Origin of the sequence: Slackia piriformis YIT 12062 (assembly GCF_000296445.1) — a bacterium.
GTDB classification, from domain to species: domain Bacteria; phylum Actinomycetota; class Coriobacteriia; order Coriobacteriales; family Eggerthellaceae; genus Slackia; species Slackia piriformis.
Genome location: NZ_JH815198.1, coordinates 818,461 through 992,583, shown reverse-complemented (window position 1 = coordinate 992,583; position 174,123 = coordinate 818,461). Strand labels below are relative to the sequence as shown.

Below are 174,123 nucleotides of genomic sequence, written 5' to 3'. Positions count from 1 at the left end.
TACTGGCTGCGCGACAACGGGGCCATGCTTACCGGCTGGCTGTCCACGGGCGGGCACTGGTACTGGATGGACTCCTCCGGCCGCATGCAGACCGGCATTGTTACCGTGGATGGAACGGAATACTATTTCGATGATTCTGGTCGCATGGTGGAATACGGCTGGATTTCCGTTTCGGATGGCCAGGTTGGTCTTGTTGGCCCTGGAGGAGCGGGAATCGCTCTCTATGAAGGCTATATAGACGGATCCGGGGTTCATCTTGCCGCTCTTTCGGGGTTGTACGGTTGGCAGATTTTCGAAGAAAGATGGGTGTTCGTCAAAGACAATGGAGCCCTTAATACAGGCTGGATATATACAGGAGGGACTGCGTACAAGCTTGATGAAGCTGGCTTTTGGGTGGAGAACCCCGGCAAGGTTCTAAATGTTGATCGAGCTAGGCTTGTGAGCTGGTTGTGGTCTCACGAGGGGGATGGCTATTATCTCGGGACGCCGTACTCCTCAGGCTTTAGCATTTCTACGTGCATGTATCCTAGCGGGGCTCCTCGTTGGGATGGTTTTTCTGGCATGAATTGCACTGGTTTTGTTGCTCACGCGTACGGCATGTCAGGCGGTGTAGGGGAATTCGACGCCATTGGCCAGACCCAAAGTTACTCGCCTTGGCTGGGGGGTCCTGGCGGAGGTAGCTACATTAACGCATGGCGATGGTATGGGTACGCTGTCGAACATGGCGCAGAGGTCTATACATTTGATAGCGTGTCGAGCATGCTTGCGAGCGGAAAGGCCGAGAAAGGCGATATTATCTTTTTTAAGACGAATGGCTCTATAGATTGTCATATCGGATTCTTCTGGGGCGACGCTCCTTCCGAGAATAAAATGTGGCACCAGATTTATCCTTACAACTGCATCTCGGCTTGCTTTAATAACGCGAACAAGGCTGAGGTAAATCAACAGACTGTGCTGATTAAGGGTTGTTAGTCTTTAAGTTTTTGAGTTGCGAGCGGCGGATTCTTAGGAATCCGCCGCTTTCGTATAGTTGCTTTCTGTCTGCATCGGGACTCCAGAGGAGGAAACCAAGATTAGGAGGAGCAAGGGTAGGGAGACGTGCAGGGGGAGCAAATATCTGAAATCACTCGCAGGCGCTGCGACAAGATATGTTGCCCAAAGAGTGACGAACGGGGTAAGGCACGCGGCGCTCTTGAAATCTTTTGAGAGTAATTTGATTAGCAGGATGAATAGCGTAATCCAGGCAAGGCTCCCCATGGAGAACAACGGAAAGAACATGGAGATTGAAAGATTGGTTGCGGTTGAAACGCTCTCTGCCTCTACATAGGGGTCGAGTTTATTTTGGTAATAGTTCTCTTCCCCATCAACAGGGTATCCAGGTTCGCATGCATACCAAGTGGCGGTGTCGATATTCCAGAACGCTTCCGTTTGGGCGCACCATGCTCTGGCGAAAGATTCGGGATTTTGCATGCCCATTTCAAACCAAACGACAAGAAAATCCATCTTGTGCGATTCCAGGAACTCGTCATTGAACTCGGGGTCGAATTTGATGGGATTTGCCGAATTCGGCAGGTACAGTTCAGGGAGTTTCTCATAGGGGATAATCTGATCGATGAATTCTTCTTGTTCGGCGGTAATGTGCCCGCTTTCCGATGCCGTGCGTGCTATTTGTTGCAGCGCTACGCCGATACTTTCTGAAAAATGACCGGGTTGCGCTCCAGCGACCGATGAGGTTAGTCCAAGAGCAAGCCAAGATGTAATAGCAATGGCCACGCATAGCGGAGCAATCTGCTTCAGGTATTCCCTAAGTGTGATTGCGAGCAGGAGGAGGGAGGTGCATACGGCAATCATTCCGTTGTTACGCAGGATGCAGCAAAGAAGCCCTGCGACAACGAATATCGCAACATCGCGTTTGCTTCGGAAGAACTCGCGGGGGGGGTTGTTGCGCATGCGTATAACTGGATGGAGAAGACGGCAAAGAATCCAGAGAACAGTACATCTTTCCAAATGGTGGAAGCATATTGCGCAATCAGGGGTTCGCTGCAAAGAAGATAAGGGATGCGATCCATATGATTTTCGAGCCAGAGAGGGTTCCCGTCTTCTGGATGAAAAATGTGCAGCATGCGGTAAATATGATCAGTTGAACGAAGGACAGCATTCCGAGAGCGCCCGTTCCCTGAATGCCTGCAATGGAGGCGAGCTTGAGAATGACGGCGTTGAATCCTACCCAGGCTAGGGGATGGTGTGTGTTTAATGAATCGTACCGGAAATGGTCCGACTCAAAAGGCAATCCCGAAACCATATTGATGATATCGACACTGTCTGTGCTGAATGCTCCAGGATAATTTATCAAAAGCACAATAGCCCAGATTGAGAGAAGGACAGTAAAACACCAGGGCCAAGCTGGGATTTTGGCGTTTGCTGCAAAGCGGATTGTCTGCAGAACGCCCGATGCTGAGACTAGGACGATTAGTGCGCAGATTATTGCGGAGGGCGCAATAGCAAAAAGAAAGCATTCCGCGAAGTTGCTTCCCTCAAGCGAAAGAGGGATTGTCCATGACAGGGCAAATAGGTACGACCAGGCTAGAATCAGAATGGCTTTTTTCGAGGGAATGATTTTTCGAAGCTTTGCATGGATTCGATTGTCTCGAGTAGCGATACAGCAGGGGTCTTTCATTGCATATTGCTTTCTGGAAAAATGCTGGCAATAAGACCGAGCGCCTTGCTGCCGACGGGGCCGCTTCCTGGTGCGGTCGACTTGTCAACCGATTTAATCACTCGTTGGGCAAGTTCGTCTTCAAGCCAGGATTCCTGGTAGCTGCTATTGAAGTAGCCGGCGGCGCCGTAGGTGGCCTCAGGCATGTTTCTATGGTAGATGCTCGGCATAGAGACTCCGATTGGTGCGATGCGAATGCAAAAATGTGTTAGGTACGTCTGAATTATAGCCGCTCGGCCTGGTTCTATTTCTCCAAATACGCCTGTAGAGCGCTCCATTGGCGCGCTGCTTCGGCATAGCCCTGCTCATAGAGGGCAAGGAGTTTTTCAGGGTCTTTCTCCATGTTTGAGATGGTAACCGGTTCGGGAGGCTGAATCATGAACACCTTGCCTTCGTTATGCAGCTTTCGAACCCATCGGTACGTGCGGTTGTATTCGAAATGGCGATGCTCCATGCGCTCTGCGAAAAGGGGATAGTCGCTATAGACCCTGTGAGCCAGCGGCATGGTCTTGTTCGGGCTCTTTATATAGGTAGCATCCTGCGTCAGCACGACGATGTGCTTGTCTCCCACTCCGTCCAAGATGCAATGAAGCAAAGGCACGCTGTCGCACGGGCCTCCGTCGAGGAGCTTTTTGCCGTCCACTTCGATGATTTTCGACACCAGCGGCATGCTCGCGGATGCCTGCAAATACAGCAAGTCGCGCTCGTCGTGCGCGTCTTTCATGACGTGGTAGTCCGCTTCGCCGGTTTCGAGGTTGCTTGCCACGGTGGTCAGCCGCATGGGGGAGTTGCGAAACGCGTCGAAATTGAACGGCTCAAGCCTGTTCGGAATTTCGTCGAACATGAAATCGCGCCTGATGGCGCTGCCAGTGAGCGCGAAGTTGCGCATAGACAGATAGCGCGGATCGCCGCAGTACTTCGTGTTGAGGTAACACGTGCGGCCGAGCTCGCCCGCTATGTAGTTGTAGCCGTTCAGCGCGCCTGCGCTGGTGCCTACGACGTTTTTGCACCACAGGCCGTTGTCCATGAAGTAGTCCAGCACGCCGGCGGTGAACTGGCCGCGCATGGCCCCGCCTTCCAAAATCAGGTTGACGTCCAGGACGGGGGAGCCCTCGTAGGCGGGCGTGCGTTGCGCGGCGGGGCTTGTGTAATACGATTGCTTCATGGCGTGCTCTTTTCCTGATGCGCGGCGAGGCGTTTCTTCGTTGCTTCCTGCAATCCTCAAGCAAAGCAACAGGTCGGTCAAGCGTCTGCATCAGACCATCGAATAATCAACGCCTCGGTAACGTGGATGTGCGCAGATCGTGACGAAGCGCTTCTTGCTTGCAATATCGGCTTTATATGATATGATTTCGGTATCAAATAACAGGTTGGAGCCTGAAGCCAGACGAAGCCGATTGAAAGAAAGCATGTCCGCCTAAGGCATCCGCCCATCGCGAAAGGACCTATCATGGCACACGTAATCAACGCTTCCGAGTTCGAATCCAAGGTCATGCAGGCGCAAGGCCCGGTTATGGTGGACTTCTTTGCCACCTGGTGCGGTCCCTGCAAGATGCTCGCCCCGGTTCTTGACGAAGTCGCCGCAGAGGTCGAAGGCAAAGCGGCGGTCTACAAGGTCGACATTGACCAATCTCCTGAGCTCGCTCAGCGTTTCGGCATCATGAGTGTTCCCACCATCCTCGTCTTCGAAAACGGGGAGGTCAAGCGCTCCACCATGGGCGCGCAGCCCAAGCAGAACCTCCTGGCGCTTCTGGGCTAGGCTCTTTAATCAAATGCGAAGCCCGGCTCATAGAGTCGGGCTTTTTTCATCGCGCGGAGGAATCTTTCGCAAACGCGCAGGTTCGTAACCTTTCGCAAGCCGTCCGGCGCATTCGCCCGCTTGCTTTACCAGGGAGATTATCATGGAGAAGAATACTCATTTCAACGTCGCCGTCATAGGCCAAGGCCCCGCGGGTCTTACGTCGGCTCTCTACACCGCTCGCTCCGGCCTTTCCACAGTCGTATTCGAGCGAATGGGGCCGGGCGGGCAGATGACCGAAACCGAGCATCTGGACAATTATCCGGGATTCGCCGAAGGCGTCTCTCCGTTCGATCTGGCTTTCGCCATGAGCGCTCAGGCGAATCGCTTCGGCGCCGTTTCCGTCAACGAGGAGATTTCGTCTTTGGACCTTGCTTCCTCTCCTAAAAAGCTCGTGACGGCATTTGGCAACGAATACACCGCTGACGTCGTGATTCTTGCCATGGGCGCAGAACCGCGTGCCCTTGGTGTTGACCGTGAGGGCGAACTCGCGGGCAAGGGCGTTTCATACTGCGCGACGTGCGACGGCGGGTTCTTCCGCGGAAAAACCGCCGTGGTGGTGGGAGGCGGCAACACAGCGCTCGGCGATGTGCTGTATCTTTCTCGCATCTGCTCTGAGGTTCACCTGGTCCATCGTCGCGAGGGCTTTCGCGCTGACGCCGTCTACACGGATGCGCTTGCAGACCTCGCCAACGTGACGGTTCATGTGAACAGCGTTGTTGACGGCCTTCGTGACGAAGATGGGAAGCTTTCGGCCGTGACCGTGCGCAACGTCAAGACCGGCAATTCTTTTGAGTTGCCTACGTCGGCCTTGTTCGTGGCCGTGGGCATGCAGCCGAAGAATGCACTGCTCGAAGGCTCGGGCATCGAGCTTGATGCGGCGGGCTATGTTGTGGCGGGCGAATCGGGCGCGACTAACATCCCCGGTGTTTTCGTCGCGGGCGATCTACGCACGAAGGCGTTGCGTCAGGTATCTACTGCCGTTGGGGATGGTGCGAACGCCGCTAACGCTGCTTTCGAGTTTCTGTCGCTTTCGTAGAGGGCTTTTCTGCTAGCTTAAAATACGCGCATCGCTTTAGGCGGTGCGCGTTGTTATGTATGGGGCGTTTTGGCCGTTTGCGTTTATGGCGGCCGTCGCGCTTGCGCCGAGCTTTCGCCTGGTAGCTGTGTGCTTGTCATGCCGCATTCTAATGTTTCAAATGCCCCGCAAGGAAAAAGGAGGAAGACTGTCTATGAGTTTGAAGAAGAAGCTGCTTATGTTTGCATGCGCGGCCTTGGTGGCATGCGGTGTGTTCACGCTTTCGGGTTGTGCGCAAAACTCCCAGCAAGATGCAGCTCAAGAAAGCACCGAGCAGGCTTCCATGCGCATTGGAACCATGCAGACGGAAGACTCTCTTCCGTTTTGGGTTGCCGAGCAGGAGGGCCTCTATGGTGCCAATGGCGTTTCTTCCGACGTTGAAATCGTCACGTTCCAAAGCGCGCAGGAGCTCTCCACTGCGTTTGCCGCAGGAGAGATCGATGCGGCCATGACCGACGTGCAGCAGGCTGCGGCCTTGCAGCTTTCCGGCGTGGACGTTCAGCTTCCCTGGGTTACCATGGGAGCTGATGCGTCGCAGGGTCGTTTCGGCATTATGACCTGCCCCGAATCGGGCATCACCAGCCTTGCCGATCTTGCTGGCAAGGGAATCGGTGTGGGCTCTAATACGGTTCCCGAGTACGTGATGGACAAGCTCATGGAATCCGCTGGCGTGCCGGACGATCAGATTGTAAGCGAAGAGATCAAGAAGATGCCCGTTCGCTACGAGTCTATGGTGAACAACCAGGTTGCCGCCGCGGCGCTGCCCGCAAGCCTGCTTGCTTTGGGAGAGTCGCAGGGTATGGTCCTTCTTGCCGATGACACCCAGGGCGAAAACATCAGCCAGTCCGTGCTTGCAGTGCGTACCGCATGGCTTGAAGACGGGGGAGAGGCTACGCTTGACCTTGTGCGCGATGCCTGGAACCAGGCTGTAGACGAAATCAATACCGACCCTGAGGCCTATCGTGCGCTTCTCGTGGAAAAGGCCAACCTCCCCGAGCTGGTCGCCGATACCTATGCCATCTCCACGTATCCCGAGGCGGCGCTTCCCACAAAGGATATGGTCCAGCCCGTCTTGGACTGGATGCTCAACAAGGGCTACCTGGTGGAAGCTTTGACCTATGACGAAGGAAACGGCACGTTTGCCAAGGCGTAATGCCGCTGAATGACGCAAGGGTGCCGAAAGGCAATCTTCCAAAGCCGTCGCGTCGCGCGCAGGCGTGCCGTTTGCGGCGATGCCAGCGTGGGCGGTTTGCGATGCCATGCGCCCGCACGTCCTGCGACGCCGGGTTCGCGACGTTGGTGCCGGGTTCCTCGCGTTCAATTCGCGCGATGAAAAGACCATGAAGAGCGTTTTGGCGTGGTATTATCTACCGTTGGAAAAACAACGGCAGACGTCCGCGCATTCGTCCGCCGCCGTCAAGGGCGGCGGACTGCTTTTCGGCTCATATCGGCGCGGGCGTGCTTCGACGAGAATAAGGAATATCCATGCGCGACAAACTCGAAAAAATCATCAAGGGCTACGAAGAGCTCCAGACCAAGCTTGGCGATCCGGCGGTCTTGGCCGATCAGAAGGAATACACGCGTCTTTCCAAGGAATACGCCAATCAGGGTCCGCTTGTCGAAAAGGCTCGCGAGTATGTGCAGGCGTGCGACGACATCGCCGATGCAAAGGAGATGCTCGACGATCCCGACATGAAGGAATTCGCCCAGGAGACCATCTCCGCGGCCGAATCTAAGCTTCCCGCGCTCGAAGAAGACATCAAGTTCATGCTCATTCCCTCCGACCCCGCGGACGACAAGAACATCATCGTCGAGATTCGCGCTGCCGCAGGTGGTGACGAGGCTGCCATTTTCGCGGGCGACCTGTACAAGATGTATATGCGTTTCTGCGAGCAGCATCGCTGGAAGGTGGAGACCATGGACGTCTCCGCATCCGAAGCGGGCGGTTATAAGGAAATCCAGTTCAAGGTAAAGGGCGACAAAGTCTATTCGGTCATGAAATTCGAATCGGGCGTTCACCGCGTCCAGCGCGTTCCCAAGACCGAAAGCCAGGGCCGTATTCACACCTCCACGGCAACCGTCGCGGTTCTTCCCGAGGCGGACGAGATCGATATCGAAATCAACGAGAACGATCTGCGCATCGACGTGTATCGCGCGGGCGGCCCGGGCGGTCAGTGCGTCAACACTACCGACTCCGCTGTGCGTATCACCCATCTTCCTTCTGGCCTGGTCGTTCAGTCTCAGGACCAGAAGTCTCAGCTGCAGAACAAAATCGCGGCTATGGCCGTTTTGCGCGCGCGCCTTTATGAGAAGATGCTCGCCGAGCAGCAGGCCGCCGAAGGCGCTGAGCGCCTGGCCCAGATCGGTTCGGGCGACCGTGCCGAGAAAATCCGCACCTACAACGGCCCCCAGGACCGCGTGACCGACCATCGCATCGGCTTCAATGCCACCTACAACGGCGTGCTTCTGGGCGACAACCTGGGTGACGTCATCACCGCCTTGCAGGCCGCTGACCGTGCCCGCAAGCTGGAGCAGGCGGTCTAGGGTGTCCGAACCCATCGATACCTGGACGATCAAAGCGGCGCTTGACTGGACCGTGGGGTTTCTCGAGCGCAAGGGAGACGAGCATGCTCGCCTCTCGGCCGAGTGGCTCCTTTCCGAGGCCACGGGCCTGCGCCGCATCGACCTCTACGTCAATTTCGAGCGCCCGCTCTCCATGGAGGAACGCGATGTTTTGCGCGGTTTCGTCACGCGTCGCGCTTCGGGCGAGCCTCTGCAATACATCACGGGCGAGGTTGCGTTTCGTCATATCGCCGTCAAGGTTCGCCCGGGCGTTTTAATTCCGCGTCCCGAGACCGAGGTGCTTGTGAGCGAGGCGCTGGCGCTTCTTCCGGCGCCCGAACGTCGTTGCGCGGTGGATTCGCTTTCCTATGCCGAGCTCGAAGAGCTGCTTGCGCCGAAAGAAGAGGCCGACGAAGGGCAAGAGGCGAAAGGCGGGGAAGAGCCGGCTCCCGCGCTCGATTCCTCGTGCGCCCCTTTGGTGGCCGATCTTTGCACGGGAAGCGGGTGTATCGCGTGCTCTATCGCCTACGAAAGGCCCCGAGCGCGCGTGGTGGCAACCGATCTTGCCCCCGAAGCCGTGGCGCTTGCGCGTGAAAACGCCGCCGCTCTCGGGCTTGAAGACCGCGTCCGCGTTCTGGAGTGCAATCTTGCGGATGCTATTCCCGATCGCCTGAACGGTTCGTTTGACCTGGTGGTTTCCAATCCGCCTTATATTCCCGATGCCGTCATGGAGAAGCTTCCCGACGAAGTGTCTGATTTCGAGCCGAGGCTTGCTCTGGCAGGCGGTCCCGACGGGTTGGACATTTTCAGGGAGATGCTTCCCATCATGCATCGGCTGCTGCGCGTCGGCGGCGCGTTTGCCTGCGAGCTGCACGAGGAATGTCTCGATGATGCGGCGATTCTTGCGCGCGGCGCTGGTTATGAATCCGTTGAAGTGAAGGCCGACCTTACGGGCCGTCCTCGCATTCTCGTAGGGCGCAAGTCTTAAGATCCGTACTTCGCTCCTTCGTTTCGAATACGTTGTTGTTGCGAACTTCGTAAGAATATCGTCGTTGGTGCGCTCCATTCGTCCGCTTCCCGTCTTCTCGCATTGCGATATGGCGTGCTCGGTATAATCCAATCTATATGCTGTGATTCGCAGCGGATATACGTGCAAGCATGAGACGGACGGGAGTGTGCCGTGAAAATTCTTGTTACCGATAAAATCGTCGATGAGGGCATAGCGATTCTTCGTGGCAAAGGCTACGAAGTCGATACTCGCTACGGCATGACCCCCGATGAGCTTCTTGCCGCAGTGCCTGCATACGATGCGCTTATCGTTCGCAGCGCCACTTGTGTGACCGCGGAGGTTATCGAGGCTGCGAAAAACTGCAAGATTATCGGTCGTGCTGGCGTCACCTGCGACAATATTGACGTAGACGCTGCCACCGCGGCGGGTATTCCTGTCTGCAACGTCCCTACTAGCAACATCGTCTCTGCCGCCGAGCACACCATGGCGCTCATGCTCGCCGCTGCGCGTGAGATTCCCGCGGCAAGCAACTCCTTGCACGAAGGCCGCTGGAGTCGTGATGAGTTCATGGGCCACGAGCTGTTCGAAAAGACCCTCGCCATTTTCGGCCTAGGCCGTATTGGCGGCTTGGTTGCCGAGCGCGCCCGTGCATTCGGCATGCGCGTGATCGGCTACGACCCGTACTGTTCGGTATCTCGTGCGAGCCAGCTCGGCGTCGCCTTATACGACAGCATGGATGAAGTCCTGCCGGTGGCAGATTTCATCACGGTTCACGTTCCTCGCACGGAAGAGACCCATCATATGTTTTCCGCCGAGGAATTCTCCAAGATGAAAGACGGCGTGGTTCTGGTGAACACCGCCCGCGGCGGCATAATCGACGAAGCGGCTATGGCCGATTTCATGGCCGCCGGTCGCGTGTTCGCTTGCGGCGTTGACATGCTCGAGGCCGAGCCTGCTCCCGAAACCCCCCTCTCCGAGTTCGACCGCGCTGTTCTCACGCCTCATCTGGGTGCGAACACCGAAGAGGCGCAAGCGCGCGCCGGCGTGAACATCGCGCGCTATGTCGCCAACGGTCTTGAGGGGTTGGTTGTTCCCACGGTCATCAATATGGTTTCAAGCGATCTTGCCGATGCCGTGGCAAATTACATTCCCGCATGCCAGATGTGCGGCAGCGTGCTCGCGCAGCTTTCGGGCGGCATTCCGAAGAACCTTTCCATCATGGCGGCGGGTCCTTGCGCCAATGACCTGCAGGTTCTTTCCGCATCTGCTCTGGGCGGCGTGCTTTCGCGCCAGGGTCAGGCTTCCGTTTCGTCCGAGAACGTGGACGCGTCCGCCCGTCGTCACGGTGTGAAGATGGACGTGTCCGTCTCGGCCGATTCGCGCGGGTACGACTCCATCGTGTCCATGGAGGCCGATGGCCTCGAAATCTCCGCGACCGTTCCGGGGTCTTTGCATGAGACGCATATCGTCTCCATCCTGCGCTACCGCCTTGACGTGGTGCCCGCCGACTACGCCCTCGTCTTCCTGTATCCCGACGAGCCCGGTCAGATCGGCCGCATCGGCACTATCCTCGGCGAAGAGGGCATCAATATCTCCACTATGGCGATCGGCAAGCGAACCGACTGCAAAGAGGTGCTCGTCTTCCTGAATGTGGAAAGCGAGGCATCCAAAGACGTCGTCGACCGTGTCGCGGCGGCGATCGATGCGAACAGGGCATGGAGCATCCGTCTGTAAGACCTCGTGTCTGCGCGGAAAAGATAATCGTGACATTATGTATATGCCGTCGGTATTCTTCCGACGGCATTTTTTCGTGTGTTAGAATGTCCGTCTGTACGTAAAGCATACGAATGTGTACATGTGAGAAATAGAGAAAACGAAACGGAAAAGGACACTCTCTATGTCGTTCATGGATTTCATCAGCAACCTGTTCGGAGGTTTCGGGGGCGCCTCTTCGTGCGACCTTGCTATTGACCTTGGCACCGCAAATACGCTTGTTGCCGTAACGGGGCAGGGTGTTGTGTTGAACGAGCCGAGCGTCGTGGCGATTGAGCGCAGCACGCATCGCGTTCTGGCCGTCGGTCATGAAGCCAAACAGATGATCAACCATACTCCCGATGCATTTTCCGCAGAGCATCCCTTGCGTGACGGCGTCGTCGCTGACTACGACGTGACCGAGGCCATGCTTTCAGCCTTCATCAATAAAGCGATAGAGCGCCGCTACCCGTGGCAGCCCAAGCCGCGCATCGTCATCTGCATTCCCTGCGGCGCCACTTCTGTTGAGAAGCGCGCCGTTTTCGAGGCCGCGATTCAGTCCGGCGCACGCCAGGCCTATCTCATCGAGGAGCCCATGGCCGCCGCCATGGGTGCAGATCTTCCCGTCACCGAGCCCACCGGCTCCATGGTCGTAGACATCGGCGGCGGAACCACCGAGGTCGCGGTTATCTCCCTCGGAGGCATCGTGACCAGCTCTTCGCTGCGTATTGCGGGCAACAAGATGGACGAGGCGATCGCCATGCACTTGCGCGATCTGCTTGGTATCAAGGTGGGCGAGCGCACGGCGGAAATCATCAAGATCAAAATCGGCTCCATCCTGCCGTTTGAGGACGGCCGCGAGAAGGATATGATCATTTCCGGCCAGGACGTCATCACCGAACAGCCTCGCGAGGTCACCATCCAGTCTGAGGATGTGCGCGCTGCGCTTCAGCCTCCCATCGAGGAAATGGTCGTTCATATCAAGGAGACCTTCAAAAAGACCAACCCCGACCTCGCCAGCGATATTATCTCCAATGGCATCCTGCTTACGGGCGGCGGCGGTCTGCTTTCCGGCCTTGACCGCTTCCTCACGCAGCGTCTTGAGATTCCGGTCTGGACGAGCGAGACGGCCCTTACCAATGTTGCCATGGGCTGCCTGAAAGTGCTGGAGACGCCCTCTGCCCTCAAGCAGACGCTTATGCGCTCCAAGTAAAAGGCAACGTTTGCAAAGCACTTCGCGCCGGACGTTTGTCCGGCGCTCTAGTTTCGGGAGGATTGTCTTCACATGTCCTACAAGCAGCCTTCGTATAAAAAGAAAAGCATCGCTCCTTCGGGCGCGGTGCTTCTGGCCGTGCTTTTGGTCGTATCGGTCGTGTCTGCCTCGTTGTACGGCAGGGAAGACCAGTCGGGCCCCTTGCATAACGTGCAAAGCGTTGCGGGCATGCTGGCAAGCCCCGTCCAGTTCCTCGGCGTGGGCGTTGCGTTCGCGGAAGAGGCGGCGGGCGATGCCATTCAGAACGCGACGACGGATAATGCCACCTATACCGCGCTTCAGGAGGAAAACGCCCAGCTCAAGGCTCAGCTTGTCCAGGCCGAGGAATACCGCCTGGAGGCGCAGCGCCTCCAGGGACTGCTCGACCTGTCCGACCAATACGGCATTGAGGGCGTCACGGGCCGCGTGATCGGGCGCAACCCCGATTCATGGGATCGCGTGGTGACGATTGATGTGGGTTCGAACGATGGGGTCGAACTCGGGTTTCCCGTCATGGGCTCGAGCGGCCTGCTCGGTCAGGTCATAGAGGTGAGCCCGCTCACGTGCAAGGTGCGCCTCATAGACGACCCGCAAAGCGGCGTGGCGGTGTACATCCAGGGCAATCGCGCCGAAGGCGTGGTGAAAGGCTCGGTCGACGGCCTGTTGTACTTGGAATACGTAGACTCCTCCGTCGAGGTGAACGTGGGCGACGTGCTTGTTACCTCAGGCATCGGGGGAAGCTATCTTCGCGGCATGCAGCTCGGCACGGTTTCGGCCGTCCGCAGCTCGGCCGGAACTTCCGATCGCACCATCATCGTGGCCCCGCTGGCCGCGGCCGACCCCCTCGAGGAAGTGACGGTGGTCACATCGGTGGGTGCTCCTCTGGACGAATCTTCCGGCTCCGATGAATCTTCGGCCGGCGATGGCGCGCAAGACAGCGCGGCGTCGGGCGAGACCGACGGTGAATAGCATGCGCGACTCGGTGTTTCTCGCCCTGGGGGCTTGCATTGCGCTCGCCGTCCAGATCATCTTTGCTCCCGCCGTTTCCATTCTGGGCTCCATGCCCAATTTCCTCGTGGTCTTCGTGGGGGTTGCTTCCATGTTTCGCCCCAGCGACGCTTCCGTCGTCACGGCGTTCTTTCTTGGCATGGCATTCGATTTGGTGGCAAGCGGAACGCCCGGCGTTATGGCGTGCCTTTTGACGGTCGCGGCGTTTGTCTCGGCCCGTGCGTCGGTGATTCTCGGCAACGACACGCTTTCGGTCTCGCTTCTTATCAGCATGGCGGCGTCTCTTTTCGTGGAGGTGTGCTACGCCCTGTTCTACGTCGCAACGACCGACGTGACCGCCTTCGATGCGATCTTGCTGCGAGGCCTTCCGTGCGCGCTGTACGATTGCGCGGTGTGCCTCATCGTGATGCCGCTGCTTTCGGCGGCGTTCGCCCGCCAGGCGCCCCGCCGTTCGGCGCCCGAATCTTCCACGATCCGTCTGCGTTAGGAGGCATAGGCCGTGACAACCGCAATCATCACCGCAATCGTCATCGTCGTCGTTGCCGGCGTGGCGCTGTTCGTCTTCTTTCGGTCGCGATCCGTAAAGCCCAACGCTTCCGTTTCTAAGTCCGTGTCATCCATCGGATCGGGCACGCCGTTTCAAACGCGCAAAGGCGATTCCATGGCGGCTTCCGCCGGTGCGCATCAGAGCTCGAACAGCTCGCTGCTCGACCGCCTTCGTCCGCGCTATACCGCGATCTTCGTGCTGATGGCGGGCATCTTCGGCAGCCTCACGGCCAAGCTGTGGAGCATGCAGGTGCTCTCTTCTGAAGAATATCGCGCGAAATCGGACGAGAACCAACTTACCACGGTGAAGACCTCCGCCCCGCGAGGCCGCATCTTCGACACCGAGGGCATCGTGATCGTTGACAACGAAATCACGCCCACCATTCTCGCCAATCCCGAGGTCGCCGAGGATCGCAGCGTGCTTATGCGCCTCTCGGCGCTCACCGGCCTTCCGTATGCCGTGGTGCGCCAGCGCATTTTGGATTCGAGCGGCGGCGCGCAGGCCCAGCGCGAGGTTTCCTCCAATCCCCGTTCCCGCGATGTGGCGTTCATATCGGAGCATAGGGACGCGTTTCCGGGCGTTGTGGTGGAGCAGCGCGCACGCAGGGTGTATCCCTACAAAGGGTTGGCGTGCCAAGTCGTCGGCTACACCGGCACGGTGACTGACTCCCAGCTTGAGAGCAAGCCGCACAATCTCGACTACCAAAGCGGCGATGAAGTGGGGCAGTCCGGCATTGAGCTTTCCTACGACGGCTACTTGTTCGGCACGCACGGCGAACGCGTTGTGGTCAACGACGTCGACGGCACGGTGCATGAGGTTCGCAGCGAGATGCCCCCCACGCAGGGAAACGACCTCTATCTCACTATTTCGGCGAAAGTCCAAAAGATTGCAGAGGAAGAGCTCGAGGCTCTTATCGCGCCTAACGGCGTCATCGGCGGTGGTACGGGCACGTCAGGCGCGGTCGTTGCCATGGAGGTCGATACGGGAGATGTCCTTTGCATGGCGAGCTTTCCTCCGTTCGACCCGACGAACTTCGTCGGCGGCGTGACCCAGGACGACTGGAACCGCTACAACGACAAGGATTCCTCCGGGGCGCCTCTGCTCAACCGCTGCATCGCGGGCCAGTATCCCGCCGCTTCCACGTTCAAGGCGTTCACGGGCATGGCCGGCCTGCATTACGGTTTCGCCGACTCGACACGCACCTGGGATTGCACGGGCACGTGGACCGGCTTCGGCGAAAGCTATCCGCAGAAGTGCTGGGAAACTTCGGGCCATGGCCCCATATCCTTCCGCCAGGCGGTCGTGGTTTCGTGCGACACCGTCTTTTACGAGATAGCGAAGGATTTCTACGACAAGAGCGCCACGCTCGGCATGGATGCCATGGCGAACTACATCAAGGAATTCGGCTTCGGCTCTAAAACGGGCGTGAATCTTGCCGGCGAAGGTGAGGGCACAATCCCTACGCCCGAATGGAAGGCCGAGCACTGGGCGGATGCGCCCGAGCAGGCGCAGTGGCAGCCGGGCGATATGTCGAACATGGTCATCGGTCAGGGTAACGTCTTGGTGACCCCGCTTCAGGTGGCCGTGGGCTATGCCGGCGTTGCCACAGGGCAGCTTCCCGTTCCCAATTTGCTGAAGGAAATCAAGAACTCCGACGGGGAAACGGTGGTGGGCCCCTCTCGCGAAATCAGGAGCATTCCCGATATCGACAAGGCGTCGCTCGAGGTCATGCGCGATGCGTTGCGCGGCGTGGCGGAGGAGGACGCTTCGATTCCCACGCTTTTGTCGCAGTACGATTACGAATGCGCGTGCAAAACGGGCACGGGCGAATGGGCCGGCCATGACGGCTACGCATGGTTCGCTATGTATGCGCCCTACGATAACCCCAAATACGTTGTGACTTGCGTTATCACCGAGGGTGGCGCGGGTGCGTCATCGGCGGCCCCTATCGCGGCGAAGGTCATGGACGGATGCGTGAAGCTTGGCGCGGGCTCGCTCGAGAAGGAGATCACGCCGACGGAAGAGATCACGCAGTCTGTTCCGTATGCGGGCACGGGCGCGGGAAGGGTTGACTAGCATGCCTGGATTTAACGAAATCGATCGCGTGCGCATGCCCGAGGGCGGCACGGTCAATTCCGGTTCGCCCGACGGCGCGACGCGCCGCAAGCGCACGTTCTCTGACAGAATTCCCAAGTCGCTTCTTATCGTGGCGGCGCTGCTTGTCGCATACGGCCTTCTGGTCGTATGGTCTGCCGTCCAAGGCAACGAGACGTATTCGTTCTCGCGCCAGGCGCTCGGCGTGCTCATGGGCTGCATTGTCATGCTGATGTTCTACCAGCTTGATTACCGCCAGCTTTCTAGCTATACCACCGTGCTGCTTGTCATTAACGTCGTCTTGATTCTCTCTCCGCACCTTCCGGTTATCGGCGTCGAGTCGAAGGGTGCCCAAAGCTGGATCAACGTCGGCATGCAGCTGCAGCCGGGCGAGTTCGCGAAGATCACCGTCATCCTGCTCGATGCGAGCGTGCTTGCGCGCTATGGCGGCAACCTCGACGATCCGCGCGAGTACATGAAGGCCCTTGGCTATATTGCCGTGCCGTTTTTGTGCATCATGACCCAGCCGGACTTGGGCACGGGCCTGGTGTATCTGTTCATCGGCGCTGTCACGCTCGTCATGGGCGGGTCCCGCTTGAAGTTCCTGCTCATCACGCTTGGCGCTTTTGTGGCCGCCGTCGCAGCTGTCTTTGCCATCGATGAGCTGATGAAGAGCCTGACGGGCGAATACAAGCTGCTCAAGCAGTACCAGCGCAACCGCCTTCTGGTCTTCCTCGATCCGAGCGCCGATACGTCGGGCGCGGGCTACAATCTCAATCAGGCCATGATCGCTATCGGCTCGGGAGGCTTGTTCGGCAAAGGTCTGCTCAACGCGTCTCAGTCGAGTCTCGGCTTCGTTCCCGAGGCGCCGACCGACTTCATTTTCTGCGTGCTCGCTGAGCAGTTCGGGTTTGTAGGGGCGCTTTTGCTTCTGGGTCTGTATATCGCGCTGATTCTTTCGTGCATCAGGATCGCCAGAAACGCGGGCGATCTTTTCGGAAGCCTGATCGTCATGGGCGTCGTTGCCATGTGGCTGTTCCAGATACTCGAGAATATCGGGATGGATATAGGCCTGATGCCCGTCACGGGCATCCCGCTGCCGTTCATGAGCTACGGATCGTCGTTCATGATGGTGAACTTCGCGCTGCTGGGACTAGTGGGCTCAGTGTATGCGCACAGGTGATTTCTGCCGATGCGGTGCGCGTTGCGGCTTTCGCTTTCGCGCATGGTATGGTGGATGCGTGCACGGTTCGTGATTGCCTGCGCCCTCGTCGCCTTTGGCCGAGGGCGGCTTGATTAATAAAGGGGGTTTACCCATGAAGTTGCCTATCGATGTCATGGCTGTTTTCCAGGAAGCGATGGACGTGGACGCCGCCCGCTCGGTTCCTCTGTGCGTTTCCGTCCTGCTTGACGATACCGCTCCCGCCGACCTTATGGCGCATGTGCGCTCTTCGTTCGCGAGCGCCTCGCCGCAGGCCCGCGTTTCGGTCAACTACTTCACGGACGGATCGGCCGTGTTCGATCCCCGCAGCGACATGGCGGTCATTGCAGCGGGCGTCACGCCCGAAGTGGGCGCCATTGCCGCCCGCATTCGCGAAGCCGGCATTCCCGTCATGGTGGCAACGACGCTGCCCGAGCTCGTGTCGGCAACGGCGCGTGAAGCGGGATATCCCATTCCCGAAGGCGACCTTCTCTCTCCCGAGCTGAAAGACGGCAGCGTGCTCATGCTCGCCCAGCCTTTGGAGATCACGAAGGAAGACGCCGATAGGATGGTTCCTTATACGGAATTCGACGGAACCGATCCGTTCTCTCTTGAGCCTTACGCTCTGACCGAGGAGTTTGCTGCCGATCTTTCCCGCAAGATGGGGGAGTGGGTTGTCGCGGCGTTCAAGCAGAAGCGCCTTGCGTTTGCTCAGGCGTTCGACTTCGTTCGCCGTCCGCTCTCATCCGAGTCGGTTCGCGCCACGTCCATCCAGAACGCCGGCGTCGGGTTGGTGGTGGTCATTCCCGGGGCCGACATGCCAATTATGACGCTTAACCAGGCGAAGATGATTCTGCAGATCGCCGCGGCCTACGGGCAGCCGCTTACCGCAGAGCGTGTCAAGGAGCTTGCCGCCGTTGTGGGCGGCGCCTTCGCGTGCCGCACGGTAGCGCGCCAGCTGGTGGGGGTCGTTCCTGCGCTCGGGTGGGCCATCAAGGCCGCTATCGGGTATTCGGGAACGGCGGCCATGGGCTATGCGGCCATCGAGTATTTCGAGCATGGCGGCAACATGGCCGGCCTCGCCGGCGTGGTGTCCGAAGCGCGCGCCAAGGCGGTTTCTGCGGCGGAGTCGACCCGCGCCGGGCGCGTGGCGAAGGCCACGGTTGACGAAGTGGGAAGCCAGGCCCGCAAGGCTGCAGCCGACAAAGCCAAAGAGGCGGTCAAGTCCGCTCCGGGCAAGGCGTTTTCGGCGGCGCGCCGCGCGGCGGCCACGGTTGCCTCCGCGGCGGAACGCGCCAGCAAGGCCGAGCGCTAGCATGCCGCCTCGGCTCCTGAGGTTTCGAGCCGAGGCCGATTCGTACATCATCGTGTGCGCGTTAGAGACGCACGCTTCGTAAGACAAGGAATCCATATGACAGATCTCTGGCCCAGAATAGAAGGGCTCCTTCGTCAAGCGGGCCGCTCCATCGAGCGTCCTGCTCGCTATTTGAACCATGAATGGGGATGCACGTACAAGCCCGAGGCGTCGTATCGCTTCTGCATGACTTATCCCGACACTTACGAGCTCGGGCAGGCGAACCAGGCGGTACGCATCCTCTGCAATTGCGTCAACGCCGTCGAAGGCATGGCGGCGGAGCGGGCATTTCTTCCCGCTGCCGATATGTGCGATCTGATGAGGGCCGAAGGCGTTCCCGCATTTTCCCTGGAAAGCTGCGCTCCCGTGGCCGAATTCGATGCCGTGGGAATCACCTTGCCGCATGAGCTTGCCGCGACCAACGTGCTTGAGTTTCTCGACCTTTCAGGCGTGGCGCTGCGCAGCGTGGACCGCAAAGAATCCGACCCCATGGTCTTCGGCGGCGGTCCGTGCGCTTTCAACGCGGAGCCGTACGCCCCGTTTTTCGACGCGATCATGCTCGGGGAAGGCGAGGAGTCGCTTCCCGAATTGCTTGAGCTTCATCGCCGTATGAAGAACGAGGGTGCGGCGCGCGCCGAAATGCTGCACGCCATGGCGAAGCTTCCGGGGGTTTACGTCCCCTCGCTGTACGACGTGCTTGAAGAGAATGAGGCGCAGCGGCGGGGAAGCTGGGTCGTACCTCGCTTCGACGACGTTCCGTCCGTCATCGAGAAGCGCCTCTGGGAGGGTTTTGCCGACTCAGATGCGTACGAGCCCATGATCGTTCCGTTCACCGAGGTTGTTCATGACCGTCTAAACGTCGAGATCCTGCGCGGCTGCACGCGCGGGTGCCGCTTCTGCCAGGCTGGCATGATGTATCGTCCGGTGCGTGAGCGCTCGGCCGACAACATCGTTTCGGCGGTATGTCGCGGATTGGCCGATACAGGCTACGATGAAGTGAGCCTCACTTCGCTTTCTTCCACCGACCATAGCCAGATCGAGCAGATTCTGCGACGCCTGAACAGAGCCCTCGAAGGCAAGGGCATATCCATTTCTATTCCGAGCCAACGCTTGGATTCTTTCGGCGTCGACATGGCGGAGCTGGTCGCGGGCGGCAAGCGCGGGGGACTTACCTTCGCCCCCGAAGCAGGTACGCAGCGTCTGCGCGACGTGATCAACAAGGGCGTCACCGAAGACGATTTGTTCGGTGCGATCGATGCGGCCTTTGCCGCAGGTTGGCGCCGATGCAAGCTCTATTTCATGATCGGTCTTCCCACGGAGACCGACGATGACATCAAGGGCATCGCGAGCCTTGCCCAGCGCGCATACGACCGCGCCAAGAAGGCCGTGCCCGAAAACCAGCGTGGCAACGTACGTGTCAGCATTTCCTGCGCGCTTTTCGTTCCGAAGGCGCAAACCCCCTTCCAGTGGGACGGCCAGATATCGCCCGAGGAGGCGAAACGTCGCATTGACCTGCTTCGTCGCTCGGTGAAATACCGGGCTGTGGATGTGCATTGGCACGAGCCGGATGTCTCTTTGGTAGAGGCCATGATGAGCCGCGGCGGCCGAGAGGTGGCCGATGTGGTGGAGACGGCATGGCGAGCGGGCGCCCGTTTCGACGCGTGGACCGAGCTGTTCTCTCTCGACGGATGGAAGGCCGCGTGCGAAGCGTGCGGCGTGAGCATGGAGGGAATCGCCCAGGCCACCTACGATACGGACTACATTCCGCCATGGTCGCATCTTTCGGCAGGCCTGTTCGTGAAATTCCTGCAGCGCGAACGCCGTTTTGCACAGCAGGAGAAGACCACGCCCGACTGCACGTATGACACCTGTTCCGCGTGCGGCGTGTGCATGGGTTTGAATACCGCCATTCAGACGCAGGAGGTTCGCCATGGCTGATTTTCGATTGCGCGTGACGTATGCGATGTCGGGTCGTCTGGTCATGCTGTCGCATCTTGAAGTCGCGCGTGCCCTCGAACGCGCGGTGCGTCGCGCCAACCTTCCCTATGCGGTCAGTCAGGGGTTCTCGCCCCATATGAAGCAGGCTTTCGGCGCGGCGTTGCCCGTGGGCGTTGGCGGCACCGAGGAGATATTCGACGTGCAGCTTACCGAATACGTCGCGCCCGACAAGGCGCTCGATCGGCTGCGTGCCGCAAGCGCCGCCGACCTGATGCCTTATAAGGCATGCTATATCACCAAAGATGTTCCCGCAGCGAGTGTGGCGTATCCGTTTTCGACCTATCGCGCGGTGTTGGCCTTCGATGACGAGGGTTTTGCCGAATCTGCAGATTCTTCCAGTTCCGCAGATTCGGCTCCTTCCGATTTCGGAGCGCTCGCTCAGCGCGTTGCCTCTCTTCGCGTGCCGGAGTCCATTACGGTCGTGCGAAAGAAGAAGGAGAAGGTCCTTGTTCCGTCGGACTTTCTCGTCGGCGCGATGCAGGCTCAAGGAGATGCTCTCGAGTTCACGCTCGAGGCGAAAAAGACCGGAAGCCTGCGTCCTGACGTTTTGCTCGAGGCGATGCTTGAGGGTACCGGCCTTCACGCCGTTTCGATCATGCGCATTCGCCAGAGGGAGAAGGCGGGGGAGTAGGACGTTTGTCTCTTGTTCTGGCCAGCGCGTCTTGACATGCCAGTGCATGGAAGAGATTTGTTGGTATTGCCTTTTCTTGCCAAGGCTGGTTTCGTTCGCTGGAGCAGGCATTGCCCGCTAACCAGCCTTGCCCCTCGAGCCGATTCTGCTCGCTGAAGCGGACTTCGTTCATCGAAGCCGACTCCGTTTTTCGAGTCGGCTCGGCTCCTTGGGGCGGATTCTGCCCTTAGAGTCATTTGCGCTCTCAAGCCGGCTCCGCTCCTCGAGCCAGCTCCGTCTGTCGAAGCCGGCTCCACCCTTCGAGTCAATTGCGTTCTCAAGCCGGCTCCGCTCTTCGAACCGGCCCCGTTCATCAAGACTTGCGCTGTTTGCTTTTGGCCTGCTCAGAGCATCTTCGGCGCATGTTTTGAAAAAAGTTGGAAAAAGTATTTGCATATTATTGCTGGAGCGGGTATTATATCCGAGCTGCCTGACGCAAGAGCGAAAGGCAAGGCAACGGGGTGTTAGCTCAGTTGGTTAGAGCGCCGGCCTGTCACGTCGGAGGTCGCGAGTTCGAGTCTCGTACATCCCGCCATCTTGATAAACCGTGCCGTTTCGGGCACTGCATATTGGGGTGTTAGCTCAGTTGGTTAGAGCGCCGGCCTGTCACGTCGGAGGTCGCGAGTTCGAGTCTCGTACATCCCGCCATCTTGATAAACCGTGCCGTTTCGGGCACTGCATATTGGGGTGTTAGCTCAGTTGGTTAGAGCGCCGGCCTGTCACGTCGGAGGTCGCGAGTTCGAGTCTCGTACATCCCGCCATCAAACAAGCAAGACCACCGCACGGTGGTCTTTTTGTTATGTCGCGGGTCTTCGATTCATCATGTGCAAGGACCAAGGCTGCAGCAAGGACCAAGGCTGCAGCAAGGACCAAAATCACGTCCAAGTTTTCGCAGACTTGTTAGGCGCAGTATGCTAACAGGCTGTTGGCGCCTTGAAATGCGCGGTAAACCCCATGTCCTTCCTGAGACATCGTGTTGCTTATGCGATTGGGGCGGTCTCCTGGTCAAAAAGGGTGAATAGGGAGAAAGAAAAACGCACTTGTCCGTCTTCGTGGTCAAAAACGAAGGGTTTGGCGAAAAAACAGGTCGAGAAAACGGGTTTTTCGGGGGCGTGAAGCTCCGAATCCGCCTTTTTATTGCCGTATTCGTCGGTAAACGGCTTAATATTAGAGGCAAAAGGTGTAGCTATTTCTCCCAATCGATATTTTTTGACCACAGGAGACTGCGTCCGCCCCGAAGTTTCTCCCAATGCGGTCCATATGACCACCGTCTCCCGGTTATTGACGTCGTCCGCTTTCGATTCGATTGATAGGCGTGCAGGTCGCCAACGTCTGCTCGCATTTCGAACCGACGGATACGGCGCGTACCGCGTTAGGCACGCTCGTCGGCATGCGCGGTCTCGATCGCACGGGCGTTCTGTGCGTTTTTGCTGTGCGTTGCGCCCTTTCCTCTAAGTCATTAAGTGTCTTAACTATTATCGACGAACGAATCGGATACGCGGGGCCGTCGATGGAAGAGGCAGTGCGGCGGGGCGTTTCAGTTGGGAGATTGCTGATGAATCGGAATTCCTACGACGAGTTGCGGGTGGAGCTTTACGAGCTCATGGACCGCTTGAAGAAGGAACGCTATATTCCCGCGGAGACGCTGTGCGGGCTTACATTTTGCGAGATGCAGGTTCTCAGATGGGTCTACATGGCCAACCAGCGCAACGAGGACGCGAAGCCGTCCGACATGGCGCGTCATTTTCGCATCACGCCCTCTGCCGTGTCTCAGTCCATAAAAAAGCTCGAGTCGCGCGGGTATGTGGCGCGCACGCGTTCGGACGCTGACAGCAGGGTCGTTCGCCTCGCGTTGACCGACGACGGGCTCGATGTCGCCGAGCGCATCCAGGAGAAGCATATCGCCTTCATGAACGATCTCTTCGAATACGTGGGCGTGGACAATATCGAGCAGCTGACGAAAACGCTTCGCCTCATGCTCGAGTTCCTCGAGCAGAATCCATCGCTGAAACGATGCGACCGCAAAGAAGGAGACTCATGCGCATAATCCGCTACCTCAAAGGCCATATCGGAGCGCTCGTCCTTATCATCGCGCTTCTCGTTGTTCAGGCGTTTGCCGACCTCTCGCTTCCGCGCTACACCTCTGACTTGGTGGACGTGGGCATTCAACAGGGAGGAATTGACCGTCCGTCTCCGTCCGAGTTCACTGCGGACACGTTCGAAGCCGTTTGCATGCTTGCTTCGCCTGACGAAGAAGACGTCATACGTTCTTCCTACGACGAGGTGTCGGACGGCTCATACGCTATCAACGAGAAGGGGCTGGACAATCGGGACGAGCTTGACGAGACTTTGGCCAAGCCGTTTGCGGAGGTGCATTTCGCACGAAGCGAAAGCGCGCAACAACGCGACGGATCCGCCGAGGGCGAAGATGCATCCGTCGGCGAGCAGCGCGTCTCGGATGCGCAAGGCGAGGGTCCTTACGATTTCGACGCCTTGCTTGACGCATACAGGGCAAATGCCGTTTCCAAGGAAGAAGTCTCGGCTCTCGTTGCTCAGGCCGAATCGGCTCTTGCGGGCATTGACGACTCCATCATTGAGCAGCAGGCCATCGCGGCCGCGATGGCGGAATACGAAAAGCTTGGCTACGACATGGGGTCTTTGCAGATGTCGTATCTGTTCTCGATCGGGGCGAAGATGCTCGGCGTGGCGGCTGTCATGATGCTCGCCTCCATCGCGGTGGGGTTTCTCGCCTCGCGTACGGCGGCGAAGGTTGCTCGCGGGCTGAGGGAGCGTCTGTTCTCTCGGGTTCTCGCCTTTTCGGACGCGGAGGTTCAGGCGTTTTCCGCCGCATCCCTCATTACGCGAGGAACCAACGACATCCAGCAGATACAGATGGTTCTTGTGGTCTTGCTGCGCATGGTCCTCTATGCGCCCATCCTCGCCGTGGGCGGCATGTTCATGGTGTCGAGCACAAATTTCTCCATGAGCTGGATCATAGCTTTGGCCGTGGCCGCCATTTTCGTGGTCATATTCATTCTCATGGCGGTCGCCATGCCGAAGTTCAAGATCATGCAGAAACTCATCGACCGGGTGAACCTTGTGTCGCGCGAGATGCTCAACGGCATCTCCGTCATCCGTGCGTTTGGAAGGCAGTCGTTCGAGGAAGACCGTTTTGACGAGGCGAACGTCGCGTTGATGAAGACCCAGCTGTTCACGAACAGGGCCATGACGTTCATGATGCCCACGATGATGCTGGTCATGAATGCCGTCTCGGTTCTGATCATGTGGGTAGGCGGATCCTACATCGACAGTGGCGCCATCCAGACGGGCGACATGATCGCGTTCATCACGTACTCTATGGTTATCATCATGTCGTTTTTGATGATGGGGATGGTCTCGGTCATGCTTCCCCGCGCCGACGTGGCCGCCCAGCGCGTGAACGAAGTTCTCGAAACGCCCGTTTCGATCGGCGACCCCGACGATGCCGTTGCGGCGAAGCCGGCCGAATCCGAAGGAGCGCGGATTGAGTTTCGCGACGTCACGTTCGCCTACGACAAAGGCAGCGAGCCCGTGCTGAAGAACGTGAGCTTCGTGGCCGAGCCAGGGAAGACGACGGCGATCATAGGCTCGACGGGGTCAGGCAAGTCCACAGTCATCAAGCTCATCGAGCGCTTTTACGACGTGACGTCGGGCGCTGTCCTGCTAGACGGCGTGGACGTGCGCCGTTTCGCGCAGCGCGACCTGCGAGCGCAGCTCGGCTACGTGCCGCAGAAGGCGTTTCTTTTCTCCGGAACCGTCCGGAGCAATGTCGCCTACGCCGACGAATCCATGGATGCGGAGCAGGTCGCCTTGGCGTGCGATATCGCCCAGGCGAGCGAGTTCGTGGAAAGCCGCCCCGAAGGGCTCGAGGCGGAGGTTTCCCAAGGAGGGTCGAACGTGTCGGGCGGTCAGAGGCAGCGTCTCTCCATTGCCCGTGCGCTTGCCTGCGATGCCCGCGTACTCCTCTTCGACGACAGCTTTTCGGCGCTCGACTATAAGACGGATGCCCGCTTGAGGGAAGGTTTGGCCAAGCATCTTGGGTCAAAGACCGTAATCATTGTGGCGCAGCGCATCGCTACGGTGCTTTCGGCCGACCGCATCGTGGTGCTCGAAAACGGCTGCATGGTTGGATGCGGCACCCACGAAGAGCTCATGGCATCGTGCGAAACCTATCAAGAGATCGCCCTGTCGCAGCTTTCGGAGGAAGAACTGAAAGGAGGGGATTCGCGATGAGCGACAATACTCGGGCGCAACGCATGGGAGGGCCTCGCGGCGGACACGGGCACGGCCATCACGGCATGATGCCGGAGGAGAAGGCCGCCGACTTCAAGGGCTCCATGCTCAAACTGATCAAGCTCATGGGAGGTTCCAAGGCGGCCATCGCCGTCGTATTCGCCTTCGCTATCGGCTCCACCGTCTTCAATATCGTGGGTCCCAAGGTGCTTTCTACGGCCACCACCGAGCTTTACGAGGGCATCTCCGCGAAGATCGCCGGCACAGGCGGCATAGACTTCAACGCCGTTGGGACCATCCTTCTCACCACCCTCGCGCTCTACGGCGTGTCGGCGCTGTGCTCTTTTGTACAGGGTTGGACGATGACGAGCGTCTCCCAGAAAACCTGCTACACGCTTCGGCGCCGTATTGCGGAGAAAATCTCCCGCATGCCTATGGGGTATTTCGAGAAAACGAGCACGGGCGACGTTCTCTCGCGCATCACGAACGACGTCGATATGCTCGGGCAGAGCCTGAACCAGGGCATCACGCAGCTCATCACGAGCGCGACGACCATCGTGGGCGTTTTGGTCATGATGCTTTCGATCAACGTGCCCATGACGCTCATCGCCTTGACGGTCATTCCCGTTTCGGGCGTGCTGGTCAAGGCGGTGGTAAGCCGTAGTCAGAAATACTTCAGGGCTCAGCAGAAAAACCTCGGAATGATCAACGCCCAGGTGGAGGAGACGTTTTCGGGACACGCCGTCGTTCGGGCGTTCAATCGGGAAGACGTCGCCCTCGAGCGCTTTAAGGAGACGAACGACCGCCTGTACGAATCCGCGTGGAAATCGCAGTTTCTTTCGGGAATGATGATGCCCGCGATGAACTTCGTGAGCAATTTGGGATACGTGGCGGTGGCCATCGCCGGCGCCGCCTTCGCCATGCGCGGTGTTATCACCGTGGGCGATATCCAGGCGTTCATCCAATACGTGAAGAACTTCACCCAGCCTATCACGCAGCTTGCCCAGGTATCGAACGTGCTGCAGCAGATGGCGGCATCGGCGGAGCGCGTCTTCGAATTCCTCGACGCCCCCGAGGTGGAAGACGGAAAGGCCACGGAAAGCCTCGCCCATGTCGAGGGAAACGTCACATTCGACCATGTGGGATTTGGCTATGATGCCGACGTCCGCATCATCCGCGATTTCTCCGCCGAAGTGAAAAGCGGTCAGACGGTGGCGCTTGTCGGGCCTACCGGTGCCGGCAAGACGACCATGGTCAAGCTCCTCATGCGTTTCTACGATGTCGACGAAGGGGCCATCCGCATCGACGGCCGCGACATTCGCGACTGCAATCGCGAAGAGCTCCGAAGGCAGTTCGGCATGGTTTTGCAGGATGCATGGCTTTTCAGCGGAACCATCAGGGAGAACATTCGCTACGGCAGGCTCGATGCGACCGATGAGGAAGTTGAGCAGGCGGCGCGCGCGGCCTTTGCCGACCATTTCATCCGCACGCTCCCGGGCGGCTACGACATGGTCATCAACGAGGACGCGAGCAATGTGAGCCAAGGCCAGAGACAGCTGATCACCATCGCCCGCGCGATTCTAGCCGACAGGAAGATGCTCATACTCGACGAGGCGACAAGCTCCGTGGACACGCGAACGGAAAAACGCATCCAGATGGCCATGGACAACCTCATGTGCGGGCGGACCTCATTCGTCATAGCGCACCGCCTGTCCACCATTCGCAATGCGGACTTGATTTTGGTTATGCACGAAGGCGATATTGTGGAGCAAGGCACCCACGAGGAGCTTCTCGCTCTTGGCGGCTTCTATGCAGACCTGTATAATTCCCAATTTGCGCACGATAACGCCGATTACGCAAGGGGATAGGGGGCTGGCGAGCCATGTCCGAGCAAGCCAAGCATAAGATTGCGGCTTTTGATTTCGATGGAACATCGATCAGGGGAAACTCACCGGTCATTCTTGTCCGCTTCCTGCGCAGCCAGGGCATGCTTCGCAAACGCGTCATCTCGAAGGTCCTTGCGTGGGCGGCGGCATACAAGCTTCGTCTTCCCCAAAGCGAAGCATGGGTGCGCGGACTCGTGTTCACGGCCTTCGAGGGTCAATCTCGGGAGAGCGTAGACGCGTTCCTCTCCGATTTCTACGATAGGGAAATCGAGGCGCAGGGTCGTTTCCGCCCCCAGGCCGACGAGGTCATGAACCGTCTGCGCGAAGAAGGCGTGGAGGTGTTGATCGTGTCGGCGACGTTCGGGCCGATTGTCCGTCGCGCCTTGGATTTCCACCCGATCGATGGCTGTCTGTGCACCGAGATGCGCGTTGACGCCCAAGGGAGGTATACCACGCGCGTCGAAGGGTCGTGCATAGAGGGCGATGAGAAGGTCCGTGCGATCCGCTCGTACGCGGACGCTCGCTACGGCAAGGGAAATTGGGAGCTTGTCGAGGCCTACGGCGATCATCATTCCGATTCGCCTATGCTCAAAGCGGCGCGCCGCGGTTTCGCGGTGTGTCCTGACAATCCCTTGGCCAGGGAAGCGCGCCGGCGCGAGTGGACCGTTCTCGACTGGAACCGCTTCGAGGAAAAATGACGCTGCGTCTTGCGAATTCGTCTTCCGTTTTCGCTCGGCGAAGTTTTCCTGTGGAGAAATAACGCGACTGGGTGCCAAATGCCCGTTGCCGTTTGCGCGCTCGGCGAGCTCTGGGTACACTTCAAGTGAAAAATGATACCGTCCGCCAGACATTTGGCCGTTTCCCGGCGTCTGGGGCGGGCAATGCTGCGAAGGAACGCAAAGGAGGTGGGCGTATGCTCGGACCAAACGACAACGAAGCGAACATCGCCGACCAATATCATGAAGGGGATTCCCCTCGGCACAATCACGACGGTTATATGAAGGCGGCGCGCGAGGCGTACACGTCGGGCGATCGCGTGCTCGCGATGCATCTGTATCTTTCCGCCTATGAAGAGGCATGCGGGAAAAGCCCCTTGCCCGATATGGAGGCGGTTTCGGCCCTTAAAGAGGCCTGGCGCGTTGCCTCGGAGCTGAGGGAGCGTTCCATCGCCGAATACATCTTCGACAAGCTCGAGGCGCATCTGTCTTCCGAAGAGGTCGAATCATGCGCTCGTGACCTTCAGAGCATGGCGCTTGACAAGCTTTCTGAGCTTGGAATATCGCGCGCCGATCTCGAGGGCATGGCCGATATGATCTCCGAAGAAATAGGGGCGACCGCCCATATCTCAGGCATCACCCCCATTGCCACGTCCGTCCGCGTGCATCCAGGGCCCGGCCCTGCCGACGCCTTGCGTCTCGATGCGTCGCACGACGGTGCCCCCTCGCACGCTCAGCAGGCTGCCGTGCAGGACGAGGCTTCAGATTCGCCGGTCCACTCCGACGATGCCGCGCAGCCGCCGTTTTCGGAATCTTCTTCCGCAAGCCCCGCATCTGTTTCGCCCGATGCGGCTTCATCCGCGGGCACATCGGCCGGCGAGCGTTCGGGCGAAGAGCCCCCTCGCCTGAAGTCCGCCTATCCGCTTCTTTTCGACGACTTGGTCGGCTTCGATGCGGTCATAGACGACATGCGCGCATTCGGCATCGGCGTGAAGCAGGACGAAGAGTACCGTTTGCTCGTCGACACGCTGCGAGAGCGACACGGCATAGACGGTCTTTCGGCCGCGGGAAGCATCGTTTTTCGCACGTCTTCGCGCGAGGATGCGAGCATGTTCATGGCGGCTGTCGCGGGCGAATTGGGCCTTCCCGTCCTGCGCGTCCAGATGCAGCCGGGTCCTCAGGGCATGCCGGTATTGTGCGTTACCACCGCCGCCGATCGCCCCATGCGCATGGGGCCGAATAAGCTCTCTCTCGATGCACCGAGCGTTCTCATCCTTGAGGATTACGACCTTTGGGGCGCTCCTCTGATGGAAGCCGCTTCCGCGGTCGAAGGTGAGAACATCATGCTCGCGAGCATGTCGCGTGCGGCGCGTGAAGCGTTTACCCTGATAGCATCGGCTGTCGGCAATCCGGATATCTACGTGCTTGCCTCCATGTCGGGAGATTCTTCCGATCAGGGATTTCTCTATGACCTCATGGAGCCTATGAACATTGTGGACATCTATCTTCCCGACGAACTCGAGCGTCGCCAGATCTGGAATGCCATTGCCCACGACCATCCCTCGGTGCGCGAGCTCGACCTTTCCCGCCTCACGCGCTTTTCTCGCAATCTCTCCCGCTTCGACATCGTCGCGGCCGGGCGAGAGGCGGTCGAGGATGCGTACCGTCAGAGCTTGAAGGCGCGTCGTTACGTCTCCGTGTCCCAAAGCATGATGTTCGAGCACGTCGCCAACTTCCAGCCGCTCGAGTCGGAGGAGTATCGTTTCCTCGAGGAGGCAGTTGTCACGGACTTCAAGAGCGGTCTCGACGACCTTCTGGAAGATATGTTCGAACGTGACAGCACGCAAGAGCCGCTGGAGGAAGGAAACGAGGCTTAGCATGGAACTTACCCGCCGAACAGACTATGCCTGCCGCATTATCCGCGCGGCGTATGAGAGCAAAGACGAGTACGTTTCCGTCTCCGAAGTGGCGGAAAAGGAGAACATACCGTACGCATTTGCTCGCAGCATCCAGCATGACCTCGTTCATGCGGGCTTGCTTAAGACGGTGCGAGGGGCAAAGGGAGGCCTGACGCTTGCCTGCAACCCGTCCAACACCACGCTTTTGGAAGTGCTCGAGGCGGTGCAGGGTCCCATCCATATGTCTCCCTGCGCCGTTGATCCGGGGTTCTGCGAACGCTGTGGCGAATGCGAATTCCGCGGCGTTTGGAAGCGCGCGGATTCCATCATGCGTGAATATTTCGACGGCATCACGCTTGAAAAGCTCTTTGAAGGCGATGGGGCCGTTGGCTAGCGCGAGAAGCGAAGTCGCCGCAGGTTCCGAAAACGGCTCCCAGCCTCGCGAGACCGAAGCCGCCGGCGTATCCGATGAGGCCATTGCCGCTTTCGTCGGACGCGTCCGCGAAGAGGGGGCGCGCTTGTATAGGGATCTGCCTTGGCGCAACACACGCGATCCATATGCCATCTGGATTTCCGAGGTGATGCTCCAACAGACGCAGGTCGCGCGCGTTTTGACGCGCTGGGAGCGATTTATGAAGCGCTTTCCTTCCGTCGATGCCCTTTCGGCCGCCGCCGTGGCCGATGTGGTGGATGAATGGCAGGGCATGGGGTACAACCGCCGCGCTCTCGCTTTGAAGCGGGCGGCCGATATCTGCTCGGCCGAATACGGCGGAGCGCTTCCGACGGGTGTCGAGGCGTTGCGCGCCCTGCCGGGGATAGGCGATGCCACGGCGGCCGGGATCACGGCGTTTTCCGCCGATGTTCCTTGCGTTTATATAGAGACGAACGTGCGCGCCGTGTTCATCCACGAGTTTTTCCCAGAAGCGGAGCGCGTGACCGACAAGGAGCTTCGCCCCCTGGTCGGGCGGGCGTGCCCCGACGAGGACGTCCGCGGGTGGTACTATGCGCTGCTCGATGTGGGCGCCCACCTGAAGAAGACCCATGCGAATCCTTCGCGTAAAGCGGCGGTATATACGCGGCAGAGCGCATTCGAGGGATCGCGCCGGCAGAAACGCGCCTGGGTCCTGCGCGAGGTTATGGCCCGCCCCGGTCTTTCAACGGCTGAGATTCATCGCTCGCTTAACGCCGCCGAGCTTGCCGCAGGAAGAGATCGCGTGTCGGGCGAGGAGCTCGATTCTATTCTGGCGGCGCTTTCCAAAGAGGGATTTTTCTCTTTTGCAGACGGCGGATGGAGGGCTTGACGCCTGCGCTTGCTTTCTGCGGCAGCACTTCGACGCGTTGGTGCTTTTCGTCTTTTGTTTGCGAGCGGTTTTGCGAACCTCTGCCTTTTGCCTGCGATGCGTGCTTTATGTATCGTTTTTCAGTCTGACGCCCATTTGCTCCGAGAGGGTCTATGCTGAATGGAATATTCGTCGCAAAGGGCGGCGAACGGCCGTGTCTCCGCTGCGGCAAAGCGATGTTTTGTCTTGCGGGGACGGCTACGTATTCGGGGCATCCCGAAGAAAGGGGGAGACATGGATCTCAAGGGAACTCAGACCGAGAAGAATCTGATGGCTGCGTTTGCGGGGGAGTCTCAGGCCCATACGAAATACCTGTATTACGCATCGCAGGCGAAAAAGGACGGCTACGTTCAGATTCAGAACATCTTCGCTGAAACGGCGAAGAACGAGTCCGAGCATGCCAAGCTGTGGTTCAAGGCTTTGCACGGCGGCTCCATTCCCACGACGCTCGATAATCTCGCTGATGCGGCGGCGGGCGAAAACTACGAATGGACCGACATGTACGCGGAATTCGCCAAGACGGCCCGCGACGAAGGCTTCGACGAGCTTGCCCGTCTTTTCGAAGGCGTCGCCAACGTCGAGAAGGAGCACGAGGCTCGCTATCGCAAGCTGATCGAGCGTATCAATGCCGGGGAGGTTTTCAAGCGCGGCGAAATCCACGCATGGAAATGCAACAACTGCGGGCATATCCACATTGGCGCCGAAGCTCCCGAAGTCTGCCCGGTCTGCAATCATCCGCGCGCGCATTTCGAAATCCGCGCGGAAAACTACTAGGAGGCCGCTGGGCGCAAGACGAGCGTCTGCAATCCGGGAATTGATTCAGTGCTGCGCGCCGCATGCGTTTTGCACCTTACTTGAAAATGGGCCGGTTTCGGCCCATTTTTGCATGAATGCCTCATCTATGCATTTTTGTGTATCGCCTTTTTTAGGGTACATCGCATTATTTCGAGAGTATTTATCAATTACACGCTTCCTATATGTAATGCTTATTGCATTAAAAGCCCAGGTGATAAGTTATTCTACCTGGCAAGTGTTACGAATCTAACATCAAATAATACAGAGTTGCTACCCATGATAGTATTCGTAACATTTTTCCGCCATTATTCGGCATTTTTGCATAAATATTGATTTTTGCTGCTAGATGAGCATCAATTCTAGGATAATGCGACACGTCGGTATTTCGGAAAGCATCTATAGGAGGTGTATGTATGGACAACAAGGCCACTGTCCCAGAGTTTCAGGGCATGCTCGAATCGCGCGGAGTTTCGCGTCGTAGCTTCATGAAACTGTGTGGCACGCTCGCGGTCATGGTCGGCTTGGGTGAAGCCGCCGCCCCCCGCGTTGCTCAGGCTCTTGAGGAGTCCGTCATCGGAGCAAGCCAGGGCGACCTGTATCCGGTCATCTGGATCGAGGGCGCATCCTGCACTGGTTGCACGGAGGCTTTTGCTCAGATTGACGCTCCCGATCCGGCCAGCATCGTGCTCGAGATGATTTCGCTGAACTACAGCGAAACGCTGAGCGCCGCTGCCGGCTGGTCCATGGAGGAGGCCAAGGAGCAGACCATCGCAGCGGGGAACTACATCCTCATCTACGAGGGCGCTGTTCTCAACGGCTGGGACGGCAATGCGCTTCGCATTGCCGGCAAGACGGGCAATGAGCATCTAATCGAGGCGGCCGAGAAGGCAAACGCGGTCGTCGCCCTCGGCTCTTGCGCAGTCAATGGCGGCTGGATGGCGGCTCATCCCAACCCCTCGAACGCTCAGGGCGTCCAGCAGTTTTTGAAGGCGCAGGGCATCGAGACCCCGGTCATCAATATTCCCGGCTGCCCCCCGAACCCCGAATGGCTGTGCGCCATTCTCGTCGAGGTTCTTCTGCTCAACAAGCTCCCCGAGCTCAATGCAGAAAACAAGCCCGCTCAGATTTTCGGTCAGACCGTCCATGACAACTGCCAGCGCCGCGGCCACTTTGAAAACGGCGAGTTCGTCTATCAGTTCGGTTCTCCCGAAGAAGCCAAGGGCTACTGCCTCTATCCTCTGGGCTGCCGCGGTCCTCAGACCAAGGCGAACTGTGGCGTCGTGCGTTACAACCATCGTCGCAGCTGGTGCATCGAAGCAGGCGCTCCCTGCATCGGTTGCTGTGAGGCGAACCCCGAGAACCCCGGCCAGAACTGGGTCGAGGTCAACGCTCCGTTCCTCAAGCGTCATCGCGACCTGCGCATTGGCGACTTCATGGTCCAGCCCGGCACCATCGCCTTGGGCCTGACCGGCATCGTCGCCGCAGCGCTTGTAGTCCATGGCTTCGGCATGAAGGCCGCCGGCCGCGTTCCTCAGGGCGCAGAGTTCGAGAAGGTTCGCGCATGGGATGCCAAGCATCCTGACAAGTCCATCGGCGTCTATTCCAAGGAAGACCTCGACGCCGCTAGCAAGAAGAAGGGAGGCAACCAGTAATGGCACGTTCTATCATCGACCCGATTACCCGCATCGAAGGCCACTTGCGCGCTGAGATGGAAGTCACCGACGGCGTCGTCACCGATGCGTGGGTTTCCGGCGGTTGCTTCCGCGGCATGGAGCTTGTCGTCCGCGATCGCACCCCCGAAGATGCGGCGTTCATCGTGCAGCGCATTTGCGGCGTGTGCCCTGTCTCGCACATGCATGCATCCTCTATCGCTGCGGAGAAGGCTTACGGAATTTCTATTCCGAACAACGCCCGTATCATCCGCAACCTCATCGAGGGTTCCCAGTTCCTGCATAGCCACATTCTGTGGTTCTACAATTTGGCAGGCCTTGACTACGTCAATCCGCTCAATGCGCTTTCCGCAGACCCCGTTGCGGCTTATGACCTTGCAACGGAGCTCGGAACCCCTTCCGCGGATTTCGTCGGCTTGCAAGATCGTCTGAAGAAGTTCGCCGAAAACGGCCAGCTTTCCATCTTCAGCGGCAACTGGTTCGACACGGGCGAGTACAATCTCACCCCCGAAGCGGACCTCATCCTGACCGCCCATTATCTTGAGGCGCTTCAGATGCAGGCCAAGGCATCGGAAATCGCCGGCCTTCTGGGCGGCAAGATGCCTCACATCATGACCATCATCCCGGGCGGCACGGCGTTCGTTCCCACGGCGGAGAAGCTCGACGACCTCAAGGGTCTTGTCGACGAGCTCTACACCTGGGTCGCTAACACCATGATCCCCGACACGCTTGCCGTCGCCAAGTTCTATCCCGAGGCGACCACGTTCGGCAAGGGCTGCGGCCGCTATGGCGCATGGGGCGTTTTCGAGCGTCCGTCCATGGAGATGAACGATCGCTACCTGCCTGCTGGTGTCCTCGACGATCAGCTCAACCTCTCCGACGTCGACGAGTCCAAGATTACCGAGTACGTCGGTCATTCCTGGTACGAGGGCGACGCCGACCTGCCTCCGTTCGAGCAGGGCGTCAAGCCTGCATTTACGGAGTACAACGTTGACGACCGCTACACGTGGAACAAGTGCCCGCGCTATGATGGCAAGCCGCTTGAGACCGGCGGTTTCGCACGCTTGCTCGTAGCCTACAAGCGCAACGTTCCCTTCGTCGTGGAGCACATCGACAGCATGCTCGTTGCTCTGGGCGCTCAGAAGGGCGACCTGTCCGCGCTGCAGAACACGCTCGGACGTACTGGTGCTCGCCAGATCGAGACCCTTTACGTGGCAACTCTCATGAAGGAATGGGTCAACGAGCTTTGCGAGGCCGTTCAGGGCGGCGACAGCTCCTACTTCGAGTCTCCTTCCCGCATCGACGGCGAAGGCACCGGCTTCTGGGAGGCTCCGCGCGGTGCTTTGTATCACTCCGAGAAGGTCAAGGACGGCAAGATCACCGATTACCAGATCATTATTCCGTCTACCTGGAACCTTGCTCCGCACGATCCCGATGGAAACTACGGCCCGATGGAGCAGGCGCTCATCGGCGTTCCCGTGGCGGATATCGAAAAGCCCATCAACGCTCTGCGCACCGTTCACAGCTTCGACCCCTGCACCGCTTGCGCCGTGCACATCGTCGAGCCGAAGACCGGCAAGAGCTTCGAGACCGTCACCAGCCCTTGGGGGGTGAAGTAAGATGGCCCATCTCGCACATTATCGCGAAGCGCATCCGCTGCCGTTCCGCATTACGCACTGGGTGAACCTGATTTCGATGATTCTTCTTATCGTGACGGGCTTCTGCATCCACTTCCCGTTCTGGCCTGAGTTCATGGGCATCGCCCGCGGCGTGCACATCTTCTTCGGTTTCGTGATCTTCATCAACGTGATCGTTCGTATCGTGCTGGCGTTCTTCGTGAAGTCTGCGCCTACGGGCGGCACCCGCGAGGTCGTAACCGACTTCAAGACCTGGTTGCCCCAGGCCGACAACAAACACCAGCTCGGTGCTTGGATCAAGTACTACCTGTTCTTCAAGAAGGACCATCCGCTGGCTGCAAAGCTCGGCGTTCCCCAGAAGATCAGCTACCTGCTTGTTCCCGTCCTGCTGATTTTCATGTTCTTCACGGGTCTTTGCCTGTGGTCTCCCACGGCAAACCTGCCTTTCTTCGCCGACATGATCAACCTCATGGGCGGAGCAATGAGCGTGCGCATCATCCACTACTTCATGATGTTCGTGTTCATCCTGTTCTCCATGCTGCACATCTACCTGGCGAACATCGAGGGCCTTGCTCCCACGAAGCTCATGTTCTTCGGCACCGAGCATGGCGGCTTGGTCTATGACCCCGAGAAGCACACCATCGTCGGCGAGGACAAACTCGACCACTAAGGTGCGCTTGCATATCGGCTCCTGCCTTTGTTTGCAGGCCGCTGATTAATAAAAGAGGATGGCGGTTTCGGCCGCCATCCTCTTTTTGGTTCCACCAGACGCAAGTGCGCAGGTGTCTTGTTCTGTGCAGTATGTTCTCTGTCGGTCGGACCTACGGGGCTGCGCTGTCCTTAGATTGTATGCGGACGAGTTGCGAGCAATTGGAGCAAGGCGGATATGCCGCGATGGCGCGGTTTGTAGCGCTTGCCGCGCATGAACAGGCAGCGCGCATGCATGCCCTCTAAACCTGCCGGCTCTATGGCAAGCAGATCTTTGTCGGTGGCGAAGAAGTTCGCTTTATAGCCTACACGCAGCAAGCCTATGTTTTCTCCGAGCATCTTTCCTCCGTTGACGGTGTAGGTTGCCAACGCCTCAAAGGCAGAAAGAGACTGCTCTTCGATGTAGAACTCTCTCATACCGCGCATCTGTAAAAACGGGTCGACAGTCTGCACTGGTGCGTCGCTTGAGCCGCACAGCACCACGCCCGCATCGGCAAAGTCGTGCAGGGGAATCTGCTGGTTGATCATATCTTTGTCGAGCATTCGCTCGTAGCTGCGCATGAAACGCTTATCCATCCAGGAGTATCCTGGCTGGATGGTGACTGAGGGTTTGAGTTCGTAAATGCGTTCGAGCGTGTCGGGTGCAGGAAACTCGCAATGGTCGATGCGGTAGCGCATGCAATTGGGCATGGCGTCGTCTGATGTGCGCTCTAGCTGGCGGCCAGCCTTTTCAAAGGCGCTTGTAAGCTGGCGAATGGCGGTTTCTCCGATGGCGTGCGCGCTTACGGCGAAGCCGCGCGATACGAGGTCGGCAATCTTGCTGTCGATGAATTCGTCGGTGAAATACGTCGGAGCTTGGATGCCGTTTTCGTACGGTCGGTCAAAGGCCGCGCTTTGCGAGCCTATGGCGCCGTCGAGCTCCCATTTCATACATCCGCCGATACGTTTGCGTTGCATGCGTGGAAGAACGCGAGCGAGCTTTTTCTCATCCATGTACTGGGGAAACAGTCGTACGTCAAGAGCAAAACGCTGGGCTAAAAACGCCATAAGTTCCACGAGGACGTCGCGCTCGGAGTCGTCGGTGCCGTCCATGGCGCATACGGTACCAATGCCGAAATGCGCGCAGGTGTCACAGAAATCAGCAATGCCGTCTCCGAGCAAACGCGGGCCGACGGCTGAGCTGACCACGTTTGTGATTTTGCCCAGGTTGGCATCGTGTGCGGGGCCTGCCAAGATGCCGTCAGGCGCTTCGTCGGCAAGGCCTATCTCGTCAAGCAAAGCGGTTGAAAAAGCTCCCGAATGTCCGTCGATATTCATAACCCAGCAGCGCCCGTTGTTCGTCCATTCGTCGAGTTCGAACCGGTTGGGCAGGCGCCCTTCGTCCATAGAGAGCGCTATGTAGTTGCTGCATACCATAAGGTCGCCTGGCTTGGTGCGCGCTGCATGCTCTCGGATCTTTCGTTCTACGCCGGCAAGGTTGTGCGGTTCGATCCGGCCGTTTTCTACAGTGCAGAGTTGTGCGCTGATGCCGGAGAGCGCTACGGCTTCGAGCAAGTGCAGGTGGGCGTCGATCAATGCCGGGTAGACATGCGCGCCTTGCAGGTCAACGATCCGAGCATCCTGCGCATGCGAATCGTCTGCAGAAAGGTCGAAGGCTGCAATGACGCCGTCTTCGACCAACATGGAGCAGTGCGTGTCTTCTGCGCTTTCCATGGTATGAAACGTTGCATTGGTGAAAAGCGTCTTCACGGTGTCTTTCCTCCTGGCGTGATGGCAAATGTGTTTCTTTTCGTGTCGGAGCAAATCGGGTGCAGCTGTCGTGTGATGGGGTGCACCCTTTAAGCGCGCTTCCTTGAGGAAAAGCGTCCGTTCGCGTTTGTCGGGGCGGACGCTTCGTGCGCTAGATGCTGATCATGCTTCCTACCGCCATCAGAATGAAGGCCAGGAACACGACGATCTGCAGCGGAGTGCTACCGAGGGCTTTCGGCAGGAGAAGCTGTCCGTTTTCTCGGCGGCAGCGTCGATAGGCGGCGGGTACCATGAATGCGATTCCGAGCGCAATGAGTCCGCCTGCCGTGCGCATGAGCTCCAAGAAACTGCCCAGATTCAATAGCACCAAAACCAGCGAAGGCAGGGTGGCGATCAGCCAGCAGATGCGGCGGTTCCATTTCGTCTGTTCCTCGATGATGTCGGAAAGCGCCAGTGAAATGGACCAGTATGTGGTAAGCATGGCCAAAAGCGTGAAGACCGAACCGAGGATTTGGGCCCAAAGGCCGATGCCTTCCGACCAGCCGATCATGGCGAGTTGCGTTACGTGAGTGGAGCTTGCCAGCGAGCATACGGCTATGACGATGATGAACATAAGGTTCAAGCCCAGTCCTATAAGCACGGCGTTGCGCACTTTGACGGGGTCGCGGTCAAGGCCTTCTACTGCTTGCGGAATGCTGAAGAACGCGATGAAAGACATCATGGCCATGCCGAAAAACGCCAAGAGCTCGGAGAAGCTTCCTACAGCGTAGTAGATGGCGTTGTCCAGGTGGAACATGCTTCCTGCGGCCAGAATGACGATGATGCCGATAATGATGTCGATCGAGATGGCCTCGCTGATGCCGAGGACTTTCAGCCCGAAAAAGACCACGGCGGCGGCAATGGCGTAAAAGACTACCTTGGCGGCTAGGGGCGGCAATCCCGCAGAGGCAAGAATCTCCGCACCGCCTGCCACATAAGCAGCCAGATTGAAGACAAGGACAAGCGTCACCAGCACGAACATGCCCATAGTGAGCGCCTTGCCAAAGCGTCCTCGGAACAAGTAGTGCTGGAAAATGCCGACAATCTGGGTGCCTTTGCCAACGCCCATGGTGAGTTCGGCAAGCATCATGTGCATGCAATAGCTGAAGAAGAAGGCGAGCAGCAATATTGCCAGAGCGGATACAGTGCCCGCGCGTGTGATGAGATACGGTAGCGTCATGATGCCGCTTCCGACGCCGTAGCCCGTGATGATGCAGGCCGCTTGCCAGGTGGTGAGTTTCTTGCCCATCGATTGTGCCTTCTATCGAGATTGCGACGGTTGTCTTGCCTTGGTAGGAAGCGCTCCGTCGGCGCCTGTTTTCGGCGCACGGGGCGCAATGATACACCACTTCGGTTCCGTTTTCGGCATCTGTCGAGCAGAAGCCGTTTCGCATCATTTTGGGTCGAGGCGTATATCTTCGCGGCGGACGTAGGGGTTCCAAGCGAACAAGGGTTTCGTTGCTGTTTTGCGCATTGTACGGTGAAGCAGCGCAACGAAGCGAAGTTTTGATACGCTACGATTCCGTTCAAATCAGATACGTCATCGGAGCATTTCTTATGAGCACTCGAGTCAACCATGCCATTCTGCACGTTTTCGACTTCAATTCCTGCGTGAACGTGTTTTCCGAAGAAGAGCTCGACTTATCCCGGCGGCAGACGAAGACCTACGTGGCGACGCATGCGCGCCGCGCGCTGGGCAACATCGACAACAAGCATGGGGAGTTCGCGTCCACGAGTCTGTTTGCTGAAGAGATGCGCGCCTACAAGCGCGGCCTGAAAAGCTTCACGGAGCTTTCAATCCAAATTGCCGAGTTCATGGCCGAGGAACTATCGCATCAGGACAAGCCCGTCTCCACCGATTTGCTGGTGGTGGATTTCGAGGAAGACGCTGACGTGGCAAGCGTGCAGGCCGCCGTTGCCGCCGAAGTCGCGCGGGAGAGCGACGCCGATGCCGACGATGTGGAAAAAGATGCCATCGACGAGGCGTTTTCCGCCGCTGCCAAGCGCTATTTCGCGCTACTGCTGCTCGAGAGCAAGCAGGCCTATATGCACGAGGTGGGTCACGGCGACGGGGGAGCGCCGCGCGGCGAGATCGCGCGCCATTACGCCATCCTGCCGAACCCGTCTCAGAAAGTGGCATCGTATGCGGTCATCGACATGGAGACGCTGTCCGTTCTCTTCTGTGACAAGCCCCGCTCTATCGCGGGCGAGGAGCGCATGCTCATACCCGAGGGTCTTCTTCAGTGTTCCGTGGAAGCTTCGAGCAAAGAGGTCATTGAGACCGTGGCGCGCATCGTGGAGGAAGTGGCCGATGAATTCGGGGCGAACGCTGCTGTGGCGCTTTCGAAGGCGAAGGCCTACGTGAGCGAGAAGGCGGACGAAGAGGAATTTCTGGCGCCGTGGGAGGTGGGCGCCGAGGTGTTCGAGGACGAGCCATTGCAGCGTCGTTTCGAAGAAGCCGTGGCCGAGGAGAACCTTCCCGATCGCGTGCCCGTGGAGAAGAAGGTGGCTCAGCGCGTGGCGAAGAATCACAAGATCCGTACCGATACGGGCATTGAAATCACGTTTCCCTCCGAGTTCGCCCACAACTCCGATTTCATAGAATTCGTCAGCACCCCGAATGGCCTGATCCGAATCGAGCTGAAGAATATCGGCAGCATAGAGAACAGGTAGTGGGGCAAAGAAGAGGGCGGCGGCGCGTTTGTTTTACAAGGCCGCGCTTGCGTTAGCTGCTATCATGGTTTCGAATGCACTGCGCCTTCTTTTTGTCTGAAATATCCTTACCGAACGCAGCGCCGCCTTTGCACGCTGCGCTGCTTTATCGAAAGGGGAAGTAAACATTGGCCGAATTCATCTACACCATGTATCAAGCTCGCAAAGCTCATGGCGATAAGGTCATCTTGGACGACGTGTCCCTGTCGTTTTATCCCGGTGCCAAGATCGGCGTCGTAGGTCCCAACGGCATGGGCAAGTCAACGCTGCTTAAAATCATGGCCGGTCTCGAGGAGGTCTCGAACGGCGAGGCCCGTCTTACCCCGGGATACACGGTCGGCATCCTGCAGCAGGAGCCTCCTCTCGACGAGGAGAAGACCGTTCTGGAAAATGTCCAGATGGCTTTCGGGGACGTTCTTGCGAAGATCGAGCGCTTCAACCAGGTCAGCGCCGAGATGGCCGACCCCGATGCCGATTTCGACGCGCTCATGGACGAGATGGGCAAGCTGCAAGACGAAATCGATGCGGCGAACGGCTGGGATCTTGACAGCCAGCTTTCCCAGGCCATGGATGCATTGCAATGCCCCGATTCCGACATGCCCGTGAAGGTGCTCTCCGGCGGCGAGCGTCGCCGTGTGGCGCTGTGCCGCCTGCTCCTCGAGGCGCCCGACCTGCTGCTGCTCGACGAGCCCACTAACCACCTGGATGCCGAATCCGTCTTGTGGCTCGAGCAGTTCCTCAAGCGCTACCAAGGCGCGGTCCTTGCCGTCACGCACGATCGTTATTTCCTTGATAACGTGGCAGAATGGATCTGCGAGGTCGACCGCGGTCATCTGTATCCCTACAAGGGCAACTACTCGACGTACCTCGAGACGAAAGCGGCCCGTATGGCCGCCCAGGGCCAGCGCGACGCCAAGCTCGCGAAGCGCATGCAGGCGGAGCTCGAATGGGTGCGCAGTTCCCCGAAGGCCCGTCAGGCGAAGAACAAGGCTCGTCTGGAAAACTACGACCGCATGGCGGCCGAGGCTGCCCAGTCCAAAAACGTCGATTTCACCGAGATCCATATCCCGGTCGGCCCTCGTCTGGGAGCAGAGGTGCTCAACGTCGAGCATCTGCACAAGGAATTCGACGGTCGCGTCTTGATCGACGACCTTTCCTTCAGCCTGCCCCGTAACGGCATCGTGGGCGTGATCGGCCCCAACGGCGTGGGAAAGTCAACCCTGTTCAAGATGATCGTCGGCAAGGAGCAGCCGAGCTCGGGCGAACTTAGGCTGGGCGAAACCGTGAAGGTCTCCTATGTCGACCAGAACCGAGAGGGCATCGACCCGGATAAAAAGCTCTGGGAGGTCGTTTCCGACGGGCTCGATTACATGCAGGTGGGCGAAACCGAGGTTCCGAGCCGTGCGTACGTTTCTGCGTTCGGTTTCAAAGGCTCCGACCAGCAGAAGCCCGCGGGCGTGCTTTCCGGCGGCGAGCGCAACAGGCTCAACCTCGCGCTTACGCTGAAGCAGGGCGGCAACCTGCTGCTGCTCGACGAGCCCACTAACGACCTCGACGTCGAAACGCTCGAAAGCCTCGAAGAGGCCCTCATGGAATTCCCGGGCTGCGCCGTGGTCACGAGTCACGACCGCATGTTCCTCGACCGCATCGCCACCCATATCCTCGCATGGGAGGGCACCGACGAAAACCCGGGCGCCTGGTTCTGGTTCGAAGGAAACTTCGACAGCTACCAGAAGAACCGCGTCGAGCGATTGGGCGAAGAGGCGGCGAAGCCCCATCGCATCCATCGCAAGTTGACGCGCGACTAGGGGCCGTCAAGGCGATCTGAGGCGGATGACGCGGCATTCGCATCGTTTTCCGCCCGCTCTGCGGCGCTTCGGGTCATGCGGCCCGGCTCGCGGCGCGATACGCGCATCGTCTGCGCGACCTATATCGAAAAGGAGGCAGGGCTTCCTTCTGTTTTCAAAGCGGCGGCGCGGTCCGTCGCTTTGCTGTGGGAAAGGCTTTTCGTGGAACAAGAGAAAAAGGGCAATGTCGCGGCATTGCTGCCTATTGGGGTCTTTTTGCTGCTGTACCTCGGGTTGGGAATCGTTTTCGAATACGTTATGGGCATCTCCATGGGGTTTTACAACATTCCCATCGTCGTCGTATTCCTGATCGCACTGCTTGTCGCGTGCCTGCAGAATCGCGCGCTGTCGTTCGATGACAAGCTTGCGGTCATGGGGAGGGGAATCGGGGATAAGACCATCGTCACCATGGTCCTCATCTTCATGGCGGCGGGTATTTTCGTCGGCGTCGTGGGGCGCGACAGCGCGGAGAGCGTGGCATATCTTCTGCTGTCGGTGATTCCCGCCGAATACGCCGTCGCCGTGCTGTTCGTCGTGAGCTGCTTCGTGTCGGTCGCCATGGGAACATCGGTCGGAACCATCACGCTCATCACGCCTATCGCCGTCGCCGTCTCGTCGGCGTCGGGCTTCGACATGCCCCTATGCATCGCGAGCGTCATGGGCGGCGCGATGTTCGGCGACAACCTTTCGTTCATATCCGACACTACCATTGCGGCGTGCCAGGGGCAGGGCTGCAAGATGCAGGACAAGTTCCGCGAGAACTTCAAGATTGCCCTTCCTGCCGCGCTCGTCACGCTGATCTTGATTTTGGTGCTTTCCATGGGGGCGGACCTTAACGGGAGCATATCCCACGATTACGACCTTATTCAGCTCATTCCCTACGTTATCGTGCTTGTCGGGGGAATCGTGGGCATCAACGTGTTCGTCGTTTTGCTTCTCGGCATCGTCTCGGGTTCGATCATCATGATCGCCACGGGGGCGACGCCCGCAACCGACCTTCTGGCCAATATGGGATCGGGCGCGGCCGGGATGTTCGAAACCACTATGGTCGCCGTGTTGGTGAGCGCCATCTGCGCTCTCATCCGAGAGCATGGCGGCTTCGTCGCCCTGCTCAACGGCATCAAGAGTTTGTTTAAATCCCGCAAAGGGGGCATGCTCGGCATGGGCCTGCTTGTTGGAGCCATGGATATCGCCACAGCGAACAACACCGTTGCCATCGTCATGGCCAATCCTATCGCTTCGCAGATGGCCCGAACCTACGATATTTCTAGGCGCAAGACGGCTTCGCTGCTCGATACCTTCTCGTGCGTGTTTCAGGGAGTGATTCCCTACGGAGCTCAGATGCTGGTAGCCATTTCCGCCGCAGCGGAGCTTGGATTTTCCGTCTCGGCGTTTCAAATCATGCCGCTTCTGTTCTATCCGTTCCTTCTTCTTGCCAGCTCGCTGGTGTTCATCTTCCTCGTTCCCGACACGAGAGGGTTTGACGCCGACGGCGAACGCGAATGATGAAACGTGTCAAATGGACGCAAAAGTGTCAAATGGACGCAGGCTTCTACCAAAGGGGCCTGCGTCTTTGCTAGAATGACGCCCATGCATGACGACACTCGCATAACACTCACCATTCCCGACCATATCGATGCGGCGATGATCGTCGGTCCTCAAGACTGCGTGCTGCATACGATACAGAAGGCGTTTGCCGCGCGGATCACCGTGCGCGGCAATCTCGTCATGCTCTCGGGCGACTCGCTCGAGGTCCAAAGCCTGACCGCCCTTTTCGGAGACCTCATAAAGATGGCCGCTTCGGGCGCTGCTCCTACGGTGGAAGACGCTGAACGCGCGGTCGAGCTTCTTCGGCAGGGGGAGTTCGCTCCTTCTCTTCTGCGCGAGGATATTCTGCTTACGTATCGAGGGCGCGCCATACGTCCGAAAACGGCGGGGCAGAAGCACTACGTCGACGCCATTCGTTCCCATACGGTGACGTTTGGCATCGGTCCCGCGGGCACGGGGAAAACCTATCTGGCCATGGCGATGGCCGTGGCGGCGCTCAAGCGCAAAGACGTCAACCGCATCATCCTCACGCGCCCCGTGGTGGAAGCGGGGGAGAACCTTGGCTTTTTGCCTGGCACGCTCACCGAGAAGGTCGATCCCTACATCAGGCCGCTCTACGACGCCCTTTTCGACATGACCGACATGGAGCGGGCGCGCGAGCTCATCGAAGGCGGCGTGATAGAGATCGCGCCGTTGGCGTTCATGCGCGGCCGCACCTTCAACGACAGCTTCATTATCTTGGACGAAGCTCAGAACACGACCCCCGAGCAGATGAAGATGTTCCTCACCCGTCTCGGCTTCAATTCCAAGATGGTAATCACGGGGGACATCACCCAGCTCGACCTGCCGCGCGGGCTTTCGGGTCTGAAAAGCGTCCAGCGCGTTCTCGACGACGTTGAGGACATCGCGTTTTGCACCCTTACCGGCCGCGATGTCGTCAGGCATTCTCTTGTCGCCCGAATCGTGGAAGCCTACGAGCGCGCCGCCGCGCATGACCGCAGTCGGGAAAAGCGCGCGGACTGCTCCGATGAAGACGGGGAGGGCGAGGGATAGCGCCGCGTCTTTCGCCCGATGCAGCATCGGGCGAGCGCCTCTGATGTAAGACTCGGCTTCGTGCCGCTGATCATAGAAACGGAGATTCATTTCATGGCTAATTCTTTCAAAAGCGGTTTCGTGACGCTTGTCGGTCGACCGAATGCCGGCAAATCCACGCTGATTAACGCGGTTGTTGGCCACAAGGTGGCCATCACCTCCAACACGGCGCAGACGACCCGCCATCGCTTCCGCGCCATTGTCACGCGCGAAGACATGCAGATGACCATGGTCGACACCCCAGGCCTGCACAAGCCCCACGACGCGTTGGGCGAAGAACTCAACACCAGCGCCATCATGGCCATGGAAGACGTCGACGTCATCGCGTTTTTGGTCGATGCGAGCAAGCCGATCGGCCGCGGCGACGAATGGGTCGCGGCTCAGGTGCGCGCCGTGCGTCATGCGCGCAAGATTCTCGTCATAACCAAGGCGGACCTGGTTGATAAAGACGTCATCATCTCCCAGCTCGAGGCTGCGCGCGCGCTGGGGCGTTGGGACGATGAGGTCGTGCTCTCCTCGAAGTCGGGCTTCAACGTCGACGGCTTCGAGCATGCCGTTTCCCGCTGGCTTCCCGAGGGTCCGAAATGGTTCCCCGACGACATGGACACCGACCAGCCTTTCGAAGTCCTTGTTGCCGAGTTCATTCGCGAGAAGATCCTTCGCAGCTTCCGCGACGAAGTGCCGCATTCCATCGGCGTTATCGCCGATCAGATCGAGTACGAACGTCGCAAGGACATGTATAAAATCTACGCGGTGGTCTACGTCGAGCGCGATTCCCAGAAAGGCATCATCATCGGCAAGGGCGGAAGCGCTATCAAACAGATCGGCATAGAGGCCCGCCAGGACCTCGAACAGTTGCTGGGGTGCAAGGTGTTTCTCGACCTGCAGGTCAAGGTCAAGAAGAACTGGCGTCGCGACCTGAACCAGATTCGCCGCTTCGGATACGGGGAGGGCATCTAGCCATGGCCAAGTTCTGCACGTGGTGCGGCGCTCCCTTGGAGCCCGGCGCGCGCTTTTGCGGCGAATGCGGCGGGCGGATTCTCGAGACCGTCACCGTCGACGGCTCGAAGGCGGTGGAAGCATCGGACGCCCTGCGCGGTTTCGGCATCGTGGACGGCAAAGAGCTGCCTGCGGATGCCACTCTTCGTCTCGACCGGGATTCGGTGGTCGTTCCCACGGATAACGAGCAGAAACGCTTTTCCCTCGACAGCGCGAAGAAGAGACGCAATGTTGCATTCATCGTCATCGGAATCATCATCGCGGTCCTTCTGGTCGTGGTTGTAGTCTTGGGCACGATGTATCTGAACGGCAAGCAGTCGGGATCGAGCGAGCCTTTGCAGGTTGCCAGCACGGACCAATCCTCGGGCGAGAATACCGAGCAGGCTCCTCAGCCGTCTTCTACTTCGGAATCGGAGCAGGCGACGATCGACGATAAAGTTTCGAGCGAGCTGACCGAAGAGCAGGCGTATGACTTTCTTTCCGAGGCATACGAGAAGCTCGATACCTACGACGAGCGCATAGGTACATGCGTCGAGGACTTCAACGCCGACTTCCTGGTGAGCTCTATGGACACGCGCAATGCCTCGAAGGAGTTCGCCGACAAGGTTCTGAGCGATCTTACGAGCGACCTTGCAAGCCTGGAGTCGGCGAAGATACCATCGGGATCGTCGTATGTCGAACAGGCGGAGAAGGTGATGGAGCTTTACGAGTGTCAGATCGGCCGTGTATCGGCGCTTACCAACGCCTGGGCGCTCGATGTGACCTTCGAGACACCCTCTGAGCACAAGGCCGAGATTCTGGCCAAATACACCGAAGGCGATGCGAAGACGTATCTGTCCCGCTACGACGAGCTCTACTCCCAGGCTGAGCCTACGCAGGCTTCCTAGGCGGCGCGCTTTCGTGTGCTTTGGCGTGGTTGTGCCTTTTCGCTTGACAGCTCGAAGCAATCCACTATGATAAAGCGCTATGAGTTTCGAATTCGTACATACCATGACCAACATGATGATGCACATGCTCAAGCCTGGGCTTGTTGGCGTGTGCGCCGACGCTCAGGCTTGAGCTTCCGGGCGGCCTAGCCGCATTCATCTGTCACGAAACGTATATATGTACGAGGAATCATGATTAATCTTACCAATTTGTCCAAGACGTACTTCGGGCGCTTCGGTTCGCACGAGGCGTTGCGCGATGTGAATCTCCATGTCGAGCGCGGCGATGTATTCGGTATCATCGGGCAGTCTGGCGCCGGCAAATCGACGCTGGTGCGTTGCATCAACCTGCTCGAGCGTCCGACCGAAGGCTCCGTGATTATAGACGGCAAGGACGTCACGGCCTATCGAGGGAAAGAGCTTTCCCAACTTCGCGAGTCGATCGGCATGATCTTCCAGAACTTCAGTCTGTTCCAGCAGCGAACGGTGTTGCGCAATGTGACATTTCCGCTCGAGCTGCGTCGGGAGGATAAGACAGCCGCTGAAAAACGCGCGCTCGAGCTGCTCGAGCTTGTTGGCCTTGCCGACAAGGCTGCCAGCTACCCGAGCCAGCTCTCGGGAGGGCAGCAGCAGCGCGTGGCCATCGCGCGCGCCTTGGCCAACAATCCCGAAATCATGCTCTGCGACGAAGCAACGAGCGCGCTCGACACCATGACAACGCATGCGATTCTCGACCTGCTTCGCGATATCAACAAGGAGCTCGGAGTCACGATGGTCGTGATCACGCACTCCCTTTCCGTTGCCAAGCAGATCTGCAACAAGGTCGCCGTTATCGAGGGGGGCGCCATTGCCGAGGTGGGAGCGACCGATGAGGTGTTCGGCAATCCCCAAAGCGACGCCACGCGTCGTCTTATCGCGGCCGACTCCGGCCTGTCCGTCGAGGAATTCGAGGCAGCGCGCGCTGCAACTTCTAAGGAGGCGTAAGCCATGGAGGCCATCACGTCTTTCGTCGACCAGTACGGCGCTCTTATGGCGCAAGGCACGTGGGACACCGTTGTCATGACCGTTCTTTCTACGGCGTTCGCCTACGTTATAGGCATTCCCCTGGGCGTTTTGCTGATTCTTACCGCTCCTGGCGGTCTTCATCCCCACCGCGTCTTCAACAGCGTTCTGGGCTGGCTGGTCAATATCGGCCGCTCCATCCCGTTCATCATCCTGATCGTCTTCATGATTCCCATGACGCGCGCTATCGTCGGTACTTCTCTCGGCGTTGCTGCTGCTATCGTTCCTCTGACGGTCGCGGCCGCTCCGTTCGTCGCTCGCATGGTCGAGCAGAGCCTTGCCGAAATCGACGGAGGTCTGGTGGAGGCCGCTCAGAGCTTCGGGGCGTCTACATGGCAGATCATCCGCAAGGTCTTTTTGGTCGAGAGCCTGCCGTCTTTGATTCGCGGCCTCTCTATTACCTTCATCACCTTGTTCGGCTTCGTTGCCATGGCGGGCACCGTCGGCGCGGGCGGCATCGGCGACATCGCCATTCGCTACGGCTACCAGCGCTATCAAGACGACGTCATGGTGGTTGCGATCGTGCTCTGCATCGTGGTCGTCCAGCTCGCTCAGAGCCTGGCGAATGTGATCGCTCGCAAAATCGACCACCGTTCGCGTTAATGATTCGCTTCTTGTAGCATTTCTGATGCGGCAAGGGGCGCAAGCCAGTTAGCATGGCCGTGATACGAATCGAAACTCGGCAGATTCGGTTGTACCGATACAGAACCAGACGTCCGCATCCGAAGGATTCGACGTCGCGCTTCACAGGAAGGTTTAGCTATGAAATTCAAAAAAGTTGCGGCCGTATGCGCTAGCGCCGTTGCGGCCTGCGGTCTTGCCGTTGCCTTGGTGGGCTGCGGCGGCGGCGCCGCGAAGCAGGTCGCCGTTCCCTCCGACGCCACCAACGAGGCTCGCGCTCTGCTTTTGCTGCAGGACCAGGGCATCATCAAGCTTGCCGACGGCGTCGGCCTGAACGCCACCAAAAACGATATCACGGAGAACCCGTACAACATCGAAATCGTCGAGGCCGAGGCGGCAAGCCTTCCGCGCATGCTGGCCGACGTCGACATGGCCGTTATCAACGGCAATTACGCTATCAGCGCCGACATCGATCCTGCCACTGCGCTTGCTTCCGAGGACTCCGCTTCTGAAGCTGCGGTCGAATACGGCAACGTCGTCGCCGTGCGCTCCGGCGAAGAGGAGTCCCCGAAGACCGAAGCTCTCCTGGCGGCTCTTGAGAGCGACACGGTGAAAGACTTCATCGACGCTACTTACAATGGCGCAGTTGTCGCTACGTTCGAATCCGGTGAAGCTGGCGAGATTCCTCAGGCAGAAGGCGACGACACCACCATCACGGTGGGTGCTTCTCCTGCTCCTCATGCAGAGATCCTCAACCAGGTTAAAGATCTTTTGGCCGAGAAGGGTTGGACGCTCGAAATCACCGAGTTCACCGACTATGTGCAGCCTAATGTTGCCTTGTCCGAGGGCGATCTTGATGCCAACTACTTCCAGCACCAGCCGTATCTCGACGATTACAACGCCCAGAACGGTACCGACCTTGTCGGCGTAGCGAAGATTCATTTTGAGCCTCTGTGCCTCTATCCCGGCAAAACCGCCAGTGTTGACGATTTGAAGGCGTAGCGAATACTGCAAGCCAATTCGTGGTTTGCCTCACTAGATGCTCAAAAGAACGGTCCCGAAGCTTCGGGACCGTTCTTTTGTTTCAGCATTGATTTTCGAATCATTTGCGCACGGTTCTCAGCGCGGTTCGCACCGCATGCAATGCCAGGACTCCTGCGATTACGGCTAATATCGCCAACGAGGTTCCGATATCGCCCGTTTGCGCGAACTGCTTTTCCAAGGATCCGTGCTTTGCCGCTTCGTCGGATTTTGCATCGCTCGTATCGGGGTCTGTGCCTTGACTTTGGCCTTCATCGACGCTTGGAGGTGTCGAGGGGTCTTGGGGGATTTCGGAATCGGTTTTCGGTGTATCGATCGGTTCGGTGAGTACGTAATGAATCAAGGGGCCCTCGATGGGGTTGCTCTCGTCTCCAAGGGGCGAACCGGCGCCGTTCATGGTGTTCGTGATGCTTCTTCCGATGTCGATCCAACTTCCGTCCGAGGTCCACGATCCTATTGCGGTCGTTGCCGCGATAAGCGACTCTTTGCTTCGAGCGTTTCGGAATCGTAGAAGACGGTCTTGGCGAGTCCTTGGGTGCCCTGCGCCGTTCCTATGGATATGGACGAGCGGACGGCGACGCATCCATTGCGCCCGATCGAGACGCCGCTGTTCGACGAGTTGTCCAAGGGCAGCTGCACTTCGGCGCGTTTCGTCGCATCGTTGCCGAAGGAGATGAGCAGCTCCGAGCCTGAGGACGACTCCTCATCTTGAAGTATGTCCGAAAACACCATCGCATAGCCATCCGATGATTCGGCGGCCGACAGCAGCACGCGTTGCATGTTGATGTAAAACACCGTGTCCGCGTATTCTTCGGGGCGCATATCCTCGGGGAAGGGATTTTCGAAATCTTCGGTTCCTACCGAGGCGATATGTCGGGCGAGATCGTCGAAGGAAAAAGCCGCGATGCTTTCTGTTTCGACCGCGTATCCTTCGCGAGAGATCTGGGAGAAGAGCAGGTGGTTCTGGGTTGCGATAAATTCGGCGGACGACGTCCAGGCATGCTTTGCCGAGACCGACCCGTCTTCGTTTTGGCTCAGCAGAGATAGGGTTGTTCCGCCGACGGGATTGTCTCCGTAATGCCTTGAGGCAACTACGATTTCGGAGCCGCGTGCGCCGAAGGCCCAGAAGTCCATGCCTGACAGGTTGATTTTCGACGTGACGGCTTTCGCTTCGAGGTCGATCCATAGCCCGGTCGTGCTTGGGTAGCCTGCCGACCTCGCGACGACGAACATGTGGTTGTTTTCGAGGGGGAGCGCTTTCACCACCTCATCCATGCCTCCTTCGGATACCGGGATGCTCGTGCTCGACGAGAGGTGGCCTGGGTTGTTCTGGTCGATGGTATGGACGGTCAGCTTGTCGCCGCCGGCTTGCACGAAGCGCAGGTTTCCATCGGGGCAGGACAGAACGCCGCTTACGGAAGGGGTCGTGCTTTCGTAGGCGGTATTAGCATACAGGTCGGCGGAGGCGATTTTTGCCATGGACGAATCGGCCTGAAGCGGGATACGTACCTCAGGCGATAGCAGCGTTTCGCCTCCCGTCTTTCCCAGGACGAACATTCCCGCGGGATAGACCAGTTCGCAACGCGAGGAAGGCGACAGCGCCTCGGGATCGAGAAGGCATTCGGTGGATACGGTGTCGCCCTTCACCGTGGTGAAGGGAAGCATGTAGGTGGAGCCGTCTATGACGAGCTGCGCTTGCTGCATCTCTTCCGTTGCTTTGAGAATGGGCGTAGAGGCGCGCAACGTAAGCACGGAGGCGTTCGAGAAGGATTCGAAGGTCGGCGTGAGCGCGAGTTCTCCAGAGATTTCGGGTTTCGAATCGTCGGAATAAGACACGCTTATCGTTCCCGTTTCTCCCCCTGTGTCTTTCGCGGCAATCGTCAAGCCGGTGAATCCGATACTCGCGTTTTCGAAGAAGTTGGTGGAAGGGTATCCCTGAGGAGTTATCGCCGATTCCTCGAAAAGCATGCATCCGTATGTATTCTCTCCGACGGCGCTGGGCGCATAATCGATGCCGCCTGTCGTATGGGCTTTGTCCATATCGGGGTCAACCAGCTCGATGAGTTGGCTGTGAACTGTTCCGTACAGGTTGCTGTTCGCATAATCCGATCCGTCGTCGGTGAGTTCTCCTCTGACGCGAAACACGCGGAATCCCGACGGAAGCTCGTGTTCTGCCAGGGCCGCATCAAGGTAGCGAACGCTTTGATTGCCGGCGTAGCGGTCGTATTCGACGAGGTAGAGGGAGGAGAACATGCCCGTATCCTGATTGGACACCACGACGATGCCCTCCGTTTCGGACGCGTCGTCGTCCGCGTATGCCCCGAGGGTCGCATCCACTGAAGGGGTGTCACCGTCTACGGCGTCGTGATGCTCTAACACTTCGCCGTTTCTTGTCACGGATATGCCGTCTTCGTTCGCGACGATGCGGGTGATTTTTTCTTCGGGCAGCCATCCGACGAGCCATTTCGAGTATCCGTTATGGTCGCCCATGTTCTGCATCATCATGTCGAAGGTCAGGATGCCGGAGTGATCGGAACCTTGTCCCGTCTGGCTTCGCGCGCTGTAATAGTCGGGCAGTCCGAGCACGTGGCCTGTTTCGTGAATAATGGTGCGGGCGGCTCAGGAGTTGCTGGAGTTTTCTGCCAGCAGGACCATGTTCCAAAGGCGGACGGAGCCGTCCTCGTAAAGCGTCGGGTCGCTCGCTGTGCTTTCGTTGCTCCACCAGACAGACCCCCATCCCGTATCGGGGCCCGCGAAGTGGACGTAGACGGCATCGAGCTTGCCGTCCTCGTTGGCGTCGAATCGGGATAGGTCTTCGCTCTCGTCAAGCGCTGCGAGCGCTTCGGCCACGAAGGACTCGGGGTTGTTCGTGTAGTAATCACGTTCGTATTTGGCGGCGTAGTCAAACGTCTCGCCCGTAAGGGAAAGCTTTCCATATGAAGCCCGGTAATAATAGGCGCTGAGGCTTTCATAGGGGAAAGGGGAGGTTCCGGCGGGGGCGGCTCCGTTTTGCGTTTTAGGTCCGATGATGGATTGGAGCGCGTCAAGCGTGTCGTTTTCTTCGAATTGGTGGTCGGGAAACGTTATCCTCAGCCCGAGCACGTGTGCGGCGCCAACGGAGGCCATGCCGCTTGACCAGTTTGAGGGAACCGCGTATGCGCCGATGCCTTGGGCGGCTCGCTCACGTTCCACGGCCTGGCTGATGAGTCCCTCGGAAGGCCGGTCGTTGCGAAGGCTTTCCTGATATGCAATGCGGGCCTCGAGCGTTCCGTCGGCTTCATAGGCGGCGCGCTGTTCGTCGGTCAGCATGCAAGGAGATCCGTTGGTTTCGGCCCCTAGCGCAGGGCGTCCCCAGGGAAGGAGAAGCGCGGCGGCGCAGATAAGGATGAGCAGGGCGCAGAGGCGGATGAATCGGTGTGCAGACGCGGTGGTCATGGCGTCCTCTTTCTCTTTATGGCGGTCTAGGAGGCATACTATATGAGCGGTTGCGCTCGGGACGTTCGGAATGCGATTTTGCCTCATCGCATGCGGGACGAATCTGCGAGAAACGGTTCCTCTCGAAAAGTGCTTTAAGAATTTGAAAAATAATGCTTGCCAACAAGAAGAGATGCGAGTAATATATCGATTCGCGCTTGAGTCGACGGTATTTGGAGACGAAAGCGAAATACAATGGGCGTTTGGCTCAGGGGGAGAGCACTTCCTTCACACGGAAGGGGTCACAAGTTCAAATCTTGTAACGCCCACCATTGTATTCCTCGGTAGCTCAACGGCAGAGCACTCGGCTGTTAACCGATAGGTTGTAGGTTCGAATCCTACCCGGGGAGCCATAGAATACTAAAGGGCCCGCATTGCGGGCTCTTTTTCGTATGCTTCTGTTTCCCAGGCACGAACAGTTCGCTCGTAAACGAAGCGTGCATTTGGCGCGGTCATTCGCTTCGCGAGAAATAGTCGATATTTTCCCTTGCCATGCAAAAGCGCATCGGGTAATATGCATTCCTGCGCGTTGCGAAAGCAAGCGAACATTCCTCGGTAGCTCAACGGCAGAGCACTCGGCTGTTAACCGATAGGTTGTAGGTTCGAATCCTACCCGGGGAGCCATTCAGATTTTGTACGAACCCGCGGGGAATCCTTGCGGGTTTGTTCTTTTTCATAGGTTCGTTTCTTTATTTCTTCAAGCATGGCCGAGGCTGGTATACTTTCGCCAGCTATATCGTTTCTTGCTATACAGCATGGTGTTTTGCAGAGGGTGACAGAAGTGGTCGGAAAGAAGAGCGATTTTCAACCGTCTTTCGAAAAGGGGCGTCGGCCCAATCCGCAGGGTCCGCAAAGCATCCCGCCCCAGCGCGGCTCCCATGTTGCGCCTTCGCAGGCTCGCGGCGGCGGTCGCCATGCCGCCGGTAGCTTTCCCGAATCCACGGTTGTTATGCCTCGCGTCGAGCAAGGATCGTTTTCTTCGTTCAATCCCGCTTCTCCCTCGTCCGCGCCGCAGGGGGCGTTCAAAGGCGCTGGTGCCGCCGCTCCTTCTATGCCGGGAAAAAGCTCGAAAAAGAAGACGCTTTTCATCGCGCTTGGTGCAGTAGTCGCTCTTCTTGCAACCGTCTATATTATCGGCGCCGTCGTCTTTATGGGTCGCTTCTATCCCAACACCACCATGGGCAGCATCGACCTTTCCATGAAGACCGCCGAAGAGGCGGCCTCCCTGCTTTCGAGCGCCGAGGAGAATTACGTGCTTCGCGTTCAGGGGCAGGGGCTTGATTTCAGCATCTCCTCTGAAGACGCCGGGTTGGGCGTCGATGCAAGGGCCATAGTCGATTCTGCTCTTTCGGATACCAATCCCTGGTTGTGGCCCGTAAGCATTCTTCTTGGGCACGATGCAGGAAGCCATCTTATGGCCACAAGCGATGACGAGGCTCTTGTTGCCTATGTCCGCACGCAGGTCGACGCCTTCAACGAATCAGCCACTCCCTCCGAGGACGCATGCGTCTCCTTCGATTCCGACTCCAGCCAATACGTCGTCGAGCAGGAAGTCTACGGAGACCAGGTTTCCGCGGACGCGGTCGTCGAGCAGATCTCCCAGGCCATGGTCTCCATGGCCGATACCCTCGATTTGGGCGAAGATGTCCTTATCGTTCCCACGGTCCTGTCTGACGACGCACGTCTTTCCTCGGCCGCCGAGAAGGCCAATGCCATGATCGGCTGCGATGTAATCTTGAAGGACTCCATGAACGGTACGGTTATGTCGGAGGTCACGGGTTCCGACGTTTCTGCCTGGATCTACTTCGACGAAAACCTCGAACCCGCCCTTGACGAGTCCGCTATGAACGCATGGGTCCAAGAGGTTGCCGCCTCCTTCAACACCGTGGGAACCACCAGGACCTATACGCGTCCCGATGGAAAGACGGTGACGGCTGAAGGCGGAGACTACGGCTGGGCTGTCGATGCCGATTCTTTGACAGCCTCCCTCAAAGACGCCGTTCTCAATGCCACGGTGGGCGAAATCACGGTGCCGTGCTCTTCTACTGGCAACGGCTATACGAAGGCCGGCCAGGATTGGGGGGCGTATTGCGACATCGATCTCACGGAGCAGCATGCGTATTACTACGATGCTTCGGGAAATCTGCTGTGGGATGCCCCTATCGTCTCGGGGAAGCCGAACGGAGAAGACGATACCCCTACGGGCGTGTATTATCTGAAGAACCTGCAGCAAAACGTTTCTTTGAGAGGTTCGATTGACCCTGCGACGAACGAACCCGAATGGGATTCTCCCGTTGATTATTGGATGCCGTTCGTGGGGAACATGGTGGGCCTCCACGATGCTTCATGGCAGCCGTCTTCCGTTTTCGGCAACGCCGAGGCCTATAAAACCTACGGAAGCCACGGATGCGTCAACCTGTCGTCTGATTCGGCGGCGTCTCTTTTCGGCATCATCCAGATTGGCGATGCCGTCATTGTGCACTGGTAGCATTCCGCTCCATTGCTTATTCGCGCGCCGTGCGGCTTATGTTCGCTACGGCGCGTTCGCTTGTCTTGAATTCGTCGCTTTCTTGCAACGAACGGGCATCTGCGCGAAACGTGCGGGACGAGGCTTCGTCTTGCGTCCTGTCGGATGGGGCATTGTCTTTCGCGTGCGGCCGGCTGCAACGTAGCGACTTTTACTGATTGGGTGATTGCAAGCATGATTATGCAGATCGAACATGTTTCTAAAAGCTTCGGCGGACGCGTTCTGTTCTCGGACGCGAGCTTTCGCCTCGAGGCGCACGACCGCCTTGCCCTCGTAGGCCCTAACGGTGCCGGCAAAACCACGTTGCTCAATATCATCATGGGCGTAGAAGACGCCGACGAGGGGTCGATCGTCTTCGCCCGGGGCGCCCAAGCGGGCTATCTCGAGCAGGAGGCCATCGAGATGGAGGAGCGCTCCATCTTCGAGGAGGTCATTTCAAGCCAGTCGGAGGTGCTCGAGGCTGAGCGCAGGCTCCAGATGCTCGAAGAGGGGCTCGGAAGCGATCCTACACCTGAGCAGCTGAAGGCGTGCGGGCGCGCCCGCGACGCCTATGAGGCCCTTGGCGGCTACGTCTTGGAGTCCCAGGTGCGCAGCGTCATGTTCGGCCTTGGGTTCAAAGAAGAGGACATGGCGCGCGCCACGAGCGAATTCTCCGGCGGATGGCAAATGCGCGTCGCCCTTGCTAAGCTGCTCATACGCAAGCCCGACCTTCTGCTTCTCGACGAGCCCACCAACCACCTCGATCTCGAGAGCGTGAAGTGGCTCGAGGGCTTTTTGCGCGGCTATGACGGCGCCGTCGTCGTAGTGTCTCACGACCGCGCCTTCATGGACAATATGGTCGACCGCGTCGCAGAAATCGACGCCGGCCATCTACAGCTCTATAAGGGCAACTACTCGGCTTATCTTCGCCAGCGCGAGGAAAATATCGTGCGTTTGCGCCAAGAGGCGGAGAAGCAGAAAGAAGAAATCGCCCATATGCAGGCGTTCATCGAGAAATTCCGCTATAAGCCAACGAAGGCGAAACAGGTTCAGGACCGCGTGAAGAAGCTTGAGAAAATCAAGCTCATCGAGGTGCCGCAGGAGAAGAAGACCGTTCATTTCAACTTCGTCCAGCCTCCGCGTACGGGCGACATGGTGGTAAGGCTCAAGGGTGTGACGAAGCATTTCGGCGACAAGCGCGTCTACGACGGCCTCGACCTCTCCATGTACCGTGGGGAGAAGATAGCGCTCGTGGGCCCCAACGGTGCCGGCAAGTCAACGCTGCTCAAAATGGTTGCGGGGGCGCTTTGCCCCGACGAGGGAAGCATCGAATACGGCGTGCATGTCACCAAGACCTATTTCGCCCAGCATCAGCTCGAAGAACTCTATGCCGGCAATACGGTTTTCGAAGAACTCGACCGCGTTGCTCCTGGCTGGACGATAAGCCAGGTGAGGAACCTACTCGGTGCGTTTCTCTTCCAAGGTGATGCAGTCGAGAAGAAGGTAGGCGTTCTCTCCGGCGGCGAGAAGTGTCGTCTCGCCCTGGCCAAGATGCTCGTCGCGCCGGCTCCTCTGCTGTGCCTCGACGAGCCTACCAACCACCTGGACATAGCAAGCGCCGACATCCTCGAGCAGGCTCTCAACGCCTTCGAGGGAACCATTCTCCTGATCACGCACGACCGACACCTCATTCGAAACGTTGCGAACAGGATCATCGAGGTCGTTCCTGGCAAAATTACGGTGTATGACGGAGACTACGATTACTATCTTTTCAAGTCCGGGCAGCTTGAGCAGGGCGGAGACCTCTCGGCCTCTTCGATCGACGATTTTCTCGACCAGCCCGAAGGGGATGTGCGATCGCGCGCCAAGCGCGGCCAGGCCCGTGCGAAAAAGAAGGCGAAGGCCTCCGGAAAGCCCGCCCAGCCGGCTGCCGCTGCTGCATCTTCGGCGGAGCTGACAGCGCCGAGAGCGAGTGCTCCGAAAAGCAAAGAGCAGAAGCGTCGCGAGGCGGAGGCGCGCAACAGGGCCTATGCGGCGCTTAAGAACCACCGCAAGCGCATCGCCGAACTCGACGCGCAGATGGAGCGCGATAACGCCCGCATGAAGGAGCTTTTGGACTTGATGGCCAACCCCGATTTCTACATCAACGAAGACGCCTCGAGCGATGCGGTGGCGGAGCATGCGCTTCTGAAGAAGAGAATCTCCCAGGCCGAGGAGGAATGGTTCGAGCTGACCGAAGAACTTGAGGCCGAAATGGAGCGTCAGAGCCAGATGTAGTTTCGCGCACGCGCTGCGGCTATGGACAAGACGCGCTTTGGACAGAATGCTCTCTCGTATACGGAAAGGACCGATGCAGCCCCATGACGGAACCGCTCAACATCGTGCTTGTCGAACCCGAAATTCCACAGAATACGGGCAATATCGCACGAACGTGCGCATGCTTAGGCGCCCGTCTGCACCTGGTCGAGCCCATGGGGTTTCGTCTCACGGAGCGCAACATCAAGCGCGCCGGATGCGACTATTGGGACAAGGTTGAAATCGTTCGCTGGCCGTGCTCGAGCGCGTTTTTCGACGCTCACGCGCATGACGAGCTGCATCTTTTTACAGGCCATGCGCAGACGTCATATACCGACGTGTCGTATGCGCCGGGCGCGTATCTTGTCTTCGGGAGAGAGAGCAGGGGGCTTGACGAAGAAATCATCGCACGGTACGAATCTTCGTGCGTGCGCATTCCGATGCGCGACGGTCTCAGGAGCCTCAATTTGAGCAACGCTGTTGCCATCGGGGCCTTCGAAGCCTCTCGTCAGCTGGGATTCCCCGGCTTGCTCTAGCATGTTTTCCGTATATGGCCGCCGCGCGCCGCGCGCGGTCGAATAAGCCGCCGAACCGCCGGCGGCAGATGGGTAATTGATTCTATGATTTCGCTTCCTTATATCATCTGCTCCGTTTTGAGCTTCGTTCCCGCAATCGTCTTTCACGAGGTTGCCCATGGCTTTGCAGCCTCCAAACTCGGGGACCCTACGGCGAAGAACCGTGGCAGGCTGAGCTTGAATCCCCTGAAGCACGTCGACCCGTTCGGGACGGTCCTCATGCCGTTGCTGCTGCTTTCTCTCGGTGGGCCCGTTTTCGGATACGCGAAGCCGGTTCCGTATAACCCGATGTATTTCAAGGATAGGCGCAAAGGGGAGGCCATCGTCGGCCTTGCCGGGCCGTGTGCCAATCTTGTCCTTGCCGTGGCTGCAGGCGTCGTGGCCTGGCTTTTGTACCCCGCAGCGCCCACGCTCGCTGCGGAAAGCCAGGCGTTCTTTTATTTCTACGCGCTGTTTTTGCCGATGTTTTCCCTGGTGAACCTATATCTGATGTTCTTCAACCTGATACCTATCCCGCCGCTTGACGGCTCGAGCATCATCGCGTTGTTCCTGTCCGACAAGCAGCTTTTGAAGTATTATCGAATCCAGCAGTATGCGCTTCCCGTTTTCATGGTGGTTGTCGTTTTGGTGCCGTACATCTTCCATTTCAACCCCATCGGCATATACCTTGATTTCACGGCGGGCAATCTTGCACAGCTGCTCTTTCCGTTCCGTTTCTAGGGTGACGCATGTCGTATCGCGTTCGCATAGATAGCTTCGAGGGGCCTTTCGACCTTCTGCTCTATCTGGTAAGTCGTCAAAGGGTGGATATCGGCTCCATTTCGGTGGCGCAGATCGTCGACCAGTACATCGCCTACGTCGACCGCATGGAAAAGCTCGATTTAGACGTCGCGAGCGATTTTCTGCTCGTGGCCTCGACGCTGCTCGAAATCAAGGCGTCTTCGCTTATCCCTCAGGAGCAAGACGAAATGCAAGATGAGCTCGACGAGCTCTCTCCCAGCGAGGCGCGCGATATACTCATCGAACGCCTCATCAGGTACAAACAGTTCAAGAACGCATCTGCCTCCCTCGGCGCCCGTTTCGAGCTTGAAGGCAGGATGCATCCTCGCATGGCGGGCCCCGATAAAGAGTTCCTTGGCCTGATGCCGGATTATCTCGAGCACGTCTCCCTCGATTCGCTCGGCCTGCTCGCCGCCGAGGCCATAGCGCGCCGCGACGTTTTTCTTCTCGAAAGCGAGCATATAGCGGCGAAGCCCATCCCCGTCGAAACGCACGTGCGGGCCATTCACAGGCGCATCAGCGCCTGCAAGCATATGATGTTCAGCGAGCTTCTCGAGGGCGCGCCCACGCTTCCGGTGCGCGTGGTGAGCTTTCTCGCGGTGCTTGAGCTCTATAAGCGGACGATGGTTACGCTCGAGCAGGAGGAGCCGTTTTCCGATATAGCCATTGACTTTGTGGAAGGCAGCGGAGAGCTTGTCTTCGACGAGGAAGACGAAAAGGAGTGGTCATGACCTTTGGGGGCTTGCCCGATTCTCATATCCCCGCCGCAATAGAGGCGTTGCTTTTCGTGAGCGACGAACCCGTCGGTGCGTTGGTGCTCGCCGACATGCTCGAGGTTGATGTGGAAACCGTCCAGAAGGCCCTCGACGTTTTGCGGGAGAGGCTTTCGGACGAAGAATCGGGCGTGCAGCTGAGAGAGGTGGCGGGCGGCTGGCGTTTGTATACGCACCCCCGATATCACGCCCTTATCGAAAAGTACGTCATATCGTGGGATACGAGGCGCCTTTCCCAGGCTGCGCTTGAAACGCTCGCCGTCATTGCCTATTGCCAGCCCATCACGCGCGCGGGCATTGCGTCGGTGCGTGGGGTGAACTCCGACAGCCCTGTCAACTCCTTGGTAGAGAAGGGTCTTGTGCGGGAGGCGGGCAAGGACTCCTCAAGCCCCGGACAGCCCATGCTGTATGCCACGACGCGTTCTTTTCTCGAGAAGTTCGGCCTCGCCTCGGTTCGTGACCTGCCCGATATCGACCAGTTCGCTCCCGACGAAGAGAGTCGCGAACTCATCCGCGAACGGCTGGGCGTCACCCGTTCGCAGGCTCACGAGGCCGAGTCCCTTTTCGACGAGGACGAGCTATCGCTTAATCTGGATTTTCAGGGCGAGCAAGATAAGGGGTCCATGTTCAGTTGCGAATCAGCAAAGGCAATGGAGGAATGATGACGGAAATGTTGCATAAAGAAGAGGAGCGCATCGTTCCCATGCGCCTGCAGAAGTTTCTTGCACGTTCCGGCGTCGCGAGCCGCAGGGGAAGCGAAGACCTCATGACGGCGGGAAGGGTGCGTGTGAACGGGGAGGTTGTTCGCGAGCTCGGAAGCAAGGTCGATCCTTTGGTCGACGTGGTGACGGTTGACGGCAAGACGGTGCGCCTTTCCGACGAGCCCGTCACGCTGATGCTGCATAAGCCGGCGGGGTATCTCACCACGATGTCCGATCCTTTCGACCGGCCGACGGTTGCCGACCTCGTTCCGTGCGACCGCTATCCCGGTCTGTTTCCGATCGGAAGGCTTGACTTCGACACAACGGGGATTCTTTTGTTCTCGACCGACGGCGAGCTTGGCAACGGTCTTCTGCATCCGCGCAAGCACGTCGATAAGACGTATGAAGCCCATGTGGACGGCGTCGTCCGCGAAGCCGAGATTGCGGCTTTGCGCGAAGGAGTCCTTCTCGATGACGGGATGACCCTTCCCGCAGAGGTCGACCTCGTCGATTCGGACGGCTCTACAAGCAATGTTCGCATAACCATCCACGAAGGCCGGAAGCGACAGGTTCGCCGCATGTGCAGCTTCGTCGGACACCCCGTCTTGTCTCTTCATCGTTGCAAGTTCGGTCCGCTTTGCCTTGACGGGCTGCCCGAGGGCGCATGGCGCCTGCTTGACGAAGGGCAGGTTGCTTCGCTTCGACGCGCGGCGGGGTGCTAGAGAGTGCTAGAATCCCCCTAATGCTTGTTTTTTCGCATGGACGACTAAGGTGAGGAGCGATCATGGACACGCACGGCAATTCGATCACCATTGCTGCTCTCGAGGGGCCTTTGATGGGAAGCGTGCGCGTCCCCGGCGACAAGAGCATCTCCCATCGCGCCGTTCTTTTCTCGGCGATGGCGCAGGGCACGTCTCGGTTGTCGGGGGTTCTCGACTCGGACGATGTGCGTTCCTCCGTTCGCGCCGTGCAGCAGCTCGGCGCTTCCGTCAACCTTGAGAAAATGGCGGACGGAAGCCTTGCGGGCGGCATTACGGGGTGGGGGCCGGCGGGCCCAAAGCAGCCCGATGCTCCCATCGACTGCGGCAACTCGGGAACGACTTCCCGACTCCTCATGGGCATTCTCGCCCCCTGGGAATGCAAGGTGACGCTTACGGGGGACGACTCCCTGCAGCGCCGGCCTATGCGTCGCGTCACGACCCCGCTTGTTCGCATGGGCGCCCGTTTCTATCCCGAGGATAAAGACACCCTGCCTCTCGAGGTTTGCGGAACGAAGGGCCTCAGAGGCATCGAATACGATTCTCCGGTTGCATCGGCCCAGGTCAAAACTGCTGTGCTTCTTGCGGGTGTTTTCGCGCAGGGAACAACCGTCGTCACCGAGCCCTCTCCGTCTCGAAACCATACCGAGCTCATGCTTCCGCTGTACGGCGTGAGCACGACCGCGGCTTCGGGCATGGGCAGCGTCGAGGGTCCCGCTGCCATGCATGCGTGCGAGATCGATGTCCCGGGAGACCCTTCTTCTGCGGCGTTTCTCGCCTGCGCCGCGGCCTTGGTTCCCGGCAGCGCCATCCAGATCGAGAACGTCTCCCTCAATCCCGCCCGAATAGGGTTTTTGCGCACGTTGGAGCAGATGGGCGTGGATGCGTCGCGCCGAAGCGTCGGTTCTGCCGGCAAAGAACTCTCGGGTATCATTTCGGTCCAATACTGCGAGAAGCTTCACGGGTGTGAAGTCCCGGCGGAAAAGATCGCTTCGCTCGTCGACGAAGTCCCCGTCCTTTCTCTCGTCGCCGCCCATGCGCGCGGCGTTACGGTTTTTCGCGGCGTAGAAGAGCTGCGTCTCAAAGAGACCGACCGTGTTGCCGGCATCATCGAGGGACTCTCCCTCCTCGACGTCAACGCGTGGATGGATGGAAACGACCTGTATATCGAAGGCAACCCCGACCTGAAAGTCCCCGAGGGCATTGTGTTCGACTCCAAGGGAGACCATCGTTTTGCCATGACATGGGCTCTTGCGGGCCTTGTTGGCGGAGGGGCGCCTGTGCAGGTTCGCGGCTTCGAGAGCGTGTCGGTGAGCTATCCTGGTTTTATGGAGGATATTCGTTCTCTAGTTCGCGTTTCCTAGCAAGAGCTGGTATGTATAATCGTCACGTGCGCTCAGGCGGCATTGCCGCCTGAGCTCGCATGCTGTTTTTGTCAAGAAAGGCATTTCATGATTATTGCTATCGACGGCCCTTCCGGCGCCGGCAAGTCCACCGTTGCGAAGGCGGTTGCGACCAAGCTGGGGTTCAACTGCCTGGACACGGGTGCTATGTATCGTTCCGTCGCCTGGTACGCCCTCGAGCATGGGATTTCGCTCGATGATGCTTCGTCTCTCGGGGATATCGCCGCAAACAGGCCCATCTCGTTCGGCCACTGCGAAGGAGACCCTGTTCCGAGACGCGTCTTTATCGACGGGGAAGAAGTCACCGACGTCATTCGCACCGCTGACGTGGATAGGTCGGTCAGCACGGTTTCCGCGCATCCTTGCGTTCGCGAGGCCCTTCTCGAGCAGCAGCGCAGAATTGCTTCCGAGGGGAACTACGTCATCGAAGGGCGCGATATCGGAACGGTTGTTTTTCCCAACGCCGAGCTTAAGGTGTTTTTGACGGCCAGCAACGAGGAGCGGGCTCGTCGTCGCGTGCTTCAAAACGAACAGCGCGGCGTAGGGTCGGTTGATTTCGAAGAGGTTCTCGCGGACATCCTCCGACGGGACGAGCTTGATTCGAGCCGTCAGAATGCGCCGCTTGTCGCCGCTGAGGATGCATTGCTTCTCGATTCGACCGGCCGCGATATAGCGGATGTGATCGAAGAGATATGCGAGCGCGGCGCACGCGCGTGCGAAGCATAGGAACAGATATGATTTCGTACAAAGACCTGTGGGATATGCCCATGACGGCTGAAAGCGCCGCTCGTCAGGAATCAGGCGCAAAGCCTATCCCTCATGCCGTCGGTAATGTCATCTACGCCGTATTGGGCTCGATATTCAAAGTGGCCTTTCGCTACAAAGTGGTGGGTATCGATCACCTCAGGAGCTTTTCCGACGGCAGGGGCTGTGTGGTTGCCGGGAATCACGTGTCGTATCTCGACCCGGTTTTTCTGTGGCTTGCCGCCCGCCCTTCGCAGTGGATTCGTTTTATGGCCCGCGACAATATGTTCCAGAACGCCAAAGGCCTTGCGGGGCAGGTTATCGGTCGCGTGGGTGCTTTTCCCGTAAAACGCTCGAGCGCAGACCGCTCCGCCATCAAGCGGGCGGCGTCTATGCTCAAGCGAGGCGAGCTCGTTGGCATTTTCCCCGAGGGAACGCGCAGAGGGCGCGGTTCGGCCGTGCCCGAGCTTCACAGCGGCGTGGCTTTCATCGCGCGTATGGGCAAAGCCGCCATCGTCCCTTCGAGCGTTCGCAGGGTGGATGAGATAAAGCCGAAGGGGAGCACGTTTGTGCGTTTCCCCCGCATTACGGTGGCATTCGGCGAGCCGGTGTACCTGGAAGATTTCGATTTTCTTCCCAAAGAAGACAGGCTCGACGCAGCATCGTGGTATGTCATGAGGGAGTGTTACGCGCTTTCTCGCGATGTGGCGCGAGAAGACGTAGATATGAACGAGTTGTTCCCGAATTCGCGAGATTTTTCGCACGAGCTCGAAGGGCGCGTGCTTTCCAGGAAGGAGCGCTAGCCGATGAAGGTCATTCGCGCCAAGCATGCCGGCGTTTGCTACGGCGTCGAGCGTGCTCTCGACATGGCGGTTGCCGCCATGATGGACGAAGACAACACCTATACGCTGGGGCCTTTGATTCATAATCCCAAAGTGGTTGAAGAGCTTCGCGAGCGTGGAGTCGAAGTTGCGGAAAGCGTCGACGACCTCGAAGAGGGCATCGTCGTCATCCGAAGCCACGGCGTCGAGCCCCAGGTTCTTTCGGCCTTGCGCGAAAAAGGCCTGACGGTAATCGATGCCACGTGTCCGCATGTGGCGAAAGCCCAGCGTTCTGCCGGCGAGCTGCGTAACGCGGGCGGTACGGTCATCGTCATCGGCCGCTCGGAGCACCCCGAAGTCAAGGGTTTGTGCGGCCATGCCGGGCCTCGTGCCGTCGTGGTGGCCGATGCCAGCGAGCTTCCCGACACGCTTGAAGAGCCGGTCGGCATCGTCGTCCAGACCACCGAAAGCAAAGAAAAGCTCGATGCCGTGGTGGAGGCTGTCAGGGCCCGAGGGTTCGAGCCCGAGGTGAAAAACACCATCTGCTTCGCAACGCGCCAGCGTCAGAATTCCGCGGCGGCCCTTGCCGAAGAGGTTGATGCCATTGTCGTGATCGGGGGGAAGAACTCCTCTAATACCACGCATCTGTTCAACATATGCAAGGCTCATTGCGACAGGTCTTTCTTCGTCGAATCGGCCGAAGAGCTTGATTCCTCGCTGTTCGAAGGGTGCGAAACTGTCGGAGTGACCGCCGGTGCGTCCACTCCCGACGACCAGATTCAGGCGGTTGTCGAATATCTGGAAACCTTGTAGAGCCCGCCAGCGGCGTTGTTCTCCTGGTATTATTACAGGGTTCACAAGCGTTGCATGTCGCACCACGGCAATGCGGAAGAATCAGGAGCGAATACACTATGACCGAAACAAGCTCTCAATTGCACGGCTGGACCCGCCGCAATTTTCTCAAAGCGGCCGGGGCTGCAGGCGCAATGATGCTGTTCCCTTGGCTTGCCTATGCGGCCGAGTCCGATGAACTCGATGCGAAGGCCGACGACCTGGAGGCTTCCGCCGCTGAAAAGCAGGCTCAGGCCGACGAGCTTGCTGCCAAACTTGAAACGCTGCAGACCCAGTTCAACGACGCTCTCGTCCGCTACAACACGGCGAACGACGCCCACGACGCGGCCGTTGCCGCAATGGAGGAGGCGCAGGTTCGCATCGATGAGGCAACCCAGCGCATCGCCGAATTGCAGGTTCAACTCGGCAACCGCGCCGCCGCCATCTACCGCGAAGGCGAACCCACCTTCGTCGACGTTCTGTTCGGCTCCAAGTCGTTCGACGACTTTGTGACGAACTGGGACGCCATGGAGAAGATCGGCCAGCAGGACGCAAAACTCGTCCAGGAAAGCAAAGATGCGAAGGCAGAGGCAGAAGCCGCCAAGGAAGAGTATTCCAGGCAGGAGCAGATCGCTGCCGAGGAGCTGGAGAACGCTCGCGTAGCCAAAGAAGAGCTCGAAACCGCCCAGGCGTCTTTGCAGGCTGAATATGACCAGATGAACGATGATATCGCTGCTATTCATGCTGAAATCGAGCAGGTTCGTATGGATGCAGATGCGGCTCGTGAAAAAGAAGAGGCTGCGAAAAAGGCTGCCGAACAGGCGCTTGCAAGCCAAATGGCGTCTTCTTCCGGGTCTTCCTCGGGGTCTTCGGGTGGTTCCACCTCAAGCACTCCTTCTACAAGCGTCTCTGGATGGGTCAATCCTGCTCCTGGAAAGTACATCACCAGCGGCTTCGGCTGGCGCGCCTCGATCGGCGACTATCATCAGGGCGTGGATTTGAGCTGCAAATATGAACCTGTGTATTGCATGGCGGACGGAACCGTCACTACATCCGGATGGTTCGGCACGGGCGGTCAGGCCGTCACCGTCAACCACGGCAACGGCATCGTCTCGTGGTATCTCCACGGAAGCCAGCTGCTTGTCAGCGTGGGGCAGAAGGTCTCCGCGGGCCAGCAGATTATGGTTTCCGGCAACACCGGATTTTCCACGGGCGCTCACCTGCACTTCCAGATCAACGTCAATTCCCCGAATGGCGTGACGGGGACCGCTGTTAATCCCACGGCATACTTCGGCTGGTAGGCTGGTACATACATGCAGTTCAAGGCGGCCCGTCGGGGCCGTCTTTTCTATGGCGCCGCGGTGCCGATAAGGAGGACCATGACACCGAAACCGATTCATGAATATCCTGGCGACCCCGCTCGTCCTGTCGCATGCATCCTCGAGGTCGAAGAGGGCTCTCCCGCCGACGATGCGGGCTTTACGCCCGGATGCCTCATCACCGAGGTGAACGGCCATATTCTTCGCGACGTCTTGGATTGGCAATGGTATTCCGCAGAAGACGAGGTGGAGCTTTCCTACGTCGACACCGAAGGCGACAGCGGCACGGTCGTGCTCGAGCGCGAAGAGGGAGAGAGCTGGGGAATCACTTTCGACGGAGCCGTCTTCGATGGCATCCGCACCTGTCGAAATGCCTGCGTGTTCTGCTTCATGCGCCAGCTTCCGGAGGATGCTCGCGGATCGCTGGTTCTGCGCGACGACGATTGGCGTCTGAGCTTTCTCCAGGGCAATTTCGTCACGCTCACGAATCTCAGCGACGAGGATGCGCAGACCATCATCGAGAGGAACATCTCGCCTCTGCGCGTGTCGTTGCACGCGTCGGATCCCGATGTCCGCAGGAAGATGATCGGCAAGCATGCGCCTCATGGCGTCGCCATGCTCGAGCGTTTGCTCGAAGGAGGGGTTCGCGTGCATGCGCAGATCGTCTTATGCCCCGGAATCAACGACGGCAACGAGCTGAAGAAGACGCTCGCTTGGGCGTATATGCATCCCGGGATAGAGAACGTGGGCATTGTTCCGCTCGGCTTCACAAAGCATCAGGCCCGTTTCGACAGGAGCTACAATGAGCCCGAAGACGCCCTGGCAGTAGTGGAGGCCGTCGAGCCGTTCCAGCGCTACGCGCTCGCCGAGCGCGGCTATCCGTGGGTATATCTGGCCGACGAGTTCTACTGCAACGCTTATCCTGGAGACGTTTTGCGCCATCTTCCTCCAGCGAGCCACTACGGCGATTTCTCTATGTTCGAAGACGGCATCGGTATCGTTCGCTCGCAGGTGATGGAGTGGCAGGACTGTTCCGATGAGATAGAGCATCTTGCCCGGGTTCTCGACGAAGAAGATGCGCGCGTGTATTACGTGCTCGGCGAAGCCCAGAGAGACTGCATGGCGGCTCTTTTCGACGAAAGCCCCCTGAAGGGCAGGCTGGTTGCCCTGTTGGTTCGAAACGAGCATTTCGGAGGCAACGTCGATGTGACCGGCCTTTTGTGCGGCGGCGATGTGGCGCGCGCGATCCGAGGGGTTTCCGCGCACGACTTCGTCGTGCTTCCCAGGATTATGTTCAACGCCGACGGCTACACGCTTGATGATATGACGGTGGATGATATTCGCGACACCGCGGGCATTCCCGTTACCGTGGTATCCTGTAGCGTGCCTGAGTATTTGAAAGAGATAGAAGAGCTCGTGGCGGGCTAGGCCGCGTTGCCGAGTTTTTCATCGTGTTCGAAAAAACGATAGAAGAGATATAGAGGAATCAACCATGGCTTTACCTATTGTCGCCGTAGTCGGCCGACCGAATGTGGGCAAATCCACGTTCGTCAACCGCATCGCGGGTGCGCAGGACGCAATCGTGCACGAAATGCGCGGCGTAACGCGCGACCGCTCCTACCATGAGGCGGATTGGAATGGCGTTCACTTCACGCTGATCGATACGGGCGGTATCGAAATGGGCAACGAGGACGCTTTCCAGAAGTCCATCCGCGACCAGGCCATCATGGCGACCGAGGAAGCGGACGCCATCGTGTTTCTGGTCGATGGAAAAACCGGATCGTCTCCCGATGACTTGGAGGTCGCTCGCATCCTGAAGCGCAGCGGCAAGCCCGTTATGCTCGCCGTCAACAAGATGGACGCTCCTGGTAAAGAAGACGGGATTTGGGAGTTTTACAGCCTGGGTCTTGGTGACCCGTGGCCCATTTCGTCGGTGCATGGGCATGGGACGGGCGACCTTCTCGACGAGATTGTCAGCCATATCAAAGATATCGAGGTGGAGGAGGAAGAGGAGGTCGACTCCATCAACGTCGCCATCATCGGTCGTCCCAATGCGGGGAAGAGCTCGTTGACCAATAGGCTCATCGGTCGCGACAGGACCATCGTAAGCGACGTTGCGGGTACGACTCGCGATGCCGTCGACACGGTGGTCGAACACGACGGTAAGCTCTACACCATCGTCGATACGGCGGGTCTGCGCAAGAGGACCAAAATCGACGAAGACGTCGAGTATTACAGCTTCGTTCGCGCCATGCGCGCTATCGACCGCGCCGATGTGGCCATACTTGTGATCGATGCGACGCTCGGTTTGACCGACCAAGACCAGCGTGTTGCCGGCTTCGCGGCCGAGCGCGGCTGCGCCATGGTGGTGCTCATGAACAAACGAGACATCGTCGAAAGCGGCGAGGCGCTTGACGAGCTGCGCGAGACGATCAACGACCGTCTGGTGTTCGTTAACTATGCACCGGTCATCAGCATCTCCGCGCTGACCGGCAAAGGCGTTCTGCGCATCTGGGACGCCGTTGATACGGTCTATGAGAACTTCTCGAGCCAGGTTTCCACGAGCAAGCTCAACGCGTGGCTGCAAGGCATTCGCGAATTCGGGCATACGGTATCCAAGGGCAAGAAGGTCCTGAAGATGAAATACGTCACCCAGACGTGCACCTGCCCTCCCGAGTTTACGTTCTTCTGCAATCACCCCGAGCTCATCAACGACAATTACGAGCGATTCCTGGAAAATCGTCTGCGCCAGTCGTTCGATCTGACGGGAACCCCCGTTCGTTTCAAGTTCAAGAGGAAGGACTAACCCGCGGTGCTGTACGTTGCGGTCGCTTTAGGAGTCTTTGCGGTTGCGTTTTTGCTCGGATCGATTCCTTGGGGCGTCATCATATCCAAAGCGGTCTATCACACCGACATCCGCGAGCATGGCTCGGGAAACATCGGAACGACCAACGCCATGCGCACCATGGGCAAAGCGGGCGGCGTAGCCGTTTTCCTGCTCGATTTCGGAAAAGGCCTGGCGTCCGGCGCCTTGGCCATGGCGGCGGCGAATTTGCTGCTTCCCAACGCGGGCCTTGCGGCCGATGCCCTGGTAAGTCGCAACCTCTTGCTCGCCATTTCCGCCATGGGCTGCACCTGGGGGCATATCTTCAGCCCGTGGCTCGGTTTCCACGGCGGGAAGGGAATCGCGGTGGCCATCGGCGCACTGTGCTTTACCTTCGGTCCTGTGGGAGCGGTCGTGGAGGTCTTTGTCATCTTTGCCCCGCTTGTTCTTATCACGCGCTACGTTTCGGTGGGCTCCATCGCCTCGGCTGCGCTCTGCCCGGTCATCGCGGCGGTGCTGTTCTGGGGCGAATGGCCTGTCATCGCGATTTATGCGTTGACAGGGGGCACGGTGGTGTGGGCTCATCGTGCCAACATCGCGCGCTTGGCGGCCGGCACCGAGTCTCGCATCGGCTCCAAGAAGAAAAAGGCCGATCAGGGCGTAGAATAGATTTGTCCCGAAGGTTTCGAAGGCGTGTTTTGTAATTGCGATGCGCACAGGTTTCAGGTGTAAAGCGGCGGCATGAAGATGCCGCCGTTACCGTATAGGAGGAGGAAGCGATGAAGGTTTCGGTCATTGGCGCGGGATCGTGGGGCACGGCGCTTGCGCACCTGCTCGGCACGGCAGGCAACGATGTGATGCTTTGGGCGCGCAAGCCTGAAGTGTGCGAAGGCATCAACGCGCTGCATCGCAACCCTCGCTATCTCGTGGATTCGTCTGTCAGCGAGCGCGTGCGTGCTTCGAACGATTACGAAACGGTTCTTCGCGGCTCTCAGGCCGTGGTCATTGTGACGCCGTCGTCCATCATGCGCGACGTCGCATGCGACATACGCCCGTTCGTGAGCGAGGATACGCCGATTATCATCTGCTCGAAGGGCGTCGAGGCCGGCACCGGTCTTCTTCCCGTCCAGGTGTTCGAGCAGGAGCTCGGCAATGCGTCGCGCCTCGCCGCGCTTACGGGGCCGAATCATGCCGAGGAAGTCATCAGGGGCATTGCTTCGGGCACGGTCATCGCGTCTTCCCATCGCGATACGGCGCTGTTCTTCCAGCGGCTTTTCGCAACCGACACCTTTCGCACGTATGTAAGCGACGATGTTGTGGGCGCCGAGATATGCGCCGCCTTCAAGAACGTCATCGCCATCGCCGTAGGCGCCTCGTACGGCATCGGACTGGGGGACAACACCGCCGCTTTGATCATGACGCGCGGTCTTGCCGAGATGAGCCGCCTTGTCGAAGCGTGCGGCGGCACGGCTATGACGTGTTTGGGACTGGCCGGCGTGGGAGACCTTATAGCCACCTGTACAAGCGAGCATTCGCGCAATCGCACGTTCGGATATCGTTTGGCCACGGGAACGACGCTTGAGCAATACCGCGAGGAGACCCATATGGTCGTCGAGGGGGCGCTTGCCTGCAAGACGATCGACTTCCTTGCGAAGGCCCATCAAGTCGAGCTTCCCATCACCGAGATGGTTCGTTCCGTTTTATGGGAACAGGCCGATTTCCACGAAGCGGCGGATGCTCTTTTCGAACGGTCCTTGAAGCCCGAGTTTTACTAGTTGTGTTTATAAACTGGGAAAACGTATTTTCATATCCAGAATTATCCTAATCGGCGCCGCTTTTGCAATTCACGGTGCGAAGATAGCGCTGTACGCGTCCGCGAACGCCGATGGGTCTTTCGGCCGTTGTTGCGAAAAAAGACCGAGGAGGTTTCATGGTGACAATCGACGATGCACGATCGCTACCTTTCGCGCTGCGCCGCGATGTCGAGGCTCAGCGACGGCTCTATGCCGTGCTTTCGTCGCCGAAACGGATGTTTTATGTTCATGGCATCGTCGTGCTGTGGGACCTGCATTGCGCCAAACGGTGGATCACCAAGGAAGATTTCATAGAAACGCTTGCAACGCGCTTCGAGAACTACCTGATAGAAGGCAATCTTGGAGTTCGCGACGAATTTCTCGACAAGAATTTCTCGATTGAAGAAGAGGATTGCGCTGACGAGGAGGATCCTTTTCTGCAGGCGCGCATCGTGTTTCGAAGGTTGCATGAGACGGGCTGGTTCGAGCTTTTTAAAGACGCCGTCGAAGGCAGCCTTCGAACCACGCTGGTCGTCGGAGAGCAGGCCAGTCGTCTCGCGGAGTTCGTGGCTGCGGAGCAGCGCCATGCTCACGTCGACTCCACATCGTGCGTGCTCAATGTGCGGGTCGGGCTTGAGCATGCGCAAGGTGCGTTGAACCAGATGAGGTCCGGCTCTCGCGGGCTGGATGACGCTGTGCTGCGAAGCGTTGTAGGGCGCGAGTTGTGCGAAGCGCTGAAAAACGCCCAGGAGCGTTCCGCCGTGCTCAATGCCCGAATCAGGCGGACGTGTCACGAGTTCAAGCTTACTTCTATGAGGATCGCAGGCTGTCGTACCCAGTACGACCTGCAGCTTGTCATGGACGATTACGAACAGGGCCTTTTCGACTCGATCATGCAACCGCTGCGCATCGAGGACGGCTTCGACCGCAATGGGGACGCCATCGTGCGTATGCTCGACGCCTGGAGCGTTGATTCCGAGCTGTTGTCGCTTGTGCACGAGACGTCGCGCCTGCCGGGCATGCCCGAGGGGCTTTCGAGGCCGTTCGAATTCATCCAGGATGTGCGCTACGCCTATGCGGTCAGGGTCAGGGACGCATGGGAATACGCGCTTTCCCTCGAAAAGCGCATCACGTCCGAGATGTCGAAGAAGCACCGTATGCTTTTGGGCGGCACGTCGACGATGGCGGCGGCTTACGAACGGGCGATCATGCATATTGCGCAAAGCGACGACGCTCTTGCGGCTTGTGCGCTCGAAGCCATGCAGGACGTGCTCTTCCTTCCCGGCAAGGGGCCTTTCGACGATTCGTGCCTCTCGACGTTTAGGGCGTACGACGATGCGGAGAAGATGAATCGTGTCCGCATTGCCGATCGGGGCGATATGGCCACGGTCTGCCGCGCCGACGCCGTTGCGGAAAGCGCGTTGACGCGCGCGGGGAAGAAGATGCAGCGCATGATTGCGCGTCAGGGCTCGCTGGACGGTTCTTCGTTGCCGCTTTCGAGCCGCGCCGACCGCGTCGAGCAGATGCTGTACGTGCTTGCTGCCGATTCGAAGGATTCGACCTATGTCGTGCCTCGAATCGACGATGAAGATCGCGTGGTGTCGGACGGGCAGAACATCGCGCGCGTTCGATTCGTGGAAAGGGCTTCAAGATGAAGCGGTTCTATCAAATGGAGACGGAAAAGAAGGTCAAGACCGTCTGCGCCATGCTCATTGCGCATCGGTACCTGTGCAAGATGAAGTGGGTTTCGCAAGAAGGGCAGCGGACGAAAGACATTGCGCCGGAGTTCATGTTTTGCAAAGACCACGAAGACGAAGTGCGCGACCGTCTTGACGCCGTGGGGTACAACCTCGATTTGGATCCGCAGGGTAATTTTTACATCTGTGCGCCTCAAGACGACGTGGATGTTCGCTACGAGCGTCTTGACCGTACCGAAACTCTGTTTTTATTCGGCCTGGCCGTGACGTATGAGAACAAGCGCTCCGAAATGGGTCGTTTCGCAACGGTCGATTCCGATATGAACGAGCTTCTGAGTCTTTTGTGCGTAACGTATCGAGCGTTCGAAAAGGAGCCTTCGGTTTCCGAGGTCAGGCGGATCATGTCCCGGTTCGAGCGTGCAGGCGTTATTACGCGCAAGCGCGGCCGTTGGTCCGATTTCGACGTGGAATTCGCGATCCAGCCCGCAATTGCGCACGTCGCCGACCGCGCGACGATCGATGCGTACGAAAAGCGGTATGCTGCGGCGATCGATGCCGCAGTAATCGATGCGATGGACGATGATGCGGGAGATGACGATGACGAATAAGGGCATGCGGACGGGCATTTACGCGAGAAAGCTTCTCGTGGTGAATTGGTCGCTTCATCAGATGAAGCTGTATGAGCCGTTCAGCATCGACGGATCGGTGTTCGCCGGCGCGAACGGCTCGGGGAAATCGACGGCGTTCGATGCGTTTCTCACCGTGTTGCTGGGCAGCACCAGGCGTTCGAATTACAATCAGGCATCGAAGTCGCACAGCGCCGATACGCGCAACTTCGCCGAATACGTGGTAGGCAGGCGCAAGGGCTCCTCGCAGAAGGGCGTGCGCGAAGGGATGGATTTCACGACCCACATCGTCGCCGTATTCTGGGACTCCTTACGCGCGTCGGAGGTCACTTTCGGCATGTGCTGCGATTATCGAAGCCGCATAGGCGCGCATGCCTTGGTGCCGAATTACTATTTCTACGAGGGCGGGCTTCCTGAAAATCGCCTGGTGGAAGACGGCGAGGCGCTCAGCGTGCGCGATACCAAGATTTATCTGAAGCACCTTGAAGACCAGGGCGTCATTTCGAATGTGCATTTGTGCGAATCGAGCTCCGAATACAATAAGGGCTTTCTCGCCCGCATGGGGTTTAGCGATCCCGGGTATTTCGGCGCATTGAAAAACCTCGTAGCCATTGGCAAGGACACGCGCATCGAAGACTTCATTTATCGCTATCTATGCGACGGCCGCAGCGTGACGACCGCCGACGACATGAACAGCAACATCGACAGCTGGCAACAATGCCGCGAAGACCTCGATCGTGCGATCGAACGCCAAAGCGCTATCGGCCAGGAGCGAGAGCGTTACGCCGCATGGCGCGCATCCGAAGACGAGCGCGACATTTTCATGCGCGCCCGCATTCTGAGGCAGCGAGCAGACCTCGCCGACGAAATCGAGTCTTTGCGTAAAGAGGAAGAGGATATCGAGGCGGAGCGTTCGCGGCTCAATGCGCGCATCGCGGCTTTGGAAGCGCATGCGGACAGCATGGACAGCGAACGGCAGGCGAAGTGGGATTTGGTCAAAAACGACGATGTCCAGCGCGAACGCAGTCGCCTTGCGAAGGATATCGAGCGCATCGATGGCGAGGTCGAACGCTACGAACAGCGTTTTCGCGACGACTTTCGCATGCTCTCTGAGAACCTGGCGGTTCTGCACGAGGCGCGCCGATCGCCCGGTTTCGCGGAGCTGTCTTGTTCCGATACGGTACAGCGTTTGACATCCACCTTGGAGGACGTCATCGAGCGCGGTATGGGAGTGCTCGGCGAGGGCCCCGATGCGTTCGGCTACCTTGTCGATCTTGCCACCGAAGCGTATCAGGAGGCGCAGCGCGAGGAATTTGTGGCGCTCGACGAGCATCGAGAGGCGTCGGGCCGCCAGCTTGAAGCGATGCGAAGGAAGAAGGCCGCCGAAGCGGGGGAGGCAGTGCGCGACGCCGATGCCGACGCGCTGATCGCGTACTTGCGCGAAGAGGCGGGAATAGAGGCGACGTGTCTGTGCGATGCCATCGATATCGCCCCCGGCGAACAGGGGTGGCGTGCTGCCGTCGAGGGCATGCTCGGGCGCAGGCGGTCCGACCTTTTGGTGGCGCCCGATTCGTTCGCGCGGGCGTTTCGCGCATACGGCTCGTATCGCGGCCGCAAAACCGTGCGGCTCATCGATACGCCGGGTATCTTGAAACATGGGGAGAAGACGAAGCGTGTCGAAGGGTCTCTCGCGGCCAAGACAGTGGCGTCCGAAGGCCGCTTCGCGAAGGTTGCCACGGCGTATACCGACTGGGCGCTCGGCGATATAGCCTGCTGTGCCGACAGAGAAGGCCTACTTGCATTCATCAGGGAAAATCCTGGGAAATCGGCCGTCACGGCGAACGGGGATTGCTACCGCGGATTTGCCGTGTACGCGCTTGCCGGCCGCGATCGTCTTCGCTTCATGATCGGATCGTCTGCGCAGGAGGCGCGTCGCATCGAGGATATTCACGACGCTGAGAAGGTCATCGCGGACAACGAGAGGCTTGCGGCCGCTTTGTCGGCCCGGCAGGAGCTGTTGCGCTCCATCAAAACGGCTTGTCCCGATAAGGAGTCGCGTTTTGCACGCGGGATTGCTTCGATGGCGGAGGATTATGACAAGCTGGTTTCTGGCAGAGCGGAAGCGGAAGGCATGCGTGCGGCGCTTGCCGCCTCAGGGTCGGCCGAGTCCGCCTCCATCATGGAATCCGTGCGCGCCCTGAAAAACGAAATTGAATCCGTGCGCGCCGAATCCGCGCAATGCCAGCGTTCGCTCGGCGATGCCGACCGTCGCGCGAAGAACGCGGCGGCGCGCCGTGAGCAATGCGAGGCCGACCTCGCGAAGGTCGAAGCGGCGAATGTCGCTTTGGAAGAGGAGCACCTCGAAGAGGCTGCTTGTCGGGAATGCGCGGCCAATTCGCTCAAAGACCTCGAAGAGCGCTCGCGTGCCAAGGCTTCGGCAAGCAGGGAATGCTGGAATGCGCTCGTGGCGTTTCGCCGCGAGCGTTCGTCCGCTGTTTCGTCGGAGCAGATCGACGAAACGGACCGCGGCAACGAGGCGTGGGATCGCGAATGGTGCGCGCTCGAGACGAGCGTCATACCTGAGCGCAGGGCGCTTTTTGAGCGCATGGAGGCCGAGACCAAGGAAGGCTTCACGACGGCGATCGTGGGCGCACTGCGAAACGGCATCGTCGATGTGAGGAGGACGATTCGCGAAACGAACGCCTACTTGTCCGAGTGTCCGTTCGGCGATATCAGGTATCGCTTCGACTGCTCGAAAAACATCGATTATGCGCCGTATTACGACATGATCATGGATCCCGATTTCGACAACGCGCTCGGCGGCCTGTGGGACGACGAGTTCCATGCCAAGCACGGGGCGGTGATTGACAGCTTCTTCGACACGATCAGAGACAGCCGCTGTGCCGAGACCGAGCAGCAGCGCAGCGAGGCGCTTGCCCGCAAACGGGCGCTGCTCGACTACAAAAGCTATCTGAGCTTCGACATGAAAGAGGTGCGTCCCGACGGGAGCGAAGTGTCGTTGAAGGCGGGTTTGGGCGGCAGCTCGGGCGGCGAGCAGATGCTGCCGTTTTACGTGGTGCTTTTCGCCTCCATGGCGCATCGCTGCCGCACGAAGAAGAAGGGGCTTGACGGCAACACGCTGCGTACGGTGCTAATCGACGAAGCGTTCGAGGTGGTCGATAGCGAACGTACCGTCCAGGCTATCGAGTTGATGCAGCGTCTTGGGTTGCAGCCGATTCTGGCCACGCCGAATGAGCGTGTAGGAACTTTCGCGTCCATGACGGGAAGCGGCTTCATCCATCGAAATCTGGGCGGCGCGTTCGAGGTGTCGCGCTGGTATGATGAGGGGATGGAGGGGCTCGAATAAGATGCGGACGGCGGATCGCATGCGAGGCTCGATCGCCCGAGGCGCATCGGGAAGGGCCGCGGCTCCATGCCTCGGATTCACCGACCGGCGCTTCCGCCGCCGCGCGATTGGCTTTCGATCTTGCCGTTTTCAGCCCATGGAAATTATTTTTAAAAAAGTTTTCGAAAACGCTTGCCATGCCTGAGAGTTAGGCGTAATATACCGTTTTGCGTTTGAGGGAAACAAAGAAACGAAACAGCGAGAACGCAACGGGTTGTGGCGCAGTTTGGTAGCGCACTTGACTGGGGGTCAAGGGGTCGCAGGTTCAAATCCTGTCAACCCGACCAGCTAAATCAGCAGGTCAGAGGAGTAATCTTCTGGCCTGTTTTTTTGTGCTTTCGAGTCGCATGCGTCGGCACGCGACTAAAGAATGCTTACGCCGCCATCGTCGAACCATCCCGAAGGCCATGCCGCGGCGTTTTTGTCCATGCGAGGCTTAACGGACAAAACGTGTACCCCCGGCTACCAATCCGACCCTTTCCATTCCCTGGCGTGGAATTCCTCCCATGTCACCGCCGCGCCCCATCTCTGGACGGCCTCGTCGTTGCGGCGCATGCCGTCCGCCTTCGCGCACATGCCCGCTATGGATTCGTCGGTGGGCATCTCGGCCATGATTCTCGCCGCCGGCATCGGGCTCTCGGTGTGCATGTAGAGCCACCACGACATCGCCTTGGCCCTGTGGTCGATAGCCATGCCCCTGTGCCTGCGGAGCAGCTCTCTCAGCCTGGAGTTCATCCCCTCGATGCGGTTGTTGGTCGACGGAACGGCCCCGTCCTTCGCCAGCTCGGGGTCGAGGAACGTGAACAGGCAGCCCGAGCGGCACAGCCGCTCGAGGGTCCGCCTCGCCCTCCTGAGGCGCTGGTGCTTGAACTGGGACCTGCCGTCGACGACGGCCTTCTCGCCGAGGAACGCGTCCCATTCGGAGCACCATCTCGCGAACGAGGCGAGCCAGCGGGCCGCGTCGTCCGCGTCCTCGACCTTCAGCAGCTCCTTCGCGATGGAGTACAGCTCGGCTCCCGCCTGGAGGTTCGGCCTGGCCGTCGTGCACTGATGTGGCTGATGTGGCTATACTGTTTTGGACGGTTTCATGAGGGACGGAGGGCCCTTTGCGGAAGGAGGCTCCGATGCGCGACCCGAAGCACCCGAGGAAGTTCACCGAGGAGTTCAAGCGCCAGATCGTGGCGCTCTACGACGGCGGGAAGCCCGCCGCCGAGATCATGCGCGAGTACGATCTCGGCAGGTCGACGTTCCGGCGCTGGGTGAAGCTCGTCCACGAGACCGGCTCCACCCGCGCGGCGGACAACCGCACGCCCGAGGAGTCGAGGCTGCTCGAGCTCGAGCGCGAGAACGCGCGGCTGCGGATGGAGGTCGATGTTTTAAAACAAGCGGCGCTGATATTCGCACGAAAGTGACAGTGATAGCGGCCAACGCCCGCCGCTACCCGGTATCGGCGCAGTGCAGGATCCTGGGCGTCCCGCGCTCGACCTACTACCACATGCTCGCGCACCCGCCGCGCCCGAAGGCCCCCGACCCGATCGAGCCGGACGTGGTCGGCGCCTTCGAGGCGTCCCGCGGCGGATACGGGGCGAGGAGGCTGAAGATCGTCCTCGCGAGGTCGGGAGTCGTCGCCTCGAGGCGCAGGATATGCCGCATCATGAGGGAGAACGGCCTGGCGAGCGCGTACTCGGGACGCGCCCCGCGGGGAGGCCGCGGGCCCGCGCAGCCGCCTTCCGCGGGGAATGTGCTGGCGAGGAGGTTCGACGGCCACCCCCCGCGCACCCACCTGGCGGCCGACCTCACCTACGTCCGCGCCGGCGGCTCGTGGTGCTACGTCTGCCTCCTGGTCGACCTGTGCAACCGCGAGATAGTCGGCAGCTCGTGCGGGCGGCGCAAGGACGCGCGCCTGGTCAAGGCGGCGTTCTCGAACGTGGACTTCCCGCTAGACGAAGTCGAGATGTTCCACAGCGACGGAGGGTCGGAGTTCTGCAACGCGGAGATCGACGCGCTGCTCTCGGCCTTCGGCATCGAGAGGTCGGTCTCGCGCCCCGGCAACCCCCACGACAACGCAGTGGTCGAGTCGACGAACAGGGTGCTCAAGCGAGAGCTGGTGCGGGGGCGCCCCTTCGCCTCGGAGGAGCATCTGAGGACCGAGCTGTTCGACTGGGTAAACTGGTACAACAACTGCAGGCTGCACTCGACGCTGGGCTACATGACCCCGGTCGGGTTCAGGGAGGCGGGCCTGAGTCTCTGACCGGATCGCCCAAAAAGATGTTGCCACATCAGCCACATCAGCCACATCAGCCACATCAGCCACATCAGCCACATCAGTGGCCTTTCATTTTGCCCCCGCACACGGGGCATGACATCCTACCCATGCGGGAATTGAGCCACGGGGCGGGATTTTCCGCCGCCGACCTGCGGCGTCAAGGGGAATCGGGGCACACGTTCTGTCCGCGTGCGGAGTTCGGTGCCGTCAACTCCGAAAGGGCGATCGGCTGGCCTGTTCAGGCGAAACGACGCGATTTGGGGTACACGTTTTGTCCGCTATGCCAAAAGATCGCCTTGACCCGATGGGGCAAAGAAAGGCCGCGGTGGTGGCGCAGCATGTCTCTAAGGCGGGCGTTCACGCTCTCGACGGCGTTGTTGGTGGAAGGCCACGCGCCGCCATGCTCTCGGCCCATTTCGACAAAGGCGAACAGCGTGCCGTCTCTGACAAGCTTGTTGAGGATGCGCCTGGCCTTGCGCAGGCGCTCGTGCGTGTAGGCCTTCTTGCCGTCTTTGAGCGTGAACTCCCTGAGGAAGGACCCCATCTTGTGCACCATGCACTGTATTCCAAAAGCCATGCGGTGGCGGCTTCGGCGTCTTTGGCCTCCGAGAGCTTGTTGGCGATGCCTAAAAGCTCGATTCCGGCTTCCAGCCTGGGCCTTGGCGTCGTGCATCGCTTCACCTGGTTGGCTACGTGGAACGTGCGGCGCTGAACGCGGGTTGTCGGCCAGATGGCTTTCGCCGCTTTGGAAAAGCCGGAAGAGCCGTCGGTGACGACCATCTTGGGAGGCGGGATCCTGAGCATGGGCGCCGCCCATGCCGACGCCGACTCTGTTCGGGCGAGATGCCATCCGATCACGCATCCGTCAGCGACCGCTATGAGCACGACCGCCTTCCTGCGCAGCCAGATGCCATCCAAATGCACCACGTCATGGACCTCTCCGGTGAAAGGCGCTATAGGCCAAAGCCTCCATGCCCAAGAGGTCTTGCGCCAAAACGTCGCTCTGCTCGTCGGAAGGTCGGCCACCGCGTCTTTGGAAAACAGCCATCGCAGAAACGTTTCTAGCGTCTTGGCTCTGCGGTCTATTCTGCGCACGCTCGAGGCTCCGCACTTCGGGCAGCGCCAACGCCTCGTTCCCGCCTTCGTCGTTCCGTTGCCCTTCATCTTGGAGTTGCAGACCGGGCATTTTGGATTATTCACACCTGTATCCTGTCTTTCGGCAACTTTTCGTTGGAAAAAGCTTGCCTGAACAGGCGCGTCAAGGGGAAATCAGACACGCTTTCTGAAACACCAGGGAGTCGGTTGAAGACAACTTCAGAGGGCAGTTCATAACAGGTGAGCAGGCATTATTGGGTCATTTTGGCCACACTTTCTGAAACATAACCCTCGAAATCCTGGTATTTTGCGGATCGTCGTGCGACAATGGCACGGTAAGTGAGGGAGATCGAAGGCAGGGCGCATGACATTCAGCGAACTCATAGCGGTCTATTTGTTCCTCGGCGGCACGGCTGCCGGGGCGTATGCCGTGCTGGCTTCGCTGGATACCTGCGAAGCCGTTCGAGCGCGCTATGGCAATGCGGGCGGCGGTCGCCGCACCGAAGGACGTCTGTGCGAATCCTCGTATCGGCGAATGCAACGCATCGTGTACGGGGCGTCGCTCGCTATGATGGCGGTCGGCGTGCTGTGCCTGATAGCGGACCTCGGAAGGCCGGACGCCTTCTACTATTTGATGATCTATCCGACGGGCAGCCTGGTCTCTATCGGCGCGTTGGCGCTGTCGTTGCTGATTGGATGCCTGGTCGCGGGTTTTTGCGATGCGGCGTTTACATTGGGCGAACGGGCAGGGAGCGCATTGCTTGCGGCGAAGGCGGCGGGCGTCCCCGTCGCCTTCGCCGTCATGACCTATACGGGCATGCTGCTTGAAAGCGCGGTGGCCGTAAAGCTCTGGCAGACGCCATGGCTCCCCGTGCTTTTCATGCTGTCGGCGCTTTCGTGCGGATGCGTCGTTGTGCTGCTTGGCATGTGCCTGTGCGAGGATCGGCGGGCGGTGACGCGATGGGAATCACGGCTCGTCCGCTTCGATTTCCTCGTCGTGCTGCTCGAGACCGCCGTCGCGGCGCTGTTGTTCGCGGATCTGGCGAGGGTCGCAGACGCTTCGACGCTGCACGAGGTGCTAGCGGGCGAGCATGCGTCTATGTTTTGGCTCGGGTTCGTTTCGTGTTCCCTGCTTCTTCCCTTGAGCGCCGAAGCGTTCTCCATGGCTGGAAGAAGAAGATTGCGTCCGTCTTCGCTGGCGCTTGTTTCTGCGTGCGTGCTGGCGGGCGGTTTGTGTTTGAGGATAGTTATGGTGGCTGCCGGCGTGCAGCCTGTTGTGTGAGCGAGATAGACGACGCGTGAAGGCGACAAAGGAAACACCGATATTCGAATTCGACGAGAGCAGCGACTTGCCGCTGTGGGTTCAGCTGCGCAACAGGATGGCCTATCTCATAACGTCGGGTTTTTACAAGCCGGGCGACAAATTGCCTACGGTCAGGAAGTATGCTGCGGACCTGCGCATTGCCTACAATACGGTAAGCAAGGCCTACATGGGGCTCGAGCGGGACGGCTTCGTGACGACCGTGCGGGGCAGCGGCGTGTTCGTGAGCGATTCCGAGAAAGTCCGAGAAGGGGACGGCCGGACTGCCGCCCTCGTCGACGACTTCGTGAAAAGCTGCTTGGAAGAAGGAATGGCTCTTGATGACATTCCCAGACTGGTGACCGCGTGCGTTCGAAGGATGGAGAGGGAGCATGAGAAGCAGAAATAGCGGCGGAGAGGCCGTGTCGGGGCAGAAGGATACGCATCGCAGGTCGGAAATGGAGTTCGGCGTCGCCGCCGACGCCTATCGTTCCGATCCCACGAAAAAGGCGACGCGCAACGGGGCGGTCATGGTAACCGTCGTGCTTACGGTCGTCGCGTTCGCTTCGGCCTTGGGCGCGTCCGCGGCCGTCGTCGGCAAATTGACCCTGACGGGAATTCTGCTGTCGGCGGCAATCGGGCTCGCTGCGTTGTCGTCGGTGCACGTGTGCATGGATTGGGAGCGCGTCGTCGTGATGCGGCTTGGGCGTTTCGACCGCCTTGCCGGCCCTGGCCTGTTCTTCACCGTTCCGCTGCTGGAGTTCTGCACGCTGCGCGTCGACCAGCGCATGAACGTGACGCCGTTCGGCGCCGAAGAAGCCCTGACGAGCGACTTGGTTCCCTTGGACGTCGATGCCGTTTTGTTCTGGGTGGTGTGGGATCCCGAAAAAGCCTGCATGGAGGTCGAGGACTATCATTTCGCCGTTGCGCTGTCGGCGCAAACCGCGCTGCGCGATGCGATCGGCCGCGCCTCGCTGTCGAACGTGGTAATGCGCAGGCACCAGCTTGATCAGGAGATTCGCGAAGCAGTCGAAGAGAAGGTGTCGAATTGGGGCATTTCCATCGTATCGGTCGAGGTGCGAGACCTGATCGTTCCGAAAGACCTGCAAGGGGTCATGTCGCTCGAGGCGCAGGCGGAATGCCGCAGGAGCGCGCGCATCACGCTCATGGAGGCCGAGCGTGATGTGTCCGAAATTCTCGACGAGGTCGCGCAAACGTACAGCCACGACGAGGTCGCGCTCGCATTGCGCAAGATGCACTTGACGTACGAAGGCATGCAGGACAACGGCGGTGGCACGCTGGTGGTGCCGAGCGCGTATAGCGAAGGCTTCAACGTGCGGGCGGACGAGGCGAAGGCGAAGTAGCGCGTCCGTGCGGCGCGCGGCGGGGCTTCGGTGCGGAACGCTCAAGCGAACGTGCTCCTTCTTTTCGCTCGTTTCGGCGTTCTGACGGGTAGGCTCTGCTGTCGATGATTATTCGCGAAATAGAATAATCGGATAATCAAATTGTCGTGCGACACTATTGATTGTCGCACGATAATTTTGCTATAGTCGCCGTTGGAGATTTCAGCTGATTTTCGACAAATGAAAGAGTCGTCTGATACGTGTCGATCGATTCGTCGAGACTGGCATCGCATCGGTCGGACGCAGGGCATGCAGACGAGACGTGCTCTGCGGGAGGTGCGCCTCGATACGAGGCGAATGAAAAAGGAGGAGGGGAACATGGGATTCGAGTCTCTGTTCGCATTCACCGTGCTAGGAGGCATGGCTGCAGGCGCGTATGTGTTCGAAACCTGTTTCGCGCGCACGCGTTCGGGCGACCGCCCGTGGCTCATGCCCTTGGTCGTCGTGGTGCTGTTTGCCGTTGGCATGCTCGCCGCTTCTACGCATGTGCAGAGCATTTCGCGCGCTATAGGTTCGCTGATCGACGGGACCGTAAACTTGGGGTCCGGCATGGTGCGCGAGGTCGTCGTATCGGGCATTTTCTTCGTGCTGGCGCTTGCCGACGCGGGCTTTGCGTTCGCGAAGAAGGACAGCCCGTTCGCCCTGCGCGCGGTTACGGCCGTCGCCGCCGCGGCATGCATGGTACTGATGGGCACCGCGTACATCGACGTGCTCGGCAATCCGGTGTGGACGAACGCCCCGGCTACCGTGCTGAGCTTCGTCGCCGGCGACTTGGCCATGGGCTTGGGTTTGTGCTCTGCGCTCGGCGTCGCAGATCTTTCCGAAAAACGCATCGCCTGCGTCATGGTCGCCGTCGATGTGATGCTCGCTATCGGTTTGGCTCTTGAAATCGCTGCATTCGTTGCTGCCGGCGTAAGCCCGGCCATGCAGGTCGCGGGTTTGGCCATCGCTCCGGTCGCGGGCGCCGCGCTCACGCTGTGCGCTTCCAAATTCGCAAACAAACAAGCGCTTGCCATTGCCGTATGCGCTGTTTTGATTATCGGCGTCGCTGTCGCCCGTTACGCGTTTTACGCGACGTGCGCGCTGTAGGGAATCAAAGGGGGATATAACCGTGAATTCCAACAACATTTCCCGTCGCGGCTTCCTGGGCGCATCCGTCGCCGTCATGGCGGGGGCGGCCGGCCTGACCGCTGCTGGCTGTTCGGCGGAATCGAGCCTCGAGGCTGCAGGCAAGCATGAATTGCCTGTCGATCCGGCTAAGGGCGGAGAGTGGATTTCCGCGGCGTGCTGGCACAATTGCGGTGGCCGCTGCATGAACAAGGTCATGGTCAAGGACGGCGCCGTTGTTCGCCAGAAGACCGATGACACGCACGAGGATTCCATCGAGTATCCGCAGCAGCGCGGTTGCGTGCGCGGCAAAACCCAGCAGCAGCAGTGCTTCGGCGCCGACCGTATTCTTCATCCGCTCAAGCGCAAGGGCTGGCAGCCTGGCGGTGGCGAGAAGTCCAACGGCCAGATGCGTGGCAAGGACGAGTGGGAAGTCATCAGCTGGGACGAAGCTATTAAACTTGCATCCGAGGAAATCAAGCGCATTTCCGACGAGTACGGCCCCACGGGTTTTTATTGCAAGGCGAACAACACCACGCTCAATGTCCTTTCCGGTTACGTGCGCGGATGGGATACCACGTCGCATGGCACGTATACGCTTGACGTGACGAAGATGGGTCTTCCGACTACGGACTGCGGTACGGGTGATGCGGATACGGCAAACGATCGCTTTGACCTTGAAAACGCCGAGTACATTATCATGTGGTCGTCCAATCCTGCTTGGTCTGCCGCCGGTACGCCTATCAACTATTGGATGGCTGCGCGCGACAAGGGCACCAAGTTCGTATCCATCGACCCGCTGTACAACGCGTCCGCCCAGATGCTTGATGCTGAGTGGGTTCCCGTTCGTACCGGCACGGACATGGCGCTTATGTTCGCTATTGCCTATGAAATGCTTCGCCTTGACGAGGAAAAGGGAGGCATCATCGATTGGGACTTCATCCATAAGTACACGGTTGGTTTCGACTCCGAGAGCATGCCTGAGGATAAGACCATCGATGAGAACCTTAAGGACTACATCCTTGGCGAGTACGACGGCACGCCTAAGACGCCGGAATGGGCAGAGCCGATCTGCGGCGTGAAGCCTGAGCAGGTCACCGAGCTGGCTCAGATTATGGCAAAGAGCAACAAGGTCATGATTCTGCACAACTATGGTATGGCTCGCTGCAACGGTGCCGAAATGCTGCCGCAGCTGTTGATCGCCTTGGGCGCCATGGGCGGTCATATGGGCAAGTCCGGTCATGCAACGGCTAGCGCATATCACGCAAACGCCGGCAATGGCGGTGCTCGACTGATTTCCGCCGGTGCCGCAAAGATGCCGAAGACGACCAATCCGGTTACCACGGGCGTTCGCCAGCCTCAGATGTACGAGATCATCAAGAATGGCGGCGGCCACACGCAGGACGTTTCCAATGCGTACGGCTCCTTCCACAAGCCCAATCCTACGGAGCTTGGTCCCATCAAGTGCATCTATCATATGACCGATGCCGTCCTGCAGACGTCTTTGAACCAGAAAGAGGGCATTGAGGCTCACCGCGCGGTTGACTTCGTGTTGACGTTGGCGCAGTTCATGACCACGAACGCTCGCTATTCCGACATCATTTTGCCGGTTACGACCGAGTGGGAGCGTTGCGGCGGTTTCGGCGACTACAACAACCGTGAATACCTGCCGTTCTACACTCGCGTGACGCAGCCGCTTGGCGAGGCGAAGACCGACCAGGAAATCGGCGAGCTGCTGATTGCGGGCGTCGGCAAGGATCCCAAGCTTGCTTATGGCAAGACCGAGGATCAGCAGCTGTACGAGAAGATTGCCGGCTGCAAGGTCATGGGCGATGACGGCAAAATGAAGACGTTGGTCACGCTGACGGCTGATGACATCAAAAGCCTCAACGCCGAAGGCACGCCGCAGGAAGGCATCATCACGTTGAAGGAGTTGAAGGAAAACGGCGGTTATCAGTTCCCGCGCAAGCGCGGTGACAAGCACGGCCACATCGGCTACCAGAAGTTCGTCGATGATCCTGAGGCAAACCCGTTGAAGAGCAAGTCGGGCAAGCTGGAGATTTACTGCCAGGCTCGCTACGACCTGATGGCGTCGTTCGGCTTCCCTGGAATCGAACAGTACAAGCCGTACCCGACCTATGTCGTTCCGTGCACGGGCTACGAGTCCACGTTCAAGGACGGTAAAATCGGCGGCGAAAAGGGCGAGTATCCGTTCCTGATGTTCAACCCGCACTACCTGCGTCGTTCGCATACCGTGTTCGACAACTGCCCGTGGCTGCGCGAGGCGTGGGCAAACCCGGTGTTCCTGGCTCGTAGCGATGCGGAGAGCCTGGGCATCAAAGACGGCGACACGGTGCTGCTGAGCTCGCCGTATGGCAAGGGCCTGCGCAACGCTGCCGTTATGGACGTGTTGATGCCCGGCATGGTCGGCGTGCCCCATGGCGCATGGGTTGACGTCGATGAAGAGACCGGCATCGATATGGCTGGCTCCGACAACTATCTGATTGGTAGCGAGTACAGTGGCATGGGCGTGTCTGGTTACAACAACCAGATCTGCAATGTCGAGAAGTACACCGGCGCTCCGCTTGGCCGCGACTGCGACAAGCCGGCTCGCTGGAGTGCAAACTAGAGCTGCGGAAGAGGAGAGTGAATCATGAGCGTTGGATTCTATTTGGACCAAAGCCGCTGCACTGGTTGCCGCGCTTGTCAGGTTGTGTGCAAGGACAAGAACCGTCTTGAGGTTGGCACGCTGTATCGCGAGGCGCATTCTTACACGGTTGGCGAGTTCCCGAAGGTGCAGGGCTTTAGCTACACGTTTAGCTGCAATCACTGCGAGGACCCTGTTTGCCTGAAGAATTGCCCGACGGGCGCCATTTACAAGGCTGCCGACGGCACGGTGATTCAGGATCAGAGCAAGTGCATCGGCTGTCGCATGTGTGTGATGAGCTGCCCGTATGGCCAGCCGAAGTATTTCCCGGAAAAGGGTGTTTCCGGTAAGTGCGACGGCTGCTATGGCCTGCGTCAAGAGGGCTCCCAGCCTGCTTGCGTGGCTGGCTGCCCGAACCGTGCGCTTGATTTTGGCGACATGGATGAGCTGCGCGCGAAGTATGGTAGCGACCTGGACAACGGTAGCATCGTGGTGCTGCCCTCGCCCGAGGAAACGCATCCGAACGTGCTCATCAAAGCCAAGGATTGCGCGTTTGCTCAGGGAGCCCGCGAATTGACCTGGTAGTTTGTCGTTTCTCCGTCGCATCGCAGATTCCATGCGATGCGACGGTTTTTTCAGCAGCGCGCCGCGTGCCGCATGCGGCGGCGAAAAAAAGGGGGGGCGGAATGGAAACCAGAGAGCAGGAAAGGCGCATCGCCATGATGCTGGCGCGCCGCGCGTATCTGTGCGGCATGTTCCATGCAGTGTTCGGCGGAGGCACGGACAGGGCGTCTGCCGACCGGCTGTTCGGCACCGTCGCACAGGACGCCCTGGCATGGCTCGACGACCGGGTCCGTGCTGATGGGGCGCTTGCGAGCAGGCGCATCGGCGCTTCCGAGCGCACGCTTGGCGAATGCGCTGAGGACGCGGTTTCGTGCATCGGGCGGCATGCGGATCCCGGCGCCGCGGCGGACGCCGCGCAGGCGATGCGGGACGACTATCCGAAGCTGTTCCAGGTTCCCGGCGCCGCATACGTGCGCCCCTGGGAGTCTCCGTACGTCAATGCGGACGGCATGCTGTTTCGGGCCAGCACGCTTGATGTGCGCTCTTATTACCATCGGGCCGGATTTAGGCTGAAGGCCGAAAAACGCTTTCCCGACGACCATATCGCGGCGATGATGGATTACATGGCGCGGATGTGCCGGCGCGCATACGAGGAATTCGCCGACGGCGACGATGCAGGAATGAAGGAGACGCTGCGCGTTCAGGCTGGTTTCATGCAAAAGCACATGTTGACGTGGGTCGATGCGTTTGCCGACAAGGTGATTCGAAACGACGAGCGTGCATACTACGGCGCGTTCGCGGGCGCGATGGCGGCGTTCGCCCATATCGACGAGGCGTGTGTTCGCGAGGCAGCGGAATCGCTCGCGGGGCAGCGGAAGGCCTAGGAGGAGCGGTGGATATTCGCGAGTACGCGAAGGCATTCGATCGGGTCGAGCGCGATTACGAGGATGCGGTTGCGGAGTACGGAATTCCCTTCGAGGCGACGGAATCGTGTCCGCGCGCACGCCGCGCTCGAACGGCGGCGGCGTGCGGATGCCGATGCGAGAACGGCGGTGCCTCGCTGTGGAGGGGGTGGATCTCGCCTGCGTGCCTGGCCTGTCGCACGGGCGAGCGCGCCGCTACGTTCTTCGTCGATTTGCGCTGCACGCGAAGCTGCTATTTCTGCTTCAATCCGAATCAGGACGATTACGAGTACTTTTCGTCGCATAGCCGGGACATCGCAGGAGAATTGGAGCAAGCCGCCGCGGCGGGCGCGCGCTTCGGCCATTTGGCGATAACGGGCGGCGAGCCGCTGCTGCACAAGGAGCAGGTGCTTGCGTTCGTGGGCCGTGCGAAAGCGCTGTATCCGGGCGTGCATGTGCGCCTGTATACGTGCGGCGACTTGCTGGATGACGCCTGTTTGGCCGCGTTGGCCCGGTCGGGGCTCGACGAGATACGCTTCAGCATCAAGCCCGAAGATGTTTCGCGCGCCGATGCGCCGGTGTTCGGCTGCATGGCGGCTGCGGTGGAGGCGCTGCCCGACGTGATGGTCGAGATGCCGGTGATACCCGGCACGCTTTCCGAGATGAAGAATCTGCTCGTTCGGCTGGACGCCATGGGCGTGCGCGGAGTGAACCTGCTGGAGTTCTGCTTTCCTCTGTGCAACGCGGAGGCGTTCCGCGAACGCGGCTTCGAACTGCGCAAGCACCCGTTCGATTACCTGTACGACTATTGGTATGGAGGCGGCGTGCCCGTTGCCGGCAGCGAAGCCGAGGCGTTGGCGCTGCTGGAGCACGCCGCGCGCGATGAACTGCGACTGGGCGTGCATTACTGCAGCTCGGATAACAAGAACACAGGTCAGATATACCAACAGAACAAGGTGTTCATCTGCGACGATGCCGTGCATTCGCGATATGCGTGGTTTTCGGCCGATGCGGGCGACCGTTTGCTGAAGTGCGCCAAGGCGTTCGGGCCCGATGTGCGGCCCGTGCTTGAATGGGCGCAGAGCGAGGGCGTTTCGTGCAGTGTCGACGAGGGCGTTCCGAGCATCGCGTTTCCGCTAGCCATGGCGGCGGCGGCGCGCGAGGCATGTCCCGGCGCGGCGTTGGCCGAAAGCGCTAACGTGTTCGAGCGGCGCGAGGCCGGCGAGCTGTATTTGCGCGAAATCGGCGTGCGGGAACTGCGGACGGACCGCGAGGCGGCTTCGATCGCGCGGATAGAGGCGTAGAATACGACCGAAGAAGCCTCTACGTTCGTTTTCCGCGAAAGGCCGCCTCGGCCGAATCGTTCGATTGCGAGACGGATCAGGCTGCGTCGAGAGGGGGATTGACGTTGGAGAGGAAGCCTGTAGACGAATACCTTGCTACGGGACCCGTCGAAGAGTCCAGTTTCCGCAGCGTGATTCTTTTCGGGCGCAATACCGCATCCTATAAATTCGCCCTTGCTAAAGCGCTTTTCGACCTGGCGGGTCAGAATAGGGATTCCGTGACGCTCAACCAGCTCGCCGTTCCTTACACGAAGCATCTTGTCGAGCATGCGGGAAGCAATCCTCGACAGACGACCAGCCGTTCAAGCAGGTTCATGGACGCCTGCGTGGGCTACGCGAAAGGCTCGGAGATATACGATCGGCTTATTTCCGCGGTCGTCGATCTTGGTTTCGACAACGTTCTCGATGCCTTCCACACGGTAGGCAAAGGGGATGTGCCGGTAAGATTTTCGAAAAGGATTTTTCGAGGGGATCGAAACGTCTCGTCCTTACCGACGAGATCTTCGAACTGGCGAATTCGCCCGAGGCGGCCAGCATCCTTCAAGAAATCGAATCGCGATGGTGCCTCGTCGAGACCGCCTGGGAGACCGGCGTCAGCCCTGGCCTTCTTTCCTATGATGGAGAGACCCGGCGGATCATGTTTGATGGCGGTTTGCGCAGAAGGAACGTTACGTCGGCGCGCGTCGCGTTGAACGGTTATCAGAAGGGCCGCTGCTTTTACTGTTTCGGTTCGATTGCCGCAATGGGACGGAAGACGGATGAAGCCCCGAAGCTTGTTTTCAGCGACGAGCCGCCCCGTGTAGAATACGCGTTCGTGTCGCTCGAGGCAGAGGGACCCGATCGCGCGCCTTGCGACGTGGATCATTTCTTTCCGCACGTCCTTTCGGGAGAAATGACGGGCGTCGATCTTGACGGGGGTCTGGAATCTCGTTCTCGCATGCAAGGATTGCAACCGTGGCCCGTCTGGGAAGTTCGCGAGCATCCCGGACGCGAAGTATCTCGAGCGTCTGTATCGCAGGAGCTCACGTTCACGAATCGCTCGTCGTCGGCGTTCTCGGCAAGCCACTTGGCCGCGTTGGTCTCCATGCGCTCGCGGACTGCGGGGATGTTCTCCTCCGGCATTCCCTTGTCGGCGCCGCTGCGAGCGTTGACGTCGATGAACACGACCGCCTCGTCCTCGAGTGCCACCAGGTCGATGGCGCCGCCGTCCTCGGACTTCCACTCGGCGTTCATCACCTCCATGCCTCGACGCTCGACGAACCTCTCGGCTGCCTTGATGGCGCGTTCCTGCAAATTAGTCATTTCGACTCCTTTCAACTTGGCTTTAGCCCTTTGCCTAAGCCTTGTGGCACGAGGGCCGCAGGGGTTTCTCGGCAAGCGCAAGGGAGACAAGCGGAGGCGGTCTTGGTATCAGTATCTCCCGATGTCAGTTTTTCGAAGAATTCGGCCGTCTCGGACTCTTCTTCACCGGGCTAATTGTTTGAAAAAGCGTCGCGCCCTTGCGCGGCTGCGGGTTCCATGCGGAACTAGCCTCTGCTTTTGCGAAAACGAAGCTCGAAATTGCAGATTGATTCGAAATTGATTCGGAAGGGGTCATTTTGCGCCCCACTGGGCGAAGACGATAGTTTCAGGTGGCTTTGCGCTGTTGCAGAAAGTCGCAGGGCGTCGCAGCGCGAGTCAAATAGTCAATCTGTCTACATAGCCATCCACCCCGCAGAATAAATCCGAATCAAAATCGCAGGTGAAAAGGCATAAAAGAAGCTCCGTAAATCGCTGATTTCGGAGCTTCGTCTCATCAACTATTCTTCAATTTGTCAGGTGGCTTGGCGCTTTCTGCAACATCCTGCAACACTCTGCGCCACCATGAATAAAATCTGGTGGCTTGCCGTTTGCCTGGGATTTTATTCCCACTCATTCATTGCGGAAGGCTTTTGGCATCTCGAATCCCTCATGACGTTGCTGCCGTCGATTGTTGCGGGGCTCGTTTGGTCCGACGTGTACAATAGGTACGTATCGGACGCCGCGTTTTCGTACGGAGGTAAATATGGCCCGCCCTTCTTCGAAAGTCGTCTTCATTGACGCGACCGTTCTCGACGGCACGAAGGGGATGGAGCCTCGTCCTCATACGACCGTCGTCGTCGAAGACGGAAAGATATCGGATGTCGCCTCGAACGGCGCCGCATCGCAGCCGGGCGACGCGCGCGTCATCGATCTGAACGGGGCCTATCTCATGCCTGGCCTCGTCAACATGCACGTTCATTTCTGCGGTTCCGGCAAGCCTGTTTCGGCGGGCGGAGCGGGGTCGCTCATGAAGATGCTCGACAACCCGCTCGGCCGCGCCGTTCTGCGCCGCATCGTAAAAGAGCATGCTCGGACCCAGCTGGCAAGCGGGGTGACCACGGTGCGCGGTGCGGGTGACCCTTTGTTCTCCGATATCGCCGTGCGCGACGATATCGAGAAGGGGCGTTATATCGGCCCGCGCATCGTCGCGCCCGGCACGGGCGTGACCGTTCCCGGCGGGCATGGCGCAGGCCTTTTCGCCCAGGTCGCCGAATCTCCCCGAGAGGCTGCCGAGCAGGTACGCGACCTTGCGGCGCGCGGGGCCGATGTCGTCAATCTTTTCATCACGGGCGGGGTCTTCGATGCCGTCGAGCCGGGGAGCCGGGCGTTCTCAGGATGCCGCTCGAGGTTGCGGAAGCGGCATGCAGGGCCGCCCACGATTCGGGCCTGCCCGTCATGGCGCACGTCGAGAGCACGGAGGGCGTGCGCGTCGCTTTGGAGTCGGGGGTCGACACCATCGAGCACGGCGCGCCTATGACGCCCGAAATCGTCGGGCTGTATCGCAGCGGCGTCGCGCAGCTGAAAGGGCGCAAGCCGTCTCTGACGTGCACGATTTCCCCCGCGCTTCCCTTCGCGCTGCTCGATCCTTCCAAGACGCATTCCACGGAGGTCCAGAAGCTCAACGGCGATATCGTGTGCGCAGGCATTGTCGAAGGCGCCCGCACGGCTCTTGAACAGGGCATACCGGTCGGCCTGGGCACCGATTCCAGCTGTCCCTACGTCACGCATTACGATATGTGGCGCGAGGTCGCGTATTTCGCGAAATACGCGGGCGTCGGCAATGCCTTCGCGTTGCATACCGCGACCAGGGTCAACGCCGAGCTGCTTGGGCTGGGCGATGTTGCGGGGCTTGTGGAGAAGGGGTACGACGCCGATATCGTCGTCACGGAAGGGGATCCGCTCGATGACCTTTCGGCCCTGCGGCGTCCTCTCTACGTCATGGCGCGCGGCGCGCTCGTCGAGGACCTCCGCGTCAAGCGCCTGGAGCGCATCGACGCGGAGCTCGATTGGATAATGGAGCAGCCGGCGCGCACGGGAGATTCGCCTTGCGGGAATGCGGTATCATGAATCATTACGGCTGCGAATCGGGTTTGCTGCATGCCGCGTTCTGCGGACCGGGCAAGGACGTCCTGCGAACGCCGCATCCGTTGGTTCGGGCAATGGGACGATTATCGGAAAAGGAGATAGCATGGAAGATTACAAGCGCGAGTTCATTGAATTCATGGTGGAAAGCAACGTGTTGAAGTTTGGCGACTTTACGCTTAAAAGCGGTCGTAAATCGCCGTTTTTCATGAATGCGGGTGCTTATGTGACCGGTGAGCAGCTCAAGCGTCTGGGCGAGTATTATGCTCGCGCCATCCATGATAATTTCGGTCTCGATTTTGACGTCGTGTTCGGCCCGGCTTACAAGGGCATCCCCTTGTCCGTTGTGACTGCGATTGCTCTTCACGAGCTTTATGGCAAAGAGGTTCGCTACTGCTCCGACCGCAAAGAAGTCAAGGACCACGGCGCTGACAAGGGCGGCATGCTTGGTTACGAGCTTCAGGACGGCGATCGCGTCATCATGGTTGAAGACGTCACCACGTCTGGAAAATCTATCGACGAAACCTATCCGAAACTGATGGATGCGGCAAACGTGGAAGTCAAGGGCCTTATCGTCAGCCTCAATCGCATGGAGGTTGGCAAAGGCGGCGTCGTGACCGCGCAGCAGGAGGTTCAGGAGAAATACGGTTTCCCGGTTGCTTCCATTGTCAGCATGGCGGAGGTGACCGAGCACCTGTACAATCGCGAATGCCAGGGCAAGGTTGTCATCGACGATGACCTCAAGGCTGCTATCGACGCGTATTACGAACAGTATGGTGTGAAATAGCACCTTCAGGGCAAAAAGCTGCTTGATTTCGAGGGTTGATGCGAATCGATATACGCACTGATTTTGCGCCGAAAAATCGAAAGGCACGGTAGTTTGCCGTGCCTTTCGCGAATTCTGAAGTCTTTTACGTGATTAACGCGTCATATCGCGCTTCGTTCGACCGGGTCGTTGGATGCGCTCGAATTTCTCCATGTCGCTTTCAGCCATGCCCTGGGTGGAGCTCATCCTTTTGGAATAGAGCTTTTCCGAAGAATCGTTCCAAATCTTTTCTGCCTCAACGGCCCACTCCCGAGCGAAAGGCCTGCATTTGTCGCACAGGTCGTGGGCTGATTCTTGGTGCTGCAGGTCGGTTGAGCGGGCGCCTGTATCCTTTACCATCTTTTCGAGGGCGTCGGGGTTTTCAAGCATGGGGCAGGGGCGCAATAGATTGTCATTAAACGGCTGCTCTCGATAGTAGGACATGAATATTGGCGACTTCAACGCTTCGAGGAGCGATACCTCGTGTATGTTTGCGTTTGAGTAATGGACGAATACGCAGGGTTCTACGTCGCCTGCGGCGTTGATGTGCATATATCTTCTTCCGCCTGCTATGCACCCGCCGACGAATTCGCCGTCATTTTGGAAATCGAGCGTGAAAAGAGGCTTTTTCTGGCGCATTTCCCGCACGAAATCGTACAGGTGTCGGCGCTGTTCCACGGAAGGCATGAGGTCTACGACGGCCTCGGTTCCGACGGGCATGTAGGTGAAAATCCAGCAGAAAAGAGCGCCCTGGTCAATCATCCAGTCGAAGTATTCCTCCGAAGCAACCGCATCGGCGTTTTGGGAGGTGTAGCAGGCCGAGATTCCGTAAGGGAGCCGGTGCTTTTTGAGCAGCGCCATGGCCTGCGCGATCTTATCGTAGGTGCCTTCGCCGCGGCGTGCGTCGGTGGTTTCCTTTGAGCCTTCGGCGCTTATCGCCGGGACGAAGTTCTTTACGCGAATCATATCCTGGCAGAATTTCTCGTCGATCAAAGTCGCGTTCGTGAAGCACAGAAACGCGCAATCAGGATGCTTCTCGCAAAGGGCGATAAGGTCCTTTTTCCGTACGAGCGGCTCGCCTCCCGTGTAGATATAAACGTGGACGCCGAGTTCTTTGCCCTGTTCTATGATTGAATCGATGTCGTCGAAGCTCAGATTGAGCTTGTGGCCGTATTCGGCCGCCCAGCACCCCGTGCAGCGAAGGTTGCAGGCGCTTGTCGGATCGAGAAGAATCGCCCAGGGGATGTTGCACTCGTGCCTGTTTCTGGCTTCTTCCTGCTTCGGCCAGGCAAGAAAGTTTGCCTCGACGAGAAACGTCTTTATCAAATCCGGCATGACTTCTTCGTTCATGTCGAGGATTTTCATGATGAGCTGATACCAGTTGTTCTTCTGCTCGAATGCCGAGCGAAACGCCTTTCGCTGCTCTGGGAAAAGCGATGCGGGCAGAAGCGGTTCGAGCATGTCCATGATGGTGTCGGTGCGTCCTTTCGGATCTTTCATGATGTAGTCGATAAGCTTGTCGAGCGCGATGCGCTTCACATTGTCGCTTGCGGTCATTGTAGCTGCCTCCCCCTGCTTTTCCGCCATATGGCTCGCTTGCCGATCTGCTTGATGATTCGGGCAATTATGGCGTTGTTTTATCTACAACTGTGGATTATATTCAGATACAGAACAGCAGCAATTGCCAAGAACTCCATCCTTGAGCATTAATCGCCATCCATGAACGAACCGAGGGGAAACGATATATGGATTATGTAGCGAATGCGAAACAGAAGAAGACCGATCGTCGCGTCATGAAAACGAAGCGCGCCTTGTTCGAGGCTTTCGACAGGATTGCCCAGGAGAAGGATTATGGGAAAATCACCATCAGCGAGCTTGCTCGCGAAGCGGACGTAGACCGCAAAACCTTCTATCTGCATTACTCTTCTATCGAGGATATGATCGACGACAGGGTGGGGGAGCTTGTCGGAGGGATTCTCGACGAAGTCGAGCTGGACATGCAGCGGCGATTGCAGGATTGCGAAAGCGAAGAGGGCTCCGAATCCGTGAAGCCGGACGCAAGGGTGTTTTTCGCCGGCGTGAACGGAGCGGTGAAAATATTCTTCCGTCGCTTGCGAGGCTTCTTGGCGGCGTGTCCGTCGACGTTGCCCTCGACAGAATCGGCAAGCCGCTCGCCGAGGAAATCAAACGCCGCGAAGCCATCTCGCTTTCCATGTCGGACGAGATGCTTCAAATACACGTCTCGGCTCTGGTCGGCTTCATTCTCGGTGCGTACGGGGCATGGTTCAAAGGAGGCATGGCGGTGCCGCTCGAGGATATCTTCGACATGTCAGGCCGGCTGATCGACGTATGCATACAGGAGATAGACCAGATTGGCGAAGGCCGCTAAGAGCCGAAACGCCGTCAGTCCTTCGTCAGCCGCACAATAACCCTATGAGGTCATCGCGTGATAATCCCGCAAGCGTCACGCCTTCGCTGCCCACGACCTTGTCGGCGAGCTCGTTTTTGGCCTCCTGAAGCTTGAGAATCCTCTCTTCGATGGTGCCGCGTGCAATGACCTTGTGCACGCTCACGACGCGCTTCTGTCCGATGCGGTGCGCTCGATCCGTCGCCTGGTTCTGCGTTGCCGCATTCCACCATGGGTCAGCGTGGATGACGACCGAAGCCCCGGTAAGGTTGAGCCCTGTTCCTCCCGCCTTCAGCGAGACCAAGAACACGGGCGTATCGTCTTGGTTGAATTGAGAGACCATGGCGATACGCTGCTTTTTCGGAGTGGCGCCTGTGATGGTGAAATAAGGTACATCCAGCGAGTCGAGCTTCTCCGCGATAAGCTCGAGAAAGCTTGTGAACTGGGAGAACACGAGCGTTTTCTGATTCTCATTGCGCGCTGACTCTATCAGGTCCGCTATGGCGGCTATCTTGGCTCCGGGCTCTTTGTAATCCTCCAGCAAAAGACGCGGGTCGCAGCAGATCTGCCGAAGGCGGGTGAGCTCCGCAAGGACTTCGACGGTCGCCGCCGGCTTGCTTTCGTCGCCATGCTTTCGTCGTGAGCGCTGAGCCGTCAAAGACTCCCTTAAGTGTTGCTCGTGGGCGTCATAGAGACGCCGCTGCTTGTCGGTCATCTGAATGAGAACGGCTGATTCCAGCTTGTCGGGAAGTTCTGGAAGGACTTCGCTTTTCACTCTTCTGAGCATGAAAGTGCCTACGATCTTCTGCAGGCGCTCGGCGGCGTTTTCGTCGCCTCCGATGATGTCGAGTTCGAATCGCTCCCTGAAACGCATGTACGACCCGAGAAATCCCGGCATGAGGAAATCGAAGATACTCCAGATTTCGCTGAGTCGGTTTTCCATGGGGGTTCCGGTAAGCGCGAAGCGATGCTTTGCGTGCACGCGCTTAACGGCGCGCGCGGTGAGCGTGCCGTGGTTTTTGATATATTGTGCCTCGTCGAGAACGTGGCAGAAAAACGTCGTGTCGAGGTAGTCCTCGATGTCTATGCGCATCAGGTCGTACGATGTGATGATGACGTCGATGCCTTTTTTGCGGCGCGCCGCAGCGCGTTCCCTTTTCGTTCCGACGATTGGCTCTACGCTAACCGAAGGAGCGAAGCGGGCGAACTCGTCCGCCCAATTGAACACGAGCGATGCAGGGCATACGATGAGCACGGGAGCGGTGCTTTTGATCTCGTCGATGCGCGAGAGGACAAACGAGATGAACTGGATGGATTTTCCAAGCCCCATCTCGTCGGCGAGTATTCCCGCGAATCCCATGTCTGCCAATGCGTTCATCCACGCGAATCCTTCGCGCTGATAGGGCCTCAGCGTCGCATGAAGCGATTCGGGCACACGATAGGCGGACGGATCGGTGGGATGGAACTGTTCGATGTAGCGCTCGAAGGCGCCGTCTTTGCGCGCGTCATGAAGCTCGTCGTCGAGATAGAACGCGCGATACGCCGGAAGCTCTACGGAGCCGCTTGCGAGCTGGTCGGCCGAGATGTCGAGATCTGTCGCGATGCGGTCGAGCTGCGCCAGGTCGAGCTCGGCGATGTCGAGAAAGACGTTGTTTCTCAGACGATGGTATTTCTTCTTCAGGCGGTAGCTGGCGAGCAGACTCGCAAGCTCTTCTTTGGGCAGGTCCGTTGCGGATACGTCCAGGTTGATGAGGTTTCCGGAAAGAGATACCCCCATGCTTACGGTGGGCTTTTTGTCCGATATCAGCAGGTCGAACGACGGCGTGGTGAACACGGCCGCTCGCTGTTTGAACTCCTTCAGCCCTTCGAAAAGAAGTCGCCCGACGCGGTCGGAATCGTTCATTTCAATATACGCCGAGAACCGCTCGAGACCGCGAGTGGCGCCGCTCCCGCTTGGCGCGTGATGCAGATACCGCTCAAGAAGGCTCGAGGTTTGCGCCTCAAGCGCATCGTCGGGCAGGGGAAGAGGCGCAGCGGGCTTTTCCCAAATCCATGCCCCTTCTCGCAGGATGCGCGTGAACGGGCCGTATGATACGCGAGCGTCGCATACGATTCTTTTCGGCGTCTTGTCGAAGTACAGCTCGACTGACCCGGGGATGGGTCGATAGGAGTCGAGCTCTTCAGGGGCGCTTACGTCGAGGTGCTCCTCTATGGCGGGCAGCGCCGCTGCGCAAAAAAGAGGAAGGTCGTCCTCGCAAATGTAGAGCAGGTCCGATTCGGTTTCGTAGACGGTTTTCAGGAAGGCGGCGCTTCGAGCGAAATCGTCGCTGCAATTGTAGAAGACGTCGTCATGCCAGACGTACATCCTGTTTCCACTGGTTATGAAGACGAGGTCGTCGTCGCGCTGTACGGAGAACCCGCCTTGCGGCTCCTTGACGAACCGGACGGTCAGCTCTGGATCTTCGTTGACGGTGTGCGCGAGGGTCTTCGAACGAATGCTGACGTCTGCTCCCTCGACGACGAAGGGACGTTCTTTCAGGGCATCGAGCAAATCGACGGTTTCGTAATCGGTCAGATGTATCGTGCGCGCGGGCATTTCCTGCGGCCGAGCCCCCCATGCGTGCGCGTATGAAGACCGCTTTCGCGAGGCAACGGCTCGGGCGATGAGCGAGCAGAGGGCTTTTCCCCTTGGGGTGAACGCGTCCATCGTGTGGACGAAGGCGAGGTTTTTTCCGTAAGAGTGATAGACCCCTTGCTCCATACGCTCGGCGAAATCCGCGATGTTTTTCATGACGTATGAGCCGTTCGGGCCGATGACCTTGAAATGCGCGGACCATGCGCGGTATCCGTAGACCAGGGTCGGTTCGATGTCGATTTCGTTGCAAAAGGAGGCTGAACGTGCAATGTCGCTTTGCTTGATGAATTCTGCGAGGCACGGGGTCGTTTCCGGTTTTCTATGCGATCTATATCCGCTAAAACGCTCGGGTTTCATGGAATAGGAAATCGCCAGCGCCATGCAGTGCTTGCACGGGGCATCGTATTGCATGGCGGCGGGGCAGGTGCAGGCGTAGTCTTTGATCAGACCTCTCGTCTCGTCGAGCGTGATCGAGGTTCGGTAGCTGTCGTTCCATCCGCGGCTTGATGCCACGAACGCCGAAAGGTGGGTTCCCGCCTGGTCGAAGCGACACTTCTTCGTGAGGATGCTTTGGCCGGATGCCGCGATAAGGCGTGCTCTCTGAAATGTTTTCGGGGGGCATTGCTCCTCGAGCTTCTGCTCAGAAACCATCGTGCTCCTTCCGACGAGATGGCAATCCTCGATATTAGAAGATGCGGCGTCTGTCGGCAAGAGCAAGCGGACGTCGCTCCTAGGCGCTTTGCGCCTCGCCTGCGCGCTCGGAAAGGCCTCGAAGTTCTTTGCACGAGGGTGCATGAGGGGCGCGAAGCTGCTCGAGCGCGACCGAGTCCACGTAGGAGTCGATCGCGGCATCGAGGCCTTGCCAGAAAGAGAATGTCGTGCAGGCGTCTTTGCGCGGACAGACCGTCTGCTGAGAGAGGCACGCTACGGGCGCTATGCTGCCTTCGACGCAGCGCAGGATATCGCCCGCCGAAATGTCGGATGCGCTGCGCGCAAGAAGATAGCCGCCCCGTTGCCCCCTCACGCTACGGAGAATGCCGTCGCGCGTAAGGGGGCGTACGAGCTGTTCGAGGTATTTCACCGGCATGTCCTCGCGGTTCGCGACTTCTTTGAGAGAGACCGGGCTGCCGTCTTCATGGTCGGCGATGTCAATCATGAGGCGCATCGCGTAGCGTCCTTTTGTCGAGATCATCATGGCGGCCTCCTTGGCAGTGCTTTGATGCCACAATGGTAGCATTTTGGCCGTAGGGAAATCGTCCCTTTCGGCGAGCGTCACGGGCCTTGCCGATCCGTGCCCTGCGAAGGCCGCTGTTTTGTCGATGGAACCCCGACCGCCGAGGGGCCGCTTTAGCTTTGCAGCGCGGCGAAGGCCTGGTCGAGGTCGGCGATAATGTCGTCGATGTGTTCGGTGCCAATGGAGAGCCGCACGGTCGAAGGCGTGATGGATGCTTGCTGCAGCTCGGATTCCGAAAGCTGGGAATGCGTGGTGCTTGCTGGGTGTATCACCAGGCTCTTCACGTCTGCCACGTTGGCGAGCAGGCTGAAGAGGCGCAGGTTGTCTATGAACTTCCAAGCGGCCTGCTGTCCTCCGCGGATCTCAAAGGTGAATATCGATGCGCCACCGTGCGGGAAAAGCCGACGGTATGTGTCGTGGTCGGGATGGTCCGGCAGGCTCGGATGGTTCACGCGCTCGACCTCGGGCCTTTGCGCGAGATATGCTGCTACCGCTTCGGCGTTTTCGACGTGGCGCTGCACGCGCAGGCTGAGCGTCTCGGTTCCTTGAAGAAGGAGGAATGCGTTAAAAGGGCTGATGCAGGCGCCGGTGTCGCGCAGGAGGATGGCACGCACGTAGGTCGCGAAGGCGGCGGACCCTGCAGCCTTCGCGAAAGATATTCCGTGATAGCTCGGATTGGGTTTCGTTATGGCCGGCCACGCGTCGCTTCGGGTCCAGTCGAAGGTGCCGCCGTCGACGATGACGCCGCCGAGGGCGGTGCCGTGGCCTCCGATGAACTTCGTGGCCGAGTGGACGACGATGTCGGCGCCGTGCTCTATCGGACGGAGCAGGTAAGGCGTGGCGAAGGTGTTGTCCACGACAAGGGGAACGCCGTGGCGGTGGGCGATCTGGGCGATTTCGTCGATGCGGGGGATATCGGAGTTGGGGTTGCCGAACGTTTCGATGTAGACCGCTTTGGTGTTCTCTCGCAAGGCCGACTCCACCGCGCCGAGATCGTGGATGTCGACGAATGTGGTTTCAACGCCGAATTGGTCGAGCGTGTGCGCAAGCAGGTTGTACGTGCCGCCGTATACGGTTTTCTGTGCGACGATATGCCCTCCTGCCTGGGCGAGCGCCTGGATGGTGTAGGCGATCGCCGCTGCGCCCGAAGCGAGGGCAAGCGCGGCGGTTCCTCCTTCGAGCGCGGCAATGCGTCGTTCGAAGACGTCCTGGGTGGAATTGGTGAGTCGGCCGTAGATGTTTCCCGCATCCGACAGGCCGAAGCGGGCGGCGGCGTGGGCGCAGTCGTCGAAGACGTAGGATGTGGTCTGGTAGATGGGCACGGCGCGAGAGCCCGTGGCGGGGTCCGGCTGTTCCTGGCCGACGTGAAGCTGAAGCGTTTCGAAACGGTATGTATCGCGTGGCGTGGCAGACATGGGGGTCCTTTCGTGTCCGTTTGGACGGTTGAGAGTTTGTTTTGGTCGAAAGGCTCCCGAGCGCGCGGCGAAAACGGCGTGCGTCGTATGGCTGCTACCTAGGAAGAAGACGTGTGCCGGCCGCTGGGAAAAGCGCTCGGGAGTACGGCATTCGCCCGCATTGGCGTAAAAAGACCGTATTGCAGAACGGATTCGCGTACGTCTTCATGCCTGCCTCCTTCTTCCTGTCGTCTTGTTCTCGGAATGCCGAGATAATACCGAAGAAAGCATATAAGATAGGTATGAATTAGTTTTTTCAGGAATTGTTAATGAACGAGAAACAGGGGGGGTGCATGTCGTATGCGAAAAAGCCCCGTCCTCTGCTGCGGCGCAAAGGGCGGGGCCTGGGCGGCTTTCGAGCTGGCTTATGTCGCTTCGAGGGCCATTAAAGCTGCGCGGGTCTGTTGCCGTTATGCGACGGCGTCATTTCCCGCATCTTCACGGCGGCTCATGGCCTTCACGAAGTCGCGCGTTCCGACGAAGACCTCGTGCGTGTAAGGATTGACGCCGAGCTTCTTGGCGCGATATGCGATGTAGGCAAGGGCGGCGATGTTTGCCAGGAGCGCGATGACGGAGACCGCGAGGTTGATATTCGGGTTGTTCACGGAGTTGACGGCGAAGATGCTGTCATTGGCGAACATGGGAACGACCTGGCAGAACATGCACCAGATGGCGAGCGTGTAAGCGCGGTTCTGAATCCAGCCTCCCTTGTTCCAGAGCGCGTTGGCTACCGTGGGGGCCAGAAGCAGCGCCAGGCCGCAGTACCAAGAGTGCGTAGGTAGGCAGTTGTAGGTGTAGCAGAAGTTCCACAGATCGTAGGCGATGATGAAGACCCATGTCATGTCGGGCCAGAGCATATCCTGCTTTTTCTTGGAGACGTAAATGCCCCACCAGCCGGTCATGCAGAAAATGTTCAGGATGCCGGCGATGCCGTTGAAGACGTTATGCCAGCCACCGTACAGGGTGACGCCTTCCGTGGAAACCCATGTGGTGCCGAAGGCTCGGACGGCGCTTTCGAAGTCAGACACCACGGCGATGAGGATGTTGATGGCAACGATCACGAAGGGGAAGGCTTTGAACCAGTGGCTCTTGCCGATTTTGCCCCAACGATACTTCAGCGCCATGAAGCCGATGCAGCCGATGGTTGCGGCGTAAAGCTTCGCGTAGTGGAACCAGCTGTTCATATCGGTGTAGGTGGGGTTGTCGAGGGCCCATTGCGCGCCGGCGGCAGCGCTTACGCTGATGGCGATGAAATAGACCGTCAGGATAGCGGGTATCACCAGGAAGCAGATGATTCCGCCCGCTTTGGTGCGGCGCGCGAATTCGTTCATGAGGATGAGGCCCACGAATACGATGACCCATCCGACCCATTGGAAGACGGCGGTGTCGCCGTAGACGTCGAATAGCATGAGAACTCCTTGTGCATAGAAATCGGTTGGAATGCCGTAGAGGGACGTGCCTCCTTTCCCGGCGTGATCGCGCCGCGTTTTTTCGATGCGGCTTGTTTTTTTGCGTCGAAAACTGAGCGGTCGCGCGGTGCGATCGCAAACGCGGCTATGAATATGGACGCGTCGATGCGCGGTTTAGCGTGGATTGGGCCTAGGCGGGTGCAGGCTTGCTTCTGTCGAGATGCAGGCTTTGCGCGATGACGTCTTCGGTGACGCCGTCATCGGCGTCGGGGTGCGTTCGCAGGTAGCCAACAACGCCCAAAGTCAGCATGTAAAAGCTTTCGTACACGTGGTCGATGCGAATCTCGTGCAGGCGCCCGTAGTCCTCGACCGTCGTCGTGATGATGTAGTTCGTCGCTTTATCTGCGACCCTGTTGATGAAGTCGATGTAGAGGGCTGCGTTCTCGCGAGAGGCGAGGGCTCGTCGGAAGGAATCCCTGTCGAAAAGACCTCTTCGCAAAACAGGAACGAGCGTGTGCAGCGCATGTTCCACGTCGCCTTCGATTCGCTGCTCGTTCCAGGCTTTGAGCATGGCGAGGAACTCTTCGATGTAGGAGTCGAGCACGGCGGAGGTCACGTCGTCTTTGTCGGTGAAGTAATGGTAGAACAGGCTGCGCGCGACACCGACCTTGTCGGCGATGTCTTGCACGGAGGTCTTCGTGAGGCCTTTTTCCTCGTAAAGCTCTCGTGTGCACGCGATGATTTGCTCGCGGCGGTTCATGGGCATCTCCCCTCGAATCGGGCTATGCCGCGCACTGTGCGCAGTATAGCCCGACGCTTTAGACGGCCTGCCTACCATGCGCGTTCCCCTTGCGCGGCGGGCCGCTATTCCCTTGATGAGAGCAGAATACGCCTCAGTTTGACATTGCGTCAATGTACAGTTTTGACGAATCGTCGATCCTGATAAATACCTGAACAAAAGCTATTTTCTCCCGGAAGCGAGCATGATATAGTGCGCCGCATAAAGTTCACCGAAGTAGCAAAATATAAACTTCAGTGAAGCAAATAAGAGAGGGGAGGAGATATGGGAGAAGAGGAAAAGAGGCGCTTCGCCGCTGCGCCGCCGGCGCAGAAGGACGCCTTGTCCGAGACGGCCTCGAACGCGCAGGAGAAGCGGGGTCGGGTTCGCAGGAGGTGGCCCATCGCGGTTGGATGCGTCGCAGCGGTCGTGGCTCTTGCCGCAGCGGGTTTTTTCGTCTGGCACGAGCAGCCAAGTTTCTGCAACGCCATATGCCACGTGCCCATGGACAACTACGTTGAGGGCTATTACGAGGACGAGACGCTTTGCGCCAACGCCCACTATCGCGAAGGCACCACGTGCCTTCAATGCCATGAGCCCAAGATCGATGAGCAGATTGCCGAGGGGATTGCCTGGGTGAAGGGCGACTTCGAGGTGGACGAACGCGGCGATATCGCCACCGTCGGCGTGACGGCGGACGAGAAGATGTGCGCGACGCCCGAGTGCCACGACATGCAGGACGTTATGGCGGCGACCCAGGATTGGGGCGGAGAGGAGGGCGTGAACCCTCACGATTCCCACCAGGGTACGCCGATCGACTGCAGCAACTGCCATGGCGTGCATAAGGCTTCGAACATGTACTGCAACACGTGCCACGATTACGAAACGCCGCAGGGCTGGACCGATCCTGTCTAACAGGCGGCGCATGCACCAAGAAAAACGCACGCGGCGCATGAAGCGCCGCGTTTCCGAGGGGAGGTTGTATGAAGGGGAAAAGCCAGGTCGTCTTAGGAACCGCCGCCGCGCTCATGCTGGGCTTGACAGGATGCGGCGCGTCGTTCGAGGGGTCGGGCTCCAAGGACGCTGCAAGCGCAGAGCAGCTTGCCATGCGCATCGACGATCCGTGGGCCGTTCAGTCGAGGGAGCAGGCTCGCGCTCAAGCCGATGGCTCGTATGCAGACGGCGTCTATACGGGCAAAGGGACGGCCATGGAGGGCCTTGTCACCGTGACGCTGCTTCTCGATGACAATCACGTGACGTGTCTCGAGGTCACCCAGGAGGGGGAAAGCCAGAGCCGAGGAGGCTACGAGGCCATTCGCGATGGAAAGTTCGCCGCGATGATCGATGCCGCCCAAGGCTCCGATATCGACGCGATCAGCGGGGCGACCATTACCACGGCTGGCGTGAAGATGGCCATCGACGATGCATTGGCGCAAGCGGAGATGAAAAACGACGACGCCGCGGCCGAGGGCGAATAGGGGACTATGATGAACAACGAAACCACCAAGGGGCTATCCCGTCGAGATTTTTTTGCTCGCGCCGCTATGGCGGGCGCAGGCGCCGTTGTCGCATCGTCGACGGTAAGCCGTGCGGCCTACGCGGTCGAAGAAGGCGTGATCGGCGACTGGTCTGCTGACGGATCTTCCGAGGTCGAGGTTCCGCCTAGCCCGAAGGGCAACGCATCGGCTTCGGACGGAACGTATCGAGAGCACAACGCGGCGACGTTTCCCGCCAACGACGCGTCGCCCATCGAGCCGCGTCCGGTTCCTTCTATCTGGGACTACGAATGCGACATCTGCGTCGTGGGAGCAGGCGGAGGCGGGCTTAACGCGGCCGCGCGTGCGGCCGAGCTTGGCGCAAGCGTCATCTGCGTGGAGGCGGCCGGCCTTCACGGGGGCAATGCTCAGGAGGCCGGCATGTGCGGCATCCTGGGGGGCTCGAAAATGCAGGAGTCGAAGCGCTTCGCCTTTCCGTCGTATCCTTTCGATGCGAAGGCGCTTACCGATTGGGCGATGGACGAATACCATTATGCTGCAGATCCCAAGTTGATCTACAAGATCGCCGAACAGGGCGGGCCGAGCCTTGACTGGATGGCGGAATGCGGCGTGCAGTGGCGTTTGGGCGAAGTGCCGGTGTATGTCGCCCCGAAGAACGCCACCCTCGATCATCACGTACTCAAGATGAAGGATGCGACCGACGCAATGTTCAACTACGGGCAGCGCAAAGGCGTCGATTACCATTTCCAGTCTCCCGCCGTCGCGCTTGTGCAAGACGAGACGGGGCGCGTCGTCGGCGTGGTGTGTAAAGAGGATTACCAGCGCGAGGTCTTCGTGCATGCGACGGCTGCGGTCATCTTGACGGCGGGCGGCTTCTGCAACAACAAGGCGCTTCTCGACCGCTACATCCCCACGGCCGCAATGGGCTGCGCGTCGAGCTACCTCACGCTCGGCGAGACAGGAGAGTGCTTTCGCATGGGCCTTGGCGTGGGCGCTGATGTGTCGGGCTTCAACAGCTCGGCAAGCTTCGACGGCGGTGTCGACTGGGAGGCGGAAGGCGGCCAGTGGGCGCGCTTTCTCTACGACGGCATGACGCAGCTTTCGCGCCAGCCGTGGCTGACGATAGACCGCTGCGGCAACCGCCTGCGCTATATGGACAGCCGTGTCGGGGAAGACGGGGCGAATGCCATCTACGCCTTGGGCGATCTTGCAACGATACAAATGACGCCTCCGGGGCATCGCTCCTACATCATTTTCGACGCGAACTACGAAGACCATTTGGCGGGATTCGCGCAGGAGCATTGCCGCAAGCTCATCACGCCTGATCTCGAGCAGATCGAGAAAGTTCCCGAGCATTACCGCGATTGGCATCACGGGGTCCAGGATGCCATCGATGCCGACGTTCTCAAGCGTCGCGACACGCTCGAGGAGCTTGAGGCCGATCTGGGCTTCGAGCCCGGCGTGCTGGTGGGAGCCGTGCAGAAGTGGAACGAAGCATGCGAGCGCGGAGAGGACGACTATCTCTATCCCATGCCAAAAGAGTGGCTGCACGTCGTGAGCGAGCCGCCGTTTTACGGATGCCGAATCGGGGGAAACCTCTACGGCACGAAAGCGGGCCTTGCCATCAACGAGGACATGCAGGTCATGGGCGTCAACGGCCTTCCCATCAAGGGGCTTTACGCCGGCTGGCACACGGCCGGGGGCGCATGCGGCGAGAACAGCTATGTGGGCGATCCCATTCTCGGTTCGCTCATGGGCGATGTGGGCTTGGCGTTTTGCGGCGGGTATCTGTGCGGAACCTCGGCTGTCGAGCACGAAATCGATCGCGACTAGAACCGGATAGGAGACCGACATGGCAAAACTTATGAAAGACATGGCGCGTCCGTACGCGGGGCTGTTCTCTATCGCTCTCGTAATCGCGCTTTTGGGCAGGATTGGTCTGTGGGTCATGGACATGACCGGAACTATCGCCTACGACTATATCTCCGCGTCGGGAGTGGCCCTGCTCGACGTCGTCTGCTCCATTCTCACTGGGTCCGCGTTTATCGCGTTCGTCTTCGCCGGTTCGCTGGCGCTCGTGCTTTCGACGGCCGGGGTCGTCTTGTACGGGTACCTGACGCGCAAAGGCGGCATTCCGGCCAGGCCTGCCACGGCTTTTCTGTGGGGGTGGGCAACCGCCTTCGTCGCGTTCGTTTGCCTGATGATCGTGGCAAACGGCATTCTGAGCGGCGTGCAGGTTGCCTCGATGAGCTCGAAGATGCCGAGCCTTCCGGTTATGGTTGCGGGCATTATCGCGTTTGCGGCGTTCATCGGCACGCTGCTTGCGGCCGCCTCGATGGCCGTGCATGCCTGCATCGTGCGCTCAGGGTCGGCGTGCTCTTTGACGAGGAACCTTCTGCTCGCCACGGCAGGATGCGGCTTCGTGGTCATGCTGCTCACGGTCGGCACGTTCTCGGCGCTGAACAGCGTGTCTGTAAGCGTGCCGTATGTGCTTGGGTGGCTTGCCGCCGATTTGGCGGCCAATGCTGCCATCGTTGCCGGCTCGTGGCACGTTGCGCAGAAGGGCTAACGCCGAGCGGGCGGCGCGTCTTTCGCGCTGGCGTTTCATTCGGCGTTCGGGCCGCGTGCCTGCTTGTGTTTCCGAGATATGCATGCACTATAAGAGAAGGGTCGTGAAGAAGAACTTCGCGACCCTTTTTCGCTTCAGATTCGTTTGCCAGGGCTGCAAAGACGTTATCGGCGGGCGGAGGTTTCGCCCAGGGGGCGGAGTTCGTCGATAGGGGTCAGGCCCTTCTCGTATTCCCGGAGACGAAGCCCTTCGATCACCGTGCGGGTCACTTCTCTGACAGCCGTTCGCTCGGCGCGATCGAGGTGTTTCCAGAGAAGGCTGCGTCCCAAATCGTCGATTGTGCGCGCAATGACGCGTTGTTTCTCGAGTCCTTCATCGGTGACGTTGACGAAAACGGCCTTGCGGTCGCGGGAGGCCCCCATCCTTCGCACCCAGTTTCGGTCGGAGAGCCTGTCGACGGCGCGCGCCACGTTCACCGTCGACAAACGCAGTTGCGCGGCTATGTCGCCGATTCTCAAAGGACGCTGCGCTTCGTCGAGAAGCTGCATGACGCGGCATTCGCTAAAGGATGCTCCGCATGCTTGCCTCAGCCGTGCTTCGATGGCGATTCTGAATCGCTCGAGCGCGGCGAGTGCGCGCGATGCTGGGTAGTCGGTCGCTTCGCGCTCGGACACTGGCGGGTCTATATGGGAGCATGCGTCGATGGACGTTTCGAGGATGGCCCTCCATGAAGCGTCTTCGGTGGGAAAGAGAGCGTAAAGGCATGCAACAATAGACCTGTTCACGGACGCGACGTGGGAAATCCCATTCTGCGTCGCCGTAATCGATTTCGAGCGAGCGTCCGCATCGTCGGTTTCGCGACGTGCAAACCCTGCTTCTTCCAGTGCGTTTGCAGCCTGCGTGACGACGTTGGGCTTGAGGTCGAGGATTCTTCCGAGGTCTGCCTGCGCGGTCTTTCCGCCTGCTGCCGCGAGCTTTACGAGCATGCGGTACTGGGTGATGCTCAGCTCGCTTGCCGACTTGAGGCCTCGCTTAAGCGCATCGTGCGTCATCTCGAAGGCAACGAAGTAGGCCGAATCGAGCGTGAGGTTTTCTTTTCGAGGGCTCATGGTGTCTTTCTTGCGCGTGATAATCGTTCACTGATGAAACAATATGCTAACCCCGCAGAAAGGATGTATGCGCGCTTGCATCCGCATCGTCGCAAAGTTTCCATGCGAGCTTTCGGCTCTAAAGAGTTTGATCCTGTCGTCTTGCACGGTGCAGGTCGTGCGCTGCCGCTACGAAAGATCGAGCTCGTCGATGACGGCGCGCAGGGCCGCGGCCGACTTTTCAAGCTTGTGGTGCTCCTCCTCGCTGAGGCTGATGGGCACCTTCTGCTCTATCCCTCCGCGGCCGATAATGGCCGGCATGCTGAGCACCACGTCGTCCAGGCCGTAGTCGCCTTCCATGAGGTTCGATACGGGAAGTACCGATTTCTCGTCGCGCACGATCGCTTCGCACAGGCGCTTGACGGTCATGGCGATGCCGTAATAGGTGGCGTTCTTCTTGTCGATGATCTCGTATGCGCTGTTTTTCACCCCTTCGGCAATCCGTCTCATCGACTCTTCGTGCTCGTAGAAGCCTCTCAGCTCGCAGAAGGAGTTGATGGGCACGCCCCCTACGTTCGCCGTGCTCCAGACGGCGATCTCGCTATCGCCGTGCTCGCCGACGATGCGCGCGTGAACCGTGCGGGGATCTACGCCGAGGTGCTGTCCGAGGGCGTATTTGAAACGGGCGGTGTCGAGCACGGTGCCCGATCCCAGCACGCGCCCGAGCGGCAGCCCCGAGAGCTTGATGGTGACGTACGTGAGCACGTCGACGGGGTTCGAGACGATAAGAACGATGCCTTGGTAGTGGCGCTTTGCTATTTCGGGGATGATGGTCTTAAAAATGGCGACGTTTTTCTTCACGAGGTCGAGGCGCGTTTCTCCCGGCCTTTGGTTCGCGCCCGCTGTGATGACGGTTACGGCGGCGTCCGATGCGTCGTCGTAATCTCCCGCGTAGATGTTCATGGGTCGTGCAAAAGGCAATCCGTGGCTGATGTCGAGGGCTTCTCCCTCTGCGCGGTCACGGTCTACGTCGATGAGAACCATCTCGCTGAAAAGTCCGCTTTGCATGAGAGCGAATGCCGAGGACGATCCGACGAATCCGCATCCGACGATGGCCACTTTCCTATCGTTGACCGATTTTGTCATGTTTCCTCCTCGGAAGGTTGTTCAAGTATGCATGCGGTATCGGCGGGACTTTATACGAGCAGCCGCGAGCCGTCAAGGATACTCTTCCGTAGTACAATGCACAGCGCACGAAGCCCTCGCGGCGTTTACGAGGGACGAACAGAAAGGAACGATATGGCCGCATACGATTTCGAGCGTTTGATCGTCGATATTCCCGATTATCCCGAGCCTGGGGTTGTCTTCAAAGACATCACGCCGCTTCTTGCCGATTCGGAGGGATTCGCCGCGGTGGTCGATGCGATCGCCGACCATTTCAAAGATGCGGGCATTACCAAGGTGATAGGAGCCGAAGCTCGGGGATTCATGGTGGGCGCGCCGGTCGCGCGTCGTCTTGACGCCGGCTTCGTTCCTGCGCGCAAGCCTGGGAAGCTCCCGCGCGAAACGGTAAGCGAGAGTTATGCGCTCGAATACGGCACCGACGCGCTCGAGGTTCACGCCGATGCCTTGTCGTCTGACGACGTGGTTCTGCTCGTCGACGACCTGGTTGCAACGGGCGGTACGGCCGTCGCCCAGGCGCATCTCGTCGAACGCTTCGGAGCTCGTCTTGCCGGAATGGGCTTTCTCATGGAGCTCGCGTTTCTTGACCCGCGTTCTGCCATCGCCGAGGCGAGCGACGTCGAGGTGTTCTCGCTCGTGAAGGTGGGCTAGCCCGAAGCTTTCTGACGAAGGGCCGCGTTTCAGGAGCTGAGCGTTGCCGCTCGATACGGCTTCGGACGCGGTCCGCGCGAGGGGTCGTTTGCCGTCGGTTTCGCCCCTACAAGCCGTTTCGCGTACGATGCCAGGCTGCGCCCCAAGGCGCAGGGGACGAATTCAAATAGCCGTTCGACCAGCGGTGATATAATACGGAAATCAAATGTTAAGGAAATGGTAACATTTCGCTCAGAAATCATACAAAACAGGTGGGTATAGTGCATGGCGAACCAGAAAAGAGGGGATTCCCTCGAGAAAGGAGCGATACCATGCAGTATCCCGTTTCCGATTCCTACAAGCTTTTCATCGGCGGCCGCTGGGTCGATGCTTCCGACGGAGCCACGCTTGATACTTATTGCCCTGCGAACGGCGAACGCATCGCGAGCATCGCCGACGCGACGCGCCAAGATGTCGACGCGGCCGTGGATGCGGCTCACGGGGCGTTCGCATCATGGAAAGCGACGCAGAAGGGCGAGCGAGCGCGCATTCTCAACGCCATCGCCGATGTCATCGAAGAAAACGCCGAACATCTCGCCCTCGTCGAATCCATCGACAACGGCAAGCCCATTCGAGAGACGCGCGCGATAGATGTCGCATATTCTGCCGAGCACTTCCGCTATTTCGCCGGCGTCCTTCTTGCTGAAACCGGCGAGGCCGACATGGTGGCGCCGAACATGATGTCGATCGTGGTCCATGAGCCCATCGGCGTGGTCGGACAGATCGTGCCCTGGAATTTCCCGCTGCTCATGGCGGCGTGGAAGCTCGCGCCCGTGCTCGCCGCCGGCGACTGCACCGTTCTCAAGCCGTCTTCCTCCACGTCCCTTTCCGTTCTCGAGCTGGCGCGCCTGACGCAGGGCATCATTCCCGCCGGCGTCTTTAATGTGGTTACGGGTCGCGGTTCGAAATCGGGTCAATATCTGCTTGAGAACACACGAATCGCCAAGCTCGCTTTCACCGGCTCTACCGAGGTCGGGCGCGAGGTTGCTCGGGCCGCGGCCGATCGTCTTATCCCCGCGACGCTCGAGCTGGGTGGAAAATCGGCCAATATTGTTTTCCCCGATGCCAAGAGGGACATGGCCATCGACGGAATCCAGCTGGGTATTCTGTTCAACCAGGGCCAGGTCTGCTGCGCAGGAAGCCGTATCTTCGTCCATGAGGATATATACGACGAATTCGTCTCCGAAGTCGTTGAGGCCTTCAAGAAGGTCAAGGTGGGTCTGCCGTGGAACGAGGACACCCAGATGGGGTCGCAAATCGACGAACGCCAGGCGCAAAAGATACTCGACTACGTGGAATTGGCGAAAGAAGAGGGAGGCCGCGTGCTCGTGGGAGGCCGTCGCGCGACCGAAGGGGAGCTCGCCAAGGGCGCCTTCCTCGAGCCGACGCTGCTCGAAGTTCCGAGCAACTCTTGCCGTGTAGCGCAGGAGGAGATCTTCGGTCCGGTCGCGGTGGTCATGAAGTTCAAGGACGAGCAAGAGGTGATCGACCTTGCTAACGACTCGGTATACGGCCTTGGCGGAGCGGTATGGACGCGCGACATCAATCGGGCTTTCCGTGTGGCGCGTGGGGTGCAGACGGGCCGCATGTGGGTGAACACCTATAACCAGATTCCCGCAGGCGCCCCGTTCGGCGGATACAAGGAGTCGGGCGTCGGCCGCGAGACGCATAAGATGATGCTCGATCATTATTGCCAGACGAAAAACATCCTGATTAACCTAGGGGAAGAACCTTCCGGTTTCTATTCGGTCTAGAATAGAAACCCAGCAAGAAGCCCCGTACCCCAAAGGCCGCGCCGAGAAAAACGATTCGGTGCGGCCTTTTTGCGCGTGCGGCTTCGCTATCATTCGAGGCAGCGTGCGGTTTCGCGCGCTGCAAGGCGGAAGACGGGTCGACGAAGGGTACTGACAATGAACATAGCGGTGAGCAATTGCCTTTTAGGAGCCCGATGCAGATTCGACGCTTCGTCCAAAACGTATCCGGGTCTCATCGAGCTGTTGAACGAGCATGTCGTGGTGCCGATTTGCCCCGAGGAGGAAGGGGGTCTCGGCTGCCCGCGCCCTCCAAGCGAAATCGACGTTGTTCATGGAGGAGAAAGGGTTATCAACGCCGAAGGTGCAGATGTCACGATCGAATTTCGGGAAGGGTCGCGTCTTTGCATCGAGCGGGCGGTAGAGGCCGGCTGCACGCTCGCCGTCTTGAAGTCGAAGAGTCCTGCGTGCGGCGTCGGCGAGGTATATGATGGAACGTTCTCCGGAACGCTTGTTCGGGGGTTCGGGATGGCTGCGCGCGCTTTTTGCGCTACGGGTATCCGCGTCATCGACGAGAAATCTTTCGTTTGCTGCCTTCTGAGGTCTCGTGCTCTTCGCGAAGGAATTCCTCCTCTCGTTTCCGAACATCCCGAGCAACGTCCCATCCTGCATGTTCGGGGCGCCGATTTGATGCCTCTGTCTTTTCAAGATTGCGCATTGCTTCGCGACGGGCTTTCGAGCGCTTCCTCGTTTGCCACGTGCTGGCCGAAAGAATCTTCGGTATGTCGGATTCATGCGTTCGGGGTGCGTTCGGCCGCATCTCGAGCGTCGATGTCGGGGGCGGTGGCTCTGGGCTTCGACGCATTGGGCGGATGCGGCGACGAATGCCTGCTGCGCATGCGTTTTTCTGCTTCCGTTCCTTACGAGGCGGCGTGCTCGGCATTGCATGAGTCTCTTCGCTATGCGTTCGAAGAGCTCGGGTATAAAAGCGCCGTCACCGAAACGCTTTTTTTCGACGAATCGGCGCAGGTCGTGTTGTATCGTGTCGGCTTCGAGCGATCGGGCGAGCGTAGCTCTTGCTCAGACGCGTCTTCGGACGGGAGGGAGAGTCGTGTTACGTGGCGCGTTTCCTCCAGAATTCTTCAATGAGGATTTCGGGGGCATCTCTCTTGCTAACGAACATCTGTTCGTTTATAATGCAAACAGATGTTCGAACGGCTGGCATCGCCTAACTTCTTTCTCGAAGGACAGCCTCTTCTCTGTAAAAGGAGGCGTCATGTCCGTCAATTGTCTGAACCATGCCTACCAGCGTCGCATTGCGGATCGCATAGAACGGCTCGAATACATTGAACCCTGGGATGAGCGTCCGAGCGGCGTCCTTTTGGAGGACGTTCAGGCGGCTCTTTTTGCCTGTGCCTGCCACCATGCGCGCAATTGCGGGCGTCTTGCGCAGTCGCTTTCCGATCAGGCCTCCATTCTTCACGCCACGGGTCTTGCGCGGGGGCGCTTTCTCACGAACTCGGGGGCTGTTTTGTTCTCCGATGCCAACGAGCCCCTTGTGTCGTGCCGTCTTTTTTCGGGCGCGCGCCATGACGGGCTTATCGATTCGGCATCTCACTTCAGCCCGTATGTCTGCGCGCTCGAAGGGGCTCTGTTCTTCATCATGAGCCATTGCCGCAATGCGTTCGGGGTCTTGCTTGACTCGGGGCCTGCCTTTGCCGCGTGGTTGCGCTCGGCCGCGGGGTCTCTGCTTTCCTATGCGTTTCTGCATCGTTCATACGAAGCCCGGTCTGCGGTGCGGGTTTCCATGGAGCCTGGACGTCTTTTCGTGTCGTTTCCCCGTGAGCAGGTTTCGACGCGTTTCGGCGGGGTTTCCTTCCGTTCGAGCGAGGAATTCTGCGTGGATGGGATCTCTAATGTCACGGGGCATGCGGAACTCTTTTCATGCGAAAACGCGCTTCTGGCTCAGAATGCGTATCGCTTCGGCTTTCTCGATGGCGGTCTGCTTGATTGTCCGTCTCTTGTCCGAAAATGCTGCGAATGGGGCTTTTCGCTCGACGTGCAAGAGGGCGCCCGCGAGACTGGCTTGCTTCTGGCGCGCCGCGCAACGCGCGTTTCGTAACGGGTCGGTACTAAGCGGTCTGTCGGGGACGAGTCGTTTTGCAAAATGGGCTATTCTTGTCTTTCATGCTATGAAAGGCGGTTTCAGTGGCGGATCATCGGTATTGCTCAGAAGAGCTCGGTCTTTCTCGAAATCAAGATCTTTCTTCTCAGGGAGAGGGAGATATTTCGGAGGAGGGAATCGGCATGCAGGGAGAAGCGCCTTGCGAAGAGAGGGAGTGCGCCGAGGAGTTTCTTTGCGCCGAAGTTCCCGTTCCTACGATTTTCGTCATGCATGCCTCTGTGGGGTCTGGCCACAGAAGCGCAGCGCTTGCTGTCGCGGAGGCTTTCGAGAAGCTCGTCCAGGAGGGCGATGCGCGAATTCCCGCCAATACTCGCATTGAGGTGCTGGATATTCTCGATTACGGGCGCGTTCCTCTCGACGGAGATAAAACTGCCTCCATGTTTACGGGCCCGACTCGTCCCATATACGATATCACCTGGCGGTTCACCTTCACGGGGCGCCTCCTGTGGGGAGGGGGCACATCCTGGGCGCACGTCATGTTCAAGAAGCTGACCGATTACGTCGAGCAGCGAAAACCCATAGCCGTCGTCTGCACGCACATAACCGCAGCAAACGCTGTGGCGGGGGCGCGGATGCTCACCAAACAAAGGTTCCCCATTGTCTGCGTTCCCACGGATTACGAGATCGAGGGGCTGTGGCCCCACAAAGACGCCGATATGTTCTGCGTCGCTACGGAGGCGATGGCTGAGACGCTTCGTCCGCGCAAGGTTCCGGAAACGCGCATGCAGATCACAGGGATTCCTGTGCGAGGCGGGCTTGGGGAAGAATTCGACACCGCCGCCATACGCGAAGAGATGGGGCTTCCTCAGGACAAAATCGTCGTTCTGGTCATGGCGGGCGCCCATTTGCCTCAGCCGTACGTGAGGTTTCGGGCGACCATGGATGAAACCATGGCGTACCTTAAAGGGCTGTCGGGCATGCACTTCGTTTTTCTTCCCGGCAGGGATGAAGAGTATGCCCTTCGCTTGGAGCGCCAGAGACAGGCCATGGCGATCGACAACATGACGGTCATGGGATATGTGGACAATATGCCCGCTTTAATGGCTGCAAGCGACCTTGCTATCTGCAAATCGGGAGGTCTCACGGTGACCGAATGCCTTTGCTCGAGGCTTCCCATGGTTCTTCTGGGCAGGTCGTACGGCCAGGAGAAGGCGAATACGCTTATGCTCACATCGCTCGGCGTCGGAATGCATGTGACAACCGCTAGAGAGTTGCTGGGGGCTCTGCGGCACCTGCATGCAAACCCCTCCAGCCTGCAGGCCATGCTTACAAACGGGGAGATTCTTAGACGGCCGAACGCGGCGGCCGATATCGCTAACGTTGCGTTGTCGCTTATCGGAACGGTGGGGGAGCCCAAGAAACATTTCATCGAGCTGTATTGGGGTGGCAAACCCGCTCATACGCGGTAATGCGAATATGTCCATCGACGCCTTTCGAAAAGCCTTGTAAGGTGGTGGCTGGCAACAGCGTATTTGTCTCGATTCCGCTAGAACCAGCGAAAGGTGTGGTTTGAATGTTCTACGAACGTATTGGCGCAAAATTCGTCGAAATCGATGAGGATCATGCTGTCTTGTTGACTCCTGTGGTGGATGACATGCTTCAGCCCGATGGGATTCTTCATGGCGGCATGAGTGCTTATTTGGCCGAGTCAACGGCGAACAACGCCGCGAAATACAAGGCTCCCGATGGCGTGCGCGTGGTCGGGTTGGAGCTTACAAGCACACATCTTCTTCCAGTCGAATTGGGGGACACCATTCGCAGCATCGCCACTCCCGTTCGACGGGGCGGCAAAATCCAGGTTTGGAAGGTCGAGCAGTATCGTGAAAGCGACGGCCAGCTCTTCAACGTTTCTCAGCTGACTACGTATACGAAGCGGATGGCTTAGGCGCTTCGGTCTGCGCGATTGTTTCTATACGGATTCTTCCGCTCGCCATCTGGCTTTGTCGCCGCTCGTTGCTCCGCCCCGTTTACCGAGCCTCGGCGCCGAACGGTGAGCAATTAAGTCCCAATTGCCTTTCCGATGATCCGCTCTGATAAAGTGACAGCGGCGAGGTGACTCGCCGCTTTATTTTTTATCGGTAGCAAGGGAGAAAAAGGGAGGAACGATGGAGATAATTGTTTCCCTAGTTGTGGTGCCTTGTATTGCGGCTCTGCTCATGCTTGCAATACGCACCGACAAAGTTCGAGATATCCTGGCGGTTGGCTTTGCCGTTGCCATCGGTGTTCTCTCTATTGTCTTTTCCGTCATGTACCTCGGCTCGGGTCCGGTGTACTTCGAGCTTCCCGCTGAATGGTCGGGCGCTTTGAGCATGGTGAACTTCGCCATAGAGATGGCGGTAGGTGCGTTCATTCTCGCGTACGCCATTCGCTACAAGCGCATCCTGCCCCTCGTTCTCGCCCTGGTTCAGATTATCATCGCCATCTGGCTTGAAACTTCCGTGATGCACGAGGTGGGCTTCTCCACGCAGCTGCGCATCGACGAGCTCTCCATCATCATGGCGCTCATCATCGGAACCGTCGGTTCTGGCATCTGCGTGTATGCGCTCGGCTACATGAAGGACTTCCAGAGCCACCACGCCGACCAAAAGGATCGCCGTCCCTGGTTCTTCGCGCTCATGTTCGCCTTCCTTGCGGCCATGTATAACATCGTGTTTTCCGACAACATGTCGTGGATCTACACGGCTTGGGAAGTCACCACGCTGTGCTCGTTCCTGCTTATCGGCTTCACGAAGACCGAAGAGGCCATCAACAACGCATTCCGCCAGGTCGTCATGAACATGCTCGGCGGCGTCGCCTTCCAAATCGCCATCGCGTTCGCGGCCCTCAACGGACTTCCCCTTGTTTTCAGCGAATTCCTCATGGCGGGTGCGCAGTCCGCAGGCACGACGGCCGCTGCGTTGTTCGCGGTCCCCGTTGTCCTGCTGGCGTTTGCGGGCATGACCAAGGCCGCTCAGATGCCGTTCCACACGTGGCTGCTCGGCGCCATGGTCGCTCCTACGCCTACCAGTGCGCTTCTGCACTCGTCCACCATGGTCAAGGCTGGCGTTTTCCTGCTCATCAAGCTCTCGCCTTTGTTCCTTGCGTTTCCCATCGCCTCCGGCATGGTCGTGCTTGTGGGCGGATTTACGTTCCTGTTCTGCTCGTTCCTTGCTATTTCCCAGTCCAACGCCAAGCGCGTGCTGGCATACTCCACCATTGCTAACCTCGGCTTGATCACCGCCTGCGCCGGCGTCGGCACCCCCGAAGCGGTATGGGCTGCAATCTTCCTGGTTATCTTCCACGCCGTTGCAAAAAGCCTCCTGTTCCTCTGTGTCGGCACGGCAGAGCATCATATCGGCAGCCGCAACATCGAAGACATGGACGAGCTCTTCGAGCGCATGCCGCGTCTTGCCCGCTTCATGATGCTCGGCATCATGTGCATGTTCATCGCTCCGTTCGGTATGCTAGTCTCCAAATGGGCGACGCTCGTCTCCTTTGCGACCACGGGTCAGGTCGTCCTTCTCGTCCTGCTTGCTTTCGGCAGCGCTGCAACGTTTATGTTCTGGGCGAAATGGCTCGGAAAGCTCGCCGGCATCGCTGCTCACCGCGAAAACGTGGAGACTACCGTATATAAGAGCGAATGGTCGGCAATCGTGCTGATGGCCATCTTGGTCGTCGCCGCCTGCATCAATATGCCCGTCCTTTCGGCGTATTTTGTGGAGCCGTATCTGCTGAGCACCTACGGAGCGTACGGCGCCTCGATCGGCCTTGACAACATGGTCATCATGGCCGTCATCGTCGCCTTCATCGCCGTCGTTTTGTTCGGGACCCTGGGCAATTCCAAGGCGCGCACTGTTCCGGTGTATATGGCGGGCATCACGGTTGATTCCGCCAAGCGCGTTTTCCGCGGGTCTCTCGGAGACAGCCGCGAGGCAACGTCTCGCAATTGGTATCTCGAAGGCATTTTCGGAGAAGCACGCCTCGATAAGCCCGCGACCGTGCTGACCGCGGCCATCATCGTCGTATGCATTGCCGCTACGCTTTTCGCAGGCAGCTATTTCATCAATTCTTTCTCCCTGCCTATGTATTTCCAGACGATGTCTTTCAACGAGGGTATCTTCTCCACCCTCATCGGCATGGTCGTCTTCGTGGTGCTCGGCCCGGTTGTCGGCTGCCTGCTCGCTGGCATCGACCGTAAGATCAGCGCTCGCATGCAGGGCCGCGTCGGTCCTCCGCTTCTGCAGCCATACTACGACGTTCGCAAGCTCATCGCGAAAGACAATGTGAGCGTCAACAGCGTCGAGGGCACCTATATCACCTGCGCTCTGATCTTCACCCTTATCGCGGGAGGCGTGTTCTTCGGCGGCGGAAACTTCCTGATGTGCGTATTCCTCGTGACACTTTCCGCGCTGTTCTTCATCCTTGCTGCGTACTCTTCCCGTTCTCCCTATGCCGAGATCGGCGCTGACCGTGAGACGCTTCAGGTCATGGCCTATGAGCCGATGATTCTCTTCGTTGCTATCGGCATGGTTCTTAGCATCGGCACGTTCGACGTCGCAGGGCTGATGGCCTCGCCCGTCCCGATTATTGTGGCAACGTGGCCTATCTTCCTCGGTCTGCTTTTCGTCCTTACCATCAAGCTGAGGAAGTCCCCGTTCGACCTTTCCTATTCGCATCATGCGCACCAGGAGCTCGTCAAGGGCGTGACCACCGAAATGAGCGGCCGCACGCTTGCGAAGGTCGAAGTCATGCATTGGTGCGAAAACGTCCTCTTCCTCGGCTGGGTTGCGCTCTTCTTCGTCTGGAACAATCCCGTTTCGATCCTGCTGGCCGTGGTCGTGGCGTTGGCGATCTATTTCTTCGAGATCTGGATCGACAACAACTTCGCCCGCGTCAAGTGGCAGTCGTGCCTGAAGTGGGCTTGGATCGTTTCGCTCGTTGCCGGCCTAGTCAACATCATCGGACTCGTAGTCCTTATCGTCCTGTAGGAGTTTCGCTATGAGCAGTGTTTCCAAATCACCCTGGGTTATTCACTATGACGGCAGCAGCTGCAACGGCTGCGATATCGAGGTGCTTGCCGCCTTGACTCCGCTCTACGACGTTGAGCGTTTCGGCATTATCAATACGGGCAATCCCAAACATGCCGATATTTTCCTGGTCACCGGCTCGGTCAACGAGCAGAACATCGGTGTGGTACAGGAAATATACGATCAGATGGTCGAGCCGAAAGTTGTCGTGGCGTGCGGAATTTGCGCCTGCTCGGCGGGCATCTTCCACGATTGCTACAACATCATAGGAGGGGTTGACAAAGCCATTCCGGTCGATGTGTATGTGCCAGGATGCGCCGTTCGTCCCGAGGCGATCATTGACGGCGTCGTGCAGGGTCTTGCTATTCTCGAAGAGAAGGCAAAGGCTCTTGCCGAAGCGAAGAAGAAGGGGGAGTAGCGCCATGGCTTTGCATACCACGTTTGCCGAAGTGCGAGCCGACGAGCTTGTCGAGCTCGCCGAGGCGAAGAAGAACGACGGATACCGTTTCGTGCAGATGCTCTGCGTCAACACTGAGGAAGGAATCGACGCTTTGTATTCCTTCATGAAGGGCGACAGTTTGGAGAACTACACGATCAAGGGGATAGACGCCGCCACGCAGAGCGTGCCGTCTGTCACGGGGTCGTTTCTTGCGGCATTTCCCTTCGAGAACGAGGCGCACGATCTATTCGGCTTGAACGTGACGAACATCGCCATCGATTTCAAGGGCGGTTTTTACAAGGTCGCCATGGACAAGCCGATGACGGTCATCTCTCCCGCGCAGAAGGCGGCACGCGAGAAGGCGGCGAAAATCGCAGCCGCCAAAGCCGCTAAAGCCTCTTGCGCGAAACCTTCGGAAGAGGATTTGGAGAAAAAGCTCGCGGGCATGGACCCGGAGAAGGCCGCCAAGGTTCGCGCCGCCATGGAAGCAAAGGCGAAGAGAGAGGCTGAAAAGGCCCAGGCGGAAAAGCAGGCGCAGCTTGAAGAGAAGCTTGCGGGAATGGATCCGGAAAAAGCAGCCAAATTCCGTGCCGCTATGGAGGCGAAGGCGGCACGCGAGTCGGCCCAGAAAGGCGGCGAATAATCATGGGAAAAGCGACAGTTATACCTTTCGGGCCGCAGCACCCCGTCTTGCCCGAGCCTCTTCATCTCGACCTGGTCGTTGAAGACGAGCATGTCATCGAGGCTATACCCCAGATAGGCTTCATCCATCGCGGTCTTGAGAAGCTGGTCGAAACCCGCGACATCCACCAGTTCATCTACGTTGCCGAGCGTATCTGCGGCATCTGCAGCTTCGGCCACTCGCTTGGCTACGCCGAAACGGTCGAAGACCTCATGGGTGTCGAAGTCCCCAAACGCGCCCAGTTCATCCGCGTCATTCTGCACGAGCTTTCTCGTATGCACTCCCATCTGCTCTGGATGGGCCTTGCAGCGGATGCTTTCGGCTTCGAGAGCCTGTTCATGCATTGCTGGCGCCTGCGCGAGCGCGTCCTCGACATTTTCGAAGCCACGACGGGCGGTCGCGTTATTTTGTCCGCCGTGTGCATCGGCGGCGTGAACCGCGATATAGAGAACACCGAGCTGAAAGCCATCGTCGACAAGCTCAACGGCATCAAAGACGAGTACCGCGAGATAACGAACACCTTCCTGAAAGACACTTCGGTCAAAAGTCGCCTCGTCGGCATCGGGCACCTGACTAAGGAGCAGGCCGAAGATTTGTGCATGGTCGGTCCTTTCGCGCGCGCTTCCAACGTGGCGTACGACTGTCGCATGCTCGGCCGGGGCGCTTATGGGGACCTTGAAGGGTTCGAGCCGATTCTCTCGGATGAGGGCGACTGCTACGCCCGATGCAAAGTCCGTGCCTTGGAGGTCAGCCAGTCGATCGACATTATCGAAGAACTCGTTTCCAAGATTCCCGACGACGGCATCGGATCGAAGAGCAAGCTGACTCCGCCGGAGGGCGCCCAGGCTTCAAGCGTGCTCGAGCAGCCTCGCGGCGAATGCTACTACTACGCCCGCGGCAACGGTACGAAGAACCTTGACCGCATGCGCATGCGCACGCCAACCAGCCAGAATCTCGCCGGCATGGTCAAAGCGCTCGAAGGATGCGACCTGGCCGACGTGCCCATGATTATCCTGACCATCGATCCGTGCATCAGCTGTTCTGAAAGGTAGGGGCGCAATGGGAAGCTTCAAACTGGGGAAGATGACCCTGCGTTCGCTGTTCAGCAAGCCTGAGACCGTCATGTATCCGGCTCAGACGCGCTTTCAGCCCGAAGGCCTCAAGGGGAAAGTCCTCAACGACATCGACACATGCATTCTCTGCGGCATCTGCGAAAAGCGCTGCCCGACTGCGGCCATCAGCGTCGTGAAGAAGGAAGGGAAGTGGTCCATCGACCGTTTTCGGTGCGTTCAGTGCGGAACCTGCGTGCGTGAATGCCCGAAAACCTGCCTGACCATGGATCCGGACTATCCTCTCCCGTCGAGCATAAAGAGCGTGGATGCGCTCCATAAACCGGAGCCCTCCGAAGAGGAGAAGGCCGCCAAAGAAGCGGAGAAAGCGGCTCGGATCAAGGCTGCGATGGAAGCGAAGGCGGCGCGCGAGGTGCAGGCCGAAAGCTGACGCGCGGCGCATTGCCGTCAAGAAAGAATCAAGTCTTTCTAATGATTGCGTGACGGCTCGATGACGGTGTCGCGAATATCCCGATATAAAACGAAGCGGGCGAGGAAAGCTGTTACAATCTTTCCTCGCCCGTCTCGTGTTCGGGTGTTTGCAGGTTTACCGAAAAGGGAAGTCATGGCTCAGCAGGAACAAGTAACGAACAAGATATGCACTCTCGCGAACCTCGTTTCGGCGGTTCGCCTCTGCATGGTTCCCGCGTATCTCGTGCTTCTTCTTGACGGGCATGACGTTCTCGCCGCTTTTATGTTCGCTCTTGCCGCGTCGACGGATTTCGTCGACGGACAGCTTGCTCGCAGAACGCATACGGTTTCTCGACTCGGGCAGCTGCTCGATCCGGCCGTCGACAGGCTTCTGATGATCGCGGGCGTCCTGGGTCTTCTTCTCGTGGGACGGCTTCCTCTGTGGATCATAGTCGTCGTCATCGTGCGCGACCTGTTCCTGCTGTGCGGGGCAGCGTATTTGCTGCGCTTCCAGAAGCGCGTGGCCGTGATTTATCTCGGAAAAGTGGCTACGACCTTCCTTTTCATCGGATTCGCCGGGCTTCTTCTCAACCTCCCGCTTATTCCCGGTCTCGGCGTGTGCGATATCGCATGGCTCCCCGGCTTCAATGGCGAGTCTGTCTCGTGGGGCATTTGGTTTGTGTATGTCGGCCTTGCTCTCGCTCTCGTCACGACGGTGGTCTATGTCTCCTGCGGCGTCGCCGCGCTTAAGGAGGCGCGTTGCGAACGCGCCGCGATTTCTTGCGACTGACGCGATTTTCTGAATTTGTCCCTTCACGAATCCACTCTACTAGACTAAAGTATTACAGCGTCAAAGGCGAAGTTTGTCTTTGACGCTGTGTTGTAGAGAAAGGAAATCGCCGATGTACTATCAGGAGGAAATCGAGTGCATGCCTCGCGCTGAACTTGAAGCCTTGCAGGTGGAACGCTTGCGATGGGCTGTCAAGCATGCGTACGAAAACGTCCCTCTGTACAAGCAACGATTCGACGAGGCGGGTCTTGACCCGTATTCCATCGAATCCCTGGAAGACATCAAGCGATTTCCTTTTATCGTCAAGCAGGACATGCGTGACGCGTATCCGTTCGGGCTGTTCGCGGTCGACCGCTCCGAGGTCAAGCGCCTCCATGCCTCCTCGGGCACGACCGGTCAGGCCACCGTTGTAGGCTATACGGAAAACGACCTGAAGAACTGGGGCGATTGTTTCGCTCGCGGCATTGCCATGGTCGGCGGTAGCGCAGAATCCACGATGCAGGTTTCGTATGGTTACGGCCTGTTCACGGGCGGCCTCGGGGCCCATATGGGCGGCGAGGTGGCCGGCTGTACGGTCGTCCCCATGTCCACGGGCAATACGAAGCGCCAGATTCAGATCATGAAGGATTTCGGAACCGACATCCTCTGCGCCACGCCTTCGTATGCGCTTCTCATCGCTGATACGGCGATCGAGATGGGCTACGATCCCGCGAAGGATTTTCCGATCTCCGGTGTTATCTTGGGTGCAGAGCCGGCATCTGAGCATATGCGTGAAGAGATTCGCCAAAAGTTCGGCGTGAAATACTGCGACGTCTACGGCCTTTCCGAGATTATGGGGCCTGGTGTCGCCATGGAATGCTCCGAAAGCCACGGTCTGCATGTCGCCGAGGACCAGTTCCTCGTCGAGATCGTCGACCCCGAGACGCTTGAGCCCGTGCCCGACGGGCAGCTCGGCGAGCTTGTAATCACGACGCTCACGCGCGAGTGCAGCCCTCTCATCCGCTACCGCACGCGCGACCTCACCCGCATCATTGATGAGCCTTGCGCTTGCGGACGCACCCATCGCAAAATCGACCGCATCGTGGGACGCACCGACGACATGCTCATCATCCGCGGCGTCAACGTATTTCCGTCTCAGATCGAGCAGGTCATCACCGGATTCCCCGAAATCGTTCCGCATTATCAGATCGTCCTCACCACCAAAGGCACGCTCGATCATGTGGAGCTTCGCGTGGAGACCGCGCCCGATTTTTCCTTCGACGAAATTCGCGCCCTCGAAGATTTGCGCCGTCGTCTTGCGGCGGAGCTGAAGAGCAACCTTCAGATTGCGGTCGACATCAAGATCGTCGAGCCGAAGACCATCGAGCGCAGCGAAGGCAAGGCGAAACGCGTCATAGACCTGCGTAACAAAGACTAATCGCGCACGATGCGCCCGCGAAGGGCGCATCTTCGAACAAGGAGACATCATGATTGAGCAGCTTACCGTTCTTCTCGAGAACGAGAAGGGACGCCTTTCGACCCTGTGCAGAGATCTTGCGAACGCAGACGTCAACATGCACGACCTCTTTGTCGCCGATACGTCGGACTTCGGCATCGTTCGCATCTTCTGCGACACCCCGAGGCGTGCGGCCCGTGTTCTCGAGGAGGCGGGCTATCGCGCCCGCGTCGTCGAGGTTCTCGCGGTCCGTGTTCCCAACGTCGCAGGCGGTCTGGCTTCTCTTCTCGAGGCCATCGACGAGTGCGGTTCCAACGTCGAATACGGCTACTGTTTTTCTCGGGGAGAAGAAACGGCCATTGACGTTTTGAAGGTGGCCGACGCCTCCATCGAGGCTACACTGTCTGAGAAAGGTTTCGATATCGTAAAGGCAGAGGAAGTCTACGCGCTCGATGAATAAAACAGGAATCGACAACGGTCTTTTCAACACAGGACGGAACTCTGAAACGGGGTTCCGTCCTTCTGGTGCAGGAGATTCGCGTTCGTCCGCCAGTGCATTGCACTGGCCGCGGCGCGCGTCCTCGCGAACGATTGCAGGTTTTTTTGCGAAAAGCGCCCTCTGCGCGCTCGTTCTTTCCGTCTCGTTCGGCCTGCCCGCTTATGCGGACGTGCGTCCTACCGACGAGATTGTTTCCGAGCCCATCTCGTCGTCGGGTGTAGCCGCGGCGCTTTGTCCCGATATTCAGGCGGAAAACGCTCTGCTTGTATCCGAGGACGGAACCGTGTATTTCTCGCGCGATGCCTCGGAGCCGGTGAAAATCGCCTCTATCACCAAGGTCATGACGGCCATCGTGGCGCTTGAGAACGCGTCGCTTGACACCGTGGTCACCGTGGACGAAGAGGCGGCGACGGTGGGCGAGTCGTCTGCGGGGCTTCTGCAGGGCGATTCCATGGATTTGCAGACCGCCCTTTACGCGTTGATGGTGCCGTCGGGAAACGACGCCGCCGTCGCTATCGCGAAGTGCGTCGGACCTCTTCTTCCTTCCTACGATGGAACGAACGCCCTGGAGGCTTTCGTCGCCGCCATGAACGAGAAGGCCGAAGAGCTGGGCTGCTCCGATACGCTGTATTCTAATCCCCATGGACTCGATGCGGACGGTTACGAGAGCGACGCCCATTCTACCGCCGCCGACGTGGGCATCGTCGTGAGCTACGCTATGGAAAACGACCTTTTCCGAGAAATCGTCGATGCGGGGGATACGTCGATCGTCGTACAGGACGCGCAGGGTCAAGATCGAGAAATCAACCTCGTGTCCACCGATGAGCTCATCGGCGTCTACGAGGGGATCTGCGGAGTGAAGACGGGAACCACCATAGAAGCCGGATACTGCTTCGCAGGCGCGGTCTCTCGCGATGAGGGGGAGTTCTACAGCGTTGTTCTCGGAAGCCCCGACAGCGATGCCCGCTTCGCCGATACGGTGACTCTTTTCGACTGGATGTATGGCAACATCGTCGAGCAAAGGCTCATCAACGCCGATTCGTCCGTCGACTATCAGGGGGCTCAAGCTCCTCTTGTCGCGAATGTCGCCCATACCGAATGGGTGGACTGCCTTGTGCCGGCAACGGTTCTCGATCCCGATATCGCCGTGCGCGTATTCTCCCTTGCCGGCGACATCGAGCAAAACGTCACGTATCGCGATTTGAAGGGAGACGTATCCGCTGGAGACGTGGTAGGCTCGATTGAATTCGTGCAGAACGAAACGACCGTTGCTAGCTGCGATTTGATCGCGGCGTCCGACGTGGCGGCTCCCAACATCTTTCAGCGGATCGGCGTGTTGTTCGACAGGGCCGTTCGAGAATTCCAGAACCAGCCTCTTCAGGCGACGTCCGTCTGCCTGAATACGCCTTCGCCCGTCTCCGACCGATAATCCTCATGCGTCCTTCGAAGGACGCCGTTGCAAGAAAGGAAATGACCATGGCTACCGTGTGCCCCGTCTGCAATGCGCCGCTTGGCGAATCCGACTCCGCATGCCCTGTGTGCGGATTCAAACTTCTTGGACGCACGCAGGCGTTTTCGCCCATCACCACCGTGCAATCCGCGGAAAATACCGCCTCCGCCTCCATTCTCGAAGAGGCTACTTTGCGCATCGTGAAGGGTCCTCAGGTCGGAAACGTCTTCCGTCTTTCTTGCGAGCAGATAACCGTGGGGCGAAGTCCCCAGTGCGACATCTTCCTCAACGACATGACCGTTTCGCGTATGCATGCGACCCTCGATCGCGTTCCAGGAGGCTACAAGATCGTCGACGCCGATTCCTTCAACGGGCTTTGGGTCAACAATCTCAATGTGAAAGAGGCCGTTCTCAACGACGGGGATGTCGTTCAAATCGGCACATTCTGCCTTTTGTACCAGTCCACCCCTCGCGTGTAGAGCTCGGCATTGCAAAGTAAGGATAGTGCTATGGAGTTGATTTCTGGAAACGAAGCTATCGCCCGAGGCGCCTGGGAGGCCGGAGCGGCGATCGGCGTCGCGTATCCGGGCACGCCTTCCACCGAAACCATGGAGGCGTTTTCGAAGCTGCCCGACGTGTATGCGGAATGGTGTCCCAACGAGAAGGTCGCTGTCGAGGTTGGGCTTGGCGCGTCTGCCGCTGGGAGGCGCGTCCTTTCCACGATGAAGCACGTTGGCGTCAATGTGGCCGCCGACCCCCTGTTCACCGCCGCCTATACCGGCGTCGGAGGAGGCATGGTCGTTCTTGCGGCCGACGACCCGGGAATGCATTCGTCTCAAAACGAACAGGACTCTCATTATTATGCGGCAGCGGCGCATATTCCCATGCTCGACCCCGCAGACAGCGCCGAGGCGCTAGCTTTCACGCGCGAAGCCTTCGAGCTTTCGGAGCGTTTCGACGTGCCCGTGTTCATTCGCTCGACCGTGCGTGTCTCCCATACGAAATGCCCGGTAGAGCTTGGGGAGAGGGCTTCCGTCGACCGAAAGCCCTACGAAAAAGACCAGTCAAAGTGGGTCATGATGCCGCTTTACGCAAAAGGACGCAGGCTTTCGCTCGATGAGCGCATCGAACGCGTGCGCGCCTTCGCCGAGTCTTCTCCTTTGAATCGCATCGAAGAGGGTTCTTCAGAGATCGGGGTTATCTGCCTGGGTGCGACGTATCAGCACGTGCGCGAGGCGCTGCCCGAGGCGAGCATTCTTAAGCTCGGCATTTCCTGGCCCCTTCCTCCCAAGTTGCTTGAGACCTTCGCGAATTCGGTCGAGAAGGTCTACGTGGTCGAAGAGGCTTCTACGTATCTCTCTGATCAGGTGAAAGCCGCGGGCATTGCGCTGGAAGCCCCCGTAGGAGAAATCCCGCCGTATGGAGAGCTCACGCCCGGTGTGATCGCGCAGGCTTTCGGCGCCGAGGCCGCAAGCTGCCACGAGGTTCCCGATGGCATTCCTCCTCGTCCTCCCGCGCTCTGTCCTGGATGCCCCCATCGTCTGGTTTTCCGCGAGCTCGCTCGCATGAAAGCTATCGTTACCGGTGATATCGGGTGCTATACGCTCGGTGCCATGGCGCCGCTTTCGGCGATCGACACGTGCGTGGATATGGGTGCGTCCATTTCTATGGCTCACGGTTTCGAGCTCGGTCTTGAAGGCGTCGACCATAAGCCCGTCGTTGCCGTTATCGGCGACTCCACGTTCGCCCATTCGGGAATCGCCTCGCTGCTCAATACCGTTTACAACTGCGGTGTGGGCACGGTATGCATCCTGGACAACCGCACCACCGCGATGACCGGCCACCAGGGCAATCCCGTGAACGGCGTTACGCTACAGCATCGTCCCAGCCGTGAGCTCGATTTGCCCGCGCTTGTGCGTGCCCTTGGCGTGGACGATGTTCGAACGGTCGACCCCATGGATATGAAGGAGACGCGTCGCGCCCTTAAGGAGGCTGTCGCCTCCGATTGCCTGAGCGTCATCGTGTTCCAGTCTCCGTGTGTGCTTCTGACCAAAGATCGCGCTGCGGCGTATGAGGTGAGAAGCGACTGTCGTGCATGCGGGACGTGTTCGCTGCTTGGCTGCCCTGCTATATCGTGCGATCCTGAAACGAAGACGGCTTCCATCGATGCTTCCCTGTGCGTCGGGTGCTCCCAGTGCGCCCAGGCGTGTCCCTACGGGTGCATCGAACAGACGGGAGGTTCCCATGAATAACACCACCACGGTTCTTCTGTGCGGAGTCGGCGGTCAGGGCGCGCTCCTTGCTGCCGATATCCTTGCACGATGCGCAATGGCGTGCGGCGATGATGTGAAGCTTTCGGAAATCCATGGAATGGCGCAACGAGGCGGGGCCGTCACGACGGTGGTGCGCCTGGGAAAGAACGTGCGCTCCATGCGGGCCGACAAAGGAGAGGTCGACTATCTCGTCTCCTTCGAGACCACCGAGGCGCTGCGCAATCTCGACTACGTGAAGCGCGACGGCGTGCTTATCACCAATGACGAATCCATCAAGCCGCTTCCTGTGCTGACGGGCAAGATCGAGATGCCGCGCGCCGCTCGCAAGACCCTTGCATCCTATGGCGCCAAGGTTGTTCCGGCCGAGCTTCTCGCCAAGCAGGCCGGAAGCACGAAGGCCGTCAACATCGTTTTGCTCGGAGCGCTTTCGGCGTATCTGGACTATCCCGAAGAGGTATGGGAGAGCGTGATCGAGCAGCGCGTTCCCGCCCGATTCAAAGACGTCAACCTTAAAGCATTCGCCATGGCGCGCGCCTATATGCGCGAACATGCCGACCAGGAGGCTTAGGACATGGGTGTTTCTCAAATCAGCGTATTCATCGAGAGCCGTCCGGGACATATGTCCCGCGTGCTTGAGTCGTTCAACGAAGCCCGCGTCAGCGTACGCGGGTACAGCGCATCCGATACGGGGGATTACGGCATCGTCCGTTTCATCGTCGACGATCCCGACAAAGCGCTCTCGGTCCTAGAGCAGATGGGCGCGGCAGCCACCAAGACAGAAGTGCTATGCTTGCGCCTTGCCGACAAACCCGGCGAGCTCGCCCGCATCATGGGAATCATGGCCCGAAACAACATCAACGTGGTATACAGCTACTCTCTCATCTCGACCTATATCGCCATTTCGGTCAAAGACCTGAAGGCGGCCGAGGATATCCTTCGCGGCGAGCCCGTGGAGCTGATAGAGCAAAGCGACCTCGTGGGGTATTTCGATTCCGTCGAAGCGCAGGGCAACGCTCCGGAAGAAGGCAGGTAGTCTGGTGGATATCACGAAAAAAGGCGCAGCGCTTAAGGCCGCTGCGGCAGGCCGCTTCGACGAGCTGCCTATTCATAACCCTTCGATTGAGTGCGCAAGCCGCGAGCGCATTCGCGCCATTCAGCTCGCACGCCTTATCGACCAGGTCGAATGGACATATGGCCATGTATCATGGTATCGCGAGCGCATGGACGAAATGGGCGTGAAGCCTTCCGACATCAAAACGCTCGATGATGTGCGCAAGCTTCCCTTCACGGACAAGGCGGTTCTGCGCGACACATTTCCGTACGGGCTGTTCGCCGTGCCGCTGGATGAAGTGGTGGAGCTTCATGCCTCTTCGGGCACGACGGGCAAACCCATTGTGGTCGGTTATAACAAAGAAGACATGGATCTGTGGGCCGATTGCATCATGCGTCTCGTTCAGATGGCGGGCGTGGTGCCGAGCGACCGTGTCCAGATGGCTTTCGGCTATGGCATGTTCACCGGCGGATTCGGTCTTCATTACGGCCTCCAGCGTCTGGGCTGCATGATGATTCCCGCGGGATCGGGCAATACGGAGCGGCAGATTCAGATGATTCAGGATTACGGATCGACCGTCTTTGTCTCAACGCCGTCGTACGCACTGCATGTATGCGAGGTCGGCGAGAAGATGGGCTTCGATTGGGAAAAGAGCACGCTTCGCGTCGGCCTGTTCGGCGGCGAGCCGTGCACGCCTGCCTTGAAGGCAGAAATCGAACGCCGCATGCATATCGTATGCACCGACAACTACGGCTTGACCGAGGTCATGGGCCCCGGTGTTTCGGGGGAGTGCCTCGCCGAGCGCGACATGCAGCATATCGCCGAAGACCATTTCCTGTGGGAGGTCGTAGACCCTGAAACTGACGAGCCCGTTGCCGAGGGAGAGATGGGCGAGCTCATCCTGACCCCGCTCGGCAAGCATGCCATCCCGGTGCTTCGTTACCGTACCCATGATTTAACACGCGTCGTGACCGAGCCTTGCGCGTGCGGTCGTACGACCGCACGCATGCAGAAGGTGCGTTCGCGCTCCGACGACATGCTCATCATCCGCGGAACGAACGTCTTTCCCAGCCAGGTCGAAGACGTTCTCTCGGGAATTGCAGGGGTCACGCCCCATTACCGCATCGTCGTCGACAACGAGACGGGCCTTGATCGCATGACCGTGCATGTAGAGCTGCGCCCCGAGGCATTCTCCGACTCCTTCGAGGAAATGGACGCGTTCCGACGCCATATCGAAGAAAAGCTCAAGGGCGTTTTGCTCGTGGGTTCCAAAGTGAAGCTGGTGGAGCCTGGCGGCATCGAGCGTAGCGTCGGCAAGATGAAGCATGTCGAAGATCGACGCGTGAAATAGAGCGATTGCATCGTTGCGCCGCCATGGCACGGCATGGCATGGGAATTTTGGGTTGCAAACATGAGCATTATCAAGCCACATACCCGCAAGACGAAGCAGGGCGAACCTCCCGTGAAAGGGAGGTTCGCTCCTTCTCCTACGGGGCGCATGCATGCGGGGAATATTTTTTCCGCCCTCGTTGCTTGGTTGATTGCGAAATCGCAGGGCGGCAAAATCGTCCTGCGCATCGAAGACCTCGACGCGCAGCGTTCGAAGCAGCGCTATATCGACGCGGTGATGAGGGACTTTGAAGCCTTGGGGCTGTTTTGGGACGAAGGGCCTTTTTTCCAGCACGATAGGGAAGAGGCCTACGAAAGCGCGTTCAGGATGCTCGAAGAGAAGGGGCTGGTATACCCGTGCTTTTGCACGAGGGCCGATTTGCACGCGGCCTCTGCTCCGCATGCTGGGGAGCGTTTCGTCTATTCCGGCACGTGCCGGAACCTCGATTCTTCGCAGCGTTTCGAAAAAAGTCTTGTTCGAACGCCCGCCGAAAGGCTCATCGTCCCCGACGAATTCGTCGAATTCGACGACTGCATCCAGGGGCGCGTTTGCCAGAACCTCTCCAGGGAATGCGGGGACTTCGTCGTGCGCCGCTCCGACGGCGCATATGCATACCAGCTCGCTGTGGTGGTGGATGACGCCGATCAGGGCATTACTTCTGTCGTGCGCGGCGTCGATTTGCTTTCTTCGACTCCGCAGCAGATGTATCTTCAGAATTTGCTGGGTCTTGCTCATTCTGCCTACGCACATGTACCGCTTCTTGTTGCAAAAGACGGCAGGCGTCTCTCGAAGAGAAACAGCGATGCAGAGCTCGATGCCCTTATCGCTCGTTTTGGGTCCCACCGTGCGGTGATTGGTCAGATTGCGGGCATGACAGGGCTCGCGTCGACATGCGATCCGGTAGCCCCTGAAGAACTGCTTCATTGCTTCGATCCGCAGGCGCTTTCCGAATCTTTCATCGACACGAAGTCGATTGTATGGGAATGAGAAAAGCCTTCTCTTACTGCCCGTCCTTTTTTTGAGAGCATGGGGTATGAGGTCGTTTGCGGCAAAACGGCAGAACGTCGCGGAGTGGAGCTTGCGAACTTTCGAATGGTAAAGCGACTTTCGTGAGATTGCGATGCCATATGGCGTAAGATCGCGTTCCTTTGGCTACAAAACGAAAGCCGCCGTGCTGTTCGCCATGATTGCGGCGGCGTAGAATGCGCCGAGGGCGATGTTCACGCTGCAGATTTGAGCCATGGCGCCGATGCGCGAAGCGGGAATCAGGGGATTTGCAAAAAGCGCCTTGAGCAGAGGATAAGACGCAAGCAGCATGAACGGTATGACAAGCAGTCCCCGGCTGAAGTAAATCGCGCAAATCGCCACTATGGCGCAAACCCATACGACGAGGGCTGCATGGTACAGCTTCAATGCACGGTCTCGCCCCAGAAGGCGGGGAAGCGTTCTTCGGCCCGATTCGATATCTTTTTCCCTATCGCACGTATTGTTTGTCAGCATGATAAGTCCGACGCCGATTATCTCAGGCGTGGCCCAGAGCAAAACGGCGAAGTCGAGATGCCTGGTAAGGACTTGATAGCAGGCAAGCGGAATAAGACCTCCCATGACAACACCGCTTACCGCCTCTCCCAGGGGCAGATACGATATAGGCGTTTTTCCTGCGGAGTACACCACGACGAAAAATGCGCCTATTACGCCGATGGCCAGCGGAATCCAGCCTGCACAATATATGGCATAGGCTCCCAGGGCGAATGCCGCGGCAAGAAAACCAAGGGCGAGGTTGCGTGCGGCGCGGGGGTTCACGTTGTTGTACACCAGCGTGGCGTCGGATTCTTCGACGTTGTCGTCGAGCGAGTCCGCACCTTTGACAAAATCATAGTAGTCGTTGAAGGTGTTGACCGCCGACTGCATCAAGATGCAGATGACGAGCAGGGCAATCGCGAGCGACATGCTGACGGTTTCGGAGAAAACCGAGGCGGCGCACACGGCGATAAGGCAGGGGATAATGGCAGCCGGCCATGTGTGCGGAGCGGCGAGCTGAATCGCCATGCGCACGGTGAACGCATCGTAACGCTCTTGCTTCGGCTCCATTTCGGTCATGGGTTCGTTCCTTTCTTCTTGCCGCTTGTGGGCGGCGTTATTATTCATGTTCTGCGGCTTGCTGCCGGCTTGCGGGGCATGGCGCCATGGCTAGGCTTGGTTATCCCCCAACCTCGCCATGGCACGCATTCTCTCGATGAAGCTGCCGAAACGCTCGCGCACCGATGCGCTTGCAACGCTTCCGAAGTTGCGGATGGTGTGCAAGATGATCTCTTTGGTTTCGTGGTCGAGATTTTTGCCGTCGCGTAAGACGCCGGCGACGTTCGGCAGCCACGCGCCGTTGAACTCCTGCCAGCTTGTGGCGTCGCTTGAGATGATGAGCTCGTATATGGTGTCGATGAAGGTCTCCCGCTGCTCCGGTGTGCAGCTTTTCAACCAGCGGTCGAGCGTCTGGTCGAAAAAAGCCGCCGAAGGGTTGAGCGATTCCTGATACAAGAAGTCGTCGCCGCAGGTGAGCCACGAGAACGGGTTGTGTTGGAAGATGCCCGTCGCCTGCGACTGGACAACGGAGAAATCATCTCGATGCTCGAGCATCATTCCGAAGATGGACGATTCCGGGACCGTTTTGTCCAGCTTGTCCTTGAAATGCTGCTCCTCGAAGCGGGGAGAGGGAGAATTGAGGAAGCTTGGTCCGTCGTGGTTGAAGATGCGTTCGATTCTCTCGTAGCTCGTCTCGTCGACCGTGGCCGCGGCGAATTCGGCAAGGTTTCCGCCTTTTGAGTGGCCGCCTACCATGATGCGCGCATCGGACGGCAACGCCGAGAGCACCCCCGAGACGTAGCGCTCGGCCGAGCGCTGGGAAGGGATGACTTTCCTATAGCTGAGGTTGAAGTCTTCTTTCCATCCCGCAAGAGTACCGTCTGTACCGCGAAACGCGAGATAGTACAGGGGAGTCTTTCCTCCGAAGGAGAACGTGCATGCGCAGAACTGCTTTTCTATGGCGGCGGCGTCTTCCTGCACGAAATAACGCACGGAGAGGTCGGCGAATCTGCGGCAGCGAAGAAGCGCCTCAACAAAGGCGGGGAGCTCTTTCGAGGCGGAAATCCATCCGCCGTTAAGAAGCGATTCGAATTCCGAGAAGCGGACGATGTCCACGATGGGAACGCCGTCGCCTCCGAGTACGTCTTCGTATGGGTACGAATCCAAGTCAAGGTACGAAAGCGTTGAGAGGATAAGGCTGTCTACGGAATTGAAGGGCATCTCCGAAAAGCCCTGAGGGTGGTTTTTGAGGTAATCGACCATGGTGTCTTCTTGCGAAGCCGCAGAAAGCAGGGACGTATTGAGCGAGGGATGGCGCGGTTCGCGTGCGGCACGCGCAATCGGTTCAGCGTTCGGTTCTTCCATGTTCTGTCCAGCCTTCGTTCGAATCATGCCTGTCGGCCTGCCCTTTGGCGCGGATTATTGTAGCGCAGGCCTAAGAACACGCTGTAGTATTCTTACATTTCGAAGAAAGAAGTCACGCAAATCGCAACCGCGCGGGGTGTCCGCTCGTCGGTATGAATCCGACCGTCCGATAGGCTGAATCGCGCCGAGGCGGGCGGCTTGTTGTCGCGTGCGAATACGGGGCAAGGAGGCTTGGATGTTGGAATTGTGCGCGGTGGCCCTTGGAGGCGCGCTGGGTGCGGTTGGCCGTTATGCGGTCGGGCTTGCCGTTGCGGCGTTTGCGCCCGAGGCGTTTCTCGGAGGATTTCCTGTCGCTACGCTCATTGCGAATGTGTTTGGATGCTTCGTCATTGGAGTGTTGTCCGCTTTGTTCGAAGGGCCGTTTGCGGGGCGCGACCATGTGCGTCTGTTCGCCGTCACGGGCGTCTTGGGAGGTTTTACCACCTTCTCCACGTTCAGCCTCGAAACGGTGCAGTTGCTCGAATCGGGCGCATGGGGTATGGCGGGCGCGAATGCGGCCGTGAGCCTGGGGGCGTGCCTTGCAGGCGTTATGGCGGGAAGGGCAATCGCCCATGCATGCCTTGGGGCGCGCGGCTGACGGAGGCTCCTTCTCGTCCTGTCGACCCCGCCCGCTTTCATCGAACGAGTTTTTCCCCGTAATCAAGCAGCTCTTGGCGGCTGTGCACCTTCGCCTTGGCGTAGATTCGTCGCAGATGCGTGTCGGCCGTGCTCTTCGCTATGCAGAGCTCCCGGGCGATGCGCTCGTTGGTCCGGCCCTTGAGCGCAAGGGCGAGAACCTCCGATTCGCGCTCCGACAATTTCGCGGATTTGACGATCGCGGCATGCATGGCCTGCATGGGGTCGACGGCGTCCACGACGGCGGAAAGCTCCTCGAAATCCGTCTCGGTGAAAAGGAACAAATACGAGATGAGCGTCGCCAGGCCGGCGGATGCGAGCATTGCGTATGTCGCCCAATCGGCGAAAGGCAGGCAGTCGAACACGTTCGAGACGACGATTCCGAGAGCCTCGCCCGCGTATAAAGCGGCGAAACCCCGCCTGAACATATGGGAAGAATCGATGCCCGCAAGCGTCGATGCCGCTATGAACAAGGCGAGATAGGTTGCCGTGAGACCGAGGAATCCGGCGAGCACGATGGCTTCGCCTGGAACGCCGCTGTTCTGTAGGACGGGGGCGAAGAGGAAGCCGGCCATGGTGACGAGCAAGACGATGCGATAGGTATGTCCGAGGGGGTTTTTCTCATGCGCTTTGCTTGTAAGAAGCGATTGGAGCACGGCGATGCAGAACAGAGCCAGAATGAGCAACGTCGCGGGTAGCGTGGGGGTGGTAAGCGTTCCCGGATCGGAGCGATACGCCTCCATGAAACCCGCCGAGACTCCATACAGAAGCGCCCCGGCAAGCATTCGCCTCGAGAGCATGCGGACGTGACGCGAAGCGCCGGCCGGTGCGTTTTCCGATGCGTGAAGCGGGAGGGGAGCATCGTCCGAAGACGAAGACCGTCCTGCGCCGGTGACGAGGAGCATACCGACGCTTGCAGCGGGAAAGGCGATCGTCAAAAACGAGAAGGCGCCGGGGCCGAATGCGGAGGCCGCGAAGCAGACAGCGCCGGCGATGGCGGACGACGCGAAAATCTCGCAGGTGGCCACCCGCGGCGAGGATAGGCCGAGCACGCGTCCCCAGGCTCCCAGCAGCGTTGCCATGGGCACTCCGACAAGAAGGCCTTCCACCACGAGACCGAGGAGCGGCGAGGGTATGACGAAAGACGGCACGAAAGCGCCCGCCATGAGCATGAAAGCGCATGTGGCGAGCGCGGCGTCGCTTTCCAAGACGCGATTGGCGGCTTGCGGGAAGCGAATCATGGCCAGAAGCGTGGCGAGGGCGCACAGAAGCGTACAAAGCAGGTCGGCCCGCTCAAGGACGAACGTCCCGAGGGGCAATCCTTTGTTGGCTCCCATGTAGAACAAGGCGAAGACGAAGCCCTGGTAGCAAGAAAAGCCCGCGATACGGCGGGCTGAGGGAACGGGTGTTTCCATAACGATTTTGCTCACGAAGACTCCTTCTGACTAGGCCATGATAGCAAACGATCGTCTCATCGGGAAAAGACTTCGAAGACTTCGTGGGAAAACGGGTGCTTTTGCTGGCGGACCCGGCCTTGTGGCATGGTATGAGAAAGCCCGCACGAAATTGCGCGGGCTTTCTCATACCTAACGGGGCGCTTCGGGAAGCCGACCGTAGGAAGGGAGCGTCGGCTTCGTTTTTCGATGGCCCGAGTGCGGTTTAAGCGGTTGCAGCCTGCTCGGTCGTCTCTTCTTCGACGGTTGCGGCGGCCTCGATCTGCTTGGGGGCCTTCTTCTTGCGCTTCGGCGCGGGAGCCTCTTCCTCTTCCGATTCGCTTTTCTTAATCACTCCGTCACCGGAGCTAAAGCCTTCTCGCAGGTTTTTGATGGTCTTGCCAAGGGCGCTGCCGAGCTTCGGGAGATGCTTGGGGCCGAAGATGAGAAGCGCGACTCCGAGGATGATGAGAAGCTCTGGCATTCCGAGACCGAAGATTTTCATGACTGACTCCTTGCGAATGGTTCGTACGTCGATTGCGGTGGGCCGCCGTAGCCGGGGCCGTTTCGTTGGACTCATTCTATGCTTTCGGCTATCGTGCGCTCTATCGTGCAAGTCGATGAAATGCCTGGTGATTGCGAAATATCGTGTCATGCATATTGAGTAATAGCGTAGTTTTCGAATGGGCGGCTTTGTTTTCGCGCGAACAAAGAAGGCGGCAGAAAAGCGTCGGACGAATGGTACAATGACGCACGTTTTCCATTTGCGATCTTCCGCAGCGCGACGGCCGAAGTTTCCGTGCGGATGCGGAGGAGCATTGCGCATTGTCTGCTACGAGAGGACGAAAACGTGAACTCATTTTTCAAGATCGCCGAGCGCAACAGTACGGTCGGCAACGAGCTCGTCGGCGGCCTTACGACGTTTTTGGCCATGGCCTATATAGTCGCCGTCAATCCTCCGCTGCTTGAGGCGGCCGGCATTCCGTACCAAGCGGCCCTTACCGCGACATGCCTCGGCGCGGCAGCCATGACTGCGGTCATGGGCCTCGTGGCCAACAGGCCTATCGCGCTTGCGTCGGGCATGGGTATCAACGCCATCATTCCGTTCACGCTGTGTATGGGGGAACATGCCGTGGATTGGCGTGTGGCGATGGCCGTCGTGTTCGTCGAGGGCATTGTCATTCTCGTGCTCGTTCTCTGCGGCTTGAGAACGGCCGTCATGGACGCCATTCCGGCGAGCCTTCGCCATGCGATAGCCATCGGCATAGGCTTGTTCGTCGCGTTCATTGGCTTGCAGGGAAGCGGCTTGGTCGTATCGAACGAATCCACGCTTCTTGCGCTGGGGGATGTCCATTCTCCGACGGTTCTTGTTGCGCTGTTCTCGATTCTTTGCGCTGTTGTGCTGCAGGTTCTCAGGGTCAAAGGCGCTTTGCTTATTTCCATCGTGTTGGCGACGCTTGTCGGCATACCGCTCGGCGTGACGAGTCTTCCCACGCAATGGAGCGCCGGACTTGATTTCTCGGCCTTCGCTGCGCCGTTTCAGACGATTCCGGGGACAGATACCATGGCTATCGTGCAGATTGCCTTGCAGCCTGCGTTGCTGCTGTTCGTCTTCTCCTTCCTCATGAGCGACTTCTTCGACACCATGGGCACGGTCGTCGCCGTGGCCGAGCAGGGCGATTTCGCTGACAAGGACGGAAATGTGAAAGACATACAGCCCATTCTCACGGTTGACTCGGCCGCCGCCGCCGCGGGCGGCTTCTTCGGAGCGAGCTCCATCACGGTGTTCGTCGAGTCGACGGCGGGAGCGGTTGCGGGCGCGCGTACGGGCCTGTCCAATATCGTGGTGGCGATTCTTTTCGTCGCATGCGCGTTTCTCGCCCCGGTGATCGGTATGGTCTCTGCATCTGCAACATGCGGCGCGCTTGTCGTGGTTGGCTATCTCATGCTTTCGGGGGTGGCCAATGTCGACTGGTCGAAGATAGAGTTCGCATTTCCCGCATTCGTCACGATTCTCGGCATTCCTATGACCTACTCGATTACGAACGGCATCGGGTTCGGATTCATCTCGTATTGCGTGATCAAGGTCTTCCAGGGAAAAGCTCGCGAAGTGCGTCCCCTCATGTGGGTTGCGGCTGCGGCGTTTCTGGTCATGTTCATTTTAGGCTAGCGCTCGATTGGTGAATCGGCAGGCGCGTTTTTTCGGTGCGCATCATGGTGAAAGAAGGGGGCTGACCTTTGAAGGTTCGCCCCCTTCCTTCGTTCGAGTGTCTTTATCCGTGCAGCTCGACGGTTCGAAAAACGCCCTGTTCCACTATGCCGTAGCTGTTCGATCCGTCTTTGGGAAGAGAGATGCTTCCCGGGTTGGCGAAGATGATTCCGTCTCTTACGTCGCTTGTCTTTACGTGCGTATGCCCTGAAAGCAGCATGGAGCTCCCGGGCAAAGGCGGCACGTTTTCCGGGCCGAAGACGTGGCCGTGGGTGGCGAATATCGTTTTGTACTCGTCTACGACGAGCGCGTAATCTCCCAGGCAGGGAAACTCAAGCATCATCTGGTCGACTTCTGAATCGCAGTTGCCCCGTACGGCAACGACACGTTCGGCAATGCTATTGAGCATGGCGGCGACCTGCTTGGGGTCGTATTCGTCGGGCAAGGGGTTGCGAGGGCCGTGATAGAGAAGGTCGCCTAAGAGGATGATTCTGTCGGGCGATTCCTCTTCGATTCGATCCATGAGCACTCGGCACCAATATGCCGATCCGTGAATGTCGGACGCAACAAGAAGTTTCATACGCTTCTCCCTTACTCGTCTTCGACGAACGCGTTTACCAGGAGGGCTACTATACCGCAGCACAATCCGCCTATCACCCATGCCATCCAGAACATGTTAGCCGTCCAGTTCACGTCATCGGGGTCTATGCCTTGGGCTATCGGCTGGAAGAGCATGACAAGGCCGGCAATGGTGGCGATAATCATGATTGCGCCGCATAAGCTGCCCGTGATGCGTTCTTTGCGGGTCTTGACGCCATGGGCGGCAAGCAGCGTCTTCTTGCGCTGTTCGTCTATGGCGGCCTTGACGATGTCCTCGACCTCGAGTTCGTCAATGGCGTTCTTATTGTACTCGGCCAGGTTCAGGCGGGCGTACAACATGCTTTTGTTCACGATGATCAAGACGGCGCAGGCGAAAAGGAGCATCATGATAGCCCCGCCCAGATTTTCGTGGGCGCTATTGTCTGTGGCTATCATGGCGAGGATGCCCAGGAACGCATCGGCGATACCTACGATAATGCCGACTCCAAGCTGCTTGCGCGCCTTCGTTTTCTCTTCGTCTGTATAGAAATCCTCGATATACGGATGGGATTTTACGAAAGCGCTGTGGCGCATTCCGGCGGGGATAAGCACGGCCATTCCCGCCACGATGCCGGCGAACAGGCCGGCGACGGCAAGCAGGTCTCCTTCGTGCAGAATGCCCGTAGGGCCTCCGTCCACAAAGATGGTCCATGCGATACCGAGCATGATGAAAGCGATTCCGGTGGGGATGCGCCAAGCAAGCGATTTCGCATGGTCGTCGTAGCCGCATACGTCGGTCGCGGGTCCGCCGGGCATTTTCGGCGCGGTCGCATCTTCTGCAGGGCGGTTCGTCAAATCGTCTGTGACCAGGTCGTCAAGCGAGCATTCGAAAAACGAGCACATCTTCAAGAGCTTATCCATTTCGGGATAGCTTTTCTCGGCCTCCCATTTCGTCACGGACTGGCGCGAGACGCCCAGAAACATGGCAAGCTGCTCCTGGGTCATATTGCGAGTTGCGCGAAGGTGTTGAAGGTTGTTGCGAAAGCTCATGGGGATGCCTTTCGTGCTAGAGGGCTGCGGGTGCGTCCTGGCGGAAACTACGGTGCCGGCTGCCGTTCAGTATGGGGTAGCATGCGGCCCGAATCCACCAACTGCACGGTTCTTTTTCCTCGATTCTCATGCGCCTTGCGGTTGCAAACCCCAGCTCAGGGCAATGCAAGGCGAATCGAGGGAAACGTGTGACCTAAGCTAGCCTTCCAGCAATTCCATGAGCGCATCGAGCTCTCGGTCGAGTGCGGCAATATGCCGTACGCGCGGGCGCTCGATGCGCGTTCCGCGCATGAACACCTCGCTCACGTTGCGCAGGGCGGAAATATCTTTCAACGGATCGCCCTCGAGCACGATCATGTCCGCGCTTTTGCCCGGCTCGATCGAGCCTGTTTCTTCGCCGATGCCGAGAAGCTGCGCCCCGGCCAAAGTGGCGGTATGAAGCGCGAATTCGTTGCTCGTGCCCACATGCTTCTGGAAGTACGCCACTTCGCGCCACATGTCGTAATGGGTGACGTATGGGCACGAGGAGTCGGTTCCAAGCCCGACAGGAATCCCCGTCTTGAGCGCCTGCGACGCCGCCTCGACGATGCCTTTGTAGACGATGTCCCCGTTGACTTTCTGCACGGCGGTGGAATGGGTCTTTTCGGGAGAAAGCTTGGCGAAGGGAATGGCGGGTGAGATGGTGCAGGTGAGCGAGGAAGAATTGCCGAGGCCGTTCTTCTTGAAGAGCTTGATGGCCTCGGATGTGAGGTGTGCCCCATGCTCGATGGTATCGACTCCGGCCTTCAGTCCGAGCAAGACGCCGTCGGTGCTTTCGATGTGGGCGGCTGTATGCATGCCGAGACGATGCGCCTCCTCGCATGCTGCTCGGGCGATGTCGAGAGACATTCTCACGACGCCCGGCTCGCCTTCTACTTCGGCATCGAACACTCCGCCTGTGATGAAAAGCTTGATAAGGTCGCAGCGACGGTCGTGGCAGGCCTGGACGATTTGGCGGGCGTCGGCGGGGGTTTCGGCGATGCGGGCGAACAGGCCCGCCCCATGGCCGCCGGGAACCGTGACTCCCGTGCCTGAAGTGAGCATGCGCGGCCCGAGGTACTTTCCGGCATTGATGGCGTCTCGCACGTCGACGTCGGCAAACCCGGGGTCGCCGACGCTGCGGAGGGTGGTTACGCCGCTCATGAGCTGATTAATCGCCGATTTTTTTATGCGATGGCGCAGGTAGGCCATGCCGACCGGGTTCGATACCACCTTGTCGATAAGGTCTCCTGCCGCTTTGGCGCTCGTCGGTCTGCCATTGCCGCAGAGGTGCACGTGCATGTTGGTGAGGCCGGGCATGAGGACCCTGCCTCCGAGGTCGATGACGTTCATGTCTTTTTCGACGCGCAGCCGCTCCGAGGGGCCGACTTCCTCGATGCGTCCTTCGGAGCCGACGATGACGCCGTGGTTTGCCATCGCTTTCATTTCGACGGTTCCGTCGAGAATCGTTGCGTTCAGTATCGCGTATGTCTTTCCCATGGGTTCTCCTTTGCGGCGCAATGCTCGCTTTGGGCCTGTCAAAGCCGCACACCCCTGGCTGCATTGCTCTATAATCCATAGGACATTGTAGCGCGATGCGGCAGAGAATCGCGTCCGACGAACGTCGTCTTATTTGCATTCGCGTGCGGGGCGTATGATTCAACGAATTTCCGATAGCGCAAGGAGCCGCCATGGGTGCCCATCTGATCTTCAGTCTCAATGCAACGATGCCGGTGTTTCTCCTCATGGTGCTCGGCATTATCCTGCGGCGCATCGGTGTTGTCGATGCGGCATTCGCAAGCAGGCTTAACATGTTCGTCTTCTGCGTCGCCTTGCCCGTTTTGCTTTTCCGCGATATCTCGTCGGTCGACCTTGCCCAAGAATGGGATGCCCGTTTCGTGCTCGATTGTGCTTTGATTACGCTTGCAAGCATCGTTTTTGCCTGCGTGGCGTCTGCATTCGTTAAAAGCAGAGCAACACGCGGGGAATTCATCCAAGGCGCCTACCGAAGCAGCGTCGCCATACTCGGCGTCGCTTTGATGCAAAACATCTACGGCTCGTCTCAGGCCGCGGCCATGATGATCATCGGGGTTGTTCCCCTCTACAACGCGGCGGCTGTGGTGATCCTTGCGGTTTGCGCCGACGATTCTCGGGCGAAACGAAAAGGAGCCCGCGCGATGCTTTTGGGCGTAACGCGGGACATCGTCACCAACCCTATCATCGTAGGAATTGCGGCGGGTTTGCTGTGGGCCGCTCTTCGGTTGCCTATGCCGGAGGCGGCGGGCAAGGCGGTCGATGCCGTCGCAGGGCTTGCGACGCCGCTCGGCCTTGTGGCCATGGGTGCGATGGCCGACTTCCGACGAATGCGCGAAGAGGCGGGGGCGTCTCTCGGAGCGTCGGTCATCAAGCTGTTCGGATTGTGCGCCGTGTTCCTTCCCGTATGCGTCGCGTTGGGCTATCGGGGCGAAGAGTTGATGGCGCTGCTCTTCATGCTCGGATCGGCGACTACAGTGAGCTCGTTCGTTATGGCGCGCAACATGGGATACGAGGGCGCGGTTTCTTCCGCGATCGTCATGATCACGACGCTCGGCAGCGTTTTCAGCCTGACCGTCTGGATTTATCTCCTGCGCTGCCTCGGGCTTGCTTAGCGCTTGCAGGTGCGCCGTGCAGCGATGCCGTTTGCGACGTGGGCGAATGCGTCATTCGTTTTTCGTCAAGCGCTTTTCGCGAGAATTCTTCGTTTTTCCGCCGTGACGGGCTCCTATGCATGCCGACCTGCGTAAACACAAATTCTAGGTCGATTCAATAAGAATTCACAATATATTGTGCCTAAATGGCGTATCATAAGCATCCCGAACCCAAGGGAACTCTTTTCCCGAACGGTTCTTTTTTATGGGCAGGTTCAACGGCGGCCTCATGCGGTCGCACGAAGGGTCAAAGGTGAAATCATGAAGATCATCAAACGCAGCGGTTCGGAGGTCGTCTTCGACATAACGAAGATCGTCAACGCCATAAAGGGCGCGAATTCCGACGTTGCCGAAGATGATCGTCTGAGCGAAGAGCAGATTCTTGCCGCTGCGCATCGCGTGGAGGAGCGCTGCGAATCCGCGGGCCACGCCGTTTCTGTCGAGGAAATCCAGGACATGGTCGAAAACGAAATCATGGCCCTGGGCAATTTCGCGCTCGCCCGCGCCTATATCATCTATCGCTACGTGCAAAGCCTCAAGCGCGTTGCCAACACCACCGACGATAAGATTTTGTCCTTGATCGAATGCAACAACGAAGAGGTCAAACAGGAGAACTCGAACAAGAACCCCACGGTCAACTCCGTGCAGCGCGACTATATGGCAGGCGAAGTCTCGAAAGACCTTGCCATGCGCATCCTTCTTCCCGCCGACGTCGTGAAGGCCCACGAAGAAGGCATCATCCACTTCCACGACTCGGATTACTTCGCCCAGCATATGCACAACTGCGACCTCGTGAACCTCGAGGACATGCTTCAGAACGGCACGGTCATCTCCGGCACGCTCATCGAGCGTCCTCACAGCTTCAGCACGGCGTGCAACATCGCCACGCAGATCATCGCCCAGGTGGCCAGCTGTCAGTACGGCGGCCAGTCCATCTCGCTTACGCATCTGGCGCCGTTCGTCGAGGTGAGCCGTCAGAAGATTCGTCGCCAGGTTCTTTCCGAGATCAACACGCTTGGTCTTGAGACCACCTCCGATAAGGTGAACGAGGTCGTCGAAGACCGTCTGCGCGACGAAATCCGCCGCGGCGTCCAGACCATCCAGTATCAAGTTGTCACGCTCATGACCACGAACGGTCAGGCCCCCTTCGTCACGGTGTTCATGTACCTTGGCGAGGCCCGTACCGAGGCCGAGCGTCACGACCTTGCCATGATCGTCGAGGAGGTGCTGCGCCAGCGCTACGAAGGCGTTAAAAACGAAGCGGGCGTATGGGTGACCCCGGCTTTCCCCAAGCTCATCTACGTGCTCGAGGAAAGCAACGTGCACGAGGACTCGCCATATTACTACCTTACCAAGCTCGCTGCCAAATGCACGGCAAAGCGCATGGTGCCCGACTACATCTCTGAGAAGAAAATGCGCGAGCTCAAGCTTTCCAAAGGAGAGGCGCCGGGCGAGGGGGATTGCTACACCTGCATGGGCTGCCGCAGCTTCTTGACCCCCGATCGCTCGGGCAACGGCTTCGACAACGTGGCAAACGCCGGCAACTACGAGCCCGGCAAGCCGAAGTACTACGGCCGCTTCAACCAGGGCGTCGTTACCATCAACCTGGTCGACGTCGCATGCTCCTCGGGCCGCGACGAGCAGAAGTTCTGGGAGATTTTCGACGAGCGTCTCGAGCTGTGCCACAAGGCCCTGATGTGCCGCCACGAACGTCTCAGGGGAACCCTTTCCGACGCTGCGCCTATCCTGTGGCAGTACGGCGCGCTTGCACGCCTCAAGAAGGGCGAACCTATCGACAAGCTGCTGTTCGGCGGATACTCCACGATTTCTCTGGGATACGCCGGCCTGTACGAGTGCGTGAAATACATGACGGGCAAGAGCCACACCGACGCTGCGGCCACGCCGTTTGCCATGGCCGTCATGCAGCACATGAACGACAAGTGCGCCGAGTGGAAAGAAGAAAGCGACATCGACTTCTCCCTCTACGGCACGCCGCTCGAGTCCACGACGTACAAATTCTCCAAAGCGTTGCAACGCCGCTTCGGTCTGATCGAGGGCATCACCGACAAGGGATACATCACCAACAGCTACCATGTGCACGTGTCCGAGGAAATCGACGCGTTCACGAAGTTGAAGTTCGAAAGCGAGTTCCAGCGCCTGTCGCCGGGCGGAGCCATCTCCTATGTCGAGGTTCCGGACATGCAGGACAACCTGCAGGCGGTCATCCGCGTGCTGCAGTACATCTATGACAACATCATGTACGCCGAGCTCAACACGAAGAGCGACTACTGCCAGAAGTGCGGCTTCGACGGAGAGATCGCTATCGTCGAAGACGACAACAAGCTCGTGTGGGAGTGCCCCCATTGCGGCAACCGCGATCAGGACACGCTCAACGTGGCCCGTCGTACGTGCGGCTACATCGGAACGCAGTTCTGGAATCAGGGCCGTACCGAAGAAATCCGCGATCGCGTGCTGCATCTTTAGCGGTATTCGGCGCCGTCGCGCGGTTTCGCGAAAAGATGGCCGCGCTCGCTCACGTCAAGGTTTGCGCAACCGCCCCGCAACGGGGCGGTTGCTGTCTGCGGGGTCTGCGCGACGCGTCCTCTGCAGGCTCTACGTGCCGTTTTCGCGCGTGGATGCAGGATACAACGGCGGATGCTGCCAGAAAGGCACCAGACGAAAGGAGCTCGCGTTGCATTATTCGACGATCAAATACTGCGATATCGCCAACGGGGAAGGTGTGCGCACCAGCCTGTTCGTGTCCGGCTGCCGCAGACGCTGCCCATTTTGCTTCAACGAAGAGGCCTGGAGCTTCACTGCAGGCAATCCTTTCGACGAGTCGGTCGAACAGGCGATTATCGAAAGTCTCGCCCCGACTTATATCGACGGTCTTTCCGTCCTCGGTGGAGAGCCCATGGAGCCTGAGAACCAGAAAGGGCTCGTGGACTTTCTCGAGAAGGTGAAAAAGACCTATCCCAGCAAAACGATATGGTGCTATACGGGTGACACGTTTGAAGAACTCCTCGGCGAGAAAAAGACGGGGGAGACCGAGCGCATGCTCGCTTGCATCGACGTTCTTGTCGATGGGCCGTTCGTCGAATCGCTGAAGGACATCACGTTGCGTTTTCGGGGATCGAGCAACCAGCGTGTCATCGACCTCAACGCGACGCGCAAGGCGGGATCTGTGATTCTGTGGGAGGATGACCCTCTGTTCTCTTCGCACGCCCTGTAAGGCCGGTCGTGTGCGAAATGCACGTTTCGCCCCTTTTCGGTATCGCGCTTGCCGGCGTGTTTCTTGCAAGCGTGGATCTCTGCTGAAAAGCCGCCTCCTATCGTTTGTTTGCGAGCAATCGCGCTAGACTAGATTTCGTTTCAAGATTCACGAAGGGGGTCGACCTGCTGCATGGCGCATAAGCAAAACTATCTCGTGCGCATAACCAACGAATGGTGCAATCGTCTTCTCGGAGCCGTATCGGAGCGCTCTTTAGGCGATCAGGAAGAGCAGTATGCATCGCACAGGACTCGCCGAGACTTCGTGTGCACCAGCATCGGCGTGGGCATGTGGGGCATGGTCTTCCCGCTACTCACGATCGTTGTCACACAGCTTGTGGGCGCAGAGCAGGCAGGCATGTTCTCCATGGCCTTCATCACGGGCCTCGTCCTCATGTTCATGGGCAATTACGGCGTGCGAACGTTTCAGGTGTCCGATCTTTCCGAGCGATATGCTTTTTCCGATTACCAAGTCAATCGTGTCATCACCTGCATCGTCATGATGGTCGTAGGCGTTGCCTACTGTTTCATGCGCGGCTACGACGGTCGGATGTTCACCATCTGCATGGGCGTCTATCTCTATAAGATGGTCGACGCTTTGGCGGACGTGTACGAAGGCCGCCTGCAGCAGGCGGACAAAATGTATCTGGCGGGTCTTTCCCAGGCGCTGCGCTCCGTCGCGGTCGTCGTGGTCTTTTCACTTCTCCTGCTCGTCACGCGCAACCTTGCTGTAGCCTCAATCGCCATGGCGGTGGCGGCCGTTGCTTCGCTTCTCGTGCTCACGCTTCCTCTCGCGTTTTTCGAAACCCCGAAGTCGCGCCGTTGGAGCCCGAAAGGCGTCGTGGAGCTGCTCAAGCAGTGCTTCCCTCTGTTCGTGGCGCTGTTTTTGTTTAATCTTATCGAGAATATGCCGAAGTTCGTCATGGAAGGCATGCTGGCCTATGAAAACCAGCTGTACTTCAACGCTCTGTACTTCCCGGCGCAAGGCATCCTTCTCACGGTCAGCATGATTTACAAGCCCTTGCTCGTGCGTCTTGCCGAGGTCTGGGCCGACCCGAAACGCCGCAAGCGCTTCGACCTTGCCATCTTCGCCATCGTCGGCGTTACCGTTGCCCTGACCGCCCTTGTCATGGGCTTCATGGGTTGGATCGGCATTCCCATCATGAGCTTTCTCTACGGCATCGATTTCGAGCCCTTCCGGGGTTTGAGCTTTGTTATGATCGCCGCCGGCGGCGTAACGGCTGTAATCGACTTCCTCTACCAGGCCATCACCGTGCTCCGTCGGCAGAAAGACGTTACGAAGCTGTACCTGCTCACGTTTGCATTCTCCATCTTCGTGCCGCTTCTGCTCATTGGCTTCACCGGACTTTCGGGTGCCGTGCTGTCGTATCTGATCGTCATGTGCATCCTTTTGTCGCTGCTCGTGATGGAATATGTCTCCATTCGCATGAACTTCTTCAAACGCGGAGAAAGCCAGCCGAGCGCCACGACGAGCGCGGCCTACGCCGCCGACGAGACGCGTGCCATGCGCTCTGTCGTTTCGGGTGCGTCTTTCGACAAGCATGCGGGCGGCGTCGAACCCGACGGATTCGATGTTGTGCCGGATGCTATCGCAGATGAGCCGTTCGCGACTCAAAATATACCGTCTGAGGACGATGCGACCCTTGTTCTGGGCGAAAACGCGGCGCATTACTCGGAAAGGCCGAGCGCGCCGACGGTCGCGCTGCGCAGCGATGCCCAGTTCACGCACAGGCTGGGCGACGCAGCCGCTCCGAGTGCTACGACCAGGATGAAGACGGCGATGCCTCGTGCAGGCTCTTCGTCGGCCCGCCTGTCTGACACCCGTCATGCGGCCGCACGCTCGATGACGCGCATGGAGCGCGCCCATTGGGAGGAAATCGACCGCAAACGCGCAGAGGAAGATGCGCGTGAGATGCAGCGAATGCAGCGTGACCGCGAGCGCAAGGCCGCCCAGCGCGAAGAGCTGGTGCGCCAGGCAAAGGAGCGCAAGCGCATCGAAGAGGAGCGCAACGCTCTTCGCGGTGAAACGGTCGACCTCGGTGGGGCGCACGCGCGGGCGGCATCGGGTAAGAAGACCCGTTTGGGGTCCTGGTTCAGGCGATAGCATCGTTTCGAACCGCTTTTCGGTATTGCCGAGGCTCTGGCATGGCGAATCGCGTCGGCATCAAAGGCCTTTTACTCCTTCTGTTCATCCAGAAGAGGAATGAAGAGCGTCGCTCGAGCCCCCTTTTCCGTGTTCTCGAGATGCAACGCTCCGCTGCAGCGGCGCATCTCTTTCTGCACGATATGAAGCCCCAGGCCATGGTGTCCATCATGCAAACGTGCGGCATCTTGTCGGTAGAAACGTTCGGTCGCGCGGGCGAGGGCTTCTTCGGAGAATCCGGGGCCTTCGTCTTCCACATCCATACGCAGCGCGCGGGAATGAGGAGAATCGGGGAGGCTCGATTCGGAAAACGCAAGATGCACCGTTGTCTCGGGCGGCGCGTACGACATCGCATTGTCCACAAGGTTCATCATGCATCGCGCCATATCGGCGGCATGGGCGACTTGACGTCGGCCGAACTGTTCTCGGGTCGTTTGGATGCGGTAGCCGCGCGCCTTGGCGAGCGCTTCCGCCTTCGAGACGATATCGGCGCAGCATGCATCGGCCAAGGCGGCGTCGCCTTCTTTAGGGGAAGGGGCTGCGCGAAATAGGCCGATGATGCGTTCGATAAATTCCTTCATATCAAGCGAGGCGTCGCGAATCTGGGCCACGCACGTTTTTTGCTCCGCCTCAAGCTCGCTTTCGAGAAGCAGGTCGGCATTGGCGCGGACGATAGTCAACGGCGTTTTCAAGTCGTGCGCCAGGGAGGAAAACGCCTCTTGCTGCGCTTGCTCGCAAGCCCACTGCTCCTCGAGCGATTCTTTGAGCGATAGGCGCATCTCGTCGACTGCGTCGAGGACTTCGTTGGTCTCGCGTACGTTTCCGCGCGCGATCTTGAAATCGAGATCGCGGCTTCCGATGCGCCGTGCGGCATCGACGAGAGGGGAGAGCTTGCGCTGCAGCACATGGGAGGCGCGCATGGCGATGAGGGCAAGCATGGCCGCGAACAGAACGGCGCCCAAAAGCAGGACGGCGCCTTGGGGATCGGGGAAAGCGTCTCGCAGTGCCTTGGAGACAAAGTCGGGGTTGAAATCGTAGATGAGCACGCATACGTCGCCGTTTTCCAAGGATGCACTCGTTGCATAGACGGGTGAGCCTAGCGGGGAAGAATAGGCCACGGAATCCACGCTGCCGTCACGAAGAAAGGCTTCGGCCAATTCCTCGCTTCGCGCATCGAAATCTCCTTCAACAAGCTTTCCCGTCTTGTCGAAGACGCCCCACCGGTAGCATGACGGCACGTCGTCGTCCTCAACGGTGCCGCGCGCTTCTATCTTTCCGACCATCGTCTCATGGTCGATGCTCGCATAATTGCTGGGGTAGAGCACGCCTGAGTTTACGGCTGCGATAAGCAGCGACACTACGGCGCCTGCCACAAAGAGCGACCCTATCAGCACATAGACGAAATACCTGGCGATGACGAGGGAAAACGGCATGCCGCGTCGTGTCTTTTCATGCGATGCTGCGAATTTCGCCCGATGTTTTCCGTTCGGATTCAGCCTATCCATTTGTATCCTATTCCCCAGACCGTTTCTATCGGCGATACGCCGACGTCCTTCAGCTTCGATCGGGCGTTGCCTATATGCACGGCGACGGTAGAGGCGTCGCTTCGGGCGTCCCAACCTGCCACAGATTGCAGAATCTGCGCCTTGGAGAACACCTGTCCCGGATGCTTCGCCAGATGCGCGCATATCTCGTATTCGGACTTCGTCAGCTTGACAAGCTCGCCGCGCACGAAAACCTGCTTCGCGGCCAGGTCTATTCGTATGTCTCCGAACGAAAGCGCCGCATGATGTTCACGACGCTCGCGCCGCAAATGAGCGCTCACTTTCGCACGAAGCTCCGCCGCGCCGAACGGCTTTCTGATATAGTCGTCGGCTCCAACCGATAGCCCCGTCACCGCATCGTTTTCCTCGCTTTTCGCCGTGAGAAAAACGATAGGGCAGTCAAGACGGTCTCGTACGACCGACACGAAAGCAAACCCGTCGGTGCCGGGCATCATGACGTCGCACAGTATAAGGTCAAAGCGGGAGAGATTCAGCTCGAGAGCCCTATCCGCGCTTTCGACGGCAGTCACTTCATGGCCGTCCTTTTTCAAGATGGTCGCGAGCAAGGATAGAATCGTCGGCTCGTCGTCTATGGCAAGAATCCTGGCCATATTCGGTTCGCTCCTTTCTTCGTTGCGCTACGCGCAAGCTGCTCTAGGCTGGCCTGCGCTCATCGGGGCTCAAACGTATCGGCATGTTCGGTCAATCGCCCGGAGCATCGGCGTATTCCCATGCGCAAACGCTCGAGCCTTTCACGCTCATCTTGACGTAGGGCTTGTTCTCGTCGAGCATTGTACCGAAAGACACCAACACCACGCGTCGAGCTGTTCCTTCGGCGTCTTCGGCCTTAATTTCGTAGACGTAGTTCTCGTAGGCGCCCGCGGCGTCGTCGTAAATCTGGAAATACGATTCGGCATCGGGCGTGGGCGCATAGCAGATGTCTGGCTGCTGCCAAGGAGCCGCGCGGTCAAGCATGGTTCTGACAAACCATGCATCGCGACTTTGCGCGACCCAGGCGCCGGCTGCGGTGCAGACCACCACGATGACAAGTGCGGCAACGAGAGGAATCAGAGTTTTGTTGCGGGCCATGACAGCTCCTATTCTTTCGTACGGCGCCGATCTTCGAAGCGTTTCACCCATATGAGCCACAGGATGATCGAGACGATCGTGCCCACTGCGCACAGGGCGGTGCTTGTGGCGGCGTTGGCAAGCAGCGCATCGAGCGTTTCTTGTGCATGCGGCATAGCCGCGGCCAAGGGAACCTCGACGCTGAGCGCGGCGAGACGCGCAGGCCACGTAAAGGGGACGGCTATCAGGGCAAGCGGCGCAAGCGAAGCGCTTAGCGTTCCTGTGACCAGGCCGTTTCCCAGTCCACCGAGCGATGCAAGAGCAATCATGAAGCCCAGCGCGCCAATGGCGATGGCGGCGTTGCGCCCCCATGCGAGCGCTGTTGTGAGGGCGATGGCGTAAAGCGTGGTCGAGCCTGCTGCCAAGGCGGCGAATGACAACAGGACGGTCGATGCAGAAGGCGTGGGCTTGCCGGCCATCGCCAGTATGCCGAGGAACAGCAGCAGTGCGCACAGGCAGGCCAGCGCGCCCAATTCCAGCAGTACGACACCTTTTGCGCCGAATGCACGGCAGCGCAACGGATGGCCTAAGAGGTTGGCGTACTCGCCCGCCTCGCGTTCGGTGTCGAGCGATAGTCCGCAGGAGATGCCGGCAAGAAGCGCCGCGCCTGCGCCCAGAAGCTGCACGAATGCATCGTAGGCAAGCAGCGGGTCCCATGGTGTAGTTGCGAAATACGCTCCTGCGGCAAGGCCGATCGCCGCAGCGAGTGCCACATGCAGCATCACGATCGAAGACCGATGCAGGCGTATCATTTCGGAGCGCAAGAGGGTAGAGAAGGTGGATCGGCGCTGGCGGCATGCGCCACGCACCAAACGATAAGAGCGTATCATGGCTAGTTCACCTCTCGTTTGGCGAACCACGTTGCGCCCGTAAAGACGAGCGCAAAACCGAACGCAACGGCGACGAACAATGCGGCGGTCCATGCGCCGTCTACGACGCCGAACGCTTCCCCCGGCATAAGCGGTACGCCCGAAGGAGCTACGCCCGCCAAAGGAGAGCACAGCCGCATGGCTGCCGCAGGCGGCAATAGCCACCATATATCGTTCGCATAGCACGCAATGCCGGCGGCCAACTGCATCAGAAGCGGCATGGCAATGCCGCAGAGCATGCCGAAACGCATGGTGAGAAAAAGCCCCGCAGGAATCATCCAGAGAGAAGACGCGCTCAGAAGCGCAATCATACCCGCGCTTGCAAGTGGGTCTGCGGCGTTTCCGCCCAACAGCCAGATTACGCTCGAACTAAGACCGACCACGAGGTTTGCCACCACAACCAGTATGAACGCGTAGGCGACCTTCGCATGCCAGACGCCTTCAAGACGCATGGGCGCGCTCATGATGCCGTGAAATTTCTGCCTCACGTCAATGTTGGCCACGCCTGCCGTGACAAGCGCGATGGCGACGGGCAGTAAAAGCGTATACCACCAGCACCAACCGTAGGTGTTAAACCCCGCGCCGCCCGGCCCATGACCGCCGGCGACAAGGCCCGAGCTCATCAAACCGAGCAGACACGTGAACAGCGGGGAGAAAAGCGCCGTTTTGCGCGCCGCCGTACGGGCCCCTTTCATGGCTTCCGCCGCGAACGCTTCGCGAAAGCCACGCAGGCTCTTGTGCGAGGCCTTGCGGCGAGGCTGCGATTTTGCTTTCATCGGTTGCCGCCTTTCTCTGCCGCGTTCTCCTGCGCCTTGTTGCGGCACACATCCATGAACAGCTTTTCCAAATTGATGTCTTCGGTGAAATCGGATTCGAAGGCAAGCGTTCCTTTCACGATAATGCCGATGCGATCTGCCACATGGGCCACTTCGGTGAGGATGTGGCTCGACACCACTACGGTGATGCCCGCATCGGCAAACGAACGGATTTGCTCCCGTAGCTCCTCGATGCCTATAGGGTCAAGGCCGTTGGCCGGCTCATCGAGCACAAGTAGCTTCGGGTGCGCTACGAGGGCAAGCGCAATGCCGAGACGCTGCTTCATGCCAAGCGAGAAACTTCCCGCGCGCTTCGACCCAGTGTCGGCGAGGCTCACCGTTTCCAACGTCTCCTCGATACGCGCATCGTCGATGCCGAGCATGGCGCAGCGTACGCGCAGGTTCTCGCGCGCGGTCAAATTGGGGTAGAGCGGGGGATGTTCGATAAGCGATCCGATGTCGTAAAGGTCTTCACGGCGCCAAGGACGTCCATCGAACAGGATGTCGCCGGAGGTAGGGCGCAGCATGCCGGTGACCATTTTAAGCAGCGTCGATTTCCCCGCGCCGTTCGGGCCGAGCAGCCCGTAAACGCGCCCTGTTTCCACGTGCATGTCCACGGCATCGACCGCGGTCTGCGCGCGCTCGCCGCGTCCGAACGATTTCGTTAACGCGCGCGTTTCCAAAAGGCATTCCATGCGTTCTCCTATCTCTCATTTCATTTGACGACGTTTTCTCGCTGTATCCAGCATGGATGACGTTTCTAAAGAAACTTGAAAGATAGAGAAGAAAATACGACGGCCGATTTCTGGTCCGAAGAATGAAACGCGGCGCATGCGGCCGCGTTCGCTTCTGCGTGTTCGTCACGCGGACGCACCAGGACCCTGGCATTTGCCAGGGCCCCGGTGCTTGTCGGCTTAAATTGTCCGAACGCCTCTATTCATCCTGCTTCTTATTCTCGTTGTCGTGGAAGAGCAGTTCGAAGGCGTAGCGCATGATACTCGAGCGGCGAATGACGCCCACAAGGCGACCGTGCTCGTCGATGACGGGAAGCTTTTTGAACTTCTTTTTCGCCAACGTGTCCGCCACGCGCCCCACGCTCTGGTTCTCCGTCACGCACAGCACTTTGCGCGTGGCAAGCTCCATTACGTTGCGCTCCCTGAGCGAAAGCACCTTCTGTTCGATGGTTTCGTCGTCGTAGTACAGCATGGTAGGAGCGCCGCCCGAGAATATAGAGCGGGTCTTATGCTCGGCGATCGCGCGCATGATGTCGCCGTCGCTAATGAATCCGACCACATGGTTGTCGTCGTCGACCACCGGCAAGCTGCTTACCCCTCGATCGATGAGGCTTTTCGTCACATCCTTGAGCGTCGCTTGCGCCGAGCACGAATAGGCGTCGCGCTCCATGATCGATCCGACCGTTACCGTTTCCATGTCTATGCCTCCTTGCTTTTCGAACGAACCTTCACGATAGCGAACACAAGCGTCGCAGCGCCGACGAGCGCGCAGATTCCATAGGCCGCCTGAACGCCCAAAGCGGTCGATTCGGCCAGGCCGCTTGATGCATTGGCCGATGTCACCATAGTCATGACGGTTACGATCAACGCCGTGCTGATGGCGCCGCCCACCTGGCGGCCCGTGTTACTGATCGCGTTGCCGTGAGCGATCATGTCGTTGGAAAGCGCGTTGATGCCCCAGGTGTTCGCGGGCATGTTGGCCATGGTCTGGCCCGCCGCCATGCATGTGCACAGAACGGCGGCAACAAGCAGCGTGCTGTCCGATCCGATGCGCGAGAATCCGAAGAGCGCTGCGCTCATCAGGGCCAGGCCGCCCACAGTGATCCAGCGAGGACCGAATTTGTCGAAGATGACACCCGAGAGGGGGCTGATGATGATGCCGACGGCTGCAGCGGGCATCATGACCATGCCCGTCTCAAGCGCGCTCGCTCCCAAGACGTTCTGCAGGAAAATAGGCAGCGTGACGTTCGTTACGGCGGCTGCGCAGTTGATCAGGGTCACAATGATGGCCGAGGACGCGAAGACGTCGGATTTCAGGGTAGCGAGCTGCAGCAGGGGTTCGTCGAGTTTTTTCTGGCGACGAACGAAAAGGATGAGGCACAGGGCGCCTATGACGATGACCGCGATGACGACGGGGTTCGTCCAGCCCAGGCTCGATGCGCTCGAGAAGCCGTAAAGCAGACCGCCAAACGCTACGGTGGAAAGCAGCACGGACGGCATATCGAGACGAGGATTCTTCAATTCGCCGACGTTGCTGAGCAAGAAGATGCTGGCGACCAGTACGATAATGCCCAGCGGGGCGATCGACCAAAACATTGCACGCCAGCCCATGGAATCGATAATCATTCCTGCGGCCACCGGGCCTGCAGCAGGGGCAACCGACATGACGATGCCGGCCATACCCATGGCCGTTCCGCGCTTTTCGGGCGGAAAGATCAGCATGGGCACGACAGCGACCAATGGCATCTGCACGCCCGCGCCCGCTGCCTGCAGGATTCGCCCGACAATCAAAATTTCGAATGTCGGGGCCATTGCGCAAAGAACGGTGCCGGCGATGAACACGCCCATCGATGCAAAAAACAGCTTTCGCGTGGGGAACTTGTCAATAAGATACGCCGATACAGGGACCATGATGCCGTTGACCAACATGTATATGCTGGTCACCCATTGTGCGGTGCCTGCGTTGATCTGAAACGTCTCCATAAGCCCCGGTAAGGCGGGAGCAAGGACGGTTTGGTTTAGGATAGCGAGAAACGCACCTGCGATGACGATGCCGACAACCATTATTTCATGGCGTGTTGCCTTACGGACGTCATTAGATGAAGGGGAAGTGCTCAAAAGAAGGTTCCTTTCCGAAACGAGGGAATACAACGCAACGCATGCAGAGCATACGGAGCTGCGGTTTTCGTGTTGTATGAGATTTCGGAGCTGGTCTTAGATGAGCATAGCGGAAAGGCTCGTGGAGCCGACCGCCTGCATGGTTTCTTCCCGCATGGCAAAATCGCCCATCATGCGGACGTGGTGATAGATATGAGCGACGGAAGAAAACATGGCGGATACCATATCGAGACGCCATAACGCGGTCAAGGCATCTCGCGATCCCTCCACGTTTTCGGCATGCAAGGTGTTTCTTCGGCACTGCGTCTTACGCGGTCGCACGCAGGAATGTCCGGCCCTGTTTCCAAACGCTACAGGTCGACGCTTCGAATGATGCGCGCGCCGATAAAGGCCATATCCTCCATATTGGCGCGCTGCACGTCTTCGTTTCGAGAGGAAGTGGCGTCTTCTACGACAATGACGTCGTAGTTGTAGGAAAGCGCGTCATAGCAGGTGGAGCGTATGCAATTAGGTGTAGTAGTGCCCGTAAGCAAGAGCGTGTCAATTCCTTGCTTTTGAAGCCTTGCATGAAGGTCTGTTTGGAAAAACGCCGAAAAACGAGGCTTTACAACGGTGACTTCGTCCGCCAAAGGCGCTAACTCGGCAGGTTCCAACGATCCGATTTCCTCGGGGCATGCATCAGAGAGGGGGCGTTCGTCTTTCCATATATCGTATCGGCACGGCTCGACGTCGGAGCCGTCGGCGGCATAGCGGCGAACGACATGGTAGACGGGCACGACGTTTTCTCGTGCATATTCAAGAACCCGTCTGCAAGCGGGAATGCTCTTTTTGGCGCCGGCGATGCAGAGGGGAGAAGCCTCGTTTATGAACCCGTTTTGCATATCTATCATGATGAGTGCTGTGGACGAAGGGTCGATCATGTTGGCTCCTTTACCGGAAGCGAGGGTCAGTTCCCTCTGGGAAAAATACAAAAGAAGAAAGGCTATGTCTTACAGAATCAACTCGTAAGCGCTGCGCATCCGTTCTTTGCCGAGGCTGTTGCGCAAGATGATTTTTCCGCAAGGATGAAATCCGTAGCACTCGAGCAGTTTTTTCATCGGTTCGTTTCCTTCATAGACATCGGCGCGAATGCAGGATTTGCCGGCCGCCTTCGCCATGCGTTCGGCTTCGCCGAGGATAAACATGCCCACGCCGCTTCGCCGCGCTTCGGGTATGACGCTCACCCAATGCAAAGCGGCGTATTCGCTTTCGCCCTCAGGATGGGAATCGGAGAAATCGGTCCATACGGCACCGATCGAGCGCACATATGCGGGATCGCCGTTCATGTCGAGCGAGAAAGCCCCGATCGCCCTTTTTCCATCGGCTGTTACGGCGACGGAGTCGACGATGGATGCTTCCCGGTCGTTCAGCGCCGTTTTAGCGGCAGAGGCATCCATGGTCACCACGTAGGCGTCTCCGTGGTCTATGGCGCGCATGATGCGACGCTCGGATGGATATTTCTTCTCACCTGGCTCCAGGATGCCGAGTTCCGCTACGAAACGCCTTCCCGTCTCAATCACCTCAGTGAATGCATTCAGGTCAGCGCTTGTTGCATGGTGGGTTTCGTAATAACCGAGATGCGATGCGCTGCCTTGAAACAGAGGCACGTCGCGAAGCGAGCCGGAGAACTTGTCGTGGACTTCGTTCTTATCTTTCTGCGTGGTGAGTGCCACCATGGAAAGAATGAGAACGGTTCCCATGATGTCGAACAGGCTGACAGGCGTGTGAAGCCACAGCGCCGATATCACGATGGCTGATACCGGCTCGAGACATCCGATGAGGCCGGCTCGCATGGAGCCTGCATCCCTGACGCCCTGGAGGTAGAACAGATAGGCTGCAAACGTTCCCACCACGACCATGACGGCGACAACGATGATGACTTCGGAAGAAACGGAGACGTCGAGATTCCAAGGTTGCAGCATGATCGCTGAGGTGATTCCCGCAGTGGACATGGCGATGCCGGTAACAATGAAGCTGCCCCATTTCGCGAGAGGCTTGACGGGAATGAGCGTGTAGCAGGCCATAGCGACGGCTGTCATGCAGCCCCAGAATAGGCCTTCAGGCGGAATAGCCAAGGCTTCGAAGCTGCCATGGGTAGCAATCAGAAAGACACCCGCAAGGGCGAGAAGCACGCCAAGAGCCTCGCGAACGCGGGGGAGACGGCGCACGGTGATGCATATATAGAAGAGGATGATGATCAGTCCGAGCCTCTCGAGGACGGTGCCTATCCCTGCATTGGTGTAGGAGATGCAGGTAATATAGCTGAACTGCGTCAGGAGCACGCCGAGGAGGCCGAATATGATCATATGGAGCAACGAGCGTGTATCGCGAAGGGCCGCGCGGAAGCTGCGCCAGTTTTTCAGAAGGCACACAACAAGGAAGAGAGACGCGCCTGCGCACATGCGTACGGTAATAAGCCAGGAAACGGGTATTCCGTACGTACTGGTAAGCAACTGTGCGCACGTGCCCGAAAAACCCCAGCAGCAGGCACCAATTGCGGTGAAAAGGATGCCTCGGCCCACATGGCCTGCGCTTGAAGAGGATTGCTGCGAAGACATGCGAATGGCCTTTCGACGAACTTCTACACACTAAAGCCCCCGAGTACGAGGGCTTATGGCGATTATTGCAACAGCGCGAGCAAGTTGCAAGAGGACTGAGAGAGGCGAATGTGACGTAGAAAGGGAGCGGATCCGAAGGCAAGGGTAGCTGCAATATCCGTCTCTGAGTTGCTATACTCTGTAAACTATACAAAGTATAGTTTACGTTATACCTGTTCAAAGTAGTAATTGTTTCTTTAGAATAGAATCAGGAAGCAGCATGATTCAATTCTGACAATAAACCGGTCGATTAAAAATCCGCCGCATCAAAACGTTTGACAGGATAGTATACAGCGTATATGAACGAGACGACAATAATAAGGAGAAGCATGCAGAGCGGTTGTTTCCTTGAGCTGTATCTAGCAAAAACGCCTTATTGCGTCTGCTAGATACGTGTCCAGGTTTGCCAGGTCTGAATGTCCATAGGAGAATTGGGAATACGACTCATCAAGTCCCATGGATTCGAAAATCATACCGCCAATACCTCGAGCGCGGCGGTCGATCTGCAATGTGACGGTTGCGCTCTGGTCTGACAAGGAGAAGATCGCCTCGAGCTCGTCAAGCCTACCGCGAAACTCTCCCGATGCGGGCTTGAATTCGAACTCCTGGACGAAGGGGAGAGCGCCTTGGGCGAAGCGGGGAGAGGCCTTTTCGACATCCACTTCATACAGGCGAAATCCAAGCTGTTCGGCAGAGTGTAAAAATGCCCCCATCAAAACATGCGGGCGAATCTGTACGTAATCGCGATCTTGGGGATCGACTGCGAATTTGATGTCAAGACCAGTTTGAACCCAAACCTTGCTTTTTCCCATTGATACGGGCGTATAAAGCGGCACGAGAATGCTGAAGGGCATAACGAGTTCTTGGCCCTCTTGCACAACGAACCGATCGCATAGGCGAGTCTTGGCGAGTTGGAAGCTGCGATTCACAGTGCTGTCATCAACTTCGATTTCATAATCGGTTACAAGTGCCATGTAGATGCATTCGATTTCCTGAGCTGCGTTTCCTCCTGTGATGCGGACTTCGCCTCTCAGATAGCTTCCAGGGACTACGGTAGAATCCTTTAGAATCGTATCGATTCGAGCGCTTCCTATGCCGATTGATCTTAGCAACTTGTTAAGCATGAAAACCTCCTTGATAAAGAAGAGTCTCGAATAATTCTCGTGAAACAATACCGTGATTCCTCGCCATAATCCATCGTAGCCTGCAATGTGATGGATGTATTCAATGAAGGAGGATTCTCGGCAATCGGACCGTCTCCGTAAATCTGGAAGCAAAATGGAATCTATTACGCGATTTTTCCCAAACCGCATACGATTCCATAAAGCCTCACATGCAATTTATCGCTGTTGACCAGGAGATATAAGCATATGAGGCATTGTTGCGTCCTGTAGCGTTTTAGTTCACAGCTTTACATAAGACTTATTATCAATAATACAGAATGCATTTATTTCATGCATTTGACCAGGCCTTATAGACATGAAGCCCTGAGAGCCGTTCTAAGGCCCACTTTTGTCTTTTTATGACTCCCTAGGTCATAAAAATGATGGTCTCTATCGAATTCAGCAGCGCTTTAATGACCCGCCGACCATCGACGCGCTTCATCGATGCATTTCGTTCTTCTGTCGATTGAAATCAGGCGAAATGCCGTTCATCGATGTAGGGATACCCTTGTGTCCAAAACAAAGGGCCGTCGCACGACAGCCCTTTGAGAAAACGACGCTATTCATATTTTGCGTGCGACTAAAACGTTGCGCCGGAAACGCCCATCGATCCCTGCATGAGCTGAGGCATCAGGAAGACGGCGGTGAGCATATTGGCAATGAAAGCAACCAACGATAAGACAACGCCGATCCTTGCGAGCTTAAAGGCATTCTGCGCGTACGGGTCGGTCGGATTTGCTGCAAGAAGACCCTTTGCGCCGCGAAATGCAAGCATTCCGAGAACAAAGCCGACGATATCAAGAAGCGCTCCGAAAATGACGAGGCTAACGCCGGCGCATACAATGCTTGCGATACCGAGCGACCTGCATTTCTTTTCGTTCATCTACGACACCTTTCAAAAACGAACATATGTACTTTATGGGTTTGAACATTGTGGCTTATTGTACCCGAGGTCGCATCAATCCGCTCCGATTCGCAAGGCTGTTCTTAAGACGTTAGATAAGGAGCAAACGTATGTTCGTAACGAATGAATGTTCGTTGTAGTAGAATATCAATAGTCCGCCTGCGAGGAAAGTCGGTAGCATTGTCGATGATCGAGCATGATAGCAATCTTATACCTTGGCAAGGACCTGCAGTGCTTCTTGTCGATCTGGATGCGTTCTTCGCCTCGGTCGAACAGCTCGACCATCCCGCATGGAGGGGCAAGCCCGTCATAGTCGGTGGCGATCCGAAGAAGCACGGAGTCGTTTCAACGGCCAGCTACGAAGCACGCGAATACGGCGTACGAAGCGCAATGCCTTCATCCACCGCCTATCAGCTCTGCCCTCATGCCATCTGGACCAGAGGTCATTTTTCTCGCTATCGGGAGCTGTCCTCGGCCGTTATGGACATCCTTTTTTGCGAAAGCCCTCGCCTTCAGCAGGTTAGCATTGACGAGGCATTTCTCGACATCTCCCCTACTCGCGTCAATCGCGAGCATCCGGTCTCTGTAGCGCGGCGCATACAGCAGCGCGTCTCCGAACTCGGGATAACATGCTCTATCGGATTGGGCACGAGCAAAACCATTGCGAAAATCGCTTCCGACATGGATAAACCTTGCGGTCTTACCGTCGTGTACCCGGGCAGAGAATCCGATTTTCTATCCCCTCTTCCCATCAGAACTATGTCGGGTGTCGGAGAGCGCGCCGAAGAAATACTCCATCTTCACGGCATACAAACGCTCGGTCAGCTCGCCTGTGCTCCATCCGGTCTCCTCAAGGAAATATGGGGCAAAAATGCGAGCATGATGAGAAATCGCTGCCTCGGCCTTGATGCAACCCCCGTGAAAAACGATGACGAGGTCAAATCCGTCTCCAACGAAATGACGGTCTCGGAAGACCTCGTTGCCTTTGAAGAGATATCTGCCGCCGTCGATACCATGGCGGCAAAAGTAGGCCGAAGGCTCCGGAAAAAGGGACTGGCCGGGCATACCCTCGTGCTGAAGATGAAATTTTCCGACAGATCGGTGAGAAGCGTCCAGCGCCGAATGGACGGACCGGAAGATAACGAATTCGTATTTATTCCCCTTCTCCACCGTATGATAGACGAGATATGGAAGCCCGGCATGAAGGTTCGTCTCGTCGGCGTTGGCGTAAGCGGCTTCGCATCGTGCGCTAGCGAGCAAACCTCGCTTTTTATGCCGTTCGAAATGCAGGAAACCGATAATCATGCTCATCCGCATGCCGATTCGGAACAACTCAACATCGACGCATCATCGGGTAAGAACCTCGCAAACGCCACTGACAAGGTCAAGAATCGATTCGGAGAAAACGCGGTTTTCTTCGGAAAAGAACTCCATGCGAGCAAAAAGACAACGGGGTCTGCCGCCAAAAATCCCGCTGATTATAAGTAGCCCGTCTTGTTTTACGCCGATTTCCTTTTCAGGCGGTTCGCAGCTTTTGCTCTTGATCGATTGGCTCCTTGCGCGCATGCGCTGTATACGCCGCAGCAAATGCGCCCCCCTGCGGGGCGCATTACGGCACGCAAGGCTAATTGAACTTGAAGATCTTTTGCGCCAAGTGATAGGCGAAAAGGCCGAATTGACGTCCTGCTTCGGTAGGAATGTTCGTTCCCCAATTCAAGACGGTATGACGGATGCGTTTATAAAGGGCCGGATTGGCTTTTTCGAGATACCCCCAGATTTCTGCGCGCTTGCGTTCGTTATCCTCTGTTTTCTCGAGGCGAAGGAAGATCGAGCATATGCACATCATCATGGATAGGTAGTTCTCCATGTATTTCTCGAGCTTCCGAGACTCGACATCGTCGGGAAGGTTGACGGAGTCGATCATCAAGCGCGTAACGCGAAGCTGCTGATCGCGACGGGAATACATGACCTGCTCGTTGACGCTTTGGTCTTCGCGCCCGATGAAGTAGCGATACATGTTCTCGTCGAAATAGCGAATCGTTTTGACATGCGGCAAGGGCACGTACACGAAGATATTGTCGACATAGAACGTGTGTTCAGGAAGCTTTAGACCGCAATCCCTCAGCAGGTCGGTGCGATAGATGACCGAATGCATGAGGAGGTATTGGGACTGCCCGAAATGGCCCACTTCGTCCCAGGTGAACTCGCGACCGCGCGGAAATACGTTGCGATAGTTCATGACGGTGCGGGTTCCCTCGTGGACCTTTTCGTACACGTAGTTGGCGATAACCAGGTCAGTGGGGTCCTTCAGCTCGCTTTGCATGCGCAGATATCGCATGATGCTCTCCATGGCCTCGCGGTCAAGCCAGTCATCGGAATCGACGACCTTGAAGTATCTGCCTGTTGCGTGCTCGAGTCCTGCATTGACCGCCGCGCCATGCCCGCCGTTCTCTTGATGGATGGCGCGAACGATTCCAGGATGACGACGCTCCCATTCGTCGGCTTTTTCGGCGGTGTTGTCTTTGGTGGAACCGTCATCGACAATCAGAATCTCTATATCGTTGCGGTTGCCGAAATCGCATTCGAGGATGGATTCGATACAGGTATCCATGTAATCGGCGGAGTTGTAGCACGGAATAGCGAACGAAACGGTTTTCATGAGTGAAAGCCCCTCCAAAGGCGGCAAGAGGCGCATATGCGCCATTTGGATTGAATGTAACGACTCAGTATAGACAATACGCAGGATGCAGCCGTCGGGGTACGCTGACAATCATACGAAATTCAGTATTCTCCTTATCGCCGAAAAAATGAAACGTTCCCGCCACAAACCGAACAAAGCGTGCAGGCGTGTTTTATGATGGCGATCGGAATGCACAACCAGGAAAGGGGCCTGTATGGCAACGTTTCTCAGCACGATGATCGATCGTGCGAAATCCGATAAAAAGACGATTGTCCTTCCCGAAGGAAACGATGACCGCATCCTTGAAGCTGCACGCAAGGTCGTCGACCAGGGAATAGCGAACATCATCGTTGTCGGCGATCCTGCAGAAATTGCATCGAAAGGTTTCAATCTCGAAGGCGTCCAAGTGGTTGACAACACCTCCGGAGAGCTTCGCGAAGAGCTTGCGGAAGGTCTGTTTGAGCTGCGCAAGGCGAAGGGGATGACCATCGAAGAGGCCCGTTCGCTCATGGACAACGTCATGTACTTCTCAACGATGCTGCTGAAGACGGGTCGTGCCGACGGCCTTGTGGGCGGCGCGTGCCATGCGACGAAGGACGTTCTTCAGCCCGCACTGCGCATCATCAAAACCGCCCCGGGCAGTAAGCTCGTAAGTTCCTTCTTCGTCATGGAAGTTCCTGAATGCGCGTTCGGCGACGAAGGCACGTTCATGTTCGCCGATTGCGCCGTGTGCATTCAGCCCAGCGCCGAAGAGCTTTCGGAAATCGCCGTTGCCACTGCAAAATCGTACGAGCGAGTCATCGGCTTCACTCCTCGCGTGGCCATGCTCTCCCACTCCAGCTACGGCTCTGTCAAAGACGCCGATACGGAAAAGGTCACGTCTGCACTCGCCATGGCGAAAGAGAAGGCGCCCGAATATGCAATCGACGGCGAACTGCAGGCGGATGCCGCCTTGGTTCCGAGCGTCGCCGCATCGAAGGCCCCCGACTCCCCCGTTGCAGGCAAAGCAAACGTTCTGGTGTTCCCCGATCTCGATGCGGCGAACATCGGATACAAGCTGGTCCAGCGTCTTGCCAAGGCTGAAGCGTACGGCCCCATCCTGCAGGGGCTCGGCGCTCCGATGAACGACCTGTCTCGCGGATGCTCCGCCGACGATGTCGTCGGCGTTGTCGCTATTACCGCCGTTCAGGCTCAAGAGCAGTAAACGGCCTTTCTCTCTTGACGAAGCACGCGCCCTTGGAGCTTCCGATATGCTCCAAGGGCGCTTTTCATGCGTTGAGTCTAGGGTGTTGGTGCATATAAACCTTCAGCCGCAGTCGCGTTCTTTGGGAAAGAACCGGTGCGCTGCGTTCTATGAAGTAAGAAAGCGGACCGAAGTCCGCTTTCTCGCAAATTCATCATATGACCATGCGTCGACAACGTTAAAGCTTGGATACGATTTCGTAGGTATCCTGGGCTATCATCATCTCCTCATTCGTCGGGATAACGATGATTTTGACAGGAGAATCATCGTGGGAGATGAAGCGCTCTTTGCCATGGTGGCTCCTGCTGTTCTTCTCTTGGTCGAGAATGATGCCGAGGGGCTGCAGACCCGCGAAGGCAAGACGCCTCATACGGTCGCAGTTTTCGCCCACGCCCGCGGTAAGAACGATAGCATCTACGCCAGCCATCTCGATCATGTACTGGCCGAGATACTTGCGAATGGAATGCGCGTACATCTCGTAGGCAAGAACGGCGCGCTCTTCGCCCGCCTCGGCGCCTTTGCGAACATCGCGCATGTCGTTGCTGATGCCCGACACACCAAGCAGGCCCGATTTCTTGTTCATGATTTCGTTGATCTGCGCCGGCGTAAGACCTTCAGCCTCCTCGAGGAACGGAATGATGGCGGGGTCGATCGCGCCGCAGCGCGTACCCATCATTAGACCGTCAAGAGGAGTGAAGCCCATGGAGGTATCAACGGCGATGCCGTGGTCGATTGCAGAAATGGAGCAGCCATTGCCCAGATGACATGTGATGATCTTCAAATCCTCGAGAGGCTGGTCCATAAGGGCGGCGCAGCGGTTGGCGATGTAGCGATGCGACGTTCCGTGCGCTCCGTACTTCCTAATCTGGTGTTTCTCGCACAGTTCATACGGAAGAGGATACATGTAAGCCGAAGGCGGGAGGGTCTGGAAGAAAGACGTATCGAAAACGGCGACCTGAGGAAGCCCGGGTGCAAGATCCTGGCACACCTGAATGCATTTGAGCGCGGGCGGGTTATGAAGAGGAGCCAACGTGCAGAGGCTCTCAATCTTCTGAAGAACTTCGTCGGTGATGAGCGCGGAAGAATCGAAGTAATTTCCGCCGTGGACGATTCGGTGACCTATAGCGTCGATTTCGTCGATAGACGTGATGGTGGAGCGCTCGCTATGAATCAAAGCGTCGAAAACGACCTTCAGGGCTTCTTCGTGGTCTGCCATGTACTGGGCGAAGATTCGTTCGTCCTTATCGGCGCCATGCTTGATATAGGAGTCTTTGCTTCCTACGCGTTCGCAAAGGCCCTTTGCAAGCATTTTGTCTAGGTCGGTGTCGACAAGCTGATACTTCAGCGAAGACGAACCAGCATTGATAACAAGGATTTTCACGTATTACTCCTGTATTCGAATTTACAGGGCTGGCGAACCAGAGTTCATGGGTGCGCCGCCGAGCACATGGACATGGAGATGGTGGACAGACTGCTGGGCATCATCTCCGGTATTGACGATGACACGATAGCCGCTTTCGGATACTTCCTTGATCTGAGCCACCTTTTTTACCGTGTTGAACAGATGCCCCATGAGCTCGTCCGGAACATCATCGCCGATATTGGCATGGTGCTCTTTCGGGATGATGAGCGTATGGACGGGCATCATCGGAGAAAGGTCGTCAAAGGCGATTACCATATCGTCTTCGTATACGACAGTCGCAGGGACCTCCCCTGCGGCAATTTTGCAAAAGATGCAGTCAGCCATAATGCAAGAACCGCCTTTCCTGATAGTGTCACGCCTCTCGAATTCCGTATGACAGTGTACTGTCAAATGAGCGACAGGCTACGAAAGAGTCGTGTCAGTGGTTGCATCATCGGCGGGAGCGTCAAGCTGGCCCATGAGAACATCAACTTTTTGCTGCGCCGAAGAAAGGCGCTGCTTCAGGTCGGAGAGAATTGCGACTCCGCGCTCGTAAGCCTTCAGACTGTCTTCGAGCTCCAGGGTGTTGCTTTCGAGGACCGCCACGGTTCTGTCCAATTCGGCCATGGCCTCACGAAAGCTCATTTCCTTGTTTTCGGCGTTGTTGGCCGCATCTGTATTCATCGATAGCTCCTATTCTGCCTGCGTATGGGGCGAACTGCAATTGACCGAACATGAAATAACGCCATCCGATACCGCCACGTCGATCCTGTCTCCGCCATGGACGGCGTGAATCGAACGAACGACGCTGCCCTCTTCGTCTTTGGCTATCGCGTAGCCGCGCGACAAGACGGCCAAAGGTGAAAGGTCATGCAAGCGGCCTGCGCGAAGGGCCAAATCGTGCTCGAATCTCTCGAAGGAGGTTTTTGCACGGTCGCAAAGGCGGCGCTGCATATCATTCAGATGAAGGGAATCCTTTGCAAGGCATTCGGGCAGCGCGCGCGAAAGCCTGTCATGGAGAAGGTCGAGCGTGAGAAGGTCCGTGGAAAAGAGCAGGTGCGGATCTTTGAAGAGCGGGCGCGAGGCAATGTGTCCGAGCCGTGCTTCATAGCGCTCGATTGCAAGACGCTGCGAAGCGCTCATGGATGCAGCGCGCGCATCGAGTTCTCGAAGAAGCGTCGAGGAATCGGGCGAGACGCGCTCTGCGGCTGCGGTGGGGGTGGACGATCTGACGTCGGCGACCATGTCGGCTATGGAGGTATCGGGCTCGTGTCCGATACCGGTGACGATCGGAACGGGACATGCCGCGATGGCGCGTGCGAGCCGCTCGTCGTTGAAAGGCATGAGGTCTTCGAAACTTCCGCCGCCGCGCACGACAAGAATGACCTCGCAGCCCGCTCTCACGCACGCATCGATTCCGAACACGATGCCCTGCGGGGCCTGGGAGCCTTCGACGGCAACACCCGCAAGCGATATTCTGGCGACGGGAAAACGACGACGAATGGTCCTGAGCACATCGTGCACGGCCGCACCGCGCGGCGAGGTCACAAGACCGATGTGCTCGTACAACGATCCGACGGGACGTTTTCGAGAAGCCGCCATAAGCCCTTCGCGCTCGAGCCTTTGAGCAAGCTCCGCGACGCGGCGGCGCAAATCCCCCTCACCTGCAAGGGAGATGGAAAACACGTCGAAATTCATTCGGCCTTTGGGCGCGTACAGCGTGAAACGCCCCGTCAGCTCGACGCGCTGTCCCACGCAGAGCTGCACGCCGGATTGATGGTAGCGATTGAGCCATATCATGCACGGCAACGAGGCGCCAGCGTCTTTCACCGTGAAATAGACGGCCTTGTATCCCGCCTTCGCATTGACTTCGGAAACTTCGCCGATGAGTTTGACGGTAATGGATTCCAGAGAACGTTTCGCAGCCTGCATGGCCTCCGAAACGGAAAGGGGCCGCGAGGTGGCGGCCCCTTGCGATGAAGCTTGGGAGAGCAGCATGCTAGTCTTCCGATCGAGTGGAAAGAACCATGTACAACAGCTGAAGCAGGGCGGTCAAAGCCGCTGCGACATAGGTGAGCGCGCAAGCGCGCAGCACCGAGTACGCGCCGGACAGTTCGGCCTGATTCATTCCCGTGGCCTGCAGGTAGGCAAGCCCCCTGCGGGAGGCGTCGAATTCAACGGGCAGCGTAACGAGCTGGAAGAGCAGCACTGCGGCAAACATGATGATGCCGACTTTCATAAGGGTCGTTCCGCCGGCGGCGCCCATGAGAAGACCGAGCATGAAGATGATCATCCATGCATTGGAGCAGAAATTGACGACGGGGACCAATGCGCTGCGAAACTTCATGAACGCGTAGCCCTCCGCGTACTGCGAAGCGTGGCCCATCTCATGAACAGCGGTTGCGATGGCGGTGATGCTGTATTGGCCGTATGCCTCCGTGCCGAGCGTGACAGAATTGCTGCGGGGGTCGAAGAAGTCCTGGTTGGGACCGCCGCGCAAAATGCCGACATGTGATATTCCCTTGTCGACCGACATGCGGCGAGCCATTTCCGCCCCCGTCACTCCGTACGAGCTGGGAACGTGGCTGTACTTTCTGAGCTGGCTTGTAACGTAGAGCTGGGCGCCACCGCCAATGATCAGGGTAAGAATCATGACGCCGAAATACAGACCCATATCGCCTGCGATAATCATCGAAACTCCTTTTCGGGCGATCGGCTGCAATGAGCCGAATCATCAGACAGTTTGTTCGACGCGTATTCTATCGAAAGAGACGCGCCGCAAAGGTTACCGTATACGATTCGTGACTTTTATCACGCCGTCTTCGATCCCCAGGACAATCTTTCCCTCCATGAGGTCCTTGAGCTCGTTGCCGACAAGATGGCGACGCCATCCTTTCATGACGTCGGATTGGTCGAAATGACCACGGGCAATTTTCGCCAGGTCAGCATGGGAGACAACGACGCCGAACGCAACGCCGGCCTCTTTCGCCCGCAATTTAACCAGCGAATAGAGCAGGTCGACCTGCGAATCTACGTTCGGCTCGCTTTTCGGGGGGCGCTCAAGATGGGGCCAGGAGTCCTCTGGCGCGTCAAGGCCTCGGACGCAGGCGGAAAGAGCCTGGCGTGCCTCTGCTGTTTTCAAAGAGTTGGAAACCCCTCTGACCATGAACATGCTGTCCAGGGAGCGAGGCTCCCTCTTGCAGATTTCGATCACCTGCTCGTCTGACAGAATCCACTTGCGCGGGATATTGCGTTTCATCGCGAGTTCTTCTCGCCACGCCGCGATCTCTCGCGCAGCGGAAAGCTGCTTGCTGGAGAGCTGGTTGACGCGCTTCAAACGTTTGAAGCGCGTGCGGGGGTCAACGGTGTAGCGGCGGATGTCCGACAGATCGTCGAAGTCGCGGTCGAGCCAGGAAAGCCGACCGAGTTCCTCGAGCTTCTTTTTCATGGAACGATAAAGCATCGGAAGGTAGATAACATCGTCGAGCGCATACTCTATTTGAGAATCCGTCAAGGGGCGCCTACTCCAATCGGTGAATGAGTCGGCTTTTTTGAGACGCACGCCGCATTCGCTCATCACAAGCGCGCCATAGCCTATCTGAAGAGTGTCGCCAAGCAGCGATGCCGCAACCTGGGTGTCGAAAACGGGCTTGGGAACCACGCCGAGCGCGTGGACGATAAGCTCCATATCCTGCACGGCGGCATGGAAGAGCTTCGTAATGCTCTCGTCGACAAATAAATCGATAAGCGGGGTAAGGTCTTTGATTTCAAAGGGGTCCACGGCGACACTTACTTCCTCGGTCGCCAGCTGGATAAGACAAAGCTTTGGCCAATAGGTTTTCTCGCGCAGGAATTCGGTGTCAACGGCAAGAACGGACGATTGCTTCGCATGTGCGACAAATTCCTTGAGCTGCTTCTGGTCGGTAATGTACAACGCTTTTCCTTTGATATTGCTCACGTGATTGCAGAACTGTTGTACTATTTTAGCGTTGGAGGGAGGCCATCTGCCGTGAAAGTACTTATCATCAATAATCTTGCATCAGGCTATCGCGAAGGATCGATCTATGACTTCATGCGCTCGTTCGTGGAAGACGGCGATGAGGTGTGTCTGCGCTCTTCGGACGGAGGCACTTCCATCGACAGCCTTCTAGACGATGCGGACTCTTTTGATGTGGTGGTCGCTTCAGGCGGAGACGGCACTATCGCCTCGGTCGCTTACCGCCTTCGCAACACGGGGGTTCCTATTCTTCCCTACCCCGCAGGGACGGCGAATCTGCTTTCGCTGAATCTGCTTGGGCCGAACGAGCCCCATGCGTTGGCGAATCTGGCTCGTTCCGGGAAAGTGCTCGAATTCGACATGGGCGAAATCGAGTTCGGCTCGAAGAAGCGCGGTTTCATGATCATGGCGGGCGCAGGCTACGATGCCGCGATCATGGAAAGCGCCGCGCCCAATAAAAAGCTCTTCGGTCCCGTTGCGTATTTTCTCGCAGCAGGAGCCAATATAGTCCCGCAGCATTCCTCCATCGTGCTCACCATCGATGGCAAGACCATCGAAACGGAAGGCCTGGGTGTGCTGCTGGTTAATTTCTCCCAGATTCAGCTCGGCATTTCTGTGACCCACATCAATCAGCCACGCGACGGTGCTCTTGATGTGGTGGTCCTGAAGGCGAAAAACGCCGTCGAACTCCTCCCCTCCGTCTTTGCCGCTCTTCTTGACAGAGACGGGAGATTCCCCGACCGCGGCGATGCCCTCGAGGTCTACTCCGGAACTGAGATAAGCATCGAAGCAGACCCTGCGTTCGAAATCCAATACGACGGCGAGCCCACAAGAACGAAAACTCCCGCCTTGGCGCGTATTCTTCCCAAGGCAGTTCGGCTGATCGTGTCCGACGAGGGATACCAGCTCTTTCACTAAGCCATATGCATAAGGAAGGGGACGACGATGTCGTCCCCTTCCTTATGCATAAGCCCGTCTCGCTTCGGGCGGGAACGACGTAGCGTCCCGCCCGAAGCCATATCGAATAGTTCCAGACGAGCTTTTCTATTTCGAAGCGTCGCCAGATGCTTCGTTCTCCTCGATTGTTTCGTACGGAATTTCAATCGGAGCGTTGAGGGAGCGCTGAGCCTCCGCGCTCTCGAGGATCAGGTTACGGAACGACTGCGCGCTCTCTCCGTCGACGGGGCTCATGATATACACATTACCGCCAATGAAGATGGGTGTGGAAAGGAGGTCTTTCTCCTTGTCTTTCCCGGCGTTTTCCTTGCGCTCTGCCTCCATGGTTTCGAGCATTTTCTGACGCACCGTCTCGATCTCCTCGGCGGTTTGCTCGCGCCAGCGGCTCTTCTTCCAATCCATGAAATTCTTGTTGTAGCGCATCTGAATCAGCTCGAGCACGATGCAGAACACCATGGCGAAATACACGATGAGCTTCTCAAGCGGCATATGCAGCATCTCGATGCCAGTGTGGAAGCCGATGCTGTCCAGAACAAGCAGGGTTCCGATGGCGACGATGAACGTGAGTGCGAGCATCTTCATCTCGGGATGGCCGTTGATGAAGTTGGAGATGGGGTCGATGAAGACCATCATCATGACAACGGCGACCATGACGGCGATGATCATAATGATGAGATGGTCGGCCATGCCGACAGCCGTGATAACGGAGTCGATAGAAAAGACCAGGTCCATGACCATGATGGTGGCAACGGCCTGAGGGAGGGTAATCATATGAAGCGTTTTATGCTCGCTGGAATGCTCCGCCTTCACCTCGGTCAGACGAAGCATGTCGATGATTTCCGAGATGCCCTTATATATAAGATAGGCACCACCGATGAGCAGCACGAGGTCTCGAACGGAAAGACCGTGGTGGTACGCGCCAAAATCAAGCGTGAAAATTGGCGTGGTCATATGCACGAGATACGATGCGAAGCACAAAAAGATTATGCGCATAACGAGCGCGCCGGCAAGACCGAGCTTGCGGCCGATGTGTTGCTTCTCCTCCGGCAGACGGTTCGTGGTGATGGAGATAAAGACGAGGTTATCGATACCCAAGACGATTTCGAGGAAAATCAGCGTGACAAGGCTGATCCACGCTTCTGGCGTGGCGAAGATGGAAAGATCCACAGTGCTCCTTTCATACGAAACCGGAGCACAGACGCACAGAATCACGACCCCGGCATAACCAATACAAGCGAACGACGGTTCGCACGTTATAGCCAGAGTCTCGCTATTTAAGGCACGCCAGGTGAAAAACCGGGTCTGTTGACGTGCCGCATCTAAACATGATGCCAACTACTCCCTCATAGCATGCGCATCGTCCAGACGAAGTCGAAAAATGCGCAGTGCTATAATGACGCAGATTGTTTCTTTTGAGAACGGAATCTGATGAACCATACGAAACCTTCGCATGATCACCCTCATGCCCCAAAAACAGCTACCCATGGTGCAATCCGCTACCTCGACGGGTCGGTTCTCAAGCGCCCCTTCGACCCTCCTCGCCTTGTCATGGCCGCTTGCGTCGCAGGTGCCGTCATAGCGGCGGTTATCGGCGGATTTGCGGGGTCAAAGGCCATCGACCAAATCCTGCATGGCGAAGAACGCTCGGCGGCAACCATCGAAGAGAACATCCACCGAAACGTCTCTTACGATCTTCCGGTCCTGCAGGACTACATCGACCTCGACGACGGATCGATTGCAACGGCTTTGCAGGACGCAGGATATACAACGGTCAATCTGCTCGGCGAAGGCGAAGAGGGCTTCGACATGATGAAGCTGCCGTCGGATGTTACCGTCGACGATGCCATGGTTGCCTTTGCCGGCGGCATAGGCAAGATGGATGCCGTGCAGGCGTCAAAGTATCTCGTAGGTTCGTGGCGCTTCTCGACCGAGCGCAAGGAAGGCGTCTCCATGAGGATTCGCTACGCGGATCTTCAATCTGCCGATGCAGGGCAGGCGATTCAATCAGCGCTCGAAAGCGAAGGGTGGGCTGACAACAACGCCGTCGCCATATCGGACGAAGGAATAGACGAAGTGGGAAACACCTACAAAGAAGGAACCATCCAAACAGATTCCGGAACGTATGCCTGGCGCATATCCGCTTGCCCCCTTGCAGACGTATACAATATTTCAGGTCTGCCTGAAACCGCCCAATACGTCGGCATTCGGATGCAGAAGTAGCTTACCAAGAAAGGAGAAAGGCCCCGCAGGGCCTTTTCTTTTGTGGGTTATAGGACACAAAAAGTGTGTCTGGGAACTTCGTTCACTCCGTCGAATAGGGATACCTCGTCTTATGGTGCAATTCCTCCCAGACGATGCCCTCTCCCCATTTCTTCGGGGCCCCGACGTCTTCGGCGTCGATTCCGTATTCCGCCCGCAGGAGCCCTATGTCCGAATCGGTCGGCATCTCGCGGAGGGTCCGGGGCATGTCCTTCGGGCATTCCACGCGCATGCAGCACCACCAGAAGACGGCCTTGACGCGCTTGGGCGTGGACAGGCCGCGGCGGTTCCTCAGGACGGACCGCAGCTGCGCGTTCACCCCGCCTTCTATGGCGTTGTTCGTCGCCGGGAGCGGCCCCTCCGCCGACAGCGCGGGGTCGAGGTACGTGAACAGCGTGCCCGCGTTGACCAGGGAGACGATCCCCCGACGCGCTTTGCGCAGGCGCTCGTGCGCGTAGACGAGCCGGCCGTCGACGAGGCTCCTCCGCGCCAGGAAGCCCGACCGGAAGTCGCACCACCGCAGGAGGCGCTCGGCCCACCATTCGGCCCGGCGCAGGGTGAATCTGAATCTGCCCCAGATCCGTTGACGAGTGGATTTCCGTTTCGGCATGATGGCCGGAAGCGGGGAAAGGGGGCACGATGGGAACGCCATCTCCCAAGTACACGGCCGAGTTCAAGCAGAAGGCCGTCGAGCTGTACAGGAAATCGGGGACCACGTACGCCGAGGTGGCGCGCGGGCTCGGATGCGACCCCGGCAGCCTGTCGGATTGGGTGAAGAAGGCCGCCGCCGACGCGGCGCCCGACGGAAACCCGTTCCAGATGGCCGAGGACCTGCGCAGGCTGAAGCGCGAGAACGAGAGGCTGAGGAGGGAGAACGAGATACTTTTAAAAGCGAGCGCCTTCTTCGCCAGCAGGCAGCTGTAGGGCTTTCGGCGAAGAGGGCCAAGTTCGAGT

General features: G+C 58.4%; 153 protein-coding genes, 7 tRNA genes and 2 pseudogenes. 110 read left to right on the top strand and 52 right to left on the bottom strand.

What is annotated here, in order from left to right; translation table 11 throughout:
- A pseudogene (locus tag HMPREF9451_RS04395) lies at positions 1 to 972 on the top strand (hypothetical protein); the annotation flags it as partial.
- A gap of 33 nt (positions 973 to 1,005) precedes the next feature.
- Here the strand turns inward: HMPREF9451_RS04395 and HMPREF9451_RS04390 are convergent.
- The 4 genes from HMPREF9451_RS04390 to HMPREF9451_RS04375 all read right to left on the bottom strand — a co-directional run bounded on the left by HMPREF9451_RS04390 (position 1,006) and on the right by HMPREF9451_RS04375 (position 3,881).
- Positions 1,006 to 1,950: a DUF6020 family protein gene (locus tag HMPREF9451_RS04390; protein WP_009139096.1), complete on the bottom strand. Its 945-nt coding sequence runs from the start codon at positions 1,948 to 1,950 to the stop codon at positions 1,006 to 1,008.
- A 79-nt stretch (positions 1,951 to 2,029) separates the two neighbouring features.
- The gene (locus HMPREF9451_RS04385; protein ID WP_009139095.1) at positions 2,030 to 2,677 is read right to left on the bottom strand and encodes a hypothetical protein; all 648 of its coding nucleotides are present in this window, start codon (positions 2,675 to 2,677) and stop codon (positions 2,030 to 2,032) included.
- Positions 2,674 to 2,886: a DUF4869 domain-containing protein gene (locus tag HMPREF9451_RS09815; protein WP_009139094.1), complete on the bottom strand. Its 213-nt coding sequence runs from the start codon at positions 2,884 to 2,886 to the stop codon at positions 2,674 to 2,676. Before HMPREF9451_RS09815 ends, HMPREF9451_RS04385 begins: the two co-directional genes overlap by 4 nt.
- 74 nt (positions 2,887 to 2,960) lie before the next feature.
- Complete coding sequence (locus tag HMPREF9451_RS04375; RefSeq protein ID WP_009139093.1) at positions 2,961 to 3,881, bottom strand: patatin-like phospholipase family protein; 921 nt, start codon at positions 3,879 to 3,881, stop codon at positions 2,961 to 2,963.
- 285 nt (positions 3,882 to 4,166) lie between these two features.
- On the opposite strand from HMPREF9451_RS04375, the gene trxA reads away from it, so the two are divergent.
- From trxA to HMPREF9451_RS04290, 17 genes are all read left to right on the top strand, one after another.
- The gene (gene trxA / locus HMPREF9451_RS04370; protein ID WP_009139092.1) at positions 4,167 to 4,475 is read left to right on the top strand and encodes a thioredoxin; all 309 of its coding nucleotides are present in this window, start codon (positions 4,167 to 4,169) and stop codon (positions 4,473 to 4,475) included.
- A 142-nt stretch (positions 4,476 to 4,617) separates the two neighbouring features.
- Positions 4,618 to 5,553 (top strand): NAD(P)/FAD-dependent oxidoreductase, encoded by a 936-nt coding sequence (locus tag HMPREF9451_RS04365; RefSeq protein WP_009139091.1) that lies wholly within the window; start codon positions 4,618 to 4,620, stop codon positions 5,551 to 5,553.
- A gap of 193 nt (positions 5,554 to 5,746) precedes the next feature.
- On the top strand, positions 5,747 to 6,745 hold the full coding sequence (locus HMPREF9451_RS04360; protein ID WP_009139090.1) for an ABC transporter substrate-binding protein: 999 nt from the start codon (positions 5,747 to 5,749) through the stop codon (positions 6,743 to 6,745).
- Between the two features lie 332 nt (positions 6,746 to 7,077).
- Positions 7,078 to 8,136: a peptide chain release factor 1 gene (gene prfA, locus HMPREF9451_RS04355; RefSeq protein WP_009139089.1), complete on the top strand. Its 1,059-nt coding sequence runs from the start codon at positions 7,078 to 7,080 to the stop codon at positions 8,134 to 8,136.
- A 1-nt stretch (position 8,137) separates the two neighbouring features.
- A complete protein-coding gene (locus HMPREF9451_RS04350; RefSeq protein ID WP_009139088.1) occupies positions 8,138 to 9,142 on the top strand; it encodes a N5-glutamine methyltransferase family protein in 1,005 nt (334 codons plus the stop codon).
- Between the two features lie 192 nt (positions 9,143 to 9,334).
- Positions 9,335 to 10,897 carry a phosphoglycerate dehydrogenase gene (gene serA, locus HMPREF9451_RS04345; RefSeq protein WP_009139087.1) on the top strand — a complete coding sequence of 521 codons (1,563 nt, stop codon included), beginning with the start codon at positions 9,335 to 9,337 and terminating at the stop codon, positions 10,895 to 10,897.
- A gap of 163 nt (positions 10,898 to 11,060) precedes the next feature.
- Positions 11,061 to 12,128, top strand: coding sequence for a rod shape-determining protein (mreB, locus tag HMPREF9451_RS04340; protein WP_009139086.1), 1,068 nt, complete (start codon positions 11,061 to 11,063; stop codon positions 12,126 to 12,128).
- A 72-nt stretch (positions 12,129 to 12,200) separates the two neighbouring features.
- Positions 12,201 to 13,136 carry a rod shape-determining protein MreC gene (mreC, locus tag HMPREF9451_RS04335; RefSeq protein WP_009139085.1) on the top strand — a complete coding sequence of 312 codons (936 nt, stop codon included), beginning with the start codon at positions 12,201 to 12,203 and terminating at the stop codon, positions 13,134 to 13,136.
- Between the two features lies 1 nt (position 13,137).
- Complete coding sequence (gene mreD / locus HMPREF9451_RS04330) at positions 13,138 to 13,662, top strand: rod shape-determining protein MreD (protein WP_051000963.1); 525 nt, start codon at positions 13,138 to 13,140, stop codon at positions 13,660 to 13,662.
- A gap of 12 nt (positions 13,663 to 13,674) precedes the next feature.
- Positions 13,675 to 15,798 carry a penicillin-binding protein 2 gene (mrdA, locus tag HMPREF9451_RS04325; protein WP_009139083.1) on the top strand — a complete coding sequence of 708 codons (2,124 nt, stop codon included), beginning with the start codon at positions 13,675 to 13,677 and terminating at the stop codon, positions 15,796 to 15,798.
- Position 15,799: 1 nt separating this feature from the next.
- Positions 15,800 to 16,999: a rod shape-determining protein RodA gene (gene rodA, locus HMPREF9451_RS04320; protein WP_009139082.1), complete on the top strand. Its 1,200-nt coding sequence runs from the start codon at positions 15,800 to 15,802 to the stop codon at positions 16,997 to 16,999.
- A gap of 133 nt (positions 17,000 to 17,132) precedes the next feature.
- Positions 17,133 to 18,332 carry a YcjF family protein gene (locus HMPREF9451_RS04315; RefSeq protein WP_009139081.1) on the top strand — a complete coding sequence of 400 codons (1,200 nt, stop codon included), beginning with the start codon at positions 17,133 to 17,135 and terminating at the stop codon, positions 18,330 to 18,332.
- A gap of 96 nt (positions 18,333 to 18,428) precedes the next feature.
- Positions 18,429 to 20,309, top strand: coding sequence for a TIGR03960 family B12-binding radical SAM protein (locus tag HMPREF9451_RS04310; RefSeq protein ID WP_009139080.1), 1,881 nt, complete (start codon positions 18,429 to 18,431; stop codon positions 20,307 to 20,309).
- Complete coding sequence (locus HMPREF9451_RS04305; RefSeq protein ID WP_009139079.1) at positions 20,302 to 21,000, top strand: TIGR03936 family radical SAM-associated protein; 699 nt, start codon at positions 20,302 to 20,304, stop codon at positions 20,998 to 21,000. The genes HMPREF9451_RS04310 and HMPREF9451_RS04305 overlap by 8 nt, the downstream gene beginning before the upstream one ends.
- A gap of 497 nt (positions 21,001 to 21,497) precedes the next feature.
- A tRNA-Asp gene (locus HMPREF9451_RS04300) sits at positions 21,498 to 21,574 on the top strand.
- Between the two features lie 36 nt (positions 21,575 to 21,610).
- Positions 21,611 to 21,687, top strand: a tRNA-Asp gene (locus HMPREF9451_RS04295).
- 36 nt (positions 21,688 to 21,723) lie between these two features.
- Positions 21,724 to 21,800: transfer RNA gene (locus HMPREF9451_RS04290), tRNA-Asp, on the top strand.
- Positions 21,801 to 22,019: 219 nt separating this feature from the next.
- Here the strand turns inward: HMPREF9451_RS04290 and HMPREF9451_RS04285 are convergent.
- Positions 22,020 to 22,289, bottom strand: coding sequence for a hypothetical protein (locus HMPREF9451_RS04285; RefSeq protein WP_148508511.1), 270 nt, complete (start codon positions 22,287 to 22,289; stop codon positions 22,020 to 22,022).
- Between the two features lie 305 nt (positions 22,290 to 22,594).
- On the opposite strand from HMPREF9451_RS04285, the gene HMPREF9451_RS04280 reads away from it, so the two are divergent.
- From HMPREF9451_RS04280 to HMPREF9451_RS04230, 11 genes are all read left to right on the top strand, one after another.
- Complete coding sequence (locus HMPREF9451_RS04280; protein WP_040626031.1) at positions 22,595 to 23,086, top strand: MarR family winged helix-turn-helix transcriptional regulator; 492 nt, start codon at positions 22,595 to 22,597, stop codon at positions 23,084 to 23,086.
- Positions 23,077 to 25,311, top strand: coding sequence for an ABC transporter ATP-binding protein (locus HMPREF9451_RS04275; protein WP_009139077.1), 2,235 nt, complete (start codon positions 23,077 to 23,079; stop codon positions 25,309 to 25,311). The genes HMPREF9451_RS04280 and HMPREF9451_RS04275 overlap by 10 nt, the downstream gene beginning before the upstream one ends.
- On the top strand, positions 25,308 to 27,179 hold the full coding sequence (locus HMPREF9451_RS04270) for an ABC transporter ATP-binding protein (RefSeq protein WP_009139076.1): 1,872 nt from the start codon (positions 25,308 to 25,310) through the stop codon (positions 27,177 to 27,179). The genes HMPREF9451_RS04275 and HMPREF9451_RS04270 overlap by 4 nt, the downstream gene beginning before the upstream one ends.
- 14 nt (positions 27,180 to 27,193) lie before the next feature.
- Positions 27,194 to 27,895: an HAD family hydrolase gene (locus HMPREF9451_RS04265; RefSeq protein WP_009139075.1), complete on the top strand. Its 702-nt coding sequence runs from the start codon at positions 27,194 to 27,196 to the stop codon at positions 27,893 to 27,895.
- A gap of 215 nt (positions 27,896 to 28,110) precedes the next feature.
- Positions 28,111 to 29,790, top strand: coding sequence for an ATP-binding protein (locus tag HMPREF9451_RS04260; RefSeq protein WP_009139074.1), 1,680 nt, complete (start codon positions 28,111 to 28,113; stop codon positions 29,788 to 29,790).
- A 1-nt stretch (position 29,791) separates the two neighbouring features.
- Entirely contained in the window at positions 29,792 to 30,205 is a 414-nt protein-coding gene (locus tag HMPREF9451_RS04255) for an RrF2 family transcriptional regulator (protein ID WP_009139073.1), read from the top strand.
- Positions 30,189 to 31,112 carry an HhH-GPD family protein gene (locus tag HMPREF9451_RS04250; RefSeq protein WP_009139072.1) on the top strand — a complete coding sequence of 308 codons (924 nt, stop codon included), beginning with the start codon at positions 30,189 to 30,191 and terminating at the stop codon, positions 31,110 to 31,112. The genes HMPREF9451_RS04255 and HMPREF9451_RS04250 overlap by 17 nt, the downstream gene beginning before the upstream one ends.
- 273 nt (positions 31,113 to 31,385) lie before the next feature.
- Positions 31,386 to 31,925 (top strand): rubrerythrin, encoded by a 540-nt coding sequence (gene rbr, locus HMPREF9451_RS04245; protein WP_009139071.1) that lies wholly within the window; start codon positions 31,386 to 31,388, stop codon positions 31,923 to 31,925.
- Between the two features lie 434 nt (positions 31,926 to 32,359).
- On the top strand, positions 32,360 to 33,598 hold the full coding sequence (locus HMPREF9451_RS04240; RefSeq protein ID WP_009139070.1) for a hydrogenase small subunit: 1,239 nt from the start codon (positions 32,360 to 32,362) through the stop codon (positions 33,596 to 33,598).
- A complete protein-coding gene (locus HMPREF9451_RS04235) occupies positions 33,598 to 35,235 on the top strand; it encodes a nickel-dependent hydrogenase large subunit (RefSeq protein ID WP_009139069.1) in 1,638 nt (545 codons plus the stop codon). The genes HMPREF9451_RS04240 and HMPREF9451_RS04235 overlap by 1 nt, the downstream gene beginning before the upstream one ends.
- Before the next feature lies 1 nt (position 35,236).
- Positions 35,237 to 35,923 (top strand): cytochrome b/b6 domain-containing protein, encoded by a 687-nt coding sequence (locus HMPREF9451_RS04230; protein WP_009139068.1) that lies wholly within the window; start codon positions 35,237 to 35,239, stop codon positions 35,921 to 35,923.
- Positions 35,924 to 36,093: 170 nt separating this feature from the next.
- Here the strand turns inward: HMPREF9451_RS04230 and HMPREF9451_RS04225 are convergent, their stop codons facing one another.
- A complete protein-coding gene (locus HMPREF9451_RS04225) occupies positions 36,094 to 37,710 on the bottom strand; it encodes an amidohydrolase (protein ID WP_009139067.1) in 1,617 nt (538 codons plus the stop codon).
- 151 nt (positions 37,711 to 37,861) lie between these two features.
- Positions 37,862 to 38,998 (bottom strand): aromatic amino acid transport family protein, encoded by a 1,137-nt coding sequence (locus tag HMPREF9451_RS04220; protein WP_009139066.1) that lies wholly within the window; start codon positions 38,996 to 38,998, stop codon positions 37,862 to 37,864.
- A gap of 308 nt (positions 38,999 to 39,306) precedes the next feature.
- Here HMPREF9451_RS04220 and HMPREF9451_RS04215 point away from each other — a divergent pair, with 308 nt between their 5' ends.
- The 9 genes from HMPREF9451_RS04215 (at position 39,307) to HMPREF9451_RS10220 (ending at position 49,558) form a co-directional block, all read left to right on the top strand.
- Positions 39,307 to 40,422 carry a nucleoid-associated protein gene (locus HMPREF9451_RS04215; RefSeq protein WP_009139065.1) on the top strand — a complete coding sequence of 372 codons (1,116 nt, stop codon included), beginning with the start codon at positions 39,307 to 39,309 and terminating at the stop codon, positions 40,420 to 40,422.
- Positions 40,423 to 40,589: 167 nt separating this feature from the next.
- Positions 40,590 to 42,269 carry an energy-dependent translational throttle protein EttA gene (ettA, locus tag HMPREF9451_RS04210; protein WP_009139064.1) on the top strand — a complete coding sequence of 560 codons (1,680 nt, stop codon included), beginning with the start codon at positions 40,590 to 40,592 and terminating at the stop codon, positions 42,267 to 42,269.
- Positions 42,270 to 42,344: 75 nt separating this feature from the next.
- Entirely contained in the window at positions 42,345 to 43,814 is a 1,470-nt protein-coding gene (locus HMPREF9451_RS04205; protein WP_009139063.1) for a Na+/H+ antiporter NhaC family protein, read from the top strand.
- A gap of 84 nt (positions 43,815 to 43,898) precedes the next feature.
- Positions 43,899 to 44,909, top strand: coding sequence for a PhoH family protein (locus tag HMPREF9451_RS04200; protein ID WP_009139062.1), 1,011 nt, complete (start codon positions 43,899 to 43,901; stop codon positions 44,907 to 44,909).
- A 93-nt stretch (positions 44,910 to 45,002) separates the two neighbouring features.
- Entirely contained in the window at positions 45,003 to 45,908 is a 906-nt protein-coding gene (gene era, locus HMPREF9451_RS04195) for a GTPase Era (protein ID WP_009139061.1), read from the top strand.
- 2 nt (positions 45,909 to 45,910) lie between these two features.
- Complete coding sequence (locus HMPREF9451_RS04190) at positions 45,911 to 46,834, top strand: zinc ribbon domain-containing protein (protein ID WP_009139060.1); 924 nt, start codon at positions 45,911 to 45,913, stop codon at positions 46,832 to 46,834.
- Positions 46,835 to 47,065: 231 nt separating this feature from the next.
- On the top strand, positions 47,066 to 47,857 hold the full coding sequence (locus HMPREF9451_RS04185) for a methionine ABC transporter ATP-binding protein (protein ID WP_009139059.1): 792 nt from the start codon (positions 47,066 to 47,068) through the stop codon (positions 47,855 to 47,857).
- Positions 47,858 to 47,860: 3 nt separating this feature from the next.
- The gene (locus HMPREF9451_RS04180) at positions 47,861 to 48,538 is read left to right on the top strand and encodes a methionine ABC transporter permease (protein WP_009139058.1); all 678 of its coding nucleotides are present in this window, start codon (positions 47,861 to 47,863) and stop codon (positions 48,536 to 48,538) included.
- Positions 48,539 to 48,697: 159 nt separating this feature from the next.
- Positions 48,698 to 49,558, top strand: coding sequence for a MetQ/NlpA family ABC transporter substrate-binding protein (locus tag HMPREF9451_RS10220; RefSeq protein WP_009139057.1), 861 nt, complete (start codon positions 48,698 to 48,700; stop codon positions 49,556 to 49,558).
- A 100-nt stretch (positions 49,559 to 49,658) separates the two neighbouring features.
- Here HMPREF9451_RS10220 and HMPREF9451_RS09400 read toward each other — a convergent pair whose 3' ends face one another.
- From HMPREF9451_RS09400 to HMPREF9451_RS09395, 3 genes are read right to left on the bottom strand one after another with little or no spacing between them, the layout of a single operon-like run.
- The gene (locus HMPREF9451_RS09400; protein WP_009139056.1) at positions 49,659 to 49,994 is read right to left on the bottom strand and encodes a hypothetical protein; all 336 of its coding nucleotides are present in this window, start codon (positions 49,992 to 49,994) and stop codon (positions 49,659 to 49,661) included.
- Positions 49,995 to 50,050: 56 nt separating this feature from the next.
- Positions 50,051 to 52,183 (bottom strand): metallopeptidase domain-containing protein, encoded by a 2,133-nt coding sequence (locus HMPREF9451_RS04170; protein WP_009139055.1) that lies wholly within the window; start codon positions 52,181 to 52,183, stop codon positions 50,051 to 50,053.
- A gap of 33 nt (positions 52,184 to 52,216) precedes the next feature.
- Positions 52,217 to 53,032 (bottom strand): metallopeptidase domain-containing protein, encoded by an 816-nt coding sequence (locus HMPREF9451_RS09395; protein ID WP_009139054.1) that lies wholly within the window; start codon positions 53,030 to 53,032, stop codon positions 52,217 to 52,219.
- A 236-nt stretch (positions 53,033 to 53,268) separates the two neighbouring features.
- Between HMPREF9451_RS09395 and HMPREF9451_RS04165 the strand changes: the two genes are divergently transcribed.
- The 23 genes from HMPREF9451_RS04165 to HMPREF9451_RS04050 all read left to right on the top strand — a co-directional run bounded on the left by HMPREF9451_RS04165 (position 53,269) and on the right by HMPREF9451_RS04050 (position 77,210).
- Positions 53,269 to 53,343 (top strand) — tRNA-Val (locus HMPREF9451_RS04165).
- Between the two features lie 6 nt (positions 53,344 to 53,349).
- Positions 53,350 to 53,424, top strand: a tRNA-Asn gene (locus tag HMPREF9451_RS04160).
- Between the two features lie 196 nt (positions 53,425 to 53,620).
- Positions 53,621 to 53,695, top strand: a tRNA-Asn gene (locus tag HMPREF9451_RS04155).
- A gap of 157 nt (positions 53,696 to 53,852) precedes the next feature.
- Positions 53,853 to 55,559, top strand: a complete 1,707-nt coding sequence (locus tag HMPREF9451_RS04150) for a L,D-transpeptidase family protein (RefSeq protein ID WP_009139053.1) — start codon at positions 53,853 to 53,855, stop codon at positions 55,557 to 55,559.
- A gap of 213 nt (positions 55,560 to 55,772) precedes the next feature.
- The gene (gene abc-f, locus HMPREF9451_RS04145; RefSeq protein ID WP_040626476.1) at positions 55,773 to 57,854 is read left to right on the top strand and encodes a ribosomal protection-like ABC-F family protein; all 2,082 of its coding nucleotides are present in this window, start codon (positions 55,773 to 55,775) and stop codon (positions 57,852 to 57,854) included.
- An 83-nt stretch (positions 57,855 to 57,937) separates the two neighbouring features.
- The gene (locus tag HMPREF9451_RS04140) at positions 57,938 to 58,408 is read left to right on the top strand and encodes a tRNA (cytidine(34)-2'-O)-methyltransferase (RefSeq protein WP_009139051.1); all 471 of its coding nucleotides are present in this window, start codon (positions 57,938 to 57,940) and stop codon (positions 58,406 to 58,408) included.
- Positions 58,409 to 58,492: 84 nt separating this feature from the next.
- Complete coding sequence (locus HMPREF9451_RS04135; RefSeq protein WP_009139050.1) at positions 58,493 to 59,167, top strand: site-2 protease family protein; 675 nt, start codon at positions 58,493 to 58,495, stop codon at positions 59,165 to 59,167.
- 8 nt (positions 59,168 to 59,175) lie between these two features.
- Positions 59,176 to 59,958, top strand: coding sequence for a segregation and condensation protein A (locus tag HMPREF9451_RS04130; protein WP_009139049.1), 783 nt, complete (start codon positions 59,176 to 59,178; stop codon positions 59,956 to 59,958).
- Positions 59,955 to 60,662, top strand: coding sequence for an SMC-Scp complex subunit ScpB (scpB, locus tag HMPREF9451_RS04125; protein WP_009139048.1), 708 nt, complete (start codon positions 59,955 to 59,957; stop codon positions 60,660 to 60,662). The genes HMPREF9451_RS04130 and scpB overlap by 4 nt, the downstream gene beginning before the upstream one ends.
- Positions 60,662 to 61,423: a pseudouridine synthase gene (locus HMPREF9451_RS04120; protein ID WP_009139047.1), complete on the top strand. Its 762-nt coding sequence runs from the start codon at positions 60,662 to 60,664 to the stop codon at positions 61,421 to 61,423. Before scpB ends, HMPREF9451_RS04120 begins: the two co-directional genes overlap by 1 nt.
- A gap of 62 nt (positions 61,424 to 61,485) precedes the next feature.
- Positions 61,486 to 62,823: a 3-phosphoshikimate 1-carboxyvinyltransferase gene (aroA, locus tag HMPREF9451_RS04115; RefSeq protein ID WP_009139046.1), complete on the top strand. Its 1,338-nt coding sequence runs from the start codon at positions 61,486 to 61,488 to the stop codon at positions 62,821 to 62,823.
- 87 nt (positions 62,824 to 62,910) lie between these two features.
- On the top strand, positions 62,911 to 63,588 hold the full coding sequence (cmk, locus tag HMPREF9451_RS04110) for a (d)CMP kinase (protein WP_009139045.1): 678 nt from the start codon (positions 62,911 to 62,913) through the stop codon (positions 63,586 to 63,588).
- Between the two features lie 8 nt (positions 63,589 to 63,596).
- A complete protein-coding gene (locus HMPREF9451_RS04105) occupies positions 63,597 to 64,409 on the top strand; it encodes a lysophospholipid acyltransferase family protein (protein WP_009139044.1) in 813 nt (270 codons plus the stop codon).
- 3 nt (positions 64,410 to 64,412) lie between these two features.
- The gene (ispH, locus tag HMPREF9451_RS04100; RefSeq protein WP_009139043.1) at positions 64,413 to 65,240 is read left to right on the top strand and encodes a 4-hydroxy-3-methylbut-2-enyl diphosphate reductase; all 828 of its coding nucleotides are present in this window, start codon (positions 64,413 to 64,415) and stop codon (positions 65,238 to 65,240) included.
- Positions 65,241 to 65,338: 98 nt separating this feature from the next.
- On the top strand, positions 65,339 to 66,559 hold the full coding sequence (locus HMPREF9451_RS04095) for a murein hydrolase activator EnvC family protein (RefSeq protein WP_009139042.1): 1,221 nt from the start codon (positions 65,339 to 65,341) through the stop codon (positions 66,557 to 66,559).
- A 78-nt stretch (positions 66,560 to 66,637) separates the two neighbouring features.
- Positions 66,638 to 68,005 (top strand): DUF512 domain-containing protein, encoded by a 1,368-nt coding sequence (locus tag HMPREF9451_RS04090; protein ID WP_009139041.1) that lies wholly within the window; start codon positions 66,638 to 66,640, stop codon positions 68,003 to 68,005.
- A 64-nt stretch (positions 68,006 to 68,069) separates the two neighbouring features.
- Positions 68,070 to 69,383, top strand: coding sequence for a ribosome biogenesis GTPase Der (gene der, locus HMPREF9451_RS04085; protein WP_009139040.1), 1,314 nt, complete (start codon positions 68,070 to 68,072; stop codon positions 69,381 to 69,383).
- A gap of 6 nt (positions 69,384 to 69,389) precedes the next feature.
- Positions 69,390 to 70,070, top strand: a complete 681-nt coding sequence (locus tag HMPREF9451_RS04080; RefSeq protein WP_009139039.1) for a glycerol-3-phosphate acyltransferase — start codon at positions 69,390 to 69,392, stop codon at positions 70,068 to 70,070.
- Positions 70,071 to 70,180: 110 nt separating this feature from the next.
- Positions 70,181 to 71,176: an NAD(P)H-dependent glycerol-3-phosphate dehydrogenase gene (locus tag HMPREF9451_RS04075; protein WP_009139038.1), complete on the top strand. Its 996-nt coding sequence runs from the start codon at positions 70,181 to 70,183 to the stop codon at positions 71,174 to 71,176.
- Between the two features lie 155 nt (positions 71,177 to 71,331).
- Positions 71,332 to 72,849, top strand: a complete 1,518-nt coding sequence (locus HMPREF9451_RS04070) for a Wadjet anti-phage system protein JetA family protein (RefSeq protein ID WP_009139037.1) — start codon at positions 71,332 to 71,334, stop codon at positions 72,847 to 72,849.
- Complete coding sequence (locus HMPREF9451_RS04065) at positions 72,846 to 73,499, top strand: DUF4194 domain-containing protein (protein WP_009139036.1); 654 nt, start codon at positions 72,846 to 72,848, stop codon at positions 73,497 to 73,499. The genes HMPREF9451_RS04070 and HMPREF9451_RS04065 overlap by 4 nt, the downstream gene beginning before the upstream one ends.
- Positions 73,489 to 76,884: an SbcC/MukB-like Walker B domain-containing protein gene (locus tag HMPREF9451_RS04060; RefSeq protein WP_009139035.1), complete on the top strand. Its 3,396-nt coding sequence runs from the start codon at positions 73,489 to 73,491 to the stop codon at positions 76,882 to 76,884. The genes HMPREF9451_RS04065 and HMPREF9451_RS04060 overlap by 11 nt, the downstream gene beginning before the upstream one ends.
- A gap of 249 nt (positions 76,885 to 77,133) precedes the next feature.
- Positions 77,134 to 77,210: transfer RNA gene (locus HMPREF9451_RS04050), tRNA-Pro, on the top strand.
- A gap of 175 nt (positions 77,211 to 77,385) precedes the next feature.
- On the opposite strand, the gene HMPREF9451_RS09390 is transcribed toward HMPREF9451_RS04050, so the two are convergent.
- Positions 77,386 to 77,616: a hypothetical protein gene (locus tag HMPREF9451_RS09390; protein WP_009139034.1), complete on the bottom strand. Its 231-nt coding sequence runs from the start codon at positions 77,614 to 77,616 to the stop codon at positions 77,386 to 77,388.
- A gap of 431 nt (positions 77,617 to 78,047) precedes the next feature.
- Between HMPREF9451_RS09390 and HMPREF9451_RS04035 the strand changes: the two genes are divergently transcribed.
- Positions 78,048 to 79,174 (top strand): IS3 family transposase gene (locus tag HMPREF9451_RS04035; RefSeq protein WP_392391631.1). Its coding sequence is split into 2 segments (ribosomal slippage): positions 78,048 to 78,306 and positions 78,306 to 79,174, totalling 1,128 coding nucleotides; the frame shifts between segments, so codons are not numbered across the junction.
- A 253-nt stretch (positions 79,175 to 79,427) separates the two neighbouring features.
- On the opposite strand, the gene HMPREF9451_RS09810 is transcribed toward HMPREF9451_RS04035, so the two are convergent.
- A complete protein-coding gene (locus HMPREF9451_RS09810) occupies positions 79,428 to 79,766 on the bottom strand; it encodes a hypothetical protein (protein ID WP_148508504.1) in 339 nt (112 codons plus the stop codon).
- A 527-nt stretch (positions 79,767 to 80,293) separates the two neighbouring features.
- Positions 80,294 to 80,389 (bottom strand): annotated as a pseudogene (locus HMPREF9451_RS10285) (IS1/IS1595 family N-terminal zinc-binding domain-containing protein); the annotation flags it as partial.
- 259 nt (positions 80,390 to 80,648) lie between these two features.
- On the opposite strand from HMPREF9451_RS10285, the gene nrfD reads away from it, so the two are divergent.
- The 8 genes from nrfD to HMPREF9451_RS03985 all read left to right on the top strand — a co-directional run bounded on the left by nrfD (position 80,649) and on the right by HMPREF9451_RS03985 (position 89,511).
- Positions 80,649 to 81,566 (top strand): NrfD/PsrC family molybdoenzyme membrane anchor subunit, encoded by a 918-nt coding sequence (gene nrfD, locus HMPREF9451_RS04020; protein WP_009139031.1) that lies wholly within the window; start codon positions 80,649 to 80,651, stop codon positions 81,564 to 81,566.
- 16 nt (positions 81,567 to 81,582) lie between these two features.
- Positions 81,583 to 81,993: a GntR family transcriptional regulator gene (locus HMPREF9451_RS04015; RefSeq protein ID WP_009139030.1), complete on the top strand. Its 411-nt coding sequence runs from the start codon at positions 81,583 to 81,585 to the stop codon at positions 81,991 to 81,993.
- Complete coding sequence (locus HMPREF9451_RS04010) at positions 81,977 to 82,948, top strand: slipin family protein (RefSeq protein ID WP_009139029.1); 972 nt, start codon at positions 81,977 to 81,979, stop codon at positions 82,946 to 82,948. The genes HMPREF9451_RS04015 and HMPREF9451_RS04010 overlap by 17 nt, the downstream gene beginning before the upstream one ends.
- Before the next feature lie 357 nt (positions 82,949 to 83,305).
- Positions 83,306 to 84,076: a DmsC/YnfH family molybdoenzyme membrane anchor subunit gene (locus HMPREF9451_RS04005; protein ID WP_009139028.1), complete on the top strand. Its 771-nt coding sequence runs from the start codon at positions 83,306 to 83,308 to the stop codon at positions 84,074 to 84,076.
- Between the two features lie 22 nt (positions 84,077 to 84,098).
- Positions 84,099 to 86,723, top strand: a complete 2,625-nt coding sequence (locus HMPREF9451_RS04000) for a molybdopterin-dependent oxidoreductase (RefSeq protein WP_009139027.1) — start codon at positions 84,099 to 84,101, stop codon at positions 86,721 to 86,723.
- Positions 86,724 to 86,747: 24 nt separating this feature from the next.
- Positions 86,748 to 87,326: a 4Fe-4S dicluster domain-containing protein gene (locus HMPREF9451_RS03995; RefSeq protein ID WP_009139026.1), complete on the top strand. Its 579-nt coding sequence runs from the start codon at positions 86,748 to 86,750 to the stop codon at positions 87,324 to 87,326.
- Between the two features lie 101 nt (positions 87,327 to 87,427).
- A complete protein-coding gene (locus HMPREF9451_RS03990) occupies positions 87,428 to 88,189 on the top strand; it encodes a TorD/DmsD family molecular chaperone (protein WP_009139025.1) in 762 nt (253 codons plus the stop codon).
- Positions 88,190 to 88,197: 8 nt separating this feature from the next.
- On the top strand, positions 88,198 to 89,511 hold the full coding sequence (locus HMPREF9451_RS03985) for a radical SAM protein (protein WP_009139024.1): 1,314 nt from the start codon (positions 88,198 to 88,200) through the stop codon (positions 89,509 to 89,511).
- 900 nt (positions 89,512 to 90,411) lie between these two features.
- Here HMPREF9451_RS03985 and HMPREF9451_RS09380 read toward each other — a convergent pair.
- The gene (locus tag HMPREF9451_RS09380) at positions 90,412 to 90,852 is read right to left on the bottom strand and encodes a YraN family protein (RefSeq protein WP_009139022.1); all 441 of its coding nucleotides are present in this window, start codon (positions 90,850 to 90,852) and stop codon (positions 90,412 to 90,414) included.
- Between the two features lie 742 nt (positions 90,853 to 91,594).
- Between HMPREF9451_RS09380 and HMPREF9451_RS10200 the strand changes: the two genes are divergently transcribed.
- The 3 genes from HMPREF9451_RS10200 to pyrE all read left to right on the top strand — a co-directional run bounded on the left by HMPREF9451_RS10200 (position 91,595) and on the right by pyrE (position 93,760).
- Complete coding sequence (locus tag HMPREF9451_RS10200; protein ID WP_009139021.1) at positions 91,595 to 92,368, top strand: amidohydrolase family protein; 774 nt, start codon at positions 91,595 to 91,597, stop codon at positions 92,366 to 92,368.
- Positions 92,278 to 92,958, top strand: coding sequence for an amidohydrolase family protein (locus tag HMPREF9451_RS10195; RefSeq protein ID WP_332248951.1), 681 nt, complete (start codon positions 92,278 to 92,280; stop codon positions 92,956 to 92,958). Before HMPREF9451_RS10200 ends, HMPREF9451_RS10195 begins: the two co-directional genes overlap by 91 nt.
- 121 nt (positions 92,959 to 93,079) lie before the next feature.
- Positions 93,080 to 93,760 (top strand): orotate phosphoribosyltransferase, encoded by a 681-nt coding sequence (gene pyrE, locus HMPREF9451_RS03960; RefSeq protein WP_009139019.1) that lies wholly within the window; start codon positions 93,080 to 93,082, stop codon positions 93,758 to 93,760.
- Positions 93,761 to 93,892: 132 nt separating this feature from the next.
- Here pyrE and HMPREF9451_RS03955 read toward each other — a convergent pair whose 3' ends face one another.
- Together HMPREF9451_RS03955 and HMPREF9451_RS10115 are read right to left on the bottom strand one after the other, a co-directional pair.
- On the bottom strand, positions 93,893 to 95,335 hold the full coding sequence (locus tag HMPREF9451_RS03955) for a radical SAM protein (RefSeq protein ID WP_009139018.1): 1,443 nt from the start codon (positions 95,333 to 95,335) through the stop codon (positions 93,893 to 93,895).
- A 149-nt stretch (positions 95,336 to 95,484) separates the two neighbouring features.
- Positions 95,485 to 95,697 carry a hypothetical protein gene (locus HMPREF9451_RS10115; RefSeq protein WP_040626015.1) on the bottom strand — a complete coding sequence of 71 codons (213 nt, stop codon included), beginning with the start codon at positions 95,695 to 95,697 and terminating at the stop codon, positions 95,485 to 95,487.
- Here HMPREF9451_RS10115 and HMPREF9451_RS10255 point away from each other — a divergent pair.
- Entirely contained in the window at positions 95,611 to 96,120 is a 510-nt protein-coding gene (locus HMPREF9451_RS10255; RefSeq protein WP_392391644.1) for a TetR/AcrR family transcriptional regulator, read from the top strand. The two genes, HMPREF9451_RS10115 and HMPREF9451_RS10255, sit on opposite strands and share 87 nt — an antisense overlap.
- Positions 96,121 to 96,192: 72 nt before the next feature.
- Here the strand turns inward: HMPREF9451_RS10255 and HMPREF9451_RS03940 are convergent, their stop codons facing one another.
- From HMPREF9451_RS03940 to HMPREF9451_RS03920, 5 genes are all read right to left on the bottom strand, one after another.
- Complete coding sequence (locus HMPREF9451_RS03940; protein WP_009139016.1) at positions 96,193 to 99,471, bottom strand: DEAD/DEAH box helicase; 3,279 nt, start codon at positions 99,469 to 99,471, stop codon at positions 96,193 to 96,195.
- A 79-nt stretch (positions 99,472 to 99,550) separates the two neighbouring features.
- Entirely contained in the window at positions 99,551 to 100,015 is a 465-nt protein-coding gene (locus tag HMPREF9451_RS03935; protein ID WP_009139015.1) for an RrF2 family transcriptional regulator, read from the bottom strand.
- Positions 100,016 to 100,167: 152 nt separating this feature from the next.
- On the bottom strand, positions 100,168 to 101,469 hold the full coding sequence (locus HMPREF9451_RS03930; RefSeq protein WP_009139014.1) for an O-acetylhomoserine aminocarboxypropyltransferase/cysteine synthase family protein: 1,302 nt from the start codon (positions 101,467 to 101,469) through the stop codon (positions 100,168 to 100,170).
- A gap of 449 nt (positions 101,470 to 101,918) precedes the next feature.
- A complete protein-coding gene (locus HMPREF9451_RS03925) occupies positions 101,919 to 102,917 on the bottom strand; it encodes a DUF5692 family protein (RefSeq protein WP_009139013.1) in 999 nt (332 codons plus the stop codon).
- Positions 102,918 to 103,107: 190 nt separating this feature from the next.
- Complete coding sequence (locus tag HMPREF9451_RS03920; RefSeq protein ID WP_009139012.1) at positions 103,108 to 103,677, bottom strand: TetR/AcrR family transcriptional regulator; 570 nt, start codon at positions 103,675 to 103,677, stop codon at positions 103,108 to 103,110.
- Positions 103,678 to 103,980: 303 nt separating this feature from the next.
- Between HMPREF9451_RS03920 and HMPREF9451_RS03915 the strand changes: the two genes are divergently transcribed.
- The 4 genes from HMPREF9451_RS03915 to HMPREF9451_RS03900 all read left to right on the top strand — a co-directional run bounded on the left by HMPREF9451_RS03915 (position 103,981) and on the right by HMPREF9451_RS03900 (position 107,760).
- A complete protein-coding gene (locus HMPREF9451_RS03915) occupies positions 103,981 to 104,610 on the top strand; it encodes a cytochrome c3 family protein (RefSeq protein ID WP_009139011.1) in 630 nt (209 codons plus the stop codon).
- A 68-nt stretch (positions 104,611 to 104,678) separates the two neighbouring features.
- Positions 104,679 to 105,173: an FMN-binding protein gene (locus HMPREF9451_RS03910; RefSeq protein WP_009139010.1), complete on the top strand. Its 495-nt coding sequence runs from the start codon at positions 104,679 to 104,681 to the stop codon at positions 105,171 to 105,173.
- A 6-nt stretch (positions 105,174 to 105,179) separates the two neighbouring features.
- Positions 105,180 to 107,024, top strand: coding sequence for an FAD-dependent oxidoreductase (locus HMPREF9451_RS03905; protein WP_009139009.1), 1,845 nt, complete (start codon positions 105,180 to 105,182; stop codon positions 107,022 to 107,024).
- 19 nt (positions 107,025 to 107,043) lie between these two features.
- A complete protein-coding gene (locus HMPREF9451_RS03900) occupies positions 107,044 to 107,760 on the top strand; it encodes a hypothetical protein (RefSeq protein WP_009139008.1) in 717 nt (238 codons plus the stop codon).
- A 164-nt stretch (positions 107,761 to 107,924) separates the two neighbouring features.
- Here the strand turns inward: HMPREF9451_RS03900 and HMPREF9451_RS03895 are convergent, their stop codons facing one another.
- Both HMPREF9451_RS03895 and HMPREF9451_RS03890 read right to left on the bottom strand, forming a co-directional pair.
- A complete protein-coding gene (locus HMPREF9451_RS03895) occupies positions 107,925 to 108,869 on the bottom strand; it encodes a MarR family transcriptional regulator (RefSeq protein ID WP_009139007.1) in 945 nt (314 codons plus the stop codon).
- 168 nt (positions 108,870 to 109,037) lie between these two features.
- Positions 109,038 to 109,994: an L-lactate dehydrogenase gene (locus HMPREF9451_RS03890; RefSeq protein ID WP_009139006.1), complete on the bottom strand. Its 957-nt coding sequence runs from the start codon at positions 109,992 to 109,994 to the stop codon at positions 109,038 to 109,040.
- 153 nt (positions 109,995 to 110,147) lie between these two features.
- On the opposite strand from HMPREF9451_RS03890, the gene HMPREF9451_RS03885 reads away from it, so the two are divergent.
- The 21 genes from HMPREF9451_RS03885 (at position 110,148) to gluQRS (ending at position 132,178) form a co-directional block, all read left to right on the top strand.
- Positions 110,148 to 110,681 carry an adenine phosphoribosyltransferase gene (locus HMPREF9451_RS03885; protein WP_009139005.1) on the top strand — a complete coding sequence of 178 codons (534 nt, stop codon included), beginning with the start codon at positions 110,148 to 110,150 and terminating at the stop codon, positions 110,679 to 110,681.
- A gap of 311 nt (positions 110,682 to 110,992) precedes the next feature.
- A complete protein-coding gene (locus tag HMPREF9451_RS03880; RefSeq protein ID WP_009139004.1) occupies positions 110,993 to 112,474 on the top strand; it encodes an aldehyde dehydrogenase family protein in 1,482 nt (493 codons plus the stop codon).
- A 156-nt stretch (positions 112,475 to 112,630) separates the two neighbouring features.
- Positions 112,631 to 113,620 carry a 2-thiouracil desulfurase family protein gene (locus HMPREF9451_RS09375; RefSeq protein ID WP_009139003.1) on the top strand — a complete coding sequence of 330 codons (990 nt, stop codon included), beginning with the start codon at positions 112,631 to 112,633 and terminating at the stop codon, positions 113,618 to 113,620.
- 127 nt (positions 113,621 to 113,747) lie between these two features.
- On the top strand, positions 113,748 to 114,593 hold the full coding sequence (locus tag HMPREF9451_RS03870) for a hypothetical protein (protein WP_009139002.1): 846 nt from the start codon (positions 113,748 to 113,750) through the stop codon (positions 114,591 to 114,593).
- 86 nt (positions 114,594 to 114,679) lie between these two features.
- On the top strand, positions 114,680 to 116,065 hold the full coding sequence (locus HMPREF9451_RS03865) for an MGDG synthase family glycosyltransferase (protein ID WP_232204090.1): 1,386 nt from the start codon (positions 114,680 to 114,682) through the stop codon (positions 116,063 to 116,065).
- Between the two features lie 104 nt (positions 116,066 to 116,169).
- Positions 116,170 to 116,541, top strand: a complete 372-nt coding sequence (locus HMPREF9451_RS03860) for a PaaI family thioesterase (RefSeq protein WP_009139000.1) — start codon at positions 116,170 to 116,172, stop codon at positions 116,539 to 116,541.
- Between the two features lie 220 nt (positions 116,542 to 116,761).
- Positions 116,762 to 119,623, top strand: a complete 2,862-nt coding sequence (locus HMPREF9451_RS03855; RefSeq protein WP_009138999.1) for a proton-conducting transporter transmembrane domain-containing protein — start codon at positions 116,762 to 116,764, stop codon at positions 119,621 to 119,623.
- Positions 119,624 to 119,633: 10 nt separating this feature from the next.
- Positions 119,634 to 120,080, top strand: a complete 447-nt coding sequence (locus HMPREF9451_RS03850; RefSeq protein ID WP_009138998.1) for an NADH-quinone oxidoreductase subunit B family protein — start codon at positions 119,634 to 119,636, stop codon at positions 120,078 to 120,080.
- A 4-nt stretch (positions 120,081 to 120,084) separates the two neighbouring features.
- On the top strand, positions 120,085 to 120,744 hold the full coding sequence (locus tag HMPREF9451_RS03845) for an NADH-quinone oxidoreductase subunit C (protein ID WP_009138997.1): 660 nt from the start codon (positions 120,085 to 120,087) through the stop codon (positions 120,742 to 120,744).
- Between the two features lie 2 nt (positions 120,745 to 120,746).
- Positions 120,747 to 121,835 (top strand): hydrogenase large subunit, encoded by a 1,089-nt coding sequence (locus HMPREF9451_RS03840; protein ID WP_009138996.1) that lies wholly within the window; start codon positions 120,747 to 120,749, stop codon positions 121,833 to 121,835.
- A 7-nt stretch (positions 121,836 to 121,842) separates the two neighbouring features.
- Positions 121,843 to 122,283 (top strand): 4Fe-4S dicluster domain-containing protein, encoded by a 441-nt coding sequence (locus HMPREF9451_RS03835; protein ID WP_009138995.1) that lies wholly within the window; start codon positions 121,843 to 121,845, stop codon positions 122,281 to 122,283.
- A 174-nt stretch (positions 122,284 to 122,457) separates the two neighbouring features.
- Positions 122,458 to 123,093, top strand: coding sequence for a CDP-alcohol phosphatidyltransferase family protein (locus tag HMPREF9451_RS03830; protein ID WP_009138994.1), 636 nt, complete (start codon positions 122,458 to 122,460; stop codon positions 123,091 to 123,093).
- 112 nt (positions 123,094 to 123,205) lie between these two features.
- Entirely contained in the window at positions 123,206 to 124,510 is a 1,305-nt protein-coding gene (locus HMPREF9451_RS03825) for a phenylacetate--CoA ligase family protein (protein WP_009138993.1), read from the top strand.
- Between the two features lie 49 nt (positions 124,511 to 124,559).
- A complete protein-coding gene (locus tag HMPREF9451_RS03820) occupies positions 124,560 to 124,988 on the top strand; it encodes an amino acid-binding protein (RefSeq protein ID WP_009138992.1) in 429 nt (142 codons plus the stop codon).
- Complete coding sequence (locus HMPREF9451_RS03815) at positions 124,981 to 126,456, top strand: D-alanyl-D-alanine carboxypeptidase family protein (RefSeq protein WP_009138991.1); 1,476 nt, start codon at positions 124,981 to 124,983, stop codon at positions 126,454 to 126,456. Before HMPREF9451_RS03820 ends, HMPREF9451_RS03815 begins: the two co-directional genes overlap by 8 nt.
- Before the next feature lie 47 nt (positions 126,457 to 126,503).
- Positions 126,504 to 126,956, top strand: coding sequence for an FHA domain-containing protein (locus HMPREF9451_RS03810; RefSeq protein ID WP_009138990.1), 453 nt, complete (start codon positions 126,504 to 126,506; stop codon positions 126,954 to 126,956).
- A gap of 30 nt (positions 126,957 to 126,986) precedes the next feature.
- Positions 126,987 to 128,729, top strand: a complete 1,743-nt coding sequence (locus HMPREF9451_RS03805; RefSeq protein ID WP_009138989.1) for a thiamine pyrophosphate-dependent enzyme — start codon at positions 126,987 to 126,989, stop codon at positions 128,727 to 128,729.
- Positions 128,722 to 129,318, top strand: a complete 597-nt coding sequence (locus HMPREF9451_RS03800) for an indolepyruvate oxidoreductase subunit beta (protein WP_009138988.1) — start codon at positions 128,722 to 128,724, stop codon at positions 129,316 to 129,318. Before HMPREF9451_RS03805 ends, HMPREF9451_RS03800 begins: the two co-directional genes overlap by 8 nt.
- A 3-nt stretch (positions 129,319 to 129,321) precedes the next feature.
- A complete protein-coding gene (locus HMPREF9451_RS03795) occupies positions 129,322 to 129,783 on the top strand; it encodes an amino acid-binding protein (RefSeq protein WP_009138987.1) in 462 nt (153 codons plus the stop codon).
- Positions 129,784 to 129,787: 4 nt separating this feature from the next.
- Positions 129,788 to 131,152: a phenylacetate--CoA ligase family protein gene (locus tag HMPREF9451_RS03790; protein ID WP_009138986.1), complete on the top strand. Its 1,365-nt coding sequence runs from the start codon at positions 129,788 to 129,790 to the stop codon at positions 131,150 to 131,152.
- Positions 131,153 to 131,185: 33 nt separating this feature from the next.
- A complete protein-coding gene (gene gluQRS, locus HMPREF9451_RS03785) occupies positions 131,186 to 132,178 on the top strand; it encodes a tRNA glutamyl-Q(34) synthetase GluQRS (protein WP_009138985.1) in 993 nt (330 codons plus the stop codon).
- Positions 132,179 to 132,343: 165 nt separating this feature from the next.
- On the opposite strand, the gene HMPREF9451_RS03780 is transcribed toward gluQRS, so the two are convergent.
- Positions 132,344 to 133,291 (bottom strand): prenyltransferase, encoded by a 948-nt coding sequence (locus HMPREF9451_RS03780; protein WP_009138984.1) that lies wholly within the window; start codon positions 133,289 to 133,291, stop codon positions 132,344 to 132,346.
- Between the two features lie 90 nt (positions 133,292 to 133,381).
- Positions 133,382 to 134,635 carry an Mbeg1-like protein gene (locus HMPREF9451_RS03775; protein ID WP_187364030.1) on the bottom strand — a complete coding sequence of 418 codons (1,254 nt, stop codon included), beginning with the start codon at positions 134,633 to 134,635 and terminating at the stop codon, positions 133,382 to 133,384.
- A 235-nt stretch (positions 134,636 to 134,870) separates the two neighbouring features.
- On the opposite strand from HMPREF9451_RS03775, the gene crcB reads away from it, so the two are divergent.
- Positions 134,871 to 135,272, top strand: coding sequence for a fluoride efflux transporter CrcB (crcB, locus tag HMPREF9451_RS03770; protein WP_009138982.1), 402 nt, complete (start codon positions 134,871 to 134,873; stop codon positions 135,270 to 135,272).
- A gap of 37 nt (positions 135,273 to 135,309) precedes the next feature.
- On the opposite strand, the gene HMPREF9451_RS03765 is transcribed toward crcB, so the two are convergent.
- The gene (locus HMPREF9451_RS03765; RefSeq protein WP_009138981.1) at positions 135,310 to 136,740 is read right to left on the bottom strand and encodes a response regulator transcription factor; all 1,431 of its coding nucleotides are present in this window, start codon (positions 136,738 to 136,740) and stop codon (positions 135,310 to 135,312) included.
- Between the two features lie 229 nt (positions 136,741 to 136,969).
- The gene (tatA, locus tag HMPREF9451_RS03760; RefSeq protein WP_009138980.1) at positions 136,970 to 137,248 is read right to left on the bottom strand and encodes a twin-arginine translocase TatA/TatE family subunit; all 279 of its coding nucleotides are present in this window, start codon (positions 137,246 to 137,248) and stop codon (positions 136,970 to 136,972) included.
- A 345-nt stretch (positions 137,249 to 137,593) separates the two neighbouring features.
- Here tatA and HMPREF9451_RS03755 point away from each other — a divergent pair, with 345 nt between their 5' ends.
- Positions 137,594 to 138,913, top strand: coding sequence for an NCS2 family permease (locus HMPREF9451_RS03755; RefSeq protein ID WP_009138979.1), 1,320 nt, complete (start codon positions 137,594 to 137,596; stop codon positions 138,911 to 138,913).
- Between the two features lie 103 nt (positions 138,914 to 139,016).
- Here HMPREF9451_RS03755 and yfcE read toward each other — a convergent pair whose 3' ends face one another.
- The 3 genes from yfcE to HMPREF9451_RS03740 form a co-directional block, all read right to left on the bottom strand.
- A complete protein-coding gene (gene yfcE, locus HMPREF9451_RS03750) occupies positions 139,017 to 139,532 on the bottom strand; it encodes a phosphodiesterase (RefSeq protein WP_009138978.1) in 516 nt (171 codons plus the stop codon).
- An 11-nt stretch (positions 139,533 to 139,543) separates the two neighbouring features.
- Positions 139,544 to 140,581: a helix-turn-helix transcriptional regulator gene (locus HMPREF9451_RS03745; RefSeq protein WP_040626010.1), complete on the bottom strand. Its 1,038-nt coding sequence runs from the start codon at positions 140,579 to 140,581 to the stop codon at positions 139,544 to 139,546.
- Between the two features lie 198 nt (positions 140,582 to 140,779).
- Positions 140,780 to 142,099: an amidohydrolase family protein gene (locus HMPREF9451_RS03740; protein ID WP_009138976.1), complete on the bottom strand. Its 1,320-nt coding sequence runs from the start codon at positions 142,097 to 142,099 to the stop codon at positions 140,780 to 140,782.
- A 191-nt stretch (positions 142,100 to 142,290) separates the two neighbouring features.
- Here HMPREF9451_RS03740 and HMPREF9451_RS03735 point away from each other — a divergent pair, with 191 nt between their 5' ends.
- The 4 genes from HMPREF9451_RS03735 to HMPREF9451_RS03720 all read left to right on the top strand — a co-directional run bounded on the left by HMPREF9451_RS03735 (position 142,291) and on the right by HMPREF9451_RS03720 (position 148,681).
- Complete coding sequence (locus HMPREF9451_RS03735) at positions 142,291 to 143,247, top strand: AEC family transporter (RefSeq protein WP_009138975.1); 957 nt, start codon at positions 142,291 to 142,293, stop codon at positions 143,245 to 143,247.
- 300 nt (positions 143,248 to 143,547) lie between these two features.
- Positions 143,548 to 145,770 carry an anaerobic ribonucleoside-triphosphate reductase gene (gene nrdD / locus HMPREF9451_RS03730; RefSeq protein ID WP_009138974.1) on the top strand — a complete coding sequence of 741 codons (2,223 nt, stop codon included), beginning with the start codon at positions 143,548 to 143,550 and terminating at the stop codon, positions 145,768 to 145,770.
- A gap of 208 nt (positions 145,771 to 145,978) precedes the next feature.
- Entirely contained in the window at positions 145,979 to 146,518 is a 540-nt protein-coding gene (gene nrdG, locus HMPREF9451_RS03725; RefSeq protein ID WP_040626447.1) for an anaerobic ribonucleoside-triphosphate reductase activating protein, read from the top strand.
- A 171-nt stretch (positions 146,519 to 146,689) separates the two neighbouring features.
- Complete coding sequence (locus HMPREF9451_RS03720) at positions 146,690 to 148,681, top strand: polysaccharide biosynthesis protein (protein WP_009138972.1); 1,992 nt, start codon at positions 146,690 to 146,692, stop codon at positions 148,679 to 148,681.
- A gap of 71 nt (positions 148,682 to 148,752) precedes the next feature.
- On the opposite strand, the gene HMPREF9451_RS03715 is transcribed toward HMPREF9451_RS03720, so the two are convergent.
- The 13 genes from HMPREF9451_RS03715 to HMPREF9451_RS03655 all read right to left on the bottom strand — a co-directional run bounded on the left by HMPREF9451_RS03715 (position 148,753) and on the right by HMPREF9451_RS03655 (position 160,610).
- On the bottom strand, positions 148,753 to 150,153 hold the full coding sequence (locus HMPREF9451_RS03715) for a sensor histidine kinase (protein WP_040626009.1): 1,401 nt from the start codon (positions 150,151 to 150,153) through the stop codon (positions 148,753 to 148,755).
- A 59-nt stretch (positions 150,154 to 150,212) separates the two neighbouring features.
- Positions 150,213 to 150,875, bottom strand: a complete 663-nt coding sequence (locus HMPREF9451_RS03710) for a response regulator transcription factor (protein ID WP_009138970.1) — start codon at positions 150,873 to 150,875, stop codon at positions 150,213 to 150,215.
- A gap of 91 nt (positions 150,876 to 150,966) precedes the next feature.
- Positions 150,967 to 151,353, bottom strand: a complete 387-nt coding sequence (locus tag HMPREF9451_RS03705; protein WP_009138969.1) for a YxeA family protein — start codon at positions 151,351 to 151,353, stop codon at positions 150,967 to 150,969.
- 8 nt (positions 151,354 to 151,361) lie between these two features.
- A complete protein-coding gene (locus HMPREF9451_RS03700; protein WP_009138968.1) occupies positions 151,362 to 152,222 on the bottom strand; it encodes an ABC transporter permease in 861 nt (286 codons plus the stop codon).
- Positions 152,223 to 152,224: 2 nt separating this feature from the next.
- Complete coding sequence (locus HMPREF9451_RS09960) at positions 152,225 to 153,037, bottom strand: lantibiotic immunity ABC transporter MutE/EpiE family permease subunit (RefSeq protein ID WP_009138967.1); 813 nt, start codon at positions 153,035 to 153,037, stop codon at positions 152,225 to 152,227.
- Complete coding sequence (locus HMPREF9451_RS03690; protein ID WP_009138966.1) at positions 153,034 to 153,771, bottom strand: lantibiotic protection ABC transporter ATP-binding protein; 738 nt, start codon at positions 153,769 to 153,771, stop codon at positions 153,034 to 153,036. The genes HMPREF9451_RS09960 and HMPREF9451_RS03690 overlap by 4 nt, the downstream gene beginning before the upstream one ends.
- A gap of 238 nt (positions 153,772 to 154,009) precedes the next feature.
- Positions 154,010 to 154,507, bottom strand: coding sequence for a CBS domain-containing protein (locus HMPREF9451_RS03685; protein WP_009138965.1), 498 nt, complete (start codon positions 154,505 to 154,507; stop codon positions 154,010 to 154,012).
- Between the two features lie 2 nt (positions 154,508 to 154,509).
- Positions 154,510 to 155,928, bottom strand: a complete 1,419-nt coding sequence (locus HMPREF9451_RS03680; protein WP_009138964.1) for a DHA2 family efflux MFS transporter permease subunit — start codon at positions 155,926 to 155,928, stop codon at positions 154,510 to 154,512.
- 96 nt (positions 155,929 to 156,024) lie between these two features.
- Positions 156,025 to 156,153 carry a hypothetical protein gene (locus tag HMPREF9451_RS10190; RefSeq protein WP_262361688.1) on the bottom strand — a complete coding sequence of 43 codons (129 nt, stop codon included), beginning with the start codon at positions 156,151 to 156,153 and terminating at the stop codon, positions 156,025 to 156,027.
- A 125-nt stretch (positions 156,154 to 156,278) separates the two neighbouring features.
- Positions 156,279 to 156,848: a cysteine hydrolase family protein gene (locus HMPREF9451_RS03670; protein WP_009138962.1), complete on the bottom strand. Its 570-nt coding sequence runs from the start codon at positions 156,846 to 156,848 to the stop codon at positions 156,279 to 156,281.
- 69 nt (positions 156,849 to 156,917) lie between these two features.
- A complete protein-coding gene (locus HMPREF9451_RS03665; RefSeq protein WP_009138961.1) occupies positions 156,918 to 158,525 on the bottom strand; it encodes a GNAT family N-acetyltransferase in 1,608 nt (535 codons plus the stop codon).
- Between the two features lie 398 nt (positions 158,526 to 158,923).
- Positions 158,924 to 159,688 (bottom strand): sporulation protein, encoded by a 765-nt coding sequence (locus HMPREF9451_RS03660; protein WP_009138960.1) that lies wholly within the window; start codon positions 159,686 to 159,688, stop codon positions 158,924 to 158,926.
- Between the two features lie 619 nt (positions 159,689 to 160,307).
- Positions 160,308 to 160,610, bottom strand: a complete 303-nt coding sequence (locus HMPREF9451_RS03655) for a hypothetical protein (RefSeq protein WP_009138959.1) — start codon at positions 160,608 to 160,610, stop codon at positions 160,308 to 160,310.
- 252 nt (positions 160,611 to 160,862) lie between these two features.
- On the opposite strand from HMPREF9451_RS03655, the gene dinB reads away from it, so the two are divergent.
- Entirely contained in the window at positions 160,863 to 162,119 is a 1,257-nt protein-coding gene (gene dinB, locus HMPREF9451_RS03650) for a DNA polymerase IV (protein WP_009138958.1), read from the top strand.
- Positions 162,120 to 162,255: 136 nt separating this feature from the next.
- Here dinB and HMPREF9451_RS03645 read toward each other — a convergent pair whose 3' ends face one another.
- Entirely contained in the window at positions 162,256 to 163,290 is a 1,035-nt protein-coding gene (locus HMPREF9451_RS03645; RefSeq protein WP_009138957.1) for a glycosyltransferase family 2 protein, read from the bottom strand.
- 235 nt (positions 163,291 to 163,525) lie between these two features.
- Between HMPREF9451_RS03645 and pta the strand changes: the two genes are divergently transcribed.
- On the top strand, positions 163,526 to 164,515 hold the full coding sequence (gene pta / locus HMPREF9451_RS03640; protein WP_009138956.1) for a phosphate acetyltransferase: 990 nt from the start codon (positions 163,526 to 163,528) through the stop codon (positions 164,513 to 164,515).
- Between the two features lie 217 nt (positions 164,516 to 164,732).
- Here pta and HMPREF9451_RS03635 read toward each other — a convergent pair whose 3' ends face one another.
- From HMPREF9451_RS03635 to rnd, 6 genes are all read right to left on the bottom strand, one after another.
- Positions 164,733 to 165,935, bottom strand: a complete 1,203-nt coding sequence (locus tag HMPREF9451_RS03635; protein WP_009138955.1) for an acetate kinase — start codon at positions 165,933 to 165,935, stop codon at positions 164,733 to 164,735.
- A gap of 21 nt (positions 165,936 to 165,956) precedes the next feature.
- Positions 165,957 to 166,301: a histidine triad nucleotide-binding protein gene (locus tag HMPREF9451_RS03630; RefSeq protein WP_009138954.1), complete on the bottom strand. Its 345-nt coding sequence runs from the start codon at positions 166,299 to 166,301 to the stop codon at positions 165,957 to 165,959.
- Positions 166,302 to 166,379: 78 nt separating this feature from the next.
- On the bottom strand, positions 166,380 to 166,640 hold the full coding sequence (gene xseB, locus HMPREF9451_RS03625) for an exodeoxyribonuclease VII small subunit (protein ID WP_009138953.1): 261 nt from the start codon (positions 166,638 to 166,640) through the stop codon (positions 166,380 to 166,382).
- A gap of 9 nt (positions 166,641 to 166,649) precedes the next feature.
- Positions 166,650 to 167,954, bottom strand: coding sequence for an exodeoxyribonuclease VII large subunit (gene xseA, locus HMPREF9451_RS03620; protein WP_009138952.1), 1,305 nt, complete (start codon positions 167,952 to 167,954; stop codon positions 166,650 to 166,652).
- Position 167,955: 1 nt separating this feature from the next.
- Positions 167,956 to 168,648, bottom strand: a complete 693-nt coding sequence (locus HMPREF9451_RS03615) for a zinc metallopeptidase (protein WP_009138951.1) — start codon at positions 168,646 to 168,648, stop codon at positions 167,956 to 167,958.
- Between the two features lie 93 nt (positions 168,649 to 168,741).
- Positions 168,742 to 169,890 (bottom strand): ribonuclease D, encoded by a 1,149-nt coding sequence (gene rnd, locus HMPREF9451_RS03610; RefSeq protein WP_009138950.1) that lies wholly within the window; start codon positions 169,888 to 169,890, stop codon positions 168,742 to 168,744.
- A gap of 75 nt (positions 169,891 to 169,965) precedes the next feature.
- On the opposite strand from rnd, the gene HMPREF9451_RS03605 reads away from it, so the two are divergent.
- Entirely contained in the window at positions 169,966 to 170,871 is a 906-nt protein-coding gene (locus tag HMPREF9451_RS03605; protein WP_009138949.1) for a diacylglycerol/lipid kinase family protein, read from the top strand.
- A gap of 126 nt (positions 170,872 to 170,997) precedes the next feature.
- Here HMPREF9451_RS03605 and HMPREF9451_RS03600 read toward each other — a convergent pair whose 3' ends face one another.
- Positions 170,998 to 172,077, bottom strand: coding sequence for a TerC family protein (locus HMPREF9451_RS03600; RefSeq protein ID WP_009138948.1), 1,080 nt, complete (start codon positions 172,075 to 172,077; stop codon positions 170,998 to 171,000).
- Between the two features lie 261 nt (positions 172,078 to 172,338).
- Here HMPREF9451_RS03600 and HMPREF9451_RS03595 point away from each other — a divergent pair, with 261 nt between their 5' ends.
- Positions 172,339 to 173,130, top strand: coding sequence for a hypothetical protein (locus tag HMPREF9451_RS03595; protein ID WP_009138947.1), 792 nt, complete (start codon positions 172,339 to 172,341; stop codon positions 173,128 to 173,130).
- A gap of 82 nt (positions 173,131 to 173,212) precedes the next feature.
- Here the strand turns inward: HMPREF9451_RS03595 and HMPREF9451_RS10250 are convergent, their stop codons facing one another.
- The gene (locus HMPREF9451_RS10250; protein ID WP_051000960.1) at positions 173,213 to 173,821 is read right to left on the bottom strand and encodes a hypothetical protein; all 609 of its coding nucleotides are present in this window, start codon (positions 173,819 to 173,821) and stop codon (positions 173,213 to 173,215) included.
- Between HMPREF9451_RS10250 and HMPREF9451_RS03585 the strand changes: the two genes are divergently transcribed.
- Positions 173,809 to 174,093 (top strand): transposase, encoded by a 285-nt coding sequence (locus HMPREF9451_RS03585; RefSeq protein WP_009138945.1) that lies wholly within the window; start codon positions 173,809 to 173,811, stop codon positions 174,091 to 174,093. The two genes, HMPREF9451_RS10250 and HMPREF9451_RS03585, sit on opposite strands and share 13 nt — an antisense overlap.
- The last annotated feature ends 30 nt before the right edge of the window (positions 174,094 to 174,123 follow it).

Bases quoted from the DNA above. Each gene is read 5' to 3' on its own strand.
- HMPREF9451_RS04390 (WP_009139096.1), bottom strand. From the start codon at position 1,950: ATGCGCAACAACCCCCCCCGCGAGTTCTTCCGAAGCAAACGCGATGTT.
- HMPREF9451_RS04385 (WP_009139095.1), bottom strand. From the start codon at position 2,677: ATGAAAGACCCCTGCTGTATCGCTACTCGAGACAATCGAATCCATGCA.
- HMPREF9451_RS09815 (WP_009139094.1), bottom strand. From the start codon at position 2,886: ATGCCGAGCATCTACCATAGAAACATGCCTGAGGCCACCTACGGCGCC.
- HMPREF9451_RS04375 (WP_009139093.1), bottom strand. From the start codon at position 3,881: ATGAAGCAATCGTATTACACAAGCCCCGCCGCGCAACGCACGCCCGCC.
- trxA (WP_009139092.1), top strand. From the start codon at position 4,167: ATGGCACACGTAATCAACGCTTCCGAGTTCGAATCCAAGGTCATGCAG.
- HMPREF9451_RS04365 (WP_009139091.1), top strand. From the start codon at position 4,618: ATGGAGAAGAATACTCATTTCAACGTCGCCGTCATAGGCCAAGGCCCC.
- HMPREF9451_RS04360 (WP_009139090.1), top strand. From the start codon at position 5,747: ATGAGTTTGAAGAAGAAGCTGCTTATGTTTGCATGCGCGGCCTTGGTG.
- prfA (WP_009139089.1), top strand. From the start codon at position 7,078: ATGCGCGACAAACTCGAAAAAATCATCAAGGGCTACGAAGAGCTCCAG.
- mreB (WP_009139086.1), top strand. From the start codon at position 11,061: ATGTCGTTCATGGATTTCATCAGCAACCTGTTCGGAGGTTTCGGGGGC.
- mreC (WP_009139085.1), top strand. From the start codon at position 12,201: ATGTCCTACAAGCAGCCTTCGTATAAAAAGAAAAGCATCGCTCCTTCG.
- mreD (WP_051000963.1), top strand. From the start codon at position 13,138: ATGCGCGACTCGGTGTTTCTCGCCCTGGGGGCTTGCATTGCGCTCGCC.
- rodA (WP_009139082.1), top strand. From the start codon at position 15,800: ATGCCTGGATTTAACGAAATCGATCGCGTGCGCATGCCCGAGGGCGGC.
- HMPREF9451_RS04315 (WP_009139081.1), top strand. From the start codon at position 17,133: ATGAAGTTGCCTATCGATGTCATGGCTGTTTTCCAGGAAGCGATGGAC.
- HMPREF9451_RS04310 (WP_009139080.1), top strand. From the start codon at position 18,429: ATGACAGATCTCTGGCCCAGAATAGAAGGGCTCCTTCGTCAAGCGGGC.
- HMPREF9451_RS04305 (WP_009139079.1), top strand. From the start codon at position 20,302: ATGGCTGATTTTCGATTGCGCGTGACGTATGCGATGTCGGGTCGTCTG.
- HMPREF9451_RS04280 (WP_040626031.1), top strand. From the start codon at position 22,595: ATGAATCGGAATTCCTACGACGAGTTGCGGGTGGAGCTTTACGAGCTC.
- HMPREF9451_RS04275 (WP_009139077.1), top strand. From the start codon at position 23,077: ATGCGCATAATCCGCTACCTCAAAGGCCATATCGGAGCGCTCGTCCTT.
- HMPREF9451_RS04270 (WP_009139076.1), top strand. From the start codon at position 25,308: ATGAGCGACAATACTCGGGCGCAACGCATGGGAGGGCCTCGCGGCGGA.
- HMPREF9451_RS04265 (WP_009139075.1), top strand. From the start codon at position 27,194: ATGTCCGAGCAAGCCAAGCATAAGATTGCGGCTTTTGATTTCGATGGA.
- HMPREF9451_RS04260 (WP_009139074.1), top strand. From the start codon at position 28,111: ATGCTCGGACCAAACGACAACGAAGCGAACATCGCCGACCAATATCAT.
- HMPREF9451_RS04255 (WP_009139073.1), top strand. From the start codon at position 29,792: ATGGAACTTACCCGCCGAACAGACTATGCCTGCCGCATTATCCGCGCG.
- HMPREF9451_RS04250 (WP_009139072.1), top strand. From the start codon at position 30,189: ATGGGGCCGTTGGCTAGCGCGAGAAGCGAAGTCGCCGCAGGTTCCGAA.
- rbr (WP_009139071.1), top strand. From the start codon at position 31,386: ATGGATCTCAAGGGAACTCAGACCGAGAAGAATCTGATGGCTGCGTTT.
- HMPREF9451_RS04240 (WP_009139070.1), top strand. From the start codon at position 32,360: ATGGACAACAAGGCCACTGTCCCAGAGTTTCAGGGCATGCTCGAATCG.
- HMPREF9451_RS04235 (WP_009139069.1), top strand. From the start codon at position 33,598: ATGGCACGTTCTATCATCGACCCGATTACCCGCATCGAAGGCCACTTG.
- HMPREF9451_RS04230 (WP_009139068.1), top strand. From the start codon at position 35,237: ATGGCCCATCTCGCACATTATCGCGAAGCGCATCCGCTGCCGTTCCGC.
- HMPREF9451_RS04220 (WP_009139066.1), bottom strand. From the start codon at position 38,998: ATGGGCAAGAAACTCACCACCTGGCAAGCGGCCTGCATCATCACGGGC.
- HMPREF9451_RS04215 (WP_009139065.1), top strand. From the start codon at position 39,307: ATGAGCACTCGAGTCAACCATGCCATTCTGCACGTTTTCGACTTCAAT.
- HMPREF9451_RS04205 (WP_009139063.1), top strand. From the start codon at position 42,345: ATGCGGCCCGGCTCGCGGCGCGATACGCGCATCGTCTGCGCGACCTAT.
- HMPREF9451_RS04200 (WP_009139062.1), top strand. From the start codon at position 43,899: ATGCATGACGACACTCGCATAACACTCACCATTCCCGACCATATCGAT.
- era (WP_009139061.1), top strand. From the start codon at position 45,003: ATGGCTAATTCTTTCAAAAGCGGTTTCGTGACGCTTGTCGGTCGACCG.
- HMPREF9451_RS04190 (WP_009139060.1), top strand. From the start codon at position 45,911: ATGGCCAAGTTCTGCACGTGGTGCGGCGCTCCCTTGGAGCCCGGCGCG.
- HMPREF9451_RS04185 (WP_009139059.1), top strand. From the start codon at position 47,066: ATGATTAATCTTACCAATTTGTCCAAGACGTACTTCGGGCGCTTCGGT.
- HMPREF9451_RS04180 (WP_009139058.1), top strand. From the start codon at position 47,861: ATGGAGGCCATCACGTCTTTCGTCGACCAGTACGGCGCTCTTATGGCG.
- HMPREF9451_RS10220 (WP_009139057.1), top strand. From the start codon at position 48,698: ATGAAATTCAAAAAAGTTGCGGCCGTATGCGCTAGCGCCGTTGCGGCC.
- HMPREF9451_RS09400 (WP_009139056.1), bottom strand. From the start codon at position 49,994: ATGAACGGCGCCGGTTCGCCCCTTGGAGACGAGAGCAACCCCATCGAG.
- HMPREF9451_RS09395 (WP_009139054.1), bottom strand. From the start codon at position 53,032: ATGACCACCGCGTCTGCACACCGATTCATCCGCCTCTGCGCCCTGCTC.
- abc-f (WP_040626476.1), top strand. From the start codon at position 55,773: ATGATTATGCAGATCGAACATGTTTCTAAAAGCTTCGGCGGACGCGTT.
- HMPREF9451_RS04140 (WP_009139051.1), top strand. From the start codon at position 57,938: ATGACGGAACCGCTCAACATCGTGCTTGTCGAACCCGAAATTCCACAG.
- HMPREF9451_RS04135 (WP_009139050.1), top strand. From the start codon at position 58,493: ATGATTTCGCTTCCTTATATCATCTGCTCCGTTTTGAGCTTCGTTCCC.
- HMPREF9451_RS04130 (WP_009139049.1), top strand. From the start codon at position 59,176: ATGTCGTATCGCGTTCGCATAGATAGCTTCGAGGGGCCTTTCGACCTT.
- scpB (WP_009139048.1), top strand. From the start codon at position 59,955: ATGACCTTTGGGGGCTTGCCCGATTCTCATATCCCCGCCGCAATAGAG.
- HMPREF9451_RS04120 (WP_009139047.1), top strand. From the start codon at position 60,662: ATGACGGAAATGTTGCATAAAGAAGAGGAGCGCATCGTTCCCATGCGC.
- aroA (WP_009139046.1), top strand. From the start codon at position 61,486: ATGGACACGCACGGCAATTCGATCACCATTGCTGCTCTCGAGGGGCCT.
- cmk (WP_009139045.1), top strand. From the start codon at position 62,911: ATGATTATTGCTATCGACGGCCCTTCCGGCGCCGGCAAGTCCACCGTT.
- HMPREF9451_RS04105 (WP_009139044.1), top strand. From the start codon at position 63,597: ATGATTTCGTACAAAGACCTGTGGGATATGCCCATGACGGCTGAAAGC.
- ispH (WP_009139043.1), top strand. From the start codon at position 64,413: ATGAAGGTCATTCGCGCCAAGCATGCCGGCGTTTGCTACGGCGTCGAG.
- HMPREF9451_RS04095 (WP_009139042.1), top strand. From the start codon at position 65,339: ATGACCGAAACAAGCTCTCAATTGCACGGCTGGACCCGCCGCAATTTT.
- HMPREF9451_RS04090 (WP_009139041.1), top strand. From the start codon at position 66,638: ATGACACCGAAACCGATTCATGAATATCCTGGCGACCCCGCTCGTCCT.
- der (WP_009139040.1), top strand. From the start codon at position 68,070: ATGGCTTTACCTATTGTCGCCGTAGTCGGCCGACCGAATGTGGGCAAA.
- HMPREF9451_RS04075 (WP_009139038.1), top strand. From the start codon at position 70,181: ATGAAGGTTTCGGTCATTGGCGCGGGATCGTGGGGCACGGCGCTTGCG.
- HMPREF9451_RS04070 (WP_009139037.1), top strand. From the start codon at position 71,332: ATGGTGACAATCGACGATGCACGATCGCTACCTTTCGCGCTGCGCCGC.
- HMPREF9451_RS04065 (WP_009139036.1), top strand. From the start codon at position 72,846: ATGAAGCGGTTCTATCAAATGGAGACGGAAAAGAAGGTCAAGACCGTC.
- HMPREF9451_RS04060 (WP_009139035.1), top strand. From the start codon at position 73,489: ATGACGAATAAGGGCATGCGGACGGGCATTTACGCGAGAAAGCTTCTC.
- HMPREF9451_RS09390 (WP_009139034.1), bottom strand. From the start codon at position 77,616: ATGGCTATCGACCACAGGGCCAAGGCGATGTCGTGGTGGCTCTACATG.
- HMPREF9451_RS09810 (WP_148508504.1), bottom strand. From the start codon at position 79,766: ATGGCTTTTGGAATACAGTGCATGGTGCACAAGATGGGGTCCTTCCTC.
- nrfD (WP_009139031.1), top strand. From the start codon at position 80,649: ATGACATTCAGCGAACTCATAGCGGTCTATTTGTTCCTCGGCGGCACG.
- HMPREF9451_RS04010 (WP_009139029.1), top strand. From the start codon at position 81,977: ATGAGAAGCAGAAATAGCGGCGGAGAGGCCGTGTCGGGGCAGAAGGAT.
- HMPREF9451_RS04005 (WP_009139028.1), top strand. From the start codon at position 83,306: ATGGGATTCGAGTCTCTGTTCGCATTCACCGTGCTAGGAGGCATGGCT.
- HMPREF9451_RS03995 (WP_009139026.1), top strand. From the start codon at position 86,748: ATGAGCGTTGGATTCTATTTGGACCAAAGCCGCTGCACTGGTTGCCGC.
- HMPREF9451_RS03990 (WP_009139025.1), top strand. From the start codon at position 87,428: ATGGAAACCAGAGAGCAGGAAAGGCGCATCGCCATGATGCTGGCGCGC.
- HMPREF9451_RS09380 (WP_009139022.1), bottom strand. From the start codon at position 90,852: ATGACTAATTTGCAGGAACGCGCCATCAAGGCAGCCGAGAGGTTCGTC.
- HMPREF9451_RS10200 (WP_009139021.1), top strand. From the start codon at position 91,595: ATGGCCCGCCCTTCTTCGAAAGTCGTCTTCATTGACGCGACCGTTCTC.
- pyrE (WP_009139019.1), top strand. From the start codon at position 93,080: ATGGAAGATTACAAGCGCGAGTTCATTGAATTCATGGTGGAAAGCAAC.
- HMPREF9451_RS03955 (WP_009139018.1), bottom strand. From the start codon at position 95,335: ATGACCGCAAGCGACAATGTGAAGCGCATCGCGCTCGACAAGCTTATC.
- HMPREF9451_RS10115 (WP_040626015.1), bottom strand. From the start codon at position 95,697: ATGCAGATAGAAGGTTTTGCGGTCTACGTCCGCTTCGCGAGCAAGCTC.
- HMPREF9451_RS03940 (WP_009139016.1), bottom strand. From the start codon at position 99,471: ATGGTTTCTGAGCAGAAGCTCGAGGAGCAATGCCCCCCGAAAACATTT.
- HMPREF9451_RS03935 (WP_009139015.1), bottom strand. From the start codon at position 100,015: ATGATGATCTCGACAAAAGGACGCTACGCGATGCGCCTCATGATTGAC.
- HMPREF9451_RS03930 (WP_009139014.1), bottom strand. From the start codon at position 101,469: ATGTCTGCCACGCCACGCGATACATACCGTTTCGAAACGCTTCAGCTT.
- HMPREF9451_RS03925 (WP_009139013.1), bottom strand. From the start codon at position 102,917: ATGCTATTCGACGTCTACGGCGACACCGCCGTCTTCCAATGGGTCGGA.
- HMPREF9451_RS03920 (WP_009139012.1), bottom strand. From the start codon at position 103,677: ATGAACCGCCGCGAGCAAATCATCGCGTGCACACGAGAGCTTTACGAG.
- HMPREF9451_RS03915 (WP_009139011.1), top strand. From the start codon at position 103,981: ATGGGAGAAGAGGAAAAGAGGCGCTTCGCCGCTGCGCCGCCGGCGCAG.
- HMPREF9451_RS03910 (WP_009139010.1), top strand. From the start codon at position 104,679: ATGAAGGGGAAAAGCCAGGTCGTCTTAGGAACCGCCGCCGCGCTCATG.
- HMPREF9451_RS03905 (WP_009139009.1), top strand. From the start codon at position 105,180: ATGATGAACAACGAAACCACCAAGGGGCTATCCCGTCGAGATTTTTTT.
- HMPREF9451_RS03900 (WP_009139008.1), top strand. From the start codon at position 107,044: ATGGCAAAACTTATGAAAGACATGGCGCGTCCGTACGCGGGGCTGTTC.
- HMPREF9451_RS03895 (WP_009139007.1), bottom strand. From the start codon at position 108,869: ATGAGCCCTCGAAAAGAAAACCTCACGCTCGATTCGGCCTACTTCGTT.
- HMPREF9451_RS03890 (WP_009139006.1), bottom strand. From the start codon at position 109,994: ATGACAAAATCGGTCAACGATAGGAAAGTGGCCATCGTCGGATGCGGA.
- HMPREF9451_RS03885 (WP_009139005.1), top strand. From the start codon at position 110,148: ATGGCCGCATACGATTTCGAGCGTTTGATCGTCGATATTCCCGATTAT.
- HMPREF9451_RS03880 (WP_009139004.1), top strand. From the start codon at position 110,993: ATGCAGTATCCCGTTTCCGATTCCTACAAGCTTTTCATCGGCGGCCGC.
- HMPREF9451_RS09375 (WP_009139003.1), top strand. From the start codon at position 112,631: ATGAACATAGCGGTGAGCAATTGCCTTTTAGGAGCCCGATGCAGATTC.
- HMPREF9451_RS03870 (WP_009139002.1), top strand. From the start codon at position 113,748: ATGTCCGTCAATTGTCTGAACCATGCCTACCAGCGTCGCATTGCGGAT.
- HMPREF9451_RS03860 (WP_009139000.1), top strand. From the start codon at position 116,170: ATGTTCTACGAACGTATTGGCGCAAAATTCGTCGAAATCGATGAGGAT.
- HMPREF9451_RS03855 (WP_009138999.1), top strand. From the start codon at position 116,762: ATGGAGATAATTGTTTCCCTAGTTGTGGTGCCTTGTATTGCGGCTCTG.
- HMPREF9451_RS03850 (WP_009138998.1), top strand. From the start codon at position 119,634: ATGAGCAGTGTTTCCAAATCACCCTGGGTTATTCACTATGACGGCAGC.
- HMPREF9451_RS03845 (WP_009138997.1), top strand. From the start codon at position 120,085: ATGGCTTTGCATACCACGTTTGCCGAAGTGCGAGCCGACGAGCTTGTC.
- HMPREF9451_RS03840 (WP_009138996.1), top strand. From the start codon at position 120,747: ATGGGAAAAGCGACAGTTATACCTTTCGGGCCGCAGCACCCCGTCTTG.
- HMPREF9451_RS03835 (WP_009138995.1), top strand. From the start codon at position 121,843: ATGGGAAGCTTCAAACTGGGGAAGATGACCCTGCGTTCGCTGTTCAGC.
- HMPREF9451_RS03830 (WP_009138994.1), top strand. From the start codon at position 122,458: ATGGCTCAGCAGGAACAAGTAACGAACAAGATATGCACTCTCGCGAAC.
- HMPREF9451_RS03825 (WP_009138993.1), top strand. From the start codon at position 123,206: ATGTACTATCAGGAGGAAATCGAGTGCATGCCTCGCGCTGAACTTGAA.
- HMPREF9451_RS03820 (WP_009138992.1), top strand. From the start codon at position 124,560: ATGATTGAGCAGCTTACCGTTCTTCTCGAGAACGAGAAGGGACGCCTT.
- HMPREF9451_RS03815 (WP_009138991.1), top strand. From the start codon at position 124,981: ATGAATAAAACAGGAATCGACAACGGTCTTTTCAACACAGGACGGAAC.
- HMPREF9451_RS03810 (WP_009138990.1), top strand. From the start codon at position 126,504: ATGGCTACCGTGTGCCCCGTCTGCAATGCGCCGCTTGGCGAATCCGAC.
- HMPREF9451_RS03805 (WP_009138989.1), top strand. From the start codon at position 126,987: ATGGAGTTGATTTCTGGAAACGAAGCTATCGCCCGAGGCGCCTGGGAG.
- HMPREF9451_RS03800 (WP_009138988.1), top strand. From the start codon at position 128,722: ATGAATAACACCACCACGGTTCTTCTGTGCGGAGTCGGCGGTCAGGGC.
- HMPREF9451_RS03795 (WP_009138987.1), top strand. From the start codon at position 129,322: ATGGGTGTTTCTCAAATCAGCGTATTCATCGAGAGCCGTCCGGGACAT.
- gluQRS (WP_009138985.1), top strand. From the start codon at position 131,186: ATGGCATGGGAATTTTGGGTTGCAAACATGAGCATTATCAAGCCACAT.
- HMPREF9451_RS03780 (WP_009138984.1), bottom strand. From the start codon at position 133,291: ATGACCGAAATGGAGCCGAAGCAAGAGCGTTACGATGCGTTCACCGTG.
- HMPREF9451_RS03775 (WP_187364030.1), bottom strand. From the start codon at position 134,635: ATGGAAGAACCGAACGCTGAACCGATTGCGCGTGCCGCACGCGAACCG.
- crcB (WP_009138982.1), top strand. From the start codon at position 134,871: ATGTTGGAATTGTGCGCGGTGGCCCTTGGAGGCGCGCTGGGTGCGGTT.
- tatA (WP_009138980.1), bottom strand. From the start codon at position 137,248: ATGAAAATCTTCGGTCTCGGAATGCCAGAGCTTCTCATCATCCTCGGA.
- yfcE (WP_009138978.1), bottom strand. From the start codon at position 139,532: ATGAAACTTCTTGTTGCGTCCGACATTCACGGATCGGCATATTGGTGC.
- HMPREF9451_RS03745 (WP_040626010.1), bottom strand. From the start codon at position 140,581: ATGAGCTTTCGCAACAACCTTCAACACCTTCGCGCAACTCGCAATATG.
- HMPREF9451_RS03740 (WP_009138976.1), bottom strand. From the start codon at position 142,099: ATGGGAAAGACATACGCGATACTGAACGCAACGATTCTCGACGGAACC.
- HMPREF9451_RS03735 (WP_009138975.1), top strand. From the start codon at position 142,291: ATGGGTGCCCATCTGATCTTCAGTCTCAATGCAACGATGCCGGTGTTT.
- nrdD (WP_009138974.1), top strand. From the start codon at position 143,548: ATGAAGATCATCAAACGCAGCGGTTCGGAGGTCGTCTTCGACATAACG.
- HMPREF9451_RS03720 (WP_009138972.1), top strand. From the start codon at position 146,690: ATGGCGCATAAGCAAAACTATCTCGTGCGCATAACCAACGAATGGTGC.
- HMPREF9451_RS03715 (WP_040626009.1), bottom strand. From the start codon at position 150,153: ATGCCGTTTTCCCTCGTCATCGCCAGGTATTTCGTCTATGTGCTGATA.
- HMPREF9451_RS03710 (WP_009138970.1), bottom strand. From the start codon at position 150,875: ATGGCCAGGATTCTTGCCATAGACGACGAGCCGACGATTCTATCCTTG.
- HMPREF9451_RS03705 (WP_009138969.1), bottom strand. From the start codon at position 151,353: ATGGCCCGCAACAAAACTCTGATTCCTCTCGTTGCCGCACTTGTCATC.
- HMPREF9451_RS03700 (WP_009138968.1), bottom strand. From the start codon at position 152,222: ATGATACGCTCTTATCGTTTGGTGCGTGGCGCATGCCGCCAGCGCCGA.
- HMPREF9451_RS09960 (WP_009138967.1), bottom strand. From the start codon at position 153,037: ATGAAAGCAAAATCGCAGCCTCGCCGCAAGGCCTCGCACAAGAGCCTG.
- HMPREF9451_RS03690 (WP_009138966.1), bottom strand. From the start codon at position 153,771: ATGGAATGCCTTTTGGAAACGCGCGCGTTAACGAAATCGTTCGGACGC.
- HMPREF9451_RS03685 (WP_009138965.1), bottom strand. From the start codon at position 154,507: ATGGAAACGGTAACGGTCGGATCGATCATGGAGCGCGACGCCTATTCG.
- HMPREF9451_RS10190 (WP_262361688.1), bottom strand. From the start codon at position 156,153: ATGGTATCCGCCATGTTTTCTTCCGTCGCTCATATCTATCACCACGTC.
- HMPREF9451_RS03670 (WP_009138962.1), bottom strand. From the start codon at position 156,848: ATGATCGACCCTTCGTCCACAGCACTCATCATGATAGATATGCAAAAC.
- HMPREF9451_RS03665 (WP_009138961.1), bottom strand. From the start codon at position 158,525: ATGTCTTCGCAGCAATCCTCTTCAAGCGCAGGCCATGTGGGCCGAGGC.
- HMPREF9451_RS03660 (WP_009138960.1), bottom strand. From the start codon at position 159,688: ATGCTTAACAAGTTGCTAAGATCAATCGGCATAGGAAGCGCTCGAATC.
- HMPREF9451_RS03655 (WP_009138959.1), bottom strand. From the start codon at position 160,610: ATGAACGAAAAGAAATGCAGGTCGCTCGGTATCGCAAGCATTGTATGC.
- HMPREF9451_RS03645 (WP_009138957.1), bottom strand. From the start codon at position 163,290: ATGAAAACCGTTTCGTTCGCTATTCCGTGCTACAACTCCGCCGATTAC.
- pta (WP_009138956.1), top strand. From the start codon at position 163,526: ATGGCAACGTTTCTCAGCACGATGATCGATCGTGCGAAATCCGATAAA.
- HMPREF9451_RS03630 (WP_009138954.1), bottom strand. From the start codon at position 166,301: ATGGCTGACTGCATCTTTTGCAAAATTGCCGCAGGGGAGGTCCCTGCG.
- xseB (WP_009138953.1), bottom strand. From the start codon at position 166,640: ATGAATACAGATGCGGCCAACAACGCCGAAAACAAGGAAATGAGCTTT.
- xseA (WP_009138952.1), bottom strand. From the start codon at position 167,954: ATGCTGCTCTCCCAAGCTTCATCGCAAGGGGCCGCCACCTCGCGGCCC.
- HMPREF9451_RS03615 (WP_009138951.1), bottom strand. From the start codon at position 168,648: ATGATTATCGCAGGCGATATGGGTCTGTATTTCGGCGTCATGATTCTT.
- HMPREF9451_RS03595 (WP_009138947.1), top strand. From the start codon at position 172,339: ATGAACCATACGAAACCTTCGCATGATCACCCTCATGCCCCAAAAACA.
- HMPREF9451_RS03585 (WP_009138945.1), top strand. From the start codon at position 173,809: ATGGGAACGCCATCTCCCAAGTACACGGCCGAGTTCAAGCAGAAGGCC.
- HMPREF9451_RS10250 (WP_051000960.1), bottom strand. From the start codon at position 173,821: ATGGCGTTCCCATCGTGCCCCCTTTCCCCGCTTCCGGCCATCATGCCG.